We start from the raw sequence: 230,686 nt of genomic DNA, 5'->3' as shown, positions 1-230,686 counted from the left end.
AGTGCAGGCTAACACGCTTAAGCAGCAATCGCAAACTTTAGAGGATTTGAGGAATGAGATTCACGCTAACCAGCAGGCTATCCAGCAGTTAGACAAGCAAAATAAAGAGATGAGTGAATTATTGACCAAGTTAAGCCAGGATTTGGTTTCACAAATTGCCTTAATCCAAAAAGCCCTAAAAGAACAAGAGGAAAAAGCTGAAAAGCCGCTCAAACCAAGCGTTCCGGCCAATAAAAACCCCTCTTTAAAAGCCGAAGCCCCAAAAAATCAAGAGAAAAAAACCCAAGAAAAGGCGAAAGTTGAGTTTGATAAAGACTTGTCCAAGCAAAAAGAGATCTTTCAAGAAGTCCTGTCTTTTTTTAGAAACAAATCCTATGCAGAAGCTAAAGAGCGTTTGTTGTGGTTAGAAGCCAATAGTTACAGACTTTATTATGTGCGTTATGTTCTTGGAGAAGTGGCTTATGGAGAAAAGAGATATAAAGAAGCGATCAAGTATTACAAAGAGAGCGCTCTTTTAAATAAAAAAGCGTCTTACATGCCTGTGCTTTTGTGGCATACGGCATGGTCGTTTAAAAAAATCAAAGACGATCAAAACTATTATAAATTTTTAAACACTTTGCAGCACTTGTATCCTTCAAGCGAACAAGCTAAAATGGCACAAAAAATCTTAGAAAACAAGGAGAAACACCACCATGCAAAACCATGATTTAGAGTCAATCAAACAAGCCGCTTTGATTGAATATGAAGTGAGAGAACAAGGCTCTAGTGTTGTGCTAGACAGCAATATTTCTAAAGAGCCTTTAGAGTTTATTATAGGCGCTAATCAAATCATAGTAGGGTTAGAAAAGGCGGTATTAAAGGCTCAAATTGGCGAGTGGGAAGAGGTTGTCATCGCCCCAGAGGAAGCTTATGGGGTTTATGAAAGCAGCTATTTGCAAGAAGTCCCTAGAGATCAATTTGAAGGCATTGAATTAGAAAAAGGCATGAGCGTTTTTGGGCAAACTGAAGACAACCAAACCATTCAAGCCACTATCAAAGACTTTAGCGCTACGCATGTGATGGTGGATTATAACCACCCGTTAGCCGGGAAAACTTTAGCATTCCGTTTCAAGGTTTTAGGTTTTAGGGAAGTGAGCGAAGAAGAAATTTTAGCTTCACACCATGGCGGTGGGACAGGTTGCTGTGGCGGTCATGGGGATCATGGCGGGAAGAAAGGTGGGGGCTGTAGTTGCTCATGTTCGCATGGGTAGTAAGGTATAGGAGTCTTTAAAAGGCAAGGTCATGAATGGTTCTAACCTCAAAAATTGGCTATTCCCTACCATTTGCTTTTTTTTATTTTGTTATATTTTAATTTTTTTAATGTTTTTTATGTTTAAAAGTTTGCAATCGCAATCGTTTGGCTCTGTGGCAGAAACCGGAAAAAAACCCATCACCACCACCAAGAAATTTGGTAAGGAATTGCAAAAACAGATTTCAAAAATCCATTAACTTTTTTTCTTTTTTGCCGATACTTGCTGTAATAGAATGAATATCAAATTAAAGGATTTTACAATGATTAATGCCGTTTCTTCTCTTGCTCCGGTGCAGTCTTTGGGGAATTATAAGCGTGTGGAAAAGAATGAAAAAGTTGAAAACAATGAGGCCGCTCTTGATAGGGTAGCTGAGATCAAGAAAGCGATTGAAAATAACCAGTATAAAATCAACTTGCATGAGACTTCTCACAAAATGGCACAGGATTTATTGGGGATAAGCTAGGGGGTTTAAGGGCTTCATTTCTAGGGGGGTTCATTCTCACTGTCGTTTTGTTTTTCACTGAAGTTTAGTTTCTCTATGTTTTGAATGGATTTGTCGCTCTCTTAAATAGGGCGTGTTTTTAGTTGTGTGTTAGGAATGATTGATTGGAAATTTTAACTTTTATGGATTTTTGCTCTGGTATTGGTGGAGGCCGTTTGGGCTTGGAGCGATGCCATTTAAAATGCGTAGGGCATGCAGAAATCAATCATGAAGCCCTTAGGACTTATGAATTATTTTTTAAAGATACCCATAATTTTGGGGATTTGATGCGAATCAATCCTAATGATTTGCCCGATTTTGATGCGTTAGTTAGCGGGTTTCCTTGTCAGGCTTTTTCTATCAATGGCAAAAGGAAGGGGCTTGAAGATGAAAGAGGGACTATTATTTATGGGCTTATTCGTATCTTAAAAGTCAAACAGCCCAAATGTTTCTTGCTTGAAAACGTTAAGGGCTTGATCCATCATAAGCAACAAGAAACTTTTAAAACCATTATCAAAGCCTTGCAAGGAGCGGGCTATACAACTCATTATCAAATTTTAAACAGCGCTGATTTCCAATTAGCCCAAAAGAGAGAACGTCTTTATATCGTAGGGTTTAGGAAGGATTTGAAACACCCATTTCATTTCCCTTTAGGTTTAGCCAATGATTATTGTTTTAACGATTTTTTAGACGCTGATAATGAGTGTTATTTGGATGTGAGTAACGCTACATTTCAAAGATACTTGCGCAACCCATACAACTATAACCGGGTTTTTTTAGAGAATATTTTAGCTTTAGAAAACGCTGTTTTAGATACAAGACAATCTGATTTAAGGTTGTATTTTAATGTTTTTCCTACCTTAAGGACAGGAAGACATGGCCTGTTTTATATTCAAAAAGACAAAATCAAAAGATTAAACGCTATTGAAAGCTTGCTTTTACAAGGATTTCCTAGGGATTTGATCGCTAAGATTAAAAATAATCCTAATTTTAAAGAAAGCCATTTATTATCTCAAGCAGGGAATGCGATGAGCGTGAATGTGATTGCTGCTATCGCTAAGCAAATGTTAAAGGCGATTTAATAAGGGAGCTTTAAAGGGAAAATGATTTCAAAATACCCCCTATCCCCTTAAGAAATTGAGTTTTATAATAAAACTAAAAATGGCATAGTATTTGCTTGAATACGGCTGAAACAAGAGCTAAAGGATTTGTTATGGTCGTTTTACATTCTCATTTAGAAAACGCGCTCAACCAATTGAAAGAATTGATTGATTTAACCGAGCGCGATATAAGAGACATCAAACTCGCTAAACACACCGAAATTTTTGAAAGAAACCATCAAAAACAGTTAGCGATTCAAGCTTTTGAAAAAGAAAAAGCGAATATAGATGTGCAAATGTTGTCTTTAAAAAACCAATTCCCTAATAAAGAAATGAGTGGATTATTAGACGAAAAAACGAGCGATTTTTTAAACCAAATGCGAGAGTCCTTGCTTGCTTTGAAAGAAAAAAACTTGATTTATTCGCGCATGGCGTTTGCGGTTTCTGATTTTTATTCTTCGCTCATCCAACAAATCATCCCCCATGACACTTGCGATTATAAAGGCTCTAGGCATGTGGGGAGCCATTTTTTAAGAGTGCAGGCGTAAAATGGGCGGGATTTTATCTTCACTCAACACTTCTTACACGGGCCTACAAGCTCATCAGAGCATGGTGGATGTTACCGGGAATAATATTTCTAACGCCAGCGATGAATTTTATAGCCGTCAGCGCGTGATTGCAAAGCCTCAAGCGGCTTACATGTATGGCACTAAAAACGTGAATATGGGCGTGGATGTAGAAGCCATTGAAAGGGTGCATGATGAGTTTGTTTTTGCTCGTTACACGAAGGCTAATTACGAAAACACTTATTATGATACAGAGTTTTCGCATTTAAAAGAAGCGAGCGCGTATTTTCCGGACATTGATGAAGCGAGCCTTTTTACGGATTTGCAAGATTATTTTAACTCATGGAAAGAATTGTCTAAAAACGCCAAAGACTCCGCTCAAAAACAGGCTCTCGCTCAAAAAACAGAAGCTTTAACGCACAACATTAAAGACACCAGAGAAAGGTTAACGACCTTACAGCACAAGGCGAGCGAAGAATTAAAAAGCGTTATCAAAGAAGTCAATAGCTTGGGTTCTCAAATCGCTCAAATCAACAAACGCATTAAAGAAGTGGAAAACAACAAGAGCTTAAAGCATGCGAATGAATTAAGGGATAAGCGAGATGAGTTGGAATTCCATTTGCGAGAGCTTTTAGGGGGGAATGTTTTTAAAAGCAGCATTAAAACCAATTCGCTCACAGATAAAGACTCAGCGGATTTTGATGAGAGCTATAACCTTAATATCGGGCATGGGTTCAATATCATTGATGGATCTATTTTCCATCCTTTAGTGGTTAAAGAATCCGAAAATAAAGGGGGTTTGAACCAGGTTTATTTTCAAAGCGATGATTTTAAGGTTACTAATATTACTGACAAGCTCAATCAGGGGAAAGTGGGGGCGTTATTGAATGTGTATAATGACGGCTCTAACGGGACTTTAAAGGGCAAATTGCAAGATTATATTGATTTGTTGGATTCTTTTGCTAAGGGCTTGATAGAATCCACTAATGCGATTTACGCCCAAAGCGCGAGTCATTATATTGAGGGCGAGCCTGTGGAGTTCAATAGCGATGAAGCCTTTAAAGACACGAACTACAATATCAAAAACGGCTCGTTTGATCTTATAGCTTACAACACCGATGGTAAAGAAATCGCCAGAAAAACCATTGCTATCACGCCCATTACAACCATGAACGATATTATCCAGGCCATTAACGCTAACACCGATGACAATCAAGACAATAACACCGAAAACGATTTTGATGATTATTTCACAGCGGGCTTTAACAATGAGACTAAAAAATTTGTTATCCAGCCTAAAAACGCTTCGCAAGGGTTGTTTGTCTCTATGAAAGATAACGGCACGAATTTTATGGGGGCGTTAAAACTCAACCCTTTTTTTCAAGGCGATGACGCTTCTAATATCAGCTTGAATAAAGAATACAAAAAAGAGCCTACCACTATCCGCCCATGGCTTGCTCCCATTAACGGGAATTTTGATGTGGCGAACATGATGCAGCAATTGCAATACGATAGCGTGGATTTTTATAACGACAAGTTTGACATTAAACCAATGAAAATCAGTGAGTTTTATCAATTTTTAACCGGTAAAATCAACACGGACGCTGAAAAATCAGGGCGTATTTTGGACACTAAAAAGAGCATGTTAGAGACCATTAAAAAAGAGCAACTCTCTATTTCGCAAGTGAGCGTGGATGAAGAAATGGTGAATTTGATCAAGTTTCAAAGCGGCTATGCGGCTAACGCTAAAGTCATTACCGCCATTGATCGGATGATAGACACTCTATTAGGGATTAAACAATAAGTTTCCTACCCATAGCGTTTTTATCAAATAGGCCTTAACTTATTTTTTAAGCTCTATTCATTTTAAAACTCATTTTTGAGCCTTTTTTATAACCAACACTCAAACAATTAATAGTATTATGTAAGTTATAAGCGAGAGAGTGCTTTGTAAAGCTTATGCTATAATAACGATTATTGTTGATTGAAAGGAAAACAGATGAGACGGAGTTTTTTGAAAACGATTGGCTTGGGTGTGATAGCGCTCTCTTTGGGTTTGTTAAACCCTTTGAGCGCGGCGAGTTACCCGCCCATTAAAAACACTAAAGTGGGGTTAGCCCTTTCTAGCCACCCGCTAGCCACTGAAATTGGGCAAAAGGTTTTAGAAGAGGGAGGTAATGCGATTGATGCGGCTGTAGCGATGGGATTCGCTCTAGCAGTCGTCCATCCGGCAGCAGGTAATATTGGTGGCGGAGGTTTTGCGGTTATCCATTTGGCTAATGGTGAAAATGTTGCCTTAGATTTTAGAGAAAAAGCCCCCTTGAAAGCCACTAAAGACATGTTTTTAGACAAGCAAGGCAATGTAGTCCCTAAACTCAGCGAAGATGGCTATTTGGCGGCCGGGGTTCCTGGGACGGTGGCGGGCATGGAAGCGATGCTGAAAAAATACGGCACCAAAAAACTATCGCAACTCATTGATCCTGCCATTAAATTGGCTGAAAATGGTTATGCGATTTCACAAAGACAAGCAGAAACCCTAAAAGAAGCGAGGGAGCGGTTTTTAAAATACAGTTCTAGCAAAAAGTATTTTTTTAAAAAAGGGCATCTTGATTATCAAGAAGGGGACTTATTTGTCCAAAAAGATTTAGCCAAGACTTTGAATCAAATCAAAACGCTAGGTGCTAAAGGCTTTTATCAAGGGCAAGTCGCTGAGCTTATTGAGAAAGATATGAAAAAAAATGGGGGGATTATCACTAAAGAGGATTTAGCCAGTTACAATGTGAAATGGCGCAAACCCGTGGTAGGGAGTTATCGTGGGTATAAGATCATTTCTATGTCGCCGCCAAGTTCAGGAGGCACGCATTTGATTCAGATTTTAAATGTCATGGAGAATGCGGATTTAAGCGCCCTTGGGTATGGGGCTTCTAAGAATATCCATATCGCTGCAGAAGCGATGCGCCAAGCTTATGCGGATAGATCGGTTTATATGGGAGATTCTGATTTTGTTTCGGTGCCGGTGGATAAATTGATTAATAAGGCGTATGCCAAAAAGATTTTTGACACTATCCAGCCAGATACGGTTACGCCAAGCTCTCAAATCAAACCAGGAATGGGGCAGTTGCATGAGGGGAGCAATACCACGCATTATTCTGTAGCGGACAGGTGGGGGAATGCAGTCAGCGTTACTTACACCATTAACGCTTCTTATGGGAGCGCTGCTAGTATTGATGGGGCAGGTTTTTTATTGAACAATGAAATGGATGATTTTTCCATAAAGCCTGGGAATCCTAATCTCTATGGTTTAGTAGGGGGCGATGCGAATGCGATTGAAGCCAATAAGCGCCCTTTAAGCTCCATGTCGCCTACGATTGTGTTGAAAAACAATAAGGTTTTCATGGTGGTGGGAAGCCCTGGAGGGTCTAGGATTATCACTACGGTGTTGCAAGTGATTTCCAATGTCATTGATTACAACATGAATATTTCTGAAGCGGTCTCAGCCCCAAGATTTCACATGCAATGGCTCCCTGATGAATTAAGGATTGAAAAGTTTGGCATGCCCGCTGATGTGAAAGACAACCTCACTAAAATGGGCTATCAAATCGTTACTAAGCCGGTCATGGGCGATGTGAACGCGATCCAGGTTTTGCCTAAAACTAAGGGGAGCGTTTTCTATGGATCAACGGATCCAAGGAAAGAATTTTAATTCTTTGTCATATAAAGGTTTTTAGTCCTATTTAGCCTTATTTTTTTGGGAGGGGGGGACTTTTTAGCGAGAAAATCTTAAATTTAGTTTTAAAATTCATAAAAATAGTGTAAAATTTCTCATTACAAGAGACGATATTAGATCTAAAATGGTGTATGCAGAAGGGAGTTTGAGAATGTTTGCTGGTTCTAGAACGCATGCAGTTTCTTTTTTAAGATTAATCATTGACATTATGTTTGACCTTATTAAAGTAGAGGAGTAACAATGGGATACGCAAGCAAATTAGCCTTGAAGATTTGTTTGGTAGGTTTGTGTTTATTTAGTGCTCTTGGTGCAGAACACCTTGAACAAAAAAGGAATTTTATTTATAAAGGGGAGGAAGCCTATAATAATAAGGAATACGAGCGGGCGGCTTCTTTTTATAAGAGCGCGATTAAAAATGGCGAGCCACTTGCTTATGTTCTTTTAGGGATCATGTATGAAAATGGTAGGGGTGTGCCTAAAGATTACAAGAAAGCGGCTGAATATTTTCAAAAAGCGGTTGATAACGATATACCTAGAGGGTATAACAATTTAGGTGTGATGTATAAAGAGGGTAGGGGCGTGCCTAAAGATGAAAAGAAAGCCGTGGAATATTTTAGAATAGCTACAGAGAAAGGCTATACTAACGCCTATATCAACTTAGGCATCATGTATATGGAGGGTAGGGGAGTTCCAAGCAACTATGTGAAAGCGACAGAGTGCTTTAGAAAAGCGATGCATAAGGGTAATGTAGAAGCTTATATCCTTTTAGGGGATATTTATTATAGTGGGAATGATCAATTGGGTATTGAGCCAGACAAAGATAAGGCTATTGTCTATTATAAAATGGCGGCTGATATGAGTTCTTCTAGAGCTTATGAAGGGTTAGCAGAGTCTTATCAGTATGGGTTAGGCGTGGAAAAAGATAAGAAAAAGGCTGAAGAATACATGCAAAAAGCATGTGATTTTGACATTGATAAAAATTGTAAGAAAAAGAACACTTCAAGCCGATAATTCTCAAACTTGGGCTTGATTCAAGGATTTTTTTATTTTATGCTAAGTAGCGTGTTTTTTGAACAATTGATTTGAAGCGATAGATTAAAGATATTGCATTTTTCATGGCTAGATGGCTTTATACTAAAAACTTTAGCCAGAAAACATTGCTTGCTATAACTTTGCTTTGTTGGTCTCGCCTAAATATTCTCTTAACAAACCCCTAAATTTACAAACTCCAAACAATAGCGAGCGGTTTTCATAAGCTTTTTAAAAACGATGATAAGATCGCTTTAAGCCTAAAGCCCGCTACAACGAAAAATTTAAGCCAAGGTTTAGCGACCACTTTAAGCGGAGCGTTAAAATACCAATGGACTAAATTCACGCTAGGAACTCTATACAGAAACGCTCCCGATCGCATTTTAGGGGTTAAACTACCCAAAGCCTTAAACGAAGCCACCGCAGGAGCCGCCTTAAAGTATCACATTAAACGAGCGCTTGAACGAAGCCACAGCATTAGCGAATTTAGTAAGCAACTAGAACTAAGCGCCAAAAACGCTAAATTTTCAAACAACACGCTTAAAATCATTGAAGAGCTTAATAACGGCGTTAAACAAGCGAGCGAAGAAATCAAAGAGAAAGTAACTAAATACGAAAACGCCTTAAAAGAATTACAAAAGATTGATGAAAGCACACTTACTAAAGAACAGAAACAAGTTTTAAAGGTTTTTAAGGGAGAATTAGACAAGGGCGAGATTAAAAAGATAGATTTAAACGACCTTTACATTTTAGATCAAGGATCAAGGCACGCAGGCGCTAAAAAGATTTTAGTTAAACAGAACGGAGCAGAAAATACAGGCGGACTAACTAACGACGAGCTAATCAACATGAGCGAAGTTATCAAAAACGGAAGCGTGTTATTAGAGAGTTTTGAAAAGCTTAAAAACGGGTTTAGATACGGCTATGAATGGGATAATAACGGCGTTAAGCTTAGGTTAGTCGTAGATGATTTGAATAATGGGAATAAGATTTTTGATTTTTATAGTGATAGGAATTTTAAAGATTTTAGGGATGCCAGGCCACAACCTAGCACCTCAAAGGATAGCAGGCCACAACCTACTACACTTAATGAAAATAATCCTACACCAAAACCGCTAACAGATCAAGAGAATTTATTAAAAACAAGCGAAAATTTAAACGAAACCACCAAAGAAGCTACAAAATTAAGCCCATTAGAACAAGCCAACGCTGAAAAGCTTCTTAAGTTAGAAAGCGAGAAGCTTGAAAGCGAAAAAGAATTTACACGCTTAAAAGAGCAAGAACAAGCGCGCAAAGCCGCATTAAAAAAGAAGTTAGAACACGAGCGAGGCAATGCAGGCAACATTGAAAGCCAGACTAAAATAGAAGTAGGAGAGGATATACCTACGAATGCGCAAGAGCAATTACCAAAAAGCCGAGTGAGGCTAAACGAAAGAGAGATTTACGATCTAGACTATGCGATCGTGAAAGCAAAAGATTTAAAACCAAGCTTTACCACAGGCGGAACGCAAAAACGCACCGACATGAACGAAGAGCAGATTAAAAGCATTGCTGAGAATTTTGATCCTAAAAAGATATTTGGGAGTGGAGGTTTTGAAGATTTACCTATTATTTTACACGACGGCCAAGTGATCGCAGGAAACCACCGAATCCAAGGCATGCTAAATTTCACGCCTAAAAGCCGTTATATTTACGAGAGAGCGATCAAGGAATACTATAACATAGAATTAAAGCCGGACGAATTGTTAGTGCGAGTGCCACACAAGAGGCTAAACAACACCGAGATCAACAATTTAGCGGCTTCAAGCAATCAAGGACGCTTTAATAGCGAAAGCGATCACGCTATAGCGGTTTTAAGCCATTATGAAGCAAAATTAAAAGAATTAGACAAAAAATTAAACGCTGATAGCATCTATTCTTTAAAAAACATTGTTGCTAAAAATTTGAATTTTGACAAAGCAACTCATCCTAATGTAGGAGATAGTAACCTCGCACTTCTCATGTATAACATGCCAAGGACCAAAACGCAAGGGATAGAATTATTAAACCGATGGCAGAAAGAATTTAGTAACGATATTAAAAGCTATGAAAAAGTAAAAAAAATGTTTGTAGATAATGCGGGAAGCTTTCACAATCTCATCCACGATATGAATTTCCCTAATGTAAGCCTGAACGCTTATTTAAGCGATATTATGGATCGCAGTTTTGCGAATTTAAAGAATTATCAAAGCACGAGCGAAAGCCTGAAAGATTTGAGCGAAAAATTCTATAAAACGAGTTCTTTAGAGATGTTTGAAAAGAGCGAACAAACTACAAGCGATATCAGCGAGATTTTAGGAGGAGCTATCGCACGATTTGCGAGGTTTGATGATCCGAGCAAAGCGTTATTTGAAGCTTTAAGAAGCGATAACATTAAAAAAGGTTTGAAAGATTTCAAAATAGCAGATGTTACAAAAGACATGTTTAACCCTGATAGTAAGGAATTTAAGGATATTGATATTTACGACTTCACGCATTACCTTTTAATGGTAAATAGAGAGCCGAACGAAAATAACCCTACCTTAAATCGCTTGATAGAAGCCGTGAAGGATATGCAAAAAGAGAGCGAGAAAGGGATAAAACGAGATTATAGCGATAAGAAATTAAGTAATGATGAAATCAAAGAGATATTAAATAACGCAAAAATCCCTACAAGCGGGAGAGACGCTGTTATTTTTGGTAAGAATAACCTAACGCCTGAAATTGTTGAATTTCTACACAAAAACAACAAGAAAATGATTATAGAAAAAGCCTCTAATAAAGAAGTAGAACTTTTACAAAACGCTAACTTTAGACACCCTGAAGATGTTAGGGCGAGTTTAGATCATGAATCTATTACTCACATACTCAAAAGGCATGGCGTTAATTCTGTTAATGTTAGGAATGAAAGCCCTATTACTTACGAAGATGTAGCTAATTATAGAAGCTTTATTGATGGGGCAGATGCTATTTTTGTTAATAATAATAATTTGATCGCATTCAAGCAAATCAATGGCTATGCGGTAGTGGTAGAGCAAGCAGTTAATAGAAAGAGTGAATTAGTTTTAAAAACGATGTTTAAGAGTAACGGAGATTATAAGAATAACAACGCTTATAAAAAATTACAAGACACCAAACCCTCTAAGGGGCAACCATAGGTCGAGTTCCTATAGCGATGTCTGTAAGAATTTTATTTAAAAAACTTCAATAAGTCAAGGAGGAAGAAATGCAGCTATTTGAAAAATGGAAGATTGCAACAGAGGCTTATAATAGTTTTTATGAAGAGTCCGAACATTTGGGATTAGAAGTCGTAACATTCTTAAAACATTTTAGCGAAGCAAACGATACCCTTAGTAATGCGATTTTAAAATGTTTGATAGCGAGAGCGAGCGGTTTTCAATATTAGTAAAGACAGCCGAGAGCGTAGAGGATTACCCTTTAGTGTTTAGGTTTAAAAATGATAGCGATGAAGTTTGGGAGTTTGTTGTTAGAGATAAGCAAGATGAAAACAAAACCATGCGGGAATAGAAGCGTGTCAGCGTGATGGAAGTAAGCAACTACTAGAAAAACAAATTAACAAAGCTAAAGAATGCCTCTCACTTGTGAAGCAATACAGAGATAATAAAAGAGATTGTGCAGTGTGGATTATTGATTTTTTAATCGTGGAATTGTTGAAATGTGGAGGTTTTGATGATTGAAAATATTTATAAAAAAGGAATAAAATGAATTACCCTAACCTACCTAATAGTAATTTAGAGATAACAAGCCAGCCTGAAGTGAAAGAAATCACTAACGAGTTATTAAAGCAATTACAAAGCGCGCTAAATTCTAATACTCTTTTCACCGAGCAAGTGGAATTAAGCCTTAAAGGGATTGTTAGGATTTTAGAAGTGCTTTTATCTTTGGATTTTTTCAAAAACGCCAACGAGATCGATAGCAGTTTAAGAAACTCCATTGAGTGGCTTACTAACGCCGGAGAGAGCTTGAAAAACAAAATGAAAGAATACGAGGGCTTTTTTAATGATTTCAATACGAGCATGCACACTAATGAGCAGGAAGTAACCGCTACACTAAACGCTAACACCGAAAACATCAAAAGCGAAATTAAGAAGCTAGAAAATCAATTGATAGAAACCGCTACAAGGCTTTTAACGAGCTATCAAATCTTTTTAAACCAAGCTAGAGAAAACGCTAATCATCAAATCACCGAAAACAAAACGCAAAGCCTTGAAGCAATCACACAAGCTAAAACGACCGCTAACAACGAAATAAGCGAGAATAAAACGCAAGCGATAACTAACATTAACGAAGCCAAAGAAAGTGCTACAACGCAAATTAACACCAACAAAACCCAAAGCCTTGAAGCGATCAAAACAGAAAAGCAACAAGCCACAAGCGAGATTAACGAAGCGAAAAACACGATCATTATCAAAACATTGATTTTTTTGAGATTGAATAAGGCGTGTTAAAAACCTACTATAATACCCCTAAAAAATGCGAGTTTTAAAGATGCCTTTATTTGATTTAAAAAGCCCTTACCCACCAGCAGGCGATCAGCCCCAAGCCATAGAAGCTTTAACAAAAAGCTTGAAAAATAACAACCATTATCAAACTCTAGTGGGGGTTACAGGGAGCGGTAAGACTTATACGATGGCCAATATCATCGCTCAAACCAATAAACCCACTTTGATCATGAGCCATAATAAGACCTTATGCGCACAGCTTTATAGCGAGTTTAAGGCGTTTTTCCCGCATAATAGGGTGGAGTATTTTATCTCCCACTTTGATTACTACCAGCCTGAAAGCTATATCCCTAGGAGGGATTTATTTATTGAAAAAGACAGCTCTATTAACGATGATTTAGAGCGTTTGAGATTGAGCGCGACCACCTCACTTTTAGGTTATGATGATGTGATCGTGATAGCGAGCGTTTCGGCTAATTATGGTTTGGGTAACCCTGAAGAATATTTAAAAGTCATGGAAAAAATCAAAGTGGGTGAGAAGCGCGCTTACAAGAGCTTTTTATTAAAGCTAGTAGAAATGGGTTATAGCCGTAATGAAGTGGTGTTTGATAGGGGGAGCTTTAGAGCGATGGGGGAATGTGTGGATATTTTCCCCGCTTATAATGACGCTGAATTTATTAGGATTGAATTTTTTGGCGATGAGATAGAAAGGATTGCAGTCTTTGACGCTTTAGAAAGAAATGAAATCAAACGCTTGGATTCTATTATGCTTTATGCGGCCAGTCAGTTTGCCGTAGGGAGCGAGAGGCTGAATTTAGCCATTAAAAGCATTGAAGATGAACTCGCTTTAAGATTGAAATTTTTTAAAGAGCAGGATAAAATGCTTGAATACAACCGCCTCAAACAACGCACCGAGCATGATTTAGAAATGATTAGCACGACCGGTGTGTGTAAGGGCATTGAAAATTACGCGCGCCATTTCACCGGTAAAGCCCCTAACGAAACGCCTTTTTGCTTGTTTGATTATTTAGGGATATTTGAGCGGGAGTTTTTAGTCATTGTAGATGAAAGCCATGTGAGTTTGCCGCAGTTTGGAGGGATGTATGCAGGGGATATGAGCAGGAAAAGCGTTTTAGTGGAATATGGTTTTAGATTGCCTAGCGCTTTAGACAACCGCCCTTTAAAATTTGATGAATTTATCCATAAAAATTGCCAGTTCCTTTTTGTGTCCGCTACGCCCAATAAGCTCGAATTAGAGCTTTCCAAAAAGAATGTCGCTGAGCAAATCATTCGCCCTACAGGGCTTTTAGACCCTAAATTTGAAGTGCGAGACAGCGATAAGCAGGTCCAGGATTTATTTGATGAAATCAAGTTAGTGGTGGCCAGAGATGAAAGGGTGCTCATCACCACGCTCACTAAAAAAATGGCAGAAGAATTGTGCAAATATTATGCTGAATGGGGCTTGAAAGCGCGTTACATGCATAGTGAAATTGATGCGATTGAAAGAAATCACATCATCCGCTCTTTAAGGCTTAAAGAATTTGATATTTTAATAGGGATCAATCTTTTAAGAGAAGGGTTGGATTTGCCTGAAGTTTCTTTAGTAGCGATCATGGATGCGGATAAAGAAGGGTTTTTAAGGAGTGAAACAAGCCTCATTCAAACCATGGGGCGAGCCGCTAGAAACGCCAATGGCAAGGTTTTATTATACGCTAAAAAAACCACTCAAAGCATGCAAAAAGCCTTTGAAATTACGAGCTACAGGCGCGCTAAGCAAGAAGAGTTCAATAAGCTTCACAATATCACCCCCAAAACCGTTACTCGCGCTTTAGAAGAGGAGTTGAAATTAAGAGACGATGAGATTAAAATCGCTAAAGCCTTAAAAAAGAACAAAATCCCTAAAAGTGAAAGGGAAAAAATCATTAAAGAACTGGATAAAAAAATGCGAGAATGCGCGAAAAATTTGGATTTTGAAGAAGCGATGCGTTTGAGAGATGAAATCGCTAAATTAAGAACGCTTTAAACGCTACCGCTTAAAAACTATAAGTGTAGTTGAAATAAACCGAGTAATTGCGCCTGAAATCAACCCGATACAACACGCTGTTGATCCCGTATTCTAAAAATCGTAAAACCTTTAGGACATTTCCACTACTATTGCTAATGTTATTCATGGAATAATAGTGGTTAAAATAATAAGTAGGGATTTTAATCCCAAAGCCAAATTGGTTGCGCTCATTCCCTAAACGAACCCCTAAATCCACCAAAAACTGGAAGCCATTTGGATCCACTTTCCCGCCAAAAGTGTCTTGAAGAAGCGTTTGATACAATAGCGCATCGCTTAATTTATTATACACCCCAGCAAAAGCAATCCCCAGATTGAACCCGGCAAAAAACTTATCCCCATTATAAGCGTTAAATAATAAATCCATATAAGTGCCATAAGTGGAAATGATGACAGACTGCGATTCTTGTGGGCCATAAAGAGAAGCGCTCAAATCATAAAATAGCCCCCACCTGAAACCAAACCACTTCGTTTCTTCATGCTTACCCACCCATTTATAGCCCACTTGCACGCCAAGACCATTAGACACATACGAATTTTTAAAAACAGGGCTTAAGCCATCGCTGAAAATAATTTGGGTTTTGGTGAAGTTCTGGAATAGATTCAAGTTGCTAGAGTTGTGCTGAATGCTCCCTAATTGATACCCAAACCCCAAATAAAACACCGATCTATCCGCATAGCGTTTAATGGGCGAAACCACCTTTTTATTAAAAAAAGTGTAATCCCCTTTAGTCAAAACATCTTTAAAACCCTTTGCATTAAGCGTGCAAAAAAGCCCTAAAACTAAACATAACGCTCGTTTCAAAAAACCCCTTAAAACTTCAATTTTTTAGCGCTTATTTTATAGTTTTGTTTTTGTAAAAATGCGCCTTATTCAAACACCCTTTTAAAAATCGCCCCCACGTTTTTAGTGTAATACCCGTAATCAAAACATGCTTTGATTTCATCCTCGCTCAAATATTTTTTCAAGCGTTCATCGTTGAGTAGGGCGTTTAAAAACAAATTTTCATCAGCGTTTTTAAAAGCGCCTTGTTGCAAAACCTCCCATATTTTCATCGCATTTTCTTGCACGATAGAATAGCTTTCTTCTCGGCTCAAACCTTTTTTAGGCAATTCCAATAACACCCGTTGCGAAAAGACTAGCCCCCCACTCAAAGCTAAATTTTTAAGCATGTTTTTAGGATAAACCACCAAATTTTTAATCACGCTATTTAGGCGGCTGAGCATAAAATCGCTCGTGATAAACAGATCGGGCAATGCAAAACGCTCCACAGAGCTATGGCTCATGTCCCTTTCATGCCATAAGGCGACATTTTCTAGCATAGGGGTCGTAAAAGAGCGAATCACCCTGCAAAGCCCGGTGATATTCTCGCTCAATATGGGGTTTCTTTTGTGAGGCATCGCAGAGCTTCCTTTTTGCCCTGTTGAAAAAGCTTCTTCCACTTCATAGACTTCACTGCGTTGCAAATGGCGGATATTGACAGCGATTTTTTCACAACTGCTCGCTAAAAGAGCCAGATCGCATGCAAGCCTAGCGTAGCGATCTCTTTGAATGACTTGATTATTGATATTGGCGGTTTTTAAGCCTAAAAATTCGCACGCTAATTCTTCTAATTCTAAGGGGGCGTGCGCGAAATTCCCCATAGCCCCACTGATCGCTCCCACGCTGATAAATTCCATCGTTAAATCTAAGGCTTTTAAATGCCGTTTGATCTCATCAGCAAAAAGGGCTAACACTAAGCCAAAAGTAATGGGTTCGCCAAACACTCCATGGCTTCTGCCCACCATCAGCGTGTCTTTATGCTCTAAAGCCCTGTTTTTAAGGGTTTCATAGAGGTTTTTAACGCCTTTTTGAATGAGTTTTAAGCTTTTTGTCATCAATAACGCCATAGCCGTATCAATGCAATCGCTAGAAGTGATCCCATAATGAAAAAAGCGCGATTCTTCGCCCAGGCTTTCAGCCACGCAAGTAGTGAAAGCGATTAAATCATGTTTAGTGGTTTTTTCAATTTCTTTGATGCGCTCAAGATTGAATGCCGCCTTTGAGCAGATTTTTTCACAATCGCTATCTTGGATTTGCCCAAGCTTGTTCCACGCCCTAACGACAGCTTTTTCCACTTCTAAATAGGTTTCAAACTTGGTTTGCTCATTCCATAGGGCTTTCATTTCTTCATTCGCATAGCGTTCTAACACCGACAATCCTTAAAATCAAAATGGGATTTATGTTACTTTAAAGGGGTTTAAAAAGTCAAGGGGGAAAATCACACAAGACGCAAAAAAGCGCCTTGATCTAATGGAAGGATTATACTTTAGCTTCTTCTCTGCGTTGCAAGTATTCCCAACGCTCATTCACATCTTTTTGCAATTCTTCAATAATGTGTTCGTTTTCCTTTTTGAAAAGGTGTTTGAAACGCTTTTGAGCCGCTAAATAATCCCTTACAGGAATGATATTTCTGGGGCGGTAAGTGATTTTCAATTCCCTGCCATTAAAGATTTCAAATAGGGGGAACATCAAGCTATCCACAGCCATATCCGCTAATTCAATGGTTTTATTGGATTCAAATTTCCATTCAGTCGTGCACGGGCTAAGAGCGTTGATGAAGCAAGGCCCTTCAGTGTCTAGCGCGGTTTTAATCTTTTTGTTCATGTCCTTCCATTTGTTAGGCGAGAGCTGCGCCACATAAGGGACTCCATGGCTTGCCATGATATTGACGATGTCTTTTTTCTTTTCTTTTTTACCAAAGCTAACCGATCCTGATGGCGTGGTAGAAGTGCTAGCCCCTAATGGCGTAGAGCCACTTCTTTGACCGCCGGTGTTGGCGTAGTTTTCATTATCCAGGCAAATGTAAGTCATGTCATGCCCTCTTTCCATGCAACCGCTGATGAATTGAAGACCAATATCATAACTAGCCCCATCGCCTCCAAACGCCACAAATTTTGGCTTTTGACCTTGATAGCGACCCTTATTCACTAAAGCCTTATACATCGCTTCCACCCCTGAAATTGCTGTAGAGCCATTTTCAAAACCAATATGAATCCAAGGCACATCCCATGAAGTGTGCGGATACACCGCCGAGCATACCTCTAAACAACCGGTAGAATTGCCTAAAACGATAGGCCCATCTACAGCGTTTAAAACTTCGCGCACAATAATGCCATGCCCACAACCCGGACAAAGCAAGTGCGAGCCTTGAAATTTTTCAGCGCTTTGGCTAAAACCTTTGAGTGTTTTGACTTCTTTTACCATGATATTTCCTTTTTAAAAAAAGCTCATTTTAGGGCCACGCAAGCCTACGAATTGTTGGGTAGGGTGCGTGAGCGTGCCTTTAAGAGCGTCTTCATTGATTTCTTCAAAAATTTCGCATAAATGCGCGATTGTCATATCCCTTTCGCCTAAACCATAAATGTAGTTAGACACCACAGGGTGTTTAGTCCCTTGTGTTTGATACACCGCACTCGTTACCTCATTAAACATCGCCCCCATAGCGCCCGCTGGAGAGCTTTTGTCTAAAATCGCTAAAGCTTTAAGATTTTTCAAATCCTGCCCTAATCTTTCATAAGGGAAAGGGCGCAAGGAATGGATGGTGGCCACGCCGGCCTTAATGCCTTTTTTACGCATTTCTTTAGCCGCTACGATCGCTGATTCATAAGTAGTGCCTAACGCAAAAATAGCGATTTCAGCGTCTTCTAGCTGGAAAGTTTTAGTCAAATGGTATTGTCTGCCGGTGAGTTTAGCGAAATCATTAAACACTTCTTCAATCACAGAAGACGCGCTCATGATCGCATGGTGGAGTTGGGCTTTATGCTCATAATGCCATTCTTCTTCAGCTTGCGCGCCATAGCTTACCGGTTTATCAAAATCCAAAAGGGAATGCTTGGTTTGGTATTCGCCCACGAATTGATAAGCCACTGCATCGCTCAAAGGGCGGACATTTTGCACGGTGTGCGAGCATAAAAACCCGTCTTGATTGACAATAGTAGGCACGCGCACCTTTTGATGCTCTGCGATTTTAAACGCCATTAAAGTGAAATCATAAGCTTCTTGGGGGTTGCATGTGCATAAACTTATCCAACCAGAATCCCTGCTTAAATACATATCAGAATGATCGCCATGGATATTCAAAGGGGCTGCTAAAGCGCGATTGACTAAATTCAAAACGATAGGCAAACGCATGCCAGAAGCCTGGTATAAAACCTCTACCATTAACGCCAAACCTTGAGAGCTAGTCGCAGTGCTGACCCTTCCACCAGCTGCTGCAGCTCCCACGCATGCACTCATGGCGGCATGCTCAGATTCCACTAAAACAAATTCGCCATCAATATAGCCATTATCCTTAAACGAGCCATAATTTTGCACAATGGGCGTTGATGGGGTGATAGGATAGGCTGCGATGACATCAATTTGAGCCTGTCTTAAAGCGTTAGAGCTGGCCATGTTGCCATCCCACACTTCTATCTCTTGTAGTTCAATACTTCTTGCCATATTTTTTCCTTACGATTTTTTCTTTTCTTGTTTTTGCGGCCATTGAGTGAGGGCGCTAGCAGGATCAATTTGTTCTTCAAACATCCATAGCGATTTGGGGTTGGTGGGGCAGACATCCACACACACGCCACAGCCTTTACAATGAGAATAATCCACACCTTTTAACTTGCCCTCTCTTGAAAGAATAGCAGCGTCTGGGCAATAAACCCAACAATTAAAGCAATTGATGCAAATGTTATTGTTATGCACAGGCTTAGCCACGCGCCAATGAGCCACTGAAGTGGTGAAGTAGCTTTGCTCGGTGTAATGGCGCTCATCATTGTGTTTTTCCATTTCGCTTTGTGCGTTTTTTTCAAAAGGGAAGAGCACCGCTCCCATTTCAAATTCATTCCAATCTTTCATCTTTGTTCCTTAATGTTATTGAACTTCTTCATAAGCTCTTTGGATAGCGAGCATGTTAGCATCAATGACTTCTTGCGTGAGCTTTTTGCCTAAAACTTTCTTAAAAGCTTCTTTAAAAGCCCCAATTTCAAGCATGCCAGACACTTTCATTAGCGCCCCTAGCATGGGCGTGTTAGGGATGGGGCGTTTTAAGGTTTCCATAGAGATTTTTAAACAATCCACTAAAAACACCTTACGGGTTTTTAATTCAGGTTTTTTTTCAAACAATTCTTCTTTGTTAAGATAGCTGGTGATGATATAGGTCGTGTCTTCTTTTTCATTAGCGAAGATGTTTTCAATGAAAACCAAACCCGGATCAATCACTAGCACATAATCAGGCTGCATGAAGCGTTCATGGTTTAAAATAGGCTCATCATCAATGCGGTTATAAGCCATCATAGCAGCCCCCCTTTTAGCTGAACCATAGGAAGCGAACGCTTGCACTTCTTTACCTGTTTTTGAAATCACATCAGCCAGCCCTTTAGCGCCAGTGATTGCGCCTTGACCCGCTCGCGCATGCCATCTAATTTGAAACATGGTAATATGTCTCCTTAATATCGTATAAGATAAATTGAATTCAGCCTAAAATTATACAAGAAAAACTATTAATGTGTCTTATAACAATATCTTTTTAGGAATTTTTATAGAAAAATGGGGGCATACCCACAAGAATTATGGCTATTTATTCTAAAAAGATAGGCGTTCTTAATAAAAATCACTAATATTTATTTTAAACTTTGTTATTATTTAGGGTGTGATTTGATTTTAGTCTGCATGGGGCAAGTGTGGGGCAGGATAACATAAGGAATTGGGTTATGAATGAAACAATGGTTAAAATATTGATGGGCATGGCGTTATTATCATCGCTTCAAGCCACAGAGGCAGAGCTTGATGAAAAATCAAAAAAACCTAAATTAGCGGACAGGAACACATTTTATTTAGGGGTTGGGTATCAACTTAGCGCGATCAACACATCGTTTAGCACCGAGTCTGTAGATAAATCGTATTTCATGACCGGCAATGGCTTTGGTGTGGTGTTAGGGGGGAAATTTGTGGCTAAAACGCAAGCTGTAGAGCATGTGGGTTTTCGTTACGGGTTGTTTTATGATCAGACCTTTTCTTCTCACAAATCCTATATTTCTACCTATGGTTTAGAATTTAGCGGTTTGTGGGACGCTTTCAATTCGCAAAAGATGTTTTTAGGGTTAGAATTTGGCTTAGGCATCGCTGGGGCGACTTACATGCCAGGAGGGGCTATGCATGGGGTTATCGCTCAGAATTTAGGCAAAGAAAATTCGCTTTTTCAATTGCTTGCGAAAGTGGGTTTTCGTTTTGGCTTTTTCCACAATGAAATCACTTTCGGGTTGAAATTCCCTTTCATTCCTAACAAAAGAACTGAAATCGTTGATGGCTTGAGCGCGACTACTTTATGGCACCGCTTACCGGTCGCTTATTTCAATTATATCTATAATTTTTAGATATAGCTATTTAGAGGTTTTAGATTTGACAAAATCAATTAATTCTCGTGTGTCTATGGTTAGGGTTAAGAATTGCTGATAAGTGGTGATCCACTTGCCCCCTTTCCCATACAAATGATACCCATCGCCCCCACCTAAAAAGTTAAAAAACGCATCCGCTCGCACGCTCACCCATTTATTTTTATAAACATAATAAAGCCCTATCATGTCAAAATTAGGGGCTCTATACCATGGCAACCCGGTATAAAGGGATTGGCCATAAGTGGCATAAAAGTGCATTTGGGGTTTGTTGGAAAAATAGTATCGGTTAAAAATCCCAAAGCCCTTGTATTGCGCTTGAGCGTAAAATTCCCCCCCAAAGCTGTTATAAAATCGGGCGTTTTTACACTCGCTAGCATAACGCACGCAATAATGGGTTTGGGACGACTGCGTGCCAAAGGTTATAAAAATATTGTCCATATAAGGCATGAGATTTTTAAAATCCGCTTTAAGATAAGCGTGGTAATAGACTCTATCTAAAATAGTGGGGTTAGAGTATTTGCCTATTTCCCCGCCTTGTGGGTTATTTTTTTGACTGAAATAGGGGTAGCCATTAGGCCATTGCGGGGTTGCATCGCCTGGTTTTAAGTAGGAATTTCCGCCATAAGGGTAGTTATCTCCCATGCTATGAGAGCTAGCGTTATGAAAAATGACAAGCTGTCCCCCTAAACCCAAATACCCTTTAAGAAACTGAAATTCTGAAGAAACAAAATACAAGAATTGATCAAAATCGTAATTTTTCTTTTTGGGCTGGTTGTTCCAATTACGCCCCCCATACCAATCAACAACGCCCTCAAACCACCCGTTCCACCAGCGATTAGGATCATAAGCCGGTTTGAATTGAAACGCTCCTCCCCTAAAAGTAGGGTCTATAAACCAAAAAAGTTTTTTAAAAGCGCTTAAAGGGTAATGCCCTATCTGATAGCTTCGTGGCACAATGCCTAAAAAAAATCTCAAATTTTTCCCTATGTATTGGTAATACATCGTAACCCCCCACGAATAAGGGAAATAGCTATAATGCGTGTGTAAATTTTGAATGAACCACGCTCCAAACATCAAGGCCTGTCTTTTGTCCAATTGAACGCCAATTTGAGGCATGAGACGACCTTGCATTTTGGTTAGGCTATTCCAATAGGGGTTGTTGGCTGGGGCCACTAAATTGAAATTAAAGCTCATAAACTTCAAGTCATAGACAAAACTAGCCGCTTTTATTAAGGGTGGTGTTAAAAAACCTGAAAATAACAACGCGCAAAGAGATTTTTTTAAGAAAATCAAATTAGAATACAGCCCCTTTCATCATCTTTTAAAGTTGCAACATTTAAAATAGCAACGCTTAAAGACAAGATACGATTTTAAATTAATTTTCATTAAAAACAACATAAAAACCAAAAACAGAACCTTTTCAAGTTCGGTTTTTTTTTTTTTTTTTTTGGATAAAATAGCTTTAAAAAAGGGTGTTTAATTTTTATGACTTCAGCTTCAAATCATTCTTTCAAAGAACAAGATTTTCATATTCCTATCGCTTTTGCTTTTGATAAGAATTACCTCATTCCTGCGGGCGCGTGTCTTTATTCCTTGCTAGAAAGCATCGCTAAAGCCAATAAAAAAATCCGCTACACCCTACACGCTTTAGTGGTAGGCTTGAATGAAGAAGATAAAGCAAAACTCCACCAAATCACAGAACCTTTTAAAGAATTTGCTGCTTTAGAAGTGAAAGATATTGAACCTTTTTTAGATACTATCCCTAACCCTTTTGATGAGGATTTCACCAAGCGTTTTTCTAAAATGGTGTTAGTGAAATATTTTCTAGCGGATTTGTTCCCTAAATATTCTAAAATGGTGTGGAGCGATGTGGACGTTATCTTTTGCAATGAATTTAGCGCTGATTTCTTAAACATTAAAGAAGATGATGAGAATTATTTTTATGGGGTTTTAGAAGTTGAAAAGCACCACATGATGGAAGGGTTTTTGTTTTGTAATTTAGATTACCAACGCAAGAAAAATTTCACCTTAAGAATGCATGAGATTTTAAAGGGGAATGAGGCTAAAGGGGAGTTGGATTTTACAAAATGGTGTTGGCCTAACATGAAAGCTTTGGGGATTGAGTATTGCGTTTTCCCTTATTATTACACCATTAAAGATTTTTCTAATGCGTATTTAAACGAGAATTACAAGAAAACCATTTTAGAGGTGCGAGAAAACCCTACTATTATCCACTATGACGCTTGGTGGGGAGCGGTGAAGCCTTGGGACTATCCTTTTGGTTTAAAAGCGGATTTGTGGCTGAACGCTTTGGCTAAAACCCCATTTATGAGCGATTACACTAAGAAAATGCACACCAATGAGAGCTTTTATACCACAAAAATGGCTGAGCAGCATTATTTTTCTTCAGTAAAGTCTTCAAAAGAAATTGTTTTTAAGGCTCCGTATTTGTTTTTCAAATCGTATCTGTTTGTTGTGTTTAAAGAAAGGAAAATCCATTCAAGAGCTTTTGAATTAACTTGTAATTTAGTGAAAAAATTTTTCAATAAGCTTATTTATTTTGGGTTTTTTATGCCTAAAGCGTTAGCCAAAAGGGTGGTTAGTAAGATCCTTAGAGTTTTAGGGCTTCATGGGATTGTGAAAAAAATCTTAATCAAGCTCTTAAAAAAGGGATAGAATAAAGTGTTTAAAACCTTTTTTTAAATTAATTTTCATTAAAAACAACATAAAAACCAAAAACAGAACCTTTTCAAGTTCGGTTTTTTTTTTTTTTTTGGATAAAATAGCTTTAAAAAAGGGTGTTTAATTTTTATGACTTCAGCTTCAAATCATTCTTTCAAAGAACAAGATTTTCATATTCCTATCGCTTTTGCTTTTGATAAGAATTACCTCATTCCTGCGGGCGCGTGTCTTTATTCCTTGCTAGAAAGCATCGCTAAAGCCAATAAAAAAATCCGCTACACCCTACACGCTTTAGTGGTAGGCTTGAATGAAGAAGATAAAGCAAAACTCCACCAAATCACAGAACCTTTTAAAGAATTTGCTGCTTTAGAAGTGAAAGATATTGAACCTTTTTTAGATACTATCCCTAACCCTTTTGATGAGGATTTCACCAAGCGTTTTTCTAAAATGGTGTTAGTGAAATATTTTCTAGCGGATTTGTTCCCTAAATATTCTAAAATGGTGTGGAGCGATGTGGACGTTATCTTTTGCAATGAATTTAGCGCTGATTTCTTAAACATTAAAGAAGATGATGAGAATTATTTTTATGGGGTTTATGACAAAATATACCCGTATGAAGGCTTTTTTTATTGTAACTTAACTTGCCAGCGAAAAAATCAATTTTGTAAAAAAATACTAGAAACCATGCACACACAAAAAATAGATAAAGAACCGCAATTAACAGAATTTTGTCGATCAAAGATCGCACCATTAAAAATAGAGTATTGCATTTTCCCACACTATTATAGTCTTTCTGAAGAGCATTTAAGGGGTGTGGTCAATGCAATTTATCATAACACCATTAAACAAGCCTTAAGAGAACCTATCGTTATACAATACGACTCCCATCCTTATTTTCAAATAAAACCTTGGACATATCCTTTTGGTTTAAAAGCGGATTTATGGCTGAACGCTTTGGCTAAAACCCCTTTTATGAGCGATTGGTCTTATTTGATTACAGGAGATGGGGAGATAGGCAGCGAAAAATGGCACTACTACCATAGCATTATCGCTTACCATTACTACTTCCCTTTATGGAAAACAGAAGAACAGATCGCCCATGACGCTTTTAAGACCTTTTTAAATCATTATTCTTTACACATTCATGAGATTCCCAAAAACGCAAGACAAAGACTATTTAAACACTGCTTTTCAATACCACTCAAGAGTCTTATTAGTAAAACCCTTAAAATCCTAGGGCTTCATGGGATTGTTAAAAAAATCCTACTCAAGCTCTTAAAAAAGAGCTAGAGCCAAAGCCTTTAATCAAACGATTTTTTCATATCAATCACATAGCGGAATTTCGCTTTCCCATGGGTTAGGTTGTGATAAGCGGTGTCAATATCCTTGCCTAAAATCAAATCTATTTCAGGGTAAATATTGTGTTTGACAGAAAAATCCATCATCTCTTGGGTTTCTTTAATGCCCCCAATCAATGAGCCATAAACCTTGCGATTGCCTAAAAAGATAAAATCAAAAACGCTAAGCACTGGAGCGACTTCTACAGGGGGGAGTCCCACAAGGGCTAGATCGCCATTATAAGTTAAGAGCTTGAGGTAGTCTTTTAAATCATAATGGGTAGGAATGGTTGAAATGATAAAATCCAATTCTTCTTTGCATTGTTTAGGGTCAGTGTAGAAATGTTTAACCCCCATGCTTAAAGCGTCTTGTTTTTTGTGTTCATTTCTTGCAAAAACGCTCACTTCAGCCCCCATAGCCACAGCGTATTTAACCGCCATGCTTCCTAGCCCACCAAACCCAGCGACACCAACTTTTGTGCCTTTAGTAACCTTAGAAAATTTCAAGGGTGAATAAGTGGTGATGCCCGCGCAAAGCAAGGGGGCTACTTTTTCTAAAGGAGCGTTTTTATCCACGCTAATCACATAGTTTTCATCCACGACAATATTATTAGAGTATCCGCCCATGTGGGGTTCGTTGTCATGGAAAGAATCCAAACAATCGTAAGTGAATACCACTTTGGCACAAAACTGCTCTTGGTGTTCTTTACAAGGCTTACACGCCTTGCATGAATTGACAAAACAGCCCACGCCCACCACATCGCCAACCTTAAATTTCTTAACTTCCTTACCCACTTCTTTGATGACCCCAGCAATTTCATGCCCAGGAATCATAGGATAAATGCCTTCTTTCCATTCGCTATAAGCGCTATGAATATCGCTATGACAAATCCCTGCATAAAGAATGTCAATCAGCACATCTTTAGGGCCTACAGCATGGCGACTAAAATCATGGGGTTTGAAATGCCCGTCTTTAGAAAAAATAGCAAAACCTTTAGATTGAACTCTCATTAAAACTCCTTGTTTGATTAAAACACTGCTATTGTATCGTTTTTATGGTTTGCTTATATTTCTATAGGTTTAACTAATTTTATCATTGTTGGTTATATGGTATCGTTGTTTGGCGCGCTTAAACACACCCCTTGTATAAGCTGCTTTTATTCTTAATGCTGCTATATCTTATCATGCAGTAAATAATTCTCTAACGCAATGCCCGCCCCATCAAGTCCCGGAGTTTTTTTCAGCACGACATGCACAGGGATAGAAGCGAGAAACGCTCCCATGCGTCCTTTCGTTTCAAAACGCGCTCTAAAGGGCGAAGTCTTAAAATAATCAATGAATCGTGGGATAATCCCCCCACACAAATACACGCCCCCCCTAGCCCCCAAAGTGAGAGCCACATCAGCAGCGAGCGTGCCTAGCATGGAGCAAAAAGTGTCCAAAGTCAATCGGCATATAGGGTAATCCCCATTCAAAGCGCGTTCGCTAATGATTTGTGGGGTTAATTCAGCCTTGCTTAACTTCGCCACTTTTTCTAAGCCTTTGCGTTTAGACAGGGCTTCATAAATCAACACCAAACCGCTCCCGCTCAAAAACCTTTCCGCGCTCACATGATTGAATTTAGAGCGGGCGTATTGCCACACTAAAATTTCTAAATCATCAAAAGGGGCAAAGCTCACATGCCCCCCTTCACCGGGCAAGACTTTTAAAGAGCCATCGCTGTTTTGGATAAGAGTGCTTACCCCAAGCCCAGTTCCTGGCCCTAAAATCGCTTTAGGAGCGTTGATTTCGCACTTAATCCCGCCTATTTGAGCCAAATCGTTTTCTTGCATCGCGCTAATGGCATAGGCTTGCGCGACAAAATCGTTGATAACAAGCAATTTTTTTAAATCCAAACATTGCCGTGTCGTTTCAATAGAAAAAGTCCAATGGTTGTTAGTCATTTGGACAAAATCTCCCATAATGGGCGTAGCCACAGCAAAAGAGCCATAAATAGGGTGCAGTTTAAGGCTTTCTTTGCATTTGGAAAGATAGAATCGCACCGCATCGCTCAAGCTTTCAAAATCTTTACATGGCAAGACTTCAATGCATTCAATCTGTCGTGGGGCGACTTCTAAACCAAAGCGCGCGTTCGTGCCGCCAATATCGGCTAATAGTCTTGGGTAAGTTTCAGTTTTTGGCATAAAACACCTCCGTGGTAACTTTTTGAGAATGTAAAATCCGAGCAATCGGCAGAGAATAGGGAGCACTTTCTTTTAAAGCCTTTTCTAAAACCTCCCTTTTTTCTACCCCACTAACGCTTAAGAAAAGTTTTTCGCAATTTTCTAAGGCGTTAACAGACATGCTCAAGCGCTCATAAGGAGCGTTAGCTGGCTTAGTTAAGACGATATTTTCTTTTTCTTCGTTTAAAAAAGCACTCGTTTCAGGAAAAAGGCTAGCCGTATGCCCATCAGTCCCCATGCCCAAAATGGCTAAATGAGGCTGTTTGAAATGCTGGTTAGCAAAATGAAAAAGCGCGTTTGTATCGCTAGAAATCTTTTTGGGCAAAAGTGGGTTGAAAGAAGCTTTTAAGGCGTTATTTTGCAACAAGTAATCATGTAATAATTTGGTGTTGCTATCCTTGTGGCTTGTGTCTATAATGCGTTCATCTACCAAACTGATTAAACACTCATGCCATTTGAGATCTAAAACGCTTAATTTTTGCAACAAACCAATGGGCGAACGGCCCCCAGAAAAAGCGATAGAAACTTGATGATGCTTTTTTAAAGCGGTGTTAAAAAATTCTTTAAAACGCTCTGTTAAAGCCTTGTGGCAATCTTCTAAATTTTCAAATTCAAACAATTGATAACCCATGAAATCCCTTTTATTGATAGAGTGGTTTTAAAAATTCTGATTCGTTGAGATTATGGCTTTCATAGGAATATAAGGGCGTGGCGTTATTCATAAAACCCTCTATGAGCGTGTCAATAAAAACCCATGACGCTTCTAATTCCAACTGGTGGGCGAAATTATTGTGGTTATTTTGTATCGCATCATAGAGCAATTTAGCGTAGGGCTGTAAAAATTCTTGTTTGTTGTGGGTTTCTAAAATAAGGGGGTTTTGATTGTCTTTTAGGGTGAGGGTGATTTTATCTTGAGAGAGGAAAAATTCTAGCGTATTGACCGCATTAAAATGGATTTTCACGCTCGCTTGGTTGTGGGGCATTTTTTTAGCGTGCTTAATATAGAAAGGCACTCCTTTAAATTTAGGCGTATCCAAAAAGGCTTTAATAGCGACAAAAGTTTCTGTCTGGCTCTCTTTATTAACCTTATTTTCATCTCTATAGCCTTGATACTGGGCCCGAATAACTTGTTTTTTGAAATCTTTGGGGGGTTGTAAGGTTTTTAAAACTTTGATTTTTTCTTTCCTCAAGTCTTTTAAATCGTTGGGTAAATCTGTAGCGATAAGGGATAAAACTTGCAAGAGATGGTTTTGAACCATATCCCTTAAAGCCCCAATTTTATCGTAAAATTCGCCCCTTTCTTCCACCCCTAAAGTCTCATACACGCAGATTTCAACCGCGCTGATTTGATCCCATAAAATGTTTAAGATAGGGTTATTTAGGCGCAATTCAAGGATATTTTGAACGCCCTTTTTCCCTAAATAATGATCGATTCTAAAGATTTGTTCTTCTTTAAAAAAAGCACTAATGCTTTGGAAAATCTCTTTACAAGTCTTTAAATCATGCCCTAAAGGCTTTTCTAAAATCAAACGAGTGTTAGCGTGATTGAGCGCGTTTTTGGCCAAATGTTGGGCGGTCGTTGCAAAAAAACTAGGGGAGATAGAAAAGTAGAAAATCAAGGGTTTATTTTTTGTAGCGATTTTACTCAGTTCTTCAAAGTCTTTAGGGTTATCCAAACGAACGCAAAAATAACTGATATGGGCTAAAAATTCCTCACCCTTTTCTCTTGAATGCAGTTGTGTCTTTTCGCAAAGAAGCGCTAAAAACTCTTCATTGGATAGTTCCTTACGCCCCGATGCGATAATTCTAGAATCTTCTTTAAAACCATAATGGGTATAAATTTCATAGAGCGAAACAAAGAGCTTTCGCATGGCTAAATCCCCAGTCGCGCCAAAAAGAACCAAATCAAAATCCAACATCAATAACCCTTTTAGAGTGTTTTTAAGTTATTATTATATATTAAATCTTAATTGAAGGGGTGTTCATGCCTAAGCATTCTTTAGAACAAATCAAAGAAAAAATTACAGAGCGTAGCAAAAAAACCAGAGAGCTTTATTTAGAAAATATCTTTAACCCTAAAAACCAGCCCAAGATTGAGAGCTTGGGTTGCGCGAATATTGCGCATGTTACAGCGAGCATGCCAGAGCATTTAAAAATGCCTTTAGGTTCGCATAAAAGAAAGCATTTTGCGATTATCACGGCTTATAACGACATGCTTTCAGCCCACCAACCTTTTAAAAATTACCCTGATTTGATTAAAAAAGAGTTGCAAGAACATAACGCTTATGCGAGCGTTGCTAGTGGGGTGCCAGCGATGTGTGATGGTATCACGCAGGGTTATGAGGGAATGGAATTGAGCTTATTCAGCAGAGATGTGATCGCTTTAAGCACCGCCGTAGGGTTAAGCCATAATGTTTTTGACGGGGCGTTTTTTTTGGGCGTGTGCGATAAAATCGTGCCAGGCTTGCTTATAGGAGCGTTAAGTTTTGGGAATTTAGCGAGCGTGTTTGTGCCAAGCGGGCCTATGGTGAGCGGGATAGAAAATTATAAAAAAGCCAAAGCGCGCCAAGATTTTGCAATGGGAAAAATCAACAGAGAAGAGCTTTTAAAAGTGGAAATGCAAAGCTATCATGATGTGGGCACTTGCACTTTTTATGGCACGGCTAATTCTAATCAAATGATGATGGAGTTTATGGGGTTGCATGTGGCTAATTCTAGCTTTATCAACCCTAACAACCCCTTACGGAAGGTTTTAGTAGAAGAGAGTGCCAAAAGATTAGCGAGCGGGAAAGTCCTGCCTTTAGCCAAACTCATTGATGAAAAAAGCATTCTTAACGCTCTCATAGGCTTAATGGCAACAGGAGGTTCTACTAACCACACTTTGCATTTGATCGCTATCGCTAGATCTTGTGGGGTGATCCTCAATTGGGACGATTTTGACGCAGTTTCTAACCTCATACCCCTTTTAGCTAAAGTCTATCCTAACGGATCAGCGGATGTGAACGCTTTTGAAGCGTGTGGGGGATTAGCGTTTGTGATTAAAGAATTATTAAAAGAGGGGCTTTTATTTGAAGACACTCATACCATCATGGATACAGAAACGCAAAAAGGCATGCAAAATTACACCAAAACCCCCTTTTTAGAAAACGACCAATTGGTGTATAAAGACGCTGTTAGTCATAGCTTGAATACGGATATTTTACGCCCTGTGAGCGAGCCTTTCGCCGCTAATGGGGGGCTTAAAATCTTAAAGGGTAATTTGGGGCGGGCCGTGATTAAAATCTCAGCCATTAAAGATGAGCATAGGAAAGTTAAGGCTAGAGCGATTGTTTTTAAAACCCAAAGCGAATTTTTAGAACGCTTTAAAAATAAAGAATTAGAAAGGGACTTTGTGGCGGTCTTGCCTTTCCAAGGGCCTAAATCTAACGGCATGCCAGAATTGCACAAACTCACCACGAATTTAGGGGCTTTGCAGGATATGGGCTATAAGGTCGCGCTCGTTACTGATGGGCGCATGAGCGGGGCGAGCGGGAAAGTGCCTAGCGCGATCCATTTAAGCCCTGAGGGAGCGTTAAATGGGGCGATCATTAAGATTAAAGATGGCGATTGGATAGAATTAGACGCTCCTAATAACGCCTTGAATGTGCTTGAAAAGGATTTTGAAAAGAGAGGTATCAACCCCTTGTTTTTAGAAACCTTAGAAAATTTAGAAAAGCCTACTTTTGGGCTGGGTAGGGAATTATTTACGAGTTTGAGATTGAATGTTAATACCGCTGAAGAGGGCGGCATGAGTTTTGGCATAAAGGTATAAAAATATAAAGGAGATAAAATGCAAGATAAAATAATAGAAGTTTTACAAATTAGCCCCATTGTCCCTGTGGTGGTGATTGAGGATATAAAAGATGCTGTGCCTTTAGCGCAAAGCCTGATAGAGGGGGGTATTCCAATCATAGAAGTTACTTTGCGCTCCAGTTGCGCTTTAGAAGCCATAGAGCTTATCGCTAAGAATGTGCCAAAAATGCGCGTGGGTGCTGGCACGATTTTAAATCTTACTCAATTAGAGCAAGCACAAAATAGGGGGGCAGAGTTTTTGATTAGCCCGGGCCTTACGATAGAGCTTTTAGAACACGCAAAGAAAAAAGGCATGCCTTTAATACCCGGGGTTTCTAGCAGTAGTGAAGTCATGCAAGCCTTAGAATTGGGCTATAACGCTTTGAAATTTTTCCCGGCAGAGTATTGCGGGGGCGTTAAGCTTTTAAACGCTTTTAATGGCCCTTTTAAAGGGGTGAAATTTTGTCCCACTGGGGGGATTAGTGCAGATAACATGCGTTCTTATTTAAATTTAGAAAATGTTTTGTGCGTGGGGGGGAGTTGGCTTACCCCTAAAGATTTGATTCAAAACAAAGAGTGGGATAAGATCACAGAAATTTGTAAGAGGGCGTTAGCTTAAGATAACAAAGAGATCATGGCATTTTGTATTTGCTTAATAACACTATAATAAAATTTTTAATAAGGAGATACATCATGTTAGAAAATGTCAAAAAGTCCTTTTTTAGGGTTTTGTGCTTGGGCACACTGTGTTTAGGGGGGCTAATGGCAGAGCAAGACCCTAAAGAGCTTGTGGGTTTGGGGGCAAAGAGCTACAAAGAGAAAGATTTCACTCAAGCGAAGAAATATTTTGAAAAAGCGTGCGATTTGAAAGAAAATAGCGGGTGTTTTAATTTAGGGGTGCTTTATTATCAAGGGCAAGGGGTGGAAAAGAACTTGAAAAAAGCCGCCTCCTTTTACGCTAAGGCTTGCGATTTAAATTACAGCAATGGGTGTCATCTATTGGGGAATTTATATTACAGCGGGCAAGGCGTGTCCCAAAACACCAATAAAGCCTTACAATACTATTCTAAAGCGTGCGATTTGAAATACGCCGAAGGGTGTGCGAGCTTAGGGGGGATTTATCATGATGGTAAAGTGGTAACTAGGGATTTTAAAAAAGCGGTGGAATATTTCACTAAAGCATGCGATTTAAACGATGGCGATGGCTGCACGATATTAGGGAGCTTGTATGATGCAGGCAGAGGCACGCCTAAAGACTTAAAAAAAGCGCTCGCTTCGTATGATAAAGCTTGCGACTTAAAAGACAGCCCGGGGTGCTTTAACGCAGGGAATATGTATCATCATGGCGATGGCGTGGTAAAGAATTTTAAAGAGGCTCTCGCTCGTTATTCTAAAGCATGCGAGATGCAAAACGGCGGAGGGTGTTTCAATTTGGGGGCTATGCAATACAATGGCGAAGGCGTAACAAGGAATGAAAAGCAAGCCATAGAAAACTTTAAAAAGGGCTGTAAATTAGGCACTAAAGGGGCATGCGATATTCTCAAGCAGCTCAAAATCAAAGTTTAGTTTAATAAGGCTTGATCAGTGGCTTTCGTTTGATTGGTTTTTATGCTTTTTAAGATTTTGATGAACGCATAGACCCCACAAGCTAATCTTTCTGGCTATAATAAAATTTTGAATAGGAGAAGTGTCATGCTAAAAAATGTCAAAAAAGCCCTTTTTAGGGTCTTATGTTTGGGTGCGTTGTGTTTAGGGGGGGGGGGTTAATGGCAGAGCTAAATGCTAAAAAGCTTGTTGATTTGGGTAGAAATAGTTACAGTAAGCAAGATTTCACTCAAGCTAAGAAATATTTTGAAAAAGCTTGTGAGTTGAATGATGGTGATGGGTGTTCTGCTTTAGGATTGATGCAATACGATGGCCATGGCATAGCAAAGGATAAAGAGCAAGCGATAGAAAACTTTAAAAAGAGTTGCAAATTAGGAGATGAAAAGATATGCGATTTTCTCAACCATTTAAAATAAAAGTTTAGCCCTAACAAAGCTAGGCTAAACGGCTTTCGTTTAGCTGATTTCAATTTTTCTTATTGTTTTGTTTTTTGTTTTATCGTTTTAAATTTTATTTTATGGTAAAACTCATTTTTAAAGGTGATAGGGGGTATTTTGAAATAATTCTCTCCTGCAAACTAAAAACCCATAGCCCCCATAAAATCGCTTCAAAAAAACTATTGCTCTAGCGTCAAGCTCTTTTATGGTTTGTTTAACAAAGCCTTTATTTAAAACCCCTTAAGGGCTTTTATGGGTGGGTAGGGGAGCGAAAGTTTGGCTTGTGGGCATGATTTCTATGCGGTTGATATTGACATGCAAGGGTTGTTCATAAACCCATAGCACAATGTTAGCAATATCTTGTGGTTTGAGGTAGATGGTGTTTTCATAGACGGATTGGGCTTTGATTTTATCGCCCTTAAAACGCACCATGCTGAATTCGGTTTCGCCGCACAAACCGGGTTCAACATTACTCACTCTAATGTTAGTGCCAGCCAAATCCGCTCGCAAATTTAAAGAAAATTGTTTCACAAACGCCTTGCTCGCTCCATAGACATTCCCGCCAGGATAGGGGTAAGTGCCAGCGATAGATCCAAGATTGATGATAGTCCCATGGTTATGCTCTATCATAGAGGGCAAGATCAAACGAGTGAGATACAACAACCCCTTGATATTCGTATCTATCATGATTTCCCAATCGTCTAACTCGCATTCATAAGCCTTGTTTAAGCCTAGCGCTAAGCCGGCGTTATTGATTAAAGCGTCAATGCGATCCGTCATGGAAAAAATAGCCTCTATCGCCCGCTTAGTTTCAAGCTTGTTTTGAAGATCAAAACACAGGGGAATGAAATGCTTAGGGTAAGCGAGTTGTAATTCTTGCAAATTCTCTTTTCGCCTCCCTGTGCCAAAAACCACATGGCTTTTTTGTAAAAACGCTTTAGCGATTTCTAGCCCAAACCCTGAAGTCGCCCCGCTAACTAAAATGTGTGCCATTTCTATCCTTTAAAATTTTAAAAAAGCCCCTTAAGTCCTTTTTCAAGCTTTTCTTTGAGCTTGTCGTCTTTGAGCAAATGATCTAAACCTTTTTTTATGGTGTCGTTTTTTAGGATTTCTTTCAAGCCTTGTTGCAGGTTTTGTTGGATGGCTTTTTCGTTTAAAATGAGGGAAAATTTTGGCTGGTGTATGTTGCCTTGAAGTTTCATTTTAAAAATGAATTTTAAGATTTCCGCATCCATGAGCATGTCCATTTGCTTGGTGTTTAAATCCAACAAGCCGTTATGGATTTTCAATTGGGTTTTGGGGCTTTTTAAACTCAAATCAGAGAGTAGGCGTTGCTGGTTGATTTGGCTTACCAGATTGGCATCGTTATAGATTTCTTTAGTAATATCAAATTTAGAAATGGAGTAGAGGAAATCGCTGAATGCATTTTTAAGGAATCTTGCGTTTTTTAGGCGGGCTTTCAATACGCCTTGCTTAGCGATAAGATCATAATCCAAGTTAGCGTCTGCAATGGATTGGAAAAACTTGGGGTAATGGAATAAATCTAAAGCTTTTAAAGTGGAAATATTGGAAAAACGGGCTTTCAAATCTTTATTTAAAAGCGTGAAATCCAGCACACCGTCCAGTAAATTTGAATGGCCGCTGACTTTTAAAAGTTTGGGGCTTTGCTCTATAGCGCCTTTTAAAGTCAAACTCCCTTTTAGGGGGTGGTTAATCATATTTTGGAGTTTGGCTAGGTTGGGTATTTCTAAAGTGTAGGGGGCGTTGAGTTTTAAAATAGGGAAAAGATATTCGCTTTTTAGGGCTGTAAAATTAACTAAAGGGCTAGTTAGGGTGGTATCGCTGATGGCTTTGTTCTCTTTAAAGTCGCTTGAATGCGAGAGGTTGAAGATAAGCGTGTCTTTAAGGTTTAAATGAAACATTTGATTGATTAGGGCGTTGTTGATTAAAGCGTTATTGGCTGTTAGAATCAAATGCCCTTCTAAAGGCTTTAGAGAGTTAAAATCCGCTTGTAAGGACACTTTTGCGTTCGCATAAGCAGGGCGGTTGAATAAATAAAGCAAATCTTCTAAATTGGCGTCTTGTGCGTTCAAACTTAAGTGAGAAAGCTTGAAATCATCTAAAAGGGCGTTGTAGGCAGTGTGGGATTGAGCCACATTAGAGACGCCTTGAATCAAGAGGGCTTTTCTATGCCCTTTGATATTCCCAGAAGCAATAACAGCCCCCCTTAAAGGGTAGGGTATCCATTCTTTGAAAGAGCGTAAATCTTTAATATCTATATGGTAATTCAAATCCACGCTTTGCTTTAAAAGTGAAAAATCCCCCTTAAGAATGAGAACAGAATCATCATTGGCTTGAGCTTTAAAATCCAAAGAGTTGAATCCCAATTTAAAGGTTTTAACGCTCAAGTAGCGCTCGTTCGGGTTGATTTTTTTCTCTATATACGAAGCGATGATCTTATTCCCCCATTCTGTAAAAAGGATGAGATAGGTTGTTAAAAGGCCGATTAAAAGAAGCACGAGTAGGGTATAAAGAAATTTTTTCATATTTGTTTGTCCTTGAAGCAAATTGAATGGAATATATTAGCTTGTTTTGTAAGGGTTTCTAACATTTTTTCCACGCCCTAACGAAAGGCTTGAATTGAGCCAATAAAGAAAGAATTAAGCGCTCAAAATCCACAATTTAGTAACAACACGCTTACAATCATTGAAAAACCCAAAACCCTAAAATTTTAAGCCCCCTAGAACAAATATAAGCCGATAAAGTCGCCAAAGCTAGAAAGCGAAAAGTTATAAAGCAAAAGAGATTTTGCACCATTTAAAGAACAAAGCAAACAAAAAATCTCAATCCAACTCAATCTTTTATCAAGGAGCTTTGAGTTAAAAGACTTACGGCGTTAAACAAGGACGATCCAATCGTTTAGAATTTCTCAACCAAACATGATGGATAAAAAGAAAAAAATTAAGGAGAAAAACAATGGTGGAGAATAGCGGGATCGAACCGCTGACCTCCTGCGTGCAAAGCAGGCGCTCTCCCAGCTGAGCTAATTCCCCAAAGATTGTAAAAAAATGGTGGGCTTAGGAGGAGTTGAACCTCCGACCTCACCCTTATCAGGGGTGCGCTCTAACCACCTGAGCTATAAGCCCTTTAAAGCCAATAAAGATAAAATTATAGATTAAACTTTCTTAAAAAATCCTTAAATGATAAATGGGATTAAGATGTTATAATAGTTGTTATTTTTTCATTTTAAAAGGGGTTTTATGGCATTATTACTCACAGGGGCGTGCGGTTATATAGGCTCGCATACCGCAAGGGCGTTTTTAGAAAAAACCAAAGAAAATATCATTATTGTAGATGACTTAAGCACCGGCTTTTTAGAGCACCTCAAAGCGTTAGAGCGTTACTACCCTAATAGGGTTGTGTTTATTCAAGCGAATTTGAATGAAACGCACAAATTAGACGCCTTTTTGAATAAGCAACAGCTAAAAGATCCTATTGAAGCTGTCTTGCACTTTGGGGCTAAAATCTCAGTAGAAGAATCCACGCGCTTGCCTTTAGAATACTACACCAACAACACGCTCAACACTTTAGAGCTTGTCAAACTTTGTTTAAAACATGCAATCAAGCGTTTTATTTTTTCTTCTACGGCCGTGGTTTATGGCGAATCTAGTTCAAGCTTGAATGAAGAAAGCCCCTTAAACCCCATTAATCCTTATGGAGCGTCTAAAATGATGAGCGAAAGGATTTTGTTGGACACTTCTAAAATAGCGGATTTTAAATGCGTTATTTTGCGCTATTTCAATGTGGCTGGGGCATGCATGCACAATGATTATACCACCCCATACACGCTAGGCCAGCGCACGCTCAACGCCACGCATTTAATCAAAATCGCATGCGAATGCGCGGTGGGAAAAAGGAAAAAAATGGGGATTTTTGGCACTAACTACCCCACAAGAGATGGCACTTGCATTAGGGATTATATCCATGTAGATGATTTGGCTAACGCGCATTTAGCGAGCTATCAAACCCTTTTAGAAAAAAATAAGAGCGAGATCTATAATGTCGGCTACAATCAAGGCCATAGCGTGAAAGAAGTGATAGAAAAGGTTAAAGAAATCTCAAACAACGATTTTTTAGTGGAAATTTTAGACAAACGACAGGGCGATCCAGCAAGCCTTATTGCCAATAACACTAAAATCTTACAAAACACCCCTTTCAAACCCCTTTATAACAACCTAGACACTATTATCAAAAGCGCTCTAGATTGGGAAGAACACCTTTTGAGGTTTCAATAATACACCCTGTGCAAATACAAACCATTAGCCATTATGGGTGTTCTTATAGTGGCTTTGAGGTTGTGGATTTGCATTTCAATTTCAGCGAGCGTGATTTTTTCTAAGGAATATTGAACGCATGTTTGAATGATCAAACGCACGCTGGAGCGTAAAAACGCATCGCCAATGATTTTAAACACCACGCACTCATGCCCCATGATAAAGGCTGTATAAGCAAAAGCGTTAAAAATGATGCGATTAGGATTGGTTGTAGCCCCGCCTTCTTTTTTAAACAAAGAAAAATCATGCTTGCCTGTGAATTGCTTTAAAGCGGTATTTAATAAATCTAGTGAGCCATAATCCCCACAAGCGATATAGGGCGCTAAAAAAGGCGTTTTTAAATTCTTCGTCAAAAGGTAACGATACGCTCTTTTTTGAGCGTCAAAACGCGCATGGAAGTTTTTTTCTTCTAGTTTTTTTAAGACAATATGCGGGGCGAGTTTGGGGGCTAGATAATAAAATAATTTATCAGCGCTCCAGTGTTTTGGAGCGTGAAAAGACAGCGTTTGGTTGTTCGCATGCACGCCTTTATCCGTGCGCCCGGCTGCTATGACTGCGCTTTTAATTCCTAGCATGTTTAAAGCGCCCTCTATTTTATCCTGAACGCCGAGTTTGTTAGGCTGTTTGGCATAGCCTAAAAAATACGCCCCATCATAAGCGATAGTAGCCTTAAAACAACGCATTTAATAACGCTTTAAAATGAATTTTCTAAACAACAAATAAGAGCCAAACGCCCAAATAAAGGGGAAGAAAAAGGTCATCAAAAACAAATCCGTAGAAATCACATGCACCATTAAAAAATAAACCCCAACCGCTCCAAGGACATAAAAATAACTCCAATTCGTTTTGAATCGTGGGTTGGCGATGCCAAATAAGGGGATTAAAAACACGCTCGCTAAAGGGAATAAGGAAACTAAAATCGCTTGAGAAAAACGGCGTTTTTGATTTTTATTAGCGTTTTTACCAAAGGCTTTTTTCCAATAACCTAAATAATCCGTGCCTTGCAAATAAGCCGCATCATTAGAATTGAAAGACTTGAGCTTGTTGCGCAAATGCAATTCTTCAAAATCAACTTTACGCATTTTATCGCCTTGAGTGAAATACGCATGCCCTTTGTATAAATTCAATTCAAACACGCCGTTTTGATTGTTGATATTGCCTTTTTGGGCTAGAATGAAGCTTTCTTGAGAAAGGCTTTTATTAGAAAAAAGCACTAAATTATCATAGGAATTGTTTTCAGCCTTATCCACATACACGAGCCAATCGCCTAATTTTTGCCCGAATTCACCGGCTCTGATGTTAATATCAATCTTGTCTTTTTTTTGACGCAAAAACCCGTAATAAGCGCTCTTAGAAGTGGGGATTAAAATAAGCGAAAACACCAATAAAATCGCGCTCACTAACAAACTTAAAGGCACAAACGCTTTAGTCATTGTTTTAGGCGAAACCCCTAAAGAGAAAAACACTAACAATTCATGGTCATAGCTAAGCCTTGAAAGCCCCAAAGCGCAAGCCGCAAAAAAAGTGATCGGCAAAATAAAAAAAATGGTTCCAGGCAAGGAATACAAAAAGAGTTGCACTAGATCCAAAAAGCTCACTTTAATCACGAGCGTTACGCTTGCGATACTGATTAATAGCACGATGGAAGAGATAAAAAACAGCACTAAAAAGAAAGAGAAAAAGACTTGCGAAACCGCCATGAAAAGATAGTGTTTAATCATGCCTTAATCTTTATTGCACCCCATCTATGACAGGCACAAACGAGCATTTTTCTAACACTTTTTGGACGCACAAAGCGTTATTTTGCTTCACAAAGCGTTTGATGACTTGCTCGTTGTTTTCTTGAATGGGTGCAACTAATATCCCGCCTTCTTCAAGCTGATCAATAAGCGCTTGGGGGATATTTTTAGCGCAAGCAGAGAACAAAATCCTATCATAGGGGGCGTATTGATCCCAACCCTTATTCCCATCAGCGAATTTGACATGAACATTGTCTAAACCGAGAGTTTTAAGGCGCAAACGCGCTTCTAAATACAGGCTTTCAATCCTTTCAACGCTAAAAACGCGCCTGAAAATTTGAGACAGCACCGCCGCTTGATAGCCGCTCCCGCAGCCAATTTCTAGCACGCTATCCACATGATCGATTTCTAAATATTGCGTCATTTTGGCCACGGTTAGGGGCGAAGAAATGTATTGTTGTGCTTGCATAGAAAGCGCGTTTAAAGTGTAGGCAAAGTGTTTAAAGGGGGCTGGCACAAAAACCTCCCTTTCAATGCTCTCCATAGCCTCTCTCACTTTGGGGTGCAAATGAAAACGCTTGTGGATTTCTTCACACATCAAATGGTTTTTAATACTATTCAAACAAGCCCCTTAAAAATCATCAAAACTCACGCTCCCTTTAGCGTAATTACTCACCCTAGCCTCAAAGAAATTAGAGCGTTGCTCATTGAAACTTGAAAAGCTCTCTACCCATTTAATGGGGTGTTGGACGCCATAAACTTTAGCGATACCCACCTTACTCAAACGGCTATCCGCTAAAAACTGGATGTATTGCTCAATCAAGCTTGAAGTGAGCCCTAAAATCTTGCCTTGCGTGATATAATCCCCCCACAAAGCTTCAATTTCTACCGCTTTTTTAAACATTCCTATGACTTCATTAATCAATTGTGGCGTGAAGAGATCCGCTCTTTCATGCCTTAAAGCGTTGATCATGTTTTGGAATAAAATCAAATGCGTTACCTCATCTCTTTGGATAAAACGAATCATTTGCGCTGATCCTAGCATTTTACCGCTCCTAGCCAAAGTGTAAAAATAGCTAAACCCGCTATAAAAATAAATCCCCTCTAAAATCTGGTTAGCAAAAAGCGCTTTGAGAATGTTTTCTTCTGTAGGGTTTTTGGCTAATTCCATATACACTTGCGCGATATAGTCGTTCTTGCTTTTTAATTGCATATCGTTACGCCACATGTCATAAATCTCTTCAGTATTCGCGCTTATGCTTTCTACCATCACCGCATACGCATGGCTGTGTAAGGCTTCTTCGTAAGCTTGACGCACCAAACACAAATTGATTTCAGGACTGGTGATAAAGGGATTGACATTGTCAATTAAATTATTGGTTTGCAAGCTGTCCATAAAAATGAGTTGCGCTAAAGCTCTGTCATAACCGATCTTTTCTTCTGCACTCAATTTCAAATAATCCCTTTTGTCATCATTCATGCTCACTTCTTCAGCAAACCAGGTGTTAGCGAGCATCGTTTTCCACAAATGATCCGCCCATTGATACTTGATCTTATTCAAATCAAACATGCTTGTAGGATTGCCCCCAAAAATCTTTCTTTCATTCACACTTTCTGTAGAATTGGGGTTGTAAATTTTCTTGCGTGAAACTTCCATTTTGTTCCTTAATTTCCTTAAAACTATCTCAATGATATAGTCTTGTTAGAATACCTTAAAAGAATTTAAAACTCCCTAAAGCCAGAAAAAACTCCAAAATTTTAAAAAGCTTCAATTTTTCAGTATTTTTAAAGGATTAAAAAGCTATAATACTGCTTCTTTGTTTTCTACTTCTTATGTGCGCGATTGCGTGCGGTGTGCGGAAGTGGCGAAATTGGTAGACGCACTAGACTTAGGATCTAGCGCCGCAAGGCATGAAGGTTCGATTCCTTTCTTCCGCACCATTCTTAATGATTAAGATTTGAAGCCCTGAATAAAACTCATTCTATCTTAAGATCCTCAAAAGTTTTTAAAACGCCATGAGCGATCGCTTTGGCGTTCTCTAAATTCAAATTCGCATGACAAGGCAAGGAAATTTCAGCGCGATAAAAATCCTCTGCGCTTTTTAAGGGGGCTGTGTTAAAGAGCTGTTGATACAATTGGTATTGATAAATAGGCTTGTAATGCACTTGGGCTAAAATGCCACGCTTGTGCAAATTTTCTAAAATGAGTTTTTTGCATGTAAAAAATTTTTGGCGCATTAAAATAGGATAAAGATGGTTAGAGCTTTTATCTTTTAACAAGGGGTGTAAAGGGGTGAAATAGGGGTTATCTTTAAAAATCCTATCATAAACTAGAGCGATTTCTTCTCTTTTTTGCATGAAAAGGGGGGCTTTTTTAAGCTGGCTCAAACCCAAAGCACTTTGGATTTCATTCAAGCGGAAGTTATGCCCTATGCTTTTGACTTCGCCTTCAAAAAAATCTTTTTTGAGCATGCCATGAGAGCGAAACAATTTCATTTTTTCATACAATTCGCTATTATTAGTAACGACCGCTCCCCCTTCAGCCGTAGTGATAGGCTTAATGGCATGGAAACTAAACACGCTCGCTAACGCAAAGCCTCCTACTTTTTTGTTTTGATACTCACTCCCTAGAGCATGCGAGCTGTCAGAAAGAAAACTCAAAGAATGCTTTTTGCAAAGCTTTTGAATGCTTTTTATTTCCACGCTTTTACCGGCATAATCCACGCTCACTATGGCTTTGGTTTTTTTGTTAATGAGCTTTTCTAGGGCTAATTCATCTATATTGCCATCGTTTTTGACTTCAGCAAATACGGGCTTGTAACCGCTTTCTAAAAGCATGTTAGCCGTCGCTACAAAGCTTATAGGGGTGGTGATGATTTCATTACAATCAGCACTAAATTCGCTAAAATTCCTATAGAGCGTTAAAAGGGCTGAAGTCGCGCTGTTAAACACTAACGCATGCTTAACGCCCAAAAACTCGCACAAAGCTTCTTCAAACAAAAGAGAGCGTTTGCCTTGCGTGAGCTGTTTGGAATTTAAAACCTCTAAAACAGCCTTTTTATCTTCTTCGTCTAAACAAGGCTCGCTATAAGCAAACTCTTTCAAGCGAGCAAGTCTTGCAAGCGAGATGGGGTGATCTTGCTTGTGTCATGGACATCTTGGAATTTTTGAGCGTTCAGTCTTGTTTTATCTAAGGTGTTGTATTCCTTGTTCAAATGATTCGTTTCAGCGAGCTGTTTTTTCCACTGGTGCAAAGAGTTTTGAATGTTTTCTTTCTCACTTTCTAATGATTTGGAAAATTTTTCCAAAGCCTTCGTGTCATCAATATCAATATTGCCAGGGAGTTTCAAACTATCATTGCCTGATTTTTGATTGAAAGAATCAATCGCTTTGTCCAAACGGCTTTTGAAATGCTCAAAATCGCTTCGATCTTTTTCATTATTATGAGCGTAAGCTTTAGAAATCCCCACCAATTCTTTAGCGTCTTTATCCATGCCCTTTAAGCTTTTAAGGCGGCTTTCTAAATCCCCTATGGCTAGGTTATCCTGCTTAGCTTGTTTGGCCAATTTGATTTTTTCATCATTCTCTGAAAGATTTTGAATTTCCTTATTTTCTTCTTTTCTCGCGTGCGAACCAACCCTGTGGTAATCCCTCACCATCAAAGACGGGTTATAATTATTTGAAATCTTAGACATCTTATCCTCCACTTCATTGGATTTTCTTAAAGATAAGCAAACTCTATTCCTAAAAACATTTTGTTCCACCCAATTCTATCTAAAAATATTAATCTAACTCTAAAATTCTTTCTAACTCTTTGATGAGGTTTGTAATTTCTTTCAATTCTTTAATATTGAGAGTGAGCTTATCATTGACTTGATTATCAGGATTCATTGGCACCAATTGCTTTTTAAATTCATTTTGTTTCATAAAGTATTTTCTTTCTTTATGAATGTAATGGATTTCATCTTTTTTAAAAATTCTATAAAGCAATTGGTCTTCGCACACTCCTAAGCAAATCAAAAAATCATAGTTGTATCGTGGGTTTATGCCATTGAACTAAAAAAGTGTTGTTGGTTCTGCCTTTTCGTGCGGTTCTGACTTCAAAGGACACACCGCTTTTTGTCATAATATCGTATTCATCATGAATAATGCCATCATTGATCACTTCATCTATAGCGTTAAGCACACTTTTTAAAAACTCTTCACCAATCTGCCCTATAGCGTTGGCTTCAAAATCTCTAATTTTTGAAAAAATAGCGTTGTAATCTTGCCCTAAATTCAATTCTTTATGTTTTTTTTCAATAATTTTTAAAAAAGTTTGTTCTAAGTCCATCAATTATCCTTTAAACTATCTAAATGATCATATAAGGCTTGAAAAATATGACTTTTTCCTAAATGATAGCAAGAATTAGTCGCTAAACTTGCGTATTTTGTCCAATCAATCTCTTTAAATAGTTTTTTTAATTTAGCGTTTAAAGCCTTGTTGGCGCTAGTAAATACCACAGCAATACCAGATTGATACTTAACTTCCTCAAAGTTCTCTACAATTTGTGTGCTTTTATAAAAAGTTGATGAAAGGTAAAAAGACGCTTTTTGATTAAAAATCCACTCTTTACCGCATTCTCTGTTTTTAGCTAATGAAACCGTGAAAACCTTAATATACTCGCCAAAGGGTTCTTTATGGCGATTCTTATACCAAGAAAATTCACTTTTTTTGTTTTGATACTTTTTGCTCCAAATTTGAAACACGCAATGCACATCCACTTCTTTATTTTTAAAATCTATAAACGCATTTTTTTCTAAGCGTTCGCTATAAAGCAGATTTAAACCTTTCACACGATACTTAATAGAGCCCTTTCCTTGACTTTCAAAGAACATGGGTAGGATAAAACACACAAAATCACAACTTCTAGCATGGTTGATAAATTCTAACGCCATAACCCCACGATGCCCAAAAGGAGGGTTGCCCAAGCAAATCACTTTTTGATGCGTAGGCAATTTATAATTTAAAAAATCGCATTGAATAAATCCATCTCTTTTAGGTTCAATGTCTATACCAATGCGTCTATTTTTAGGAAACAAGTCATAAAACACCCCATCACCTGCACTTGGCTCTAAAAAAATAAAGTCATCTAGATTTTCGTATTTTTTAATAACCTCACAAGCTTTTTGAAAGCATTTTAAAGCCACGCTAGGCTTAGTGAAATACTGATCTAGAACATTGCTAGAATTTTCTTTCATCTCATTGCCATTGACATAGCGTTTAGGGGTAACTTCTTTAAACAAGGTTTGCATGAAAAAACTTTACTATAAAATCATAAAATTTAATGCTGATTTTTTCTGATCGTTTAAAATCCTTAAATCATGCTTAAGAAAATCCTTAAAACTTAAAAATTTTCTTCTAAATACTTCGTGTGGATTTTTGCTTGCCTGAAATCCGCATTTTCAAGCATTTCAAGGTGGAAAGGAATGGTCGTTTTAATGCCTTCTACTTTAAATTCCTTTAAAGCCCTTTTCATCTTAGCGATCGCTCTTTCTCTGTTTTCACCCCACACAATGAGCTTGCCAATCATAGAATCATAGTGCGTAGGCACGACATAATGGGCATGCGCATGCGAATCAAGGCGCACATTCACCCCACCAGGAGCGATCCATTCGGTGATTTTGCCCGGGCTTGGGTAGAATTTTTTAGGATCTTCTGCGGTGATTCGGCATTCTATCGCATGCCCTTTGAGGGAAAAGCTTTCTTGCTTGGGTAGTTTCTCGCCTTGAGCGATTTTAATCATCCATTCAATGAGGTTTAACCCACTCACCATTTCGCTAATGGTGTGTTCCACTTGCAAACGAGTGTTCATCTCCATGAAATAAAAATCTTTCATGTTAGAATCGAGCAAAAATTCAAAAGTCCCAGCCCCCACATAGCCGATATATTTAGCGGCCTTGATCGCTGTTTCTAGCAAACGCTTACGAACGCCCTCTTCTAAAACCACTGCCGGGGTTTCTTCAATGAGCTTTTGCTGGCGTCTTTGCACCGAACAATCCCTTTCGCCCACATGAATGACATTGCCATGCTTATCGGCTAGAATTTGGACTTCAATGTGCTTAGGCTTGTTGATGAATTTTTCTAAATACACGCTCCCATCGCCAAACGCGCTCAAAGCTTCCGTTTCTGCGGCTAGATAAAGGTTTTTGAGCTTGGATTTATCTTCTACGACGCGCATGCCTCTCCCGCCCCCACCAGCGGCCGCTTTAATGATGACAGGGTAGCCGATTTTATCAGCGATTTCTTCAGCTTCTTGATAGCTTTTAAGCAACCCATCACTGCCCTCAATCACAGGCATGCCGGCTTCTTTCATCACGCTTTTGGCTTTGGATTTGTCGCTCATTAAAGCCATGACTTTCGCGCTCGGGCCAATAAATTCTAAAGAATGGTGCGAGCAAATCTCTACAAAATTCTGATTCTCGCTCAAAAACCCATACCCAGGGAAAATCGCATCCGCTTCAAACAATTCCGCCGCGCTAATGATCGCAGGGATATTCAAGTAACTCTCGCTGGATTTTTCCCCCCCTATACACACTTTTGCGTTAGCCGTATTGAGATAGTGGGCGTCCTTATCAGCGATAGAATAAATGGCTATGGATTCTTTACCCATTTCTTGAATGGTTTGGATCGCTCTTAAAGCGATCTCGCCTCTATTAGCGATCAAAATGCGTGAAAGCTCTTTCTTTTCTACCTTTTTATTTTCTTTATTCACTTTATTCATGGATTTTAAAGCTTTTCAACTTTGATGAGCTTCGTGCCGTATTCTACCGGTTGAGCGTCTCCTACTTCAACAGAAACCACCTTGCAAGGGTATTCCACTTCAATTTCATTCATGATTTTCATCGCTTCTACAATGCCCACGATTTGCCCTTTTTTAAGCGTATCGCCCGCTTTGACATAAGGCTCAGCCCCGGGCGAGGGCGCATGATAGAAAGTGCCTACCATAGGCGAAAGCACGAAATCTTCTTTTTTATCCACAATGGGGGTGCATACCATAGGCACAGGGGTTTGGACACTTGGCATGTTCGCTTCTACCATAATAGGGGCTGGAGAATGGGCGGGATTTAGCGCATTTTTTTTCGCATAAGCGGATTCTTTATCCAAAACCAACTCAAAATGCTCATGCTTTAATTTCAAATGCCCCAAATCAGAAGCTTTAAATTCTTTGATCAACTCTTCAATTTCAGAAAGGTTCATAACGATTTATTCCTTAATATTATTTTAAAATATGCCACAAAACTAACCATAAGCGTTTTTAGCAAAAAATTATTGTTATAATAACATAATTACTAACAAACTTTAAAGGCTTTGTGTATATGGGATTGAAAGCGGATTCTTGGATTAAAAAAATGAGTTTAGAGCATGGCATGATTAGTCCTTTTTGCGAAAAGCAAGTCGGTAAGAATGTGATCAGCTATGGTTTGAGCAGTTACGGATATGATATTAGAGTGGGGAGTGAGTTCATGCTCTTTGATAACAAAAACGCTTTAATTGACCCTAAAAACTTTGACCCTAACAACGCGACTAAAATTGATGCGAGCCAAGAGGGCTTTTTTATCTTGCCCGCTAACGCGTTCGCCCTAGCCCATACGATAGAGTATTTTAAAATGCCTAAAGACACTTTAGCGATTTGTTTAGGCAAAAGCACCTACGCTAGATGCGGGATTATTGTGAATGTTACGCCTTTTGAGCCGGAATTTGAAGGCTATATCACGATTGAAATTTCTAACACCACCAACTTACCGGCTAAAGTCTATGCCAATGAGGGGATCGCGCAAGTGGTGTTTTTACAAGGCGATGAAATGTGCGAGCAAAGCTATAAAGACAGAGGCGGTAAGTATCAAGGGCAAGTGGGAATCACTTTGCCTAAAATTTTAAAGTGATTTGAAGAAAGATAAAAGCGCTTATCCTTTGGGTGTTGTTTATTTTTTAATACAGACAATACCGCAATTTCTCAAAAATGTATTATAATACGAAACTTCAGTTTGATTGAGTTACAAACTCTTTGAGAACAAAACGCTAAACCATTTAGGAAATTACCATGCTAAGATTCGTTAGTAAAACGATTTGCTTGTCTTTAATCGGCTTGTTCAACCCTTTAGAAGCCTTTCAAAAACACCAAAAAGACGGCTTTTTTATAGAAGCTGGGTTTGAAACCGGGTTATTAGAAGGCACGCAAACTAAAGAAGAAGCAACAGCTCAAAACACCCAAAAAATCCAAAAAAACCCTCTAACCCACCCACAAACTAAAGAACAGCCTAAAGAACAAAACAAAAGCGATACAGCCACCCCCCAAAGCGCTTACGGAAAATACTACATACCCCAAAGCACCATTTTAAAAAACGCAACGGCTTTATTCACCACGGACAAGATAGAAAATGGCTTAACTTTTTATTCTCAAAACCCTGTGTATGCGAATATGGTTAATGGGAGCGTAACCATACAAAACTTTCTGCCTTATAATTTAAACAATGTTGAACTGAGTTTTAAAGACGCTCAAGGCAAGGTGATTAATTTAGGCGTGATAGAGACTATCCCTAAAGATTCTCAAATCATTCTGCCTGCAAGCTTGTTTAATGATTCAGAATTTGAACAAGCTGATAGCTTTAATTACCAACAACTTCAAGCCACTGCCACACAATTTTCTGATGCTAACACGCAGAGTTTGTTTGAAAAGCTCAGCAAGATCACAACCAATGTAGCGATGAGTTATGAAAACGCCGATACCAACAATTTTAAAGGTAATTGCAATGATTGTGTGTCAGATTTCACCCCACAAACCGCAGAAGAATTGACCAATTTAATGTTAGATATGATTGCGGTGTTTGACTCTAAATCGTGGGAAGAAGCCGTTTTAAACGCCCCTTTCCAATTTTCTAACAGCTCATCAGAGTGTGGCTCTGACTTTCCTAAGTGCGTGAATCCTTTCAATAACGGGCGTGTCGCTCCCATCTATGAAAAATACGTGCTAACCCCACAATCCGTTATAGATGCGTTTAGAAGAGCGATCAATCTTGAAGTGAACATCATGAAATCAGGGTTTTTAGGGCTAGGGTATGAACTTGATGATAATGATGGTAATCTAGGGATAGCCGCTTCTGCATTAAATCCCGAAAAATTGTTTGGTAAAACTTTGAACAAAGTTGATATTGTGGAATTAAGAGATATTATCCATGAATTTAGCCACACTAAAGGCTATACGCATAATGGGAACATGACTTATCAAAGGGTGCGCTTGTGTCAAGAAAACGGCGGAGCTATACAAGAATGTGAGGGTGGGAAAGAAGAATTGGTCAATGGAAAAGAAGAACTAAAATTTACAAACGGAAAAGAAGTAAAAGATCAGGATGGTTACACCTATAATGTATGTTCTTTTTATAAGGACAATCACCAAGTCTATACAGCGGGCAACTACCCCAATTCCATCTACACCAATTGTGCTCAAGTCCCCGCCGGGCTTATAGGGGTTACCAGCGCTGTTTGGCAACAGCTCATCAATCAAAACGCCCTGCCCATTAATTTCGCTAATTTGAGCAGTCAAGCCAACTATTTAAACGCCGGGTTGAATGTGCAAAATTTTGCAACCTCTATGGTCAGCGCAATCGCGCAAAATTTTTCCACCACTTCCACCACCACTTACCGCTCTTCAAGTAAGAATTTTAGAAGCCCTATTTTAGGGGTCAATGTTAAAATAGGCTACCAACATTATTTCAATGACTACATAGGGTTAGCCTATTACGGCATCATCAAATACAACTACGCTCAAGCTAACGATGAAAAAATCCAGCAATTAAGCTATGGTGGGGGAATGGATGTGTTGTTTGATTTCATCACCACTTATACCAATAAAAAGCAAAACAATCCCACTAAAAAAGTTTTTGCTTCCTCTTTTGGGGTGTTTGGAGGGTTAAGGGGCTTATACAATAGCTATTATGTCTTCAACCAAGTCAAAGGAAGCGGTAATTTAGATATAGTTACTGGGTTTAATTACCGCTACAAGCATTCTAAATATTCTATAGGCATTAGCGTTCCTTTAATCCAAAGCAATATCCAAATCGCTTCTAATAATGGCATCTATGCGGATTCTGTCATTTTGGATGAAGGGGGCAGTCATTTTAAAGTGTTTTTTAATTACGGGTGGATTTTCTAGGGGTTAATGGGGGAGGGTTTAATGGGGGGTTAGCAAAAAGTTAAGATTTTAAGTTTTTAAAATTTTATTTTTAAAACTTTTGCGATACCCCCTAAACTTGCGCGATACTCGCCACAAACACGCATGCACTCTCAGACTTTAGCACCATATCTAACGGGATGCGATAAATTTCACGCTCTTTAAAATACCCTCTTTCTGGTTCGCTAAAGCCCCCTTCAGGCCCTATGATAACGCCTTTTTCAAAATTCGCGCTTGCGGGTAGTATTTCACCCTTAAAATCCAAAACGCTCGCTTTTGGGTAGGCTTTTAATACCTCTTTGGTGTTTGAAAACGCTTCCAATTCCATTAAAGCGCTCCTACCGCATTGCTCGCAAGAGTGGATCAGAATCTTTTGGAAGCGCTCTAATTTGGCGCTGTCTATTTTTTCATTGCGTTGGCTAAAATCCGCATAGAATAAACTCAACTTGCTCACGCCTAACTGGTTTAAAAAAGGTAGGATTTTTTCAACGCTTTTGATTTCAATCACGCTTAAAATCAAATGCGTTTTTTTACTGGCCATAACCTCTAATAATCGCTCGCCCACTAGCTTTAAAAGGGCGTGTTTTTTAGTGATTTCTGTATGCTCATAGGTGTATAAAAAGCCGTCTTTTAAATTCCTTAAATCCAAACGACTCGCGCTTTTGATACGCCTTGAGCGGTATAAATGCGTATAACTCTCGCCTTCTATTTTTAAAGTAGGCTCTTTGGCTAAAGGGTGATAGACAAAACGCATTCAAAGGCCCATTAACACAACAATAAGAATCGTTTCTAAAAAATACAGGATTTTAGCTTTTTTGATATACGCTTCCATCCTTTCTTTTTTAGTGATAGCGAATTTCACGCTTTTATGGCGTTTGATTTCTGCTATAAGCATCAACAACAGCCCTAAAAGCATGGCAACAGCGCTAAAAGAAAAAGCAAATTGTTGCATCGCCCAAATAAAAACCCCGCTCAAAAGAGCGATGCTTAAAAGAATGTAAATCGCTGGCATGACAAGATAGATTTTTTTGTTCAATTGGATAAGATTCTTTTCTTTAAAAAGGGTGTAAAGATTGATCATAAAAGCTAGGGCAAGCAAGGCGGCAAAAAAGGCATGGATAAGCAAGGATTGAGCCATCACAGAAGAATCTTGTGTATTTAATACTTGCAAACTCATCTCTAACATTAACTTCTTTCTAACGATTTATTTTTTATTAATCGTTTTATTTTAGCATGTGCTAATGAATTTAATCAATGAAAAGCTTAATAATTTAGAAAATAACGCCACAAAATCCCCTAAAGAAGCGGTCGTTCTTTTGAATATGGGAGGGCCTAACAGCCTTTATGAAGTGGGGGTGTTTTTAAAAAACATGTTTGATGACCCCTTTATCCTTACCATTAAAAATAATTTCATGCGTAAAATGGTGGGTAAAATGATTGTCAATAACCGCATAGAAAAATCCAAAAAAATCTATGAAAAATTAGGAGGCAAATCCCCTTTAACGCCTATCACATTCGCCCTTACAGAGCGTTTGAACGAATTGGATCCTTCTCGCTTTTACACTTATGCGATGCGTTATACCCCCCCTTATGCGTCTATGGTCTTGCAAGATTTAGCCTTAAAAGAGGTAGAAAGCTTGGTGTTTTTTTCCATGTATCCGCAATATTCTAGCACCACCACCCTTTCTAGCTTCAATGACGCTTTTAACGCCCTAAAATCCCTAGAAACTTTCCGCCCTAAGGTGCGAGTGATAGAGCGCTTTTATGCTGACAAAAAGCTTAATGAAATCATTTTAAACACGATTTTAAGCGCCCTAAACAACCGCAAAAGCCAGGATTTTGTCTTAATCTTTTCCGTCCATGGCTTACCTAAAAGCATTGTTGATGCCGGTGATACTTACCAACAAGAATGCGAACACCATGTGAGTTTGTTAAAAGAGTTGATGCAACAAAAAAATATCCCTTTTAAAGAAGTTTTACTCTCCTACCAATCCAAGCTAGGGCCTATGAAATGGCTAGAGCCAAGCACTGAAGAGTTGATAGAAAAGCACCGCAAGTCTCATATTATCATCTACCCTTTGGCTTTCACGATTGACAATTCTGAAACGCTCTATGAATTAGACATGCAATACCGCTTGATGGCAGAGCGCTTGGCAATTAAAGAATATTTGGTTTGCCCATGCTTAAACGATTCCATAGAGTTTGCACAATTCATTATTGAACGGGTTAAAAATCTCAAGGAATAGTAAAATGCGCATAAAAAAGCGATTATTGTAGTAAGATACCTGGTTTTCAAACCCATTAAAAAATAAAGGTTATTTCATGTTTTCACTTTCTTATGTTTCCAAGAAATTTTTAAGCGTGTTGCTATTGATTTCGCTATTTTTAAGTGCTTGCAAATCCAACAATAAAGACAAATTAGATGAAAATCTTTTAAGTTCCGGTTCTCAAAGCTCCAAAGAATTGAACGATGAGCGAGACAACATAGACAAAAAGAGTTACGCCGGTTTAGAAGATGTTTTTTTAGACAATAAGTCCATTAGCCCTAATAACAAATACATGCTTTTAGTTTTTGGGCGTAATGGTTGCTCCTATTGCGAAAGGTTTAAAAAAGATCTCAAGAATGTCAAAGAATTGCGCGACTACATTAAAGAGCATTTTAGCGCTTACTATGTCAATATCAGCTACTCCAAAGAGCATAATTTTAAAGTCGGCGATAAAAATAATGAAAAAGAAATCAAAATGTCCACAGAAGAATTAGCGCAAATTTATGCCGTCCAATCCACCCCTACGATTGTTTTATCCGATAAAACCGGCAAAACCATCTATGAATTGCCCGGCTATATGCCTTCCACGCAATTTTTAGCCGTGTTAGAATTTATCGGCGATGGGAAGTATCAAGACACGAAAAACGATGAGGATCTCACTAAAAAATTAAAGGCTTACATCAAGTATAAAACCAACCTTTCTAAAAGCAAGTCTAACTAGGAAAGTCTAATGAAGAATCTCAAAAGCCTGCTTTCTTTTTTGCTGGCTTCTTTTTGGGTCGCTATCCCTTTAATCGCGCTCTACGCCTTAGCGTGCGCGATAGCCACTTTTATAGAAAACGATTACGGCACGAGTGCGAGTAAAGCGATTGTGTATAACACCCCTTGGTTTAATTTCTTGCATGCGTATTTGTTGGTGGTTTTAATAGGCACATTCATTAAATCTAAAGCTTTGGAGCGCAAAAGGTATGCGAGCCTTTTTTTCCATAGCTCCTTGATTTTAATCATTTTGGGGGCAGCCATCACGCACTTTTTTGGCGTAGAAGGGCTTATGCATGTGCGAGAAAACAGCGCGCAAAGCTCTTTTGAAAGCGCGGACACTTACCTTAATATCACCCTAAACGACGAAAAAAAACTTTCTTTAAAAACGCCTTTAACTTTTTATTATTCCAAACGATTAAAACCCATTCATGCCACTTTAGATCACAAGCCTTTGATTTTAGAACCTTTAGAGATCTACAAGCAAAACGCTATTAAAAAAGATGACGCTACCATTTTAGTGTTAAAAGCGACCTATAACGGCGTGAGCCACAAATTCAACCTCATTAAAAACAACAGGAATGAAGGCATAGAAGAAAGCGAGATGTTTAAAGACGACAAGCTCTCTTTAAGTTTTGGATCGGCTTACATTGGATTGCCTTTTCAAATCAAACTGAAGCGTTTTGAATTAGAGCGTTACGCCGGCTCTATGAGCCCTTCATCTTACGCTTCAGAAGTGGAAGTTTTGAAATTGGATAACACTTTAATCAAACCTTATAGGATTTTTATGAACCATGTTTTAGATTATGAAGGTTATCGCTTTTTCCAATCTTCCTATGATACGGATGAAAAAGGCACGATTCTTTCTGTCAATAAAGACCCGGGTAAAATCCCCACTTATTTAGGGTATGCGATGCTTATTTTGGGGGCTTTGTGGTTACTTTTGGATAAAAACGGGCGTTTTTTAAAGCTTTCACGCTTTTTAAAATCCCAACAAATGGCTAGTTTCTTACTCGCTTTAATTTTAATCAGCCCTTTTACTTCTTCGTTTGCTAATGAGGCTCCAATTGACATGCATGGGGGAAAAAGCGCTCCAATAGAACGACAGAATGTAGAAAATCCCGCTAATAAAGAGGATTCTAAAAGCGCGATTTTAGAGCGTTTGAAACATTTAAGAGAGTATTCCAAAGACCACTTAAAAGCCTTTCAAAGGCTTCAAGTCCAGGATTTTGACGGGCGTATCAAACCTTTAGACACCATCAGCATTGAATATATCCATAAGATTTTAAAAAAAGATGATTTTCAGGGGCTAAACGCCATGCAAGTGCTTTTAGGGATCATGTTTTTCCCCAATGATTGGCGCAGTATTAAGATGATTTACACTTCCACTAAAGCCTTAAGAAAGCTTATTGGCACGCCTTTAGACGAAAGCCGTATCGCTTTTAGAGATGTTTTTGATAGCCGTGGGTATAAATTAAAAAATTTGGTTGAAGAGGTCAATCAAAAATCCCCTAACGCGCGCAACGAGTTGGATAAAGATGTCTTAAAAGTAGATGAACGAATCAACTTAGTCTATACGCTTTTTAGCGCTCAATTTTTACGCATTTTCCCTAGCGATAAAACCACCGCTTGGCTCTCGCCCATTGAAGCGATCAACAGCCCTGATAAAGAAATTTCAAGCGTGGCAACGGGGTTTTTAAAAAATATTTTTAGCGGGTTTGATGACGCTTTAAAAACCAATCAATGGGATAAAGTAGAAAAAACCCTAAAAGATTTAAGCATTTACCAACAAGAGCATGCCAAAAACCTCTATTTACCCTCTTCTAAAGTGGATTCTGAAATTTTTTTAAACCACACCAATTTTTTTAACAGCCTAACTCTGCCTTATATCCTTCTTGGGTTATTGCTTTTTATCGTTGTGATCAGCTCTCTTGTTAAAAACACGATTCCAAATATTTGGCTCACTAAAACCCTTTATATTGCTATCTTGCTTTGCGCGCTCGCTCATTCTATGGGGCTTGTTTTGCGCTGGTATGTGAGCGGGCATTCGCCTTGGAGCAACGCTTATGAGTCCATGCTTTATATCGCATGGGCTTCTGTTATCGCAGGGTTTGTTTTACGCTCCAAACTCGCGCTATCGGCCTCTAGCTTTTTAGCCGGTATCGCGCTTTTTGTGGCCCATTTAGGCTTTATGGACCCTCAAATTGGCCATTTAGTGCCGGTGTTAAAATCCTATTGGCTCAATATCCATGTTTCTGTCATCACCGCCAGTTATGGCTTTTTGGGCTTGTGTTTTGTGCTAGGGATTTTGAGTTTGGTTTTGTTTATTTTGCGCAAACAAGGGCGTTTCAATTTGGACAAAACCATTCTCTCCATTAGTGCTATCAATGAAATGAGCATGATTTTAGGCCTGTTCATGCTCACAGCTGGGAATTTCTTAGGCGGGGTGTGGGCGAATGAATCTTGGGGGCGCTATTGGGGGTGGGACCCTAAAGAAACTTGGGCGTTGATTTCTATTTGCGTCTATGCTTTAATCTTGCATTTGCGTTTTCTAGGCTCTCAAAATTGGCCCTTTATTTTAGCGAGCAGCAGCGTTTTAGGGTTTTATTCGGTTTTAATGACTTATTTTGGCGTGAATTACTACCTTTCTGGTTTGCACAGCTATGCCGCAGGCGATCCTTTGCCCATCCCTACTTTCTTATACTTTTTAATAGCGATACCTTTTGCTCTCGTGATCTTGGCGTATTTCAAACGCCATTTGAGTTTGCCTAAATTGGTTTAAAGGATAAGAATGTTCCAGCCCTTACTAGGCGCTTTCATAGACAGCACCCATTTAGATGAAACAACCCATAAGCCCCCATTAAATGTAGCCCTAGCCAATTGGTGGCCCTTAAAAAATAGCGAAAAAAAAGGATTCAGAGACTTCATTTTGCATGTCATCCTAAAACAACGCTATAAAATCATTCTACACAACAACCCCAATGAACCCTCAGATCTAGTCTTTGGCAATCCTTTGGAACAAGCCAGAAAAATCTTATCCTATCAAAACACCAAACGAGTGTTTTACACCGGCGAAAATGAAGCGCCCAATTTCAACCTTTTTGATTACGCCATAGGCTTTGATGAATTAGATTTTAACGATCGTTATTTGAGAATGCCTTTGTATTACGCCTATTTGCATTATAAAGCCGAGATCGTTAATGACACCACTTCACCCTATAAACTCAAAGCTGACAGCCTTTATACTTTAAAAAAACCCTCCCATAAATTTAAAGAAAACCACCCCAATTTATGCGCGCTAATCCATAATGAAAGCGATCCTTTGAAAAGAGGGTTTGCCAGTTTTGTTGCGAGCAACGCTAACGCTCCTGTTAGGAACGCTTTCTATGACGCTTTAAATTCTATAGAGCCAGTGGCTGGGGGAGGAAGCGTGAAAAACACTTTAGGCTATAAGGTCAAAAACAAAAACGAATTTTTAAGCCAATACAAATTCAATCTCTGTTTTGAAAATTCACAAGGCTATGGCTATGTAACCGAAAAAATCCTTGACGCGTATTTCAGCCATACCATTCCTATTTATTGGGGGAGTCCCAGCGTGGCGAAAGATTTTAACCCTAAAAGTTTTGTGAATGTGCATGATTTTAAAAACTTTGATGAAGCGATTGACTATATCAGATATTTGCACGCGCACCAAAACGCTTATTTAGACATGCTCTATGAAAACCCTTTAAACACCATTGATGGGAAAGCTGGTTTTTACCAAGATTTGAGTTTTGAAAAGATCCTGGATTTTTTTAAAACGATTTTAGAAAACGATACGATTTATCATTGCAATGATGCCCATTATTCTGCTCTTCATCGTGATTTGAATGAGCCGTTAGTGTCTGTTGATGGGTTGAGAAGAGATCATGATGATTTGAGGGTTAATTATGATGATTTGAGAAGAGATCATGATGATTTGAGAAGAGATCATGATGATTTGAGAAGAGATCATGATGATTTGAGAAGAGATCATGATGATTTGAGAAGAGATCATGATGATTTGAGAAGAGATCATGAACGCCTCTTATCAAAGGCTACCCCTCTTTTGGAGCTATCCCAAAACACCTCTTTTAAAATCTATCGCAAAATTTATCAAAAATTCTTACCCTTGTTGCGTGCCATAAGGGGGTGGGTTAGAAAATAGGTTGGTAAGATAGATCAATCAAACCCCTTGCGCTATCATCGCAGACGCTACTTTTCTAAAACCAGCGATATTAGCCCCTAAAACAAAATTAGTAGGGTCTTTAAACTCTTTAGCGGTTTGAGAGACATTCTTATAAATCTCTTTCATGATGTGGTGCAATTTCGCGTCCACCAATTCAAAACTCCAAGGGTGCATGCTCGCATTTTGTGCCATTTCCAAGCCGCTCACGCTCACCCCCCCAGCATTAGCCGCCTTGCCTATGCCATAAGAGATCTTAGCCTGTAAAAACAATTCAATCGCTTCATTGCTTGAGGGCATGTTCGCCCCTTCAGCCACGCATTTACACCCGTTAGAAAGGAGGGTTTTAGCGTCTAAAACGCTCAATTCATTCTCGGTCGCGCTAGGAAAAGCCGCAAAACAAGGCACATGCCATACAGCATTCCCCCCTTTGGGGTAATTTTCTGTGGGGGTGTATTTCGCGCTTGGTTTTTGTAGGGCGTATTCTTTGATCCTCCCACGACGCGCTTCTTTAATCTCTTTCAAAAGCTCTAAATCAATGCCGTCTTTATCATAAATCATGCCATTAGAATCGCTCGCCGTTACCGGTTTGGCTCCTATTTGAAGCAATTTTTCAATGGTATAAATAGCGACATTACCGCTCCCAGAAACGCAGCAAACCTTACCTTCTAAAGAGCTGTTCCTTTCTTGCAACATTTCTTCAGCAAAATACACGCACCCATAACCGGTAGCTTCTTTTCTGCACAAGCTCCCCCCATAAGTGAGCCCTTTACCGGTCAATACGCCCTCAAAACGATTGACTAATTTTTTATATTGCCCAAACAGATAGCCAATCTCTCTTTCACCCACTCCAATATCCCCGGCTGGCACATCAGTCGTAGCCCCAATATGGCGGTATAATTCATTCATGAACGCCTGGCAAAAACGCATGATCTCATGCTCGCTCTTTCCTTTAGGGTCAAAATCGCTCCCCCCCTTAGCACCCCCCATAGCCAAAGTGGTGAGCGAATTTTTCAACACTTGCTCAAAGCCTAAAAACTTGATCACGCTTTCATTCACGCTAGGGTGGAATCTCAAACCCCCCTTATAAGGGCCAATCGCTGAATTGAATTCAACCCTACACCCCCGATTGACCTGAATCTGGTTGTTATCATCTAGCCAACACACCCTAAAAAAAATCTCCCTTTCAGGCTCAATCAAACGCTCTAAAATGGCATGTTTTTCATAACTTTTATCGCTGTCTAAAAGGGGTTTTAAAGAAGTGATAGCTTCATAGACGGCTTGATGGAACTCTTTTTGATAGGAGTATTTTTTCTGTAAAGATTGGAGGATTTTTTCAATATACATAGCGGCATCCTTTATTATTTTAAGTGTTTTTATTGTAACACTAAAAGGGTAATTAAGTTTTAACTTTATCTTAAAAAACTTTTTAAAACGCCTATGAACCCTCTATCAAAGCCGCTCAAATCCTTGTAAAACTCCGCATCATAACCGCAAAATTCCAAGCATTCTTTCAAGCTTTTTAACTGGTCATACCCCATTTCACAAGCCAAAAAAGGGATTTTTAATTCAGCGGCTAAAAAGATGATTTCTTTTAAGATTTCATCGCCCTTAACCCCCCCAAAAAGGGCTTCATGCGGTTCTTTGAGAACGGATTTTTCCAAAGGATAATCTCTAGCGATATAGGGCGGGTTAGAGACAAGCATTTGTATCGTTGGCATGCGATCCCAAAGATGCGTTTTTTTTAAAAAAACACGATCTTTTAAATTAAAGCGTTCAATATTTTTGGACGCCACTTCTAAAGCTTTTGGTGAAATATCGCTCGCATGAATGGAAATTTTGGGGTTTTCTAAAGCCAAACTAACAGACACGCAAGCGCTCCCTATGCCTATTTCGCCTATTTTTTTTAAGTGGTATTGAGAAATAATATCCAGGGCTTTTTTGACTAAAATCTCCGTTTCAGGCCGTGGGATTAAAACATGCTCATTCACGAAAAAAGAGTGCCCATAAAAATCACAGCTTTCTAATAAATACTCTATGGGGCAGTCATTCAAACGCTTTTCTACCCATTCAAAAAAGCGTGCCTCTTCTTTGTGGTTTAACTCTAAATAAGCATGCGTGTGCAAAAAAACCCTTTCTTTTTTCAAGACAAAGCCTAATAAAATTTCAGACTCTAAGCCCCCCCTAAAACCTTTTTGCGATAATTCTTTTTTGGCTTTGTTTAGGGCTTGTGAAAGGGTCATTCAATTTCATAATCCAAAGCTTTCAAGCGCTCTAATAGGGGCGGGTGCGTGAAATGCAAGAAAACATAAAAAGGGTGCGAATAGGGGAACGCTTTATTCTCGCTCACAATAGACACTAACGCTTTGGCTAAAACTTCTTTAGAGCTTAAACTCGCCCCAAATTTGTCCGCATTGTATTCATTCTTTCGGCTAAAAAACCCGATCAAAGGCATAGCGTAAAAAGAAAATACCGGCAAAAACAAGAGTAAAATCGCAATCAAACTCGCTGGCGTTTGTGAAACATTAAAGCCTTCAAAAACCAACGGTGGCAAATGAGCGATCAAAGCAAAAACAAGAGCGAGCAAGCCTCCCATAATCCCTAAACTTTTCAGTAAATCCTTATTTTTAAAATGCCCTAATTCATGCCCTAAAATGGCTAAAAGCCCTTCTGTCCCAACTTTAGAGATCAAAGTGTCAAACAACACCACCCGCTTGTTTTTACCCAAGCCCCCAAAATACGCATTCAAACGCCCATCCCTCTTGCTAGCGTCCATCACAAAAATGCCTTCAGATTTAAAACCCACCTTATCCATCATGCTCTCAATTTGACTCTCCAAATCCCTATTATTCAAGGGGGTGAATTGATTGAAAAGCTGGGCGATTTTAGGGTAAAAAAGATTAGCCAAGATCATAAAAACAAACACGACAAAAAACGAGCTAATCTCCCAATGCTCCACATGTTCAATGATCGTAATGAGAATGTAAATCAACAACAATCCCACGCTTAAAGTGAGCAATAATCCTTTGAAAAAATCCTTAAAAAACAACGACAAACTCACCTTAGAAAAGCCAAACTCCTTATCCAAATGCATGATGGTGTAGTAGCTAATGGGTAAGGATAAAACGCTTTGAATCGCTAAAAATAACAAGGTAAACACCAAGTAACCTAGCGTTTCAGAAAGGTTTAAATAATGCGTCAAATCTTCTAAATGCGTCAAACCAAAAAAGACCCAACCAGCAAAGATGATCCCGTCTAAAATTTGAGAAATAATGGATAATTGCATTTTCCTAATGGCGTAATTTCCCGCTTCTTCATAATCCTTTTGTGGGAGTAAAACAGGCTTCTCGCAGAGCTTTTGACGGATAAATTTCAATTGCAAAATATCGCCTATAATGTAAGGAGTCGTAAAAAAGAGCAAATAAAAAATACAAATTATCATATCTATCCATATTTCAAGCATGTTCTAAACTCCTTTCTCAATTAATTTACCAATAAAAAGTGTAGGAATTATAACAATTTTTCAAGAATTTACCATAAAATTAAATAAACATGGTAGAAAAAAGGGGCTATTTTTGAGCGTTTTTAATTCTAAAAAGCTGTGTTATCCAACTTGCTATAAAGGTCTGTCATGCCCTATTCTTTTAAAAAGCGTTTTTTAATCATTTACGCCCTTTCTACCTTGCTTTTAGTGGGGGTTTTGTTAGCGTTATTTTTCTTTTATGCGAAAAATAACCTCTTAGAAAACATCCAAATACGCATGCAATACACCGCTGATGCGATCGCTAAAAGCCTTTTAGAATTGGATAATGCCTCTTCTTTAGAGCCTTTAAAAATCTTAGAAGAACGATTCAAAAACACCCCCTTTGTCTTATTAGATGCAGACAATAAAGTCAAGTTTTCTAATATCGGGGCGTTTGTGGCCTCTTTTAAAAATGACGCAATCAAAACCCCTTATTTTGCGTTTAAAAAACAAGGCTTTTACTTCACAGACAGCACCCCAACTAACCGCTTAGGGGTTTCTAAAATCATTATTGCAGAAGAAGAAATTCAAAAAAATTTTATCCCCCTTTATAAAATGATAGGTTATGTGTTTTTGGGTGCGAGTTTGTTTGTCGCGCTAATAGCTGGGTGGTTTTATAAGATCCAATCAAACTGAGTAAAAATCACTTTTCCACCAACACAGGCTTATTTTTAAAATTTTTAGCCGCATTTTCAAGCTGTTTTAGGGCTTCTTCTTTCGTTTTATAAGGGCCAATAAAATAATGCGTGAGGGAGTCTTTTTTCTTTATTTGGTAAGGGAAAGTTTTAAGCGTTTGCAAAAAATCCTTACTGGGCGCGTTCAAAAAAGCCCCAATTTGCAAGTAATACCCTTTAGGGATACCCGCATCTTTTAAGCTAGGTTTGACTAAGCTTTTTTTATTCTCGTTTTTAGGCGGCTCTTTTTTTAAGGGCTGGGATTGGTTAATAGCAGTCTCTTGCTTATGGGCTTTCTTGATTTTTCTTTTCACCTTTTTGCTTTCTATATAAAAATCATATAAATCATGGATTCTTTGCTTCACATAAGCTTCATAGCAATTCTTATAAATAGGGCTGTGTTCAATAGAAGCCTTAGGGCTTATTAGCATAACCAACGCCACGCATTCTTCATGGGCGACTTTGAGCCATTCTTCTTCGCTTTGCTCCAGGATTTCTTTGATTTTAGGGAACTCATACTGCGTGCCTTTCCCCATATTATCCAACATTTCTATAAGTTCTTCATGGACTTGATTGAGCCTTAATTGGATAGGGGGTAAATTTTTGGGCGTATTTTGAACGCTTTTAGGATCTGCGTTTTTCTCCTCTAAACCAACAGCGTTTCTTAAAAAGAGGAAAACCAACAATAGAGTCATTTTTAATATATTTTTTTGCATTTATTACTCCCATGTCAAGCTTTCTATCTTGTTGCTTTATGGTAATCAAAAATACCAAATACCGCCATAAGAATGGTTTAAAACATGGGGTTTTAGTTACTTTATTAAGGGGATAGGGGTATTTTGCGATAATTCAATAGCTTTGATATAATAACTTTTAAAAACCATGAAAGGCTTATTATGCAATCTTTAAGTTTGTTAAACCAATTGGGCGCTAAAATTGATGAATTGATTGAAAAAATCAAAAAACAAGAAGAAGAGTTGAACGCTTTACGCCAAGCAAACACCACGCTGAATGCGCAAAATGAAGAAAAAGACATTCAAATCGCTATTTTATACGATGAATTGAGCGCTAAAGATAAGGGCATTCAAGGTCTTTATGACAAAATCTCTGATTTATTGTCATAAACCATTAAAAACATGCATTCAGAAAACGATAGCTTAGAAATCACTTATTTAGGCAAACGCTATAAAATCTCTCTCAATAACACCTTTAGCGATGAGATGAAACGCACCCTAAAGGAGCGTTTCCATAACCAAGAATTAAACGCATTAGAGCTTTTGAAGGATTATTTGCATGAAAGTTGTCAAAACGAGTATTTGCACAATGAACTCCAAAAGCTTTTAGAAAAAATCTCATCATGTTCTATCACTTAATCGCTCCTTTAAAGAACAAAACCCCCCCTTTAACTTACTTTTCTAAAGAGCGACACCTTAAAGGGGCGTTAGTCAATATCCATTTAAGGAATAAAACGCTTTTGGGCGTCGTTCTTGAAGAAGTTTCAAAACCCTCTTTTGAATGCCTAGAATTAGAAAAAACCCCTTATTTTTTACTCCCCTTTCAAATAGAGCTCGCTCTATTTATCGCTCAATATTACTCGGCTAATCTTTCTTCAGTCTTAAATCTTTTTACCCCTTTTAAAGAATGCGATTTGGTGGGGTTAGAAAAAATTGAGCCCGTTCTTAATGCGTTAAGCCAAACGCAAACAAACGCTTTAAAAGAATTGCAAAAACATTCAGCAAGTTTGCTCTTTGGCGATACGGGTAGCGGAAAAACCGAGATTTATATGCATTCAATCGCTCAAACTTTAGAGCAAAAAAAAAGCGCTTTATTGTTAGTGCCAGAAATCGCCCTCACCCCTCAAATGCAACAACGCCTTAAAAGGGTCTTTAAAGAAAATTTAGGCTTGTGGCATAGCAAACTCTCTCAAGCCCAAAAAAAACAATTTTTAGAAAAGCTTTATTCGCAAGAAATCAAATTGGTGGTAGGCACACGAAGTGCGTTGTTTTTACCCCTTAAGGAGTTGGGTTTAATCATTGTAGATGAAGAGCATGACTTTTCTTATAAATCTCATCAAAGCCCTATGTATAACGCTAGGGATTTATGCTTGTATTTATCCCATAAATTCCCTATTCAAGTGATTTTAGGCTCTGCTACGCCAAGTCTAAATAGTTACAAACGCTTTAAAGATAAGGCTTTAGTGCGCTTAAAGGGGCGCTACACGCCTACGCAAAAAAACATTATTTTTGAAAAAACCGAGCGTTTTATCACGCCCAAACTCCTAGAAGCGCTAAAACAAGTTATAGACAAAAACGAGCAAGCCATTATTTTTGTGCCTACAAGAGCTAATTTCAAAACCTTGCTGTGTCAAAATTGTTATAAAAGCGTTCAATGCCCCTTTTGCAGCGTGAATATGAGTTTGCATTTAAAAACCCACAAACTCATGTGCCACTATTGCCATTTTTCAAGCCCTATCCCTAAAATTTGCAGCGCGTGTCAAAGCGAGGTTTTAGTGGGTAAAAGGATAGGCACCATGCAAGTGTTGAACGAGTTGGAAGGCCTTTTGAAAGGCGCTAAAATAGCCATTTTAGATAAAGATCACACCAGCACGCCAAAAAAACTCCACAATATTTTAAACGATTTCAACGCTCAAAAAACCAATATCTTAATCGGCACTCAAATGATAAGCAAAGGGCATGATTACGCTAAAGTGAGTTTAGCGGTTGTTTTAGGCATAGACAATATCATTAAATCCAATAGTTACAGGGCTTTAGAAGAAGGTGTGTCGCTACTTTATCAAATCGCTGGGAGGAGCGCTAGGCAAATTTCTGGCCAAGTGTTCATTCAAAGCACCGAAACGGATCTATTAGAAAATTTCTTAGAAGATTATGAAGATTTTTTACAATACGAATTGCAAGAAAGGTGCGAACTCTACCCGCCTTTTTCAAGGCTGTGTTTATTAGAGTTTAAGCATAAAAACGAAGAAAAAGCCCAACAATTGAGCCTAAAAGCCTCTCAAACCCTTTCTTCATGTTTAGAAAAGGGCGTAACGCTCTCTAGCTTTAAAGCCCCCATTGAAAAAATCGCTTCTTCTTACCGCTACCTTATTTTATTGCGTTCCAAAAACCCTTTAAGCCTAATCAAAAGCGTGCATGCGTTTTTAAAAACCGCTCCTAATATCCCTTGCAGCGTGAATATGGATCCTGTGGATATTTTTTAAAAACTCAAGTTTGATATATTATTTTAAAAAACTCATGTTTTTCTGGCAACTAACAGCGTGAAATTCACCCATTTAAACAGCGCTTCTACATGCTTAAACCCCACGCTTTCTAAAAGAGCGACATTTTCTTTTAAACTATAAGGCACAAGCACATTTTCTAACGCTTCCCTTTTGAAAGCGATTTCATTGTGGCTATAGCCTTGATTTTGTTTATAAAGGTAGTATAGCTCTATCATTTGCTTGTCTAATATCCGATCTTCGCTCATGATCTTTTCGCCCACCAATAAAACCCCATTCAACGCAAGGCTGTTATAAATCTTTTTGAGCAACACCTCTCTTTGCATGGGGCGGACAAATTGCAGCACAAAAAGCAATGAAAACGCGCTCGCTTCTTTAAACTCAACCTCTAAAAAATCCATGCATTCAAAACGGGCATTTTTAAAATCTTTTAATTTTTCTTGTGCTTTTTTAAGCATGGGCATGGAATTGTCAATCCCTACAAGCTCAATATCTTGTTGGATTTGTTGGTTAAGCGCGATAAAAAAGTTCCCGGTAGAACAGCCCAAATCATAAATCAAGGGCTTAGCATTGGTATTTTCTTTTAAATTTTGAGCGATAAAATACGCCCCCAAATCTAACATTTCATGGTAATAGGGGATGGAGCGTTCCAGCATGTCGTCAAAAACATGAGCGACTTTCTCATCAAAACAAAAGCGTTTGTTTAGAGATTGATTAAACAGAGTGTCTTTCATTCAAAAAAGAAGCGTGGTTTAAAAATCTTTAAACCACAACAGCGCTAACGCTTAAGCTTTTTTATGCACCAACTCGTTGATGTAGTAATCCACTGAGCCTAAGCCTTCTTTTTTCGCCCATTCATAGCATTGAGAAACAAAATGCCAATTGATATGCCCATAGAATTTTTCCAAATACACAGGGCGTGCGTTTTTATGGTCAATATAATAAGCATGCTCCCACACATCCACCACTAAAAGCGGCACTTTTTTATCCGTAACTGGGGTTTGAGCGTTGCTCGTTTGAATGATTTCAATTTTTTGAGTGTCTAAATTATACGCCACCCAATTCCAGCCAGAGCCAAACAAAGTGGTCGCGCTCTTAATGAAGTCTTCTTTAAATTTTTCTAATGAGCCGAAATCTTTTTCTAAAGCCCCTTTTAACTCATCGCTTAAGGCAGTCGCTTTAGGGCTTAGGCAATCCCAATAAAAATCGTGGTTATAAATTTGAGCGGCGTTATTAAACACGCCTCCGCTAGATTTTGTCAAAATAGCAAACAAAGAACTTTTCTCAAAATCTGTGCCTTTGATGAGGTTGTTCAAATTATTCACATAAGTTTGATGGTGTTTCCCATGGTGGAAATCAAACGCTACAGGGCTTAAAAAATCTCCCATGCTGTCTTTAGCAAAAGGCAATTCTCGTAATGTAAACATGTTTTCTCCTTGTGATCAGATAGCCGTATTGTAATCATTTTTTAATACTTTTTGGTAAATCTTTTCTTAAAAATTGATCGTTATGCAAATTTTGTGGGTTTTAAGGGGTTTTTTAAAATTAAAACGACTTTTTAAACAAATTCTTTTTAAATTTGTTAAGAGTTAATCTTAATGGGCTACTATTCTAACGCAATATAGCAATTCAATTAGAAAGGATTTAACAATGCAAAAAGTTACTTTTAAAGAAGAAACATACCAATTAGAAGGGAAAGCCTTAAAAGTGGGCGATAAAGCTCCTGATGTGAAATTGGTGAATGGCGATTTGCAAGAAGTCAGTTTATTGAAGCCAGGCGTGCGTTTTCAAGTCATTAGCTCGCTTCCTAGCTTAACCGGATCGGTTTGCTTGCTCCAAGCCAAGCGCTTCAATGAGCAAGTCGGCAAACTGCCTTCTGTGAGTTTTAGCGTTATTTCTATGGACTTACCTTTTTCTCAAGGACAAATTTGCGGTGCTGAAGGCATTAAGGACTTAAGAGTCTTAAGCGATTTTAGGTATAAGGCTTTTGGGGAAAATTACGGCGTGCTGTTAGGCAAAGGCTCTATGCAAGGCTTGCTCACTCGATCGGTGTTTGTTCTTGATGATAAGGGAGTGGTTATCTATAAAGAAATCGTTCAAAACATTTTAGAAGAGCCTAATTATGAAGTGCTTTTAAAAGTGTTGGAATAGGAAATCTTTAGAAGGAGGGGGCTACAATCTAGCAAGTTTCAATGCAAAAAGCCCCACTCATTAAAAAGTGTGGGTGATAAAGACTGACAAAATAAGAAGTTCTCTTTAATCCGTTTAAAAAAGCTTCACGCTATGTTTAAAAGAAAACATAAAAACTCTGTTTCCAATCAAACGCTGGTTATCGCTTGATTAAAACCAAGCTTTTTGATGGAATAAGTCTTTCTCAAAGCCCACTTATGGATAAACTAAAATTTTTAAAAGTCTTTTTTTAAGATTTCTTCCACTCTTAAAATGGTTACGAGTCTGTCGTTTTGTTTCCCAATGCCATAAGTTAAATTGTTGTTATCGCTCAAAGTTTCTGGCACCGGATCAATATCCGTTTGCTTGATGCGAATGGCTTCAGTTAAGCGATCAATGAAAAACCCAGCGATCTGATCGTTATGGCACACCACCAGATAACGAGTGTCTTTGTTTTGCTTTTCAGCTTTCAAGCCAAATTTTAAACGCAGGCTAATCAACGGGAAGACATTACCCCTTAAATTGAACACACCAAGCACATAGTTTGGGGTCTCAGGGACTCGTGTGTAACCAATGGGTTTGACGATCTCTAAAATATTCAAAATAGGAATGGCGTATTCTTCATCGCCAATAATAAAGCCAATGAATTGCAAAATTTCTTCATTGTCTTCTTGTTTAGAACCTGCATTAGCTTCTTTTTGTTTTTCAAATAAATCTTTTAATTGATTGCTCACGATTGGTCTCCTTCTAATTTAATGCTACGCTTCACTACGGTGGTTAAATACTCGCCGCTATAAGGTTTGGTGATGTATTCAGTCATGCCGGATTCAACGCCGCGCATCCTATCGGTTTTGGTTACCCGACTGGTTACTGCAATCAAAGGCAGGTTTTTGAATTTATTGTATTTACGCACTTCAGAAGCGAAAGTGTAGCCGTCCATCTTGGGCATTTCAATATCCACTAAAATAGCGTCCGGAATCTTATCGCCATTTTTAAGCATTTCTAAGCCCTCTAACCCGTTAGTGGCCTCTAAAAGCGTGATGCCTAATGGTTTTAAACATTTGCGGATAATCGCTCTATCCGTGCTGCTATCATCAATCGCTAAGACAATATAATCGCTAGGGGAATTTTTGCTCTTGGTGTTTTCGGATTCATTCATTAAGGTAGTGATATTGACCTTGATACTTTTTGCCATATCCATCATCGCTCCCACATCCACAATGAGCGTGATTTTCCCATCGCCTCTCACCGTAGCGCCAGCAATGCCTCTAGTGTTTTTAAGATAGTAGCCTAAAGATTTGATGACCACTTCTTCTTGACCGATTAAATAATCCACGATCACGCCAATTTTTTGATCGGCCAAGCCAATGATAACCACATACACATCTGAGTTGGATTCCAAAATAGCATCCACTTTAAAAATATCAGAAAGGCGCACCAAAGAAAGTACCTCATCTCTCAAACGCAACACGCTCTTGCCATCAACGGTGTAGATTTCATCCTGACTGATACGCACGGTTTCTAACACTGAAGAAAGCGGGATAGCGTAATACTCTTCTTGAACGCCCACGAGTAAAGCTTGAATGATAGCCAGAGTGAGAGGGATTTTAAGCTTTTGAGTCGTGCCTACCCCCACTTCTGAATCAATTTCAATGATCCCATTGAGCTTTTCAATATTGGTTTTCACCACATCCATGCCCACGCCTCTGCCTGAAACATTGGAAACGACTTTTGCGGTAGAAAAGCCTGGCTTGAAAATGAGGTTAAACGCTTCCCTATCGCTCATGCCTTCAGCGTCTCTTTCGCTAATCACCCCTTTTTCAATCGCTTTTTCTTTAAGCATCACAGGGTCTAGCCCCTTGCCGTCATCAGAGATTTTAATCACAATGTGGTTACCCTCATTATACGCGCTCAATTGCACTTTACCGGTTTCAGGCTTGTTAAGCCTTCTTCTTTCTTCTAAAGGCTCAATCCCATGATCGCATGAGTTACGGATAATGTGAATGAGCGGATCGCCAATCTCTTCTACAATGGATTTGTCTAACTCGGTTTCTTCGCCCTCAATGATTAATTCAATGCTTTTGCCTAATTCCCGGCTCAAATCCCTTACCATGCGAGGGAATTTATTGAACACTTTGCCCACTGGTTGCATCCTGGTTTTCATTACCGCAAGCTGCAAGTCTGTCGTTACCGCTGAAATAGAAGAAACCACCTGGTTTAATTCCTCTAAAAACTTTTCCCCATCATAGCGTTCTTCCACATCGCTATAAATCCTAATCAAGCGATTCTTGCCCAACACAAGCTCACCGATTAAATTCATTAAGTGATCCAAGCGGCGCACATCCACCCTAACGGTTTGCTCCACGCCAATAGAGGGGGCTTTATTTTCTTCAGTATCTGCTTTAGCCTTAGCTTTAGTTTCGGTTTTAGGGGCTTTAGGGGTTTCTGTTTTAGGGGTTTCTGTTTTAGGGGTTTCTGTTTTAGGGGTTTCTGTTTTAGAGATTTCTGTTTGGGGGGCAACTTCTTGTTTAGGTTTGGCTTCTTGCTTTTTTTGAGCTCTTCGTTCTTTATCGGCCTCTTGGCGTTTGTTCAACAGCCGCTCAATCTCCGCTTCCACTTCTTCAGCGCTCATGTTAGTGTAATCCAAATCCGGCTCATCGGCTAGAGGGTTATCGCTTGCGGAATTTTCTGCAGTAGGGGCTTTTGCCTTGTTTTCTTGATTTTCTTTTATATTTTCTTCTTTCGCTTCTTCTTTCGCTTCTTTTTCATTTTCTTTTTTGGGGGCTTCTTTAGTCCCTTCTTTAGCGCCCTCTAAATTTTGGCTTGTAATGGCTTGAAGCTGTTTGACCGCTTCTTCAATCTCGTTTTCCTTGCCGTTATTGGTATCAGAGCCGGTATCTCTAATCGTTACGAGTAAGGTTTTCATCAAATCAATGGAGCGCAACACGACATCCATAATATCAGGCGTGATTTTGATTTCGCCCTTTCTGGCGCGATTCAAGACATCTTCCATGTTGTGCGTGAGGTGCGTGAGAATGTTAAGATTCAAAAACGAGCTAGAGCCTTTAATGGTGTGAGCGACTCTAAAAATGCGATTGAGCAAGTCCAAATCTTCAGGGTTATGCTCCAATTCCACTAAATCCTGATCCAATTGCTCGTTCATTTCAAAGGCTTCAATCAAGAAGTCTTCCATTATTTCTTGCAAATCATCCATTTAAAACCCTTTTTAGCGTTTGAGATAAGAGTATTTTACAATTTTATAAAAAGAATTATGCATTCTTGTCTAAAATCTTAGAAATTTCTTCGGTGAATTTTTCTGCGTCAAACTTGACTAAATACGCTACAGCCCCCATTTCTTTAGCCCTTTCAGCGCTGTAATTATCGCAAATAGAAGAATTGAAAATCACAGGAATATAAGCAAACCTGGGGTCTTTTTGGAGCTTGAATAAGAAATGATAGCCATCCATTTTAGGCATTTCAACATCTGAAATAATGAATTTCAAATGTTTTCTCAAGTCGTCCCCGTATTTTTTGAATAGCATTTCTAATTTGTTCAACCCGTCTTCCCCATCCACAGCTTCCGTGATGCTAAAACCCATTTTACTCAAATGGTTTTTTAAGGTTTTTCTCGCCGTTCTGCTATCGTCTAAAAACAACACTTCGCCTTCAAAACGCTCTTTAGGGGTATCTTTAGTGTTTTTGGCGTCTTCATTAAGTTTTAAATCGTCTAAAATGCTTTCTAAATCCAAAATAAGCAGGGTTTTGTCGTTTTCAATGCGGGTCGTGCCGGTGATATTTTCTTTATTGATGCTATTAGATGCACTAAAGGATGCAGGCTCCACATCTTTCCAGCTAATGCGCCTGATGCGCCTAGCAGAATGGACTAAAAAGCCCATTTTAACATTGTTAAATTCAGTGATAATGACGATTTTTTCGTTTTCCTTGCTTTTATCCGGGATAATCCCTATCCATTTAGCCAAGTCTATAAGCGGAATGATCGTGGAGCGCAAATCAAACACGCCGATAATATAATCCAAATTCGTAGGGTATTCAAAAAGGGTGGGCATGGGGATGATTTCTTGGACTTTAGCCACATTGATGCCATAAATCCCCTCATAAGGGACGCCCTCTTGCATGCTATAAATACGAAAATCCACGAGTTCTATCTCACTCAATTTTAAATCGTTAGCTGTTTTTTCTGCCATGATTTAGGCGTCCTTATTTTGAGATGGTTCTAAAACGCTTGATGATACCTTAAAAAGGCTTTGTTCGTAATAAAAGGAAGGCAGTGGGCAATAAATAGGCGCATTCAAGGGGATTTTTGCACCGCTTTTGAGATGAAAATGCCCCTCTATAATGCCGTCAATGCTACCAATGTTAAGATCTTTAATATAGTTTTGATAGGCTTTTAGGCGTTTTTCAATAAAAGATTGCAATTCTTTTGGTTCTAATTCCCAAAGGCGGATGGGTTTTTGATAGATGAGTTTTTTCAAAAAAGGGTATAAGGTTTTAAAACTTAATAAATTTAAAAAACTTAAAAAAAATCTAGCCCAAGTGGAAGTGAGTTGCGTGATGTAAAATTCATACGCTTTAGTAATGAATAAATCCCCATGGGCCAGTAAAAAGCGTTTGTTATCATATTGGAATAATACGGGCTGGTTTTGGCGCTCAAAAACCACCACTTTAGAATTGAATACAAAACGCATGGAAAAATCATGGTTACCTTCAAAATAAAAGACTTGTGAAATTTCGCTTAAAGCATGGATTAAACCAATGATTTTTTGCTGCTCTTTATCTAGGGGTAAATAGCCCACAAGAACATGGAAAATATCGCCCATGAAAAAGACTTGTGGGGGTTTGGCGTTTAAAAGTTCTTGAAGCGTATGGATTAAGTGAGGGCTTTTAGGCAAAAAATGTGCATCAGAGATAAAAACAGCCCCATTTTTAAGTGCATAAGTTTCTAGCATCTTACTCTTTGAACAAAAAAGAGCCAATCCTTAAAAGATTCGCCCCGCAAGCAATCGCTAATTCAAAATCATCACTCATGCCCATTGAAAGAACGCTCGCATTTTTTATTTGGTCAAAAAGCTTTTTGGTGGTGATAAAGGATTTTTCAATTTTCTTTTCATCATCGGTGTGCGCCCCTATACACATCAGCCCCTTAAGCTTGAGGCGCTTGCAAGTTTCACTGATTTGAGAATAAGTTTCTAGCGTTTCTTCAGGCATCACCCCGCTTTTACTTTTCTCATACGCGCTATTAACCTGTAAAAGAGCGTTTAAAGTTACGCCCAATATTTCGCAACGCTTTTCTATTTTCAAAGCGAGTTTTAAAGAGTCTAAAGAATGCAAAAGGGCGGGTTTTAAACTCAAAAGCGCATTGATTTTATTTTCTTGTAAAGAGCCTATCATGTGCCATTCAAGGGGTAAATGCTCTAAAGAGCGCATTTTAATTTTTAAATCTTGAACTTTATTTTCTCCAAAAGCCCTTTGAGAGCAGTTATAATAATGTTGGATAGCTTCTGGGGAAGCGTTTTTTGAAACAGCCACGATTTTGACAATATGGTGCCTTGAATAGGCGATGCGAGCCTTTTCTATTTTGGTGATGAGGGCATCAATTTTTTGGCGATAATCTAACATAATTATTCTTTATGGCTTCTTCTTTATAGATCTTCTTTGTGCGTGCTGAAAGAATGCGTGAGGTGGAATTTTTGATTTAAAGTTTCAAAATCTTTTAAGAACCCTTTCTTTTTCAAATCCTCTATGACTTCCATGGAGCAATTGGTTTCTGTAGGCCATTCTCTAAAATGTTTATCCATAATGCCCTTGTTGGTAGCGTCTATAAAAAAACAATGTTTAGAGGTGAGGATATCGCGCTGCGCATCAATATTATTAACGATGCGCCATAACAGCATGTAAGGGTTGTTCAAATCGTTGCTGGTATGCTCTACAAAGATGACAATGCGTAAATACTCTTCAAAACCGAGCAAGTTTTTAGCCAATTCAATGACGCTTTTGTCTTTCTTTTCCACGCTAATGACGCAAATGGGGTTACGGGTGTGCGGGTAATATTGTTTCAAAAGAACGATATTTTGCATTTTATCTTGTAAAAGCGCTAGTAGGGCGTTATCGTTTAAAAGCGTAGGGTAGGGGGTATTGCTTTTAGAAGTCGCATCAATACCGAGTTTCCCCCCCATAGCGTATTCAGGGCTTGCATGATCTAAAGCGTCGCATACGCCTTGAGAAATAAGAATTTTTTCTTTAGAAAAATTTTCCAGTATATACTCAATGATAGCGTTGGTGTCTCTTAGATTGGGAGCGTCTTCATTGACAAAAATCGCATGTTTGACAAAACTCATCTGCCCCACGCCCCAAAAAGCATGCATGACTTGTTTGGCATGAGCGTTATAGCGCGTGTGTATTTTGGCTAAAATCAAATTATGAAACACCCCATTTTCTGGCATGTAATAATCTATCAGATTGGGGGTGCTCATTTGAAGCAAGGGCAAGAACAAGCGTTCAGTCAAATACCCCATGTATTTGTCTTCTAAAGGGGGCTTACCCACCACAGTGGCTAAGTAAATGGAATCTTTTTTATAGCTAATGGTTTTGACTTCTAAAACAGGGTAAGGCTCAATGGGGGTGTAATAGCCAGTGTGATCCCCAAAAGGCCCTTCAAGCTCTAGCTTTTCGCAATCCACAAACCCTTCTATCACAATATCGCAGTCGCTTGGCACGCTCAAAGAATTACTCAAGCATGGCATTACTTGCGCTTTTTTTCCTCTCATAAACCCATAGAGCATGAGTTCATAAATCCCATAAGGTAAGGGGGCTGTCGCACACCATGTGTAGAGCAAATCCCCACCAATGGCGATACTGACAGGCATTTTGACTTTAGCCTTAGCGTATTGGTGGAAAAAGAGTTGGGAGTCTTTATGGATTTGCCAATGCAAGCCTAAATGGTTTTTATCATAAACTTGCAAACGATACATGCCTAAATTCTTTTTTTTATGATCCAGGCTTTGGGTATAGACTTGCCCCATAGTGATAAAAGCCCCGCCATCTTTTTCCCAAGTTTTTAAAACGGGCAGATCCAACAAATTGACTTCTTTATCTTGCTTGACAATGAGATCTTTAGGGCGAGTGGTTTTTTTAGGGAAAATATGTCTTAAATCCCATAAATCTTTTAAGAATTTCAAACCCTCAGTGAAATTTTTAGGAGCACTAAAGTGCAAGAACGCTTGCATGCGTTGTTGCAGGCTTTCTATGGGGGTTTTTAACAAAAGCTCCAAGCGTTTGAAAGAGCCAAAAGCGTTCATTAAAACCGGCATGCTAAAGGTTTTGATTTGGTCATGTTCTTTTCTTATGGGCTGCGTGAATAAAAGGGCTTTGCCCCCATTAGGTTTTTTCGCTTCTACATAGGCCAGATGAGCGATTTCTAAATCCACTTCAAGGGGGGTGTCAATGACTTCTAATTCATCATGCTCTTTTAAAAGCTTTAAAAAATCTCGCATCCAACTACCTTAAATAACCACATAATGAACGCTTAAGCACGCAGGAATGTTTTTAAGCTCTTCTAAAACTTCCAAAGAAACTTCTTCATCTACAATAATGAGTGCTAATGCTTCTTTTTGCGTGTTACGCCCCAAACGAAAATCAGCGACATTAATACCATGCCTAGCGAACGCATTCCCCACGCTCCCAATAACGCCTGGAATATCCGTATTCCTGAATAAAAGCATTTTACCCTTTGGCTCTATATCAATATGAAACCCATCAATCTCAGTGAGTTTTAAAATATCTTCTTCAAACACCGTGCCGCTCACGCTGATCGCACCATTAGCCGCATTTAGAGTTAAAGAGAGCATGTTTTTATAAGGCGAAGCGCTTTCTTTAAGACTAACCTTAATCTCAATACCTCTTTCTTTAGCCACAAAGGGAGCGTTAATGTAATTGATTTTATCCCCTACAACGGGTTTTAACACCCCCACTAACATAAAGGCTACAAGAGCGTCTTTGAATTGGTTGATCTCCCCACAAAGACTGAGCTCAATTTTTTGGCACACGCCCTTATGGATTTGACTGGAAAAATAACCCAATTTTTGCGCTAAATTCAAATAGGCTTTTGCGCTCGCATCAAAAGCTTGCATGGGTAAATTCAAAGCATGCGGGTGGCTTGAACCCCTTAAAGATTCCATAACCCCTTGAGCGGCTTGTTTGGAAATTTCTTCTTGGGATTCTAAAGTGTTCGCGCCAATATGGGGGGTCGCATAAACATTGGGCAAGTCTAAAAGCTTGTTGTGAATGCCAGGCTCTTTAGAAAAGACATCAATGCCAAGCCAACGCACTTTTTTGGTTTCTAAAGCTTCATAAAGAGCGTCTTCATTATAAAGCCCACCCCTAGCACAATTGATTAAAATAACCCCTTTTTTCATGCGCTCAATCTCTTTAGCGCCTATCATGTTAATGGTTTCTTTATTTTTAGGGGTGTGGATAGTGATCATATCGCATTGCAAAATATCTTCAAAATTTTTTGTGTAAATGACCCCTAAATCAGTGGCTTTTGAAGAAGGGATATAAGGATCATAGGCTAGGACTTCCATTTCAAAGGCTTTAGCCCTAATGCCCACCCTAGAGCCAATATTCCCAAAACCAATGATGCCCAGCTTTTTATTTTTCAATTCCGTGCCATACCAATCTTCTCTTTTCCATAACCTTTGGTGTTTGATTTGATTATTCGCGCAAGGGAACGAGCGCACCGCATTGATCAAATGCGCCATGGTCAATTCCACAGCGGCAATCGTGTTAGCGGTGGGGATATTCATCACTACAATCCCTTTTTGAGAGCAACTTTCTAAATCAATATTATCCACTCCTACGCCCGCTCTCACGATGGATTTTAAGTGGGTTAAGGACTTTAAAAAATCGCTAGTGATAGGGGTCATGCTACGCGTGATGAGCGCATCCATAAGAGTGAGTTTTTCTAAAAGTTCATTTTTAGGGCATTTGGAATAATCATGCAAGACAATGTCTTTTTGAGCTTCTAAAATTTGAATGCCTTTAGCATGGATGGGGTCGCAAATGGCTACTTGATACATTTTTATCCTTTGAATTTAAAAAACGGCATGATAGCGTATTTTATAATAGTCTAAATCGGCTAAAAAGCGTTCTTTTTTGTTTTTGTCTAAATAGATGATGAGATTAGGCTGGTTTTTGGTGCTATCGTAAGCGTAATCAATTTGTTCTTTTTTAAGGATTTCTTTTAAGCACCACCATTGATAACCCTTTAAATCCTTAATAATAAGCTTTGAATATTCCCTTTTTTTTTCTTCAAAAGGGATTTCAAAATAATGTTCCACAACGGGGTAATTGATAGATTCTTGAGCATCAAGGTTTTGAGAAAGGGCGTTATTGCGATCTTCTTCGTTATGGGAGGCTTTTTCATCGTTAGGGGTATTAGGATTATTGGGGCTTTCTTCTAGGTTGATTTCATGGCTTTTTGCATCTGTTTGAGAGAGGCCTTCATTGGTTTGAGAGATCGCATGTGTTTGAGAGATCGCATGAGAAGTAGCGGGCATTTCTTTTTTAACGCTTAAAAACAAATAGGCTAAAACGCCAAGAGCGACAGCTAGGGAAATAAAAGCAACAACACCCTTAAATCTCATGCCATTCTCATGTTTTTAAAATCACTCTTTAGAGTTTTTCTTTAAGAATATCCCCTAAAGTCATTTTATCATCGCTCGTGTTAAAAGCTTGCAATTCTTCTTTTTCTTTTTTGCGCTCTAACCTATGCACAGAAGCGCGCACCTTGTTGTTAGATTTTTCAATCGCAACCACCACGCATGTGATTTCTTGCCCTATTTTGATTTCATCTTTTTTCAAGGGGTTCAAATCTTCATTTTTGATCAGCACATCAATGCCATCAGCATTAATGAAAACGCCAAAATCCTTAATACTCACCACTTTACCTTGAATCACGCTATCTGTTTTATGCTTTTGAGCGAATTCTTCTGTAGGGGAAGTAACCAAGTGCTTCGCACTCAAAGAAATCTTTTTATCTTTTTTGTTGATTTTAAGGATTTTCACTTTGATCACATCGCCAATTTTATAGTGGTCTTTGCATTTTTTATCTTTATCCCAAAAAGCGTCGTGATTGTGGAGCAAACCATCCACCCCACCCAAATTCAAAAACGCCCCAAAATCCGTTAAAGTCGCCACTTTGCCTTCTAAAACATCTCCCACTTGGTGTTTGGATTCAAAAACATCAAAAGGCCTGTTAGTGAGTTGCTTTAAAGAAACCCTTAAGCGGCGGTTTTTTGGATCAATGTCAATGATCTTCACATCAATCTCTTGCCCCACGCTCAAGTAGTTGCTAGGGTGGCTGACATTTTTATCCCAAGAGATTTCAGAAACATGCAAAAAGCCTTCAATATCACTACCAATATCCACAAACGCCCCATAATTTTCAATATTGCTCACCACCACCTTAATGGCGTATCCGGGTTTTAGCTTGTCTTGGATCTCTTCCCATGGGTCTTCTATGGTCGCTTTTATGGAGAGTGAAAGGCGTCTTTTTTCTTCATCATAAGCGATGGCTTTGACATAGACTTCATCGCCCTCTTTGTAGTATTTTTCAGGGTTTACCGGTCCTTTATGGCTGATTTCAGAATAATGGACTAAGCCTTCAACCCCTTTAGCTTCTACAAAAATACCAAAAGGGGTGATCTGGCGCACAACCCCCAATACCGGCTCTGTAGCTTCTAACAATTCTTTAGAAACTTCAAGCTGTCGTTTGTCATTGACTTCAAAGAATCGTTTGCGAGAAATATTGATAGAATGGTTTTCCTTATCCACACGAATGATGCACGCTTTAATGCGTTTGCCGATATGGTTTGCGTCATTCTTTAAAGAAGAGTGCGAGCGGGAGAGAAAATACTCCACGCCTTGAGACTCCACGATATAGCCCCCTTTATTCTTGCCTACGATCTTGCCTTCAATAATGGCGTTTTCATAGTTTTCGCCTAATTCTTCAATTTTAGCCTGAATCTTTTGTTGGGAAATGGCCTTTTTGTAGGAAACGCTAGGGTGTTCACCTTTTTCGGACACATGCACGATAATGGGGTCATTTTTTTGATACAGCAACTGCCCCTTTTCATCGGTGATCTCATTCAAAGCCAAACGGCCTTCTGTCTTACCGCCCACGCTCACCATGGCATAACCATCATTCTCATTGATGGAAACGATTAGCCCTTCTTTGATAGTGCCTTTTTCTAGGGTTTCTTCTTTTTCTAATTCTTTTTTAAAGAGTTTTGCGAAGTTTTCCTCCTCGTCATTAAAGTTCTGATCATCTGCTATCTTGCTCATTGACTGCCTTACTATAAAATTAAGTATAAAATCCTTAGGGGCATTGTATCCTTTTTTGGCTTACAAAATCGTTTAAAAACTAACAATTAGCGGTTTTTTTAAAGAAAATTTTCAAAATGTGTTAAATCGTGCTGATTTTTTGCTTGACATTTTCTATAATCCAATCCGGCGTGGAAGCCCCAGCGGTAATCCCGCACAATTTTTTATCCTTAAACCACGCTAACTCTAATTCGTTTTCATCTTCTACTAAGTAGCTGTCTTCACAATGCTGTTTAGCGATGCTTAAGAGCTGTTTGGTGTTTGAAGAAGTTTTACCGCCCACGACTATCATAATATCCACTTCCTTACTCAAATCCAAAGCGGCTTTTTGGTTGTAAGAAGTTGCGTTACAAATCGTGTTAAAAATACGCACTTCAGTGCATCTTTCTACCAAATAAGAAGCGATTTGCAAGAGTTTTGGGGTCTGTTTGGTGGTTTGAGAGACTAAAGCCACTTTTCGTTGGAGCTTTTTTTCTTGCAATTCTTCTAAAGAATTGACGACTAAAGCCTGGTTAGTGGCATAGCTGATCACGCCCTTGACTTCAGGGTGGTTAATATCCCCAAAAAGCACGATTTGATACCCTTCTTTACTCATGGATTCCACGATTTGCTGGGGTTTGATCACATACGGACAAGTCGCATCAGTGATTTTGACCCCCTTGTTTTTCAAGTATTCTAAATCCTGCTTAGGAATGCCATGGGTTCTTATGATCACGCTCTTATTTTTAGGGATTTTTTTAGGGTCTTCTTCAATTTTCACATTGAAGTTTTTTTCCAAACGATTGATTTCTTTAGCGTTATGAATGAGCGAGCCAAAAATCAAGCTGTTTTGATTTTTTTCAGCGATTTGTATCGCTCTTTTGACGCCAAAACAAAAGCCATAATCCTTAGCCATTTTAATTTCCATTAAAACTCCCTTTTTTGAATAGATTGAGTAAGCGTTTGAATTGCGGGAAAGAAATGTTTGCGCATTCTAAATTATCAATTTCTAAAGGCAACGCTAAAGTTAAAATAGCAAAACTCATCGCAATCCTGTGATCGTTAAAGCTTTGGATAAGGGGGGGTTTTTTTTGAGAAAAGTGCTGTTTTAATTGAGTTATATCTTCTAATCCCTCTATATAAAACCCGTCTTCAAACTCTTCGCACTCAATCCCTAAAGCTTTGAAATTAGAAACAACCGCTTTAATCCTATCGCTTTCTTTAGATCGTAAATCTTTAGCGTTTTTAACCATGCTTTTGCCTTTTGCAAAAAGCATAGCGATACTTAAAGCAGGGATTTCATCAATAAGACTGGCGATATTTTGATCAATATTGATCGCTTTTAAAGGGGCATGCTCTATATAAATATCGCCAATCATTTCTAAATCTTTGGACTGAATCGCATACTCTATGGAAGCGCCCATTTTTTTCAACGCTTCAAAAGCTTCTATGCGGGTGGGGTTGAGCAAGACATTTTTTAAAAGAAGGCGGCTTTTGGGCGTAATCGCGCAAGCGAGGGCGAAAAAAAACGCACTAGACGGATCATTAGCTATAGTAAAATCAAAGGCTTCTAGGGGTTTTTCTAGGGGTGAAATCGTTAAAACGCCGTCTTGATTTTGGATATTAGCTCCCAAACTTTTAAGCATGATTTCTGTGTGGTTACGGCTAAGCTCACTTTCTTTATAAACGCTTATGCCTTGAGCTTGTAAGGCGCTTAAAATAAAAGCGCTTTTGACTTGAGCTGAAGCGATAGGGCTTTCATATTCGCAAGCTTTTAAAGGACTCCCTAAGATCACCAAGGGGGCGAAATGGTTATCCTCTCTCCCTAAAATCCTTGCCCCAAAAGCTTTCAAAGGCTCAATGATTCTTTTCATGGGGCGCGCGTTTAAGGAATTGTCCCCGCTTAAAACAAAAAGGCCTTTTTGAGCGCTTAAAAGCCCGCTGTATAAACGCATACTGGTGCCAGAATTGTTGCAATTTAAGATCTTGTTAGGCTCTTTTATAGCCGTTGGAGGCGTGATTTTAAAAGAATTTTTTGCGGTATTTTCCACTTTAGCCCCTAAATTTTGAGCGATTTCTAAAGAGCTTAAACAATCCTCTCCCATTAAAAAATTCCGCACAACACAAGGCTTTTGAGCGAGCAGGCTAAAAATAACGGCTCTGTGTGAGAGCGATTTATCGCTAGCGTTAATGTCAAGCTCTATCACATTTTATCCTTTATATTATCCCTTAAGGCGGGCGTTAAATTCTTTTTCTAAAATTTCAAGCACTTTTTGCACGGCTGAATTGACCTCTTCGTCATTCAGGGTTTTTTCTAAAGAATGAATCACGCAACGCAGGCTTAAGGCTATGGAATTATTACTTTCTTTAAAAATATCAAGGGGTAGAATCTCGCTTAAATTAGGGATTTGAGCGTCCTTTAGGGCTTTTTTAATCCTGCTAAAAGCGGTGTTTTCATCAATGATGAGAGTCAAATCCCTCACACTGCTAGGGTAAATGCTAAAGGGTTTTAATAGCATGGTGGGGCGTTTGAGTTTAGAAGCGTCTATCTCAGCATAATAGCTTTCAAACAAATCCAATTCCTGGATCACTTTAGGGTGGATTTTAGCGATTACGCCTATGATTTCATGATTTTGAATGATTTTAGCGCTCTGGTAGGGGTGGTTAATGGGGGTTTGAGTGGTTAGTTTTTCCAGGCTAAAATCCCCTATAACTTTTGAAACGCATTCAGCGAAAGAGTAAAAATCCCACGCCTTGCCCTTAGCGTCAGGGTAGCTTTCTTTTTTTTGTAAGCCGCTTACTAAAAAGCCTAGTTTTTGGATCTCTTCTCTCTTAGAGTTATACACGCTCCCTTTTTCATAAAGGGCGATGCTTTTAAACCCTAAATTTTTATTCCTTAAGCTGGCGTCTAAAAGCCCGCAAACAAGGCTCGTTCTTAGGGTGTTTAACTCCGTTGTGATAGGGTTTTGCAATTCTAGAGGATCTTCTAAAACTTCAAAGCCTAGTTTTTGCTGCTTTTCTTTAGAGTAAAACACATAATGAATGACTTCTTTAAAACCGCAAGCGAGAGCCTTGTGTTTAAGGTTTTCAAAAAAGCGGTGCGTGTCATAATGGGGGTTTGAATTTTTGCTACTGACACAATTAAGAGGCTTTGAGACTAGATTATCAATCCCTACAAAGCGTAAGATTTCTTCAGCAATATCTTGGATCGTTTTAATGTCATTCCTGAAATTTGGTGCAACAATCTCTAAAATTGGGGGTTTTGAGTTTGGCTCTTTTGCACTGACTTTAAAGCCTAAATTTTTTAAAATGCTTTGAATTTTTTCTTTCTCTACAGCAAGCCCCAAAATTTCAGTAATGTCTTCAAGCTGGAATGTAAGGGTGCGATCTTTTAAAGAACACTCGGTTTGTTTGCTTTCTAAAATCGTGGCTTTCAAATGAGCGCTTAAAAAATTCAAGCCGTCTGATAGATTAGGGTTACTCCCCCTAGCACTCCTATAAATAAGGGCGTTGTCTTTTTGAAGCGTTTTATCTTTTAGAGCATGTAATTTTAAAGACAGGCTTATCGGATCAATATAACTTGCTTCTAAAAGCAAACACTCGCTCAAATCTTTTTGAACTTGATGCTTGATAGCGATCGTGGAGCGTTTTTGATGGTTGATATAAACGCTTTCAAGGTTATTTTCATCGTTTTTCACGCTCAAATCCATAGGGGTTTTATTCAGGCTATAAGCATTCATTATTACCCCACTAAAATGCGCGCTAAATTCTATGAAATTGTTTAGATCGTTCTCGCTTAAGGCGTTATTATGAGCGAGCGAAAGTTTGATATTTAAAGGGGTTTTTAATGAATGGTTGCAAATCAAATAATAAGCCAGATGCGATTCAATATTTTCACCCGCACTAAGCGTGATCAAATCGCTTTTTGGCGTAAAATTTAAAGCCTTAATAGGCTTTAGGGGCGTGTGATAAAACGCGCTAATTTCTCTAGCAATGCCTAAAACGCTCAAGCAATCCCCACGATTGGGGGTCAATGAAATTTCTAAAACATGCGTGTTGAAAGGGGCGTATTCGTTTAATTCTTTCCCTAAAACCAACTCCCCAACGCTCTCATCTAATTCCAAGATGCCATCATTGATTTTAGGGAAGCCTAATTCGCTACTAGAGCAAATCATGCCATGGCTTTCAACCCCCCTAAGCTCCGTTTTAGCGATTGTGGTTGAGCCGATTAGCGCCCCATTTAAAGCGACTGGCACGAATTGGTTTGGCACGACATTTTTAGCCCCACACACGATTGGCAACACTTCTTTGCCCACATCCACTTGACACACGCTGAGTTTTTCGGCGTTTTTATGGGGGGCTTTTTCTAAAACCTTACCCACAACCACATTTTTAGGAGCGATACAAGGGATACAGCTTTCTACTTCTAAACCTAAGCGACTCAAATCCTCACAGAGTTTGGCTATATCTTTAGGCGTATTGACAAAAACATTCAAATCATTAATGCTCAGTTTCATTAAAAGCTCTCCAACACCCTCAAATCAGTTTCAAAGAAACTGCGCAAATCATTGATTTGGCAAGTCAGCATGGCTAATCTTTCAATCCCCATGCCAAAAGCAAACCCGCTCACATTCTCATACCCTATGGCTTCAAACACCGCATTATTAACCATGCCGCAACCCAACACTTCCAGCCAGCCTGTGTGCGAGCAAACCCTACAGCCTTCTTGCTTGCAAAACACGCAGCTAATATCCACTTCAGCACTTGGCTCTGTGAAAGGGAAAAAGCTAGAGCGCCACCTTAATTTCACGCCGCCAAAGAAATAATGCAAAAAGTCTTCGATCACGCCCTTTAAGTGTGTGAAACGGATATTCCCTTTTTGATCCACGACAAGCCCTTCAATTTGATGGAACATGGGCGTGTGAGTCAAATCATAATCGCGCCTAAAGGTTTCGCCTAGACAGATCATTTTAATGGGTGGGGTTTGTTCTTGCATGGTGTGGATTTGAACGGGCGAAGTGTGAGTCCTTAAAAGCTTGTGATCTTTAAAATAGAAAGTGTCTTGCATGTCTCTTGCAGGATGGTAAGGGGGCAAGTTTAAAGCGCTGAAATTATGGAAATCATCTTCCACCAAAGAGCCGATTTCAAGCTTGTATCCTAATGGGGTAAAAAATTCAATGATTTTATTTTTAGTGTGGTTTAAAGGGTGAGAAGAGCTTGTTTTAATAGCGTTAAACAAACTCACATCAATTTTTTCTTTTTTCAAGCGCTCTTCTAATTCAAACTCTAAAATCGCCTTTTTTTTCAATTCAAAGGCCTTTTCAAACGCTTGTTTATAATGGTGGATTTCTTTAGCAAAGGCGTTTTTTTCTTCGCCGTTTAGATTTTTGAGTTGGTTGAATTTATCCGCAAAAACCCCCTTTTTACCCAAAGCATTCAAGCGCGCTTCTTCTAACTCTTTGCTATTAGTAACCTTTTCTAATCGCTCTATTAAGGTGTGCAATAACGATCCTTATATTTTATTTTTAAAAAGCTATAATACAACTTTAATAAAAGAAAAACCTTAAAAGGGAGCAAAAAAGCATGAATGTGTTTGAAAAAATAATCAAAGGCGAAATCCCTTGTTCTAAGATTTTAGAAAACGAGCGTTTTTTATCCTTTTATGACATTAACCCTAAAGCTAAAGTGCATGCGTTAGTGATCCCTAAGCAAAGCATTCAGGATTTTAATGGCATCACCCCAGAGCTTATGGCACAAATGACAAGTTTTATTTTTGAAGTGGTGGAAAAATTAGGTATCAAAGAGAAGGGTTACAAGCTTTTAACCAATGTGGGTAAAAACGCCGGGCAAGAGGTGATGCATTTGCATTTTCATATTTTAAGCGGAGACAAACATTAAAAGCGTTGGTGGTAGTTCGTGCAAGCGTTTTTAAACAGGAGTTTTGCTCCCTTACTCAATCCTAATGAAAGTCCTTTAGAGCAAGTTAAATCCAGTATTATTTTAAAAAAAGGGGTGTCTTATTTTGACTGGGGGGCTTCAGGTTTGGCGAGCGTTTTAGTGGAAAAGCGCGTGAAATCCTTACTGCCTTATTATGCGAACGCTCATTCCATCGCTTCTAAACATGCGATTTTAATGGGCATGCTTTTAAAAGAGTGCCAAGAAAAGTTGAAGCGTTCTTTAAATTTGAGCGATAATCATTGCGTCTTGAGCACGGGGTATGGGGCGAGCTCAGCGATTAAGAAATTTCAAGAAATTTTAGGGGTGTGTATCCCTTCAAAAACGAAGAAAAATTTAGAGCCGTATTTGAAAGATATGGCTTTAAAGCGTGTGATTGTAGGGCCTTATGAACATCATTCTAATGAAATTAGTTGGCGTGAAGGCTTGTGTGAAGTGGTGCGTATCCCTTTAAATGAACATGGTTTATTGGATTTAGAAATTTTAGAGCAAACTTTAAAAAAATCCCCTAACAGCCTGGTTTCTATGAGCGCGGCTTCTAATGTAACCGGACTGCTTACGCCCTTAAAAGAAGTTTCATTGTTGTGTAAGAAATATAGGGCTACTTTGGCTTTGGATTTAGCGAATTTTAGTGCGCATGCTAACCCTAAAGATTGCGAATACCAAACCGGTTTTTATGCGCCTCATAAGCTTTTAGGGGGTATTGGAGGGTGCGGTCTTTTAGGCATTTCTAAAGATTTGATTGACACGCAAATCGCCCCGAGTTTTAGTGCAGGGGGCGTGATTAAATACGCTAATCGCACACGGCATGAATTTATTGATGAATTGCCTTTAAGAGAAGAGTTTGGCACGCCAGGATTGTTACAATTTTACAGGAGCGCTTTAGCGTATCAATTGAGAGATGAATGCGGTTTGGATTTTATCTACAAGAAAGAAAACAACCTTTTAAGAGTGCTCATGCATGGCTTAAAAGATTTGCCCGCTATTAATATTTATGGGAATTTAACAGCGCATCGGGTGGGGGTAGTGGCTTTTAATATTGGGGGGATTTCGCCCTATGATTTAGCGCGAGTTTTAAGCTATGAATACGCTATTGAGACCCGGGCAGGTTGCTCTTGCGCGGGGCCTTATGGGCATGATTTATTGAATCTTAACGCTCAAAAGTCAAACGATTTTAACGCTAAACCCGGATGGCTTAGAGTGAGTTTGCACTTCACGCATTCCATAAACGATATTGATTATTTGCTAGACAGCTTGAAAAAAGCGGTTAAAAAATTGCGTTAAGCTAAAACTATTTTTAAGGAAAAATTTGGATATTTTAGATTTAAATAAAGTGCAAGCGACACAACAAAATGAGCAAGAAGTAGAGGATAAAGAAAAAGAGTCTAAAGAGCCGGTGGTTTTAGAGGATTTGAGCGCTTTAGCATGGCTTGAATTAGAAGAGTTTAGCCGCCTTTCAGGGCTTCCTAAAGAAAGGATTTTGGAATTAGTCAATCTTGGTAAGATTAAAAGCAAAATAAGCCACAACAAGCTTTTAATTGATGCGAGCAGCGGGACAAACGCTTTAATCAAAAAGGTAGAAAATAATTTGATTTCTATGGATATGAATGGGCGTTCTTTAGAGCCTGTGTTTGTGGAAAAGACCATTAACACGATTTTAAACTTGCATGATAAGGTCATTGGTGCTAAAGATGAAACGATTTCAGCCTTTAAAAATGAAAACATGTTTTTAAAAGACGCTTTAATCTCTATGCAAGAAGTTTATGAAGAAGATAAAAAAACCATTGATCTTTTGCGAGATGAACTCAATCAAGCGAGAGAAGAAATTGAATTTATGAAGAGGAAATACCGCTTGATGTGGGGGAAAGTCGCTGACATGAGCAGCGTGAATAAAAAGTAGTTTAAATTAACGCCCAGCTTTGAGGGCTTATTAGCGGTAATTTTATGTGAATCTATGTTAGAATTTGGGGTGTTTTAACAGAATGCAAGCTTGAAGGAGAACCATGTCCATTTCACGCAGAAGTATCCTAACAAAAGTCCCCATCGCGCTCGCTAGCACTAATGTTTTGAAAGCTGTTGGTGTTTTTGAAAAAGTAGAATCCATTCCGCATGCAACGCATTTTGGCCCCTTTATCGCAAAGGTTCAAAATGGAGTAATTAAAGATATTGTCCCCCAAAAGAGCGATTATAACCCTACTATGATGTTAAAAGCGATGGCAGATAGGGTGTATTCAGATAGTAGGGTGAAGTATCCTTGCGTGCGTAAGAGCTTTTTAGAAAACAAAAAAAACCACAAAGAATTGCGCGGGAGAGAAGAGTTTGTGCGCGTGAGTTGGGATGTGGCGTTGGATTTAGCGGCTAAAAAGCTTAAAGAAATCCCTAAAGAAAACATTTATAATGCCAGTTATGGTGGCTGGGGGCATGCGGGCAGCTTGCATCGTTGTCATCATTTAGCATGGCGTTTTTTTAATACGACTTTAGGGGGGGCTATTGGCACTGATGGGGAATATAGTAATGGCGCGGCCGCAAGAATAAACCCTATGATTGTAGGGGATATGGAAGTTTATTCGCAACAAACCACGCATGAAGAGATGATTAAAAATTGTAAGGTGTATGTCATGTGGGGGGCGGATTTACTCAAGTGCAACCGCATTGATTATTTTGTGCCAAACCATGTCAATGACAGCTACTACCCCAAGTATAAAAGAGCTGGTATTAAATTCATCAGTATTGATCCCATTTATACCGAAACCGCTCAAGCCTTCAGTGCTGAATGGATACCCATTCGCCCTAATACTGATGTAGCGTTAATGCTAGGCATGATGCATTATCTTTATACGAGCAATCAATATGATAAAGCGTTTATCGCTAAATACACTGATGGTTTTGATAAATTTTTACCCTATTTGCTAGGAGAGAGCGATAATGCACCTAAAACTTTAGAATGGGCGTCTCAAATCACTGGAGTGAGCGCAGAAAAAATCAAAGAATTAGCGGATTTATTTGTCTCTAAGCGCACTTTTTTAGCGGGTAATTGGGCCATGCAAAGAGCTCAGCATGGCGAGCAACCGGATTGGGCGTTAATTGTTTTAGCCAGTATGATTGGTCAAGTGGGCTTATCTGGTGGGGGCTTTGGCTTTTCTATGCATTATGGAGGGAACGCTCAAGCAAGCTCAGGGGCAAGAATTGTTCCGATGATTTCACAAGGGCATAATTCTGTAAAAAGCGCTATTCCAGCATCTAGGGTTTCTGAAGCGATTTTAAATCCGGATAAAGAAATTGATTTTATGGGTAAAAAACTCAAATTGCCTAAAATCAAAATGATCTATAATTGTGGGGCGGATTTATTAGGGCATGAAGCTGATACAAACGAGCTGATTCACGCTTTAAGGACCTTAGATTGCGTGATCGTGCATGAGCCTTGGTGGACGCCTACGGCAAAATTTGCTGATATTGTCTTTGCTTCCACTAGCACTATGGAAAGAGATGATATTACTTTTGGAGGGAGTTATTCTAAGAATGTGGTTTATGCCATGCGTAAAGTGGTAGAGCCTGTTTATGAATCCAAAGACGATTATGAGATTTTCAGGCAGCTTGCCTTGCGCATTGGGGGCAATGAAACGGAGCAGAAATTCACTGAATCTAAGAGTTACATGGAATGGATTAAGGGCCTTTATGAAAAAAGCGATGGCCCTACTTTGAAATCGTTTGATCAATTTTGGAGGGATGGCTTTGTGGAGTTTGAAATCCCTGAAAATGCGAGAAAGTTTGTGCGTCATGCGAAATTCAGGCAAGATCCTATTAACAATAAGCTGGATACAGAGAGCGGGAAAATTCAAATTTTTTCTCAAAAATGCGCGGATTTTAAACTGGCCGATTTTAAAGGGCATCCTACTTGGTTTGAGCCAGCTGAGTGGCTAGGCTCTAAAATGGCTGAGACTTATCCGTTCCATTTAATCTCTCCGCACCCAAAATACCGTGTCAATTCACAGCTTGATAACACTTGGGTTAGGAATGTGTATAAAATTCAAGGCAGAGAGCCTGTAATGATCAATGAACTAGACGCTAATAAGTTAGGCATTAGGCATGGTGAAATCGTGGAAGTGTTTAACGCTAGGGGGAGGTTGTTAGCAGGGGCGTTTGTAACTAAGAATATCCGTCAAGGGGTTTTGAGTATCCAAAAAGGGGCGTGGTATGACCCAGAAGATGTGAGAGCTAGAAACCCACGATGCAATGCAGGGCATGTGAATACGCTCACTTCTTTGCGCCCCACAAGCAGCATGACACAAGCCATTTCAGCCAATACCGCTTTAGTTAATATCAGAAGACTTAGAAGGTATGAATTAGTCAAACCCTATCATTCTATTTCAACACCAAGCATCATTGGGGCTTAAACGGAGTGAAAATACTAGCATGAGAGTGTTTTTACCCAATAAAGGCTTAATAACTAAAGACTTGACTACTAGCCAAGCCAAAGCGTGGGGTGATTCTCAATTTTTATATTATAATACTTTGTGTCATGCAGCCTGTAGTTATGCAACCGATGATAAGTCAAGGATTATAAAAGATGAGCGTTTTTCAAATGAGTTTGAAATGTTGCGTGGGGTTGGTTTTGTTTATGGGGGTCTTATTAGGGGATTTTAAAGCTTTTAAGGTTAGGGTGGATAAAAGTTTAGCTCTGCCCTTTTTAAATGTGCTTTCATTAGCTTTTAAACAAGACATGAAAACAGATCTCATTTTTGTGGTTACCAAAAGCAACAAGTTGAGTAAAAAAGCACTTTGTGGTTTTGACGCTTTTTTATTGCCTGAGACCCTAATGAGTGGCATGCCTGAAAAAGCGCTATTCCATAAGGAGTTTTTATTCCAGTCTAAAGAAAGTAAGACGCTCTATGCGTTTTCGCTGATTGATACTCAATATTGCTCAAAAGGTGGAAATTACAGATACGAATTAGAAAAATTAGAACGCTGGTTTGTGCAAAAAGTGCCTGAGTTAGCTGAGAGCTATAGGGTGAATTACAAGAATCAATACAATAAAACACAGATCCCACAAAAATAAAGAATGAGCGATGATTTTAGTATTAGATTTTGGGAGCCAATACACACAGCTGATTGCTAGAAGATTGAGAGAGAGTGGGATTTATGCAGAAATAGTCCCTTTTTTTGAAAGCATAGAAAACATTCAAAAAAAAGCCCCTAAAGGTTTGATTTTGAGTGGGGGGCCAGCGAGCGTGTATGCTAAAGACGCTTACAAGCCTAGCGAGAAAATCTTTGATTTGGATTTGCCGATTTTAGGGATTTGTTATGGCATGCAGTATTTGGTGGATTTTTTTGGGGGGGTAGTGGTTGGTGCGAACGAGCAAGAATTTGGTAAGGCTATCTTAGAAATCACTCAAGATTCTGTGATTTTTGAAGGCGTGAAAATTAAAAGCCTTGTGTGGATGAGCCATATGGATAAAGTTATAGAATTGCCTAAAGGCTTCACTACCCTTGCAAAAAGCCCTAATTCGCCCCATTGCGCGATTGAAAACGGCAAGATTTTTGGCTTGCAATTCCACCCAGAAGTCATTCAAAGCGAAGAAGGGGGTAAGATTTTAGAAAATTTTGCCCTTTTAATTTGTGGCTGTGAAAAAACTTGGGGGATGCAGCATTTCGCTCAAAGAGAAGTTGTGCGGTTGAAAGAAAAAATTGCTAACGCTAAGGTTTTGTGCGCGGTGAGTGGGGGCGTGGATTCTACGGTGGTCGCTACGCTGTTGCACAGAGCCATTAAGGATAATTTGATCGCTGTTTTTGTGGATCATGGCTTGTTGCGTAAAAATGAAAAAGAAAGGGTGCAAGCGATGTTTAAAGACTTGCAAATCCCTTTAAACACGATAGACGCTAAAGAAATCTTTTTGTCTAAATTAAAGGGCGTGAGCGAGCCTGAATTGAAGCGAAAAATCATCGGCGAAACCTTTATTGAAGTGTTTGAAAAAGAAGCCAAGAAGCACCATTTAAAAGGCAAAATTGAGTTTTTAGCCCAAGGCACTTTATACCCTGATGTGATTGAATCCGTGAGCGTTAAAGGGCCTTCAAAAGTGATCAAAACCCACCATAATGTGGGCGGACTGCCTGAATGGATGGACTTTAAACTCATAGAGCCTTTAAGGGAATTGTTTAAAGATGAGGTCCGTTTGTTGGGTAAGGAATTGGGCGTTAGCCAGGATTTTTTAATGCGCCACCCCTTTCCAGGGCCTGGGCTTGCGATAAGGATTTTAGGCGAAGTCAGCGAGAGTAAGATCAGATGCTTGCAAGAAGCGGATTTTATTTTTATAGAAGAGCTTAAAAAGGCGGATCTGTATGACAAGGTTTGGCAAGCTTTTTGCGTGCTGTTAAATGTCAATTCTGTGGGGGTTATGGGGGATAATCGCACTTATGAAAACGCTATTTGCTTGAGGGCGGTGAATGCGAGCGATGGCATGACAGCGAGCTTTTCATTTTTAGAGCATTCTTTTTTAGAAAAGGTTTCTAATCGTATCACTAATGAAGTGAGCGGTATCAATAGGGTAGTGTATGATATTACCTCTAAACCACCAGGAACGATTGAATGGGAATGATTATCCGTAAAAATAGAGATAAAAAGTGGGATTTTTTGGGTAAGATTAGGAATTGATTTTGAAGAAAAAGAAAGGAAGGAATTTAATGAAAAAAGGTAGTTTGGCAATCGTTTTAGGATCGTTACTAGCGAGTGGGGCGTTTTATACGGCTCTAGCTGATGGAATGCCTATGAAGCAGCAGCACAATAATATGGGCGAGTCCGTGGATTTGCATTTCCACTATCCTATTAAAGGCAAGCAAGAGCCTAAAAACGGCCATTTAGTTGTCTTAATCGATCCTAAGATAGAGGCTAATAAAGTTATCCCTGAAAATTATCAAAAAGAATTTGAGAAGTCTTTGTTCCTTCAGTTGAGTAGTTTTTTAGAGAGGAAAGGCTATAGCGTTTCGCAATTTAAAGATGCTAGTGAAATCCCTCAAGACATCAAAGAAAAAGCGTTGCTCGTTTTACGCATGGATGGGAATGTGGCTATCTTAGAAGATATTGTAGAAGAGAGCGATGCGCTTAGCGAAGAAAAAGTGATAGACATGTCTTCAGGGTATTTGAACTTGAATTTTGTTGAGCCAAAAAGTGAAGATATCATCCATAGTTTTGGTATTGATGTTTCAAAGATTAAGGCTGTGATTGAAAGAGTGGAATTGCGACGCACCAATTCTGGAGGTTTTGTCCCCAAAACTTTTGTGCATAGGATTAAGGAAACCGACCATGACCAAGCCATTAGAAAAATCATGAATCAAGCCTATCACAAAGTGATGGTGCAGATCACCAAAGAGTTAAGCAAAAAACACATGGAACATTATGAAAAAGTTTCTAGTGAAATGAAAAAACGAAAGTAGTTTTTAAGAAACAAAAAGCTTAAAAATTATTTAGAGCTGTTTTTAAAAAAAGTAGCTTTTTAAAAGGGTGGGGGAGTTGGATTAATACAATTTTTGAGTGCCGCTTTTGATTTTAGCGGCATTTTTGAAAAATTACGCTCAAAAATCAAAAAATTCAGCTATAATAACGCTTCATGCGAAAATTTCGGGGCGTAGCGCAGTCTGGTTAGCGCACTTGGTTTGGGACCAAGGGGTCGAAGGTTCGAATCCTTTCGCCCCGACCACTTTTTGCATAATTTATTGTTCTGTTTAAGATTCTTTGGTAGAATACCGCTTCCTTTCATTGAATGGTGGGAGTAGCTCAGTCGGTTAGAGCATCAGATTGTGGTCCTGAGGGTCGTGGGTTCGATTCCCATCTTCCACCCCATCTCATAAAATAAGCGTTTTACCGAGTTTATGTTAGTCATTCCTTTATTTGAATTGTAAGCGTTCGTAGCTCAATTGGATAGAGCACCAGACTTCGGATCTGGGGGTTAGGGGTTCGACTCCCTTCGGGCGTACCACCTAACATTAATACCATTCAATGCGCTTGTAGCTCAGCTGGATAGAGCAACAGCCTTCTAAGCCGTAGGTCGCAGGTTCGAGTCCTGCCAAGCGCACCACTTTTGACATTCTTTAAAGAGGAGTTATGGATTCTTTAGAGTGGGGATTACTCATTTTCTTAATTCTTGTTTTTCTTATAGGCATAGGATACTACATTTTTATGGTTCTTTCTTCTAAAGATTGATCATCAAAATAGCCCAATGACAAGAGATAGAGTTGGAAATCTCTAAAACATAGATCTTATATGAAAACATTCAATAAAAGCGGTTATAAAAACATAAAAAGTGAAACATGTAAGAATAAAAGATATGCACATTATCCGTGACTTTATCGCACCGAACAAGGAAAGCTTTTTGACTACGGCTTGTGCGAAATCCTACTATAAAAATATTAAATAAAGCAAGATTTGTTAGAAATTAAGGCTTTGTTTTTAATTGAATCTCAATCATAAAATGTAAAAATACTCAAAGCATCGCATCAAGCAATATAGCGATCTAAAAAGAGGCTCACAATTGAGCTAAAGCCCGCTTTTTAGGGATAAACAAAAAGCGTTTTCAAATTGCATGGGTAACTTTATGGGGTGAAGCGTTTCTAATTTTTGGTATAATCGCTAGAAATTGTGAGAAAAATTTTATCTTGTTTGAGTGGGGTTTCGCATGCGTTTATTATTGTGGTGGGTATTGGTATTATCGCTCTTTTTAAATCCTTTGAGAGCGCTTGAAGAGCATGAAACAGATGCGGTGGATTTGTTTTTAATTTTCAATCAAATCAACCAGCTCAATCAAGTCATTGAAACTTACAAAAAAAACCCTGAAAGAAGCGCTGAAGTCTCTCTGTATAACACCCAAAAGAATGATTTGATTAAAAGTTTGACTTCTAAAGTGTTGAATGAAAGGGATAAGATCGGGATTGATATCAATCAAAATTTAAAAGAGCAGGAAAAAATCAAAAAGCGTTTGTCTAAAAGCATTAAGGGCGATGATTTCTACACTTTCATGAAAGACAGATTGTCTTTAGATATTTTGTTGATAGATGAAATTTTGTATCGTTTTATAGATAAAATCAGGAGCAGTATTGATATTTTTAGCGAACAAAAAGATGTGGAAAGTATCAGCGATGCTTTCCTTTTGCGTTTAGGGCAATTCAAACTCTACACTTTCCCTAAAAATTTAGACAATGTCAAAATGCATGAATTAGAGCAGATGTTTAGCGATTATGAATTGCGTTTGAACACTTACACTGAAGTCTTGCGTTACATTAAAAACCACCCTAAAGAAGTGCTTCCTAAAAACTTGATCATGGAAGTGAATATGGATTTTGTGTTAAACAAAATCAGCAAGGTTTTGCCTTTCACAACCCATAGCTTGCAAGTGAGTAAAATCGTGCTGGCTTTGACGATTTTAGCCTTATTGCTGGGTTTAAGGAAGTTGATCACTTGGCTTTTAGCCTTATTGTTAGATCGTATTTTTGAAATCATGCAGCGCAATAAAAAAATGCATGTCAATGTGCAAAGCAGCATTGTTTCGCCGGTTTCTGTCTTTTTAGCCTTATTCAGTTGCGATGTGGCTTTAGATATTTTCTACTACCCTAACGCATCGCCTCCTAAAGTTTCTATGTGGGTGGGTGCGGTGTATATCATGCTTTTAGCATGGTTAGTGATAGCGCTTTTTAAAGGCTATGGGGAAGCGTTAGTTACGAATATGGCTACCAAAAGCACGCACAATTTTAGGAAAGAAGTGATCAACTTGATCTTAAAAGTCGTGTATTTTTTGATTTTTATTGTCGCGCTTTTAGGGGTTTTGAAGCAACTAGGGTTTAATGTTTCAGCCATCATCGCTTCTTTAGGGATTGGGGGGTTAGCGGTGGCTTTGGCGGTTAAAGATGTGTTGGCGAATTTTTTTGCTTCTGTCATTTTATTGTTAGACAATTCGTTTTCTCAAGGGGATTGGATCGTGTGCGGTGAAGTGGAAGGCACGGTGGTGGAAATGGGGTTAAGGCGCACCACGATCAGAGCTTTTGATAACGCTCTTTTGTCCGTGCCTAATTCAGAGTTAGCCGGAAAACCCATCAGGAATTGGAGCCGTCGTAAAGTGGGAAGGCGTATTAAAATGGAAATAGGCTTAACCTATAGCTCCAGCCAAAGCGCTTTACAGCTTTGCGTGAAAGACATTAAAGAAATGCTAGAAAACCACCCTAAAATCGCCAATGGAGCCGATAGCGCTTTGCAAAACGCGAGCGATTACCGCTACATGTTTAAAAAAGATATTGTTTCTATTGACGATTTTTTAGGGTATAAAAACAATCTGTTTGTCTTTTTGGATCAATTTGCGGACAGCTCTATTAATATTTTAGTGTATTGCTTTTCTAAGACGGTGGTTTGGGAAGAGTGGCTAGAAGTCAAAGAAGACGTGATGTTAAAAATCATGAGGATTGTAGAAAAGCACCATTTGAGCTTTGCTTTTCCATCACAGAGTTTGTATGTGGAGAGTTTGCCAGAAGTTAGCCTGAAAGAAGGGGCTAAAATCTAAAACTTGCAATTACTGGTAGATGTATTCTTTGGTTAAGGGGAAAGTGTTATCCACGCTGTTGGTTAAAAGCAATTGGAATAAATCCGCGCTCCCAACCCTGAAAGCGGACGCGCAAGTCCTTAAATACAGATCCCACATGCGGATAAAGCGTTCATCATAGCCGAGTTTTTTCACTTGATCTAGATTGTGGTTGAAGTTGTCTCGCCAAATGTCTAAAGTCTTAGCGTAATGGATGCGTAAGCTTTCAGCCATGAGCAAGTGGAAGTCGCATTCGCTCATCACGCTCATCACTTCCCTTAAAGAGGGCAAGTAGCCGCCCGGGAAGATGTATTTATCCACCCATGCGTTAGTCTTGCCTTCAAAACAGCATAAAATGGAGTGGAGCAAAAACATTCCGCCTCTCTTTAACACTTCTTTAACTTTTTTGAAATAAAAGGGCAAATTATCCTTACCCACATGCTCAAACATGCCCACGCTCACCACTTTATCAAAGCGGTATAAGCGCCCATCTAAATCCTGGTAATTCAATAACTTGATCGTTACTTTATCCTCTAACCCTAGCTCTTGGACTCGTTTGTTAGCCTGTTTGTATTGCTCGCTAGAAATGGTGATCCCCATCACTTGCGCCCCGTATTCTTGCGCGGCTTTTACAGAGAGATAGCCCCAGCCACAGCCTATGTCTAGCAGTTTTTCGCCCGGCTTTAAATGGAGCTTTTTTAAAGTGTGATCTAATTTTTGGAGCTGGGCGGCATGGAGGGTGTCATCGTCTTTTTTGAAATAAGCGCATGAATAGCTTAAGGTTTCATCCAGCCAGATAGAATAAAAGTCATTCCCTAGATCGTAATGTTTAGAAATGTTGGAGCTTTCTTTGATGGGTTTTTGGATAGCTTTAGCGTTATCATGTTTGTGCAAATGCTCATAATTGGTTTGCAAATACAAAGAATGCATCACCTCATCCATAGAGCCTTCAATATCAATCACGCCGTCCATATAAGCTTCAGCGATCGTCAAAGACATGTCTTTTTTAATATCGCTAAATTTTAGGGGGCGATGGATTTTAAGGGTGAATTTAGGCGAATGTTCGCCATTCCTATAAACGCTATTATCCCAAAAAACGACCTGATAATCGCCGTTTTTCCACTGCTTGAACATGCTTTTGAGCAAAAATTTTGAAATCATCTGTCTATTCCTTGAACTCATTTTTCAATTTTTTGAGCGTTAATTATAATGAATTTTAAGCTAAAAACACCCCACAAATAAGCATAAATCCAATCTCTATTCTCTAAATTTTTAAAAGCATGTTAAAATTAAGAGATTTAAACAAATTTAAGGTAACACGATTATAAAGATGCAAAAATCACTGATCACAACCCCCATTTATTATGTGAATGACATCCCTCATATTGGCCATGCTTATACGACTTTGATTGCGGATACTTTAAAGAAGTATTACACGCTTCAAGGCGAAGAAGTCTTTTTTTTAACCGGCACCGATGAGCATGGGCAAAAGATCGAACAAAGCGCAAGACTGAGAAATCAAAGCCCTAAAGCTTACGCTGATAGCATTAGCACGATTTTTAAAAACCAGTGGGATTTTTTCAATTTAGATTATGATAGTTTTATCCGCACCACAGACAGCGAGCATCAAAAATGCGTGCAAAACGCCTTTGAAATCATGTTTGAAAAAGGGGATATTTATAAAGGCACTTATAGCGGGTATTATTGCGTGAGCTGTGAGAGTTATTGCGCGATTTCTAAAGCGGACAATACGAACGATAAAGTCTTATGCCCTGATTGCTTGAGGGAGACTGCACTTTTAGAAGAAGAGAGCTATTTTTTCAGATTGAGCGCATATGAAAAGCCTTTATTGGATTTTTACGCTAAAAATCCTGAAGCGATTTTGCCTATTTATCGTAAAAATGAGGTAACTTCTTTTATTGAGCAGGGTTTATTGGATCTGTCTATCACGCGCACGAGCTTTGAATGGGGCATTCCTTTGCCTAAAAAAATGAACGATCCTAAACATGTGGTGTATGTTTGGCTGGACGCTTTATTGAATTATGCGAGCGCGCTAGGGTATTTGAATGATTTAGACAATAAAATGGCGCATTTTGAACGCGCTAGGCATATTGTGGGTAAGGATATTTTACGCTTCCATGCCATTTATTGGCCAGCTTTTTTGATGAGTTTGAATTTGCCCTTATTCAAACAGCTTTGCGTGCATGGGTGGTGGACGATAGAGGGCGTGAAAATGAGTAAGAGCTTGGGTAATGTTTTAGACGCTCAAAAAATCGCTATGGAGTATGGGATTGAAGAATTGCGCTATTTTTTATTGCGTGAAGTGCCTTTTGGGCAAGACGGGGATTTTTCTAAAAAAGCGTTAATAGAGAGGATCAATGCGAATTTGAATAACGATTTGGGGAATTTGCTGAATCGCTTGCTAGGCATGGCTAAAAAATATTTCAATTATTCTCTAAAAAGCGCAAAAATCACCGCATATTATTCTAAAGAGCTAGAAAAAGTGCATCAAATCTTAGATAACGCTAATTCTTTTGTGCCTAAAATGCAATTGCATAAAGCTTTAGAGGAATTGTTTAACATTTATGATTTTTTAAACAAACTCATCGCTAAAGAAGAGCCGTGGGTTTTGCACAAAAACAACGAATCAGAAAAACTAGAAGCCTTATTGAGTTTGATCGCAAACGCGCTTTTGCAATCAAGCTTTTTGCTCTATGCGTTCATGCCAAAGAGTGCGGTGAAATTAGCGAGCGCTTTCAACACAGAAATCACACCCAATAATTACGAACGCTTTTTTAAAGCTAAAAAATTACAAGATATGATTTTACAAGACACCGAGCCTTTATTTTCCAAAATGGAGAAAATTGAAAAGGCTGAAAAAGCGGGAGAAGCCCCACCAGAAAAAAACGAAAAAGAAAAAAAGGACGCAAAAGAAAAAGCCCCACTAAAACAAGAAAACTATATCGGCATTGAGGATTTCAAGAAAGTAGAAATTAAAGTGGGGCTTATCAAAGAAGCTCAAAGGATTGAAAAATCCAATAAATTATTGCGTTTAAAAGTGGATTTAGGCGAAAATCGTTTGAGGCAGATTATCTCAGGGATCGCTTTGGATTATGAGCCTGAAAGTTTGGTGGGGCAAATGGTGTGCGTGGTGGCTAATTTAAAACCCGCAAAACTCATGGGCGAAATGAGTGAGGGCATGATTTTAGCGGTGCGAGATAGCGATAATCTAGCCTTAATCAGCCCTACCAAAGAAAAAATCGCAGGAAGTTTGATCAGCTAAATGCGATTAGGGGTGAATGAAGCCGTAGAATTGAGTTTGGGCGAATTGCAAAACACGCCCTCAATCAGCTATTTTAATTCCATTGTTTTGTCTTTAAACAAAGTCCAAAAAGGCTCTTTATTTGTAGCCAAAGATCACACGCTCATTCCTAAAGCTTTAGAGTTAGGGGCTTATGGGATTTTATACACAGGAGAATATCCTTTAAGCGATAGGGATGTGGCATGGATCAAGCTTAAAGATATAGAGCATTCTTTGAACCATTTGTTCAAATTTTGCTTGCTGAATGAGCGCGTGGTCGGAGCGTTACTAAGCCCCATAGAATTAGAGATCGCTTCTAAAATCATCGTGAGCGATTTTGTGTGGTGCTTGAAAGAGAGCCTTGAAGATTTATTCATTATAGAGGGGTGTAAAATAGCCTTTTTTGATAAATTGGAGTGGCTCCATTTGTTTTATAAGCAAGAGCGCTTGAAAGAAGATTTAAAGGAAGATTTAAAGGAAGATTTAAAGGAAAGCCGTTTAATCATTCTCAACCAATCGTTTTTTTGCAGCGCTTTAGTCTATGAAAAACAAGAATACGAATTCAAAATGCCATGCATCTTTTTAGAGCCTTTAAAAAGGGTGATTCAATTGTGTGAGAAATTACAAATTGAGTTTGATTTGAATCTTTTGGGCAAAAAAGAATACCTTTTAGATCATTGCAAACCCTTTTTTGTGAATAAGAATCTAGAAATAGCCCCTTATGGCGCAACGGCAAGGGTGATTGTCGCTGAGGCTTCAAAAGAATTGTTTGAAATGATGCTTCAAAAAGCCTTTGAGACTTTATCGTGGGGGAAAATTGTCGTGTTTTGCCGTAAAAACAGTGCGGCTTTCTTTAAAAAAACCAACCCTTATTTTTACACCACCCACAACAACTTAAAAGAGCAATTAAAAAATTTAGCGTTTAATTTCGCTTTTATTTATGGGATTAGCTCTCATCATTTAGAATCCCTTCTAAACCCCCCCTTTTTTAAAAAAACCCGCACGCTATGGTAAGTCATGCTCATTTGTAACGATCAATCCAATCCAAAAACCCTTTTAGAAGAAATCATGGCGTTAAGGCCATGGCGTAAAGGCCCTTTTGAAATTTCTCAAATCAAGATTGATAGCGAATGGGATAGCTCTATTAAATGGGATCTAGTCAAAAACGCCACTCCTTTAAAAGATAAGGTTGTGGCTGATGTGGGTTGCAATAACGGCTATTACTTGTTTAAAATGCTAGAACATGATCCTAAAAGTTTGGTGGGGTTTGATCCGGGCGTTTTAGTCAAAAAACAATTTGAATTTTTAGCCCCCTTTTTTGATAAAGAAAAAAAAATCATTTATGAGTCTTTGGGGGTAGAGGATTTGCATGAAAAATACCCTGACGCTTTTGATGTCATTTTTTGCTTAGGAGTGCTATACCACAGAAAAAGCCCGCTAGAGGCTTTAAAAGCCTTGTATCATGCTTTAAAGATAAAAGGGGAGTTGGTGTTGGATACCTTAATCATTGATTCGCCCTTAGACATCGCCCTTTGCCCTAAAAAAACTTATGCTAAAATGAAAAATGTTTATTTTATCCCCAGTGTTAGCGCTTTAAAAGGGTGGTGCGAAAGGGTAGGGTTTGAAAATTTTGAGATTCTTAGCGTTTTAAAGACCACGCCTAAAGAACAGCGTAAAACGGATTTTATTTTGGGGCAGAGTTTGGAAGATTTTTTGGATAAAACAGATCCCTCTAAAACTTTAGAGGGGTATGACGCTCCTTTAAGAGGGTATTTTAAGATGCTTAAACCAAGCAAGCTTTAATAAAGGATAAAATAGTGCAAGAATCAGTCGTTCGTGTGGATTATGACTCTTTAGAAACTTGTAAGAATTTCAAACCAAGCGTTGGCACTGAATTGGTCGTTTTAGAAAAAGATATAGCCCATGCGCGTTTCAAGGGCAATGAAAGCATGGTGTATGAAGAAAATTTTGTGCATGCCGGATTTGTGCTTATTGCGTGCAATTATGCGGCCTTGTGCGCATTGAATAAAAGACACAGCGTGGTGGTTTCTAATAACATTAATTTTTATGCCCCCCTAGAATTGAATCAAGAAGCGCTCATTAAAGCGCAAGTGATTCAAGATGGCGTGAAAAAAGCTGAAATAAAAATAGAGGCGTTTGTGTTAGACATTCAGGTTTTAGAGGGAATGATAGAAATTGTGGTGTTTGATAAAAAGCCTTTTAAATTCAATTTTAAAGAAGAGTAGTTAATGGTTATTGTTTTAGTCGTGGATAGCTTTAAAGATACTAGTAATGGCACTTCTATGACGGCGTTTCGTTTTTTTGAAGCGCTGAAAAAAAGAGGGCATGTTATGAGAGTGGTCGCCCCTCATGTGGATAATTTAGGGAGTGAAGAAGAAGGGTATTACAACCTTAAAGAGCGCTACATCCCCCTAGTTACAGAAATTTCACACAAACAACACATCCTTTTTGCTAAACCGGATGAAAAAATTCTACGAAAGGCTTTTAAGGGAGCGGATATGATCCATACTTTTTTGCCTTTTTTGCTAGAAAAAACAGCCGTAAAAATCGCACGAGAAATGCAAGTGCCTTATATTGGCTCTTTCCATTTACAGCCAGAGCATATTTCTTATAACATGAAATTGGGGCAATTTTCTTGGTTTAACATGATGCTTTTTTCGTGGTTTAAATCTTCGCATTACCGCTATATCCACCATATCCATTGCCCATCAAAATTCATTGTAGAAGAATTAGAAAAATACAACTATGGAGGGAAAAAATACGCTATTTCTAACGGCTTTGATCCCATGTTTAGATTTGAACACCCGCAAAAAAGCCTTTTTGACACCACGCCCTTTAAAATCGCTATGGTAGGGCGCTATTCTAATGAAAAAAATCAAAGCGTTTTAATCAAGGCGGTTGCTTTAAGCCAATACAAACAAGACATTGTATTATTACTCAAAGGCAAAGGGCCTGATGAGAAAAAAATCAAACTTCTAGCCCAAAAACTAGGCGTAAAAACGGAGTTTGGGTTTGTCAATTCCAATGAATTGTTAGAGATTTTAAAAACTTGCACTCTTTATGTGCACACAGCCAATGTGGAAAGCGAAGCGATTGCGTGTTTAGAAGCCATTAGCGTGGGGATTGTGCCTATTATCGCTAATAGCCCATTAAGCGCGACCAGGCAATTCGCGCTAGATGAACGATCGTTATTTGAGCCTGATAACGCTAAAGATTTGAGCGCTAAAATAGATTGGTGGTTAGAAAACAAGCTTGAAAGAGAAAGAATGCAAAACGAATACGCTAAAAGCGCTTTAAACTACACTTTAGAAAATTCAGTCATTCAAATTGAAAAAGTTTATGAAGAAGCGATCAGAGATTTTAAAAACAACCCCCATCTCTTTAAAACCTTATCGTAACAAAAGGATAAAAAATGCAAGAAGTCCATGATTATGGGATTAATTTTTGGAGCAATAACGAATTTAAGATAGAAAAAGGCTTGGTTAAAGTTTGTCATGGCAAAAACCCCTCGCTTTTAGAAATCGTTCAAAGCGTGCGCGATAAGGGCTATAGAGGGCCTTTGTTGGTGCGATTCCCCCATTTGGTGCAAAAACAAATCAAAAGCCTGTTTGATGCGTTTTCTTCAGCGATTAAAGAGTATCAATACAGCGGGGCTTTTAAGGCGGTTTTCCCTTTAAAAGTCAATCAAATGCCCTCGTTTGTTTTCCCTTTAGTGCAGGGGGCTAAGGGTTTGGATTACGGCTTAGAAGCCGGGAGCAAGTCTGAACTCATCATTGCGATGAGTTACACTAACCCTAAAGCCCCTATCACCGTGAATGGCTTTAAAGACAAAGAAATGATTGAGCTTGGCTTTATCGCTAAAAGCATGCAGCATGAAATCACTTTAACGATTGAGGGTTTGAATGAGTTAAAAACCATTATCGCCGTGGCTAAACAAAACGAGTTTTTAGCCTGCCCTAAAATTGGCATTCGCATCCGTTTGCACAGCACTGGCACTGGCGTTTGGGCAAAGAGTGGGGGGATCAATTCTAAATTTGGTCTTAGCAGCACTGAAGTTTTAGAAGCGATGCGCCTTTTAGAAGAAAACGACTTGTTAGAGCATTTCCACATGATACATTTCCACATAGGCTCTCAAATCAGCGATATTTCGCCCTTAAAAAAGGCTTTAAGAGAAGCGGGTAACTTGTATGCAGAATTGCGTAAAATGGGTGCTAAAAATCTTAATAGCGTGAATATTGGAGGGGGGTTAGCCGTAGAATACACCCAACACAAGCACCACCAAGATAAAAACTACACTTTAGAAGAATTCAGCGCTGATGTGGTGTTTTTATTGAGGGAAATTGTGAAAAATAAGCAGGAAATAGAGCCGGATATTTTCATTGAATCAGGCCGTTATATTTCTGCTAACCATGCCGTTTTAGTGGCCCCGGTGTTAGAATTGTTTTCGCATGAATACAATGAAAAATCCCTAAAAATCAAAGAAAGTAATAACCCACCCTTGATTGATGAAATGCTAGACTTGCTCGCTAATATCAATGAAAAAAACGCCATTGAATACTTGCATGATAGTTTTGATCACACCGAGTCGCTATTCACGCTTTTTGATTTGGGCTATATTGATTTGATTGACAGGAGCAACACTGAAGTTTTAGCCCATTTGATCGTCAAAAAAGCGGTGCAATTGCTTTATGTTAAGGATCACAACGATATTTTACGCATTCAAGAGCAGGTCCAAGAGCGCTATTTATTGAATTGCTCGTTTTTCCAAAGCTTGCCGGATTATTGGGGCTTGAGGCAGAATTTCCCGGTCATGCCCTTGAATAAATTAGATGAAAAGCCCACCAGGAGCGCAAGCTTATGGGATATTACTTGCGATAGCGATGGGGAAATCGCTTTTGATTCCACGAAGCCCTTGTTTTTGCATGATATAGACATAGATGAAGAAGAATACTTTTTAGCGTTCTTTTTAGTGGGAGCGTATCAAGAAGTTTTAGGCATGAAACACAATTTATTCACGCACCCTACGGAATTTAGCGTGGTTTTTGATGAAAAAGGCGATTATGAAGTGGAAGATATTTGCGAAGCTCAAACGATTTTAGATGTGTTAGACGATTTAGACTATGACACTAAAGAAATTGAGCGCCTTTTAAAGCAAAAAATTGAAGACAACAACCAACTGGACATGGAAGAAAAGAAAGAAATCATGGGGCGCTTGTATGTCATGCTGAGCGAAAACGGGTATTTGCGCACGATTTCTTAAACGCAAAAACCCACTAAAAACGCTTTTTGTTGGGTTTTTATATTGTTTAAGATCTTTAAGACTTCTTTAGATTTCATTTAAGGATATTTTCCATGATTTCTTTCACTATTTTAGGGTGCAAGATTTCGCCAGAATGAAAAGGCAAAACCTGCCTGATTTTATCTTTCACATAAATTCTATGGCTGCCTTTTTGCCTAGAGAAAACAAATCCATTCTGCAATAATAGCTTCTCTGCTTCTTTAGCTGTGAGTCGTGGCAATTCAGGCAAAAGCTATCTCAATGGGTGCTATTACAGAATTTTTCTTAGAAAGAAAAGCTAACTCATCGGCTTCTAAATCTCCCAAATAAAGCTCTATGGCTTCTTTAATGTTTCTTAGGGCTTCTTCATAACTTTTCCCTTGTGATACACAGCCTTTTAGAAAGGGGACAAAAGCAAAATACCCATTCTCATCTTTTTCTATGACAGCGTTTATAAGCATGGCACTACCTTTGATTAAATTTCTTATGATTATACACATAATATATTTTAAACAAAATTAAACGGACAAATTAGGGAGGGAATGAAAAAAGAAAAAATAAAAGAATAAAAGAGAGTAAAAAAAAAGAGAGCCACCCCAAATGGGGGGGGGTTATTCTACACTACCCTCCTCGTTTTTTAGCTCCTCTCCTGTGATAATATCCCTCTCCGCAATCACATTACCCTCCTCATCATAATCCTCATCCCTAAAACCATAAGACCAAAGATTATCGGCTAAAACGCCAGGAGTTAAGCCCGCGCATGTTAAATCGTATTTATTGATACCGCCATCGCATAAGAGTTGCGCCACGAATTTTGCCTCTTTTTTATCTTTAGGTAAAATCCACGCCCACTCTTCCAAAGTTACACCGCTACTCTTACCATCAGGTCTTACCAAATTCCTCGCATAAGTCTCTATCACTTTACAGAATAGAGTAACATCACCCATGAGCATATCATCAAAAGTATCAAAGAAACACTCTTCAATATTTCTGTTTTCAATCATAGCGCGCCACTCCGCATCGCTATGCTTATTCAAACCTTTCGCATAATGGAGAGCGGTAATAATGATAGCGGACGCTTGATTACCACTACCCTCAAAAAACATGGGAGATAATAACGCGCCGAGCCTACTTTTTCTCTCGGAAAGAGTATAATCCTCCGCAATAATCTCAAAGCTAGTCTTATCATCAGTAGTCTTAAATCCAAAAGCGAGTTTAAACCTATCCTCTTTCTCTTTAGGAGTTGAAGTCCTTTGCTTAACACTCGGTCCGCTCGTAACGATTTTAAGCCCTTTCAACAAATCATCTCCGCTTTTTTCAGCGTGATTATGAGAAACTTCGTTTAAAGGCACTTCCTTAAACCATTTTAAGAATTTTTCGCTATTGAAAGCGTATGCGGCTTCGTTGCCTTTTTGGCTCCTTAAGGTTACACGATTAAACCCAATACTAATGACTTTAGCCTCCACCACTTTGTTATTGATTGTGGCTTTGACTGACGCACCTAACTCTAACTTATTTTCGTTTTGAAAACCCATAAAATACTCCTTGGTAAAATTTGTTTTAAAATCCGCTATAATCGGTCGTTCAATGTTTTTTATGTTTTTTATCTTTTTGGCATGGCTTGTTCCTCCTTGTTGGGGTTTGAAGTGCTAAAAATAGACCCCTTATTTTTGAGCGATCGCATCATTTAATATCCTTTAAAAGAGCGTTTTTAAAAGCTTTAATCGCACTTTCATTCACTAATTCAGCGATACGATAATGCGCGATTAAAAAGTCTAATAATTTTTCGCTCCTTTCTTTGATTTGCGCAACCCCAAAAGAAGCGTTTTTAGCCACTTCTTTTTCACTATAAGAGCCTTTTAGGTATTGCTTTCTTTTTTCATCAAAAGGCTTGTTGCTTAAAGAGCTGTTAGCGTTTTTAGAAATTAAGAGCAAGTTCCCTAAAGCATGCACGATATGGGGGTTTTTAGCCCAATCTTTTTCTTTAGCGCTATAGCCTTGATCAGGTTTTTGGGGCAAGATATGCTCAATGCTTTCTATACTGCTATCAAAATTCAGAGTCGTTTCAGGGTTATGGTGCAACTCGTATTCATACAGCAAGTAATTCAATGCCTTGCCCCACTGATACCATTTCTCAGTATTCTTTTTGGAATGGATACTCTCTTCAAGCAATTCCAAGCCGCTATTTCCTTGTCTGTTGAAAAAACTCTTTTCTAGCGTTGGAAGTTTTTCAATGGCGGTATTTTCTTCCCCATATCTATACGCTCTGAGCGCTTCAAAAGCCAATTCAATCCATTCGTTTTTAGCCGTATTCTTGCCAGCAACCCCATAGATTAAAAACCCAAAACGCTCTAAATATTCTAATAAGCCCTCTAGTTCTTTGGTGGTATAAACTTGTTCATTAGCGCTTTTTCCAGCACGCTGTATGGTTAAAAGAGAGAGCAATAAGGGGCAAGAAAAGCGTTTTCGCTCAAAGCGTTTAAACGCCGCATCTTTTCTAACAAGCCACGCATTTTAGGCGTGATTTCAATCCTAAGCTCTTCATCATCAAGCGTGTGCAAGAAATTCCAAACTTTAGAAGAATAAGAAAGATAAAATAACAAATCGTCTATTCTTTCATATTCATCATCAAAGTTGGTGTTGTCGGTATATCTTTTATGAGCGTTAAACTCCATTTCCAATAACCTCTTCTTAAAATCCCCTTTCTCGCCATAATAATACGCCACAAAATGCTTTAAAAAACCCTCTAAATGATCGTCTTTAAAATGCCTCAAATCGTAATAAATCCTGGTGTAGGTGTCATTGATTTCGTTTTGAAGCTTTTCTAATTTTTTGCCATCGCAAATCTTGTGCGCCACAAAATGCAAGCGGTTTTTAAACAATTCTAAAGTGGATAGATCTTTACCACGATTGTTAATCGTTTCAAAAGAGCTGAAGGGATCGATTCGGTTATCGTTCAATTCCACCACGCTAAAAAGCATTTTCTTTATAAGGGCATCAAACATTTTTTCAAGCGCTTCAATAGGCGTATCGCTGATTTTTTCTTTAAAAAATGTGTAAGCGTCAATCAAATTTTTAGCGTAAAAAGAAGTTTTGAACGCTTCCAAATCTTTTTCCTCTTCAGTGATCGCCCTAAAAGCTTCATTCAAACCATAATACTTATAGGATAAAATGGGTTCAAGGTTGATTAAAGAATACTTTGGGTCTTTGTTTTGGGTAATCTTGGCTAAAAGGCCCAGTAAAATCAGGCTTGTAGCCAATCGTTGCTGGCCGTCTATGATTTCAAAAGTGCTGCTTTCAAACTCATTTTCAAGCTCTCTTAAGGTTAAGCTATGCATGTAATGGAATTTATCTCCCAGTTTGGACACATGCTCTAAATCGTTCCAAAAATCCTTTAATTGCCTTTCTTGCCATGCATACCCCCTTTGATAGCTGGGGATTTCAAACACGCCTTTTTCAATCACTCCGTCTAAATTTAACAATTCCATTAAAATCCTTTCTTAAATGATGGGCTTATGGGTAAAAACCATAACCTTTAATTTTTTCGCTCAATCAATTTTGGTTGCCCAAGCCTAGTGCTGTGCGTGAAATGCCAAGTGTTTTTATTGACCAATTCTTCGTATTCTTGGCTCCCTTTTTGAGCGCAAACGCCCTCAACCTTTAGCGCTCCCTCTTCATCAATCCCGATAGTGTCATGGTCAATCTTTAGGGCAAAAACGCTCCATTGGACTTCAGCCTCTCTAGTCGTTGAATCCTCATTCACAATGCCAATGATATAATCCGCTTTACGCATGAGTTCAAAATGCTTGTGCTGAGCCGCTTTGTTTCGTCGTGAGCGAAAATAGCCCAAAGTGCATTCATCGCACCACTCTTTAAAATCCTCATTTCCTGGAATGGTTCCTTTATATGCGCCTGAAACCATACACAACAACAAATTGTATTTTTCATGCGCTTTTAAATCTTCTAACTGAGCCATCATCTCTCCTTTAAATTTAACTCTGTAAGCCCCACTGATTGAAAAATGGGGCTTATTGAATCAAATGGTTTAAAAAATGCGGTGCGGGTTAATGAAAGGGTTAATAATAGGGTTAATGAAAAGAGGAATAATAAAGAGTAGGGGATTTTTAAATCGGTTTTGGTAAAAGCGATAAAAGTTATGGTAGCGTTGCTTGAATGAATGATTGAATGTTTGAATGTTTGAATGTTTGAATGTTTGAATGTTTGAATGTTTGAATGTTTGAATGTTTGAATGTTTGAATGTTTGAATGTTTGAATGTTTGAATGTTTGAATGTTTGAATGTTTGAATGTTTGAATGGTTGCTTGATTGATTGATTGAATGCTTGATTACTTGCTTGCTTGCTTGCTTGATTGATTACTTGCTTGATTGATTGATTGATTACTTGCTTGATTGAATGGTTGAATGGTTGAATGGTTGAATGGTTGAATGGTTGAATGCCATTTCTACCCCTTTTTTTGAAAAAAAGATGACTTAGTGTATTGTATCTAGTGGTATTTAATCAATGGTTAATGATGCGTTTTTATTTTTTAATGATGCGTTTTTATTTTTTAATGATGCGTTTTATCTTTTTATCTTATGAAATGTTTGAAATGTTTTATTTTATGAAATGTTTTATTTGATGATGCGTTTTATCTTAATTTATTTAAGACTTTATTTATTCAAAGCTTTATTTAATATTCAAAGCTTTATTTAATATTCAAAGCTTTATTTTTACCCCCATTCCCATCATTTCCAATAACGCTTATCCATTCCTTTCAAACTCTAAAATTTCTTTCACATTCCAAAAACTTTAAGCAAACTTTAAGCATTGCATGTCTATAATTACATTTCGTTTTTAAAGACAAGCTTTAAAAAGTTCTTTAATTTGAAACCACTCAAACAAGTCATAAAAGCTAAAAAGCTTTCAAAGCTCATTAGCTGGTAAAACTTGGCGGTTAAAAAAGATTAGGGATCAAGCATTTTTAGTCTTCTTTAAAGGGTTTAACAGAGCGATTATAGCAAGTTTTTAAAGAAAAACGAAGTTATTTGATTTAACATTGTTAATAGCCTATGTAAAAGTAAAGTAAAACTACAACAACTCTGTCTTATATTCATTAAGGCAGTGGTAGCGCTGAAGAATATTCGTGCAATTGTCGTTATTCATTATAAAAGGGCGGGTTTTAAAGGATATTTTAAAATTTAAAACAAGCTTTTAAGAGCAGATGGCGGATGCCTTGCCAAAGAGAGGCGATGAAGGACGTACTAGACTGCGATAAGCTATGCGGAGCTGTCAAGGAGCTTTGATGCGTAGATGTCCGAATGGGGCAACCCAACTAATAGAGATATTAGTTACTCTAATTTAGAGAGCGAACCTAGTGAAGTGAAACATCTCAGTAACTAGAGGAAAAGAAATCAACGAGATTCCCTAAGTAGTGGCGAGCGAACGGGGAAAAGGGCAAACCGAGTGCTTGCATTCGGGGTTGAGGACTGCAACATCCAAGAGAACGCTTTAGCAGAGTTACCTGGAAAGGTAAGCCATAGAAAGTGATAGCCTTGTATGCGACAAGGCGTTTTCAGGTAGCAGTATCCAGAGTAGGCCAGGACACGAGGAATCCAGGTTGAAGCCGGGGAGACCACTCTCCAACCCTAAATACTACTCTTTGAGCGATAGCGAACAAGTACCGTGAGGGAAAGGTGAAAAGAACCGCAGTGAGCGGAGTGAAATAGAACCTGAAACCATCTGCTTACAATCATTCAGAGCCCTATGATTTATCAGGGTGATGGACTGCCTTTTGCATAATGATCCTGCGAGTTGTGGTATCTGGCAAGGTTAAGCGAATGCGAAGCCGTAGCGAAAGCGAGTCTTAATAGGGCGATCAAGTCAGATGCTGCAGACCCGAAGCTAAGTGATCTATCCATGGCCAAGTTGAAACGCGTGTAATAGCGCGTGGAGGACTGAACTCGTACCCATTGAAACGGGTTGGGATGAGCTGTGGATAGGGGTGAAAGGCCAAACAAACTTAGTGATAGCTGGTTCTCTTCGAAATATATTTAGGTATAGCCTCAAGTGATAATAAAAGGGGGTAGAGCCCTGATTGGGCTAGGGCTGCTCGCCGCGGTACCAAACCCTATCAAACTTCGAATACCTTTTATCGTATCTTGGGAGTCAGGCGGTGGGTGATAAAATCAATCGTCAAAAGGGGAACAACCCAGACTACCAAATAAGGTCCCTAAGTTCTATTCTGAGTGGAAAAAGATGTGTGGCTACTCAAACAACCAGGAGGTTGGCTTAGAAGCAGCCATCCTTTAAAGAAAGCGTAACAGCTCACTGGTCTAGTGGTCATGCGCTGAAAATATAACGGGGCTAAGATAGACACCGAATTTGTAGATTGTGTTAAACACAGTGGTAGAAGAGCGTTCATACCAGCGTTGAAGGTATACCGGTAAGGAGTGCTGGAGCGGTATGAAGTGAGCATGCAGGAATGAGTAACGATAAGATATATGAGAATTGTATCCGCCGTAAATCTAAGGTTTCCTACGCGATGGTCGTCATCGTAGGGTTAGTCGGGTCCTAAGCCGAGTCCGAAAGGGGTAGGTGATGGCAAATTGGTTAATATTCCAATACCGACTATGGAGCGTGATGGGGGGACGCATAGGGTTAAGCGAGCTAGCTGATGGAAGCGCTAGTCTAAGGGCGTAGATTGGAGGGAAGGCAAATCCACCTCTGTATTTGAAACCCAAACAGGCTCTTTGAGTCCTTTTAGGACAAAGGGAGAATCGCTGATACCGTCGTGCCAAGAAAAGCCTCTAAGCATATCCATAGTCGTCCGTACCGCAAACCGACACAGGTAGATGAGATGAGTATTCTAAGGCGCGTGAAAGAACTCTGGTTAAGGAACTCTGCAAACTAGCACCGTAAGTTCGCGATAAGGTGTGCCGCAGCAATGCGGTCTCAGCAAAGAGTCCCTCCCGACTGTTTACCAAAAACACAGCACTTTGCCAACTCGTAAGAGGAAGTATAAGGTGTGACGCCTGCCCGGTGCTCGAAGGTTAAGAGGATGCGTCAGTCGCAAGATGAAGCGTTGAATTGAAGCCCGAGTAAACGGCGGCCGTAACTATAACGGTCCTAAGGTAGCGAAATTCCTTGTCGGTTAAATACCGACCTGCATGAATGGCGTAACGAGATGGGAGCTGTCTCAACCAGAGATTCAGTGAAATTGTAGTGGAGGTGAAAATTCCTCCTACCCGCGGCAAGACGGAAAGACCCCGTGGACCTTTACTACAACTTAGCACTGCTAATGGGAATATCATGCGCAGGATAGGTGGGAGGCTTTGAAGTAAGGGCTTTGGCTCTTATGGAGCCATCCTTGAGATACCACCCTTGATGTTTCTGTTAGCTAACTGGCCTGTGTTATCCACAGGCAGGACAATGCTTGGTGGGTAGTTTGACTGGGGCGGTCGCCTCCTAAAAAGTAACGGAGGCTTGCAAAGGTTGGCTCATTGCGGTTGGAAATCGCAAGTTGAGTGTAATGGCACAAGCCAGCCTGACTGTAAGACATACAAGTCAAGCAGAGACGAAAGTCGGTCATAGTGATCCGGTGGTTCTGTGTGGAAGGGCCATCGCTCAAAGGATAAAAGGTACCCCGGGGATAACAGGCTGATCTCCCCCAAGAGCTCACATCGACGGGGAGGTTTGGCACCTCGATGTCGGCTCATCGCATCCTGGGGCTGGAGCAGGTCCCAAGGGTATGGCTGTTCGCCATTTAAAGCGGTACGCGAGCTGGGTTCAGAACGTCGTGAGACAGTTCGGTCCCTATCTGCCGTGGGCGTAGGAAAGTTGAGGAGAGCTGTCCCTAGTACGAGAGGACCGGGATGGACGTGTCACTGGTGCACCAGTTGTTCTGCCAAGAGCATCGCTGGGTAGCTACACACGGATGTGATAACTGCTGAAAGCATCTAAGCAGGAAGCCAACTCCAAGATGAACTTTCCCTGAAGCTCGCACAAAGACTATGTGCTTGATAGGGTAGATGTGTGAGTGCAGTAATGCATTTAGCTGACTACTACTAATAGAGCGTTTGGCTTGTTTTTTGCTTTTTGTATAAGATAACGGCAATAAGTGCGAATGAGTTACCACTGCCTTACTGAGTGTAAGAGAGTTGGAGTTTTATAAAAACTTTTATAAGATTAAACTTTAATCAAAATGAGATATTCTCTGATTTAAAGTTAAGGGCTATTAACGATCTTCTTTGTTGAAAAACAGCTCCCTATTAAAGAGAAAGGGGAGTTAAGGGTAAATGCGATTTATCTTTAGCTCCCTTTTCCTTGTGCCTTTAGAGAAGAGGAACTACCCAGTTAACCATTCCGAACCTGGAAGTCAAGCTCTTCATCGCTGATAATACTGCTCTTTTCAAGAGTGGGAATGTAGGTCGGTGCAGGGATAGGGAAATGTTTTTTTAATCTTGCTTTTTATCTTATTTCATTATTGATTATATTTTAGTGCTTTATTTTTCTGTTGCTTTTTTCATTTCTTTTATTTTTAGTTGTTTTGGTTTAGGGTTTTATTGTTTTATTCAAAGGTTTTTAGGGTTAAGAAAACGAGTTTGATGGCAAAATAAATTTAAAATCATAAAATAAAACCTGAAGCGATAAAATAAAACTTAAAGTCATAACATAAGATCTAAAATCCAATTTTTTAAAAAGTTTAATATCTTTGGAAAGAGTCCGCACCAATTAAACATGGATTTAAGAAAAAAGTTTTATTCTCTAAAGAATGGAATTATTTATTAATCTCTAAGAAATCAATATCTAGGAATTAGGACCATGCAAGAAAGAGTTTTTAAAAGAAATGTTTTAGATGCGAATATCTTAAAAGAAATGCATGGGAACAATGTCTGTTATTCCAAGCATTCAAAAGATAGGTTTATTCCTTTCATATTTGACAAATTTGGTTATGTTGAATGTAAAATCTTTAAAAAGATATTGAACTTTCCTATCAATACAACTTTCTTTGGTGGCACAGGCTGTAAGAAACTCATGGAGCTTTTATGTGAAATCGTTATAGATTCTAGAAGTTCCAAAATCGCATTAAACCGCCATTATGCTTTAACTCGCTTGCAATGGTGCGATAGAACCTTAAGACATAATCTCCAAATTTTAGAGAGAATAGGATTTCTAACTGCTTTTAAGAACAAAAAAGGTTATATTTTTTTGTCTATGCATGATTTCACTAAAATAGAAAGCTACGAACATTCGGGTTTGAATGGGGAGAGCAATTTACCTAATAGCTTCTTTTTAGGAATTTGTGGGTATTTGAAAAAACTATTCAAGAAATTAAAAGATAGAGTATTCAAGTTATTAAACAAGCACGGTGCATTCTTTTTAAAAATCCCTAAGCATTTTCAAATGCAAAACTTTAACAATATTTTTTTGGAGTTTGTGTCGGTTAATAATTCTTGTCTTTCTTATAGATTGACTTATGAGCAACTTGTTGGCAAAAAAATTCCGAACATCAAGTGCTCTTACCAACAAGCAATTGTAAAAAAGAATATCTATAGAGCATTAGAAGAACTATCTGTAGATAAGAAAATTCTAGCATCATAAAGAAAACAAAGGACAAAAAATGCAATTCCCACTCAAAAAAGATTTAGAAATTTCACAAAAATATGTGATCCCTAAAGGCTTTGACCCTACAAACAAAAAATACAAAAATCTTTTGGTGAAAGATCTACCTAAATTAGTGCATAGGGAAATTGAAATCGCTATGGGATTGTTATTTGAAATCAACGAAGTAGAGACTGCGATTGAAGTCATGAAATTTCTCACTCAAGCAATAGATCGTGTTTTGCATGATGCGAGAACCAAACATTATGAAATGAGACTAGCCAAAAAGATTAAAAAAAGTAGATTTGGGTGAAAAACTATGGCTTATATCGCTAATTTACAATTCTTACCATTAGATGAGATTTTACTCTCTAATGGTTATAAACACAAAGTAGAGAAATCAAGCAAAAATAACCCGGCTCTTTATAATGAATACGATACCATTAAAGGCACACTTATTATTTCAAGAAAGCCTGATGGGAGTTATCATTATTTCAACACTCATAATGATGAAGATAAAGGCACGATTATCGCCTTTTGTAAAAATCGTGGGCTAGATTTTAATGATTTAATCAAAAACAGAGATGATTTAGAAATTAGCGATAAGCCAAACCACAAATATAATAATTCCAAGCCTTATACAATCATTACCAAAGAACAAGAATCAGAGCGTCAAAAAGTGGTGAAACAATTTGAAAAACTCCCTACCTACGATATAGAAAGCTCAGATTTGTTTCACACTTTATTGGATAGTCGCTCTTTGGATAAAACTTTACTAAAACCTTACAATCATTTACTTAAAGAAGATGAACATGCAAATTTATGCGTGCCTTGCTATTTGACCAATGATAATGGAAACTTAATACAGGGTGGGTATAACAAGCGATTATCCAAACCTTTCACTATGCAAGGCGCTACTAATCCCACTAAACACTTAATGCAAGCAGGTTCTATCAAGGGTTTTGAAGTTTTATCCCCACAAAATATTAAAAATATTCAAAATATCATTGTAGCTGAAAGCGTTTTTGATGGCTTAAGCGTGTTAGAAATGCAAGGGTTTGATCCCAATCAAACAGCTATTATTTCTACTATTGGTAATTTCACAGAAGAAAGAATGCAAAAATTTGTAGATAAATTTCTTAATACCATCAACACTTATAAGTGTAAGGAATACAATGAATACCACAAAGAAATTGATCGCTACAACAAGCAATTAGAGGACTATGAAAATTACATAAATTTTCAAAAAAGATATGAAAAATGGCGTGCTAAAGAGTTAGCTAAACACGATAATGACCCTAAAAAAGTCCCTAATGATCCCATTTTCTCGCCCATAAGAGATAAAAACAATCTTATCCCTAGACCCGTTTTTAAGCCCGCTCTAGCCTTACGCCTAAAAGAACCAAAAATTCCTAATTTAAGTCTTAATGTTATTTTAGCAATGGATCATGATAAACAGGGGCGAAAATTCAACGCTATTTTGGAAAAAATTTTTTACGCTCACACTAAAGAAATTCCAAGCATCTATACGCCTATCAGCAAAGATGCGAACGATGATTTAAAAATCGCTAAAGCATTAGGATTGAAGCAAATTAGCAATAGGATTTTACAAGATTTTTTATTTGATGCCAAAGAAAAAATGCAAAACCCTACTACCACGCCATCACAAAAAAGCATCTTGGCTAACCAATTACAAAAACTACAAGATCTAATGCCAAAACCTAAACTACCACAAGGAGTGTTTCATGGTTACCAACAAGATCATGGATTTGGATCTAAATATGTAGCTAATTCTGTCTATTACACCAACAATCAATCTCAAAACAAAGGACATGAAAGATGAAAACAAAACATAAAGGAATAAGAATGTTTAAGCAAATTCGTAGAATGATGAGTTTGGCAATATTAATGCCTAGTTTTTTATTGGCGGCGCCAGATTACAAACAAAAATTCACTCAAATATTGGATTTCATAAGCAATGACTTTATCAAAGCTATCGGTGGTTTAATCATTGTTGGGACTTGCATTTACGCCTATAAAAATTGGGACAGGCTTGGAGAAATTGGTTGGAAATACGTTGGGATTATCATTATAACCGCTGCTATTTCTAATGCTAAAACTTTAAGTCAATGGTTATTTTAGATGGCATTGCATATTGTTTGTGTTGAAAGTATCAACATTAGAGAAATCAGCAAAAGAGAAACTTTTTTGGGATTAAACTTGGATAGTTGGATTGTTAGTTTCTTAATGTCGGCATGGTTACTGTCATTCCAACCACTTTATGCTATAGGTTTAATGGCTAGTTGTGTGTTTGTATTCTACATTTTAGAATTTTTTGATGAAGATATAACAGCCATTTTGCATGCGCTTTTCACCTTAAGAACAGGAGCTAGAAATTATTATGCTTGAAAAAATTTTCACTTCTTTATGCTCGCTAATTCCTAAGCGTTATAGCATGAAAGAAGAAACTAACATTGTTGGCATTTATAATGAGCATTATCTTTTAAGTGAAAAATCAAACCTTGTAGGCACTCTTAAATTAGAGGGAATTTCTTATTTGTCTTTAGATGACAAAGAAATAGCACAAAAATTCAATGAACGCATTTTAGCTCTTAATGAGATTGTAGATGGAGTGCATTTTAAAATCGTAGCTAGAAGGCGTAAGATTTTCATACACCATGAATATACTCAAGAGGAGATAAGCAATCCTTTTGCATTAGAGGTTATCAATTTATGGGAGCAGGGGGTTGAGGATGTTTATCAAAATTTCTATTACTTAATTTTTGAAACTAAGAATGATAGCATTAAAGGTTATTTGGAACGATTTAAGAAAAAAATCACTACCAATGAATTAGAAAATATTCAAGAAAATAATAAACAAGATGAAGTTAAATATCAAGAAAACTATTTCATAGGCTTTGATAATTTTAATTTAGCAGATAAATCTAAAATATTAGACAGCATTATCAATAATGTTAAAAACATGCTTTCTGGCTTGTTTGTAGAAAAAATAGATGCCAATAGTTTGCTTAATTTTTATGCGGAATATATCAATGGTGTTCCTAGTGAATACACTTTTTTTAGAGGTCGTTTGCATGATGGCATGATTAATTCTGATGTGCATTTTAAAAAAGATTTTTTCACTCACATTCATAATAGTAAAGAGATTTTCAAGCGTTTCATCAGCATTAAGACTTATGATATAGACAAAATTGTCAGCACCGCTCTTTCTTCAGTGTTGCATTTATCTTTAGAATTTGATGTGATTTTAAACATTGACAATATTCCTAAAGCAAAGGCTGAAAAAAGGATTGAAACTAAAAGAAAAAGAGCGAATAAGATTATTAGAGTTGAAATTGATGAATTGAATGACCTTATTAAAACAGACAGAGTTTTAATGCAAGAGATTTCTTTAAACATTTTAGTTCATGCCAAAACTAAAACCGATTTAGATAGTGCTTGTATAGAAATTACCAATTTGCTTAAACAAAAAGGTATTGTAAGCACACAAGAAAGTATTGGCATGTTGCCTATGTTTTTTAGCTTCTTCCCCAATCGTAATCGCTTGAATTTTAGAAAGCGTTTGTTGTCTAGTCAAAATATTGCTTCTTTAATCGTATTGGAAAAACAAAATTGTGGTTTTTCTAGAAATTCATGGGGCGATCGCCATTTAACTATTTTTAGAAACCAAGACAAATCGCCTTATTTATTCAATTTCCATGCTTATGAGGCAAAAAAAAATGATATGGTATCAGGGCATACCATCATCTTTGGTGGCACAGGGGCTGGTAAAACCACTTTAATTGAATTTTTAATCACCAATTGTTTTAAGTATGAAGATTTAAGTATTTTGGCTTTAGACAGAAATAATGGCATGCGTGTGATGACTGAGTTTTTAGATGGTCAATACAACGATAGCAATGATTTTTACATTAATCCGTTTTCTTTAAAAGATACAAGCACTAACTGCACCTTTTTAGTGAGTTGGTTGGCATTTATGCTCAATATTGATGAAGATACTAAAGATGAAAAAAAAAGACTTTAAGCGCTTTATCCAAAACAATCAGAGTTTGCTATAACAATATCACAAAACAAGGGGGTGCTATTTTTAAGTTAAGAGATTTTAAAGACACGCTAGAAAGAGACTATTTAGATAGCAAAGACATTTTAGAAAAAGAGAGCTCAAAAGACTTATACAAGCATTCTACTGATTGTTTAGACTTTGCTAAAAAGCTTTCTGTTATTGATATGGATGCTCTTTCTAGTAGTAAAAAAGATTTCAACTTGGCAGTGCTATACCTATTCTACAAAGTCATGAATAGAGCTAAATTAGAAAACAAGCCTTTTTATATCTTCATTGATGAAGCAAAATCTGTTATTGAAAATCCCATCATGTTAGCTAAAATCAAAGACACACTCGCTCAAGCTAGAAAACTCAATGGGGTTTTAACTTTAGCCTTTCAAGACATTAACCAACTTGATGGCGTAGAGGGATCAAAGTCCATTATAGAAAACGCCGCTCAAGTCATACTCTATCCTACAAACAATTTTGAGAAATTAGAGAGCTATGGCATTTTATTAAGTCCTATTGAAAAATCCTTTTTAAACAAAACGCCGTTAAACGCTAGGCAAGTATTAGTGAAAAACCTTCTCACTCAATCTAGTGTATTTTTAGAAATCAATTTAGAAAAGCTAAACAGCACCAGTAAAAAATTTTTAAGAGCGTATAACTCTAGCGCGTCTAGCGTTTTTGAACTGGAAACGCTTAAAAAGGATAATCCAAAGGATTATAAAGAAATTTACTTGACAAAGGAGTAGGAATGAAAGATAGCGTGATTATCATTGAAAGCCCTAATAAGGTTGAAAAGATTAAACAACTAACAGGTGCGGAAGTTTATGCAACTATAGGGCATTTTACTAACCTTATAGGCGTAGATATTGAAAATAATTTTGCTTGTAAGTTTGAAATCAAAGAAGACAAGGCTAAGAAAATAAATTTTTTAATCAATGCTTGTAGGGACAAAAAAGTCTATATCGCTACTGACCCTGATAGAGAGGGCTATGGTATTGGTTATCAATTTTATGAAAAAATTAAAAATGTAGCTAGTGAAATTTATCGTGCAGAATTTCATGAGATCACACCAAGCGGTATTGAAAACGGCTTAAAAAATGCGGTGTTATTTTCTCGTTCTAACACTAATTTATACCAATCATTCTTAGGCAGAATTGCAAGCGATCAGGTTGTTGGATTTGCTCTAACAAGCTATTTAAGAAAAAGTTTAAATCTTAGTGAATTGAGCGCTGGTAGAGTGCAAACTCCAGCTCTAGCTTTAATCTGCCAAAGAGATCAAGAAATAAGGGATTTTGATAAGTTGGATGCTGAAGAAAAAGTAGAATATCAAATCCAAGCTAGTATTGTGTGCAATGAAAAAGAAGTGATTATTAAGCATGTAAGGGCGAATGAAAAAAACGAACTAGTGGATTTTAAATTTAAAGACAAAAACGAAGCATCTCAATTTTTACAAGATCTAAAGGACGGATTAGGATCTATGAGTGTTCTAGCTTTATTAAAAGAAAGTCTATCCATTAAAGAACCCAAAAAACCTTTCACCACCTCTAAACTTTTATCCCAAGCGAGCAAATCCTTAAAAATACCCACTAAAGAAATCGCACAACTTGCTCAAAAACTCTTTGAAGCTGGTCTCATCACTTATCACAGAACTGATAGTGAATTTTTAAGTCCTGAGTATCTCAAAGAACATGAAGTGTTTTTTGAACCTATTTATCCGAGTATTTATCAATACAGGGAATATAAAGCTGGCAAAAACTCACAAGCTGAAGCGCATGAAGCCATAAGAATTACACATCCGCATGCTTTAAAAGACTTAGAAAAAGTGTGCAGTGACGCTAAAATAAGCGAAGAATTAGCGCTGAAGTTGTATCAACTTATTTATGCCAATACAATTTGTTCTCAAAGTAGAAACGCCTTATACAATCAATATGATTGTATCTTTAAAATCAAAAGCGAGAGTTTTAAGCTCTCTTTCAAACTTTTAAAAGAAAAGGGTTTTTTAGAGATTGAAGAACTCATTCAAGGCAAAGAAGAACTTAGCAAGGAAGAACAAGAAAATGAAATAGAAAACTTTTCATTAAAAGAAAATGACAGTGTCCCATTAAAAGAAGTTTTTATTAAAGAAATAGAAAAACCCAGTCCTAAACCTTATAAAGAAAGTGCCTTTATTCCCTTATTAGAAAGCGAGGGGATTGGTCGTCCTAGCACTTATGCGAGCTTCTTAGATCTTCTTTTGAAGCGTAAATATATTAGCATTGATACAAAAACTAACACTATCACCCCTACTAGTCAAGGATTAGAAGTGATTTCATTTTTCAAAAAAGATAAAGAAGTGGATTTCATCGCTCTTACAAGCAAGGATAAGAGCAAATTAGGAAGCACTACCAAACAATTTGAAGAATGTTTGGATTTAATCATGAGAGGTGAAGCTAGTTATGAAAAGTTCATGCTTGAAGTCATAAGCAAGTTAAAAAGCACCGCCAAGTTTTATCAAACACAATCTACTAACAATAACATGCCTACTGATAAGCAACTTGAACTCATAGAAAAAATTTGTAAAGATAAAAAATTACAAAAACCCAGTCAAGAAATCTTGCAGAACAAGGAAAAATGTTCTGATTGGATTGCAGAGCATGTTAAAGAAAAACCCAGTCAAAAACAACTGGATCTGGTTAAAAAAATTTGTGAAGGGTGCAAATTGGCAATGCCCATCAATAAAGTATTGAATGACAAATTCGCTATCTCTAAATGGATTGATGAACACAAAAAGACAAAGAAATGAGAATATTTTTAATAGGAATAATTTTGTTAGCACTAAGTGGATGTTCTAATAAACAATATGAAATGTATAAAAGCCCTTGTGCCTTTTTTCATTTAAATCAACCCATAGGCTAGTTAATGTCAAAAAGAAGCGAAGTTTTAGAACAATTTCATGGCGGTTTAAAAAATTTAGAATTACAAACTAAAAGACGCATGGATTTGTGGGGCGATCTAAAAGAGAATGAAGAACAAACTTTGCTTTTAGGAGAAATTGAAAATGAATTAAAGCAATTAGAAAACAAAGAAAATCTTAAAGCAGACAACAACACAGAATTTAAAGAAGAAAATCAAGACACTAAAGAAAACCAGCCTAACGATTTGTTTTCTTTGCCATTACCCATTCAAACCACCACCAATGAAATTAAAGAGTTTGTAGAAGAGCCTGTGATAGAAACAGAAGAAAAAGAAACGCCCCAAAATGAGTCAATCCAAGAAAAAAAATAAAGAATTTTTAAAAACTTTTTCTCTAGAATAGGCTTTGATAAAAGCATTGCCCCCACAATGCTTTTTGAAGAAGTGAGAGATGCAAGCATTATCTATCATTTAGAGAAAAAATTAGGCGATTATATCTTTTATGTAGCGTGTTTCTTCTTTGGCACAACAGCGTTGCTTATTATCTTACTGATTGTTCTGTTGCCCTTAAAACAAAAAGAGCCGTATTTAGTGCAATTTTCTAACAATAAAGAAAATTTTGCTTTAGTTCAAAAGGCAGATAGCACCATTACAGCCAATAAAGCTCTTATTCGTTCATTAGTGGGAGCGTATGTGCTAAACAGGGAAAGCATTACTCATATTGAGCAACATGAAAAAATGCGTCAAAACACCATTAAAGAGCAAAGTTCCAATGAAGTATGGTATGAATTTGAAAAACTCATCGCTTATTATGACAGCATTTACACTAATCCTTTACTCACAAGAAAAGTAAAGATTGCAAATATCTATTTAGATAAAGATTTAGCCTATATTGACATTGAAGTGAGCTTGTATCATAGCGGAGAATTAGAGAGCTTAAAGTACTATAAAGTGGTGATGAGTTTTGAATTTAAAAAACAAGAAATCAATTTTGACTCCATGTCTTTAAATCCTACAGGCTTTATTGTTACAGGTTATGATGTAACTGAAATTGCGATTTTAAAAGACTTAGATGAAAAAAATAAAGTCAAAGATGATGGTGTGAAATCTAGGATTATCCATACCGAGAAAAAAGACCCTCATATGAGCCAATATAAAGATGTTAAGGAACAATAATGAAAAAATTCACTCTATCGCTATTTTTGTATGGCGCTTTACTTAGCGCTGAAGAGGATATTTTTAGAAACAATACAAATGAAATTGATCCTACAACTTCTTTTGAACATGGCAAAGAAAACAACAATCTTATCCCAGCAAAATCTGATAGTTTAGAAAGTTTCAAAGAACAAGAAAACAAAGAAAAAGCCAAACAACTTATGGATTTAAAAGCCTTACAGAGCGTGTATTTTTCTAAAAATAGAAAATTGCAAGACAATAATTTCAATGTCTTATATGTGGCAGGCAACACCAACAAAATCCGCTTACGCTATGCGATGACTACCACTTTTATTTTTGATAATGATCCTATTATCTATGTGAGTTTAGGCGATCCTAGCGGTTTTGAACTCACTTACCCCACTAATGATCATTACGGTTTATCTAACATGCTAGTGATCAAACCCTTGCTTATAGGGGTGGATACAAATCTAACCGTAGTCGGAGCGAGCGGAACAATTTATACTTTTTACTTGTTTAGCACCACTTACACTAGCAAATTCCAAAGCTATTTTTCAGTGTTTGTCTCTAATAAAAGATCTATCGGTAAGCTCAATATTTTGTCTAAAAACGAGCTAGAAAAAAGAGAGCAAGAACAATTGGCTAAAACAGAAACAAATACAAATAGCTCCAATAAACAAGACAAACAAAAGCTTGACTACAGAAAAATCAATTATGAGAGCAAGGAAATTGATGATGGCAAGTTTATAAGAATTGGAGATGAAGTCAATCACATTTTCATTGAAAAAGCTAAAATCAATCGTGGTTATTTGCAAAAACCCAAACACAAACGCACCTGGTGGAGTTTGTGGCTCTATAAAAAACCCAGTGATGATGCGCTTGATATAAAGGCACTAGATGTCTTTGATGATGGCAAATACACTTATTTTAGATATGACAGAGATCAAGCCTTTTCAAAATTCCCTTACACCTATAAGGTTGTAGATGGGTATGATAATCCTATCAATAGCCGTGTGGTAGGGAATTACATTATTGCTGAAGATGTTTCTAAAAAATGGACTTTAAGGAGCGGTAAGGAATACGTGTGCGTAAGAAGAGACAAGCACAAATACCAAAAATCTAAGGACTTCATGCGTTTAAAAAGGCTTTTAGAGCAAGATGAAGCCATGAAAGCCAAACGAAACAACATCCACTTGATTGAAGACACTACGCCTCAACCTAAAAATGCCATTAGCGTAACGGAGTTGTTAGCTCAAATCAAAAACCAAACTCCAAGCAAAGAATGCCGAGCCTTAAATGAAGAAGAAGTTAAGACTTTAGAAGAGGTTAAAAACATCATAAAAGCTCCCAAGCCTTTGCAAAAAGATTTGAAAAACAAGCTCAAAAAACACACCATCAAAACCCATTATTGTGTGCCTATCCCCTATATAGAAAGACCAAAAACTACTGATGGTTTAGAGAAGAATAAAAAGGGGCTGAATAACACCAAAAAACAAAATCAAGCAAACCAAAAATAATGGGCTTTTTTAGAGTAATTAGAAACGCACCGATTGTAAGTGTCTTTATTGTTTTGATGCTTATTTTTTGTGCATGGTTTTTCCTTTATGATGATAGCTCACCTAAAGCAGTGAGAAATTATGTTAAAAGCAAGTTTCCAATCTCTGACTATCTCTACAAAAAAGCGGATAAAAAGAAGATCCCACCACAGAACAATGTCATTAAACAAGAGATTAAAGAAGAAGAAATTAAAAAATCTTGTAAGGGTCAGATGACAGATAATAAGGGTAATTTAATAGATGATGATTGCAATATTATAGCCACTCAAAAACAAGTTAATAACTTACCAAACTTACCAAAAGATATACTTAAAACCAAACCTACCGTTGCCTCCAATCCTTTCAACTACAATACCGCTAACGAAGAAGAAAAAACCCGCCTTGTGATTTTAGCGTCTCGTATTAGTAGCCAAAAAGAAACGCAGCCTCCAACCTCTATAAAAAATAGTGTTTCTAATACAAAATCCAAAGAAAAACAAGAACTTGAAAAAGAATACGGCTCTAGCGGTTTTAAAAATTTTAAAAGAAAAAATATAGCGAGCAGTGAAAACAAACTTTTGAGAACGATTACAGCTGACAGAATGATCCCAGCCATTCTGATCACTCCTATTAGTAGTGAAATAGGGGGGAGTAAGATAATCGCTCAAGTGGAGAGTGATATATACGCAACGATGGGTAGAGCGGCTTTAATCCCCAAAGGGAGTAGAGCCATAGGCTATTACAACTCTAATAACAAAATAGGAGAATACCGCTTAGAAATTGCTTGGAATAGGATCATCACGCCACAAGGGGTCAATATCATACTAAGCGATGCTAAGGGAGCTGATGTCAAGGGCTATAACGGCATGATAGGCACACTCCATAACAAATATTGGGAACGCTATGGTATTCCTTTATCCTTAAGCACCTTGTCAAATGGGCTACTCATAGGTCTTACTAGCGGTCTTACCGAAGCGATGAAAAACAAAAGGGGTGGTTTTAATCAAAACTATTTTGGAGACTACATGATGATGCAAATGACGAGGCAAACTGGTATCAGCCTAAATAACATTATCGCTCAAATCATGCGAGATCAAATCAGGATTAAGCCCATTATCACTATTAGAGAAGGAAGCCATATTTTTATTAGTCCTAATACGGATATTTGGTTTCCTATCCCTAAAAACAATGAAGTCTTAGCGAAATTCTTTAATGAAGAAAAGGAACAAAACAATGATACAAAATAGCATTATTAATAATAATTTTATTCTAAATAGTGTAAAATTAAAATACAATATTAAACATAAGGATTACCAATGGAACTCAACCCTGAAGAAGAATTACTGAACACTCTAGAAGAAAGCAAAGATGCAGAATATGTGGAGCTTTGCAAAAAAGTAGTAGAGGCACAAATGGAATTAAGAAAAGTTATGGATAAACGCCTAGAAAATGAAACCAAAGAGTTAAGATCCAGAATGCAAGCAAGTATTACTGAAAGGCTAGTTTCAGAAATTTTAAATACCGAAGAGCATTTTTCAAAAAAGATTATCCAAAACGAGAAACCACTTGAAATTATTTTTGATATAGAAAGGACTTATAACAATGATTGATGGAAATTTTAATTGCGATAAAAAGCTTGCTCATTTAAATGAAGAGCGGCCCATTTTAGAAGCGCCTAAAAAAGATAAAAAACCTAAAAAGCCTAGAAATTCTAAAATTAAGGATTTAGATTTTTATGCCTCCTATGTGAGCAAAAATGTTGAAATCCAAAAAAAATTTGATGAGACTTATAGGTTGTGTGAACAAAAACAGCAAGAACTCAATAGTTTATTAAAAGAACTAGAAAACTTAAGGAAACAATTATGAAAGAAAAATTAGACAAATTATTAAAATTAGAGCTTAATGAATTAGATAAACTGGATTTAGAAAAAGAGTTATCTAATCTAAAACTCACAAGCCATAAAATCTACCAAGAATACTTACTAGAAAAACACGAAATTTGTGAAAAAAACCTAGAAATTAAAGCTAATAATAAAAGGCTTTCCAAAATACACCATCTATATTTTTTAGCTAAAAGAATAGAAGATAAAAGAGAAAAAGAGCGCATTGAACTTCAAAAAAAAATGTTAAGGGATTTTGGTAATCATCAAGGAGAGCCATAATGATTTCTAATCTTTTAAAAAGTTACCTTGATGACTTTATGCCTATTTTAAGCCAGCCTAATTTAAATGAAGTGGTTTTTAATAAAGAAAAAGAGTATTTCTTGCACCGCCCAAAGGAAAAAGTGAGGTGTTTTAATGAAAAATTTACCAATGATTATTTGTTGGTTTTTTGTGAGCAATTAGCCATTTTTAGAAACCAAAAATTCACTCTAAAAACGCCTAAGTTAAACACTTCTTTGCCTTACACGCAAATTAGAATTAACGCATTACACCCTAGCATTATTGCTAGTTCTAATATCTCTATCAATATTAGAGTGCCTAGTAATTTTAAGTTTGAAATTAACGCTTTTAAATTAAGTGAGAAATGTCTGGCTAAAAACATTACCTATGATTTTTTACTTAACTTAGTAAGTGCAGGTAAAAATATTTTAATCAGTGGTGGCACAGCTAGTGGTAAGACTAGCTTTGTTAATTCTTTGATTGAAAATATTCCCAAAAACGAAAGGGTGGTTACTATTGAAGATAGTCCTGAGTTGAAAATCAGTAATGAAGACCAAGTTAATATTTTAGTAGATAAAAGTGGGAGCGGATTTTTTACTTATGAAGATGGCTTAAATGCGGCTATGAGAATGTCTCCTGATAGATTATTATTAGGCGAAATTGACACGCATAACACTGCGTTATTTTTGCGTTTAGCAAATACTGGGCATAGCGGAATGATAAGCACCTTACATGCTAATAGCGTGGTAGATGCTTTTATAGCTATTTGTCAGAATATAAACTTGAATAAAGGCGGTAAGCCTACACCTAAAGAAACGCTTTTAGATTATTTTTGCACTGGTATGGACTATGTTATCCAAATCAAAAAAAGGTAGCGATAGGATAATTGATGATGTTTTAAATGTTAAAAACGAATTTAAAAAGGAGTTGGTGTTATGAAAAATCCAAGACTTTACAGAAAATCTAAACAAAAAGAGGGCGCTAAAAGGATGGAATTTTTATTGGATGTTAGATGTGTCCAAATTTTAAAAGATTTAAAAACTAGGCATAACAAGTCTTACACCAAAATTGTAGAAAATCTTATTTTAAATAGCCAAATTAGTTTCTACAAACAGCAAAAAATCACAAGCGCTTTAGGCAGTTTAGCGATGCTTTATAGCTCATTGAATGCGACTTGTTCTAATTTTAACCAGATTGCTTACCATTTAAATAATGCGGCGCTTTTAGGAGAAAATGTTATCCATTTTGGCTTATTGCAAGATATTGAAATACAGCTGAAAACTTGGAGTGAAAAAACAAAAATTTTAAACCTAGCTATCAAAAAAAGCGCTTTCATCGTAGCACATTGTTTAAAAGGGGATAAGAAAATTTTTAAAGGGATGAATTTATGACAAAAGAAACTGATATTGATTTGATTAGAAATTATTTAGAAAAAATGGCATCTATTATTAAAAGTTCTCAAAGCATTATCAATGCTCCCCATTTTCTAAAAGATGGAAATCAAGCAAAAATATTACAAGAAAATCTAAAAGAAAATTTCACTCTTTTAATGGAATATATTAGTGAAGTTTGGGTTAAAAGCGAAGAGGAGTTTGAAGAGTTTATGAAAGATGAGAGTTTTGAGAATGATTTTATGCATTTTATGAGTTTATTAGATAATAAAATCAAAGTAGAATAAATGCAAATTTATAAGCCTTATTGCTATATCATTTCTATTTTAGCCATTCCTTTTATTTTTTTAGGTGTATCGCATTATTTCTTAGATTTTCCTAGTTTTTTAGCGAGTTATAACTATCTAAAAAAGATTATTATTAATCTACATAATTTTCCCCATTTTAAATTTGAGATTTATTTTTCATTCTTTTGTGCGTTATTACCGCTATTTTTGACAGCCTACTTATTTTTTAATGGGCGCAATATGGATAGTCATGGCAAGGCAGTTTGGGCTGAAATGAAAGATATTATTAAATACGAATATAGGATTTTTAATATTCTTAAAGGCTTGTTCTTAATTTTGTTTTTACCTCTAATGCTTGTTGTCTCTAGCTTTACGCTATTGCCTATTTTTATAGGGTATATATTTTATGAAGTTTATCAATTTGCCAAGAAAAGACCTAAGGTTTTCTTTACGATCTTATCTTTTTTAGTAGTGATTTGTGTCTTAACCTTTATATTTAGGGGATTTTTAAGTGTAAAACTAACGCTATTTATGAAATATTTAAAAGGATTATTTTAAATGAGAGAAAAATTCAAAACATTAAGAGATAAATTTAAGGATAAAATCAGCAATTTATTCCATAAGCTTAATAGCATTCAAAAAGATTATTACACTAAAACTCTCCCTAAGGCTTGCAAAGATGTCTTTACGCTAGGTTCTTCTAAGAGTTATCCTATGACCTTAAATTTTAATAAAGGTTTTTGTGTGGGGCTGTATAAAGGTTTAAATTCGCTTAAGCCTACTTATTATGATGCTCCGCTTTCTACTTTAATTATCGCTCCTCCTGGAAGTGGTAAAACCGCAGCTGTGGCTGTGACTAATCTTTTAAATGTGCCTAGCTCTTGTGTGGTGTTAGATATTAAAGGAGAGTTGTTTGATTTAACGGCTGGTTACAGACAACAAGTTCTAAAAAATAAAATTTTTGTATTTGATCCCTTAGGAAATGATAACACGCTTAAATTCAATCCGTTTGATAAACGCATTGTAGAAAAATTAGATTTTAACAGAAAGCGAAGGCTTGTAGATGAAGTGGGTAATACTATTTTTGCTGAAGATGGGGCAAATAAAGACCCTCATTGGACACAGCAAGCTAAAAATTTATTTGTCTTTTACGCTCTTTATGATTTGTGTGTGCATAACACTAGCACCTTTTTTGAAATTGCAAGCGCTCCTATAAAAAATTATGTCCCCTTAATCAATCCACAAAGCCGATTTTATACTGAATTATATGAATGTCAAAGTAGCGATAATGGTTTTGTTAAAGAGAACGGGCGCTATATGGCTAAAGTAGAAAATGGCGTTAAAAAAATGAAACCTAATGTCAATGTGGAATTGCTATGGTATAAACAAGTAGCCGAACAAGTCTATACTGACCCAGAAAATCCTAAAAATTATGATGGATCTGTGAATAATTTAGAAAAAGACGATCAAGGCAATATTATAATGAAAGAGGGCATGTTAGATCCTATTATTAGAAACGAAGCGAACAAATGGGCTAAGGCGAATGATAAAGAGTTTGCAAGCATTAAATCAGTTTATAGCCGTTTTATGCAAGTCTTTACAAGCTATCAAGTTAAAAGCGCTACAGATAGCATGAGTTTTGAATACGAGGATTTAAGGGCTGACAATATTTCACTCTATATTAAAATCGCTCAAACAGATATTGACACACTCGCACCGCTTATCCGTATCCTTTTGGAAAGTATTGCTAAAAATCTTTTATTGAAAGAGAGTAAGAAATTTGAAGAAAGGGTTTATCTCTTTTTAGATGAATTTGTGCGTTTTGGTAAATTGCCTTTTTTATTAGAAATGCCAGCATTAAGTAGGAGCTATGGTGTGGTTTTAATTTTTATCACGCAATCCAACGCTCTTATTGAAAAATATTATGGTAGAGAAGATGCAAGAATTGTTAATAGCACCGTGGCTTACAAAATAATTTTCAAAATGGATGATTTAGAATATGCTAAACAGGTGAGCGAAGAAGTCGGTAAGATGACTAGAAAAACACGAAGCCACTCTACAGAAAAAGGACAACTCATTACCGGAGGGACTTCTAGTATAGGAAAAGAAGCGTGGGACTTATTGAGCACGCAAGATATTATGAATATTGATAAAGATGAAGTGATCGTTTTAGTAAGCGGTCATAAGGCTAAACCCTTAAAGTTAAAAGCGAATTATTATTTCAAAAACAAAGAATTACTCTCTCGTATTAACTGGGAAGTCAAGCCCAATGAAGAAGTGTTTTGATGAATTAAAAAAGTTTGCATGAGTATTTTTTAATTGCTTTTTAAAAATCGCTTTCTACAACTCCTTATCCTTGTTGCTAAAAAAAGAATGCGCCAATCTGTAACACAGATTTGCGTTAGATGATTAGCAAGATTTAAGATAAAGATTAACATTTTTGTAGTGTAGCTTAGCGTAGCTTATTTTTAGAAATTAGCATGTTCTATTTTAAAGTTAGCGCGACTTGAATTAAAAATTAGCACGGATTGTTGTAGATAATTTTTTAGCGTTTGATCACTTTTTAAATAGCTCGCTATGAGTGTCTAGACGCAATAAAACAAGTTCGTTTTCTTGTTTTTTGATTTCATAAATCAATAACAAGTTTGGCTTAACATGACACTCTCTCAGCCCTTTAAGATTGCCACTCAAAGCATGGTCGCAATATTTTTGTTGGAGTGGTTTTTGTTTTTTTAGGCAATCAACAACGCTTGCAACATCGCTTTCTGTAATACGCCCAGATAAAATATGCTTATTAAAGTCTTTAAGAAAATCTTTCTTAGTTCTGACTTTAAGCATTACGCCTTTCTCTTTCTTGTTTTGCTATTTGTAAAAAATCATTGAAGTCTCCAAACGAAACATCGCATTCTGGGTCATCTTTTGAGACGATCGTATTTAACAAACTTTGTGTGGGTTCTTTTTCTTGAGAATGTTTTTGGGCTAAAACTTGTCTGATCATTCGTTCTTGCAATTCACACTCTTGAATTTTTTTTATCGCCTTATTTTTATCCCCTTCTGCCTTAAGCAATTGTTTTTCAATGGAGTTTAAGAAATTGTGCAGTTGCTTTTCATTGTATTGCGAGTAATCTGTAATAATATTTGACATATTGAACTCCTTTTTAATAAGGGATAGTTAAGAGAGATTATAGCCCAAATTCTTTTAAAATAAGTTTTTTTGATTAAGTTTGATTTAAGAATATCTTAAAAGTGCGTGTTTTAGCCACCTGTAAGGTCAAATTGACTTCAATTTTTACGGAATTGAAGTGTTATCCTGCACTTTAAAAAGGGGGAATAATAATGTTAGAATAAGGGCTAAGAAAGTTAAAACAAGCGAAAGTTTTTGGGAGGATAAAATTACAATAAAATGGCGTTAGAAAAAAGTTATAGTAAAGACTTTGAAAGCGATGAGCTTTTTGATTATGAGATCATCAAGCCCAAAAAGACGCTTAAGATACAATACACTTATGCTAAACGCTACTATAAAGAAGTGGAAAAGTTTGCTAAAAATTTAACTCAACTGACACAAGAAGAATTTATGCATTTAAGAGAGCCACAAAAACAAGTGGTCATCAAAAACATAGGCAATATGACACGCTTGCATTCAAAAAGAGCGATGGATTATACCGCTAAACATGGTGATCTAGTGAGAGATGAATTTTTTAGTGCAGTTGATTATGATGATATAGCAGAGCAATGGAATGAGCAATTTGAAAACTTATTAGAAAAGAATAGCCGTATTAAAAATTGTGCTTTACATCTGGTGTTTAGCATTGATGAAAATTGTAATGAAAAAAATTTAAAAGTTTTGGAATTAAGCGTGTATCAAACACTCACTAACACGCTAGGTTATGATTATCCTTTTATAATGAAACTCCATACACACCAAAACAATCCGCATGCGCATGTGATTATCAACAAGACTAACAAAATTACCAATAAGCAACTACGCTTTAATTCTAAAGACAGCTGTAAAGAGTTTTACCACACATTAAGAGAAACGTTTAAAGATTATTTATTTGCTAACTCAAAAGGCGAATTGCAATATTCTAACACGCCTAATATTTATAAAGCGATTAAAGACATAGAAACAGAGTTAGATACGCTAGAAAAACAGGCTAGAAACAATAAGAGTTTTAGGCATGAAAACTATTTTTATAAAGTTTTGGGCAGTGCAACTTCTCAAATAGAAAGCTTGAAAAAAAAGAGAAAATGCCCTATCTGATCATTTAGATAATCTAAAAAATTTATTGGAAAAAACACATTGGGAAAAAGAAAAATTCACGCCCCCAACAAATGAAAAAGAACTTAACCAACAACTTAAAGAAATAAAATGGTTAAATAAAGAATCTTTAACCCCTAAAAACACTTATAAAAAAACTCAAAAATTGGTTGTCTGTAAAAGCCCTTTAATAAAAGATTATCTTTATACCACCAAAAAACTTTTTGCCACACAGAAAAAGATTATAGATTTAGAAAAAGATTATAAAGATTTAAAAGCCTTAAAGGAAGAATTTAGCAAAGATCTAGAAGCTGATTTATCCCATTCAAAAAAACGCTTTGAACTTTACACTAAACTAAAAAGCATGAGCAAAGTTTTCACAAGTAAAAACATTGTTAAAAATTTAGAAAAAATTGCTTTAGATTTTAAAAGCGATAGACATAGTATTTCGCAAAGAGCTTTTGAATTTTTTAGGTATATGAATTATCAAAATTTAAGCTTGACTGATAAAAGCAATATGTTTTTAGTGGCTAAGTTTTTTAAAGATAGCGCTTTACTTGTTAATATTGCTAGGTTTGAAATGAAAAAGATAGACGATAGTGTTAAAAATTCTAACCCACAAGGCAATTTATTGGACAAACAAGCTTGGCTTAATCTTTTAGAACATTTAAAAAGACTTGAAGAGGAAAACTATTGTTTTGCTAAGAAGCGAAAAGAATTCTTAGAAACTAGAGCTATGGAGCTATCAAAAGATTTGAAATTTTTAACGCAAGCTAATGAAAATGATTTGCCTATTTATGAGAGAGGGCAAAGGGATAAAATCATTAAACGCTGTGAAAAATCGCTTAATTTTTTGCAGAAAGAATTACAATGCTTTAAAACCTTATTAAAAAGCGCAAGTATAGCTTTAGAAAACTTGCAAAGCAACTATCAAATCACAGCCGTTACACAAGACACGCAAGAAAACACAAACGCGCTCAAAAATACCAATGAACCCACAAACCCTAACAATAACTATGAAATGGATTTTTAAAACCATCCATAAAATTAAATAACTTTACTTAGCGTATTTTTTAACCAATTCTTCTAAAGTGAAGCCCAAGCCTTTGTTATCGTCTCTCAATTGCTCTTTTTGGCATTGTGAAAAATTTTGCTCCACTTCTTCTTTAGTGTTAGAAGTGTCTAAAAGACAAGTTTTTAAGTCTTTTTGGTAATCTTGTATGAATTTGTCAAAGCGCTCTTTGTTGTTATAGAGTTTGGCTTGCGATTGGGTGCAACTATCTTTAAGGCTGATAAACTCTTCTTTTTTATGTTCGTTACGCTCCATGCAAATATCTGCAGCAAAAGCGATTAAGGCATCTTTATTCTTTCTCAACAGCTCTGCAGATTGAATAGCCAACTTGTTTGCATCAATAAAAGGGCTTTGCTTTTCTAATTTAGGGTTCATCTCTAAAGCGATTTCTTTCAAGCTCTTATTTTCCAAATGCGTTCTTTGGCAATGGGTAGATTTTTTATAAGAGCTTATATAAACGCCATTCATAAGAGCGGCTTTTTCTAATTTAGCATCAACTTTTTTAATGCAAAAAGAAATGGCTGATTCAACGCTCAATTCTTTAGAGCTAGAATAAGGGTCGTGAAATTTTTCATGCACTTCTTTTTGGCATAGTCTTTCCTTGTTAGCTAAATTGGGCGCATTTTTAACGCATTCTTTGGTGAAGTAAGGGATAATGTATGGTTTATATTGCGTGTATTCTTTTTCAAACGCTTCTAATTGTGCGAGATTAATTAGTCTTTCTTGTCGGTCTTTTTGTTTTTCATAAGCGTTAGTTTTATCCATGCATTGTTCTTTTAGTTCTGGGTTATGGAAGTCAGAGCAGCTAAAACGACGCTCTTTTTTTTGAATGATGGGCGTTAAAAGAGTGTTTAAATAGGCATCGTTTCTTTTAAAGCACTTATCCTTTAAGCCTTCATTAGTGAAATCACCGCATTGATACTGATCGATCTTTTTAGTGATGATTGGTTCAATAAGCTCTTCTTGAGCCTTTAAACACTGATTTATCCCATCGTATTTTTTAGGGAAAGACCACATTTCTTTTTGGCAATCGTATTTTGGGTTGTTTTTAGCCTTAGTCAAGTGATCGTTTAAAATTTGCTTATCTACAAACGCACACCCGCTCACGCCTAATCCCATTAAACATGCCAAACTCAACGCTCTCAACTTTAAAAGTCTTGGATTTTTCATTTAAGCTCCTTGGTATGAAAACACCATAAAATCACAACTTGCTCGCCTTATCTAAAAGCATTTGCTTCATTTCTTTTTTCTTGTGTTCTAAATAAAAAACAATAGCGTCTTGAACAAACACGCTTTTATTTTCTCTGAACGCTCCAAATTCATTCAAATACTCTTCTACGCTATTCATCACTTTCTCTGAAATATAGAGCGTGTGGGCTTTTTTCCTGTCTTCTTTTTCATGTTTGTTTGTTTCATGCTTGTTGGCATTCTCAAAGCGATTTTCTAAATCGCTCAGCCTATCTTTTTTAGTGTTTTTAAATTCCATATTTATCCTTTAAAGTAGATTGTTTTTAATATCATAACACAATTAAGCGTTATTTAGAATTAAACTATAAATTATACCATTTCATTTTTTGCCCCCTAAATACCCGCTCAATTCATCATAGAATTGAGACCATTCGTTTTTAGCTTTATTGTCATTGTATTCCATCACGCCCATACCTTCACTCACTGAACGCTTATAAGCTATCCTTTCGCTTAATACATTATCCATTAAAAACACGCTTTCATTAGCGTTATTTTGGTTGATAAAATCAATGAGAGCTTTTTTCTCTTTAAGAGTGGGGATAGTAGGGATGCGGTTCATCACAATACAAGCTTTTAAGTTTTCATTCAACGCTTGGATGTCTCTAATCCTTTCTAGCATGTCTAATAGCACCGCTATGTCTAGTTGGCTTGGCGTGGTGGGTATTAGCACCCAATCGCTCAATAGCATAGCCCTTTGGCTTTCTTTGGAATGTTCGCCTTTAGTATCAATAAGGATGTATTCGTATTTATCCATCATCTGTTTTAGGGTGTCTGTGATATTGCCTGTGCGATTAAAGAGCGTGAAATTGGGCAAACTTGTTTCACTCCTAATATTATTAAACACTTCCAAACTCTTTTGACTATCAGTGTCTAATGCGGCAATATCTTTCTTGTCTAGCAATAATTGAACGCACAAGTTCAAACACAAAGTGGATTTACCGCTCCCTCCTTTTTCATTGGCTATGGTGATTATCATCGCTTATTCCTTTATCATTTTGTTAAACATATTTTAAATACAAATAGCTTAAAAGTATATAAAATAAAAAAACTTAATACTATGTTATTGTAAATAATTATGTTATCTATTAGTTCTTTTTGAAATGGTTAGTAGAATTTGATTAGTGGTGGTTTTTTAGGGTGTTTTTAAAAAAAGAAAAGTTTAGAGAAAAAGAATATTAAAAGGCATTACGCTAAATTCAATAACATTATTTAAAAACATGTTATTGAAAGCATTAGTGAAGCTCACATCCCCATGTCATAATCATCATTAGCCGCTTTTTTCATTGGCCTATGCACTTCTTGGTTGGCTTGTTCTTTTATCTCTCCTGTTACACTCTCATTCTCTAAACTCGCTCTTTTTTCAGCGTTCATTTTCTCTAAGACTTCTTTAGATTTAGGGTTGAACACAGGCTTATAATCTCTGTCTTTGCTCATTTTAGCTAAATCATCTATTAGAGTTTTATGATCCCATTTTAAAGCTTGCAGGTATTCTAGTCGTGGGTAAGAAGGTTTTTGCTCCACTAACCTTGTGTATTTAGCGATATTTTCTTGAGTGGTTTTAAGGGAGTTTTCTAATTCCTTGATTTTTTCAGGGAGTTTAGTGATAGCGTTATCCAACCTTTTTAAAAACCCATCAAATTTAATCTCACCGCAGAAATTATAAGAGCTAAACATGTTGGCAGTATCGTTTTTATAAACCATATTGCTAGGGCTATAGGCAATATTTGGATTGTCTTTAGGGATTAAACTAAACTCCACTTGATACTTAGTTTTATAAGCGTTCACCACAAAGCCCTTGTATTCTAAAAGCTTACAATCTCTTTCCTCATTGAAAAACAAGTCGTTCAAATTGCTTGCAAATTGCTTTTTAATAGCGTCTAGCTTTTCTTTATTTTGTTCGGCTATTTGCTTGTTTTGTTCTTTGAGTTTCTTGTGCGCTAATTCTTCACTCATAGAGGCGTTTTCTTTTAAAGGCTCTACTTCTTTAACTTTGATAAGCTCATAATCCTTACTCTCTTCATTTTTCAAATCATAGAGCTTGATCTCTGTATGAGTGGGGATTATTACAGATCTTTGAAGCGTTTCTAAATCTTTCAATTCCTGTTTGAGATAATCCCATTGAGAAGAGTTGTTTTTCAAATTCTCTTCATTGAAGTAATTTTCTTTATTGAAAGCTTTGTATTTTGCTTCTTCGTTTTTGATTTCAGCCCTCAATTTGACTTCTTCAATAATTAAGGGATTGCCTGTCGCTTCTGCTTTCATCTCACTCGCATTAGAACTCCCCATAGTGAAGTCTTCTAATTCATTCAAGCCTAATTTGTGCGCGTTTCTAAATTGCTCTATGCCTTTAGATTTAGTCTCTATGATTTGCCACATACGGCTATCATAAGTTTTTTCAGTGGCGTAGCGATAGATTTTCATTCTAAAATTTTCAGGATCGTTTTGGTGCAAAATATTGCCTTGTCTTATCCCACGCCCTTCCATTTGCAACAATTCATCAGGTCTCCATGGGCAATCTAATTCATGCATAGCGACTAATCTAGCTTGCACATTAGTGCCTACGCCCATTTTAGCAGGACTGCCCAATAATACCCTAACTCCGCCATGATTGAGCTTTTTAAACAGATCCTGCTTTTGCTCTTCGGTTTTAGCGTCATGGATGAAAGCGATTTCATTTTGTGGGATACCCATTTGGACTAAATGCCTTAAAACATCGCTATAAACATCAAACGAACAGCCTTTAGCTATCTATTCATCTAAATTGACGCTTTTAGCCTTTCTCTCTTTGAGTTCGTTCTCTAATTCTTTCTTGCTAGGAGCGATAAGATTGCCATTTTCATCATAACTAGACAAGCTCTCTAAAAGTTCTTGAGCTTCATCTAGGGGATTTTTATTTTCTATCTCATGAGCGTTATCTAACGCTTCTAAACTCACTTTTTGGCTATGGGTTTTAGGTGTGGATAGCCCTATGAAACCAAGTTGTGTGCCTTTAGTGGCATGAGTTTCTAAATAATTCTCATGTCTAAAAAACTCTTTAATCTTATTAAAAGTATTTAAAAAGTTATTTTTTGTAAATTTTCCCATCGTGTTTAAAACGCCAACGAGATTTTTACTGGAGTAAACACTACTCCGCTATCCCTTAGAGTTTTCACTGCATCAGGGAATACTTTTCTTAAAATGCCGATTGCACCGTTAATATCGGCGTTTAGGGATTTGCCTATGCTAGATTTAAATAGCCCTCGTTTAACTCTTTTACCTAAATATTGCTCGTGGTGCTGCATAGGTTCGTTAGCCAAGTGGTCGCACTTGCTCGTAAATCTCTCTTCTATTGAATGCAAAATTATCCCAACTAAAGCGCACTTGTAGGCTAGTTTTTCAATAAAGGATTCATAAGGGATATTAGTAAAGTTCTGATTGGTTCTCTTGCCTAGCTTTAGCTCTTGTTTCCAGCCATCATTTTTACCGATGACAATTGTAGAAATGCCCTTTTTTAAGCAATGCCCCACCACATAGGCGCTCGCCTTGTGCATAAAATCATTGACTTTACACTCCCGCCATAGAGCTAATTTGCCTAAGCGTTTTGTCCAAAAGCGCTTATTTGAAGTCTTGGCTTTGGCTTGATAATGGGCTTTGAGTTTGTTAAACCACTGATTGACAGACTTCACCCCTCCGCCTTTGATAATAAAAGGACTACTTTGATTATCTATTGCAGTTACGAAGTTGTTCAAGCCTAGATCAATACCCATAATGCCAATGCCATGAGTTTGTGGAAGTTTGTGCGTGGTTTGCTCATAGACAACTTCCACGATAAAACAAGTGGTTTTAGGGATTAAGCGTACTTGCTTTAGCCTAGAAGTTTGAGGGTTTATTTTAGTGATAAGTCTTTTTAAATTAGCTTTTTTTGGGAATTTAATTTTTGTCATGCGCCCTTTCGTAAAGCTAGTTTGCTGGTTTGTTAAAACCCCTATAGATACGCCATCTTTTGGTTTGAATTTAGGGATTTTTGGACGCGCTAGAAAGCTAGAAGGCTTGAGTTTGTAAGCTTTAAGGGCTTTTAAATAGCTTTTCCAATTTTGAGATAAAAGCATTAATACCTGTTGCGCGCTTTGGGCAGGCAAAGCTTTGTAATCTCTTTGGCTTTCTTTGACAAAGCGATTGATTAAATCGTAGGCTGTAGGCAACTTAAAACCTGCAAAGTAATACTCTCTTAAAATAAAATTAGCGTAGTTGTAAAGGTTTTTAGACAGATGACAAAAGTCCTTAATGCGTTTAAAAATGGGGTGCGTGGGTCTAATAATATGACGTTCAGTCAAGGTCATCTGTTTCCCCATTAAGAGATTTTAGCAAGGCTGGATTAACCTTACTCTCTAAAAGCAACTTTTTAGCAATGCGGCACTTAGAATACATCTTCATAGAAAAAGAATGGATTGTTTGCATGATGTCCTCAAACAGTTCTTGCTCTAAACTGATTGATTCACACTGATTGATAATAACGATTTTAGTGCCATAATCGCTAAATAGCTTTTCTACTAACTCATAGCTCAATCTAGCTAATCGGTCTTTATAGGAAATATAAACCGCCTTAATTTTAAACGCCATTACCGCATTAAGAAGTTCCATAAAACCCTTTCTGTCCAAAGACATGCCGCTTTTAATATCAGAATAGATACTATCTACAGATATTCCTTTAGCATTTATAAAAGAGATACAGTTTTCTATTTGATTGTGCAAGTCTTGTTTCTGCTTTTGAGTGCTTACCCTAGCATAAACTACATTCAGCCTACCATCTTCAATTCCTGCTAAAGAATAGACATCAGAATCGTTGTATATGTATATATAGTAACCATTGGGTTCTTGTTTAACTCGTATCTTTCCACTTTTAACATACTTCCAAAGAGTAACACGGGATATTTTTAAGATCTTTAAGACTTCTTTAGATTTCATTTAAGGATATTTTCCATGATTTCTTTCACTATTTTAGGGTGCAAGATTTCGCCAGAATGAAAAGGCAAAACCTGCCTGATTTTATCTTTCACATAAATTCTATGGCTGCCTTTTTGCCTAGAGAAAACAAATCCATTCTGCAATAATAGCTTCTCTGCTTCTTTAGCTGTGAGTCGTGGCAATTCAGGCAAAAGCTATCTCAATGGGTGCTATTACAGAATTTTTCTTAGAAAGAAAAGCTAACTCATCGGCTTCTAAATCTCCCAAATAAAGCTCTATGGCTTCTTTAATGTTTCTTAGGGCTTCTTCATAACTTTTCCCTTGTGATACACAGCCTTTTAGAAAGGGGACAAAAGCAAAATACCCATTCTCATCTTTTTCTATGACAGCGTTTATAAGCATGGCACTACCTTTGATTAAATTTCTTATGATTATACACATAATATATTTTAAACAAAATTAAATTGAAAGTTTAATGATAGATATTTTCTGCCATAGCATAGCTTTTAGAAAATTCTTTTTCTACTTTAGCGTTAGGGTCAATCAAGCGGTAATCCAAAGCCACTTTTCTAGCGTCTGTGGTGCAAGAAAGGATATTGTCTTGCCCTTTTTTATTTTTCTTGCCCTCGCATTTTTGCATCCTATCAATGATAGAGCCTTCATTATATTTGCCATTTTCTAAAGCCACGCCAATAAATTGAGCCACTTCTTCGCTTCTTTTCACCACCACATTGATAGGTTTATCCCCATACACTTTAGGCACAAAGTGGGGGTTATGCTTTAAAATATCATCATTAGAGACAATATCCGCAAAAGCTCTATACATAGTGCTTAAGCCTTGCACATCGCTAAATTTAGAAAAGCGATTAACCATTTTATAACTTTGAGCGGAAGTGTCTAATTCAAAATCATTCACCACTTCCCCATAAGTCTTAGCCCAATCATCAAAGAATTCTAGCCCTCTTTCTTTTAACACATCAGGGGTTAAATAGCGTTGTAAGTGATACATTTCACTTAAAGAATTAGCTATAGGCGTGCCGGTTAAAAACATGATTTTCTTATTGTTTTGATGCAAGTAGCGCGTTTTAATGAATAAATCTCTGGCGCGATTAGAGCCTTGTTGGTTACCAAGCCCTGCAATTTTTTCCATAGAAGTTTCAAAGGCTAGATTTTTGAATAAGTGGGCTTCATCCACAATCAAATTGTCAATCCCCATTTGGCTAATATCAATATGAGAGCCTTGTTTTTCTAAAATCGCATCGTATTTAGCGCGGATTTTATCCAACTTGTTTTTAAAGGCTCTTTCATTGGGTTTTTTAGTTTCTCTAGGGTTATTTTTATAAGCCAGTTCTTGCCTTTCAAAGTTTTTTTCGGCATTCACCAGCTCTTCTTCTTTCAATTCTTCTATGATTCCTCTAGGGTTAGACAATAATTCCAAATGGGTGTGCGCGATAATCACAGCGTCATAATTGTTGTTAGCGATTTGATTGAATAAAAGTTCTCTTTCTTTTTCAGTGATATCCTTGCTATCAACAACTAACACATTAGCGTTAGGGTAAGCCTTATAAAATTCATCGCCCCATTGCTTGGTCAAATGGTTAGGCACGGCAATGAGCGTTTTATTCACTAATCCCATGCGTTTTTGTTCCATGCAACTGGCTATAGCACACAAAGTCTTGCCTGCTCCAACCTGATGGTCTAAACACACCGCCCTATCTTGGATGGTTCTAAAAATAGCGTTCTTTTGGTGGGGTCGCAAGCTGATATGGTGGTTAAAGCCCTCTAGTTCTAATTGCGAGCCATCATAGGTTTTTAAAACAGAGTTGTTGAAAGTGTCATTATAGATTTGCTCTAAATGGGTTCTTCTTGCATAATCCTTGTAAATCCAGTCTTTAAAAGCTTCTTTCAATTCTTCTGCTTTTTGTCTAGCAAGATTGCTTTGCTCTTCATCAGTGATAAAGATTTCTTTTTTAGGGTCATTAGGATCAACTTGGGCGTATTTAACGCTCAAATCCTTGTTGTTTAAGACTTTATTTAAAAGGCTTTCAAAAGGCACTTTATAAGAATGCACTTTGTCTTTATGCCTGATGCCATAAAGCTCGTTTAATTCATTGTTTCTAGCAAAAACTTCATAAGCACCGCTTAGGTGTTCTACTTTGATGTCTTCTTTGAGATTGCCTAGTTGGTAATCTGTCATTTTATCGCCGTATTGCTTTTCATAATGGTTAGCGCTCAATTCTATTAAAAATTCTTCTAAATACTGAGTGGGTATCCAAGGGCTGTTGATATTAGCCATGATCTCAGTGGCTTTCAAATCTTTAGGGATAATCAGCTCTAAATCTTTCACATTAGCCTCTAATCCCTCCACGCCTTGATTGATGGCTTCTTTCACTTCTTTGAGTTTTCTTTTCACATTGCCGCTCAAATAATCGTTCGCTAAAATATAGCCGCCATTATCCTTGTGGTCTTTATAAATCAGTTTTTGCTCTAAAAGTTCTTTAATCGTGGTTTCTAAGCTTTGGGTTGTGAAATGATCTCTAATGAAATGCAAGTCCAAACCCCCTTTTTGATTGATGCTTGCAATTAATGCCTCTTTAGCGTTAGTGATGATGAGTTCTTTTTTAGGGTTTAAAGTCCTTTCAAAAAAGATTTGAGCTTTTTTGGCTTGAGCTTGCCTTGGCTCTATGTTTTGCATTTTAGCGCTTCTAGGGGTGATTTCTTTTTCAAACTCTTTTTCTAATCCTAAGACTTTAGCGCCATACAAATCTTGTTTGATGTCCTTACGATTTTTATTCTCATTGAGATAGCCAAATTTCTTGACAAATTCATCATAAACAAGATTGAGTTTAGCCCTCTTGTTTTCTAGCTCTAAATCAGAGCTTAAGGGGTTTAATTCCGCGCTCGTTAAATCATTCAAAGCGTCTTTAATTTTAAAATAGGCTTTTAGTCGTGAATCTTGGACTTTAGAGTTGGTTTTAGTGGGTTTTAAAAAGACGCCCATTTCATTATTTTGTTCTAGTTGGAAATAAAGATTATCCCACTTGACTAATTCCCCCCTTTCTAAATTTTTGATAAGCTTTTGAACTTCTTGGTAGCGTTCGTTGTTTGCATCAATGATGAGAGCGTCTGTTTTAAGGGTAGTCTTATGGTATTGATAGACGCCTTTAGGCAATTTTTCTATCGCTTGATTGAGAGCTTGGGATAAATCTAAGCTTTTATCTTCTAAAGCTTGTAGCTCGTATTTATAAATTTGTTCGCCATTTGTTTCAAAGCTATAGCGGGTTTTTTCCAAACTCAAATGCCCTAGAATGTTTTCAGGGTGGTTGATAAAGTATTCATTTAGGGTTTGTTCGTTGAGATTGATATTGTTCTTTCCAACTTTATCAATGAAATCTTTAATGATCTTATAGTCTTGTTCTTTATAGCCAAAGTTAGTAGTGTCTATTTTTTCATACCAGCGTTGCAATTTTTCTTGTTTGAAACCAAAATGGCTTGCAATCGCATTGACAATCTTAAGTTGATCGCTAGGGATAAAACTATCAAAGCGGTTGTTTTGCAAGGCAAAAAGGGTGTCATCATCCAAGTCATTAATGATCTTGTCATAATAAGGCATAGCTTTAGTGAAGCTTTGATTGGTTGCTTCATCAACGCCTTTTTTAAAAAACACAATGTCGCTAGTTACTTCAGCGCCTGTTGCTTTAAACACGCTATTAGGCAATCTTATCGCTCCTAAAAAAGTGGCGTTTTGCGCGATGTGTTCCCTCATTTTAGGGTTTTTAGCATCCATAAACCAAGAACTCACCACAAACGCTCCTATGCCATCATCTTTCAATTCTTTGATAGCTTTCCCTAAAAAGTAATTATGAACGCTCTCGTTACTCAATTCTTTGTCATAAAAGCTATAGATTTTATGATTGCCATAAGGAGGGTTGCCCACAAACGCATCGTAGTCTTGACAGAATTGGTAGTTTTCTAAAGCGGTGTTTTGGATGACTTGATTAGGGTAAAGGAATTGAGAAATATTAGCGCTAATAGGATCTAATTCTGTTCCCATAAAGCGGTAATTCTTATCGCTTGGCGCATGAGCGATGAATTTGCCTGTGCCTAAACTGGGTTCAAAGATTTCTTTTTGATGGTTGTCGTTATTAAACCCTAAGTGATCTAAAGCCTGATAAATGCTATCAATAACTAATTTAGGGGTGTAGTAAGCGTCTCTTGCACTCAAATAAGCTCTTCTGAATTCATCTTTAGTGAGTAAGGCGTTTAATTCTTTAAATTCTTCAGGGTGTTGAGCCTTTTTAAAGTAGCTTTCTAACCCACCCCATCCGCTAAATTGCGCTAGGATTTCTTGCTCTTTTAAAGTGGCGTAATAACCGCCTTTTAAGATCTCTTGTTTGGCTTGCAATTCTTTTAAAAGCTCAATAGCTTTTATGTTAGCCTTATAGCGGGTTTTAGCTCCCTTAATTAAAGCTTCTTCGCTCGGTTTAAAATCTATTTTAGGATTAAGGGGGATAGCTGGCGTGGTGGGTGTTTCTTGCTCTTTTGTTTCTTGTTTTAGCGTGGTTTGCGCGTTTTCTTGTGTGTCTTGCTCTTGCGCGGTTTGTTCTTGAGTGTTATTTAACTCTACGCTATTGTCTGCTATTTCATTCTCTTGTATGGGATTTAATCCTACGCTATTAGAAATAGCGTTTAAATCAATGGCTTGACTATCCAGCGCATTGAATGCGTTTAGCGTTTCATTCGTTGTTTCAATGGATTTTTTAATGCGATTTTCTAAAATCTCTAAGACTTTTTTAGGGCTGATTTTTAATTGGAATTTGTCATAAAAGATTTTAGTCGTAGGGTCTTTAAGGAGTTGTGTCCCTACAAGGCTATCTTTTAAAGGCTCGTTGTTTTGAATGGCTTCTAAGAGCCTGGATCTGAAGTCAGGCTCACTCGCTATGGTGTTGTTTCTAATAGCATTAAGCAGGCTTTCTAAATGGTCTAAATTTGATAAAAGTCTTCTCTTTTGATCCCTGTTTTCTTCAAGGTTTCCAAGTCCATTTGGTGCGCTGAGTCCTGCATGATGTAATCGGCTTTGAGCAAGTGGTAATACTGATTGATTTGAGCTTCCTTGAGCAATTCCATATCGCTCACTCCTTGCGCTCTCTTGATTTGCGCTTCCATTCTGTCTAGGGCTTTTGTCTCCATTTTCGTTTGCTCTATCACTGCTTTTATCAGGCTCATTATCGTTCCTTTCTCTTTGGTTTTCATGGTCTGTGGGAAATAATGAGCCCATCTGTCCATGATCAAAAAGGCGTAAGCGTCCAGTCTGTCCTGGCTGTTCTCTAGAGAGAGAAAGCCCCAAATCTCTGGAGCTATTTTGTTGATGAGATGAGGATTGCGGTGTCTGTGATACTCTTCTCTCATCGCTGGGATTATCCCCCTTTTCTTCGCTTCTTGCTCCATTTTCCATTCGGCTTGCTTGACTTGATTCTCCATTGCTATCTGCTCTTGCTGATACTCCATCTCCTCTAGATACATGTTCATGTAGTCTATCTCTCTCTCTATGGGATTTTTCTGAAACTGCCTGTTGGTCGCTAGATCGATAAACTCCTCTTGTTCCTCTCGTGTCTCTAGGCTCAATAAATAAACTAGAGTCTTGGTGTGAAAGTTCTTCATCACTCGATCGCTCCACTCCCTCTTGCAATCCTTTATGTTCGCTTCTGCGGTGAATTTCTTGCGGAATTCCTGCTCTAGTTCTATTCGGCTCATCTGCGCGATTTGTTCTTTCTTTTCCATTTTGTTCTCCTAAATTTTGTTGCTCTAATTCTAAATCAGCAATACTTAAATTTGGATTATTATTATCATTATTTTGAATAATATTGTTAGAAGTATTAGTCTCTATTGTATTGTTAATAGTGTTATTGTTATTTGCACTAGATTTTTGCCGCTCATTACCACTCTCTTTAGCTTGAATGATTGCTGCATTCAAGCTTACCAATTCGTTATAACGCTGTTTGTAAGCTTTTTCAAAATTGTTGGTGTCTCTTAAAATTTCTTTAAAAGGCTTGATGTCTCTTTGATTCCCATCGCCATTAACATAAACGCTTTCATAGTATTTTTGCAATTCAATTTTTGCTTGAGCGATTTCTTCCAAACTTAAAAGAGCGCTTCTTAAAGAATAATCTCTGTTTTCTTGCATAGCGCTTTGTTCTTCTTTAGTCCAGCCTAAAATAAAACCATTATTAAAGAAAAATTGCTTAATCTTATTAGCGTTATTGGCGCTGAGATGGTTTTCTTTGAGTTTATTTTCATTGATAAGCCTATGCATTTTCCAAGCAAAATTCGCGTAATCATCTTTATCTATCCAAGAATAATAATTTGTTGCTGAAAGCAATTGTTGTTCTAGGATTAAAGTATGCACTTCTTTAGCTAATTCAAATTCTAGTTTTTTAACTTCTTCATTGTCATTAGTATTCAGTTTGGTATTTTCATTGTTTATTGATTCAAAAGGCAGTTTGTCATAGAGCTTAAAATACTCATCGCTAGAAATACTAGGGATTATTTCTCTTACCAATTCATTATCTTTTGTTTTTTCTACTTCTTGGTAAATATCTTTAAGATAGTCGTATTCTTTAACGATTTCATTGCCATTTTCTAAGTTTTTCTTATGCGTTTCATTATGGTGGGTCAATTGGATTTCTAAACCTTGCTCTTTCAATTCTTCTAAGCTGTTTGTGTAGGTTAAAATGTCAATTTCTTTTGAAAAAAATTCTCTATTTCTTATGGTATCAATCAGATCGTATCTTTTAGTTATGCGCCTTTCAAACCCTTCCTCATTCGCTTCATAAACACGAGAACTTTCTTTTATCTCACCATTAGCAAAGAAATTGACATCTTCTTTGCTATTATCCTTATGCACTCGTCTTTCAAAGCTTAAATACCTTGCCCATTCAATAGGATTTCTAGAAACCATTCTTGCTGTATTGATTTGAGTTTTCACGACATAAGGGAGTGGCTCTTGTGTTTCATTGACCTTGTCTGATTCTTCAGCAAGATTGTTTGTTGCAATATCGCCATTATCTAAGATGCTAAATAAATTCGGTTGTGGGTTTTTGGGTTTCTTTTTTTGCATGTGTAGTCCTTTAGAGTAGGTTTTTATAAGTAAAACCAAATTTGAGAAATAAAGAAACGCACATTTTTTTCAAAATTAGAGCATTTTTTAAAATCCATGTGCCTTTTTTCATTTACCTTACTTATGGCAAGTTTTTTCTCATCAATATTTTTAAGGAGCTGTTATGCAAGAAAATGAAAACACATTAAAACAAGACGCTTTCTATGAAGCTGGGTTTTGCGATGAATTGAGCGTAGAAACCCAACACGAAGAATACATCGCTCAAAGAGATTTTGCAAAATCTAACCCACAAGGAGAAGAAGATGAATAATCTTAACAACTTAAGCGATGCACAAATCAATGGCATGATTGATTATTTGCAAAACATCTTATTAGAAAGGGGAGGGCTTAAGCAAGAGCCACCACAAAATTCAAACTATTCACACAATTCAGAAGAAGATAAGGCGCAAAAAACACCCAATCAACCAGATAATTCAGAAAGCAAAGAAGCTTTACTTAAAGCTAAATCCGGTCAAATCAATTATCTTAAAACAAGGATTATTCAAGGTTTGAAAGAAAAAAACTCGCCTTTTTGGGACAAGCCTGAAATAGTGGCTAACAAAGAAAGAGGACATAACGCTTTAAACGGCGAACCTTATTACAATCTTAACGACATGCTTTTAGATATGGAAAAGAACCGCTTGGGGTTTAAAAGTAATGCATGGGTGAGTTTAGAGGAAGCTAAAATGCTTGGAGCGAGCAAAGAAGAAAGAGATGCGATTTTTAAAGCCACTCAAAATAAAGAAATCTCGCCTGTTCGTTTGATGTTTATCAAAAACAAAGAGCTTGTGCCTTTAGTGGATAATAATGGCGAATTAGTGATTGATAAAAACACTAAAAAACCTAAACACAAGCAGTTTCCTATCATTGAAAATGGCCAAAAGGTGTTCAAACCTGCCTACAGAGACATTGAGCCCCAAGCGCAATTCAAGTTTGTTTATAATGTAGAAATGTTTCCAAGCATTAACAAGGAAAAAATCAAGCCTTTAAACTTGGACAAGCTCTTAAACTATGCCTATAAGACTAGGCTCTTCCATCAAAAAGATTATTCGCAAGAAAAAAGAGACAAGACAAACATTATTTACGAAGACTTGCATAAAGATTTGTCTCTAGATAATAGGAATGAAGCTTTATTGGAAAGAATGCGTAGCTACACTCTGCTTAAAAATGAAAAATACAATCAATTAGCAAATGAAACAAAGCAACAAACCCAAACACGCTCTCAATCTCAAAGCTATCAAAAGAAAAATAAAGCTTCTAGCGGTATTGAAAGGTAACCCATCATGATAGACAAAGCAAGAAAAAATCTCAAAGACCTTAAAAGCATTTTTCTGTATTGGTATGAGGTGTTTGGTTCTAGTGATAAGTCTAAAGACATGATGAAAGCCTTTATGAAAGATTTGGCTTTCGCTAAAAATAAAAATGAGATGATAAAAGCCCAAGATAACGAGTTGGTCAAAGAATTCATACAAGAGTTAAACAGCTTCTCTTTTAAAGAGCAACTAGAATTTTATCAGACCAATAGAGATTATGATCCCAACCTTGACAATGATGAAAATTCAAGTGAATTATTAGACGCATTCATTGGATCTTTAGAAAAATTAGAAAAACAAGAGATTGCTCCTATCAGAGATCAAAAAAGAGAAAGCGGATTGCAAAACAATGAAGATAATAAGGAAAACGGCAAACTTGTTCCCCTTGACAAAAAAGAAACTTCAAAAGAAGAAGAACTGGAAAGCAAGGAAAAAGAATCAAAAGAAACACTAGGTTTTAACCACTCTTTAGGCATTAGTATTTTAAGAAGTCGCGTTGAAGAAGCTAAAAATCATTTTAATGAAAAAGAAAAAGGCTCTAACAAGAGATTTAGCGATAAGGAATTTAAAAAATTTCTAAAAGACAGAGCTAAAAACGGCATGACTAATGAAGAAATGCAAGTGCTTTTATTGATAATCAACAACAAAAAAAGCAATCTAATGCCTAGTCATAAGGAATTTTTACAAGAATGCTTAATAGAAGCGGTTTTGCACAATAAAAATATCAATAAAACCACTGAGTATGCCATTAGAAAAAATGTCGCACACTTGCCCATCAATAAAACAGAAAGCTTTTTAGTTAGAACTTATAATCATTCATTGGGTATTTTTAATGAAAATGTTGCTGAAAAACTTAAAATACCTAAAAAAGAAAAAGAAATACTACAGCCTTTAAATGCAAACGAAGAACAAGCTTTAAACACCGCTTTAGAAAACAATGAAATAGACGCAAGAACTTTCAAATCATGGGAGTTTGGAAGCAAAGAAGCGAGCAAAGAAAACGCTTCTATGAGTGAAGAATTAACACAAAATAATTCTAAATTATCTCATTTTAATGAAAATAGCACCACTCAAAATAATGTAGGACAAAATAATGTAAAAGAGCCTAATAATAAAACTAATAACTCTAAACAAAATCATTCGCTTTCAAATTCGGATCTAACTTCAAATACCGATTACAACAAGCTTGTAGCGGATATGTTTGAAAATCAAATGGACGCTAATGGCAATTATGTTGGCAAAAAATTTAGCGCACAAGCTTACGACAACAAAACTCCCTATAAAGTCGCTACCGGTAATGCTAATGAGCGTAGCGCTTATTTGTATTCAAAAAAAACTAAATCCAAAAATGTTGGAATGGAGCGCTAATGAAAAATCAACACAAAAATCCCCCAACAAAAGCTTTAATGAAAACTTATTCATATAACCATTTTTTATTTTTCTGCTTTATTCTAGGAGCGTTTTTATTAGGTTTGCTCAGTCCAGCCTATGCTTTAAGTATTATCACCACTAAAGAAATTGATGCTAATTTGCCTAATGGGGCGATAGAAAGCATGGTGGTGTTAGGCAAGAGGGTGTTTAAAGTAGAAGCTCATGGGTTTTATTTTAGAAACAATGCAACTAACAGCATAGATATAGAAATCACCAGTCTTTTAAGAGACAATCAATCGTTCCCTTTGACTAGCCCTGCTAAAACCAGTTTAAAAATACCTCCTAGTGCCAAGATTAAAAAATCCACTCTCCTTGTTTTAAAAGGCGAGAATGCTGAAGAAGTGGCTAAGATTTTAGGCATTAGCAAAGAAGAATACCAAAAGCTAGAAAACACCGCTCAAACCAACGCTACCAATGACCCTATGTATGCTAACACGCCTTTTAATAACAACCCTAACAGCCCCAATGATAACACTATTAATGGTAAAGATGGCGCAAATGGGAGTAATGGCTATGGGGTAAATGGCAACGATGGGATAAATGGGAGCAGTGGGAGTAATGGAAATAATTCAAATAATAATGCAATAGGCAGTGGTATTGATGCAGATGGCGTGTTAGGGGTGGATGGGGCGAATGGCTCTAACTCTTCAAGCGGTGGATCTGTAGGGGGTTATGAGAATAATTTCACTAATCATGGCTCTACTAACAATAACACAGGAGGGTATGACAATTTTAATAATAATAGCTCAAGTGGTGGAAGTTTAGGGAATGGGGGGTTTTTCCCTATTCCTTTTGGTAATGGTGGCACAAACAATTCCAATAATCCCACTAACACCACTAGCCCAACTAATGCCAGTAGTTCTAATAGCGCCACTAATCCTAACTCGCAAGAAAACAATTACTCCAGCCAGTATTGTAAAGTGCCCAAATTAAGCCCCAACAACACGATGAAACTAGATGTTATCGCTAAAGATGGTTCTTGTATTTCTATGAACGCTTTAAGAGATGACACTAAATGCGCTTATAGATACGATTTTGAAGCCGGCAAGGCTATCAAGCAAACGCAATACTACTATGTAGATAGGGAAAATAAAACGCAAAATATCGGTGGTTATGTGGATTTGCAAGGCGCTCAATACGCCATGCAACTTTACAAAGATGACAGCAAATGCGCCTTACAAACCACAAGCGATAAAGGTTATGGTATGGGGAAAACTCAAATCTTTCAAACTGAAATCGTGTTTCGTGGGATGGATAATCTAATCCATGTCGCTGTGCCTTGCAGCGATTATGCAAGGGTGCAAGACAGGATTGTTAGGTATGAAAAAAATGATAAAACCCAAACCTTAACGCCTATCGTGGATCAGTATTACAATGATCCCAGCAATCCTAACAAACAACAGATTTTGAATCGTGGGATTGCGACCCAATTAAGCTCGCAATATCAAGAATTTGCATGCGGTCAATGGGAATACAATGACGCTAAATTAGAAGCCAAAAGACCTACGATGTTAAAAAGCTATAACAAGCTTAATGTCGAATGGGTAGAAGTTACGCCTTGTAATTTTGAAGCAGGGATTAAAAGTGGTGCGGTTGTTAGTCCTTATGTGATGGGTGTGTCCAGCTCTAAAGTCTTAAGCGATACGACTACAAGCCATTATTTTAAGATAGAAAGAAAAAATTATGGTGAGAGGGAACAATGCCAAAAACCTTATGGAGTTAATCGTTGCCAACCGCAATACTTCCATACTAATCCTAGCATCACCGATTGGAGTGCCACTTACAAAACCACTACCACTCAAACCACTCAACCTTATTTTCGCCCAGCCCAAGATAATGAAAGCCCCACAACCTATAATCTTATTACCACTCAAACCACCATCAACAGGACTCAAAACATTTTGAAAAACGAATTGAATTTGAGTAATGATTATTTGAAGTATGTAGAAATCCATCAAGGCTATTACAAGGATAATGATCTTAAACAATCGCAAGGCTATATTGATTGGTCTAATTACTACCTCAATCAGAATGAAGGCTTTTGCTCTCAATACAACATTTGGAGTGAAAACACAAAAATTGGTAAGAATTGGTATCGTTGGCATGATAATAAAATTTCTTGCGCTCAAAGACTGATTTATAGGCCTTTTCAAGGATAAGGCATGAAAGCGTTAAAGACTTTTTTAAAAAAATCCCTTATTCTGTTGTTGGCGATTGCTTTAAACCACCTGAACGCTGTGGCTATGATTGTGGATAACCCTACGCAGAATGCTTGGAATGGCGCTAAAAGAGCATGGGATGAAAGCAAGTGGGCTAAACATTTAGCCACTATCACTGAAAGGATCAAGCTCGCTCAAGACACATTAGATAGGTCTAATCAGACGCTTAATTCCATCAACAAAGTGAATGATGTTTTGAATAAAATCAATCAATTTCTAACAGGCAGTATTTTAAGCGTCCCCAATCCCATGCAGTATGTAGAAAAAATCCAAAGTTTTGCCAAACAAGTTCAAGCCAATGCTGAAAGGATCAAAGAAAATGCACAAAACTATGATATACGCAATCAAATTGCAGCCAAACGCATCTCTGAAAAATGCCCTGAACTCAATTGGGATGTCAGTCAGGACGCAAGCCCTACAGAGAAAAACTTACACCAATTTTTCACAAGCAAGGGGAAAGAAAGCGCTGACACAAAGGCTCTAAAGGATTTTGCTAACGCCATAGGCAACACTCAAATCGGCACGGCGACCGATTTAGGAGCCGGACTTAAAGGCAGAGCCTTATTAGAATACATTTGCATTCAAAAAGGCAATTTAGAAGCGGCTAAAAAAATCCAATTATTAGACAGCCAAATGACTTTAGCTCTACTCAATAACGACTATACGGCTTATGAAAAACTTAGAGCTGAAAAAGAAGAATTAAAAAGACAAATCGCTTCAAATGTGTATGCTAAAGTCAAACAGCTTGCTGTAGCTTCCCAAGATAGAGCGTTTAGTCAAATGGATAATGAGTTGGGTGTTAAAACTTTTGAGTTTAACGATGAGAATGTTAAAAAAGGTTATTGCAAAAAAGAAAACAGAAATGGCAAAAGCGAGTGCATCCCTAATATGCTCAATGTTAATCGCTTAAAAGTGCAATTTGATGAGCTTAATTTAGATTATAGTTGGATATTGCTGGTAAAAAAGGTGAAGCAGCCGCTAAAGTGTTCAATGACTACAAACACCGATTTCAGCAATTAAGCGTAGAAACTGCTTTAGAAATCGCTCAAAATTTAAGCTTCATGAATAAGACACTGGGTTTAATGGCGCAAATGCAAAGCTATGCATTCAAGCAACAAATGGGCTATTTGAAGATATTATTCCTACTGACGCTCTAAAAGATGACAAAGAGCATCAAGAAAATCTTAAACAAAAACAACAAGAAATAGAAAAAGTCTATAGGGCTAAATTGGACGCTTATGGTTTCCCTAATGGTAGTGTAGGAAAGGCAAGTGGCGTGAATTCAAATAGTAATAATGAAGCTCCAAGCTCTGATAATATTCAGTCGTTTAATCCGTATTGAAATAAGGGTTATTGTGTTAAAATTAGTCAAATATTTTAAAAAGGATTTTGTATGTTTAAAAGCAGATTAAATTCATGGATTTTGTTAGGGATTTTTGGGCTTTTAGTGGTGGTTTTTTGGGATGTTATAAAATACAAAATAGAGGATTTGAAACATGCTCATTATCTATCACAAGTGAAAGAAAGGGAATAATATTATAAAAACCATATAGAAGAAGCTTTGAAAAAGGATAGCGAATGCTTTGAAAAAGGAGGTGATAAAGTGGATTGCTCGGCTGCTATGGGAATAGTTGCTGGTGAAAGAAATAGAAGAATGTTGGAGATTAAATAACATGGTCGCTCCACTACTTGCTCTGCCCTTTCTTTCTAATCCTTTAGTGCTTGGTGCTTTAGCTGTCATAGGAACGGGTGCTTACTTACTTTACAATAAGCAAGATTCTTTAGTTATACAAGCAGATGGGCTTTACAGCGAGATTCTTGGGTTTTTTATTTCGTTTTCTAACAAGATCTTAAAGGGAATTGGCGAGCCTTTAGCCAATGTTATCCAACCTTTTGGTATGGTCTTAGGAGTGCTTTTAATCCTTTTGTATTCCTTTAAACGCTATCAAAACAATGATTTATTTGAAATCAAAACCTTTTTAATGCTTTTTGTATTTGTTGGATATCTTTCTTTGTATCATTACGCTTTTAAATCTGATGGTTCTAGTAGCGGTAATGGTCGCTCTAGTTTTGCCTTTCAAAATCATGTAACAGAAATTTTTGACACGCCTGCTAACTTGCTAAATGCTGGGATTTCTAATGTGGTTAAGGAATATCAAACAAATAGTGCAAGAGAACACAAGAATATAGACACGCACCACAGCATCACTAACGCTAATATTTCATTCCATGTCAGACAAATTTTGACGAGTTTGAATAAATTATATGAAGACTTCAAAATTAATAATGGACTATCGCTAAAAACCCTTATTGCAGTTGTTTTGTTATTAGTTATTTTAGGATCAGAATTATTTTTGTTATTCAAAGTTTTCTGTTATGTTTTTATGACTTATTTAGAAAAAATTATTTACTTGTCTTTAGTTATTTTTATGTTACCGCTAGGTTTTTTTCAGCAGACTAGAGGTTTTTTAGTGTCTTATGTGAAAAAGATTATTTCATTGACTTTTTACATGCCTTTGTTGTTGCTATTAATGTTATTCAACTCTTTTGCATTACAATACGCAATCAAAGTGGGAGGGAGCAATGAAATAGTGGCTAAATTTGGCATTATTGTAGCAATAGGAATTTCACTGACTTTCATTCAAAAAGTCTCCGAAATGATTAACGCTATTTTTGGCACACAAGGTGGTCTAACGGATGCTAAAAGCTTCATATATCAAGGTGTGCAAATGGCTAGCACTGGAGCTGGAGCCATAGCTGGAAGTCTTAAGAGTGTGGGCCGTTCAGCATTTGGTAGAACGCTAGAAGCTTATAAAGACGCAAAATCTACGATAAACAGCACTACGGCTAACATGAGAGACATGCCAGGACATCCTGGTGTTAGAGTGGGTGTGGAGACAATTGAACTTCCCAAGTCTCATAGAGCTAGCAAATGACAAAAGCTTTTTAGGGCAATTTTTGAAAATTATTTTTAGTGATAATTTTTTAAAAAACCTTAAGAGAAATCATGCAAGATTTACAAGATTTTAAGAATAATATTACACTCATTCTATCTAAAGAAAGATTAGCCGCTTATGACAGCCTAGAGCAATACAAAGAAAATTTAAAACTCATTTCTTTCATCACGCCTAAAATCTCTAACTTAGAAATTTATTTATGCAACGCTTTAGACTATTGCTTGACTCAAATCAAAGGGAACGAATGGGTGTTTAATGAAAATTCTTTAACCCCCTTGATCGAAGAGCTAAAAGAAAAGAAAAAAGAAATCACGCATTCTTTAATCTTATCTAAAATGTCTTTAGGGGCAGTGATTAAGCTTATTTTTTGTTATAAATTAGAGGGGGTAATATTAGATTTAAAGCGCATCAATTTCAAATCCTATTACCCCAATAATAAAAATGCATTATTTATCAACAATAAAAAAAATCCATTATCTAGTGCCTCAAAGGTTCATATTGCTTTAAACTTGCTATGGACGATTAGAAATCGCGCGTATCATTGGGAAAACTTACTCAAAACCAAACCAAACAACCGCCCACGCATTACGACTTATTTCACTGGGTTAAAAGACAATGATAGGGCAAAAATGCCTATGAATATCAGTGTAGAACCAAGTAAAATCGTCTTGTTTTTAGATGATTTAATTAAAAGCATCGGAAATAAAGACTTGGAAAATTTAAGTGGTTTGTGAAAAGGTGGGCTTCGGTTAGCCCATTGAATGTAAGTGCATTATAACCCAAAAATCAAAATAAATCAAATTTTTTAAAAACCTACTCGCTTTTTTCATTTCTTAATAACCCCCCTAACACAAGAACCACTTTTTTATTGTGTTCTTGAGTGGTATGGATATAGATTTTAGTAGAAAGCAAAGAACTATGCCCTAACGCTCTTGAAGTTAAAACCAAATCCTGTGTTTCATCATAAATAAAAGTGGCAAAACTATGCCTAAAAAGATGCAAACCTAATCCATAAGATTTTACATCAATATTAGAGAGCTTAAAAATTTTAGCGATAAAGCCCTTTAAAGAGCAAGTTTTTTGTGTGGTGTTATTTTTTGCTTTCTTAAACACAAAACGCCCCTTAAAACTCTTTAATCGTTTAGTATCGCTTAGCCACGCATTCAAAGGAACTTGCAAAAACTCTTTTTCAATATAAGCGTATCTCTCTTTGTTGTTTTTGCCTTTGATTAAAAGGCGGTAGTGGTTATTTTCTAAAGCAATGTTTTTTAGCTCCAAATCTAAGGCTTCAAACTTCCTTAATCCCCCTAATACGATAAGCAGTAAAATACACTGATTGCGTTTTTCAAAACTGGTTTTGGGATGGTATTTTAGAAGAGCTTGGATAAAAGCCTTAAAATCATTTTTATTCAAATGTTTAGGCAAATGCGTCTCTTTCTTGGCAAACGATAGATTTTTAAGTTCAAAATCAAAGCTATAGTTTCTTTTCTTGTCTAAATGATCAAAGAATTGTCTTAAAACCATCACATATTTAGCCATAGAGCTTGGCTTCCTGTTTTTGGCTAATCCAAATAAGAAGTCTATAACCTGTTCTTCTGCTAGATTGTGCAAGGATTTGAGCTTAATCCTATTATCAAAATATTCAAAGAACAAAAACAAGCCTTGCATCATAATCGTATGCCTAATGCCTTGATTATAAAGCTTGCGATTGAGTTCTTTCAATGCGATAAGACTTTGGCACTCTAAAACTCTATCCTGCCATTTTAAGACCAATTGTAAATCATTCACGCTTTGAATGCGTATCATTGTTTTAAGCTTATGGTGTAAAAATGACTTAATATTATTAAACAATTCCCTACTAACCCTACTCATTTTGCAACCACTCATCTCTTTCTCCCTTAATTATTTTTAATCCATAAAAATCATCTTGTAGGGTTAAGAATGTAATTATTTATAAAACTCTTATCCAAGCTTCTTTTTAAAGGAAGTTTATGAAGTTTTTTAAAATCCCTAAACTGCGTTAAATTCCAAAGAGTGATAAGAAATGTTTTTAGAAAGTTTTATTCTTTAAAAAGTTATCGCTTTATAACCAAGCTCTTTAGTTTGATTGTAAAAAACGCTTCTAGCGTTTTAGATTTTTATTCTTTATTCTTTATTCTTTATTCCGTTAGTGTTGCTTTTTTATTTCTTTTGTTTTTAACTTTTTTAGTTTGGGGTGTTGTTTTTGATTTATGGTGTTTAACTTTTTGTTTTTGCATGCTCTAAACCGATGAGAGGTTGTTTGAAGTCTTCCCTGCTCATAAAACTTGCTAATTAATGCACCTCTTATCTGCCATGTCTTCAACAAATCTTTTTTCTGCCTAGGCTCTGTGGTTTTAGGTTTGACTTTTTGATGGTTGTTTTTGCATGCTTGATTTTATTGGTGGTGTTTGGTTTTTCTGTATCTTTGCCTTAAGACAAACCATAGAGTCGGCTTGCTACCCCAAAATTCAGGCACTCTTAAGCTAAGTCTAAGTCTAAGTCTAAGTCTACTATACTCAAAAGCTTATAAAATCATCAAAAAGAGTGCTGAAATGAATGTTTTAATCAGATTGTGCTTTATTCTTGTGATTGGGTTTTTTGGTGCGAATAAAACCCTAAACGCAACAGCCATTCCTTCTCTTGACTTTGGCTCTTTTTCCATGCCAATCACTGCCAATTTCTCAGATGGTGCGTTAAATGTATTCAAATGGTTTGAAAAACACCCATCAGTGGGTGTTAAAGTTGGTCGGCTTGCAAATCAAGACGACACTATCTTTACTCTAGTTTTCATTGTGATAGTTGTCGCAATAATTGCCCTTATCGCTATTTTTATAAGGAGTATATTACTAAACACAATTTTTGTAGGATCGCTCATAGGATCTTTATGGTTGTATATGGTAGGGTTTTATTATTTTTATGGTGTTCCCTTTTTGAGTTATTTGAGCGGTTGTTATGAATCGTTTTCTTTCTCCGCTTGCTATCCTGATAGTTTGCAGCTACTCCACACCCTTATGCAGTATTCGCCCATTTACTCCATAATCAAACTTCTTGCTCATTTTAATATAGAGATCACTCTAAGATTATCATTTCTCTTGTTTGGGTGTGTATAGGGCCGTATTTTTTGTTATTGCAAGCGTTTTTTAGTCTTACAAATTATTGGTTGCAGAAAATTCAAGAAGGCAAAAAATTATCTTTTTTCCTCGAATCAATCATTAGGTTATTTTTTGGTTTTATGATAGTTTCTTTTATTGCCGTTCCATGCTACTATGTTTTATTGGCGATGGAATACCAAATAGCCTATGAACACCCAGGAGAATTAATAAGCACGATTGGTTTTGTTGCGTTAGCAGTGCTTGTGTATTACTTATGGGGTAATGGGAGAAGTTGCTATGGGGCGCACCTTCCAATCAAGAGCAACAACTCTCCAATCAAGGCAACCAAAAGTAATGATTGTGATTGATCGCTAGGTCAATCTGACTTAAGCTCCAAAAAGGAATCTCAAGCCAAAAGACATGCAGTGTTAAGCCAATATGTTACTGGATTTTAGAGTTTTAGAGTCTTTTTAAAGGAATGCTTGAGCCAATTCAAAGGAGCAAAAAGAGGGATCGCTTCATTCCTTTTGAAAGAATGTGGGTTTGAATACAATATAGGAAAAAGACTATCATGCGAGCTATCCAATTAGATCTGATCAAAACTACCCTTTAATGGTTGTATCAATGAACTACATCGGCTCTAAATACAAACTCATTCCCTTTATTCAAGAAAATATTTATGCAGTTGTGGAGCAACCTTTTGGGTGTGATTTTTTGCGATCTGTTCGCTGGGACGGGTATCTTGGGGTGTGCGTAAAGTAATCTCTAGGTTTAACACTAAAAAACCCTTTTTCATTAGACAGCGCGCTAAAAGCCAATCCCTTTGACACTGGCATTGGGTTAGGCGTTTGAGTTGTGGTAATAAGGTTAGTCCTAAACATGCTAACATGTCAAAATTAGCTACATAAGGGTAAGTTATCTTGTCTCTTTTAGCGATTTTGTGATTTGCAAGGAAAAATTTATGGATGAAATTAAAACGCTGTTAGTGGATTTTTTTCCGCAGGCAAAGCATTTTGGGATAATCTTAATCAAGGCTATTGTTGTCTTTTGTATAGGTTTTTATTTTTCGTCTTTCTTACGGAACAAAACCATGAAACTTTTATCCAAAAAGGATGAGATTTTAGCGAATTTTGTCGCGCAGGTTACTTTTATCTTAATCCTTATCATCACCACAATCATTGCACTCAGCACGCTAGGCGTCCAAACCACCTCTATTATCACTGTTTTAGGAACGGTGGGGATTGCGGTGGCGTTGGCTTTAAAAGATTACCTTTCAAGCATTGCTGGAGGGATAATCCTTATTATCTTGCACCCTTTCAAAAAAGGAGACATCATTGAAATCTCTGGCCTAGAGGGCAAAGTAGAAGCGCTTAATTTTTTTAACACTTCTTTACGCTTGCATGACGGGCGTTTGGCGGTTTTACCCAATAGAAGTGTCGCCAATTCTAATATTATTAATAGCAATAATACGGCGTGTCGGCGCATTGAATGGGTTTGTGGAGTAGGGTATGGGAGTGATATTGAACTGGTGCATAAGACTATAAAAGATGTTATTGACGCAATGGAAAAAATTGATAAAAACATGCCCACTTTTATTGGGATCACGGATTTTGGACAAAGTTCATTGAATTTCACCATTAGGGTTTGGGCAAAGATTGAAGATGGGATCTTTAATGTGAGGAGCGAACTCATTGAACGCATCAAAAACGCCCTAGACGCTAACCACATTGAAATCCCTTTCAACAAGCTAGATATTGCCATTAAAAATCAAGACTCTTCTAAGTGATTGGTGTGAGGCGCATTGATTGTAGTGATACTTGAATTTTAAGGAGACCTTGTGTCAAGCGATTTTAAAAACCTTTTCATCGGTACGGATAATTCTAAACGCACCAAGTTAGCTTAATAGCGAAAAAAACCCTATCAATTCTAACTCGTTATCATCTCTCATTGATGCCCGCCTTTAAGGAATACAAGGAAGCTAAAAGCCAACTACCTCTCTTTAAAATCTCTGTCAATTCTAACCAACCCCTATCAGCCCAACTAAACGAGTATGATAAGAAAAAGTCAGCGTTAAGAGCCGTTTTAAACACAAGGTCAAAAAGAGACAATAACCTAGTGTATTATGATGATTTGACTATGGCTCAAAAAATGAATACCACCGTTTTATCTATGAGCCGATTATGCGATCGGATGCTAAACTACCCAGTAGCAGTTATCTCTGGTTATAGGACTTATAACGATAAAGCCATTATTGCGGATTATGGATTAAAAGAAGCCACCAAGATTTTAGAACTGAATGCGACAACAGAGGGCGAGAAAAAAGAGGAAGTTGAAGCCCTTTTAAAACCCTTTATGCTCACTAACGCTGATAACGAAAAAGAACCAAGTGGTTGAGAAAAAAGCTAGACCTATACAAGGGCTACATAGGATACAAAATTGTTAAAGGTTATACAGAGAAGCAGGTATGCCACAAGCTAACATAGAAACTAGCTTCATTTGTTTTGAACTCAAACCATTCCATAATAAAAATCAGTTCAAAGACATCATAGTGAATTTGGGTAGGGAGTTCAACCAAGACAGCATTATTATCAACAGCCCTAAAGATAAGCGTGGGGCTGTATTCACTTTAATATGCACTACCCCTTACCCCTACTTGATGCTTGATGGGGAAAAAACAAGACTTGGAGAACCCTTTGCTGAATTAAAAGACCCTAAATTTAGGAACTCTATCGCTGATGAAGCCTTACCTAATGGTCAGTCAAACCCTGACTTTTTGATTGCTTTCACGGAGTTTATGCGTAGCGTTGTTAAACACAGCTACAGCGAAACTAAAAAAGATAAAATCAAAAGAGATGATAAATCTAAATCCGCTAGGTTTGGGTTCTCTACCTATGAAAGTATAGCAAGAACTTATAAGGCAACCGAACAAAAAGACATTACCGCTAACAGCGTTCTTGCTAAATTAAAAGCCAATTTGATAGAGAACGGACAGAGAAAAATAATAGGAACTAGGGGTGGTTGGGAAAATTGGAGCAAGTGGGTTCCTGGATACTCCTACGACTTGAACGCTTCCTTTACTATGGATAGCGTTCTAGATAACACATACAAACCCAAACCCCTTAAAACTAATCAATTTGATACTAACGCTGGGTATTGTTCCATTAACGAACAAGACCTACTCAATCAGTTCATCAATGTGAGCACGAAACTATCCCACGACACCTTATTAGCGATAAGACAAACAGAAAACATAGACCTAGTTTATGCTTTGATTAAAGACACCACTTATAACAGCTTGAATAAGCGCTATGATTTTATCTTTGAGATTGATAAAGCGGTGAGGATTTCAATCAGCTAGTCATTGAAGTCCCCCAAATCCGTCCTTAAGAATGCAGAACTCAATCAAGTTAAAAATGCATTGATCTCACAAATTCATAACGGGGCGTATAGTTTCAGGGGTGGTGAGTGCGAAAAACAAAGCTCTTGGTTTTTGCCAAATGAGTTTCTAGCGCTTCATTAACTAGGGGGTGTTTTTTTGGGATAATTTCCCCTTTTAAGCGCTTTAAAATCCCCCCAAACGCTCTAAAAGTCAGCACACTCTAAAATCAAAGTTCTAAAACCAAAGCTTTTTAATTTTATTCTAAAAAACGAATGAGAAAAAACCCAACAAACCGCTTTATTATCAGCCCTATAAAAATAGGAGAGAAAAGCGAGATCTGCAATTAATCTTGCTGGATCCTCATGGTTGTGGGTATGGATAGCTCTTCTTCAGTAGGGATCTTTAAATACTCGCCATTACCCACTTTTCTTGTTTGTTTCACCACAGGCTGAGAGGGCGTAGCGATCGATTCCAAATTTGCTCCAGTGCTGTTTCTTTCAGCACCGGTTGCAATGATGGTAACGCGCACATGATCAATGGGGATATTCTCGCTCGTGTGTTGGCCAAACTTAACATCAACATCTTGATGGGCTTGATCTTGAATAAAATCGCATGCGTTGGAATAAGCCATCATAGGATAATCAGGGTGGTGCTCAAAAAAGACAATAATGCTCTTAGCCCCTTCAATAGAAGCGTCATCAAGAAGAGGCGATTGGATCGCATTTTCCACCGCTGCTTTAGCAGAATCTTCGCCAGTGGCTTCACCAATACCCATTAACGCAAAGCCTTTAAAACCAAGAGCACTCTTTAAATCGGCAAAATCAACATTGATATTACCGGGTTTAGTGATGATGGTAGAAATGCCGCTCACCGCCCTAACCAAGACATCATCAACTTCCTTATAACATTCCGTGGTGCTAGCGTTTTTTTTCATGGTGAGAAGGATTTTGTCATTAGGGATAACCAAAATAGAATCGCTAGATTGCTCCAATTCTTTCAACCCCTCTTCAGCCCTCTTCTTTTTTTGATTCCCTTCGTATTTGAAAGGCTTGGTAACGACAGCAATCGTGAGCGCTCCCACTTCTTTTGCGATTTTAACGATAGTAGGGGTGGCTCCAGTCCCAGTCCCTCCTCCAAGCCCTGTAGAGATAATGACTAATTTAGCGTCCTTAATCGCTTCTCTCACTTCATTAGCACTTTCTTCAGCGGCTTTTCTACCAATATCAGGAATTCCTCCAGCGCCCAAACCTCCAGTGGATTCTTTGCCTAAAAGGATTTTAACCGGAGCGGGATTGTTTTTGAGATGCTGGCCATCAGTATTAACAGCAATGGGGGTAACATCTTGATGCACGCCGTATTCAACCAGGTGTTTAATCATGTTAGACCCCCCACCTCCAACACCGATGACGACAATCTTAGCCCCTTTATAAGCTGGATTGCTTACTTCTTCAATGCTTGCTTGACCAATATTATAATTTTCCATCTCTGATTGATGAACCATAGCCACATTCCCCTTGAGATACGATTTTTGCAAATCTTAAACTTTGATAAATAGCTAAAGGATTATACCATGTTTTCTAGCTTTTGATAACTATTTATTAAGGCGTTTTTATCGCATAAAGAAATTGTTATATCTTAAAAGATTTTAGAAATCTTATCAAGGAAACTTTTAAAAAAACCTTTTTGCTCGGTGGGTTTTACGGGTAAAAAATCATCGTTTTTAGCGGTGTTTAAAGGAGCGCTAGGGGCTTTTAAATCGCTCAAATTCCTTTCTGTAGGCGATGAATGGATATGGGGGGTGGGGCTTGATTGGTGGGCTGTTCTTGTGTAATCATCAATTTCATGGTAGCGGATAATCCCTTTAGAGTCTCTTTCATAATTGGTATGCCCCCCTGCTTTGTATAAAATCAAGCCGACCACGACTGAAAAGCGAGGGTCTTTCAAGTCTTCAAACATGCCCATGATATTGTATTTTTCCATAGGAGCGGCCAAACGCACGGGGTAATTAGTGAAATGGGCTTTAGCCAGCTCTTTGATCCCTTTCATTAAAGCCATCCCGCCGGTTAAAACAACGCCCCCACCCAAATGCTCTTCTAAACCGCTATCTTGAATGCTCCTGTGGATGATTTGAAAAGTTTCCAAAGCCCTATCTCTCATGATATTTTGGATTTTGCTAAGAGGCACTACATGGCTTTCATTGCCATCCGATCCGGTGGTAGGGATTTGGACACTTTGAGAGGGCGTTTCTTCGCCACTTTCAAAAGAAAGATCCCCATATTTGATCTTAACTTCTTCAGCGTAAGGGAATGGGGTGTTGAGCATGGACGATAAATCCGTGCTTAAATGGTGAGAGCCTATGGGTAAGTATTTGTTATAGCGTATGGAATTGCCGCTATAAATCGTAAGGTTGCATGTTTCTCCGCCTATATCCACGCAAGCCACGCCCAATTCCCTTTCATCATTAGACAAGGTAGCAATGGAGGCTGCATAAGAATTGATCACGATGTTTTCAATCTCCACCCCAGATTGGATCATGGTTTTTTCTAAATTTTCAATGTTGTTTTTTTCTGTATAGACAATGTGGATAAAGACTTCTAGGCGAGTGCCGCTCATTCCTAAAGGGTCATTCACTTCTTGTTTGTCTAAAGTGAAGCGATAGGGGAGGGCATGCAAAATATGCTTGTCGTTATCCAAGCCTGCTTTAGCGCATGCGTTATTGATAGCGCGATTGATTTCATCAATGGTTACCACATTATCTTTGGTGCTCGCTACACCGGTAACATCTCTAATGCTTTCCGTATAAGCCCCCGAAAAAGAAACAATCGCTTTGGTTTTAGGGTAATACGATTCCCTAAAGGAGGAAATGGGGTTATTTCGGTCTTCATCAGCGTTCAAACCTGCCATTTTTTTAGCGCTATTAATCACTTCTTTAATGGCGTTAGAAGCGTGAGCAAGGCTATTGATACGCCCTCTTTTAATGGCTTTTGAATTGATTTCTTTGGAGTCTTGATGGGCTGTGCCAATGATGCGCAAAATCCCTTCTTTAAATTCAGCCACTATCGCGCAAATCTTTCTAGAGCCTATATCAACCCCTATAACGATTTCTTTATGTTCCATGATTTCCCCTTGCATTATTGAATGTATTTGACTATCTTATAGCGTTTTTTTAATTCTTCTATCAACGCTTTATCAAAAAAATCCGTTTTAGTGTTATTGACTAAACGCTGCATATACTGGCTTTCTTCTGCGCTAAATGAGTGGTTGAAATTTTGCTCTGTGATTTGATAGAGCACCATTTTATTATTAATAGCGATAAACCCCTTTTTTTCCTGGCGGTTAAAAAGGGCGTTGATAAACTTAGCGCTTTCTTCTTGGCTAAGCTCACTAATAGTGCCTCCAAAATTAGGGCTTACATAGCCCACGCTTTTGCCTTTAAAATCCTTAAGCTTTTCTTTAGCTAAAGTTTGCAACGCCATAAGGGTTTTTTCTTGAGTCAAACGGGTTTTAAGAGTGCTTTTAGCTTCATTAAAATCCTGCAATTCGTCTTTGGTTTGAGAGATGAGCTGCACTACAATAAAACCATCTTTAAAAGGCTCTGGTTTTAGGATTTCAAGGGGTTTGAGAGCGGCGAGTTTTTGTGTGATTTCAGCAGTATAGGGGGAGTTGTTTTCTTCAAAATCTTGCGTGGTGTAGTTTTGCGCGTTCGCTTTTTTTAGAGCGACATAACTCCTTAAGGCTTTTTCATTCGCTTTTTGCATGCTTAAATCATGCTTGACTTGCTCTTGAACGCTTTTAAAATCCTGTAATTTCCCCTCTTTGTCCAAATAAGACACCTTGTTTTTATGGTAGTATTCCTCCAACTCTTTCAAATCAGGTTTTTCCAAACTAGCGTCAAAATACAAAGAGCGTGTTTTAAAGCTCGTGGGCTTTTTAAAATCCTTTTTATGGGATTCGTAATATTTTTTCATCTCTTCTTCATTAAGAGAGATTTTAACATCATTAGGGTTTAGGATAAGAATGTCTAATTTGTCTTGCAATTTTGCCCAAAGCGATAAACTGGATTGCTCTAAAGGGGTAGTGGTTTTGGGGAAGAGAGTGCTGATTTTTTGAAGGATTAAAAGCCTTTCAACGCTTTCTTCAAAGTGTTTGGGGCGGTAATGGCTTTGCTTTAAGATATTTTTATACAATTCTTCATCAAAAACGCCATCTTTTTGAAAAACACTCGTTTTTTTGATCTCTTTTGCCACTTCTTGCTTCGTAGCGCCAAGCCCTAAATCTAAAGCGAGATTTCTCAATAGGGCTTGATTGATGAGCGAATCTAGAGCGCTTTTTTCTAAATGCATGGCTTTGATTTGATCTTCGGTGAGTTCTTTAAAATTGGGGATAGACTCAGCGTATGCGTCTTTAAGGCGGCGGTATTCTTGGGCTAATTCTTCTTGAGAAATCTTAATCTGTCCCACTTTGGCAGCACTATCGCTATCTAAAGAAAAGCTGTATTGCCCCCAGCCTATCATCCCGGCGGCAATAAAAGCGATCGTGCTTATCCATATTGTAACCACTAAATACTTTCTATGATTTTGCATCCATTCAATCATAAGAACTCTAATCCCTTTTAAAAAATAAAAAATGTGAAATTCAGGTTTAAACAACCTTATAGTAAAATCAAATAACCTTATTTTAACCAAAGGTTATTAAAATTATCCTTATTATAGAGAGTTTTTAACATGAATTTTCAAGAAAATTTAGCCGCTTTGGATTTAGAGTATCTTTGGCACCCTTGCTCGCAAATGCAAGAGCATCAAAATTTCCCCATTATCCCCATTAAAAAGGCTCAAGGGATTTACCTCTATGATTTTAATGATAACGCTTACATGGATTTGATCAGCTCATGGTGGGTGAATCTTTTTGGGCATAATAACGCCTACATCAGCCAGCAGCTTAAAAATCAAATTGATAATCTAGAGCATGTCCTTTTGGCTTCTTTTAGCCATAAGCCCATCATCACGCTCTCTCAAAGGCTTTGCCAGCTCACTCATATGGACAAATGCTTTTATGCGGATAACGGCTCATCTTGTATTGAAATCGCTTTGAAGATGAGCTATCATGCCCATTTTTTAAAGAATCAAACGAACCACAAAAAGCTTTTTTTATCGCTCTCTAATTCCTATCATGGTGAGACTTTGGGAGCGTTAAGTGCGGGCGATGTGAAACTCTATAAAGACACTTACACCCCTTTATTGCTCAAAAATCTCACTACGCCTGTGCCTAAAAACGACAATGAAATAGAAAATAGTTTGAACGCCTTAAAGCGTTTGTTAGACAAGTATCATGAAGAAATTTGCGCCTTCATTGCAGAGCCTCTTTTGCAATGCGCAGGGAATATGCATATTTATAGTGCAAAATATTTAAAACAAGCCGTTTTATTGTGTAAGCAAAAAAACATCCACATTGTTTTTGATGAAATCGCTACTGGGTTTGGGCGCACAGGGAGCATGTTCGCTTTTGAACAATGCGAAATTGAGCCGGATTTTTTATGCTTGTCTAAAGGGATTAGTGGGGGGTATTTGCCTTTAAGCGTGCTATTAACCCATAATGAAATCTATAACCAATTTTACGCTCCCTATGAAGAAAATAAAGCGTTTTTGCATTCGCACAGCTACACAGGAAACGCCCTAGCATGCGCATGCGCAAACGCTACGCTGGATATTTTTGAAAAAGAAAATGTTATTGAAAAGAACAAGGCTTTAAGCGGGTTTATTTTTAACGCGCTCCAAAACGCATTAAAACCCTTGATAGATCAACAAGTGGTGTCTGATTTAAGGCATTTGGGCATGGTCTTTGCCTTTGAAGTCTTCATTCAAACCAAAGAGCGTTTGAGTTTGGCGGTTTTTAAAAAAGCTCTAACCAAAGGCCTGTTATTGCGCCCTTTAAACAACACCATTTACCTCATGCCCCCTTACATTATCACGCATGAAGAAATCAACAAAGCGATTGCGGGGTTAGTGGAAACCCTTGATGAGTTAAAAAAAGGCTGAAAGCGCTTTTTTCTGTCTGTTTGATTTCAAAAATCAAGTTTTTAACTTGATATGAAACCTATTCAATAAAACCTATTCAATGATTTTAGGCACAACGAAGTAATGATCCTGGCTGTGTTTGTTCTGGCTTAAAATCTCTTTGGCGGTGTTAGGTTGGCTTTTAGGCTCGTCTTCTCTTAAAGGGGTGCATAGCTCTGTATCTGTTTTTAGCGTGCTAGTTTCTAAAGCGAAAATGTTTTCTACAAAGCCTAAAACCTCCGCTAAATGACCTTTAACGCTCTCTTTATGCTCGTCTTTAATCTCTAACATGCTCAATTTTTCCAAGCGTTGCAATAATGCGTCATCAATTTGCATTCTTTTCCTTTAGTTTAAAATAGGGGTTCGTCCATCGTTGCTGGGGCTTTAAGGCCCATGAGTTTTAACACGCTGCTAGCGATATTGTTTAGCGCTCCGTTTTTAATGGATCTAACTCCATTCCCTAAAACAAAACAATACACGCTCCCGGCGGTGTGGTTGGTTAAGGGGTTTTGATTTTCATCTTTCATGCGTTCGCAATTCCCATGATCGCTGGTTAAAAGCATGGCGTAATCCAATTTTTTAGCCAGTGAAAGGATTTCCCCTAAGCATGCATCCACTGCTTCTACCGCTTTGATGCTCGCTTCAAAATTCCCTGTATGCCCCACCATATCGCCATTAGCAAAATTCACAATGATCAAATCCGTGCCTGATTTCATTTGTTCTAACACCGCAAGGGTTACTTCTTTAGCGCTCATTTCAGGCTTTAAGTCATAAGTGGTTACTTTTGGGCTTTGGATAAGCACCCGGTTTTCATTTTTAAAAGGCGCTTCCACCCCACCATTGATGAAAAAGGTTACATGCGCGTATTTTTCAGTTTCAGCGATATGGCTTTGGGTCAGGTTGTGTTGAGAGACCACTTCAGCGAGCGTGTTTTGAACGCTTTCTTTGGGGAATAAAACAGGGTAGGAGAAAGTGTTATCATAAGGCGTCATGGTAGCGATATGGAGTTTTTTAAAAGTCTCGCGCTCAAAACCGCTAAATTCCTTTTGGCCTAAAGCGCTCACGATTTCTCTGGCCCTATCATTCCTGAAATTGATAAAAATAAAACTTTCACCATCTTGCATGCCGCAATAATTTTTAAAACAAGCGGGCATGATAAATTCATCGGTGGTATTTTTATCATACTGGCTTTGGATATACTCGCTAGGGCTTAAAGGCGTGTTATTAAGCCCCATTAAGCTATGATACGCAAGTTCAATCCTTTCAAAGCGATTATCCCTATCCATCGCATAAAAACGGCCGCCTATGGTAGCGATTTGAATGTTTTCATTGCAGATATTTTGCATTGGTGCTAAATAAGTTAAAGCGCTTTTAGGAGCGACATCGCGCCCATCGGTGATTAAATGCAGAAAGACTTTTTTATGGGATTTTTCACACTCTAAAGCCAGAGCGATAAAATGCTCAATGTGTGAATGCACGCCCCCATCGCTCATCAAACCCATAAGATGCACCACTTGGCTTTTTTGGATCGTGTTTAAAAAAGCGGGGTTGTTTTTTAATCCATCGTTTTGAAGGCTTAAAGAAATTTTGACTAAATCCTGATAGAGCACCCTACCAGCCCCAATACACATATGCCCCACTTCAGAATTTCCCATTTGCCCCTTAGGTAAACCCACGCTCAAGCCATGCGTATCAATCAGGCTATAAGGCAAGGTTTTAAACATCAAATCATAAGTGGTTTTTTTAGCATGAAAGAATGCGTTATGATCGCTATCTTTACGATACCCAATGCCATCAGTGATAATCAAAAGAGTTTTTTGCGCCATTTTTAGGACTTTTTAAAGCTCTTGCATGAGAGTGATGTGGTTAGCTAAAATCGCATTCCTTTGCCCTGGAGAGCAATTTTTGCACACTTCTTTATTTTTGGAATTTTTGGAAGCGGTTTTAGCGTGGCTTTTAATATTATTTATATTATTTTTAGAGGAGCGTTTTGGATTCGCTTTAGCCGGTTTTTTGGGGCTTTTTTTAGCGGGTGTGAAATCAGCGCTATTGATTTGAGCCAAATACATGGGTTTATCTTTTTCTTTTTCTGGCTTGTTGGTTGTTTGCTCGCTAGTTGTCTCTTTCATTTCTCGGGGTTTTTCTGCTTGGGTTTCCTCTGTTTGAGTTTCTTTGGTCTCTGTTTTAGCTAAAGTTTGGGGCATGGCGTTGCCGATAGGGTCTAAATCTAGGTTGCTATTAGCGCTTTTTTGCAATTCTTGGTCATTACTGGACTGCGAATCAAAGATTTTAGATTCTTTCAAACGCCTGATCCTGTCTTGTATCTCTTCGTAATATTTTTCAGCATCAGCGTTAGACTTCTCGTTTTTTTCCCAACGACTGCCCTTGTTGTAAGATTTGATCATGTCTTTTAGATTATCATGGTAGCGTGTTTTCCAATAGAGCAACTCTTTTAAAGCCACTTCAGAAGCAAACGCATCGTCTTTAATGAGCAATTCCCCCATCACATTACGCAAAAAGGGGCTATCATTATGCCCATAGCTTTTTAGAACGCTAGGGATATAAGAATGATACACGCCCGCACTCGGATCGGAAAAATTGATTTTATAAACCCCTGCGCATGATTCTTTCCATGCGATGCCTGCCATTTCATAGCCTAAATTTTCTTTAGAGCCGAATTGATAAGCGGCTTTTAAGACTTCTTTTTGCTTAGCGTTAAAATCTTTAAGATTATCGCAATTGGTCATCATGACTTTAGTAACGGGCGATTTGGGTTTGTTTTTAACCCCCTTAGCGGGCTTAGGCTCTGTTTTAGTGGGGCTTTCTGCTGCGGCTAAACTTAAAGATGCACTTAAGGCTGCACCTAGCCATAAGGCTTTAAAAAGGGTGTGAGTGAGTGGGGTTAAATGTTTCAAAACGCCTACCTTTTGTATTTAAGAAATAAACTAAACTAAGAATAAATTAAAGTATAATTCTAACATGATTTAGTCTTAAAAGTGATTTTGTTTTTTAGGGAGAATTGAGATTTTGCATTCAGATGAATTGTTAGTAGAGATTTTGGTTGAAGAATTGCCCGCACAAGCGTTATTGAATGAATATAAAGAAATGCCTAAAAAACTCCACGCTCTTTTTCAAAAACGCGCTTTAGAAGTGGGAACTATAGAGGTTTTTTACACCCCTAGGCGCTTGTGTTTGTTTATCAAAGACTTTCCTCTTTTAACCCAAGAAACCAAAGAGGAATTTTTTGGGCCTCCGGTTAAAATCGCATGCAACAATCAAGATAAAACGCAAGGGCTGAACGCGTTAGGTTTAGGGTTTTATCAAAAATTAGGACTAAAGGATCACCAGCATTTCCAAACAGCGTTTAAAAACAATAAAGAAGTGCTTTATCACGCTAAAATCCACGCCAAACAGCCTACAAAAGATTTAATCATGCCCATTGTGTTAGAGTTTTTAGAGGGTTTGAATTTTGGGAAGTCTATGCGTTGGGGCAATGTGGAAAAAAGCTTTATCAGACCCATTCATAATATTTGCGTGTTGTTTAATGGGGAAAATTTTAACGGTATTGAAGTTAAAGAATATGGCTTTAAAACCAAGCAAGCCACGAAAGCGCACCGACAAGAGGGTTTTGATTTTATCCAGGTGGATAGCCCTAAAGCCTATTTTAAAGTTTTAGAAAAAAACCATGTCATTTTAGACCCTAAAAAGCGCGAAGCTAAAATCTTACAAGAAATTAAAGAGCTAGAAACAAAGCACCACATCATCGTAGAAATAGATAGGGATTTATTAGATGAGGTTGTAGCGATTACTGAATACCCTAGTGTGCTTTTAGGGGAGTTTGACAAGGCGTTTTTAAAATTACCCAGTGAAATCATCATTACTTCCATGAAAGAAAACCAGCGCTATTTTGCAACCTTTAGTCAAAAAAGCCAAGAAGAAAGCCCAACATTACACAACGGCTTTATTGTGGTGAGTAACGCTATCAATAAAGACAAGCAAAAAATCATTGCAGGCAATCAAAAGGTTTTAAAAGCCCGTTTGAGCGATGCGGTTTTCTTTTATGAAAACGATCTCAAAAAGCCTTTAGATAACGCTCCTTTAGAGAGCGTGGTTTTTGTGCAAGGTTTAGGGACTTTAAAGGATAAAATGGAGCGCGAATCAATCATCGCCCAATACTTGACGCAAAAATATCTTTCATCTTTAAACATGCCTTTAGAAAAAGCCCTTGAGTTGGTTAAAAGAGCCGTTCAAATCGCTAAGGCGGATTTACTCAGTGAAGTGGTGTATGAATTTAGCGAGCTTCAAGGGATCATGGGCTATTACTACGCTTTAAAACAAAACGAAAACGAGTTAGTCGCCTTGAGTGTGAAAGAGCAGTATTTGCCCGCAAGCGAAAACGCTCCCTTGCCCTCTAGTGTTTTTAGCACGATCGTGGCTTTGAGCTTGAAATTAGACAGCCTGTTTTCTCTTTTTAGTGCGGGTAAAATCCCTAGCGGATCTAAAGATCCTTTTGCTTTAAGGCGCTTGAGTTTTGGGTTATTGAAAATCATCGCGCATTACGGGTTAGAATTTGATTTAAAAGCGGATTTAAAAAACCTCTTTGAAAAAGTGGGCGTTTATCAAAGCTTTGATTTAGAGATTTTAGAAAAGTTTTTACTGGAACGCTTTAATAATTTAATAGATTGTAACCCCTCTATTATAAGAAGCGTGTTAAACACCAATGAGCGAGATATTGTTAAAATCATTCAAAAAGTCAAAGCCTTAAAACGCTTTTTAGACGATCCTAAGAACGCTCAAAAAAAAGAGTTGCTTTTTAGCGCTTTCAAACGCTTAGCCAATATCAATAAAGACAGAAACCTTAACGAGTCAAGCGAGTTTTCTACCCATCTTTTTAAAGAGCCAAAAGAGCATGCCCTTTTTGAAGCGTTCAATGCGATCAAAATGAGCGCTTTTGAGAGTTTGGATAGCAAAATAGAGGCTTATTTTGGTTTGCATGCACCTTTAGAAGAGTATTTTAAAAGCGTGCTAGTCATGGATAAAGATATAGAAATCCAAAAAAATCGTAAAAATTTCTTATGGGGCGTGTATCAAAGTTTCTTAGAAATTGGGGATATTAAAGAAATTGCGATTTAATGCTGTCAAACGCAAAGTCCGGCGTTTTTTGGGGGTAACTTTTTTAATAAGCATGTTTGGCGCAGGCATGCTTAGCGCTAAAATCTTTACCCTACAAGAGTTTTTTAAAGAAGTAGAAATTAATTCAATGGAGTTGATCGGCAAAAAAGCCGATTTTAAAAGCCGTTTGAATGAGCAACGCTCCGTAAACGCTTGGGATTTCCCCTATATTTATAATGAAACTTCTATGGTGAAAAACTTCCAAGGCATTGTAGAAGCGCAGCCCAGAACCCTTTTAATGGTAAGGCCCAAGCTCCCATGGGTGAGTTCGCTTTTATCCAAAAGCCTTTCTATTAAAACCATTCAATACGATAAAAGCTATCAATTGAATAAAAATCTCGCTTTTATTGGCGCTAAACGCCTTTATTTGACTTATGTGATGACTAAAGAAAAGTATCAGGTGTATGCGCAACGAGAAGCGAACTTTTATTCGCAGCTCAAAATCGCTAAAGAAAAAGTCAAAGCCGGCAGCATGAGCGAAAAAGATTATATCAACTTCAATAATTCTTATTTGGAATCCAAACTCGCTAAAACCAATGTGGAAACCAAACTCATAGATTTAGAAAAGATGCTAGACACGATGCTTGCGATTGTGGAGCCGGTCAAAGAGGGGGCGCATTTTGACACTTATTTAGATCATTTGCATGATGTCAAGGTGATCGGTTTGGATTTTGAATACGTGCGATTAGAACCTGAAGCTTTAAAGTTTAAATTGGATCGCTCGTTGTATGTGGATATTTTGGATTTGACAGCTAAAGATTATCAGGTGAATGCGAAATTGGCTAATAGAGATGTGTTTAATGAATTTGAGTTTGGGATTGGCTCTGAAAGCTATAACTCTTCCACTAACCTTTCTATAGAAGTGCGTATCCCTTTACCGGTAACGCCTAAAAATATCTATCAAAAGCGTAAATTCTTGGATTTGCAAAGCGGGACGCTCGCGCAAAATGAAGTGATGAAACGAAACATTAGAATCAACGCTAACTCCTACTTAAACCAGCTCAAAACCAAAGAAGCATACATTGAAACCCAAAAAGAAGCCATTGCCAATAAGAAGCGTTTGATGGAAATGGGGCGCATCGCTTATGAAGCCCAAAAAATCGGGCTTTTTGAATACTTGATTTATCAAAATTCTTACATGGACGCCCTCATCACTCTAGCGGAAGCCAAGATTGAATACATTGATATTAGCGCGCTTTTAGAAGAGACTTTAGGGGAGAGTTTGACCAGATTAGGAGAATTGCATTGAAGCGGGCGTTATGGTGGCTTATGTTAATGGGCGTTTTGGGTGTTTCTTTGGAGGCTAAAGAGTATCCAGAAATTGTTTTAGAAGAAAAAAACTTGCAACCCATGGGGTTAAAGGTGATTAAATTAGATAAAGAAATTTTTAGTAAAGGGCTTCCTTTTAACGCTTATATTGATTTTGATAGCAAAAGTTCTGTGGTGCAGAGCTTGAGTTTTGATGCGTCTGTGGTCGCTGTTTATAAAAGAGAGGGCGAGCAGGTGAAGGCTGGAGATGCGATCTGTGAAGTGAGCTCCATTGATTTGAGCAATCTGTATTTTGAATTGCAAAACAACCAAAATAAATTAAAAATCGCTAAAGATATTACTAAAAAAGATTTAGAGCTTTATAGGGCGGGGGTGATCCCTAAAAGGGAGTATCAAACGAGCTTTCTAGCCAGTGAAGAAATGGGCTTAAAAGTCAATCAACTAGAATCCACTTTTAAAAGCTTTGGCGTGGATCCCAAAAACCCTAAGGGGCAGTATGGTTTTAGGATTGTGGCTAGAGATGGCGGTCTTTTAGCGTTAGCGCCTAAAAATGTGGGCGAAAAGATTTTGGCTTTCACTAGCTATGTGCGTATTTCAAAAAGCGATGATTTGATCGCTCAAATCAAATTGCCTGTAGGCGTTTCTAAATCCATTAAAAGGGATTCGCCGGTCTATAATGAAGAGGGGGAAAAAATCGGGAAAATCCAAAGCGTTTCGGTGGTGTTAGACAAAGGCTCTAACACGATTTTAGCCACCGCTTTATTAGATGAGGGCAATTACCATGTGGGGGAAATGGTAGAAATGTATATTCAAGGCTCTCAACCCAAAGACTCGGTTTTAATCCCTTCAAACGCTTTAATCAGAAACGGGAAAGATTACTTAGTGTTTGTTAGGACGCCTAAAGGTTTTAGGCCTGTGGTGGTTCAAGTTTTAGAAGAGCGCAGCAAGATTTTTATCGTGAACGCTCAAAATTTACACCCTAATGACAGCGTGGCAGTGGGGTCATTGATAGGGTTAAAAGGCATGATCAACAATTTAGGGGAAGAATAATGCTCGCTTCCATTATTGAATTTTCCTTACGCCAGCGAATAATCGTGATTGTTTGCGCGATTCTTGTTTTGTTTTTTGGGACTTATAGTTTTATTAATACTCCAGTAGATGCTTTCCCGGATATTTCGCCCACTCAAGTTAAAATCATTTTAAAACTCCCTGGCTCTAGCCCTGAAGAAATGGAAAACAACATCGTGCGCCCTTTAGAATTGGAGCTTTTAGGGCTAAAAGGGCAAAAATCTTTAAGAAGTATTTCAAAATATTCTATTTCAGACATTACGATAGATTTTGATGACAGCGTGGATATTTATTTAGCGAGAAACATTGTTAATGAACGCTTGAGCAGCGTGATGAAAGATTTACCCGTGGGGGTTGAGGGGGGCATGGCGCCCATTGTTACGCCGTTGTCAGACATCTTTATGTTCACCATTGATGGCAATATCACCGAAATAGAAAAACGACAGCTTTTAGACTTTGTGATCCGTCCGCAGTTAAGAATGATTAGTGGCGTGGCGGATGTCAATTCTATTGGAGGCTTTAGCAGAGCGTTTGTGATCGTGCCGGATTTTAATGACATGGCAAGGCTTGGGGTGAGTATTTCTGATTTAGAATCGGCTGTGAGAGTGAATTTAAGAAACAGCGGAGCGGGGCGCGTGGATAGAGATGGCGAAACCTTTTTAGTCAAAATCCAAACCGCTTCTTTGAGTTTAGAAGACATTGGAAAAATCACCGTTTCCACGAATTTAGGGCATTTGCACATTAAGGATTTTGCAAAAGTCATCAGCCAGTCTCGCACCCGTTTGGGGTTTGTCACTAAAGATGGCGTGGGCGAGACCACAGAGGGCTTGGTGCTTTCTTTAAAAGACGCTAACACCAAAGAAATCATCACTCAAGTGTATCAAAAACTAGAGGAATTAAAACCCTTTTTACCGAGCGGTGTGTCCATTAATGTTTTTTATGATCGTTCAGAATTCACGCAAAAAGCCATTGCCACCGTTTCTAAAACGCTCATTGAAGCCGTTGTTTTAATCATCATCACGCTTTTTTTATTTTTAGGGAATTTGAGGGCGAGCGTGGCTGTGGGGGTGATTTTACCCTTAAGCTTGTCCGTGGCGTTTATTTTTATCAAACTGAGCGATTTGACTTTAAACTTGATGAGTTTAGGGGGGTTGGTTATCGCTATAGGCATGCTCATTGACTCAGCCGTGGTGGTGGTGGAAAACGCTTTTGAAAAATTGAGCGCTAACACTAAAACCACTAAACTCCATGCAATCTATCGTTCATGCAAAGAAATCGCTGTTTCGGTGGTGAGCGGGGTGGTGATTATTATTGTGTTTTTTGTGCCGATTCTAACCTTACAGGGGTTAGAGGGCAAGATGTTTAGGCCTTTAGCGCAAAGCATTGTGTATGCGCTTTTAGGCACTTTAGTTTTATCCATCACTATCATTCCTGTAGTGAGCTCTCTTGTCTTAAAAGCCACGCCCCATAGCGAAACCTTTTTAACGAGGTTTTTAAACAGAATCTACGCCCCTTTATTGGAATTTTTTGTGCGTAACCCTAAAAAAGTGATTTTAGGAGCGTTTGTTTTTTTAATCGCGAGCCTTTCTTTATTCCCTTTTGTGGGGAAGAATTTCATGCCCGCTTTAGATGAGGGCGATGTGGTTTTGAGTGTGGAAACCACCCCTTCTATTTCTTTAGATCAATCTAGGGATCTCATGTTAAACATTGAGAGCACGATTAAAAAGCATGTCAAGGAAGTCAAAAGCATTGTCGCGCGCACAGGGAGCGATGAACTGGGGTTGGATTTAGGGGGCTTGAATCAAACCGATACTTTTATTTCTTTCATCCCTAAAAAAGAATGGAGCGTTAAAACCAAAGATGAATTATTAGAAAAAATCATGGATTCTTTAAAAGACTTTAAGGGGATTAACTTTTCTTTCACCCAACCCATTGAAATGAGGATTTCTGAAATGCTTACAGGGGTTAGAGGGGATTTAGCGGTTAAGATTTTTGGAGATGATATTAGCGAATTGAACCAATTGAGTTTTCAAATCGCGCAAGCTCTAAAAGGGATTAAGGGATCTAGTGAAGTTTTAACCACGCTCAATGAGGGCGTGAATTATTTGTATGTAACCCCTAATAAAGAAGCGATGGCGGATGTGGGGATCACTAGCGATGAATTTTCCAAGTTTTTAAAATCCGCTTTAGAGGGCTTGATTGTGGATGTGATCCCCACAGGGATTTCACGAACCCCAGTGATGATCCGCCAAGAGAGCGATTTTGCAAGCTCTATCACTAAAATCAAAAGTTTAGCCTTGACTTCAAAATATGGCGTTTTAGTGCCTATCACTTCTATCGCTAAAATTGAAGAAGTGGATGGCCCTGTTTCTATTGTGCGTGAAAATTCAATGCGCATGAGCGTGGTTCGCAGCAATGTGGTGGGGCGCGATTTGAACTCTTTTGTAGAAGAGGCTAAAAAAGTGATCGCTCAAAACATCAAACTCCCTCCCAGTTACTATATCACTTATGGGGGGCAGTTTGAAAACCAGCAACGGGCCAATAAAAGGCTTTCTACCGTTATCCCTTTAAGCATCTTAGCGATCTTTTTCATTCTTTTTTTCACTTTTAAAAGCATTCCTTTAGCCTTGCTCATTCTTTTGAATATCCCTTTTGCGGTTACCGGAGGCCTTATTGCGTTGTTTGCGGTCGGGGAGTATATTTCAGTGCCAGCGAGCGTGGGCTTTATCGCTCTTTTTGGGATTGCGGTTTTAAACGGCGTGGTGATGATAGGCTATTTTAAAGAACTTCTCTTGCAAGGAAAAAGCGTAGAAGAATGCGTTTTATTGGGCGCTAAAAGGCGTTTAAGGCCGGTTTTAATGACTGCTTGCATTGCCGGTTTGGGTTTGATACCTTTATTGTTTTCTCACAGCGTGGGATCAGAAGTCCAAAAACCTTTAGCGATTGTGGTGCTTGGAGGCTTAGTCACCTCAAGCGCTCTAACCTTACTCTTACTACCGCCCATGTTCATGCTCATTGCTAAAAAGATTAAAATCAATTAAGGGATTTTACATGCTCGCTTTAGAAATTTATATTGATATTTGCTTGAAAGACGCTTTAATAGATTATTTATTTGAAAAAGGCTTTGATGATTTTTTTTATGTGGAATGCTATAAATACGCCGCTTCTTCGCTGCTTTTAAGCCAAAAAGAGCAGGTGAGCGGGCGTAAAGACTACGCTAAATTCAAGCTTTTTTTAAGCGATGAGATCGCTTTATCTCTAGCTCAAGCCTTAAAAAATCAGTTCGCTTCTAAAGAAATGAAATTGTTTTATTCTCAAACGCATGGGTTGTAAAACGCATGGGTTATCAAACGAAATTCTAAGTAAAAACATGCTATAACACAAACCAATAAAGGAATTAAGATGTATGCTGTAACCTTTGACCTTGACACCAATTGCTTGAATGAAAACGCAATGAATTTCTCAAAAGTTTATTTGGATATTGCTAAATTCATGGAACAACATGGCTTTAAATGGCAACAAGGCAGCGTGTATTTTGGCGATGAGACCATCAACGCTGTTACTTGCGTCGCTACGGTGCAAATTTTAGCCAAGCAAATACCAAGTTTTGCGATCTGCGTTAAAGATGTCAGAATGTTAAAAATAGAAGAAAACAACGATTTAATGCCGGCTATCAAGATTGTTTTATGAAATTGAGTATAATGAGAGCCATTAAATGGTGCTAGGAGTTTGTAATGGTTGTTATTCTTAAAAATTCGCTTTCTCTCTCTCTCTAGTTAGTCGCTTTATCTTTTCACCCCCATATAAACCCATATAAACCCTTTTTAGGGATTTTTTGGGGATTTTTGCGTCTTGTTTAGATTTTAGTTTTTAATTTTAAAGGATTGATGATGATTTTACGCACACAGACGAATTTTGTGGAGTTTTAGAACAGGTTTTAGAAGTTTTAAAAGGAGTGGAGATTGATAAAACAGAATGTTCCACGCTTTTAGAAAGCATTCAAAAACAACAGCTTGTCATACCCGTTGTGGGGAATTTTAGCGCAGGGAAAAGCACGCTTTTAAACCGCTTTTTAGAAAAGAGCGTTTTGCCTACCGGTATCACGCCAGAAACTTCTTTAGCCACTGAGTTGCACTATAGCGCTAATGAACGCATAGAAGCTTTTTCAAACAATGATGAAAAAGCGGAAAGTTTTGAACTGAATGAGCAAAGTTTTGAAGTGATTAAAGACAATGCCACGAAGTATTCCTACCTTAAGGTCTATTTGAATAATGAAGCCCTAAAAGATAGCGCACCTTTAGTGTTTGTGGATATGCCAGGCTTTGATAGCCCCATTTCAAGCCACACCCATGCCATTTTGGAATATTTGGAAAGGGGCGTGCATTTTGTCATTCTCACAAGCGTAGAAGAGGGCAATCTCACCAAACGCATGGTTAGGGAGTTAAAAAACCTTTTAGAGTTTGACAAAGGCCTTAGCTTTATTTTGAGTAAAACGAATTTAAGAACGCCTTCGCAAGTGGGAGAAATTTCTCGCTACATTCAAGAGCAAATCCAAGATCACCTTGATTTGACAACGCGCCTCATCCATTCCAATAAAGACAATAACGCTCTTTTAGAGGTAGCGGATAAAATAGACGCTGAAAAGCTTTTTAGCGCTTTGTATTTGAAACGATTGAAGTTTTTAAATTCCCAGTTACAAAACAGCCTAAAAAGCGTGATTAAAAGCTTTGATTATTCTAAAGAAAAGGCTTTAGAAGAAATACAAGCGTTGGATTTGAGCGTTAAAGACATTGAAAAAACCTATGAAAAATTAAGGGCTAATTTAGAAGAAGAATATTCTAGCGTGGCTGTGGGATCGGTGGTTAAAAAAGTAGTAGGAGAGGTCAGGGAGCAAAAATCTTATTTAGCCACTTTAATAATCAAATGGCCTGGCAACTTGACTAAAAAGATTAGTAGCGAAATAGAAAGCGTCATGCAACAAAGCTTGATCAAAAACACTAAATTAGAGATTGAAAAGATCAACCTTTCTTTTTCAAAAGATTTTTGCGCGGAATTTGAAAGCCTGAACAACACGCAGCTTTCTAGCGATTTGTTTGTGAATTTAGAGCATAGCCTTGAATTAGGGATCAACGCTTTAAGCTTGTTTCTATCTAAAAACCGGGCTACAAGACCATTCGCGCTGATTTTGCAAGGGTTAAAACCTCTTTTAAAAGAATTATTGATCTTACTGCCTAATATCATCGCTTCATTCTTTAGAAACGAGGAAAAAGAGCGGGCGAAATTAGAAAATCTGATTGAAGTTAAAGTGATACCAGAGGTTCAATACAAGCTTAAAAAAGTTTTACCGGGCTTGTTTAATGAATGCTTGGAAAATTCCCTAAAAGGTTTAAAAGATCGGTGCGAATTAGAAATCACGCATAAAAAACAAGAAATCGCACTCGCTCAAAAGGAAAAAGAAAAACACTTAAACGATTTAGAAGATCAAAAACAAATCTTAGAAAACAAGATCAACGCTTTAAGCAATTTAGAACAACAATATTTAAAGGATTAAAATGAACGCGCAAGAACTCATTAAAAAAAGCACCTTAATTGAAAAAACGCTAAAAGAACAAGGCTTGCAAGAAAGAGCTGCACCTTTTATCAGCGATAACGCTGTGATTAAAACCGAAGAGTTAGAGAAAACGCTAAAAGAGATGCAGGCCAAAGATAGGAATCTTAAAGTTGGCATCATCGGGCGCGTGAAAGCGGGTAAAAGCTCGCTCTTAAACGCTTTGATTTTTGAGGGTGTAGAGGTTTTACCCAAAGTGGCAACGCCCCCCATGACCGCTAGCCTCACTGTTTTAAAATACGCTCAAAATCTGAGCGCTGAAGTGGAGTTTTATAGCCAAAAGGATATTTTAGAGCTTAAAAACGAACATGCAAGGTATGAAAGGGAATTTCAAAGAATGGTTGGTGAATAAGTCAAAAAAGAAAAACAGAGTTTGTTAAATAGGGCTAAAGAGGGACTTAAGAATCTTAACAACAAGTTTAGCGGAAACAAAAGCGATAAAGAAGCGCCCAAAGAGAGGATTTTAAGCGATAAAGAAATCAACGAAAGGGCTGAAAGGATCGCTAAAAACGAGTTAGAAAAGGATGCGAGACTCGTTTCATCGCACGATCAATACGAAAAAATGAAAAAAAGCGGATTGCTCAACACGGAAAAATTGGATCCACGCATTCAAGCCAATAGCTTAGAAGAGCTGAATCAAAAATTGCTCCAATTCGTGGGCGCGAACGGGAAGTTCATGCCCTACACTAAAGCGGTGCAGATTTCTTTGAATAACCCCAACCTTAAAGATTTGGAAGTGATTGACACCCCAGGAGTGAACGATCCGATCGCTTCCAGGGAAGAGCGCACCAAAGCCTTATTGAAAGATTGCGATGTGGTGTTTATTGTAAGCCCTTCTGGTCAGTTTTTAACGGATAGCGATATGGATTTGTTTGACAGGGTTTCTAATAAAGAAGGCCTTCAAGAAATTTATTTTGTGGCAAGCCAAGCCGACAGTGCTGTTCTTTCTATGAGTGAGGTAGAAAAATCTCGCCAACATCTCCCTACAGCCTTTGAAAACGCGCAAAAATCCCTTTCATCTCAATTAAATAATATCATGGGAGCGTTGATTGAAAACTACCCTAACCAACGAGAGGTTTTTGAAAAAGCGATCAAAAATGGGGTCATTTTGGCTTCAGGAGTTTGCTTTAGCATATATAAAGATTTTGAAAACCAAGCTTCTTGGGAAAGAAACCAAAAAACAGAAGAGTATCACAATGCCTTACGGAATTTAAAAGATTTTTACCCTGACGCTTTTAGTAGCGATGATAAGTCTAAGGAAAGCTTATTGTTTTTAAGCAATATGGGCGCGATTGAAGAGCGTTTAAAAAAGTCGCAAAAGAGAAAGAAAAAATCATTTCTCAAAAATTGCAAGACTATGCACAGAGCCAAGCCAACAACCTCCATAATTTGATTGTGCAGTTGTTGCAAGACCTAGAAGATGAAAAAAAGAGGGTTAAAAACGCTGACATTAGCGCTATCAAAGAGCAAATAAAGGCTTATCAAAACCTTTCTGGTAACATTGAAATGAAGTTTAGGGAAGCGTATGAAGAATTTATCTTTCATTTCATCAAAAACACTAGAGATGGCTTGAATGAAACCTTAATGAAAGCTATCCGAACGGCTAAAACGCGCTCTAGAGAAGAAGAGGAAGAAGAGCATTATATTGAGAGAGTGGAGCAAGGCGGTTTGGGATGTTGTGCAAGATTTTTTGGTAGCGTTTTTGGTGAAAAAGATTGGGGCTATAATGAAGTAGAACGCACAAGAGCAGTCATTAAAGCCGGAGCGGTGCTTGATTATTTAACAGATATGCATGAACGCTGCGAAAGTGCTTTGAATGACAGCGCTAATTCTTTTAAAGTCGTTTTCAAAAAAGAACTCTACGCTAAAGTCTTTAAACAATTGCGTGAAATCATCTCTGATGATTTGATTGATGAGGTGGCTTTCCAAAAAAGCGTGATAGCTGTTTTAGATTCCATTGAATTTAAAGAGTTTGATTATACTGATAAGCTTCCTAGCGAGATAAGGGGGAAAACGGGCTTTTTAAAAGGCGATGAAGCTAATGCTTTCATACAAAGCGTGGGGAATTATGTGAGGAATTTTGAATCTGAGGCTAAAAAAGATGTGAAAGGCTATATCCAAGGTTTAAGAGAGACTTTAGAAAGGCAAAACTTTGCCAGCGATACGCTTAAAAAACTCCAAAAAGACATGCAAAATTTGCACAATCAAGTGCAAAACAAAGAACAATCCATCGCTCAATTAGACGCTCAAATCAAGGCTTTAATGGGGATTCAATGAGTATTAATTTTTTTAATGGTATTTTTAATAACAATAGCAGGGCTGAAAACCACCACAATACAGAGGGGTTAAAAGAACGCTACGATCTAATCGCTCGTATTTTAAACGCCAAAACAAATAATGAAGGGCTAGAAGAATACCAGCAGATTTTAGACAACGAGTTTTTAGAGTTCGCTAGCGGCGTGGATTCGCTCAAAGAAAAGGAAATAGCGTTACTGACGCTTCAAGAAATCCAAAAAGAATTGCAATTGGTGGCGAGCTACCCTAGTTTGTTCCAAAAAACCATCGTTGCGGTGGGGGGAGGGTTTAGCGCGGGCAAATCCACTTTTTTAAACAACTTGTTGGGCTTGAAATTAAAACTCCCTGAAGACATAGATCCCACCACAGCTATCCCCACTTATTGCTTGAAGGGTAAAAAAGAGGTTTTAATGGGGTTTTCTCAAAATGGGGGCATGGTGGAATTGCCCCATCTCACTTTTGACCATCAGTTTTTAGAATCCCTTGGCTTTAATTTAAAAGAAATCATGCCTTTCATGCTCTTAAGCGCTCCTAGCGTGCCTTTTGAATTTTTATGCTTCATAGACACGCCTGGCTATAACCCCGGCAATCAAGGCTATACGGGTGGGGATAAAGAAGCCTCTAAAGAATCCCTAAAACACGCTAAACACATTTTATGGCTCGTTAGTTGCGAGTGTGGGGATCTTCATAAAGATGATTTAGAGTTTTTGCAAGAATTATATGAAGAAGAGGGCAAGCAGGTTTTTATCGTATTGAGTAGGGCTGATAGGCGCACCAAAAGCCAGTTAGAAGTAGTCGCTAAGAAAATTAGAGAGACTTTAAAAGATAATGGCATTGAATTTTTAGGGATTGGCGCTTATAGCGCTACAAGGTATCAAGAAATTAAAGAGTTCAGCGAAAAAAGCCATGTTTTTGACTCGCTTGAGAAATTTCTAATGAAGTTAAATCAAAGGAGCGAGAAACAAAACGAAATTTTAGGATATTTATACGAGGTGCATCGGATGTATGAAAAGGCTATTAAGCAAGACGCTAACCAATTCAAACGCTACCAAAGAGAATTGCGTTCTGTTGGATTGGATTTAATGCAAAAGGGCTTTGATGACTTCAGCGATGCTACCTTTAATAAAATTTATTCGCTCAACAAAGAATTTGCCGAGCAAGAGCGATCCAAAAGAGAGGGTTTAGAGAGATTGAACGGAGTGATCAACTCGTTTAAAGATAGCATTGATAAGGTTTTTGATCGTGTGAGCGCTTTCACTTGGGAAAAATACAAAGAACAAAACGACGACGAAGAGAACGATGAAGCAAACTACAGAGAGTTTGAAGAAATCAAAGAAATGGCACTGTATTTTAGGGATCTCAATTTGTTTTATTTGGATTGGTATGAATGGAGTGAAGAAGAGATCCAAAGAGAAAAAGAGAGAACAGATTATTTTAATGATTTTCTTCAACTGCACTACTCTTTAGAAAATTTGCAAACGCTTAGGGAATTTAAAGAAACAAATGAGAAAGTTTATCAAGAGTCTTTAAACGATGAGGAGCTTCAAAATAATTTGCGGGAGTGGAGGGATTTAAAAAACACACCGGAAGAAATAAACCGCCGAGAGTTTGAAGAAATCAAAAAAATGGTGCTGTATTTTAGGGATTGGTCCATGTTTTATTTAGATTGGTATGATTTGAGCCAAGAAAAAATCCAAGAATTTAGAGATGCGATGGATAATGATAATAGACTGCTCCAATTAGACTATTCTTTAAAAAATTTGTCAATACTTAAATGGTATAAAGAAACAAATGAGAAAGTTTATCAAGAGTCTTTAAACGATGAAGATCTTCAAAACGATTTGCGGGAGTGGAGGAGAACAAAACGGCGGTGATCTAGATTAAAGCGTGAAAGAGATTTCTGATTTAAACTACCCTATTTTTAATCAAAGACAGCGTTTTGATTGTAAGGGCTATTTTAAACTTATTATTGTAAAATGGTGAGTTTTACAATCAATGAGATTAGGAATTTAATGGAAATTGCAGTATTTGGTGGCGGGGCGTGGGGGAGGGCTTTAGCCTTTGCTTTTGGAGAAAAGAATGAAGTCAAAATCATTTCAAGGCGCGATTTAAACGAGCCGTTAAAAAAGCTCAATGACGCTTTGATTTCTAAAGGTTCTGCCCCCATAGAGCAAGTGGATTTACAAAGAGGCTTAAAAGCAGCGCTCTATGTCATCGCTATTAGCGTGCAGCATCTAAGGGAATGGTTTCAAAACGCTTCTTTACCCAAAAACGCTAAGGTTTTAATCGCTTCTAAAGGGATAGAGGTTTTAAACAGGGCGTTTGTGAGCGAGATCGCAAAGGATTTTATCGATCCTAACGCTTTGTGTTTTTTAGCGGGTCCTAGTTTTGCGGCTGAAATCATTCAGGGCTTGCCTTGCGCGTTAGTCATTCATTCTAATAATCAGGCTTTAGCGCTAGAATTTGCCAATAAAACCCCCTCTTTTATCAGAGCCTACGCCCAACAAGACATCATAGGGGGTGAAATCGCTGGCGCGTATAAAAATGTGATAGCCATTGCTGGGGGGGTTTGTGATGGCCTGAAATTAGGCAATAGCGCTAAAGCGAGTTTATTATCTCGTGGTTTAGTGGAAATGCAACGCTTTGGGGCGTTCTTTGGGGGCAAGACAGAGACTTTTTTAGGGCTTTCTGGGGCTGGGGATTTGTTTTTAACCGCTAATTCTATTTTATCTAGGAATTATCGTGTGGGTTTGGGGCTAGCTCAAAACAAGCCTTTAGAGGTGGTTTTAGAAGAATTGGGCGAAGTGGCTGAAGGGGTGAAAACGACCAACGCCATTGTGGAAATCGCTAGAAAATACGGCATTTATACGCCCATTGCGAGCGAATTAGCCTTGCTTTTAAAGGGTAAGAGTGTGCTAGAGAGCATGAACGATTTGATCAGACGCGCTTAAAAGGAAAGAGAGCATGCAAGATTTTTCAAGTTTATTATTAAAATTACAAGAGTATTGGAAGAATCAAGGCTGTTTGGTGATCCAGCCTTATGATATTCCTGCAGGAGCTGGGACATTCCACCCGGCCACGCTTTTAAGGAGTTTGGATAAAAAGCCGTGGAATGTGGCGTATGTCGCACCCTCTAGAAGGCCAGCGGACGGGCGCTATGGGGAAAACCCTAACCGCTTGGGGAGTTATTACCAATTCCAAGTAGTCATCAAGCCAAGCCCTTCTAATATCCAAGAAATGTATTTAAAAAGCTTAGAAGTGTTAGGGATAAACCTTAATGAGCATGATATACGATTTGTAGAAGACAATTGGGAGAGTCCGACTTTAGGGGCATGGGGGCTTGGCTGGGAAGTGTGGCTTGATGGCATGGAGGTTACGCAATTCACTTATTTCCAGCAAGTGGGGGGCATTGCTTGCAGCCCTATCCCTGTGGAAATCACTTACGGCTTAGAAAGATTGGCGATGTATGTCCAAAAAGTGGAAAATATCCTAGAGATTGAATGGGCTAAAAAGGATAATGAAAGCGTGCGTTATATGCAAGTGCATTTAGAAAGCGAATACGAATTCAGCAAGTATCATTTTGAAATAGCGAGCGTGGAAAGGCTATTAGAAATGTTTAAAAACGCTCAAGCCGAAGCCTTGCATTGCTTAAAAAACAAGCTCCCCTTGCCGGCTTATGATTTCGTGATGCTATGCTCGCATTTTTTTCAATATTTTAGACGCCAGAAAAGCGATTTCGGTGGCTGAAAGGCAAAATTATATTTTACAAATCAGGGATTTAGCCAAAGGGTGTGCACTTCTTTATAAAGAGCAAGAAGAAGAGAGGGAAGAGCGCTTAAAAAACGCTTTAACAAAGGTTTAAAATGGCGTTAGTTAAGGAAGTGTTGGGAGTTTTGAATCGCCTTTCGCCTTTTGAACTCCAAGAATTGTGGGATAATAGCGGGTTGAATGTGGGGAGTGAAAACCATGAGTTTAGCGAGATTGTCGCATGTTTAGAAATCACGCTTCAAATCGCTCTAAACGCACCACAAAACGCCCTAATCATCACGCACCACCCTTTAATTTTCAAGCCCTTAAAAACGCTTAACGATGAGGCTTATCCGGGCAATATTTTAAAAATCTTAATCCAAAAAAACATTTCAGTCATCAGCATGCACACGAATTTTGACAAAACGCATTTAAACAAGCATTTCGCTAGTGCGCTTTTAGGGTTTGATGGCTTGATGGAAAAAGGCCTTATGTTGGTGAAAGAAAACGCTAATATGGAATTTGATGCGTTGGTGAAAAAAATCAAATCTTCTTTAGGGGTGGGATCCTTAGCGTGTGTCAAAAGCTCTCCAATCATTAAAGATTTAGCGTTTGTGTGCGGATCGGGAGCGTCCATGTTCTCTTCTTTAAAAGCACAAAGCTGCTTGATTACAGGCGATGTGAAATACCATGACGCTATGATCGCTCAATCTTTAGGGATAAGCTTGATTGACGCCACGCATTATTATAGCGAAAGGGGTTTTGCACTGATTGTGGCTGAAATTTTGCATTCTTTCAATTATTTGGTTACAATAGAGAATTTTAAAAACCCCTTGCAAATCATTTAAAGGAAAGCGATGAACACCCACCTCAAACAATTGATTGAAATTTCGCATTTGGATAAAGAAATTGACTCCTTAGAGCCGTTGATCAGAGAAAAACGAGAAGACTTGGATAAAGCCTTGAATGATAAAGAAGCTAAAAATAAAGCGATTTTGAATTTAGAAGAGGAAAAATTAGCCCTAAAATTACAGGTTTCTAAAAACGAGCAAACCCTACAAGACACGAACGCTAAAATCGCCAGTATCCAAAAGAAAATGAGCGAGATCAAATCTGAAAGGGAATTGCGCTCTTTAAACATTGAAGAAGATATTGCTAAAGAACGCTCCAACCAAGCCAACAGAGAAATTGAAAACCTGCAAAATGAAATCAAGCACAAAAGCGAAAAACAAGAGGATTTGAAAAAAGAAATGCTAGAGCTTGAAAAATTAGCACTGGAATTGGAAAGCTTAGTGGAAAACGAAGTCAAAAACATCAAAGAAACCCAACAAATCATCTTCAAAAAGAAAGAAGAACTCGTGGAAAAAACCGAGCCTAAAATCTATAGCTTTTATGAAAGGATCAGAAGATGGGCGAAAAACACGAGCATTGTAACGATCAAAAAACAGGCTTGTGGGGGTTGTTTTATTAGATTGAACGATAAGATTTATACTGAAGTGCTAACGAGTGGGGATATGATCACTTGCCCGTATTGCGGGCGTATTTTATACGCTGAGGGTGCGTATGAAAACAGCACTCAACCTCCAAAAGAAAGCCAAGAAGAAAGCCAAGAATTAGTTTGATTGTTTAAGTTTTTCTACCTTTTATTTTTAACTTCGGGGCATCTTATTAGTGCACCTTTCATCTTTTTTTGGAGTTTTAAGGAAAAATACCGCCATTCTTTAAAGGCTCGTTTTTTTCTCAAAGACAATCTTTTAAAAAGCGAGCCGGTTTTTTGGTTTCATGCATGTTCTTATGGGGAGGTCAAATCCTTAGAGCCGATCATTCAAGCCTTAAAAGAGCCGATTTTAATCAGCGTTACCACTAATACCGGTTTTGAATTAGCCACTCAAACTTATCAGCATTCTAAGCATATAGAAGTGCGTTACCTGCCTTTTGAAACCCTATTATTTGCATGGAAAAAAAACTTAAAACGCTTGAAAACTTTGGTGGTTACAGAAGCGGAATTGTGGTTTAATGTGTTTGATACGGCTCAAAAATTAGGGGCAAAAACCATGCTCATTAACGCTAGGATCAGCGTTCGCTCTTACCCTAAGTATCAGCGTTTTTCTTTTTTTTATGCACTTTTATTCAAACGCATTGATTTGATTTTAGCGCAAAGCAAGGACGATAAAAAGCGCTTGTTGAATCTAGGGGCAAAAAAAGTGGTGGATTTTTTAAATATCAAGCGTTTTTCAAAGCCTGTGATCGCTTCGTTTTACCCTAAAAACCCAAGCGCTTTAAACATTGTTTTAGCCAGCACGCATGAGGGCGAGGAGGAATTAGGGTTAAAAGCGTTTTTGGAGTTCAAAAAGATGCATAAGAACGCAAGACTGATTGTTGTGCCGCGCCATCCTGAGCGTTTTAAAAGCGTGCAGAATTTATTGCAAGATGCTTTAAAAGCGACTCGTTTTAGTTTAGAGTGTTTTTCTTCAAAAGGTTTTGTGGAATGCGATATTTTGTTAGTGGATCGTTTGGGGGAATTGAATAATTTCTACCAAATCGCAGATATTGTCATTTTAGGGGGTTCGTTTGTCAAAATGGGGGGGCATAACCCTTTAGAGCCGGCGTTTTTTAATGTGCGCCTAATCACAGGGGAGCATCTTTTCAACCAAGTAGCGTTGTTTGAATTAGTCAAGCCTTATAAAATCGTTCCAAAAGAGGATCTGTTGGACGCTCTTTTAGATTACAAAAATTTAGGCGTGGCGCGTTTTTTAGAAAACGGGCATGATTTAAACGAATTGCTCGCATTCATTAAACATTAAAAAGGATAAACATGGAAAAAGCTTATAAAATATTGAGCGTTCAAGAAAACGTTTCGCATAAAAAAGCTAAAGCTTTGATCGATTCAGGGTTAGTGAGTATAGGGGGGCAGAAATTGATGGTCGCCAGAAAAGAATTGCCCAAAAACACGCGCTTTAGCGTCCAAAAAATTGAAAAACCCAGCGTGATTTTTGAAGATGAAAATGTTCTAGCCCTTTTTAAACCCCCTTTCATAGAGAGCTATGATCTAGCCTCTTTTTTCAAGGATTGGGCACTGTTGCACCGCTTGGATAGAGAAACAAGCGGGGTGATTTTATTGGTGAAAGAAAATTCAGAATTCCACTCAAAAGCTAAAAAGGCTTTTAAAGACAGGGCGGTTAAAAAGGAGTATTTAGCGCTCGTTCAAGGGATTATAGAAGAAGAGCGAGAAATCAACGCCCCCATTCTCACGATTAAAACCACTAAAGCGTTTAGCAAGATCTCTAAAAAAGGGCAAGAAGCGGTTACAATCATCACGCCCTTAAAAATCATCAACAAAAAAACCCTTTTAAAAGTGGGAATCAAAACCGGAAGAACGCATCAAATCAGAGTCCATTTAAAGCATATCAACCACCCCATTATAGGCGATACGCTTTATAATAATGAGCCAGGTTCAGCCAAACGCTTGATGCTCCATGCGCATAAAATCTCGTTATTGGGGTATGAATTTGAAGCGATCCCCCCTAAAGAATTTGAATTTTAAGGATTGATCATGAACGCTTGGAATACGATTTATGATCAATTTAACCCCATCGCTTTTAGTCTTGGCAGCATTGAAGTGCATTGGTATGGTTTGGCGTATGCGTGCGCGATTGTTACCGCTTTTTATATGGCGTTAAGAATGATCCAAAAAGACCCCAAGCGATTCCCCATTGAAAGGAAGGAATTTGAGAGTTATTTTCTATGGGCGGAGCTTGGCATCGTGCTAGGGGCAAGGGTAGGATACATTCTCATTTATGAGCCTAATTCCAGCTATTATTTGACGCATTTTTGGCAAATCTTTAACCCTTTTGATAGCAATGGGGATTTTGTAGGCATTCGTGGGATGAGCTATCATGGGGGGTTGGTGGGGTTTTTGATCGCTTCGTATCTTTATAGCCGTAAGGATTTGAAAAAGCTTTTGATTTATTTGGATTTGATTGCGATTAGCCTGCCTTTAGGGTATGTTTTTGGGAGGATTGGGAATTTTTTAAATCAGGAGCTGGTGGGGAGGGTTGTCCCCAAAGACAGCCATTTAGGGCAAATCATAGGCATTATGGTGGATAACGAGTTGCGTTATCCCAGCCAATTGATTGAAGCGTTTTTAGAGGGGGTTGTCGTGTTTTTAATGGTAATGTGGGCTAAAAAACACACCAAAACGCATGGGTTGCTGATTGTGGTTTATGGCTTGGGGTATTCCTTGATGCGCTTTATTGCGGAATTTTACAGAGAGCCGGATAGCCAAATGGGGGTTTATTTTTTAAATTTGAGCATGGGGCAGATTTTAAGCTTGCTTATGGTAATTGTTTCGTTAGGGATTTTATTGTATGCTACGAAAAATTCTAAAAAAATAAAGGAAAATCAATGAAATTTTTGGATCAAGAAAAAAGAAGACAATTACTAAACGAGCGCCATTCTTGCAAGATGTTTGATAGCCATTATGAGTTTTCTAGCGAAGAATTAGAAGAAATCGCTGAAATCGCCAGACTATCGCCAAGCTCTTACAACACGCAGCCATGGCATTTTGTGATGGTTACTAATAAGGATGTAAAAAAACAAATTGCAGCACACAGCTATTTTAATGAAGAAATGATTAAAAGTGCTTCAGCGTTAATGGTGGTATGCCCTTTAAGACCCAGCGAGTTGTTACCACACAGCCACTACATGCAAAATCTCTATCCGGAGTCTTATAAGGTTAGAGTGATCCCGTCTTTTGCTCAAATGCTTGGCGTGAGATTCAACCACAGCATGCAAAAATTGGAAAGCTATATTTTAGAGCAATGCTATATCGCTGTGGGGCAAATTTGCATGGGCGTGAGCTTGATGGGATTGGATAGTTGCATTATTGGAGGCTTTGATCCTTTAAAAGTGGGCGAGATTTTAGAAGAGCGTATCAATAAGCCTAAAATCGCATGTTTGATCGCATTGGGTAAGAGGGTGGCAGAAGCGAGCCAAAAATCACGAAAATCAAAAGTTGCTGCAATTACTTGGTTGTGATTAAACAAAATCAAAAACTTTTTAACTATAATCAAACTCAAATTAAAGTTTAAGGAGTGGCATTTTGTTTAAAAGAATGGTTTTAATCGCTCTTTTAGGGGTGTTTTCAAGCGTTTCATTAAGCGCTAAGAGTCTTTTAAGAGATGATGAGATTTTGGTTTCTGATTTAAAGAGCATGAAATCAGAATTATCTGATGCTCCTGCTTGGGTTTTTGAAGACCCTAAAGTCCCCTATGAAGAAATGGGCGTGGCGTATATCCCTGTTAATAATAAATATTTAGGGATTGAGCAAGCGACTTTAAACGCTAAATTGAGCTTGATCGTGGTTTTTCATGAAATCATGTTGAAGTATAAAAAACGCTTCATGGAGCAATTCCATGAGTCTGAGCAAACGGCTACGAATATCAGCTACGCTATCTATAATTACCTAGCGACTAAGATCCAAGTAGCCTACACTTACACGAATTTAAAATCGGAGGTGGCTGTGGTGAAAATCAAGCTAGTGGGTTGCCAGATTGAGCAAATCAAAAGGTATTTAAAAGCGAGCGTTGAAGAGCTTAACGATAATGAAATCGCCTACATCGCTAAGGTCGCTCAAAAAGAATTTGGTAGCGTTTGCGCTTTAAGGTAGTTTATAGCATTCTAGCGAGCATGTTTAGGGCATGCTCTACGCTTTTATTTTGAATGCTTTCTCTGCTCCCTTCAAAAAAACAGCGATCGATTAAAGCTTGAGATCCTAGTTTTTGTGCACCAATATAAATCGTGCCTACAGGATTGGCCTTGTTCCCCCCATTAGGGCCAGCCACCCCACTGATCGCAAGCGCTAAATCCACTTTAAAATTCAAAAACACGCCTAGTAGCATTTCTTTCACGCATTCTTCGCTATAAACCCCAAAGACTTTTAAAGTCGTGGCATTGACTTTCAATAATTCGCGCTTCACCTCTTCATTGTAACACACAATACCCCCCATAAAAACCGCTGAAGCCCCGCTAATGGAAGTGAATGCATGCGATAATAACCCCCCAGAGCAACTTTCAGCCACCGCAATTTTTAAATCTAAAGATTTCAAGCGCTCTATTAAAGCGTTTGCACTTTTTTTGTTATCGTCTAATTCCACAATATTGGAGTTAAAAAGCGTTTTAAGATAAATTCTCGCTTGTTTGATATTCTCGCCTTTTAATTCAATGCAATCTTCTTTGACTTGAGCGAGAATGTCCAATCGTTTCAATTCTTTTTCAATCAAAATAAAACCGCTCTCATTATCCATATTCAAAAATTTAAATTTCATTTTTAACCTTTCAAAACCCTAAATTCAGCGTGCGCCATAATTCTTCCACTTCTTCTATTTCTAAATCAATCGTGCTTTGAGTGCGAAAAAAAGCTTGGATTTTTTCTAAATCCAGGCTTTTAGTTTTCAAACAAGAGGGGTGCGCTAGAATAAACCCTTGCGCTAAAGCGACAGAACGCTCTAATTTTGCATCGCATAAAAAACAAGAATTGTAATTTTGCAAGCGCCCTTCAAAATTCAAAAGCGTGGCATACATTTCTAAAATCACTCTTAAGGGGTGCTGTTTGGAGAGTTTGTTAGCCCCATCATCTAAAGTGTCAAAATAGACACTATCCAAAGAATGCACGCCTTCTAAATGCCTAAACAAGAGAGCGCAAAAGCGTTGCCAAAAAAACAAGCACTCCATTTCTCTTTCCCAAATATAGCCTAAATGCAAAATATTCCTTAACTTGGGTAAAAATTTATCATCGTTTTCTTCTTCAAAATCAATTTTACGCCCCACATTCAGCACGCTGTGGCGTTTGCCATAGAAACGATAGAGGGTTTTGAGCTGGTTTTTGGTTAAAACGCGCACGATCAAATCTTCATCTCTTATGCTTTGTGTTTGTAAAAGAAACCCTTGCATCACTACTCTTAAGCTAATTTTGTTTATTATAAGCAAAACTTGGATACAATCCTAATAAAACTGCAAAATTAAGGAAAAACATGGGATTTGCAGATTTCTTTAAAAATTTTAAGATCAATAAATTGCGGACAGCACCAAGTAAGGAAGAACAGCCAAGCCATTGGGTGAAATGCCCTAAATGTTATGCGTTAATGTATCATAAAGAAGTGTTTGGTAAATACAGCGTGTGTTTGAAATGCCATTACCATTTCCGCATGAACGCAACTGAAAGGATTGAATTTTTATGCGATGTGGGGAGTTTTGAAGAGCTTGATAAGCATTTACGGCCTAATGATCCTTTAAATTTCGTGGATAAAGAGAGTTATAAACAACGCATTAAAAAATACGAAAAAAGGACTAACCGCCCAAGCTCCGTGATCAGCGGTGAGGCTAAAATCAACCGCATGCCTTTGCAGATCGTGGTGTTTGATTTTAGCTTTATGGGGGGGAGTTTAGGCTCTGTGGAAGGCGAAAAGATCGTAAGAGCGATCAATCGCGCGGTCGCCAAAAGAGAAGCGTTATTGATTGTTTCAGCGAGTGGGGGGGCTAGGATGCAAGAATCCACTTATTCGCTCATGCAAATGGCTAAAACGAGCGCGGCTTTGAACCGATTGAGTGAGGCCAAACTCCCTTTCATTTCGCTCTTAAGCGATCCCACTTATGGGGGCGTTAGCGCGTCTTTTGCTTTTTTAGGGGATCTCATCATCGCAGAGCCTGGGGCGATGATAGGCTTTGCAGGGCCTAGGGTGATTAAACAAACCATAGGGGCGGATTTGCCTGAGGGCTTTCAAACAGCGGAATTTTTATTAGAGCATGGCTTGATTGATATGATTGTGCACAGAAAGGATTTGAAAAAAACTTTAAGCGATCTCATCGCTATGATGACGCATAAGACTTCAAAGATTTTTTAAAGTTTTAACATTGATGCGTTGCGTGGTGTATTCTATCGCTAAAAGTTCGCCTTTAGAGTTAGTGAAAATCTATCAAAAGCAATGCAGGCAATTTGATTGCGAGCTGGAATTGGTGGATTTATTCCCTAAAAATACCGCCAACGCTCAAAAAATCTCTAAAGAACTCGCTCAAAAAAGCTACTCTCTAGCCTTTGAGCCGTATTTAAACCCTAAGGCAAAAAATATTGCCTTACACCCTAAAGCTCAAAGGGGCGATAGCTTTGCGTTTAGTAAAATGTTAGAAAATCATCTTAATATTAATTTTTTTATCGCTGGAGCGTATGGGTTTGAAGAAAATTTTTTAAAGGATTGTCAAGCTTGGAGTTTGAGCGAGATGACTTTTAGCCATGAAGTGGCTAAAATTGTCCTATGCGAGCAAATCTATAGGGCTTTAAGCATTATTTTTAAGCATCCATACCATAAATAGGAGGTGCACATGCGTTTTTACATTATCTTTACATTTTTGTTTATTGTGGGTTTTGGTGTGTTTGTTTATAGTATTGATCCGCAAGCTTACGCCTTCAATTTAGGGAGCTACAGCTTTAATCTTCCCATTGCGGTATGGCTTATGGGCGTTTTGGGCATGTTCGCTTTTTTTTCATGGGTTTTTTTATTCAAGCACAATCTCAGCCATAAAATCCGCTTATACCATGAAAAAAGGGATTTTGACAAATTGCTCAAACAAATCCTGTCTCAAGACACCCAAAAGACTTTTTTAAAAACGAAATTTAAAAGCGATCTCGCTAAAAACCTCTCTCAAATCTTAGCCCGCTATGATTTAAAGGCTGATTTAAACACGCCAAATAGCGGGTGCGAAAAAGTGGATAACCTTTTTAAACATTACCACAATATAGAAAATAACACCCTTGAGCCTAAAGATCACGCTAAGCATTCGTTAGCTTATGAGCATGCTTATTTTTCTAAACGCTTGAAAGCTTTCATCCATAACGATTTGAAAAACGCCTTTGAAGTTTTAACAAACGCACAAATCCCTTTGGAATTACGCCGCTACGCTTTTATAGAAATCGCCCAAAAAGGCAGCAAAAAAGAGATTTTAAAGGCTTTGAACGCGATGCAAGAGAACTTGGACAAAGAGTGCGTGAAGTCTTTTTTAAAAGCCTTTTTTGAAAAATCTTTAAACACAGACACTTTAAAGATTTCAGAGCTTTGCAAAAAGGTGGGTTATGACAAGAATGATTATTTAAAGCTTGCGCAAAAAGCGCAAAAATTTCTTGTCCCCGATCAATGGTTCCAATTTTTTGAGATTTTAAGCCAAGAAGACGATAAGGCGCAAAAAGCCTTTTTATTCGTGCTGTTAGAATTAGAAATGAACGATCTCGCTAAGGAGCATTTAGCGGTTTTATCCTTTGAAGAATACATGCTTTTAAACGCTTACATGGATTTGAAACAAGAGCATAAAAAAGCCTATAAGTTAGAAGCGTTTTTGTAGGGGGTTTGTTTGGCTTCATGTTTTTAGGGCAGATAAAAATAGATGGTTGCAAAAAATTCAAGAAATGGGCTAATGGAGTCGTTTTTAGCGCCAAATGATAAGAGGAAAGACGCTAATGCTTTAAACCTTGATGAAACTAACCCTAAAAGAAACAATTAAAGCCAAAAATACGCTTTAACCCACCATAAAAAGTTTTAGTAACCCGTATTTGATGAAAACAGAGCTTTTTTATTTTTTAAATTTTTTATGAATTTTATCCGTATTTTAAAAATACTTTGCTCAATCAATACAACAAAAAGAGTTTTAAGAAGATTTAAAAAAGGGCTAAAAAATAAATTTGTGCTTTTGAAAGATGATATTTTAAAAGATGATAAGGGTATTAAAGAATACCCCAAATAACGCTTTAAAAACGCACCACTATAGTGGCCATGTATGAACCTGATTTGAAGTTGCTAGGAGCACCTTCGGGCAATTTGATATGGAAATACTTTTGACAACCATTGATCGCTTTTTCATAATTTTTAGTGAAAGAATGATGATGGCGGTTTTCTAAAGGCCCTTTCATGTGTTTGCTCGTCAACGCAGAATGCTTTAATTTGACAAACAAAAGCAAGTTTTCACCGAACAACGATTTCATTGTGAAAGCGAACGCTCGTTTATAAAATGTCCGTTTGTCAATATCAATCCCAATAATCCCACTTCCAGCCGAATAGACTGAAGGTTTTGAATACAACTTCAGATCATCGCCACTCAAAACGCTTAACAAAATTCCTAAACTTATTAGTGTCCCAACCCCATTTTCTTTCCTTAAGATATAATATTATCCGTATGTTTAACAGATAAGGAAATTTAACCTAAAACACCTTAATGGTTGATTAAAAAATTAAAAAAAATGTATTTTTTAAAAAAGCGTTATGATTTAAGAGGTTTGTGAAGATTTTTATAATTGATGGTTATTTTTGAATAATTTTTTTAAATTGATTGATAATGAGATAAGACTCTTTTTTAATCCAGTAAGGATCGCTAAAACCTTATTTTAATTTTAAAAAATGGGATTTTTAAATTTTTAGGTCAATGCCCAATTTAAGTTTTTAGATTTTCACCATACAACCTTTTTAAAAGATAAAACACCCCCACAAGCAAAGCTACACCGATGACAAGAGCGAGCGAGCGTGAATGCATAAAACTTGCCACCCCCAAACTCACCGCGCTGCAAAGCATCGCAATAGTCGCATAAGGGAGTTGCGTGATGAAATGGCTTTGCACCGAACACCCTGCCCCTGCAGCCGATAGTATAGTCGTGTCAGAAATGGGGCTTGTGTGATCGCCATAAACCGCGCCTGAGAGGATCGCTGAAACAATCAAAATAATATCGCTTTCATTGGCCATGCCCGCTCCAATGGGTAGCATGATCGCAAACGCCCCCCAGCTTGTGCCGGTAGAAAAAGCGATAAACCCAGAAATTAAAAAAAAGATTAAAGGCATATACGCACCTCCCCCGCTATTTAAAAACCCCTTGCTGATGTGGGCCAAGTAAATCCCCGTTTGAGCGTCGTCCCTAATCACAGGCCCGATAGCCCAAGCGAGCGTTAAGACTAGCATCGCCGGCCCCACACTCTTAAAGCCATCCAACATGAGTTTAAAAAAGCTCCCTTTTTCTAAAAACTTATAAGCTAAAAGATAGGTAACAATGAGCGAAAACAGCCCCCCATAAAAGAGCGAAAAGCTCGCATCAGTGTTTTTTAAGATCACTCCTGTATAAAAAATCAATGATGAAATGGACACGATCAATAATAAAATAGAAAGGGGTAACAGGCTTAAGGGGGCTAGTTTTGAAGAGCTTTCTTCTTGTTCGCTATAAAAATCCTTCACGCCTATGTTTTGATACTTCCTCATGCTAGGGAGGTTGATTTGCCATAAAATGGTGAGAAAGACTGCAATGAGCGCAAAAATCGCATAATAATTACTGCTCAAGCTTTGCACAAGCACCGAAAAACTATCTTTTAATAAGGGCGAGCTGTCGTTATTCATGATCCCCATGATATATGCCCCCCAGCTAGAAATAGGGACTAATAAGCACACCGGCGCTGAAGTGGAGTCTATAATATAAGCCAAGCGCTCTCGTGTGGAGTTATGAGCGTCGTTTAAAGACTTTGAGATTTGCCCCACGGTTAAAGCGTTAAAATAATCATCTACAAAAATAATAATGCCTGAAAAAAAGGCGATAAATTCGGGGGTTTTGGCGTTTTTTGAGTATTTTTTAGCTTTTTTGACAAAGTTTTGCACGCTACCGGATTTTAAAATCACTTGGCTTAAGACGCCTAAAAAGATTAAAAACCCAAAAACATAAAGGTTGGAAAGATTGAAATGAAGCCCTTTTTCTGGCTCGTAAGTGTAAAAAACGGAAGTGATTTTGATATAGGCATATTCTACGATGTAAGAAAGGTGTAACGAATGCATTAAAACAGCGCTCACTAAAATGCCCACAAACAACGAGAGCGCGACTCTTTTAGTAAAAACCACCATTAAAATAACGCTAAGAGGAACAATAAGGCTTGATGCTGACAATCCCACCGAATAAAATCCTTTAAACTAATCTTTAAATTTCAATTAAAAGAGACAATCAATATTCACAAAATTCTTTGTTAATTAAAAGAAGAGATGAATTTGCCAAAACAAATCGCTTAAAAGATTTTAATCAAGTGGCCGGGAGAGAGGGATTCGAACCCCCGGAGGTATGACCCTCAACGGTTTTCAAGACCGCCGCTTTCAACCACTCAGCCATCTCCCGCTATTTTCATAAAAGTCCCTTACAAAAGTCCCTAAATGACTACAATAAATGGAGGCGACACCCGGATTCGAACCGGGGAATCAAGGTTTTGCAGACCCATGCCTTACCACTTGGCTATGTCGCCTTAAATTTAACAATAGCACATCTATTGAGATAACAAAATCAAACCATGTTTAATTTGGTTTAATTTGCAACGATGGTGCCCAAAGCCGGACTTGAACCGGCACGGTATTGCTACCGAGGGATTTTAAGTCCCTTGTGTCTACCAATTCCACCACCTGGGCAAACTAAATAGAAACCATGCTCTAGAAGTTAAATCAAAATATGGAGCGGGAAACGGGGATCGAACCCGCGGCCCCGACCTTGGCAAGGTCGTGCTCTACCACTGAGCTATTCCCGCACTCTTTATTCAAAAAGACGATTGTTATTGTATCTAAACTCAATAATAAAAGTCAAGGGCTTATGAAAAATTTCAAAACTGATTTTAAAACCAATCAAAACAGCCAAAACCCCTTTTATTTAAAAAATGAACAATAATGTTTTGAGTTTCCATTCAAACAAAACCCGTTTAAGAATTTCTAAATGTGGGTAAAAAATATACAATACCTTATAATAAGATGAAAATTCATGGCGTTTTGCGCTCGTTTTTTATTTCTTTCTAATTTGATTGCATAATAATAGCTGACATAACACATCATATAGGAGTTTCAATCATGAAAGAAGTCATCCATTCAACACTAGCCCCAAAAGCGATAGGCCCTTATTCTCAAGCTATCGCTACTAACGATCTTGTTTTTGTCTCTGGGCAATTAGGCATTGATGCGAGCACCGGCGAATTTAAAGGCGCGGACATTCATTCTCAAACCACGCAGTCAATGGAAAATATCAAAGCGATTTTAAAAGAAGCAGGGTTAGGCATGGATAGCGTGGTTAAAACGACTATTTTATTGAAAAGTTTAGACGATTTTGCTGTGGTGAATGGAATCTATGGGAGTTATTTTAAAGAGCCTTATCCGGCCAGAGCGACCTTTCAAGTGGCTAAACTGCCTAAAGACGCTTTAGTAGAAATTGAAGCGATAGCCGTTAAGTAATTCTATTTAAGGGACTATCAGCATGAAAAAAGAAGTCGTGATCATAGGCGGTGGGATTGTAGGGCTTTCTTGCGCGTATTCTATGCACAAGTTAGGGCATAAGGTTTGCGTGATTGAAAAAAGCGATGGCACAAACGGCACTTCTTTTGGGAATGCCGGGCTCATTTCTGCGTTTAAAAAAGCCCCACTCTCATGCCCTGGTGTGGTGTTAGACACCCTAAAGCTCATGCTCAAAAACCAAGCCCCTTTAAAATTCCATTTCGGGCTTAATTTAAAGCTCTATCAATGGATTTTAAAATTTGTAAAAAGCGCGAACGCCAAATCCACGCACCGCACCATGGCGTTGTTTGAACGCTACGGGTGGCTGAGTGTTGATATGTATCATCAAATGCTAGAAGACGGCATGGACTTTTGGTATAAAGAAGACGGGCTTTTAATGATCTACACTCTAGAAGAAAGTTTTGAAAAAAAGATTAGAACTTGCGATGACAGCGGCGCTTATAAAATCCTTAGTGCTAAAGAGACCAAAGAATACATGCCCGTTGTTAATGACAATATCTGTGGGAGTGTGCTTTTGACCGAAAACGCGCATGTGGATCCGGGCGAAGTGATGCACTCTTTGCAAGAATATTTACAAAATGTTGGCGTGGAGTTTCTTTATAATGAAGAAGTGATCAATTTTGAGTTTAAAAATAACCTCATTGAGGGCGTTATCACGCACAAGGAAAAAATCCAAGCAGAAACAATCATTCTAGCCGCCGGGGCTAACCCCACTCTCATTAAAAAAACCAAGAACGATTTTTTAATGATGGGGGCTAAAGGTTATAGCATCACCTTTAAAATGCCTGAAGAATTAAAGCCCAAGACCTCTTCTTTGTTTGCGGATATTTTCATGGCAATGACCCCACGAAGAGACACTGTAAGGATCACTTCTAAATTAGAATTAAACACCAACAACGCTCTCATTGATAAAGAGCAAATCGCTAACATGAAAAAGAATTTAGCCGCTTTCACACAGCCTTTTGAAATGAAAGACGCCATAGAGTGGTGCGGTTTCAGGCCCTTAACCCCTAATGATATTCCTTATTTGGGCTATGACAAACGCTATAAAAACTTAATCCATGCGACAGGATTGGGGTGGCTTGGTATCACTTTTGGCCCGGCCATTGGTAAAATCATCGCCAATTTAAGCCAAGACGGCGCGAATGAAAAAAATGCCGATATTATGCTTTTTTCTGCATTTTTTAGGGATTAAGGAATTTCTTTTTTAAACCCTAGTTTATTAAGGAGTTTTTATGGAAACGATTGATTCGGTGGTGCGTTATTTATCTAATTTTGTGTGGGGGATTCCCATGCAAATTTTATTAGTAGGCACCGGCTTGTTTTTAACCTTCTATCTTAGGGGTTTGCAATTCAGTAAGATTTTTTATGCGATCAAAATCCTTTTTGACAAAGAGTCCCAATCCAAGGGCGACATTTCGCAATTTTCCGCTCTCATGCTCTCTTTAGGGGCGACTGTAGGCATTGGGAGTATCGTAGGCGTAGCGACCGCTATCAGCATTGCAGGGCCAGGTGCGGTGTTTTGGATGTGGGTTACTGGGCTTGTTGGCATGGCGACTAAGTATTCTGAGGGGATTTTAGCGGTGAAATACAGGGAAAAAGGGGCGTTTGGATACAACGGAGGGCCTATGTATTACATCAAAAACGGCCTTAACATGCCCAAACTCGCCATGGCGTTTGCGATTTTTACGATTATTGCAAGCATTGGCACCGGTAACATGACGCAATCTAATGCGGTTTCTTCCATTTTAAGCGAACAAGCGAACTTGCCTAGTTGGGTTTCAGGCTTATTGCTCACGATTTTAACCGCTGTTATTGTCATAGGGGGGATTAAATCCATTGGTAAATTCACTTCTTACTTGGCTCCTATTATGGTGCTTTTGTATTTGATCGCTATCATTTATATTATTGTTAGCCATTTTGATTTAGCCATTCAAGCGATCAAACTCATTTTTGAAGAAGCCTTTAACCCTAAACCCGTTGTGGGCGGAGCGAGCGGCGCGTTGGTAGCGACAATGATAAAAACGGGCGTGGCTAGGGGGTTGTATTCTAATGAAGCGGGGTTGGGGAGTTCAGCCATTATTGCCGCAAGCGCTCAAACGCACCACCCGGTGCGTCAAGCCTTAGTGTCCATGCTCCAAACTTTTATTGTAACTTTAATAGTGTGTTCGGCAACAGCGAGCGTGATTTTAATGGTGCCAGAATACAACACCTTACTCCCTAATGGGGAAAAATTAAGCGCTAATTTGCTCACTCTAAAAAGCACGGAGTATTTTCTAGGCTCATTAGGGACGGTGGTGATTTTTACAACCATGATCTTTTTTGCCTACTCTACGATTATTGGTTGGGCTTATTATGGGGAAAAATGCACTGAATACGCTTTTAGTGAAAAAAAAGTGAAATATTACCGCTTGATCTTTTTAGCGAGTGTGATGGTGGGGGCTATGGCTAAAATTGATTTTGTGTGGAATTTAGCGGATCTTTCTAACGGGCTTATGGCTATCCCTAATTTGATCGCTTTGATTTTATTGCATAAAGTGGTTTATTCTGAAACTCGTTGGTATTTTAGCAAGCATTCTAACAAGTAAAATGACATGTTAAAAAGGGCGAGTTTTGTAGAAGTGAATACCGTTTCTCTAAGGCATAATTTTAGCGCAGTCAAAAGCATTGTCCCTAAAGACGCCCACATCATGGCGGTTGTCAAGGCGAACGCTTACGGGGTAGGGGCGATCAAAGCGAGTGAAATTTTTTTACAAGAAGGGGCTAATTATTTAGGGGTAGCGGCCTTAGATGAAGCTTTAGAGTTGCGTTCTCATTTCCCTAAAACCCCCATTTTGATCTTAGGTTATAGCCCTAACGCTAACGCTTCCATGCTAGTTGATAACGATTTGAGCGCTATGGTTTTTAGCCTTGAACAAGCGGAAGTTTTTTCTCAAATGGCTTTAAAAGCCAAAAAACGCTTAAAAATCCATCTCAAAATTGATACCGGCATGCACCGCTTGGGATTAGAACCTAATTTTAAAAGCATAGAAATCATTAAAAAAATCCGCGCTTTGAAGGGCTTGGAAATAGAGGGGATATTCACGCATTTAGGCAACGCTGACGCTAAGATTAAAACCCATGCTAAAAACCAAATGAAAGCCTTTAACGCTTTTTTAGAGCAGCTTTTAAATCAAAAAATAGAGTTTCAATACCGCCATGCCTACAATTCCGCCGGTATCCTTTCTTTGTGTAACGGGAATGAAAATCGTTTGTTAAATCTTTATCGCCCAGGAATCATGCTCTATGGTTTTTACCCTTCTAATGGAATGAAAGAAACATGCCCAACCATTTTAAAAAATGTTATCAGTTTAAAAGCTCAAATCGTTCAAATCAGAAGCGTTAAAAAAGGCGAATTTATTGGCTATGGCGAGCATTTTTATACCAATGAAGAGACTTTAGTGGGCGTTTTAGCTCTAGGGTATGCGGACGGGTTAATACGCGCTTTAGGCAATCGCATTCAAGTAGCGATCAATAACCAGTTAGCCCCCCTTATTGGCAAGGTGTGCATGGATCAGTGCTTTGTCAAACTCAATAATATTCAAGCCAAAGAGGGCGATGAGGTTATCTTGTTTGGGGATAAAAGCGCTAAGGCTAACGACGCAAGCGAAATCGCTACGCTTTTAAACACCATTCCTTATGAAACCATCAGCACCCTATCCAAACGCTTGGAGCGCGTTTATATTTAAAATCAAACCATGCAAAATTTTTATTTTGTGTTAGAATGCTTGAAAAAATTTAGGATTAAAATATAAAATGAAAAAAGTTTTATTTCTCTTTTTATTGGTAATAAGCTTTTTTGGGGGTTTTTTGAACGCTTCTAGCTTGTATGAAAGGCTTATTAATAAAGAAACGATCAGCGTTGGCACAGAAGGCATTTACCCCCCTTTCACTTACCATGATAAAGAAGGCAAGCTCACCGGCTATGATGTGGAAGTGGCTAGGGAGTTGGCTAAAGAGCTTGGCGTGAAAATCAAATTCCACGAAACTTCATGGGATATTATGCTTACAGGCTTGAAATCGGGGCGTTTTGATATGGTCGCTAACCAAGTGAGTTTGACGACTAAAAAACGCCAAGCGGCTTTTGATAAAAGCTTGCCCTATAGCTATTCAGGAACGATCATGCTGGTTAGAAAAGATGAAAACCGCATTAAAGACATTAAAGATATTAAGGGTTTGAGGGCGGCTAACACTTTAAGCTCCACTTATGGGGAAATCGCTTTCAAATACGACGCTCAAATCGTTTCGGTGGATTCTATGGCGCAAGCTTTGTTGTTGGTGGCGCAAAAACGGGCCGATTTGACCTTAAATAGTTCTTTAGCGATCTTAAACTACCTAAGCACCCACAAAAACAACCCCTTTAAAATCGCATGGGAGTCCAAAGAAAAAGATGGGGGCGCTTCCTTCGTCATCAACAAGCACCAAGAAAAAGCCTTAGAGCTTATCAACCAGGCGATGCAAAGATTGATAGATAAAGGGGTTTTAAAACGCTTAGGCGAACAATTTTTTGGAAAAGATGTCAGCCAGCCATAATCTGTCTTTGTTTTTTGAATCTTTAGATTTGAGCAAGGAGCGTTTGGAATTATTATTAGAGGCTTTCTACCCCATGCTAAAAGCCGCTTTTTGCATTTCTTTGCCTTTAGCGATCATTTCTTTCATTTTGGGCTTATTCATTGCGGTTTTTGTGGCTCTCATTAAAATCGCGCCCCCCAAACATTTCATTCATAAGGCTTTATTAGCGGGCGTGAATTTCTATGTTTCGCTCATTAGAGGCACGCCTTTATTGGTCCAAATCGTGGTGGTGTTTTATGGTTTGCCAGCCCTTGGGGTCTATATTGATCCAATCCCAGCAGGCATTATTGCGTTTTCTTTTAATGTGGGGGCATACGCTTCAGAGACTTTGAGGGCGAGCTTTCTTTCTGTCCCTAAAGATCAATGGGATTCAAGCTTGAGTTTGGGCTTGAATTACTTGCAAACCTTTTGGCATGTCATCTTTTTTCAAGCGCTCAAAGTCGCCACGCCAAGCCTGAGTAACACTTTCATCAGCCTTTTTAAAGAAACTTCTTTAGCTTCGGTGGTAACGATCGCAGAGGTTTTTAGAATCGCACAGCAAAAAGCGAACGCCAGCTATGATTTTTTACCTATTTATTTGGAAGCCGCTTTGATTTACTGGCTTTTTTGCTTGATTTTAGAAGTGATCCAAAAGCGCGTGGAAAAAATCTTAAATTAAGTTGGCTTAATCTAGTTTCTTTAATATTTGATTATAATACAGCTTGAATAAAAATAAGGAGATTTTCATGGGTGTGTTTTTGGATAGTAGCATTAAAGATGTGGTGGATGAATTGAATGTTCGTTATTTTTTGCCTGACATTCAGCGTGAATATGTGTGGCTCAAAAAAGCCGATGAAAAAAAGATAGAGCAACTTTTTGACTCCATTCTTAGGGGCTATCCTATTGGCTCTTTTTTATTTTGGAAATTACAAAAGGAAGATATAGCCAGGAGCGATGAACAAGATGAGAAGAAACTCAATTTCCAACTCTATAAATTTATTGAGAATTACGATGAGCGAAAACCTCACAATGAAAAAATCTGTATTGAACAAATCAAGCGCAATGATTTGTATATTGTCCTAGATGGCCAACAACGCTTAACCTCGCTTTATATTGGGCTTAAAGGCACTAGAACCCTCAAGAAAAAAAGGGCTAGAAACGATAACCCTAACGCTTATGAAGAGAAGCGTTTGTATTTGAATTTGAAACACCAGCCAAACATGGACAATCCAGAAGACAATTACCAATTTGAATTCCATTCAAGCGATATTAGAGAAAAAATGAATGAGTTAGTGGATGCTTTAAAAGACAAAGGTTTTCCAAATGTTGGGATGTTGGGCAAGACCAGGTGCTAAAAACCTGCTTGCTTCTAGTTGGTAGCAACACTGAGTTTAAATTAAAAAATTTTAATAAACCAAACATTAAAAAAATTGAAGAAAATTGGGAAAAAATTACAGAGAGCATCTATAACGCTACAAAACTATTAAAAACTTTTGGTTATGCCGGCTATCTGGGTTCAGCTTATATTCTATCCAGTTTAGCCTATTTTTATTTTTTAAAACAAAAAATGGATAAAAACGATGAAGAACAAGCCCTAAAATTTGTCCGCAACGCTCAAATCATGGGTTATTTTGGTGGATCAACGGATACAAAATTAAGTATCATCGCTCATAGCATCAAAGAAGCTCGCACTTTTGAAGCGTTCAACTACAATTTAGCCAAACGCCAAACAAGCCCTTTAAAAATCACTAACGATGCGATAGAAGAAATGATGTGTTCTAGTAGCCATGCTTTAGTCTTTCCTATTTTTTACAAATCTTATACCCAAACCTAAACTGCAAAACCACCACTTTTCATATAGACCATATTTATCCAAAGTCCAAGTTTAAAAAAAATAAAAAATTGGATAAAGATTTCTATGAGTGTGAGAATCATTTATACAACCTCCAACTTTTAGAAGGCCATAAAAACAGCACCAAAAAGGATAAAGACCCTGAGGTGTGGCTCAAAGAAGAATATAAAGATGAGCGAGACATAGAAGAGTATAAAAGAAAAAATTATATTGACCCTACCCTAAAATTAGAATGGGAAAATATCAAGGAATTTCGTGAAACAAGAGAAGAAGCTATCATTAAAACATTAAAAGAAGTGTTATTGCCTAAGTCTTCATAGGAGTGTTTTTTTTGGCTGATAGAATCAAGTAAAGCGTTTTGACAAAATGGGTAACAAAATGTAAAATCGTTTAAGTCATGCTTAATGATAAAAAAGATAGAATAAACCACTTTTTGAACGCTAATCAAATTTCATTTAATGCTTGTTATCTAAAAAATGCTCTTAAGGTGTAAGGTAGTTATATAAAATCAATCTTATCCATCTTAATTTCAAAATGACAAATTTAAAACAGGGCGATAGCCTTAGTGAAAGGATAATCAATAAAACATTTAGGTAAAAAAGAGATAAAAATCTTAGGATTATCTTCGCTTGGGGGGACTTTAGAGTTTTATGATTTTATTATCTTTGTATTTTTTACGAGTATCATTGCCAAGCACTTTTTCCCAAACACGCTTAGCCCTATTTGGTCTGAAATCAACACTTATGGTATCTTTGCTGCAGGCTATCTGGCGCGCCCGCTTGGCGGCATAGTGATGGCCCACTTTGGGGATAGATTCGGCCGTAAAAACATGTTCATGCTCTCTATTTTATTGATGGTGATCCCAACCTTTGCACTCGCTTTGATGCCAACTTTTAATCATTTTGTGAGTTTTGGCGTTGATAGCATGGGACTTAGCCTAAAAAACGCTCATTATCTTGGTTATATAGCTCCTGTTTTTTTGGTGTTTGTTAGGATTTGTCAAGGCGTTGCTGTGGGTGGTGAATTGCCTGGCGCTTGGGTTTTTGTCCATGAACATGCTCCGCAAGGCCAAAAAAACACTTATATCGGTTTTTTAACCGCTTCCGTAGTTTCTGGGATTTTGCTTGGGAGTTTGGTTTATATAGGGATTTACATGGTTTTTGACAAGCCTGTTGTTGAAGATTGGGCTTGGAGGGTTGCCTTTGGGCTTGGAGGGATTTTTGGTATCATTTCTGTCTATTTGAGACGCTTTTTAGAAGAAACTCCTGTTTTTCAGCAAATGAAACAGGACAATGCCTTAGTTAAGTTCCCGCTTAAAGAGGTGTTTAAAAATTCTCGCTTTGGCATATTAATCTCCATGCTTATCACTTGGGTTTTAACCGCTTGCATTTTGATTTTTATCCTTTTTGTTCCCAATTTTACCCTCATGCATCCCAATTTTCATTTCACTCCTTTTGAAAAAACCTATTTTCAAATTTTAGGACTTGTTGGTATTGTAAGTTCTATTGTTTTAACCGGGTTTTTGGCTGATAAAATCAAACCACACAAAGTTTGCATGGCTTTTAGTGTGGCCTTTGCTTTTTTTGGCTTTTTATTCTTCAAAGAATTTTATTCTAACGCGCCAAGTTTAGCAAATACCATAGTTTTATACTTTTTAGCTTGCTTTTGCGCGGGTATTATGAATTTTTGCCCCATTTTTATGAGCGATGTGTTTAGCGCCAAAATCCGTTTTAGCGGGATTTCCTTTGCCTATAATATAGCCTATGCTATAACCGCTGGCTTTACCCCTCAACTTTCAAGCTGGTTAAACGCAAAAGCTATAGCAGCACCTGAAAGCTTGCAAAGTTATGGTTTAAGCTTTTATATTTTTGTGGTTGCTTTAATCGCTTTTATCGTATCGCTTTTAATGGCACCAATTTACAATAAATCTAATACCCAACACGAAGTGTCGCCCACAGCATGAAGGATGCACAAACCTTTGAGTGATTCAATCAAAACTTAGCCGATAGCGTTGGTGGGTTTTGGTGATGATAAAATTTTTTCGTTTTGAATCTCATTTTGTTGTAAAACTCTTAAGGGGGTGGGGGGATATTATATTCCCCTCTGCAATCTCATTAAAATCCCCTAACCCCTATTTTTATTGGAGTAAGTGGTGATGAAATCCACCAACAATTCCACCCAACCGCCATAGCTCAATTGCTGGACTTTCTCACTGCTCGCTTTAGCGTAATTGTATTTGATGATGCCATAATAAGCCAACCCTATAAAATCATTAAAGTAGTTTTGATAGCCTATTTTAGCGTTAACCCCTAAAATAGGGCTTCTAAAACTTTGCGAAGCGCTTGAAAAATAAAATTTTAACAGCAAGCGTTTGTTTTAGGGTTTATTTAACATTAATTAGGTTGTGTTAATGAAAGTTTGGTAGGGAAATTATTGCTTGAGCATGTGTCAAATGGATGCGCCAATCAAGACAGAATCTTTTCCATAAAAAGAGTGGGGAAAATCAAAGTCTCTTCGCCCAACTCCACCACGCAATCCTCTTCTTTGATTTGCACAAAACCCAGCTTTTGATAGAGGTTGCATGCCTTAATCTGACTCTTGCTCACATGCAGAGAGATTTTAGTATAGCCTTTAATCAAAGCGTATCGTTCCACGCTCTCATAGAGTTTTTGACCCAACCCTTGGGATTGATAAGCGCTATTTATGTGGAATTTGCACAGCTCTGCTTCTGTTTGATTGATAGGATTAAGCCCGCAAATCCCAATGAGCTTTTTATCCTTTCTCATTCCAAAAAATTCTCCGCCATGCTCGCGTAATTTTTGAACGAACCCGCTAATGCTGGGCAAAAGATCCAAGCGTTGGACAAACCCTAAAGGGTTATCAGCGATACGCTTGGCATAAAATTCTTCTAATTCAGTGAGGTATTGGGGTGAAAAAACTTTGATGGTCATGATTTCCTAACTTCCAAAGATAAAATGATCCCTTAATGAATGTAATGATAACAATTTTTAGCTTAAAATAATAACGCTTTGTATGATATGATGGATTTTAAAACCCTTTTTGATTATCCCACAAGCGGATATGAAGCCTATCGCTCAGCCTGAAACCATGCTTTATGGCTAGGGGGGCTAGGGTTTTTAGATTTTTGTCTAGCTCGTTGTTATTTGTGCCTAAGGGCATTAAAAAGATTTCATTATTTTTTAAGGAGAGTTGTTTCAAAAGGCTTTGAATTTCTATAATAGATTGAGCGGCGTTTTGACTCTCCAATACGAATTTAAAATGCGTGCTTTTAGCGTTATTTAAGATATTTTGCAAGGCTTTAAGGTTGATCCGCTTGCTTTCTTCCTCTAAAGAAAAAGAGAGTTTGACGCTTAGAGTGAAATGCAATTCTTTTAAAATAGGGCTAAATTCAAAAAAAATAGAGCCGTTACTCTCTACACATAAAGGGATTTTTTGGCGATAAAAATGCTCTAAAACGCTGATTAAAATAGGGTTATTAAAATACAAACTTGGCTCCCCGCCTGTAAGAATGAAATCAAAATGTTTATAATTAGGGGCTAAACTCTCTAATCGTTCAATCAAAGGTTTAGGATCGTTGTAATAATCCCAAGATGTTTTGAATTTAGGATGCACCGCATACAAACTATCGCAACCTGTTAGAATTTCATCATTCAATATGGTTTTACAATTAAAGCCCTTACACGAAAGATTACACCCCCCTAAGCGTAAAAAAAGACTGGGCTTGCCTATCCTTTTTCCTTCACCTTGTAAGGAAAAAAAGCTCTCAACGACCGGGAGTTTCATTTTTAAGGGATCTGGTGTAAGGGTTTAGCGTGGAAAAAGCATTGTTTTTCATCGCTGATGATTCTATTAAAAAAGTCCTTATCGTGCCACAAATTTTGAATGCCTTGCGAGAAAGAGACGCAATTTGGATGCACTAAAGATTTAAAATGAGGGTTTTCTAAATCTTTTAAAAAGCTTTCAGCGTAGCCGTTTTTAGTCTCATGCACGCGCACGCTAGAGACTTTTAATTCCCCTTCATTATTAGAAAAAACGCTTTTTTGTAAAATCCTTGTCAAGTAGTATAAAAACATGAGAGCGTAACTCTCCGCGCTCAAATTAAACGAGCATTTCACATAACGAACGCAATGATTTTCTATAAAACGCTGGAATTCATCGCTTTCTTTGTCCCAAAAATGATGGGCATGATCAAACGACTCAATGAAAACTTGCATTTCTTGTTGCATCAGCCCAAAATCTAACGCCATGTTCGCGCTATCTAAGCGGTTGGTCTCAATAAAAACCTCCACTTCATAATTATGCCCATGGATATTTTGAGCGCATTTTAAAGAAGAGCAATTGCGCACCACATGGCTAGCGCAAAATTTATACAATCGCCTGATAACCATCACTCATTGCCTATAACATGGCTGATAAAGGGGCAGTCTTAAATTGTAGTAGTAGCGTTCAGGGCGGTTAAAATCAATGCGCTTGATCGTGCTTTTAATCAAATCCCTATAGAGCATTTGATAGCCGCAAGTCCTTCCGCTCACGCTCCCATCCACATATAAAACCCGTTTTTGCAACACCACATCATACCAATCCAAAATAAAATGCGAATTAGCACTCATCAAAATTTGCTCGCTAAAGCCATTGATAGCGTAATAATCCGTAGGGGTTTGAGAGCAATAAAACTGCCCCCCAAGAAAATAACAAGGCTTATTGACTTGATCGATCAGTTGGTAATTGTATTGGTAGAATGGCACAGCCGAGATGTTACGGACAATGCGCGCATAGATCACATTTTTTGCTTTATCTAATGGGAATTCCGCTTGCGTGAAGACATTGTAAAAGCCTAATTTTTGCAATTCATAAACAATCACATTGATATAATAAGAAGTCATCGCATCGCTTCTGTCATAAGCCACCACGATAGTGGAATTATAGTTGAACAAATAATCCCCTGTAACTTCTGAATAATACCCCATGTGCAAGCGGTGCTGGCATGCGCTAAAGAAGAATAGAACCCCAACAATTAGCCCTAAAAAAGCCAAGCGGTGATTTTTACTCACTTTAACATTCCCTTATGCCAAGATTCCAAATTTTTCAAATCATCATAACTGGTTAAGTCTAAATTTAAAGGCGTGATAGAAGCAAGGTTTGAAGCAATAGCGTCAAAATCAGAGAGTCTGTCTTCATTTTCGCGCTTTTGCCATTCTAAAGGGTGTAACCCTAGCCAAAAATAGCTTTCGTTTTTGGGGTCTGTGCGCTTATGCACTTCTTTTTTATACAGCCTATAGCCTTTAGGGGTGATGCATTCGCCCTTATATTCTTGTAAGGAGCAATTAGGGACATTCACATTTAGGAGTTTGCGCCCTTTTAAAGGGTAGCCTTTGGTGAAGATGTTTTGGACTAAATCCTGGATGATCTTTTGAGCCAGATCAAAACTTAGGGGCGTGTTTTTGTTTTTGTTAGAAAGGATTTGAGAAATCGCAATGGAAGGCACGCCCTGAATGGTGCCTTCAATCGCTCCAGCCACCGTTCCCGAATAAATCGTGTCTTCGCCCATGTTAGATCCAAGATTGATCCCTGAAATCACTAAATCAAAAGAGACATGTTTGAAAAGCTCATTGATCGCTAGATACACGCAATCGCTTGGCGTGCCATCATCAATCCTATAATGCCTGCCTTCTTTGCCCTTAATTTTCTCCGCTCTTAAAGGTGCAGTGATGGTGATGCATTGCGAGCATGCGCTTTTTTCATGCTTAGGGGCGACCACATAAATTTCTGCCATTTCTCCTAAAGCTTGTTCTAAAGCTTTAATGCCTTTTGCATGGTAGCCATCATCGTTGGTGAGTAAAATTTTTTTCATGTCTTGCCTTTAAATAGAGTGTTCAATAATGCGTTCAAATTTTCTTGCAATAAAGGATAAGCGGGTTTTAATAGGTTTAAATCGTTTAAAACTTCTGTTTTTAAAGTTTGAGCGTAATCATTCGCCTTTTCTAGCCCCAATAAATTCACAAAGCTGTTTTTAACGCCGTCTAAATGAGTGGTTTTACCGCTTTCTTCTTCATCTTGCGTAACATCTATAATATCATCTAACACTTGAAAACAAAGACCCGTTTTTAACCCGAAAGCCTGAAGCCATTTAAAAAGCTCTTCATCTTTAATACCGCTCGCAACAAGCCCCATCATCAAGCTCGCGCTAATCAATTTAGCGGTTTTATGCTCGTGTAAGAAAGTGAGCTGTTCTAAATTTAAGGGCGTGTTTTCAAAATAGCAATCCAAAGCCTGCCCTAAAACCATGCCTTTAATCCCCCCATTAACGCTTAAGATTTTGATCAATTCCACAATAATATGGCTTTCTAGTAAAGAGCTTGAAAGCAATTCAAAAGAGTAAGTGTTGAGCGCATCGCCGATTAAAACGGCTGTGGTTTCATCGTATTTAGCGTGTAAAGTGGGGTGGTTTCTCCTTAAAGCGGCGTTATCCATGCATGGTAAATCGTCATGGATGAGCGAATAGGTGTGCAAGCATTCAATGCTTAAAGCGATTTTAAAATATTCTGTTTGTTGGTTAGAATAATCTTTTTGACCCACTAAAGAGCAAAGCACGGCTAAAAAAAGCTTAGGGCGGAACCTTTTACCCCCATTAAGCACCATTTCAAAAAAGGCTTTTTCCAAATAAGGGTGGAAGCTTTCAAGGTGTAAATGATGGTGGTTTAAAAAGCTTTCAAAACGCTCGCATTCATTATAGTAAAAGGATAAATTAGGGTTATTCATGCACAGAATTATAACCTAAGATTTTAAGAGTTGCATAAATTCAGCTCTGGTTTTAGGGTCTTTTTTAAAGAGGCCTCTTAGAGCACTTGTTTTAATGATCGCATTTTGCTTTTGCACCCCTTGCATGCTCATGCACAAATGCTTGGCTTCACAAACCACGATCACGCCCCTTGGCTCTATGATTTCATCAAAGGTCTCGGCAATTTGGGTGGTCAGCCTTTCTTGGATTTGCAAGCGTCTGCTATAAATTTCAATGAGTTTAGCGATCGTGCTGATGCCTACAATCTTTTCTTTAGGAATGTATCCTAAACTGATATTCCCCAAAAAAGGGAGCAAATGGTGTTCGCAAGTGGAGTAAAAATCAATGTTTTGAGCCACTATCATTTCATCGCAAACGCCTTGGAAATACGCGCTTTTTAAAGCCACTTTAGGATCTTCTTTATAGCCTTTATACAAGAATTTCCATAATTCTTGAACCCTTTTAGGCGTCTCTTTCAAGCCCTCTCTGTTTTTATCTTCGCCGATATTTTCAAAAAACTGGTTGAAAAAATTTTCCATTTAAACAAAACGCCTTGATAAAGATTGGATACGATTTTTAATGCTAGGGTGGGTGCTAAACATTTCAGCGTTAAAAAGATAAGCCGCCGATCGGGTGGAGTTCTGATCTATGCCCTTGTAATCGTTGTTCGCATAGTCGTTAGAAATTTTTTGTAAGGCTCTAATCATGGGCTTATTGTCATGCATTAAAAACGCCGCCCCGCTATCGGCCATGTATTCTCGTGTGCGGCTCAAATACATTTGCAAAAGGAGCGTTAAAAAAGGCAAAACGATCTGTAAAACTAATAAAATCATTCGGGCTAAATTCGCCCCGCTATTCTTGCGATTCCCCATGAAAAAATACACGCTAAAATTAGCCGCTAACAGCATGATATTGCTTAAAATCCCCACGCACATGGTCAAGCGAATGTCGTTGTGCCTGATGTGGCTGAGCTCATGAGCGATCACGGCTTTTAATTCATCTCTATCCAACCTCTCTATTAAAGCGCTTGTAAGAGCGATAAGGGAATTGGATTCATTCCACCCGCTCGCAAAAGCGTTCATGTAAGGGGCTTTAATGATATAAAGCTTAGGCTCAAAATGAAGCTTAGCCTCTTCTAAAAGCTCTAACAAAAGGCGATGGATTTGGTTTTCTTTAGAGCTTAAAACCTTGCTTGGATCAATAAGCTTGTATTCATCACCGCTTAACATGATGGAGCTAAAATTTTGGATACAAACAACAATAATGACAAAAGCCACTAAAAACATAATCATGGTGATTGCAGGAAAAATTTGAAAAGTCATGAGTTTAAAAAGGGCTATGCCCAAATCATTAGCGTTGATTCTAATAGCATCCACCAACAACCCGATAAAAGCAAAAATCACGCAATAAGTCGCTAAAACCGCGTTCGTTTTGAGCCTGTTTTGTGCGATAATCTTTTCAAAATTCGTCATTATTTTCTCCTTTCTCATGCTTGATTTCTTTGAGCAACGCACTCGCATAACTCCCTTTAGGCAAGTAAAATCCCAATTCAAATTGCGCTTTTTCTTTGATATATTGAGAAGTTACATTTTCTGCAAACACCCAAAAAAACCGCCTAGAGCCTAGCGTTTTAGCATGGCTACTTAAAAGGTTATGCTGGAATTCTTTTTCAATTTCTAAACTCAAATTTTTTGCATAAAGAGCTTTTTTGCCGTCTAATAACCCTGTAGGCGCAGCTTCTTTTTTCAAAAACCTTTCGCTTTCTTTTTCTAATTTTAAAGCGTCAAAAAACTTCCCATAAGGGTAATGGCACATCACATCGCCTTCTAAGATTTTAAAGGGGTGGGCTTGGTTTTTAAGGGTTTTTAGAGTGTTTGAATCAACATTTAAATCTTTTTGTTTAAAAAATTCCAAATTTTCTTTTAGGCTAAAAGAGCTAATGATTTTACTGATTTCTAATCGTTTGCTTAAAAGCGCGTTAAACAAATAACTTTGATAGCTTGAAATTAAAAAAGCGTTTAATTTTTGACGGGCGAATTTCGTTTGATTTTGTAAGATTTTTAAACCCTCTTGGTGGTTGTCATTGAACTTCCCAAAGCGCTGCGATCCAAAATAATTAGGCATGCCAAACCGCACGATTTGTTCTAAAACCTGCTCCGTTTTTTGAGCGTTTAGGGGGGTCATTTTTTTAAAACGCATAAAAAAGCGATTCCCCTTTAAATGCCCTAATTTGATTTTATTATAATGGTAGTTCAAAGACAGGATTTTAAGGTTTTTTTCTTGAAAGTTGCTCGTGTTTTTTTCTAATAAAGGGGCGTATTTTTTAGGGAGTGAGATGAATTGAGTCGTCAGTGCGTTTTTATCTTTCAAGCCCGCATAACCCAATTCAGCGATTTTTACCCCTAAAATTTGAGAAAAAATTTGAAGCATTTCTAAAGTGCTTAAACCGCTTTTTCTCACTTGAATAACGGCATGTTCGCCTGTGTTGCTAAATTCATACAAAGGCACTTCATGCACGCAAAAATCCCTAGCACTAGAATTGAAATGAAAATCAATGCTCGCATGGTTATAAGCATGCAATAGGGGCATAAAGTTTAAATTCATGCTTTGATCCTTGAATTAAACGCCCTTGAGAGCGAAACGGAGTCAATGTTTTCAAAATTCACTCCAGTAGGCACGCCTTGAGCGATTTTGGTGAAAGTGAGGTGGAAATGCTGTAATTTATCTTCAATATAAAGCATTAAAGAATCATTAGCCAAAGTGGGAGGGAAAGCAAAAATGATTTCTTTAATGTTTTCTTCAATCAGGCGTTTTTCTAGGGCGTTAAAATCCACTTCTTCTATAGAGTTTAACACATAATAGCGCCCTAAAAAATCCTTTAAGTCTTCTAAAATAAACACATCTCTTGGGTGTAAAACCATGCAAAGCTGAGAATTTTGCCGGCTCTCATCAGAACAAATCTCACAAACCTCACTCTCGCTGAGCGCGTTACAAGATGCGCATGTTTTAAGGTTTTCTAGGGCGTTCTCTAAAGCGTGCGTGATTTTGAGCGCCAGATAGGGGTTTTCCAAACCCAAATGATATGCCATTTTAAAGGCGGACTTTTTACCCACATTGGGGATTTTTTCTAAACAATCCACTAAATTTAAAAAGTGATTCAAGCTGTTTTTATAAGTATTCATTCTGTTAGTATATCAAACTTAACTTGACTTGAAAGCCACTAAAAGGGCTTTTATTGTTTTTTATTTTATTGTTTTTTAAAAGAGGGTTTAAGATGAAAAAGCGTTGATGAAGCGTTTAGATAAAAGTGTTATAATACGCTATCTCAATTTTAAGGAATAACATGCCGTTTATCAATATCAAACTTGTGCCAGAAAATGGAGGGCCAACAAACGAGCAAAAACAGCAATTGATTGAAGGGGTTTCAGATTTGATGGTTAAGGTGTTAAACAAAAATAAGGCTTCTGTTGTGGTCATTATAGATGAGGTGGATTCTAATAATTATGGTCTTGGGGGCGAGAGCGTCCATCATTTGAGGCAAAAAAACTAAAGAGTTTTTGAAATTCAAAGATTGCGATACGCTAAAACATGTAAGGGGGTGCTTATTTTCTACCCCCCTAAAAACTATAAACATAACTCACATTAAACACCACAAGGCGTTTAAAAAAGAGGGAAGTGTTTAGCCCTTTACCATGCGTTTCATAAAAGGAATTCACCGCTAAAGGGATTTTCAAGCCCATTTCAAAGCCGTTATGCCTATTGACATTCACACGAACCCCAAAATTCAAAGGGATCTGGAAAAAACTCGTGTGCATTTTAGCTTGATAATTGGTCAAGTAATTGTTGATAAAATCCGTTTCATTCACCCACATGCTCAAACCACTCCCTACCCACGAACTCCCCGCTAAAGCAAAGCCCGCATAAAAACCCACGCTAGAATGTTTTTGCGAATTATCAATGAAATTGAAAAGATAGTCTATCCCAAGCCCATAGAGGTGGTTATTCATTTTGCCTAAACCATCAAAGCCGTTGCCCACAAAACCAAAATTAGTGTAACCATAGTCATAGAACAAATAATAGCGAAACCCTTGATTTTTTTTCTTGGTGAAGAAATGCTTATAACCCACATTCAAAGTTACCCCATACATGCTTGAAATGTTTTTAGAATAAGAGTTAAGATCAAGCGCGTTTAGGGAATTTGAAATTGCAGCGATTTGAGAAGATAAAGAAGAAAGCATACGGTTTTGAGATTGAGAAAATTGCAATTCTAAATTTTTTAAGTTTTCTTCAAATTCTAAAGGGTTAGTGGTGGGTTCTTGTATTTTTTCTAACGCTTGGGCTAGTTTAGGGTTAGATGCAACGCCACCGCTAAGCGTGACGATTTTTTCAATGTTTTGAAGGGTGGATTGGAGGTAGTATTGTTCGGCTTGCATTTCAGTGGGGGTTAATTTAGCATGGTTTTTTAAAGCGTTGTTGATGTAATTAAAGGTGTTTTGCATGTTTGTGATTTCATTTTTAACTTGATTGAGTTTATAGATTTGGTTTTGAGCGTTAGAAATGATTTGGATGCGTTCTTGATTCAAAAAGGGGTTATTATGCTCAACGGCATGACTAATGGAATATTCAAAACCCACGCTCGCATACGCCCCATTTTCTTCAGCGATACAATAAGATAAAAATAAAGGTAAAAAGAATGATGAATGTAATAAGGCTTTTTGCATGGGTTGATCCTGCTATGAATTAGGCTTGTTAAAAATAAGTTTAATGATACCATTAAAAAGCATAGCGTATACCAATGTTTCCGGTAATATTAATATCTTTATAATCAAGCCCAAACCTAGCCCCAATGCCCGCATTCACATAAAAGGTTTTGAATAACCTTATCTCCCCGCCTGTGATAATGCTAGCAAAAGTGTTGTATCTGCCACCATCTCTATAGCTTAGGGTGTTATTACCAATAAAACGCACCATTTTATCCCCCATAGAATTAATGAATAAGTCTCTGCCCACATCCGCAATCACAAAATAATAAGAGTTTTTATTGAAATAATGCCGACTTTCTAGGGCAAAATTAATCGTTAGAACGGATTTTTTATTGGGGTCAGCATTGGCTCTGAATTGATTATAAATAGGATCATCCATAATACCCCTTAAACCAGACAAACCAATGTAATAATAGGCTAAGCCTACTTGAGGTTTAAAAATAACGCTTTTATCTTTAAACATGAAATCATAGCCGTAATTGATTTTAGCGTCAGTCGTCCAAGTGTCGTATCTGTAAGACTGATTGATGATTGAGAGTAGGGGGTCATAAGAGTTGATGAAAGTCTTATTGTATCCCCAAGTTTCATTCAAGCTCATCGTTAATTCGCTTCTTTTGATAAACGCTCGGCTATAAACACCCATATTGACATTGCTAGAGCCTGATTGAGTGATGTTTGCATGAAACCCGCTATACCCATAAGCGGCATAACCCCCCACAATCACGCCCTTAATAAACCTGTCATACCCTATATTGATACCATATAAAGTCCCAGTGCCTCCATTAATAAAACTAGCCCCTCCAACTCCTGTCGCCCACACATTATTTTTGACTCTGTTTCTTTGAGAGTATTTTAAAATCACATCCATAGCGTTAGGGATTGCATCAGCGAATCGCTTGTTTTTAAGGGCTTCTAAGCGTTCTAAGAAATCAGAACGAGCGAAAGTTGAAGTGTCAGAGAGCTTGGCTAAACGGCTCATTTGCTGCGTGTAGGTATTGATCTGTAAAATATTAGTGGCATCATTTTTAAAATCAGGGTTAGCGATGACTTCTAAAGTGTTAGCGATGTCTCCAGCGATTGTGGTTAAATCTTTTGTGGAATGGCTTTCTAAATAATAGGGAGCGAATAAAGGACTTCCCTTAGTTTCAAAGATTTTATTGAGCCAATTAATCGCTTGAGTGCCTCCAGCTTGCTCAATGCTATCCACGCCTTGAATGCCCTGAATTTGAGCGATATATTGTTTTAAAGTGGGGGCTTGTAGGTTATTGATAGGATCATTAGAAACAGCGATTTTCACTTTATTATAAAGAATGGAAGTGTAAATGTATTGATTTTGAGAATCTTTAAAGCCTACAATTAAACCGCCATCTTTAATATTCACGGCTTGCCCGTTATAGGTTAAGCCGTTGTCAGTCATCACCATGTGCTTGCCATTAATGTCAATGAGCGTGTAAAGCTTAAGGTAATTATCTAGGCTACTGCCTCCTGTGATTTGGTTGTTATACCCGTAATAAATGGCCTTAGTGCTATTAATAAGCGTGTAAGCACCTGTTTCTTTTGAAGAAGTGTTGAATTGGATTAAGGGGTTATTGTTATTAGCTATAATCGTCGCTGTGCCTTGAGCGTTGATAATAGCATGGCTAACTGAATGGCTGAGGTTAAACACCAAATCGCCATAGCTATTAAAATTCCCCATGACATTCAAGCCACTAGCGTTAGTGCTTAAGGTCGCTTGTTGGTTTAAGGTGAAATCACCATTAATGTTAGCTGTAGAGTTAGAGGCGTTGTTAAAAGCGTTAGTGATCGTTAAATTATTGGCTTGCAAGGTCGCGTTTCCATTGAGATTGAGCGTGCCTATAACGCTATTATTTTTCACTTGAGACAAATCAATAGCCCCATTAGAAGCGATGACGCCTAAGAAAGTGAAGTTGTTAGCGCGCACGCTTAGAGATTCATTAGTGGGGGTTACGCTAGAGTTTGTAGAAGAGCTGTTTTTGGTTGTGGGGCAATTGGCTAAATTGACACAAATTTCCCCTTTTTGAACGCTCACATTATTCAAACCTGCATTAAGGCTTAAGCCATTAGTAGCGTTTAGGGTGGTGATATTGATATTAGAAACACCATTAGAAGCAAAAATCAATGCGCCTTGATACTTGCTAAAATCAATCGTATTATCGCCATTAAAAATAATAGACTTGTTGGCGACAAAATTCAAACTGCCCCCTGTAGCGTTGCTAAAAGAGCTATTATTGACAAAAACATAGCCATTGCTTAAAAAATTAAAATACCCTTTTTGCCAAAAATCATGCAAGCCTCTAGGCGATAAAAGAGCGCCTAAATCGTTTTCTTTGAGCGCGTTTTGTAAAGAGGGCGGCAACACGCTCCCCAAACCTTGATTATAAATGCCGCTTAACCCGCCTTGAGAAATAATATTATTAATGATATTGCTCACTAAGCCTTGATTTTCTAGCGTTTTAACAACATCTTGTCCTAAAAACTCGTTCAACAAGTCGTTCGCCACCACACCAATGTCTTTTTGCAAGCTTGTAGGAGGATTAGTAATGTCTTTTAAAACCACGCTTAAAATAGAGCTTAATTCAGAAGCGTCTATATACCCACCGATGAAATTCAAAAGCCCTTTATCGTCTAGCATGCTTTTTAAAGACTGCTTAGCAAGGTAGTTTTCTATGATGGATGGGGTAACAAAATTACCAAAAATGCTTAGTTTTTTACTGATAATATTTTGGATTGCATTCATGACCCCACTATTATTCAATAAATCATCTAAATTATTTTGACCTATAAGTTGGCCTAAGGTTTCACTTTGCAAGCTAGTGGGTAATTCTTTACTCAAAGGGCTTAGAGCGTTTTCTACAAAGTTCCCTAAACCGCCGGCTTGCTTGATTTTTTCCATAGCCACTTGACTGAGAACATTCGCTAAATTCCCTTGATTAAAGATTTTATCAATCCCTTCTTGACCCAAAAGATTAAAGATATTATCTGTGGCTTGAGCTTCTATATTAGCTTTATTCAACACTAAGTTATTAGTGCTTTGAAAGGTTACATCCGCACTCCCTCCGCTTTCAAAGGCGTTAGCACTTCCAAGCGTTCCAGTGATATAAATGCTTTTAGCTTTAAAATTAGCGTTGATGTAGCCTAAATAGGGGGAAGTTGAGCCTAATAATTGCCCCAAGTAAGTGTTTCTAAAAGAAGAACAAGTGGCGCTATCTAGCACGCAAGGACTGCTATAGCCATTGCCCCCAAACCATATAGAGCTGGTAGAGTTTGTAACATTATCTTGGGTAGCGCCTATAATTAGATTCCCGTTACTAAAGGTTTGATTGATGTTGTCAGCCAAATGGTTGATCGTTTCTAGGAGTGCTTGCTTTTTCGTTTGGGTGATTTTAATCTTGTCTAAGAGTTGCAACACTTCATTGATGTTAGTGATATTGTCTAATTGATTGGATTCAATCATTTCTTTTAAGGTAGCGGAATTTTGAGAAAGGATCCCTAAAAGCGTTTTTAAATTTTCATTAGAAAAACCCTTATTGTAGATATTCAAACTATTCAAAGGCTGGTTAAATGGGCTATAAGTGCCTGGGGTTTGAGGCGTTTGAGAGCCTTTAGGGGTGAAAAGACCTTTAATGTTGCTTGTCAAGTAATAAGTGCCTGCTTGGTTATCGCTATAATCATAGTTATAACCGGTAGGATTTTGCTTAGAAGCTTGGTAATTATAAAGCTCAGGAGCGATATTAAAAATAGTGTTAGAAGCCGAGTTGGGGTTATTAAAAACTTCTATGGTTAAATCCCCATTTTTAATGCTCTCTTGAATGATTTGAGAAGAATTGAGAGGGTTTATAAACGACCAAGTTTGAATGTTATTGTTATCGCTATAGGTAGCGTTTTGGATTTTCATGCCATAAAAAAGGATTTTTTCATAGCCATTAGCCCCACTAATGCCAGTAATCCCTTTTTGAGCGTTTAGGATGTTGTAGGTTACAGATTTTGTAATATTATCAAAAATATTGATGTCAGATAAATTAATATCCCCATTATTCCCTAAAACAAACTGCCCGCTAACGCTCATTAAAGCTTTAGTCAAAGAGGGTGCATAACCATTAAAATTCAACGCCCCATTAGCCGTAAGGTTATTAAAACTCAATGAGCTTGTGCTGTCAAAATTAAAGCTTGCTGTATCAATAGTCGTGTTGCCTCCAAAATCAGCCTGGCTTGTGCCTTGAAAATTGATATTAGCGTTTAAAGAGCTTGTGTTACTAGCCGATAAAACGCTATCGTCTAAATTGATAGTGGTGTTGTTTGAAAAACTAGCGTTAGAAGCGTTGAGCTTGCTACTAGCGTTAAGACTGAGTGTCCCGCCATTAAAAAAGAGGCTACTAAAGGTTGCTTGACTTCCATTATAAATATTGAGACTCGTTTGATTGTTAAAAGCGCTTGTGCCATTGGCATTCAAAACGCTTTGATTGTCTAAACTTAAATTAGAATTATTATCAAGCGTTAAAGAATTTTTAAAAGCGGCTTGACTTTTATTGCCAAGCGTGATATTAGCGTTGTTTTGCAAGGTTGTATCGCCATTAAAGTTCAGCAAACTTTGAGAGCTGAGCATAAAATTCGTGTTGCCTAAAAGCTGTGTCGTAGCGTTAAAATTGCTTGTCCCCCTAGAATACAAGACATTGAAAACCGCTTGCGTGTTATTGAAAATAAGGCTATTAGCCTGCAAATTATAGATTGCTCCACCATTCAAACGAGAATTGATAAAGCTTAAAGAATTAGAAGCGTTAGCGCTGATAGTGCTTGATCCTCCAGGGTTTGTAAAGCCGCTGAACGAAGCGTTAGAAAACGAAATATTCTTAGCGCTAAAACTGAATTTCCCCCAAGTCATATCGCTAAAACTAGAATTGGTTACGCTGATATTATTTAGAGCGTCAAAAGCGGCATAGGAATGCTGACTAGCCCCCGTTTGAATCATTTTAGTAACGGTTTCAGCGTCATTATAATTCAAGCCATCCATAGTGATGTTATCGCTTGCTTTAAAGGTAATGTTCGCTCCCCCACCATCTGAATTTGAAACGCCTTCACCGGTTTTAAAATTATTGGTCAAGTAAATGTTGGCCGCATTAAAAGTTCCCGTAATATAGCCAAAGCCTCCATGCCCTATCCAAATCAAGCCGTTATCATTCACGCTCTCTGTGTTATTCCCTATGATCAAAGTGCCATTTTGGATATTGACGCTAAAACTTCTTCCAAACAAATTGGCTGTATAAGTGCTGAGCGTGTTAGCGCTTTGACCGCTCTGTCCTGAAAGATTGGGATCAATATAATAAACGCCTTGTTTTGAGTAAGTTTGATTTTGGAGGTTATAGACCCCATTCCACACATTCGTTGTGGGTAAATTTTGAGTAGGGGGTGTGGGTGGAACTTTATTAGGGGGAGTGTTTGGCGCGGTGTGTTTTGTAGGAGTGGGTGTGGGGCTTGTAGGCTTAGCGTTAGCTATCGCTTGTTCCAATTCTTCTTGTTCAGTATTAAAAGCGTTTTCTTCGTTTTGTAAGGTTTGTTCATCTTGTTGCTCTTTATCTTGCGCTTGATTGAAAGCTTGTTCGTTAAAGCCTGTTTTAGAGTTGGCTAATTGTTTGAGCTTGTCTAAATCTCCTTGTAACGCTTGTTCATCTTGAGCGATTTGTTGGTTAGTGTTTTCTAAACCTTGAGCGTCTTTAGCGATAGTAGCATTTTTGCTTTGAGTGTAGCTTGTATCATTGCTTGCGATCGTGTTGTCGCTAGTAACATTATTTAAAGCGTTTTGGGAGTTACTCAAGTCTTGTTGGTAGGTTTTTTGGGCTTGAGCTTGTTCTTGTTTTTGTTCTTGAGCTTGTTGTATCGCTTGCTTTAATCCCTCTTGTTCAGCGTTAAAAGTCTTTTCTTCGTTCTGTAAGGTTTGTTCATCTTGTTGTTCTTGTTTTTGCGCAGTATTAAAGGCTTGTTCGTTAAAGCCTGTGGTGGAGTTGGCTAATTGTTTGATTTGAGCTAAATCTTTTTCTAAGGCTTGCTCATCTTGTTGGATTTGTTGGTTGGTGTTTTCTAAACCTTGAGCGTCTTTAGCGATAGCGGTGTTTTGATTGTTGGTGTAGTCTGTATCATTGCTTGCGATCTTACTATCATCAGCAGCGTTATTTAAAGCGTTTTGGGAGTTACTCAAGTCTTGTTGGTAGGTTTTTTGGGCTTGTTGTTGTAAATCGTCTCCTAAAAATTGGGTAATGATGGATTGTTTGTTAAAGGTTTCTTGTAAGGTTTCATCTTGCCCATTAATATCAAAGGTTACATCATAAGTGTTATTACCCACTCCAACATGGCTAATAGCTTTATCGCCCTTATAGTTGATTAGATCCCACAAATAGCTTTGATAAACCCCATACTGGATCGCTCCGTTTGTAGTGAGAATGTCATAGGTTTGATTATTATTAAGGGTTTGATTGAGGTTAAAAATCGCACCAGAACCAAAAGACACACTGCCTTTAAGGCTAGCAAAAGGCGAACTTGAATTTAAAGTGTTAGCGCCTGAAAAACTCACCTTGCTTGTATTAAAGTTGTAAGTGCCTTGATTGAAGGTGTCGTTATTGAAGCTGGCGTTGTCAGTAAAGTTGTAAGTACCTTGATTGAAAGCGCTGTTATTGAAGCTTAAGTTAGCGCTGTTAGTGAATTTGTAAGTCCCTTGATTGAATTTCGTTTTGTTAAAGGAGATAGTGCTGTTAGTCCCATTCCCGCTGAAACTAAAGCCCCCATTGGTATCATCTGTAAAGCTAGAGCCGCTCACATTGATGTTAGAGCCTTTAAAATTCATGTAAGAGTGCTGTGTTCCTGCATCGCTGTTATCAAAGCTGGCTTGATTGATAGTGATATTGTTAGCCGCATTAAAATTGAGAGTGGCCCCACCGCCATCAGCGTATGAGTTGCCGGTTGTGATACGGCTAGAATTAAAATTAATCGTTTGAGCGTCATAAGTGCCTGTGATATACCCTACATCACCTCCATTAATACCCGTGCCTCCAAAGCGGATATTCCCTCCCACATTAAGCGTGCCGCCATTGAATTTTTGTGTGAAACTAGCCCCACCAGCACTATAAGTGGTAAGGGTGTTCAAATAATAAGTCCCAGAGCCTTGAGCGCTACTAAAAAGGCAATAGGAGTTGTGCGTGGGTGAATTAGGGCCGCTTTCAATATTATCTTGATAACTCCAAGACGACCATGACCAATAACGGCACTCGTTAGCCCTTAGGTGAGATAATCCCCCCAACGCTCCTATCAATAAAACCGAAGCTTTTAAAAAAGATTTGTTTTGATTAAAGGGCTTTTTAATGGATTTTGTTTTTTTATGGCATTTTAAGGGCTTTTCACGCTTCAAGATTTGATTCAATTTGAAAATTTTCTTTGAGATCTTGTTTAATTTGAAAGATCCCTTAGAAATAAACTTAGAAATCAATCTAACCTTTTTAAACGCCATTTAAAACTCCAATCGTTTTTATAAATCTCACATTATACAACTTGATGTTAAACAAACTCAAAAAGATTCGCAAAATGACTTAATAATGATACACAAATTGTGCCATATCTACCAAACGATTAGAATACCCCCATTCATTATCATACCACCCCATGATTTTGACCATATTCTCTAGCGTGAAAGTCAAATCAGGTGCGATTATGACGCTACTAGGGTTAGAAATGAAATCAGAACTCACCCTTTCTTTTAAATCTATCTCTAACACGCCTTTTAAAACCCCTTTGGAAGCTTCAATCAACAAATCATTGATGGGCTCTTTAGGGGCCTTTTTTTCTAAAAACAAACTCAAATCTATCATGGACACATCAAGGCTAGGCACTCTCACGCTATGCCCATGCATTTTGTTTTTGAGATTGGGTAAAACTTTATGCAAGGCCAGAGCGGCTTTAGTGGTGGTGGGGATAATGTTGCTTGCAGCCGCTCTTGAGCGCCGTTTGTCCAAAGGGTGGGCCAAATCAATGAGTTTTTGATCGCTTGTATAACTATGAATGGTCGTTAGCATGCCCTCTTTAATGTTAAAAGCTTTATCTAAAATAGCGCAAATGGGTGCGATAGCGTTAGTCGTGCAAGAGGCGTTAGAAACAATGGCCTGGTTTTGATAGAGGAAATGATTGACCCCATACACCAAAGTAGGGTATTGTTTTTCATCGTATTCGCCCACAAAGGGAGCGGATAACAGAACCTTTTTAGCCCCAAGCAAAAGATAATTTTCCAGCGTTTTAGGCTCTAAAAACTTCCCTGAACACTCTATGATAACATCCACGCCCCTCAAGTCTTTGATGCTATTAAAAACAGGGATTTCTAACGAGCCGATGATAAGCTTGCAATTAGAGTAACGCGCCTCTTTATTGAGCAGCCCATGTGCGCTGTCATGCTCTAAAAGATAAGCGAGAATTTCCCAATTAGCAGGGTCATTGATGCCTATCACTTCTAGTTGAGGGTTATCGCTACGCTCTAAAATCGCTCTTAAAACGCATCTCCCAATGCGGCCAAATCCATTGATAAAAATTTTCATCGTAACCATTATCCTATTTTCAGACTTCAATTTCAATTTTAGGGGGTTTTGTTTGGTATTTTACTACATTTTGCGCTATTATATCGGACCTAGCTATAGGGTTAATTAAAATTATTTATTGAGTTGAAATTCAAGGAGTAAAACATGGCATTGTATGACAGAGCTAATTCTCATAATGCGTATGCAGAAGATTCTTTATTGCATGAAAGCGAGCTGGTGGGTTTTGTTAAAACGACTTACAAGTTCTTTGCAGGCAGTTTGCTATTAGCGACTATTGGGGCGTTACTAGGTTTAATGAACTTTCAAGCCGTAGTGCAGTATAAATGGGTGTTTTTTATCGCTGAAATTGCAGCGTTTTTTGGTTTGATGTTTTCTAAATCCAAACCTGGGTTGAATCTATTCATGCTGTTTGCTTTCACTTCATTATCAGGGGTTACTCTAGTGCCTTTGTTGGGCATGGTGATTGCAAAAGCTGGTTTAGGAGCGATTTGGCAAGCTTTGGGCATGACGACTATTGTTTTTGGTTTGATGAGCGTGTATGCCCTTAAAACTAAAAACGACTTAGCGAATATGGGTAAAATGCTCTTTATCGCTTTGATTGTGGTGGTGGTGTGTTCGCTTATTAACTTGTTTTTGGGTAGCCCCATGTTCCAGGTTGTCATTGCGGGAGCGAGTGCGATATTATTTAGTCTTTACATCGCTTATGACACCCAAAACATCGTTAAAGGCATGTATGATAGCCCCATTGATGCGGCGGTGAGCTTGTATTTAGACTTTTTGAATGTCTTTATTTCTATCTTGCAAATCATCGGTATTTTTTCAGACAGAGACAAATAGTTTGAAAAAATAGGGGGGGATACCACGCAAAAACCTAATAAAAAATACTTTAAAATATTGATAACGCTTCGTTTACATTCTTTCTTTAAGGATTAGTGATGCCTAAACGCACCGATATTTCCAACATTCTACTGATAGGATCAGGCCCTATTGTGATCGGGCAAGCTTGTGAGTTTGACTACTCAGGGACTCAAAGTTGTAAAACCTTAAAATCTTTAGGTTATAGAGTGATCTTAATCAATTCTAACCCGGCCACCGTGATGACTGACCCTGAATTTTCTCATCAAACTTATATCCAACCCATCACTGGAGAAAATATCGCCGCTATCATCAAAAAAGAAAAGATTGACGCTATTTTACCCACAATGGGCGGGCAAACCGCTTTGAATGCGGTCATGCAAATGCACCAAAAGGGCATGTTAGAAGGCGTGGAGCTTTTAGGGGCTAAGATTGAAGCGATCAAAAAAGGCGAAGACAGGCAGGCTTTCAAAGAAGCGATGTTAAAAATCGGGATGGATTTGCCTAAAGGGCGTTACGCTTATAGCGAGTTAGAGGCCCTAGAAGCCATCAATGAAATTGGCTTTCCAGCCATTATCAGAGCGAGTTTCACTCTGGCTGGGGGAGGGAGTGGGGTCGCTTACAATATTGAAGAGTTTCAAGAATTGGCTAAAAACGCCCTAGACGCTTCGCCCATTAATGAAATTTTGATTGAAGAGTCCTTATTGGGGTGGAAAGAATACGAAATGGAGGTCATACGAGACAATAAGGATAATTGCATCATTGTGTGTTGCATTGAAAATATTGACCCCATGGGCGTTCATACCGGTGATAGCATCACCATCGCTCCAAGCCTCACCTTAACCGATAAAGAATACCAACGCATGCGCGATGCGAGCTTTGCGATTTTGAGAGAAATTGGCGTGGATACGGGCGGGAGTAATGTGCAATTTGCGATCCACCCCGAGACTTTAAGAATGGTTGTGATTGAAATGAACCCACGAGTGAGCCGCAGCTCCGCATTAGCTTCAAAAGCGACCGGATTTCCCATTGCAAAAGTCGCTACCATGCTTGCGGTGGGTTTTAGCTTAGATGAAATCCAAAACGATATTACCAACACCCCGGCGAGTTTTGAGCCTAGTTTGGATTATATCGTGGTGAAAATCCCTCGCTTTGCGTTTGAAAAATTTGCCGGTGTTTCTAGCACTTTAGGGACTTCTATGAAAAGCATTGGCGAAGTGATGGCGATAGGGGGGAATTTCTTAGAAGCCCTACAAAAAGCGTTATGCTCTTTGGAAAACAATTGGCTAGGGTTTGAATCGTTAAGCAAAGATTTAGAAATGATAAAAAAGGAAATCCGCCGGCCCAATCCCAAACGCTTGCTCTATATCGCTGATGCGTTCAGACTCGGCGTTTGTGTTGATGAAGTGTTTGAATTATGCCAGATTGACAGGTGGTTTTTATCTCAAATCCAAAAGCTAGTCAAAGCAGAAGAAAGCATCAATTCTAGCGTTTTAACGGACGCCAAGAAATTAAGAGAGCTTAAAAATTTAGGCTTTAGCGATGCTAGGATTGCCGCTAAAATCAAAGAAAATGAAAATTTAGAGGTGAGTCCTTTTGAAGTGGAATTAGCCAGAATGCATTTACAAATCGCGCCCCATTTTGAAGAAGTGGACACTTGCGCGGCGGAGTTTTTATCGCTCACGCCTTATTTGTATTCCACCTATGCCCCTAACCCTTTGCCCCCTATTGAAAACAAACAAGAAAAACAAGAAAAGAAAATCCTAATCATAGGCTCTGGGCCTAATCGCATCGGTCAAGGCATTGAATTTGATTATTGTTGCGTGCATGCGAGCTTTGCTTTGAAAGATTTAAACATTAAAAGCGTCATGCTCAATTGCAATCCAGAAACTGTTAGCACGGATTATGATACCAGTGATACGCTCTATTTTGAACCCATTCATTTTGAGTGCGTGAAGACTATCATTCAAAGGGAGTGCGTGGATGGCATCATCGTGCATTTTGGGGGACAAACCCCTTTAAAACTCGCTAAAGATCTAGCGAAGATGCAAGCCCCCATTATTGGCACGCCTTTTAAGGTGATTGATATTGCAGAAGACAGGGAAAAATTTTCCCTCTTTTTAAAAGAGCTTGACATTAAGCAGCCCAAAAACGGCATGGCTAAGAGCATTGATGAAGCTTATAGCATCGCTAATGTGATTGGTTTCCCTATTATTGTGCGCCCTAGTTATGTGCTGGGCGGCCAGCACATGCAAATTTTAGAAAATATTGAAGAACTGCACCATTATTTAGAAAGCGTTACGCATGCTTTAGAGATTATCCCTAAAAATCCGCTCCTCATTGATAAGTTTTTAGAAAAAGCGGTGGAATTAGATGTGGATGCTATTTGCGATAAAAAAGAGGTCTATATTGCCGGCATTTTACAGCATATTGAAGAAGCCGGAATCCATTCAGGCGATTCGGCGTGCTTTATCCCTTCCACTCTAAGCCCTGAAATTTTAGATGAAATTGAGCGGGTGAGCGCGAAAATCGCTCTGCATTTAGGCGTGGTAGGGCTATTGAATATCCAATTTGCTGTGCATGACAACACGCTCTATTTGATTGAAGTCAATCCCAGAGCCAGCCGAACCGTGCCTTTTTTAAGCAAGGCTTTAGGCGTTCCTTTAGCCAAAGTTGCGACTAGGGTTATGGTGTTAGAAGATTTGAAAGAAGCCTTGAAGTTCTATGATAAAAAAAATATCGTGGGATATTCTAAAGGCGTTTATAAGCCTAAAATGCCCCATTTTGTGGCTTTAAAAGAAGCGGTTTTCCCTTTTAATAAACTTTATGGATCGGATTTGATTTTGGGGCCTGAGATGAAAAGCACCGGCGAAGTGATGGGGATTGCTAGATCTTTAGGGTTGGCTTTTTTAAAGGCTCAAACGGCTTGCTTTAACCCCATTAAAAACAAGGGGCTTATTTTTGTTTCTATTAAAGATAAGGATAAAGAAGAAGCGTGCGTTTTAATGAAACGATTGGTTCAGTTAGGCTTTGAATTGTGCGCCACAGAAGGCACGCATAAAGCTTTGGAAAAAGCCGGGGTAAAGTCTTTAAAGGTGCTTAAAATCTCTGAAGGCCGCCCCAATATCATGGATTTGATGATGAATGGGGAAATCAGCATGGCTATCAACACCAGCGATCACAAATCTCAAGATGACGCCAAACTCATCCGCACTTCTGTGCTTAAAAACCATGTGAGTTATTTCACGACTTTAAGCACGATAGAAGTCTTACTTTTAGCGTTAGAAGAAAGCTCTCAAAAAGACGAGTTGTTAGCCTTACAAGATTATTTGAAGTAATTTGATGGCGTTAGTGTATCTCGTTCAAAGCGATACCACTATAGGACTGCTTTCTAAAGACAGCGAAAAGCTCAACGCTTTAAAAAAGCGCCCTAAAAACCAAAGCGTTTTAATAGAAAGTGCTGATTTTACCACCTTAAAAAGCCTGGTGCGTGTGCCCAATGCGTTTAAAAACCTCATTAGAAGAAGCGCTAAAACCACTTTTATTTACCCTAACTCTAAGGCCGTTCGTGTGGTTAGGGGCAGGCATGGGGATTTTTTAAAGCGTTTTAAAACGCTCTATAGCACCTCAGCCAACCTCACTCAATGCGCTTATGATAAAGAGATCGCTTCCAAGCTCGCTGATGTGATTGTGAGCGATGAAAGGGGTTTGTTTGAAAGCTCTAGCTCTAAAATATTCAGGCTCTATAAAGGTAAAAAAGTGAGAGTGAGGTAGAAAAGACCTTTCGCATTCTGCGCGTTTTGAAATGGGTTTTTGTGGGATTTTTCTAAAAGTTTATCATTTGTTTATCAAAAATGGCTAGCTCTTTTAAGGTGGTTGTAATATTTTTTTGAATACAATAACACCTTTATTTTTTAATAAAAATTATTATAAGTAGGATTTTAAGAATGAATGACAAGCGTTTTAGGAAATATTGTAGTTTTTCTATTTTTTTGTCCTTATTAGGAATGTTTGAATTGGAGGCTAAAGAAGAAGAAAAAGAAGAAAGAAAGACAGAAAGAAAAAAGGATAAAAAAAAGAACGCCCAACACACTCTGGGCAAAGTTACCACTCAAGCGGCTAAAATTTTTAATTACAACAACCAGACAACCATTTCAAATAAAGAATTAGAAAGAAGGCAAGCCAACCAAATCAGCGACATGTTTAGAAGAAACCCTAATATCAATGTGGGCGGAGGCGCAGTTATAGCGCAAAAAATTTATGTGCGCGGTATTGAAGACAGATTGGCTAGGGTTACGGTGGATGGCGCAGCGCAAATGGGCGCAAGCTATGGGCATCAAGGCAATACGATTATTGACCCTGGAATGCTCAAAAGCGTGGTGGTTACTAAGGGGGCGGCTCAAGCGAGCGCAGGGCCTATGGCTTTGATTGGCGCGATTAAAATGGAAACTAGAAGCGCGAGCGATTTTATCCCTAAAGGTAAAGACTACGCCATGAGTGGGGCTGCCACTTTTTTAACCAACTTTGGGGATCGAGAAACCGTGATGGGCGCTTATCGTAACAATCATTTTGATATTCTTTTGTATTACACGCATCAAAATATTTTCTATTATCGTGATGGGGATAATGCTACAAAAGATCTCTTTAGACCTAAAGCGGATAATAAAGTTACAGGAAGTCCTAGCGAGCAAAACAATGTGATGGCTAAGATCAATGGTTATTTGAGCGAAAGGGATACCTTAACGCTCAGTTATAACATGACCAGAGATAACGCTAATCGCCCTTTAAGAGCGAATTTTACAGGCACTTTTTTACCCTATTCTTGCGGTGATTTTAACGCTTTCCCTAATGAGAAAAACCCTAGCGATTGCTTGTTTGAAAATGACGCTAGTTTGTTTAAAACTTATAGCGTCAATTTAGTGCATAATGTGAGCTTGAACTATGAAAGAGAAGGGGGGAGTCGTTTTGGTGATCCTAAATTAAAAATCAATGGTTATACAAGCATCAGGAATGTCCAAATTGATCCGCTTTTTAGGCCTAACGATATAGCGGCTATCATTCCTTTCACCCCAAACCCAAAACTTGGCGAAGAAAATGAATGCGCGGCGCAAGGGGGTATTTATGACGCTGTGAAACAAACTTGCTCCATCACTTTTAAAAGCCTTGGAGGGGGTTCTGTGGTGGCTAATAAAAATTTATTCATCATCAATTCCGGGTTTAATGCGAATGTGATCCACACTATAGATCATAAGAATGACAATCTTTTTGAATACGGGTTGAATTACCAAAATTTAACCACTTTTGATAAAGCGATCCCTAATAGCGAATTAGTCAAACCCGGCGATGCCCCCGATGCATGCTTAAGGGTTATGGGCCCTAATGATCCTAACATGAATGGGCGTTGCCAAAGGAATGGCGCTACTGCGAATGTGGTTGGGGTGTATGCGCAAGCGAATTACACCTTGCACCCTATGGTAACTTTAGGGGCAGGGACTCGTTATGATGTCTATACTTTAGTGGATAAAGACTGGCAATTGCACATAACCCAAGGGTTTAGCCCTAGCGCGGCTTTAAATGTCTCGCCTTTAGAAAATTTGAATTTCAGGCTTT

General features: G+C 37.9%; 193 protein-coding genes, 11 tRNA genes, 2 rRNA genes and 12 pseudogenes (2 of these 218 cut by a window edge). 123 read left to right on the top strand and 95 right to left on the bottom strand.

The window, feature by feature from the left end:
- The 9 genes from HPOKI112_RS05730 to HPOKI112_RS05690 form a co-directional block, all read left to right on the top strand.
- Nucleotides 1-706, top strand: partial view of a tol-pal system YbgF family protein gene (locus HPOKI112_RS05730; RefSeq protein ID WP_025309941.1) — the 3' portion only. It extends 290 nt beyond the left edge of the window; the window shows 706 of its 996 coding nt (coding positions 291-996); the start codon falls outside the window, past its left edge; it ends in the stop codon at nucleotides 704-706.
- Nucleotides 693-1,250 (top strand): FKBP-type peptidyl-prolyl cis-trans isomerase, encoded by a 558-nt coding sequence (locus HPOKI112_RS05725; RefSeq protein WP_025276239.1) that lies wholly within the window; start codon nucleotides 693-695, stop codon nucleotides 1,248-1,250. Before HPOKI112_RS05730 ends, HPOKI112_RS05725 begins: the two co-directional genes overlap by 14 nt.
- 31 nt (nucleotides 1,251-1,281) lie before the next feature.
- Nucleotides 1,282-1,488, top strand: a complete 207-nt coding sequence (locus HPOKI112_RS05720) for a hypothetical protein (protein WP_001014529.1) — start codon at nucleotides 1,282-1,284, stop codon at nucleotides 1,486-1,488.
- Between the two features lie 63 nt (nucleotides 1,489-1,551).
- Complete coding sequence (locus HPOKI112_RS05715) at nucleotides 1,552-1,755, top strand: flagellar biosynthesis anti-sigma factor FlgM (RefSeq protein ID WP_001864146.1); 204 nt, start codon at nucleotides 1,552-1,554, stop codon at nucleotides 1,753-1,755.
- Between the two features lie 161 nt (nucleotides 1,756-1,916).
- A complete protein-coding gene (dcm, locus tag HPOKI112_RS05710) occupies nucleotides 1,917-2,855 on the top strand; it encodes a DNA cytosine methyltransferase (protein ID WP_025276238.1) in 939 nt (312 codons plus the stop codon).
- A 131-nt stretch (nucleotides 2,856-2,986) separates the two neighbouring features.
- Nucleotides 2,987-3,421: a hypothetical protein gene (locus HPOKI112_RS05705; protein ID WP_025309940.1), complete on the top strand. Its 435-nt coding sequence runs from the start codon at nucleotides 2,987-2,989 to the stop codon at nucleotides 3,419-3,421.
- A gap of 1 nt (nucleotide 3,422) precedes the next feature.
- On the top strand, nucleotides 3,423-5,243 hold the full coding sequence (gene flgK, locus HPOKI112_RS05700) for a flagellar hook-associated protein FlgK (protein WP_015428140.1): 1,821 nt from the start codon (nucleotides 3,423-3,425) through the stop codon (nucleotides 5,241-5,243).
- A 195-nt stretch (nucleotides 5,244-5,438) separates the two neighbouring features.
- Complete coding sequence (ggt, locus tag HPOKI112_RS05695; protein WP_025276237.1) at nucleotides 5,439-7,142, top strand: gamma-glutamyltransferase; 1,704 nt, start codon at nucleotides 5,439-5,441, stop codon at nucleotides 7,140-7,142.
- A 264-nt stretch (nucleotides 7,143-7,406) separates the two neighbouring features.
- Nucleotides 7,407-8,177: an HP1117 family Sel1-like repeat protein gene (locus HPOKI112_RS05690; RefSeq protein WP_025276236.1), complete on the top strand. Its 771-nt coding sequence runs from the start codon at nucleotides 7,407-7,409 to the stop codon at nucleotides 8,175-8,177.
- Between the two features lie 238 nt (nucleotides 8,178-8,415).
- Here HPOKI112_RS05690 and HPOKI112_RS05685 read toward each other — a convergent pair whose 3' ends face one another.
- Entirely contained in the window at nucleotides 8,416-8,616 is a 201-nt protein-coding gene (locus HPOKI112_RS05685) for a hypothetical protein (protein WP_025309939.1), read from the bottom strand.
- On the opposite strand from HPOKI112_RS05685, the gene HPOKI112_RS05680 reads away from it, so the two are divergent.
- From HPOKI112_RS05680 to uvrB, 4 genes are all read left to right on the top strand, one after another.
- Nucleotides 8,576-11,371, top strand: a complete 2,796-nt coding sequence (locus HPOKI112_RS05680; protein WP_038416879.1) for a DUF3519 domain-containing protein — start codon at nucleotides 8,576-8,578, stop codon at nucleotides 11,369-11,371. The two genes, HPOKI112_RS05685 and HPOKI112_RS05680, sit on opposite strands and share 41 nt — an antisense overlap.
- A gap of 68 nt (nucleotides 11,372-11,439) precedes the next feature.
- Nucleotides 11,440-11,619: a hypothetical protein gene (locus HPOKI112_RS08490; RefSeq protein WP_025276233.1), complete on the top strand. Its 180-nt coding sequence runs from the start codon at nucleotides 11,440-11,442 to the stop codon at nucleotides 11,617-11,619.
- 316 nt (nucleotides 11,620-11,935) lie between these two features.
- Nucleotides 11,936-12,682 (top strand): ATP synthase subunit B family protein, encoded by a 747-nt coding sequence (locus HPOKI112_RS05670; protein WP_025276232.1) that lies wholly within the window; start codon nucleotides 11,936-11,938, stop codon nucleotides 12,680-12,682.
- A gap of 40 nt (nucleotides 12,683-12,722) precedes the next feature.
- Entirely contained in the window at nucleotides 12,723-14,699 is a 1,977-nt protein-coding gene (gene uvrB, locus HPOKI112_RS05665; RefSeq protein ID WP_025309936.1) for an excinuclease ABC subunit UvrB, read from the top strand.
- Nucleotides 14,700-14,709: 10 nt separating this feature from the next.
- Here uvrB and HPOKI112_RS05660 read toward each other — a convergent pair whose 3' ends face one another.
- The 6 genes from HPOKI112_RS05660 to HPOKI112_RS05635 form a co-directional block, all read right to left on the bottom strand.
- On the bottom strand, nucleotides 14,710-15,543 hold the full coding sequence (locus tag HPOKI112_RS05660) for an outer membrane protein (protein ID WP_025309935.1): 834 nt from the start codon (nucleotides 15,541-15,543) through the stop codon (nucleotides 14,710-14,712).
- Between the two features lie 65 nt (nucleotides 15,544-15,608).
- A complete protein-coding gene (gene purB / locus HPOKI112_RS05655) occupies nucleotides 15,609-16,931 on the bottom strand; it encodes an adenylosuccinate lyase (RefSeq protein ID WP_000893887.1) in 1,323 nt (440 codons plus the stop codon).
- A 109-nt stretch (nucleotides 16,932-17,040) separates the two neighbouring features.
- Nucleotides 17,041-17,985 (bottom strand): thiamine pyrophosphate-dependent enzyme, encoded by a 945-nt coding sequence (locus HPOKI112_RS05650; protein WP_000238168.1) that lies wholly within the window; start codon nucleotides 17,983-17,985, stop codon nucleotides 17,041-17,043.
- A gap of 12 nt (nucleotides 17,986-17,997) precedes the next feature.
- Entirely contained in the window at nucleotides 17,998-19,221 is a 1,224-nt protein-coding gene (locus HPOKI112_RS05645; protein WP_015644583.1) for a 2-oxoacid:ferredoxin oxidoreductase subunit alpha, read from the bottom strand.
- 9 nt (nucleotides 19,222-19,230) lie between these two features.
- Nucleotides 19,231-19,623 (bottom strand): 4Fe-4S dicluster-binding protein, encoded by a 393-nt coding sequence (locus HPOKI112_RS05640; protein WP_000656168.1) that lies wholly within the window; start codon nucleotides 19,621-19,623, stop codon nucleotides 19,231-19,233.
- Nucleotides 19,624-19,638: 15 nt separating this feature from the next.
- Nucleotides 19,639-20,199 (bottom strand): pyruvate flavodoxin oxidoreductase subunit gamma, encoded by a 561-nt coding sequence (locus tag HPOKI112_RS05635; RefSeq protein ID WP_000486455.1) that lies wholly within the window; start codon nucleotides 20,197-20,199, stop codon nucleotides 19,639-19,641.
- Between the two features lie 278 nt (nucleotides 20,200-20,477).
- Here HPOKI112_RS05635 and HPOKI112_RS05630 point away from each other — a divergent pair, with 278 nt between their 5' ends.
- The gene (locus HPOKI112_RS05630; RefSeq protein ID WP_025288391.1) at nucleotides 20,478-21,140 is read left to right on the top strand and encodes an outer membrane protein; all 663 of its coding nucleotides are present in this window, start codon (nucleotides 20,478-20,480) and stop codon (nucleotides 21,138-21,140) included.
- Between the two features lie 6 nt (nucleotides 21,141-21,146).
- On the opposite strand, the gene HPOKI112_RS05625 is transcribed toward HPOKI112_RS05630, so the two are convergent.
- Nucleotides 21,147-22,454: a hypothetical protein gene (locus HPOKI112_RS05625; RefSeq protein ID WP_025309934.1), complete on the bottom strand. Its 1,308-nt coding sequence runs from the start codon at nucleotides 22,452-22,454 to the stop codon at nucleotides 21,147-21,149.
- Between the two features lie 192 nt (nucleotides 22,455-22,646).
- On the opposite strand from HPOKI112_RS05625, the gene HPOKI112_RS05620 reads away from it, so the two are divergent.
- Together HPOKI112_RS05620 and HPOKI112_RS05615 are read left to right on the top strand one after the other, a co-directional pair.
- Nucleotides 22,647-23,837: a glycosyltransferase family 8 protein gene (locus tag HPOKI112_RS05620; protein WP_025309933.1), complete on the top strand. Its 1,191-nt coding sequence runs from the start codon at nucleotides 22,647-22,649 to the stop codon at nucleotides 23,835-23,837.
- A 135-nt stretch (nucleotides 23,838-23,972) separates the two neighbouring features.
- A complete protein-coding gene (locus tag HPOKI112_RS05615; RefSeq protein WP_025309932.1) occupies nucleotides 23,973-25,133 on the top strand; it encodes a glycosyltransferase in 1,161 nt (386 codons plus the stop codon).
- Between the two features lie 11 nt (nucleotides 25,134-25,144).
- On the opposite strand, the gene HPOKI112_RS05610 is transcribed toward HPOKI112_RS05615, so the two are convergent.
- The 4 genes from HPOKI112_RS05610 to HPOKI112_RS05595 all read right to left on the bottom strand — a co-directional run bounded on the left by HPOKI112_RS05610 (nucleotide 25,145) and on the right by HPOKI112_RS05595 (nucleotide 29,321).
- Entirely contained in the window at nucleotides 25,145-26,191 is a 1,047-nt protein-coding gene (locus tag HPOKI112_RS05610) for an NAD(P)-dependent alcohol dehydrogenase (protein ID WP_025288387.1), read from the bottom strand.
- 161 nt (nucleotides 26,192-26,352) lie between these two features.
- Nucleotides 26,353-27,363, bottom strand: a complete 1,011-nt coding sequence (locus HPOKI112_RS05605) for a glucokinase (RefSeq protein WP_001126860.1) — start codon at nucleotides 27,361-27,363, stop codon at nucleotides 26,353-26,355.
- A complete protein-coding gene (gene pgl, locus HPOKI112_RS05600; RefSeq protein WP_025276221.1) occupies nucleotides 27,350-28,033 on the bottom strand; it encodes a 6-phosphogluconolactonase in 684 nt (227 codons plus the stop codon). Before pgl ends, HPOKI112_RS05605 begins: the two co-directional genes overlap by 14 nt.
- Nucleotides 28,034-28,043: 10 nt before the next feature.
- Nucleotides 28,044-29,321 (bottom strand): glucose-6-phosphate dehydrogenase, encoded by a 1,278-nt coding sequence (locus tag HPOKI112_RS05595; protein ID WP_025276220.1) that lies wholly within the window; start codon nucleotides 29,319-29,321, stop codon nucleotides 28,044-28,046.
- A 65-nt stretch (nucleotides 29,322-29,386) separates the two neighbouring features.
- Between HPOKI112_RS05595 and edd the strand changes: the two genes are divergently transcribed.
- The 4 genes from edd to HPOKI112_RS05575 all read left to right on the top strand — a co-directional run bounded on the left by edd (nucleotide 29,387) and on the right by HPOKI112_RS05575 (nucleotide 33,254).
- Nucleotides 29,387-31,213: a phosphogluconate dehydratase gene (edd, locus tag HPOKI112_RS05590; protein WP_025309931.1), complete on the top strand. Its 1,827-nt coding sequence runs from the start codon at nucleotides 29,387-29,389 to the stop codon at nucleotides 31,211-31,213.
- 18 nt (nucleotides 31,214-31,231) lie between these two features.
- Nucleotides 31,232-31,852 carry a bifunctional 4-hydroxy-2-oxoglutarate aldolase/2-dehydro-3-deoxy-phosphogluconate aldolase gene (locus tag HPOKI112_RS05585; protein ID WP_025276218.1) on the top strand — a complete coding sequence of 207 codons (621 nt, stop codon included), beginning with the start codon at nucleotides 31,232-31,234 and terminating at the stop codon, nucleotides 31,850-31,852.
- Between the two features lie 74 nt (nucleotides 31,853-31,926).
- Nucleotides 31,927-32,799 carry a Sel1-like repeat protein HcpC gene (hcpC, locus tag HPOKI112_RS05580; RefSeq protein ID WP_025276217.1) on the top strand — a complete coding sequence of 291 codons (873 nt, stop codon included), beginning with the start codon at nucleotides 31,927-31,929 and terminating at the stop codon, nucleotides 32,797-32,799.
- 200 nt (nucleotides 32,800-32,999) lie between these two features.
- The gene (locus HPOKI112_RS05575) at nucleotides 33,000-33,254 is read left to right on the top strand and encodes a tetratricopeptide repeat protein (protein WP_050840513.1); all 255 of its coding nucleotides are present in this window, start codon (nucleotides 33,000-33,002) and stop codon (nucleotides 33,252-33,254) included.
- Nucleotides 33,255-33,515: 261 nt separating this feature from the next.
- Here HPOKI112_RS05575 and HPOKI112_RS05570 read toward each other — a convergent pair whose 3' ends face one another.
- The 4 genes from HPOKI112_RS05570 to HPOKI112_RS05555 all read right to left on the bottom strand — a co-directional run bounded on the left by HPOKI112_RS05570 (nucleotide 33,516) and on the right by HPOKI112_RS05555 (nucleotide 36,421).
- Nucleotides 33,516-34,268 carry an SDR family oxidoreductase gene (locus HPOKI112_RS05570; RefSeq protein ID WP_025276215.1) on the bottom strand — a complete coding sequence of 251 codons (753 nt, stop codon included), beginning with the start codon at nucleotides 34,266-34,268 and terminating at the stop codon, nucleotides 33,516-33,518.
- 17 nt (nucleotides 34,269-34,285) lie between these two features.
- Nucleotides 34,286-35,821, bottom strand: coding sequence for a hypothetical protein (locus tag HPOKI112_RS05565; RefSeq protein WP_025309929.1), 1,536 nt, complete (start codon nucleotides 35,819-35,821; stop codon nucleotides 34,286-34,288).
- Nucleotides 35,822-36,252: 431 nt separating this feature from the next.
- Nucleotides 36,253-36,328 (bottom strand) — tRNA-Ala (locus HPOKI112_RS05560).
- Between the two features lie 16 nt (nucleotides 36,329-36,344).
- Nucleotides 36,345-36,421 (bottom strand) — tRNA-Ile (locus tag HPOKI112_RS05555).
- Nucleotides 36,422-36,535: 114 nt separating this feature from the next.
- Here HPOKI112_RS05555 and galE point away from each other — a divergent pair.
- Entirely contained in the window at nucleotides 36,536-37,570 is a 1,035-nt protein-coding gene (galE, locus tag HPOKI112_RS05550; RefSeq protein ID WP_025277054.1) for a UDP-glucose 4-epimerase GalE, read from the top strand.
- Here galE and truA read toward each other — a convergent pair.
- The 4 genes from truA to HPOKI112_RS05530 are packed head-to-tail and all read right to left on the bottom strand — an operon-like array spanning nucleotide 37,564 to nucleotide 41,005.
- Entirely contained in the window at nucleotides 37,564-38,292 is a 729-nt protein-coding gene (truA, locus tag HPOKI112_RS05545; RefSeq protein ID WP_025309928.1) for a tRNA pseudouridine(38-40) synthase TruA, read from the bottom strand. The two genes, galE and truA, sit on opposite strands and share 7 nt — an antisense overlap.
- Nucleotides 38,293-39,330: an LptF/LptG family permease gene (locus tag HPOKI112_RS05540; protein WP_000589929.1), complete on the bottom strand. Its 1,038-nt coding sequence runs from the start codon at nucleotides 39,328-39,330 to the stop codon at nucleotides 38,293-38,295.
- 10 nt (nucleotides 39,331-39,340) lie between these two features.
- Complete coding sequence (gene pcm, locus HPOKI112_RS05535; RefSeq protein ID WP_025309927.1) at nucleotides 39,341-39,970, bottom strand: protein-L-isoaspartate O-methyltransferase; 630 nt, start codon at nucleotides 39,968-39,970, stop codon at nucleotides 39,341-39,343.
- Nucleotides 39,971-39,979: 9 nt separating this feature from the next.
- Nucleotides 39,980-41,005, bottom strand: coding sequence for a ribonucleotide-diphosphate reductase subunit beta (locus tag HPOKI112_RS05530; RefSeq protein ID WP_000454016.1), 1,026 nt, complete (start codon nucleotides 41,003-41,005; stop codon nucleotides 39,980-39,982).
- Between the two features lie 199 nt (nucleotides 41,006-41,204).
- On the opposite strand from HPOKI112_RS05530, the gene HPOKI112_RS05525 reads away from it, so the two are divergent.
- Nucleotides 41,205-41,289: transfer RNA gene (locus HPOKI112_RS05525), tRNA-Leu, on the top strand.
- Between the two features lie 36 nt (nucleotides 41,290-41,325).
- Here HPOKI112_RS05525 and pseC read toward each other — a convergent pair.
- The 7 genes from pseC to accB all read right to left on the bottom strand — a co-directional run bounded on the left by pseC (nucleotide 41,326) and on the right by accB (nucleotide 46,588).
- Nucleotides 41,326-42,453: a UDP-4-amino-4,6-dideoxy-N-acetyl-beta-L-altrosamine transaminase gene (gene pseC, locus HPOKI112_RS05520; RefSeq protein WP_025277050.1), complete on the bottom strand. Its 1,128-nt coding sequence runs from the start codon at nucleotides 42,451-42,453 to the stop codon at nucleotides 41,326-41,328.
- On the bottom strand, nucleotides 42,450-43,043 hold the full coding sequence (locus HPOKI112_RS05515; RefSeq protein ID WP_001916128.1) for a hypothetical protein: 594 nt from the start codon (nucleotides 43,041-43,043) through the stop codon (nucleotides 42,450-42,452). Before HPOKI112_RS05515 ends, pseC begins: the two co-directional genes overlap by 4 nt.
- Nucleotides 43,044-43,131: 88 nt before the next feature.
- Nucleotides 43,132-43,338 carry a hypothetical protein gene (locus HPOKI112_RS08625; protein WP_000966862.1) on the bottom strand — a complete coding sequence of 69 codons (207 nt, stop codon included), beginning with the start codon at nucleotides 43,336-43,338 and terminating at the stop codon, nucleotides 43,132-43,134.
- A 34-nt stretch (nucleotides 43,339-43,372) separates the two neighbouring features.
- The gene (locus tag HPOKI112_RS08620) at nucleotides 43,373-43,681 is read right to left on the bottom strand and encodes a hypothetical protein (protein WP_015428113.1); all 309 of its coding nucleotides are present in this window, start codon (nucleotides 43,679-43,681) and stop codon (nucleotides 43,373-43,375) included.
- Nucleotides 43,681-44,643, bottom strand: a complete 963-nt coding sequence (locus HPOKI112_RS05505; RefSeq protein ID WP_025309926.1) for a restriction endonuclease — start codon at nucleotides 44,641-44,643, stop codon at nucleotides 43,681-43,683. Before HPOKI112_RS05505 ends, HPOKI112_RS08620 begins: the two co-directional genes overlap by 1 nt.
- Before the next feature lie 92 nt (nucleotides 44,644-44,735).
- Nucleotides 44,736-46,103, bottom strand: a complete 1,368-nt coding sequence (locus HPOKI112_RS05500; protein WP_025277048.1) for an acetyl-CoA carboxylase biotin carboxylase subunit — start codon at nucleotides 46,101-46,103, stop codon at nucleotides 44,736-44,738.
- A 14-nt stretch (nucleotides 46,104-46,117) separates the two neighbouring features.
- Nucleotides 46,118-46,588 (bottom strand): acetyl-CoA carboxylase biotin carboxyl carrier protein, encoded by a 471-nt coding sequence (gene accB, locus HPOKI112_RS05495; protein WP_025276207.1) that lies wholly within the window; start codon nucleotides 46,586-46,588, stop codon nucleotides 46,118-46,120.
- A 119-nt stretch (nucleotides 46,589-46,707) separates the two neighbouring features.
- Here accB and dcd point away from each other — a divergent pair, with 119 nt between their 5' ends.
- Together dcd and HPOKI112_RS05485 are read left to right on the top strand one after the other, a co-directional pair.
- Nucleotides 46,708-47,274, top strand: coding sequence for a dCTP deaminase (dcd, locus tag HPOKI112_RS05490; protein ID WP_000523110.1), 567 nt, complete (start codon nucleotides 46,708-46,710; stop codon nucleotides 47,272-47,274).
- A gap of 158 nt (nucleotides 47,275-47,432) precedes the next feature.
- Entirely contained in the window at nucleotides 47,433-49,541 is a 2,109-nt protein-coding gene (locus HPOKI112_RS05485) for a porin family protein (RefSeq protein WP_025309925.1), read from the top strand.
- A 91-nt stretch (nucleotides 49,542-49,632) separates the two neighbouring features.
- On the opposite strand, the gene HPOKI112_RS05480 is transcribed toward HPOKI112_RS05485, so the two are convergent.
- Nucleotides 49,633-50,313 (bottom strand): 16S rRNA (uracil(1498)-N(3))-methyltransferase, encoded by a 681-nt coding sequence (locus HPOKI112_RS05480; protein ID WP_025277045.1) that lies wholly within the window; start codon nucleotides 50,311-50,313, stop codon nucleotides 49,633-49,635.
- Entirely contained in the window at nucleotides 50,314-50,745 is a 432-nt protein-coding gene (locus HPOKI112_RS05475; RefSeq protein WP_025276204.1) for a hypothetical protein, read from the bottom strand.
- A gap of 55 nt (nucleotides 50,746-50,800) precedes the next feature.
- On the opposite strand from HPOKI112_RS05475, the gene hemH reads away from it, so the two are divergent.
- From hemH to HPOKI112_RS05455, 4 genes are all read left to right on the top strand, one after another.
- Nucleotides 50,801-51,805: a ferrochelatase gene (hemH, locus tag HPOKI112_RS05470; protein ID WP_025276203.1), complete on the top strand. Its 1,005-nt coding sequence runs from the start codon at nucleotides 50,801-50,803 to the stop codon at nucleotides 51,803-51,805.
- 76 nt (nucleotides 51,806-51,881) lie between these two features.
- Nucleotides 51,882-52,547 carry a SoxW family protein gene (locus HPOKI112_RS05465; RefSeq protein WP_000492195.1) on the top strand — a complete coding sequence of 222 codons (666 nt, stop codon included), beginning with the start codon at nucleotides 51,882-51,884 and terminating at the stop codon, nucleotides 52,545-52,547.
- 9 nt (nucleotides 52,548-52,556) lie between these two features.
- On the top strand, nucleotides 52,557-55,367 hold the full coding sequence (gene ccsA, locus HPOKI112_RS05460) for a cytochrome c biogenesis protein CcsA (protein WP_025309924.1): 2,811 nt from the start codon (nucleotides 52,557-52,559) through the stop codon (nucleotides 55,365-55,367).
- 9 nt (nucleotides 55,368-55,376) lie between these two features.
- Nucleotides 55,377-56,771 (top strand): glycosyltransferase family 10 domain-containing protein, encoded by a 1,395-nt coding sequence (locus tag HPOKI112_RS05455; RefSeq protein WP_025309923.1) that lies wholly within the window; start codon nucleotides 55,377-55,379, stop codon nucleotides 56,769-56,771.
- Between the two features lie 18 nt (nucleotides 56,772-56,789).
- Here HPOKI112_RS05455 and gdhA read toward each other — a convergent pair whose 3' ends face one another.
- The 3 genes from gdhA to HPOKI112_RS05440 form a co-directional block, all read right to left on the bottom strand.
- Complete coding sequence (gdhA, locus tag HPOKI112_RS05450) at nucleotides 56,790-58,136, bottom strand: NADP-specific glutamate dehydrogenase (RefSeq protein WP_025309922.1); 1,347 nt, start codon at nucleotides 58,134-58,136, stop codon at nucleotides 56,790-56,792.
- A gap of 65 nt (nucleotides 58,137-58,201) precedes the next feature.
- A complete protein-coding gene (locus tag HPOKI112_RS05445; RefSeq protein WP_025309921.1) occupies nucleotides 58,202-59,032 on the bottom strand; it encodes a peptide chain release factor N(5)-glutamine methyltransferase in 831 nt (276 codons plus the stop codon).
- A complete protein-coding gene (locus HPOKI112_RS05440) occupies nucleotides 59,029-60,252 on the bottom strand; it encodes a M48 family metallopeptidase (RefSeq protein ID WP_025309920.1) in 1,224 nt (407 codons plus the stop codon). Before HPOKI112_RS05440 ends, HPOKI112_RS05445 begins: the two co-directional genes overlap by 4 nt.
- Nucleotides 60,253-60,420: 168 nt before the next feature.
- Here HPOKI112_RS05440 and HPOKI112_RS05435 point away from each other — a divergent pair, with 168 nt between their 5' ends.
- The gene (locus HPOKI112_RS05435) at nucleotides 60,421-60,948 is read left to right on the top strand and encodes a hypothetical protein (RefSeq protein WP_025309919.1); all 528 of its coding nucleotides are present in this window, start codon (nucleotides 60,421-60,423) and stop codon (nucleotides 60,946-60,948) included.
- 7 nt (nucleotides 60,949-60,955) lie between these two features.
- Here HPOKI112_RS05435 and HPOKI112_RS05430 read toward each other — a convergent pair whose 3' ends face one another.
- Complete coding sequence (locus tag HPOKI112_RS05430; protein ID WP_025309918.1) at nucleotides 60,956-61,702, bottom strand: SPOR domain-containing protein; 747 nt, start codon at nucleotides 61,700-61,702, stop codon at nucleotides 60,956-60,958.
- Between the two features lie 180 nt (nucleotides 61,703-61,882).
- On the opposite strand from HPOKI112_RS05430, the gene HPOKI112_RS05425 reads away from it, so the two are divergent.
- Genes HPOKI112_RS05425 through HPOKI112_RS05415 form a run of 3 tightly spaced genes read left to right on the top strand, consistent with a single transcriptional unit; the run spans nucleotide 61,883 to nucleotide 64,203 of the window.
- Entirely contained in the window at nucleotides 61,883-62,110 is a 228-nt protein-coding gene (locus HPOKI112_RS05425) for a hypothetical protein (protein WP_001191188.1), read from the top strand.
- A gap of 12 nt (nucleotides 62,111-62,122) precedes the next feature.
- Nucleotides 62,123-62,359: a hypothetical protein gene (locus HPOKI112_RS05420; protein WP_000555364.1), complete on the top strand. Its 237-nt coding sequence runs from the start codon at nucleotides 62,123-62,125 to the stop codon at nucleotides 62,357-62,359.
- Entirely contained in the window at nucleotides 62,344-64,203 is a 1,860-nt protein-coding gene (locus tag HPOKI112_RS05415) for a primosomal protein N' (RefSeq protein WP_025309917.1), read from the top strand. The genes HPOKI112_RS05420 and HPOKI112_RS05415 overlap by 16 nt, the downstream gene beginning before the upstream one ends.
- A gap of 32 nt (nucleotides 64,204-64,235) precedes the next feature.
- On the opposite strand, the gene cmoA is transcribed toward HPOKI112_RS05415, so the two are convergent.
- A complete protein-coding gene (gene cmoA, locus HPOKI112_RS05410; RefSeq protein ID WP_025223044.1) occupies nucleotides 64,236-64,955 on the bottom strand; it encodes a carboxy-S-adenosyl-L-methionine synthase CmoA in 720 nt (239 codons plus the stop codon).
- A gap of 51 nt (nucleotides 64,956-65,006) precedes the next feature.
- Complete coding sequence (gene sodB, locus HPOKI112_RS05405) at nucleotides 65,007-65,648, bottom strand: superoxide dismutase [Fe] (RefSeq protein WP_025223043.1); 642 nt, start codon at nucleotides 65,646-65,648, stop codon at nucleotides 65,007-65,009.
- A gap of 223 nt (nucleotides 65,649-65,871) precedes the next feature.
- Between sodB and tpx the strand changes: the two genes are divergently transcribed.
- Nucleotides 65,872-66,372: a thiol peroxidase gene (gene tpx / locus HPOKI112_RS05400; protein WP_025309916.1), complete on the top strand. Its 501-nt coding sequence runs from the start codon at nucleotides 65,872-65,874 to the stop codon at nucleotides 66,370-66,372.
- A gap of 254 nt (nucleotides 66,373-66,626) precedes the next feature.
- Here tpx and cheW read toward each other — a convergent pair whose 3' ends face one another.
- From cheW to pheS, 13 genes and pseudogenes are all read right to left on the bottom strand, one after another.
- On the bottom strand, nucleotides 66,627-67,124 hold the full coding sequence (gene cheW / locus HPOKI112_RS05395; protein WP_025309915.1) for a chemotaxis protein CheW: 498 nt from the start codon (nucleotides 67,122-67,124) through the stop codon (nucleotides 66,627-66,629).
- Nucleotides 67,121-69,604, bottom strand: coding sequence for a chemotaxis histidine kinase/response regulator CheAY2 (gene cheAY2, locus HPOKI112_RS05390; protein WP_025309914.1), 2,484 nt, complete (start codon nucleotides 69,602-69,604; stop codon nucleotides 67,121-67,123). The genes cheW and cheAY2 overlap by 4 nt, the downstream gene beginning before the upstream one ends.
- Before the next feature lie 55 nt (nucleotides 69,605-69,659).
- Complete coding sequence (gene cheV3, locus HPOKI112_RS05385; protein ID WP_025309913.1) at nucleotides 69,660-70,595, bottom strand: chemotaxis protein CheV3; 936 nt, start codon at nucleotides 70,593-70,595, stop codon at nucleotides 69,660-69,662.
- A gap of 3 nt (nucleotides 70,596-70,598) precedes the next feature.
- Nucleotides 70,599-71,357 (bottom strand): UDP-2,3-diacylglucosamine diphosphatase, encoded by a 759-nt coding sequence (locus tag HPOKI112_RS05380; RefSeq protein WP_025309912.1) that lies wholly within the window; start codon nucleotides 71,355-71,357, stop codon nucleotides 70,599-70,601.
- Nucleotide 71,358: 1 nt separating this feature from the next.
- Nucleotides 71,359-72,027, bottom strand: coding sequence for a YggS family pyridoxal phosphate-dependent enzyme (locus tag HPOKI112_RS05375; RefSeq protein WP_025276190.1), 669 nt, complete (start codon nucleotides 72,025-72,027; stop codon nucleotides 71,359-71,361).
- Nucleotides 72,002-73,901: pseudogene (locus HPOKI112_RS05370) on the bottom strand (menaquinone biosynthesis decarboxylase). Before HPOKI112_RS05370 ends, HPOKI112_RS05375 begins: the two are co-directional and overlap by 26 nt.
- Before the next feature lie 9 nt (nucleotides 73,902-73,910).
- Nucleotides 73,911-75,485, bottom strand: a complete 1,575-nt coding sequence (gene serA / locus HPOKI112_RS05365) for a phosphoglycerate dehydrogenase (protein ID WP_015428089.1) — start codon at nucleotides 75,483-75,485, stop codon at nucleotides 73,911-73,913.
- A gap of 15 nt (nucleotides 75,486-75,500) precedes the next feature.
- Entirely contained in the window at nucleotides 75,501-76,052 is a 552-nt protein-coding gene (locus tag HPOKI112_RS05360) for a hypothetical protein (RefSeq protein ID WP_015428088.1), read from the bottom strand.
- A 28-nt stretch (nucleotides 76,053-76,080) separates the two neighbouring features.
- A complete protein-coding gene (locus HPOKI112_RS05355) occupies nucleotides 76,081-77,751 on the bottom strand; it encodes a 30S ribosomal protein S1 (protein ID WP_025309911.1) in 1,671 nt (556 codons plus the stop codon).
- A gap of 121 nt (nucleotides 77,752-77,872) precedes the next feature.
- Nucleotides 77,873-78,697 carry a 4-hydroxy-3-methylbut-2-enyl diphosphate reductase gene (locus HPOKI112_RS05350; RefSeq protein ID WP_000403570.1) on the bottom strand — a complete coding sequence of 275 codons (825 nt, stop codon included), beginning with the start codon at nucleotides 78,695-78,697 and terminating at the stop codon, nucleotides 77,873-77,875.
- A complete protein-coding gene (gene aroA, locus HPOKI112_RS05345; protein ID WP_025309910.1) occupies nucleotides 78,687-79,976 on the bottom strand; it encodes a 3-phosphoshikimate 1-carboxyvinyltransferase in 1,290 nt (429 codons plus the stop codon). Before aroA ends, HPOKI112_RS05350 begins: the two co-directional genes overlap by 11 nt.
- Before the next feature lie 15 nt (nucleotides 79,977-79,991).
- Nucleotides 79,992-82,286, bottom strand: coding sequence for a phenylalanine--tRNA ligase subunit beta (pheT, locus tag HPOKI112_RS05340; protein WP_025309909.1), 2,295 nt, complete (start codon nucleotides 82,284-82,286; stop codon nucleotides 79,992-79,994).
- A complete protein-coding gene (pheS, locus tag HPOKI112_RS05335) occupies nucleotides 82,286-83,272 on the bottom strand; it encodes a phenylalanine--tRNA ligase subunit alpha (protein WP_025276185.1) in 987 nt (328 codons plus the stop codon). The genes pheT and pheS overlap by 1 nt, the downstream gene beginning before the upstream one ends.
- Nucleotides 83,273-83,352: 80 nt before the next feature.
- Between pheS and HPOKI112_RS05330 the strand changes: the two genes are divergently transcribed.
- From HPOKI112_RS05330 to HPOKI112_RS05270, 12 genes are all read left to right on the top strand, one after another.
- Nucleotides 83,353-83,667 carry a histidine triad nucleotide-binding protein gene (locus tag HPOKI112_RS05330; RefSeq protein ID WP_001100331.1) on the top strand — a complete coding sequence of 105 codons (315 nt, stop codon included), beginning with the start codon at nucleotides 83,353-83,355 and terminating at the stop codon, nucleotides 83,665-83,667.
- A gap of 18 nt (nucleotides 83,668-83,685) precedes the next feature.
- Nucleotides 83,686-85,008: an aminotransferase class V-fold PLP-dependent enzyme gene (locus HPOKI112_RS05325; protein WP_025309908.1), complete on the top strand. Its 1,323-nt coding sequence runs from the start codon at nucleotides 83,686-83,688 to the stop codon at nucleotides 85,006-85,008.
- Between the two features lie 25 nt (nucleotides 85,009-85,033).
- Nucleotides 85,034-85,624: a DUF3972 domain-containing protein gene (locus tag HPOKI112_RS05320; protein WP_025277027.1), complete on the top strand. Its 591-nt coding sequence runs from the start codon at nucleotides 85,034-85,036 to the stop codon at nucleotides 85,622-85,624.
- 103 nt (nucleotides 85,625-85,727) lie between these two features.
- Nucleotides 85,728-88,118 carry a molybdopterin guanine dinucleotide-containing S/N-oxide reductase gene (locus HPOKI112_RS05315; RefSeq protein WP_025277026.1) on the top strand — a complete coding sequence of 797 codons (2,391 nt, stop codon included), beginning with the start codon at nucleotides 85,728-85,730 and terminating at the stop codon, nucleotides 88,116-88,118.
- A 173-nt stretch (nucleotides 88,119-88,291) separates the two neighbouring features.
- Entirely contained in the window at nucleotides 88,292-88,780 is a 489-nt protein-coding gene (locus HPOKI112_RS05310; RefSeq protein ID WP_025309907.1) for a hypothetical protein, read from the top strand.
- A 10-nt stretch (nucleotides 88,781-88,790) separates the two neighbouring features.
- Nucleotides 88,791-90,317, top strand: coding sequence for a glutamine-hydrolyzing GMP synthase (gene guaA / locus HPOKI112_RS05305; RefSeq protein WP_025309906.1), 1,527 nt, complete (start codon nucleotides 88,791-88,793; stop codon nucleotides 90,315-90,317).
- Between the two features lie 85 nt (nucleotides 90,318-90,402).
- Complete coding sequence (hpaA2, locus tag HPOKI112_RS05300; RefSeq protein ID WP_025276180.1) at nucleotides 90,403-91,152, top strand: HpaA2 protein; 750 nt, start codon at nucleotides 90,403-90,405, stop codon at nucleotides 91,150-91,152.
- Nucleotides 91,153-91,337: 185 nt separating this feature from the next.
- A tRNA-Pro gene (locus HPOKI112_RS05295) sits at nucleotides 91,338-91,415 on the top strand.
- A gap of 66 nt (nucleotides 91,416-91,481) precedes the next feature.
- Nucleotides 91,482-91,558 (top strand) — tRNA-His (locus tag HPOKI112_RS05290).
- Between the two features lie 59 nt (nucleotides 91,559-91,617).
- Nucleotides 91,618-91,694, top strand: a tRNA-Arg gene (locus tag HPOKI112_RS05285).
- Nucleotides 91,695-91,716: 22 nt separating this feature from the next.
- Nucleotides 91,717-91,793, top strand: a tRNA-Arg gene (locus tag HPOKI112_RS05280).
- A gap of 597 nt (nucleotides 91,794-92,390) precedes the next feature.
- Nucleotides 92,391-94,262: a mechanosensitive ion channel family protein gene (locus HPOKI112_RS05270; RefSeq protein WP_025277024.1), complete on the top strand. Its 1,872-nt coding sequence runs from the start codon at nucleotides 92,391-92,393 to the stop codon at nucleotides 94,260-94,262.
- Between the two features lie 9 nt (nucleotides 94,263-94,271).
- Here HPOKI112_RS05270 and cfaS read toward each other — a convergent pair whose 3' ends face one another.
- A complete protein-coding gene (gene cfaS, locus HPOKI112_RS05265; protein ID WP_025277023.1) occupies nucleotides 94,272-95,441 on the bottom strand; it encodes a cyclopropane fatty acid synthase in 1,170 nt (389 codons plus the stop codon).
- 169 nt (nucleotides 95,442-95,610) lie between these two features.
- Here cfaS and metG point away from each other — a divergent pair, with 169 nt between their 5' ends.
- From metG to speA, 6 genes are read left to right on the top strand one after another with little or no spacing between them, the layout of a single operon-like run.
- Nucleotides 95,611-97,563 carry a methionine--tRNA ligase gene (gene metG, locus HPOKI112_RS05260; RefSeq protein ID WP_025309905.1) on the top strand — a complete coding sequence of 651 codons (1,953 nt, stop codon included), beginning with the start codon at nucleotides 95,611-95,613 and terminating at the stop codon, nucleotides 97,561-97,563.
- Nucleotides 97,564-98,595 carry a hypothetical protein gene (locus HPOKI112_RS05255; protein ID WP_025309904.1) on the top strand — a complete coding sequence of 344 codons (1,032 nt, stop codon included), beginning with the start codon at nucleotides 97,564-97,566 and terminating at the stop codon, nucleotides 98,593-98,595.
- Between the two features lie 3 nt (nucleotides 98,596-98,598).
- Complete coding sequence (gene cmoB / locus HPOKI112_RS05250; protein WP_025309903.1) at nucleotides 98,599-99,384, top strand: tRNA 5-methoxyuridine(34)/uridine 5-oxyacetic acid(34) synthase CmoB; 786 nt, start codon at nucleotides 98,599-98,601, stop codon at nucleotides 99,382-99,384.
- 14 nt (nucleotides 99,385-99,398) lie between these two features.
- Nucleotides 99,399-99,827: a hotdog domain-containing protein gene (locus HPOKI112_RS05245; protein ID WP_001158316.1), complete on the top strand. Its 429-nt coding sequence runs from the start codon at nucleotides 99,399-99,401 to the stop codon at nucleotides 99,825-99,827.
- A 3-nt stretch (nucleotides 99,828-99,830) separates the two neighbouring features.
- Nucleotides 99,831-101,000 (top strand): glycosyltransferase family 4 protein, encoded by a 1,170-nt coding sequence (locus HPOKI112_RS05240; protein WP_025309902.1) that lies wholly within the window; start codon nucleotides 99,831-99,833, stop codon nucleotides 100,998-101,000.
- Between the two features lie 14 nt (nucleotides 101,001-101,014).
- Complete coding sequence (gene speA, locus HPOKI112_RS05235) at nucleotides 101,015-102,862, top strand: arginine decarboxylase (RefSeq protein ID WP_025276174.1); 1,848 nt, start codon at nucleotides 101,015-101,017, stop codon at nucleotides 102,860-102,862.
- A 73-nt stretch (nucleotides 102,863-102,935) separates the two neighbouring features.
- Here the strand turns inward: speA and HPOKI112_RS05230 are convergent, their stop codons facing one another.
- From HPOKI112_RS05230 to HPOKI112_RS05210, 5 genes and pseudogenes are all read right to left on the bottom strand, one after another.
- Nucleotides 102,936-103,130: a type II toxin-antitoxin system HicA family toxin gene (locus HPOKI112_RS05230; protein ID WP_001114660.1), complete on the bottom strand. Its 195-nt coding sequence runs from the start codon at nucleotides 103,128-103,130 to the stop codon at nucleotides 102,936-102,938.
- On the bottom strand, nucleotides 103,123-103,341 hold the full coding sequence (locus HPOKI112_RS05225; RefSeq protein ID WP_000906664.1) for a type II toxin-antitoxin system HicB family antitoxin: 219 nt from the start codon (nucleotides 103,339-103,341) through the stop codon (nucleotides 103,123-103,125). The genes HPOKI112_RS05230 and HPOKI112_RS05225 overlap by 8 nt, the downstream gene beginning before the upstream one ends.
- 150 nt (nucleotides 103,342-103,491) lie before the next feature.
- On the bottom strand, nucleotides 103,492-104,415 hold the full coding sequence (locus HPOKI112_RS05220; protein WP_025310086.1) for a hypothetical protein: 924 nt from the start codon (nucleotides 104,413-104,415) through the stop codon (nucleotides 103,492-103,494).
- A gap of 148 nt (nucleotides 104,416-104,563) precedes the next feature.
- Nucleotides 104,564-106,368, bottom strand: a pseudogene (locus HPOKI112_RS05215) (DUF262 domain-containing protein).
- A gap of 47 nt (nucleotides 106,369-106,415) precedes the next feature.
- On the bottom strand, nucleotides 106,416-106,856 hold the full coding sequence (locus tag HPOKI112_RS05210; RefSeq protein ID WP_025309534.1) for a hypothetical protein: 441 nt from the start codon (nucleotides 106,854-106,856) through the stop codon (nucleotides 106,416-106,418).
- Between the two features lie 1,225 nt (nucleotides 106,857-108,081).
- On the opposite strand from HPOKI112_RS05210, the gene HPOKI112_RS05195 reads away from it, so the two are divergent.
- The 22 genes and pseudogenes from HPOKI112_RS05195 (at nucleotide 108,082) to HPOKI112_RS05090 (ending at nucleotide 128,281) form a co-directional block, all read left to right on the top strand.
- A 23S ribosomal RNA gene (locus HPOKI112_RS05195) occupies nucleotides 108,082-110,968 on the top strand.
- Nucleotides 110,969-111,200: 232 nt separating this feature from the next.
- Nucleotides 111,201-111,318, top strand: a 5S ribosomal RNA gene (gene rrf, locus HPOKI112_RS05190).
- A gap of 382 nt (nucleotides 111,319-111,700) precedes the next feature.
- Complete coding sequence (locus HPOKI112_RS05185; protein ID WP_025276173.1) at nucleotides 111,701-112,480, top strand: hypothetical protein; 780 nt, start codon at nucleotides 111,701-111,703, stop codon at nucleotides 112,478-112,480.
- A 19-nt stretch (nucleotides 112,481-112,499) separates the two neighbouring features.
- A complete protein-coding gene (locus HPOKI112_RS05180) occupies nucleotides 112,500-112,793 on the top strand; it encodes a hypothetical protein (RefSeq protein WP_025276172.1) in 294 nt (97 codons plus the stop codon).
- Nucleotides 112,794-112,799: 6 nt separating this feature from the next.
- Nucleotides 112,800-114,323, top strand: a complete 1,524-nt coding sequence (locus tag HPOKI112_RS05175) for a toprim domain-containing protein (protein WP_025276171.1) — start codon at nucleotides 112,800-112,802, stop codon at nucleotides 114,321-114,323.
- Nucleotides 114,320-114,622 carry a hypothetical protein gene (locus HPOKI112_RS05170; protein WP_025276170.1) on the top strand — a complete coding sequence of 101 codons (303 nt, stop codon included), beginning with the start codon at nucleotides 114,320-114,322 and terminating at the stop codon, nucleotides 114,620-114,622. Before HPOKI112_RS05175 ends, HPOKI112_RS05170 begins: the two co-directional genes overlap by 4 nt.
- On the top strand, nucleotides 114,623-114,889 hold the full coding sequence (locus tag HPOKI112_RS05165) for a hypothetical protein (protein ID WP_017284177.1): 267 nt from the start codon (nucleotides 114,623-114,625) through the stop codon (nucleotides 114,887-114,889). It abuts the gene before it with no gap.
- Nucleotides 114,882-116,525 (top strand): VirB4 family type IV secretion/conjugal transfer ATPase, encoded by a 1,644-nt coding sequence (locus HPOKI112_RS05160; RefSeq protein ID WP_235181151.1) that lies wholly within the window; start codon nucleotides 114,882-114,884, stop codon nucleotides 116,523-116,525. The genes HPOKI112_RS05165 and HPOKI112_RS05160 overlap by 8 nt, the downstream gene beginning before the upstream one ends.
- Nucleotides 116,526-116,794: 269 nt before the next feature.
- The gene (locus tag HPOKI112_RS08690) at nucleotides 116,795-117,298 is read left to right on the top strand and encodes a TraM recognition domain-containing protein (protein ID WP_235181150.1); all 504 of its coding nucleotides are present in this window, start codon (nucleotides 116,795-116,797) and stop codon (nucleotides 117,296-117,298) included.
- Nucleotides 117,299-117,300: 2 nt separating this feature from the next.
- A complete protein-coding gene (locus HPOKI112_RS05150; RefSeq protein ID WP_025277018.1) occupies nucleotides 117,301-119,334 on the top strand; it encodes a type IA DNA topoisomerase in 2,034 nt (677 codons plus the stop codon).
- Nucleotides 119,335-119,450: 116 nt separating this feature from the next.
- Nucleotides 119,451-119,816, top strand: coding sequence for a hypothetical protein (locus HPOKI112_RS08675; protein ID WP_240444701.1), 366 nt, complete (start codon nucleotides 119,451-119,453; stop codon nucleotides 119,814-119,816).
- A gap of 57 nt (nucleotides 119,817-119,873) precedes the next feature.
- Nucleotides 119,874-120,620, top strand: coding sequence for a VirB8 family type IV secretion system protein (locus HPOKI112_RS08670; protein WP_038416864.1), 747 nt, complete (start codon nucleotides 119,874-119,876; stop codon nucleotides 120,618-120,620).
- Nucleotides 120,620-122,137, top strand: a complete 1,518-nt coding sequence (locus HPOKI112_RS05135; RefSeq protein WP_025277017.1) for a TrbG/VirB9 family P-type conjugative transfer protein — start codon at nucleotides 120,620-120,622, stop codon at nucleotides 122,135-122,137. The genes HPOKI112_RS08670 and HPOKI112_RS05135 overlap by 1 nt, the downstream gene beginning before the upstream one ends.
- Nucleotides 122,137-123,402: a DNA type IV secretion system protein ComB10 gene (locus tag HPOKI112_RS05130; RefSeq protein WP_025309900.1), complete on the top strand. Its 1,266-nt coding sequence runs from the start codon at nucleotides 122,137-122,139 to the stop codon at nucleotides 123,400-123,402. Before HPOKI112_RS05135 ends, HPOKI112_RS05130 begins: the two co-directional genes overlap by 1 nt.
- Before the next feature lie 69 nt (nucleotides 123,403-123,471).
- Nucleotides 123,472-123,765: a hypothetical protein gene (locus HPOKI112_RS05125; protein ID WP_025276165.1), complete on the top strand. Its 294-nt coding sequence runs from the start codon at nucleotides 123,472-123,474 to the stop codon at nucleotides 123,763-123,765.
- Nucleotides 123,758-124,021 (top strand): hypothetical protein, encoded by a 264-nt coding sequence (locus HPOKI112_RS05120; protein ID WP_025276164.1) that lies wholly within the window; start codon nucleotides 123,758-123,760, stop codon nucleotides 124,019-124,021. The genes HPOKI112_RS05125 and HPOKI112_RS05120 overlap by 8 nt, the downstream gene beginning before the upstream one ends.
- Complete coding sequence (locus HPOKI112_RS05115) at nucleotides 124,018-124,317, top strand: hypothetical protein (protein ID WP_025309899.1); 300 nt, start codon at nucleotides 124,018-124,020, stop codon at nucleotides 124,315-124,317. The genes HPOKI112_RS05120 and HPOKI112_RS05115 overlap by 4 nt, the downstream gene beginning before the upstream one ends.
- Nucleotides 124,317-125,256, top strand: a pseudogene (locus HPOKI112_RS05110) (CpaF/VirB11 family protein). Before HPOKI112_RS05115 ends, HPOKI112_RS05110 begins: the two are co-directional and overlap by 1 nt.
- Nucleotides 125,253-125,708, top strand: coding sequence for a hypothetical protein (locus HPOKI112_RS05105; protein WP_025276161.1), 456 nt, complete (start codon nucleotides 125,253-125,255; stop codon nucleotides 125,706-125,708). The pseudogene HPOKI112_RS05110 and the gene HPOKI112_RS05105 overlap by 4 nt, the downstream one beginning before the upstream one ends.
- Nucleotides 125,705-125,995, top strand: a complete 291-nt coding sequence (locus HPOKI112_RS05100; RefSeq protein ID WP_000159826.1) for a hypothetical protein — start codon at nucleotides 125,705-125,707, stop codon at nucleotides 125,993-125,995. The genes HPOKI112_RS05105 and HPOKI112_RS05100 overlap by 4 nt, the downstream gene beginning before the upstream one ends.
- Nucleotides 125,996-126,553, top strand: a complete 558-nt coding sequence (locus HPOKI112_RS05095) for a hypothetical protein (protein ID WP_025277016.1) — start codon at nucleotides 125,996-125,998, stop codon at nucleotides 126,551-126,553.
- A complete protein-coding gene (locus HPOKI112_RS05090) occupies nucleotides 126,554-128,281 on the top strand; it encodes a type IV secretory system conjugative DNA transfer family protein (protein WP_025276159.1) in 1,728 nt (575 codons plus the stop codon).
- 270 nt (nucleotides 128,282-128,551) lie between these two features.
- Here HPOKI112_RS05090 and HPOKI112_RS05085 read toward each other — a convergent pair whose 3' ends face one another.
- Together HPOKI112_RS05085 and HPOKI112_RS05080 are read right to left on the bottom strand one after the other, a co-directional pair.
- Nucleotides 128,552-128,833, bottom strand: coding sequence for a type II toxin-antitoxin system RelE/ParE family toxin (locus HPOKI112_RS05085; RefSeq protein ID WP_015086299.1), 282 nt, complete (start codon nucleotides 128,831-128,833; stop codon nucleotides 128,552-128,554).
- On the bottom strand, nucleotides 128,826-129,140 hold the full coding sequence (locus HPOKI112_RS05080) for a hypothetical protein (RefSeq protein ID WP_025276158.1): 315 nt from the start codon (nucleotides 129,138-129,140) through the stop codon (nucleotides 128,826-128,828). The genes HPOKI112_RS05085 and HPOKI112_RS05080 overlap by 8 nt, the downstream gene beginning before the upstream one ends.
- Before the next feature lie 258 nt (nucleotides 129,141-129,398).
- Here HPOKI112_RS05080 and HPOKI112_RS05075 point away from each other — a divergent pair.
- Nucleotides 129,399-131,286, top strand: a pseudogene (locus HPOKI112_RS05075) (relaxase/mobilization nuclease domain-containing protein).
- Nucleotides 131,287-131,310: 24 nt separating this feature from the next.
- Here the strand turns inward: HPOKI112_RS05075 and HPOKI112_RS05070 are convergent.
- The 10 genes and pseudogenes from HPOKI112_RS05070 to HPOKI112_RS08660 form a co-directional block, all read right to left on the bottom strand.
- Complete coding sequence (locus HPOKI112_RS05070; protein ID WP_025276157.1) at nucleotides 131,311-132,495, bottom strand: hypothetical protein; 1,185 nt, start codon at nucleotides 132,493-132,495, stop codon at nucleotides 131,311-131,313.
- Nucleotides 132,496-132,526: 31 nt separating this feature from the next.
- Nucleotides 132,527-132,811: a hypothetical protein gene (locus tag HPOKI112_RS05065; protein WP_000394639.1), complete on the bottom strand. Its 285-nt coding sequence runs from the start codon at nucleotides 132,809-132,811 to the stop codon at nucleotides 132,527-132,529.
- A gap of 81 nt (nucleotides 132,812-132,892) precedes the next feature.
- On the bottom strand, nucleotides 132,893-133,549 hold the full coding sequence (locus tag HPOKI112_RS05060) for a ParA family protein (RefSeq protein WP_025276156.1): 657 nt from the start codon (nucleotides 133,547-133,549) through the stop codon (nucleotides 132,893-132,895).
- A gap of 266 nt (nucleotides 133,550-133,815) precedes the next feature.
- A pseudogene (locus tag HPOKI112_RS08105) lies at nucleotides 133,816-135,594 on the bottom strand (helicase-related protein); the annotation flags it as partial.
- Between the two features lie 68 nt (nucleotides 135,595-135,662).
- On the bottom strand, nucleotides 135,663-136,892 hold the full coding sequence (locus HPOKI112_RS05045; protein ID WP_025309897.1) for an RNA-guided endonuclease InsQ/TnpB family protein: 1,230 nt from the start codon (nucleotides 136,890-136,892) through the stop codon (nucleotides 135,663-135,665).
- Nucleotides 136,879-137,517, bottom strand: a complete 639-nt coding sequence (locus HPOKI112_RS05040; protein ID WP_025276154.1) for an IS607 family transposase — start codon at nucleotides 137,515-137,517, stop codon at nucleotides 136,879-136,881. Before HPOKI112_RS05040 ends, HPOKI112_RS05045 begins: the two co-directional genes overlap by 14 nt.
- Nucleotides 137,514-137,708, bottom strand: a complete 195-nt coding sequence (locus HPOKI112_RS05035) for a type II toxin-antitoxin system HicA family toxin (protein WP_001114660.1) — start codon at nucleotides 137,706-137,708, stop codon at nucleotides 137,514-137,516. Before HPOKI112_RS05035 ends, HPOKI112_RS05040 begins: the two co-directional genes overlap by 4 nt.
- Nucleotides 137,701-137,919 (bottom strand): type II toxin-antitoxin system HicB family antitoxin, encoded by a 219-nt coding sequence (locus tag HPOKI112_RS05030; RefSeq protein WP_000906664.1) that lies wholly within the window; start codon nucleotides 137,917-137,919, stop codon nucleotides 137,701-137,703. Before HPOKI112_RS05030 ends, HPOKI112_RS05035 begins: the two co-directional genes overlap by 8 nt.
- A gap of 70 nt (nucleotides 137,920-137,989) precedes the next feature.
- Nucleotides 137,990-139,714, bottom strand: coding sequence for an SNF2-related protein (locus HPOKI112_RS08665; RefSeq protein WP_412127282.1), 1,725 nt, complete (start codon nucleotides 139,712-139,714; stop codon nucleotides 137,990-137,992).
- Between the two features lie 2,786 nt (nucleotides 139,715-142,500).
- Nucleotides 142,501-143,298 carry a helicase gene (locus tag HPOKI112_RS08660; protein ID WP_412127281.1) on the bottom strand — a complete coding sequence of 266 codons (798 nt, stop codon included), beginning with the start codon at nucleotides 143,296-143,298 and terminating at the stop codon, nucleotides 142,501-142,503.
- A gap of 1,499 nt (nucleotides 143,299-144,797) precedes the next feature.
- On the opposite strand from HPOKI112_RS08660, the gene HPOKI112_RS08360 reads away from it, so the two are divergent.
- From HPOKI112_RS08360 to HPOKI112_RS04990, 8 genes and pseudogenes are all read left to right on the top strand, one after another.
- Entirely contained in the window at nucleotides 144,798-144,944 is a 147-nt protein-coding gene (locus HPOKI112_RS08360) for a hypothetical protein (protein WP_162966675.1), read from the top strand.
- Nucleotides 144,937-145,950, top strand: a complete 1,014-nt coding sequence (locus tag HPOKI112_RS05020; RefSeq protein ID WP_025276152.1) for an ArdC-like ssDNA-binding domain-containing protein — start codon at nucleotides 144,937-144,939, stop codon at nucleotides 145,948-145,950. The genes HPOKI112_RS08360 and HPOKI112_RS05020 overlap by 8 nt, the downstream gene beginning before the upstream one ends.
- A 6-nt stretch (nucleotides 145,951-145,956) precedes the next feature.
- Nucleotides 145,957-147,354 carry a hypothetical protein gene (locus HPOKI112_RS05015; RefSeq protein ID WP_025276151.1) on the top strand — a complete coding sequence of 466 codons (1,398 nt, stop codon included), beginning with the start codon at nucleotides 145,957-145,959 and terminating at the stop codon, nucleotides 147,352-147,354.
- 38 nt (nucleotides 147,355-147,392) lie between these two features.
- On the top strand, nucleotides 147,393-149,576 hold the full coding sequence (locus tag HPOKI112_RS05010) for a hypothetical protein (protein ID WP_025309895.1): 2,184 nt from the start codon (nucleotides 147,393-147,395) through the stop codon (nucleotides 149,574-149,576).
- A gap of 3 nt (nucleotides 149,577-149,579) precedes the next feature.
- Nucleotides 149,580-150,978 (top strand): annotated as a pseudogene (locus HPOKI112_RS05005) (hypothetical protein).
- Nucleotides 150,979-151,029: 51 nt separating this feature from the next.
- Nucleotides 151,030-151,308, top strand: a pseudogene (locus HPOKI112_RS08480) (hypothetical protein).
- Nucleotide 151,309: 1 nt separating this feature from the next.
- A complete protein-coding gene (locus tag HPOKI112_RS04995; protein ID WP_025309894.1) occupies nucleotides 151,310-152,572 on the top strand; it encodes a type IV secretion system protein in 1,263 nt (420 codons plus the stop codon).
- 71 nt (nucleotides 152,573-152,643) lie between these two features.
- Nucleotides 152,644-153,327, top strand: coding sequence for a hypothetical protein (locus tag HPOKI112_RS04990; protein ID WP_025276148.1), 684 nt, complete (start codon nucleotides 152,644-152,646; stop codon nucleotides 153,325-153,327).
- A gap of 79 nt (nucleotides 153,328-153,406) precedes the next feature.
- On the opposite strand, the gene HPOKI112_RS04985 is transcribed toward HPOKI112_RS04990, so the two are convergent.
- Nucleotides 153,407-154,480 carry a tyrosine-type recombinase/integrase gene (locus HPOKI112_RS04985; protein ID WP_025276147.1) on the bottom strand — a complete coding sequence of 358 codons (1,074 nt, stop codon included), beginning with the start codon at nucleotides 154,478-154,480 and terminating at the stop codon, nucleotides 153,407-153,409.
- 686 nt (nucleotides 154,481-155,166) lie between these two features.
- Between HPOKI112_RS04985 and HPOKI112_RS04975 the strand changes: the two genes are divergently transcribed.
- The 6 genes and pseudogenes from HPOKI112_RS04975 to HPOKI112_RS04955 all read left to right on the top strand — a co-directional run bounded on the left by HPOKI112_RS04975 (nucleotide 155,167) and on the right by HPOKI112_RS04955 (nucleotide 159,064).
- Nucleotides 155,167-155,724, top strand: coding sequence for a hypothetical protein (locus tag HPOKI112_RS04975; RefSeq protein WP_001900775.1), 558 nt, complete (start codon nucleotides 155,167-155,169; stop codon nucleotides 155,722-155,724).
- A gap of 17 nt (nucleotides 155,725-155,741) precedes the next feature.
- The gene (locus HPOKI112_RS04970) at nucleotides 155,742-156,074 is read left to right on the top strand and encodes a hypothetical protein (RefSeq protein WP_229763334.1); all 333 of its coding nucleotides are present in this window, start codon (nucleotides 155,742-155,744) and stop codon (nucleotides 156,072-156,074) included.
- 256 nt (nucleotides 156,075-156,330) lie between these two features.
- Nucleotides 156,331-156,460, top strand: a pseudogene (locus tag HPOKI112_RS08265) (DNA adenine methylase); the annotation flags it as partial.
- A 207-nt stretch (nucleotides 156,461-156,667) separates the two neighbouring features.
- Nucleotides 156,668-157,492 (top strand): small-conductance mechanosensitive channel MscS, encoded by an 825-nt coding sequence (gene mscS / locus HPOKI112_RS04965; RefSeq protein WP_025276146.1) that lies wholly within the window; start codon nucleotides 156,668-156,670, stop codon nucleotides 157,490-157,492.
- 164 nt (nucleotides 157,493-157,656) lie between these two features.
- The gene (locus HPOKI112_RS04960; protein ID WP_235181149.1) at nucleotides 157,657-158,100 is read left to right on the top strand and encodes a hypothetical protein; all 444 of its coding nucleotides are present in this window, start codon (nucleotides 157,657-157,659) and stop codon (nucleotides 158,098-158,100) included.
- A 70-nt stretch (nucleotides 158,101-158,170) separates the two neighbouring features.
- Complete coding sequence (locus HPOKI112_RS04955) at nucleotides 158,171-159,064, top strand: hypothetical protein (RefSeq protein WP_025276145.1); 894 nt, start codon at nucleotides 158,171-158,173, stop codon at nucleotides 159,062-159,064.
- Nucleotides 159,065-159,428: 364 nt separating this feature from the next.
- Here HPOKI112_RS04955 and ftsZ read toward each other — a convergent pair whose 3' ends face one another.
- From ftsZ to HPOKI112_RS04940, 3 genes are all read right to left on the bottom strand, one after another.
- Nucleotides 159,429-160,586: a cell division protein FtsZ gene (ftsZ, locus tag HPOKI112_RS04950; RefSeq protein ID WP_025309892.1), complete on the bottom strand. Its 1,158-nt coding sequence runs from the start codon at nucleotides 160,584-160,586 to the stop codon at nucleotides 159,429-159,431.
- Between the two features lie 134 nt (nucleotides 160,587-160,720).
- Entirely contained in the window at nucleotides 160,721-162,217 is a 1,497-nt protein-coding gene (gene ftsA, locus HPOKI112_RS04945; protein ID WP_162471594.1) for a cell division protein FtsA, read from the bottom strand.
- Nucleotides 162,217-163,680, bottom strand: a complete 1,464-nt coding sequence (locus HPOKI112_RS04940) for a peptidylprolyl isomerase (RefSeq protein ID WP_025309890.1) — start codon at nucleotides 163,678-163,680, stop codon at nucleotides 162,217-162,219. The genes ftsA and HPOKI112_RS04940 overlap by 1 nt, the downstream gene beginning before the upstream one ends.
- 129 nt (nucleotides 163,681-163,809) lie before the next feature.
- On the opposite strand from HPOKI112_RS04940, the gene HPOKI112_RS04935 reads away from it, so the two are divergent.
- Nucleotides 163,810-165,120 (top strand): adenosylmethionine--8-amino-7-oxononanoate transaminase, encoded by a 1,311-nt coding sequence (locus HPOKI112_RS04935; protein WP_025309889.1) that lies wholly within the window; start codon nucleotides 163,810-163,812, stop codon nucleotides 165,118-165,120.
- A gap of 72 nt (nucleotides 165,121-165,192) precedes the next feature.
- Here the strand turns inward: HPOKI112_RS04935 and gatC are convergent, their stop codons facing one another.
- Genes gatC through HPOKI112_RS04920 form a run of 3 tightly spaced genes read right to left on the bottom strand, consistent with a single transcriptional unit; the run spans nucleotide 165,193 to nucleotide 168,053 of the window.
- Nucleotides 165,193-165,474 (bottom strand): Asp-tRNA(Asn)/Glu-tRNA(Gln) amidotransferase subunit GatC, encoded by a 282-nt coding sequence (gatC, locus tag HPOKI112_RS04930; protein ID WP_025309888.1) that lies wholly within the window; start codon nucleotides 165,472-165,474, stop codon nucleotides 165,193-165,195.
- Between the two features lie 14 nt (nucleotides 165,475-165,488).
- Nucleotides 165,489-166,964 (bottom strand): 2,3-bisphosphoglycerate-independent phosphoglycerate mutase, encoded by a 1,476-nt coding sequence (gene gpmI / locus HPOKI112_RS04925; RefSeq protein ID WP_025309887.1) that lies wholly within the window; start codon nucleotides 166,962-166,964, stop codon nucleotides 165,489-165,491.
- A gap of 12 nt (nucleotides 166,965-166,976) precedes the next feature.
- The gene (locus HPOKI112_RS04920; protein WP_025277004.1) at nucleotides 166,977-168,053 is read right to left on the bottom strand and encodes a hypothetical protein; all 1,077 of its coding nucleotides are present in this window, start codon (nucleotides 168,051-168,053) and stop codon (nucleotides 166,977-166,979) included.
- A gap of 112 nt (nucleotides 168,054-168,165) precedes the next feature.
- Here HPOKI112_RS04920 and glyS point away from each other — a divergent pair, with 112 nt between their 5' ends.
- The 18 genes and pseudogenes from glyS (at nucleotide 168,166) to HPOKI112_RS04830 (ending at nucleotide 189,965) form a co-directional block, all read left to right on the top strand.
- Entirely contained in the window at nucleotides 168,166-170,271 is a 2,106-nt protein-coding gene (gene glyS / locus HPOKI112_RS04915) for a glycine--tRNA ligase subunit beta (protein ID WP_025276138.1), read from the top strand.
- Nucleotides 170,261-171,559 (top strand): TolC family protein, encoded by a 1,299-nt coding sequence (locus HPOKI112_RS04910; protein ID WP_025276137.1) that lies wholly within the window; start codon nucleotides 170,261-170,263, stop codon nucleotides 171,557-171,559. Before glyS ends, HPOKI112_RS04910 begins: the two co-directional genes overlap by 11 nt.
- Before the next feature lie 20 nt (nucleotides 171,560-171,579).
- A complete protein-coding gene (locus HPOKI112_RS04905; RefSeq protein WP_162471596.1) occupies nucleotides 171,580-172,629 on the top strand; it encodes an efflux RND transporter periplasmic adaptor subunit in 1,050 nt (349 codons plus the stop codon).
- Nucleotides 172,629-175,688, top strand: coding sequence for a CusA/CzcA family heavy metal efflux RND transporter (locus HPOKI112_RS04900; protein ID WP_025276135.1), 3,060 nt, complete (start codon nucleotides 172,629-172,631; stop codon nucleotides 175,686-175,688). Before HPOKI112_RS04905 ends, HPOKI112_RS04900 begins: the two co-directional genes overlap by 1 nt.
- A 10-nt stretch (nucleotides 175,689-175,698) precedes the next feature.
- A complete protein-coding gene (locus HPOKI112_RS04895) occupies nucleotides 175,699-175,980 on the top strand; it encodes a DUF3240 family protein (protein ID WP_000880314.1) in 282 nt (93 codons plus the stop codon).
- A 69-nt stretch (nucleotides 175,981-176,049) separates the two neighbouring features.
- A complete protein-coding gene (locus HPOKI112_RS04890) occupies nucleotides 176,050-176,337 on the top strand; it encodes a virulence factor (RefSeq protein ID WP_025276134.1) in 288 nt (95 codons plus the stop codon).
- A gap of 200 nt (nucleotides 176,338-176,537) precedes the next feature.
- A pseudogene (locus tag HPOKI112_RS04885) lies at nucleotides 176,538-178,198 on the top strand (dynamin family protein).
- A gap of 1 nt (nucleotide 178,199) precedes the next feature.
- A pseudogene (locus tag HPOKI112_RS04880) lies at nucleotides 178,200-180,532 on the top strand (dynamin family protein).
- Entirely contained in the window at nucleotides 180,529-182,424 is a 1,896-nt protein-coding gene (locus tag HPOKI112_RS04875) for a dynamin family protein (RefSeq protein WP_025276133.1), read from the top strand. Before HPOKI112_RS04880 ends, HPOKI112_RS04875 begins: the two are co-directional and overlap by 4 nt.
- 138 nt (nucleotides 182,425-182,562) lie before the next feature.
- A complete protein-coding gene (locus HPOKI112_RS04870; protein WP_000401702.1) occupies nucleotides 182,563-183,501 on the top strand; it encodes an NAD(P)H-dependent glycerol-3-phosphate dehydrogenase in 939 nt (312 codons plus the stop codon).
- Nucleotides 183,502-183,514: 13 nt separating this feature from the next.
- Nucleotides 183,515-184,412: pseudogene (gene glyQ, locus HPOKI112_RS04865) on the top strand (glycine--tRNA ligase subunit alpha).
- Nucleotide 184,413: 1 nt separating this feature from the next.
- Nucleotides 184,414-185,145 (top strand): GTP cyclohydrolase I, encoded by a 732-nt coding sequence (locus tag HPOKI112_RS04860; protein WP_025277002.1) that lies wholly within the window; start codon nucleotides 184,414-184,416, stop codon nucleotides 185,143-185,145.
- Between the two features lie 9 nt (nucleotides 185,146-185,154).
- Nucleotides 185,155-185,919, top strand: coding sequence for a zinc ribbon domain-containing protein (locus HPOKI112_RS04855; RefSeq protein WP_025309885.1), 765 nt, complete (start codon nucleotides 185,155-185,157; stop codon nucleotides 185,917-185,919).
- Nucleotides 185,920-187,101 carry a lipid IV(A) 3-deoxy-D-manno-octulosonic acid transferase gene (gene waaA, locus HPOKI112_RS04850; RefSeq protein WP_025309884.1) on the top strand — a complete coding sequence of 394 codons (1,182 nt, stop codon included), beginning with the start codon at nucleotides 185,920-185,922 and terminating at the stop codon, nucleotides 187,099-187,101.
- A gap of 11 nt (nucleotides 187,102-187,112) precedes the next feature.
- The gene (locus HPOKI112_RS04845) at nucleotides 187,113-187,841 is read left to right on the top strand and encodes an RluA family pseudouridine synthase (RefSeq protein ID WP_025309883.1); all 729 of its coding nucleotides are present in this window, start codon (nucleotides 187,113-187,115) and stop codon (nucleotides 187,839-187,841) included.
- Nucleotides 187,842-187,850: 9 nt separating this feature from the next.
- The gene (lgt, locus tag HPOKI112_RS04840) at nucleotides 187,851-188,705 is read left to right on the top strand and encodes a prolipoprotein diacylglyceryl transferase (protein WP_025309882.1); all 855 of its coding nucleotides are present in this window, start codon (nucleotides 187,851-187,853) and stop codon (nucleotides 188,703-188,705) included.
- Nucleotides 188,702-189,334 carry an oxygen-insensitive NAD(P)H-dependent oxidoreductase RdxA gene (rdxA, locus tag HPOKI112_RS04835; protein ID WP_025309881.1) on the top strand — a complete coding sequence of 211 codons (633 nt, stop codon included), beginning with the start codon at nucleotides 188,702-188,704 and terminating at the stop codon, nucleotides 189,332-189,334. The genes lgt and rdxA overlap by 4 nt, the downstream gene beginning before the upstream one ends.
- 64 nt (nucleotides 189,335-189,398) lie before the next feature.
- Nucleotides 189,399-189,965 carry a hypothetical protein gene (locus tag HPOKI112_RS04830; protein WP_025309880.1) on the top strand — a complete coding sequence of 189 codons (567 nt, stop codon included), beginning with the start codon at nucleotides 189,399-189,401 and terminating at the stop codon, nucleotides 189,963-189,965.
- A gap of 1 nt (nucleotide 189,966) precedes the next feature.
- Here the strand turns inward: HPOKI112_RS04830 and HPOKI112_RS04825 are convergent, their stop codons facing one another.
- Together HPOKI112_RS04825 and recO are read right to left on the bottom strand one after the other, a co-directional pair.
- Nucleotides 189,967-190,623, bottom strand: a complete 657-nt coding sequence (locus HPOKI112_RS04825) for a CinA family protein (protein ID WP_025309879.1) — start codon at nucleotides 190,621-190,623, stop codon at nucleotides 189,967-189,969.
- A gap of 10 nt (nucleotides 190,624-190,633) precedes the next feature.
- Nucleotides 190,634-191,248 (bottom strand): recombination protein RecO, encoded by a 615-nt coding sequence (gene recO, locus HPOKI112_RS04820; RefSeq protein WP_025309878.1) that lies wholly within the window; start codon nucleotides 191,246-191,248, stop codon nucleotides 190,634-190,636.
- Between the two features lie 80 nt (nucleotides 191,249-191,328).
- On the opposite strand from recO, the gene accD reads away from it, so the two are divergent.
- The 3 genes from accD to HPOKI112_RS04805 are packed head-to-tail and all read left to right on the top strand — an operon-like array spanning nucleotide 191,329 to nucleotide 193,687.
- A complete protein-coding gene (gene accD / locus HPOKI112_RS04815; RefSeq protein ID WP_025309877.1) occupies nucleotides 191,329-192,198 on the top strand; it encodes an acetyl-CoA carboxylase, carboxyltransferase subunit beta in 870 nt (289 codons plus the stop codon).
- 13 nt (nucleotides 192,199-192,211) lie between these two features.
- Nucleotides 192,212-192,664, top strand: coding sequence for a 23S rRNA (pseudouridine(1915)-N(3))-methyltransferase RlmH (rlmH, locus tag HPOKI112_RS04810; RefSeq protein ID WP_001203887.1), 453 nt, complete (start codon nucleotides 192,212-192,214; stop codon nucleotides 192,662-192,664).
- A 9-nt stretch (nucleotides 192,665-192,673) separates the two neighbouring features.
- Nucleotides 192,674-193,687 carry a LapA family protein gene (locus HPOKI112_RS04805; protein ID WP_025309876.1) on the top strand — a complete coding sequence of 338 codons (1,014 nt, stop codon included), beginning with the start codon at nucleotides 192,674-192,676 and terminating at the stop codon, nucleotides 193,685-193,687.
- Nucleotides 193,688-194,090: 403 nt separating this feature from the next.
- Here HPOKI112_RS04805 and HPOKI112_RS04800 read toward each other — a convergent pair whose 3' ends face one another.
- The 6 genes from HPOKI112_RS04800 to HPOKI112_RS04775 form a co-directional block, all read right to left on the bottom strand.
- Nucleotides 194,091-194,453: a hypothetical protein gene (locus HPOKI112_RS04800; protein ID WP_025309875.1), complete on the bottom strand. Its 363-nt coding sequence runs from the start codon at nucleotides 194,451-194,453 to the stop codon at nucleotides 194,091-194,093.
- A gap of 317 nt (nucleotides 194,454-194,770) precedes the next feature.
- The gene (locus HPOKI112_RS04795; protein ID WP_025309874.1) at nucleotides 194,771-196,261 is read right to left on the bottom strand and encodes a Na+/H+ antiporter NhaC family protein; all 1,491 of its coding nucleotides are present in this window, start codon (nucleotides 196,259-196,261) and stop codon (nucleotides 194,771-194,773) included.
- Nucleotides 196,262-196,390: 129 nt separating this feature from the next.
- Nucleotides 196,391-196,478, bottom strand: a tRNA-Ser gene (locus tag HPOKI112_RS04790).
- A 49-nt stretch (nucleotides 196,479-196,527) separates the two neighbouring features.
- A tRNA-Cys gene (locus HPOKI112_RS04785) sits at nucleotides 196,528-196,602 on the bottom strand.
- A 73-nt stretch (nucleotides 196,603-196,675) separates the two neighbouring features.
- Nucleotides 196,676-196,762, bottom strand: a tRNA-Leu gene (locus tag HPOKI112_RS04780).
- 41 nt (nucleotides 196,763-196,803) lie between these two features.
- Nucleotides 196,804-196,878, bottom strand: a tRNA-Gly gene (locus HPOKI112_RS04775).
- Nucleotides 196,879-197,191: 313 nt separating this feature from the next.
- On the opposite strand from HPOKI112_RS04775, the gene HPOKI112_RS04770 reads away from it, so the two are divergent.
- The 8 genes and pseudogenes from HPOKI112_RS04770 to HPOKI112_RS04735 all read left to right on the top strand — a co-directional run bounded on the left by HPOKI112_RS04770 (nucleotide 197,192) and on the right by HPOKI112_RS04735 (nucleotide 206,034).
- Nucleotides 197,192-197,569 (top strand): RidA family protein, encoded by a 378-nt coding sequence (locus tag HPOKI112_RS04770; protein ID WP_025276991.1) that lies wholly within the window; start codon nucleotides 197,192-197,194, stop codon nucleotides 197,567-197,569.
- Nucleotides 197,570-197,591: 22 nt separating this feature from the next.
- Nucleotides 197,592-198,824: an NAD(P)/FAD-dependent oxidoreductase gene (locus HPOKI112_RS04765; protein ID WP_025309873.1), complete on the top strand. Its 1,233-nt coding sequence runs from the start codon at nucleotides 197,592-197,594 to the stop codon at nucleotides 198,822-198,824.
- Between the two features lie 40 nt (nucleotides 198,825-198,864).
- Nucleotides 198,865-200,217 carry an alanine/glycine:cation symporter family protein gene (locus HPOKI112_RS04760; protein ID WP_025309872.1) on the top strand — a complete coding sequence of 451 codons (1,353 nt, stop codon included), beginning with the start codon at nucleotides 198,865-198,867 and terminating at the stop codon, nucleotides 200,215-200,217.
- A gap of 6 nt (nucleotides 200,218-200,223) precedes the next feature.
- Nucleotides 200,224-201,357 carry an alanine racemase gene (gene alr, locus HPOKI112_RS04755; RefSeq protein ID WP_025309871.1) on the top strand — a complete coding sequence of 378 codons (1,134 nt, stop codon included), beginning with the start codon at nucleotides 200,224-200,226 and terminating at the stop codon, nucleotides 201,355-201,357.
- Between the two features lie 67 nt (nucleotides 201,358-201,424).
- On the top strand, nucleotides 201,425-202,201 hold the full coding sequence (locus HPOKI112_RS04750; RefSeq protein WP_025309870.1) for an amino acid ABC transporter substrate-binding protein: 777 nt from the start codon (nucleotides 201,425-201,427) through the stop codon (nucleotides 202,199-202,201).
- Nucleotides 202,185-202,898, top strand: a complete 714-nt coding sequence (locus tag HPOKI112_RS04745; RefSeq protein WP_025309869.1) for an amino acid ABC transporter permease — start codon at nucleotides 202,185-202,187, stop codon at nucleotides 202,896-202,898. The genes HPOKI112_RS04750 and HPOKI112_RS04745 overlap by 17 nt, the downstream gene beginning before the upstream one ends.
- 67 nt (nucleotides 202,899-202,965) lie before the next feature.
- Nucleotides 202,966-204,391, top strand: a pseudogene (locus HPOKI112_RS08475) (DUF262 domain-containing protein).
- A 260-nt stretch (nucleotides 204,392-204,651) separates the two neighbouring features.
- Nucleotides 204,652-206,034 (top strand): MFS transporter, encoded by a 1,383-nt coding sequence (locus tag HPOKI112_RS04735; RefSeq protein WP_080275996.1) that lies wholly within the window; start codon nucleotides 204,652-204,654, stop codon nucleotides 206,032-206,034.
- Between the two features lie 161 nt (nucleotides 206,035-206,195).
- Here HPOKI112_RS04735 and HPOKI112_RS04730 read toward each other — a convergent pair whose 3' ends face one another.
- The 11 genes from HPOKI112_RS04730 to recR form a co-directional block, all read right to left on the bottom strand.
- Nucleotides 206,196-206,438, bottom strand: a complete 243-nt coding sequence (locus tag HPOKI112_RS04730) for an outer membrane beta-barrel protein (RefSeq protein ID WP_025276110.1) — start codon at nucleotides 206,436-206,438, stop codon at nucleotides 206,196-206,198.
- A 98-nt stretch (nucleotides 206,439-206,536) separates the two neighbouring features.
- A complete protein-coding gene (locus HPOKI112_RS04725) occupies nucleotides 206,537-207,022 on the bottom strand; it encodes a GNAT family N-acetyltransferase (RefSeq protein ID WP_025276109.1) in 486 nt (161 codons plus the stop codon).
- A 97-nt stretch (nucleotides 207,023-207,119) separates the two neighbouring features.
- Nucleotides 207,120-207,875 (bottom strand): 7-carboxy-7-deazaguanine synthase QueE, encoded by a 756-nt coding sequence (locus HPOKI112_RS04720; RefSeq protein WP_025309868.1) that lies wholly within the window; start codon nucleotides 207,873-207,875, stop codon nucleotides 207,120-207,122.
- A gap of 2 nt (nucleotides 207,876-207,877) precedes the next feature.
- Entirely contained in the window at nucleotides 207,878-208,480 is a 603-nt protein-coding gene (locus HPOKI112_RS04715) for a 6-pyruvoyl trahydropterin synthase family protein (protein WP_025276984.1), read from the bottom strand.
- Between the two features lie 3 nt (nucleotides 208,481-208,483).
- Entirely contained in the window at nucleotides 208,484-209,143 is a 660-nt protein-coding gene (locus tag HPOKI112_RS04710) for a hypothetical protein (RefSeq protein WP_000041798.1), read from the bottom strand.
- Nucleotides 209,140-209,943, bottom strand: coding sequence for a 5'/3'-nucleotidase SurE (gene surE / locus HPOKI112_RS04705; RefSeq protein ID WP_025276106.1), 804 nt, complete (start codon nucleotides 209,941-209,943; stop codon nucleotides 209,140-209,142). Before surE ends, HPOKI112_RS04710 begins: the two co-directional genes overlap by 4 nt.
- Nucleotides 209,940-210,851, bottom strand: coding sequence for a polyprenyl synthetase family protein (locus tag HPOKI112_RS04700; RefSeq protein WP_025276105.1), 912 nt, complete (start codon nucleotides 210,849-210,851; stop codon nucleotides 209,940-209,942). Before HPOKI112_RS04700 ends, surE begins: the two co-directional genes overlap by 4 nt.
- A 15-nt stretch (nucleotides 210,852-210,866) precedes the next feature.
- Nucleotides 210,867-211,409, bottom strand: a complete 543-nt coding sequence (folE, locus tag HPOKI112_RS04695; RefSeq protein WP_025309867.1) for a GTP cyclohydrolase I FolE — start codon at nucleotides 211,407-211,409, stop codon at nucleotides 210,867-210,869.
- Nucleotides 211,410-212,360, bottom strand: coding sequence for a zinc metalloprotease HtpX (htpX, locus tag HPOKI112_RS04690; protein ID WP_162148109.1), 951 nt, complete (start codon nucleotides 212,358-212,360; stop codon nucleotides 211,410-211,412). It lies immediately after the preceding gene.
- Nucleotides 212,329-213,474: a tRNA pseudouridine(13) synthase TruD gene (truD, locus tag HPOKI112_RS04685; protein ID WP_025276102.1), complete on the bottom strand. Its 1,146-nt coding sequence runs from the start codon at nucleotides 213,472-213,474 to the stop codon at nucleotides 212,329-212,331. Before truD ends, htpX begins: the two co-directional genes overlap by 32 nt.
- Entirely contained in the window at nucleotides 213,471-214,052 is a 582-nt protein-coding gene (gene recR, locus HPOKI112_RS04680) for a recombination mediator RecR (RefSeq protein WP_001099598.1), read from the bottom strand. The genes truD and recR overlap by 4 nt, the downstream gene beginning before the upstream one ends.
- A gap of 161 nt (nucleotides 214,053-214,213) precedes the next feature.
- On the opposite strand from recR, the gene HPOKI112_RS04675 reads away from it, so the two are divergent.
- Nucleotides 214,214-214,420, top strand: coding sequence for a 2-hydroxymuconate tautomerase family protein (locus tag HPOKI112_RS04675; protein WP_001115888.1), 207 nt, complete (start codon nucleotides 214,214-214,216; stop codon nucleotides 214,418-214,420).
- Between the two features lie 67 nt (nucleotides 214,421-214,487).
- Here HPOKI112_RS04675 and hopJ read toward each other — a convergent pair whose 3' ends face one another.
- The 3 genes from hopJ to gap form a co-directional block, all read right to left on the bottom strand.
- Nucleotides 214,488-215,591 carry a Hop family outer membrane protein HopJ/HopK gene (gene hopJ / locus HPOKI112_RS04670; protein ID WP_025309699.1) on the bottom strand — a complete coding sequence of 368 codons (1,104 nt, stop codon included), beginning with the start codon at nucleotides 215,589-215,591 and terminating at the stop codon, nucleotides 214,488-214,490.
- A 52-nt stretch (nucleotides 215,592-215,643) separates the two neighbouring features.
- Entirely contained in the window at nucleotides 215,644-223,146 is a 7,503-nt protein-coding gene (locus HPOKI112_RS04665; protein ID WP_025309866.1) for a vacuolating cytotoxin domain-containing protein, read from the bottom strand.
- A gap of 79 nt (nucleotides 223,147-223,225) precedes the next feature.
- A complete protein-coding gene (gene gap / locus HPOKI112_RS04660; RefSeq protein ID WP_025276100.1) occupies nucleotides 223,226-224,221 on the bottom strand; it encodes a type I glyceraldehyde-3-phosphate dehydrogenase in 996 nt (331 codons plus the stop codon).
- 144 nt (nucleotides 224,222-224,365) lie between these two features.
- Between gap and HPOKI112_RS04655 the strand changes: the two genes are divergently transcribed.
- From HPOKI112_RS04655 to HPOKI112_RS04640, 4 genes are all read left to right on the top strand, one after another.
- Nucleotides 224,366-225,058, top strand: a complete 693-nt coding sequence (locus tag HPOKI112_RS04655) for a Bax inhibitor-1/YccA family protein (RefSeq protein WP_001240236.1) — start codon at nucleotides 224,366-224,368, stop codon at nucleotides 225,056-225,058.
- A gap of 98 nt (nucleotides 225,059-225,156) precedes the next feature.
- Complete coding sequence (gene carB, locus HPOKI112_RS04650; RefSeq protein ID WP_025309865.1) at nucleotides 225,157-228,414, top strand: carbamoyl-phosphate synthase large subunit; 3,258 nt, start codon at nucleotides 225,157-225,159, stop codon at nucleotides 228,412-228,414.
- A gap of 4 nt (nucleotides 228,415-228,418) precedes the next feature.
- Entirely contained in the window at nucleotides 228,419-228,850 is a 432-nt protein-coding gene (locus HPOKI112_RS04645; protein WP_025309864.1) for an L-threonylcarbamoyladenylate synthase, read from the top strand.
- 173 nt (nucleotides 228,851-229,023) lie between these two features.
- Nucleotides 229,024-230,686, top strand: partial view of a TonB-dependent receptor domain-containing protein gene (locus HPOKI112_RS04640; protein ID WP_025309863.1) — the 5' portion only. It continues 779 nt past the right edge of the window; only the first 1,663 of its 2,442 coding nucleotides appear in the window; it begins with the start codon at nucleotides 229,024-229,026; its stop codon lies beyond the right edge, outside the window.

It is taken from the genome of Helicobacter pylori oki112, assembly GCF_000600085.1.
Lineage (GTDB): Bacteria > Campylobacterota > Campylobacteria > Campylobacterales > Helicobacteraceae > Helicobacter > Helicobacter pylori_CY.
Note: the sequence above shows the minus strand (reverse complement) of the source record. Positions and strands in the feature narration are given on the sequence as shown.

What these genes read in the sequence shown, in the direction of transcription:
- HPOKI112_RS04875 (WP_025276133.1), top strand. Translation starts at nt 180,529, where the DNA reads ATGAGTATTAATTTTTTTAATGGTATTTTTAATAACAATAGCAGGGCT.
- serA (WP_015428089.1), bottom strand. Translation starts at nt 75,485, where the DNA reads ATGTATCAAGTAGCCATTTGCGACCCCATCCATGCTAAAGGCATTCAA.
- HPOKI112_RS04700 (WP_025276105.1), bottom strand. Translation starts at nt 210,851, where the DNA reads ATGAATAACCCTAATTTATCCTTTTACTATAATGAATGCGAGCGTTTT.
- HPOKI112_RS05065 (WP_000394639.1), bottom strand. Translation starts at nt 132,811, where the DNA reads ATGGAATTTAAAAACACTAAAAAAGATAGGCTGAGCGATTTAGAAAAT.
- HPOKI112_RS05225 (WP_000906664.1), bottom strand. Translation starts at nt 103,341, where the DNA reads ATGCTTATAAACGCTGTCATAGAAAAAGATGAGAATGGGTATTTTGCT.
- HPOKI112_RS04960 (WP_235181149.1), top strand. Translation starts at nt 157,657, where the DNA reads ATGCCCGCCTTTAAGGAATACAAGGAAGCTAAAAGCCAACTACCTCTC.
- HPOKI112_RS04905 (WP_162471596.1), top strand. Translation starts at nt 171,580, where the DNA reads ATGTTAATGGGCGTTTTGGGTGTTTCTTTGGAGGCTAAAGAGTATCCA.
- speA (WP_025276174.1), top strand. Translation starts at nt 101,015, where the DNA reads ATGCAAGAAGTCCATGATTATGGGATTAATTTTTGGAGCAATAACGAA.
- gap (WP_025276100.1), bottom strand. Translation starts at nt 224,221, where the DNA reads ATGAAAATTTTTATCAATGGATTTGGCCGCATTGGGAGATGCGTTTTA.
- HPOKI112_RS05105 (WP_025276161.1), top strand. Translation starts at nt 125,253, where the DNA reads ATGAAAAATCCAAGACTTTACAGAAAATCTAAACAAAAAGAGGGCGCT.
- HPOKI112_RS05725 (WP_025276239.1), top strand. Translation starts at nt 693, where the DNA reads ATGCAAAACCATGATTTAGAGTCAATCAAACAAGCCGCTTTGATTGAA.
- HPOKI112_RS05330 (WP_001100331.1), top strand. Translation starts at nt 83,353, where the DNA reads ATGAATGTGTTTGAAAAAATAATCAAAGGCGAAATCCCTTGTTCTAAG.
- HPOKI112_RS05720 (WP_001014529.1), top strand. Translation starts at nt 1,282, where the DNA reads ATGAATGGTTCTAACCTCAAAAATTGGCTATTCCCTACCATTTGCTTT.
- HPOKI112_RS05175 (WP_025276171.1), top strand. Translation starts at nt 112,800, where the DNA reads ATGGCTTATATCGCTAATTTACAATTCTTACCATTAGATGAGATTTTA.
- HPOKI112_RS05165 (WP_017284177.1), top strand. Translation starts at nt 114,623, where the DNA reads ATGGCATTGCATATTGTTTGTGTTGAAAGTATCAACATTAGAGAAATC.
- HPOKI112_RS05070 (WP_025276157.1), bottom strand. Translation starts at nt 132,495, where the DNA reads ATGAAAAATCCAAGACTTTTAAAGTTGAGAGCGTTGAGTTTGGCATGT.
- HPOKI112_RS04825 (WP_025309879.1), bottom strand. Translation starts at nt 190,623, where the DNA reads ATGAAATTTAAATTTTTGAATATGGATAATGAGAGCGGTTTTATTTTG.
- ggt (WP_025276237.1), top strand. Translation starts at nt 5,439, where the DNA reads ATGAGACGGAGTTTTTTGAAAACGATTGGCTTGGGTGTGATAGCGCTC.
- HPOKI112_RS04770 (WP_025276991.1), top strand. Translation starts at nt 197,192, where the DNA reads ATGAAAGAAGTCATCCATTCAACACTAGCCCCAAAAGCGATAGGCCCT.
- HPOKI112_RS05435 (WP_025309919.1), top strand. Translation starts at nt 60,421, where the DNA reads ATGCCCTATTCTTTTAAAAAGCGTTTTTTAATCATTTACGCCCTTTCT.
- HPOKI112_RS04675 (WP_001115888.1), top strand. Translation starts at nt 214,214, where the DNA reads ATGCCGTTTATCAATATCAAACTTGTGCCAGAAAATGGAGGGCCAACA.
- HPOKI112_RS05440 (WP_025309920.1), bottom strand. Translation starts at nt 60,252, where the DNA reads ATGCTTGAAATATGGATAGATATGATAATTTGTATTTTTTATTTGCTC.
- HPOKI112_RS05015 (WP_025276151.1), top strand. Translation starts at nt 145,957, where the DNA reads ATGATAGACAAAGCAAGAAAAAATCTCAAAGACCTTAAAAGCATTTTT.
- truD (WP_025276102.1), bottom strand. Translation starts at nt 213,474, where the DNA reads ATGAATTTAAACTTTATGCCCCTATTGCATGCTTATAACCATGCGAGC.
- HPOKI112_RS04975 (WP_001900775.1), top strand. Translation starts at nt 155,167, where the DNA reads ATGAATGTTTTAATCAGATTGTGCTTTATTCTTGTGATTGGGTTTTTT.
- accB (WP_025276207.1), bottom strand. Translation starts at nt 46,588, where the DNA reads ATGAACCTTTCTGAAATTGAAGAGTTGATCAAAGAATTTAAAGCTTCT.
- HPOKI112_RS04745 (WP_025309869.1), top strand. Translation starts at nt 202,185, where the DNA reads ATGTCAGCCAGCCATAATCTGTCTTTGTTTTTTGAATCTTTAGATTTG.
- HPOKI112_RS04725 (WP_025276109.1), bottom strand. Translation starts at nt 207,022, where the DNA reads ATGACCATCAAAGTTTTTTCACCCCAATACCTCACTGAATTAGAAGAA.
- HPOKI112_RS05170 (WP_025276170.1), top strand. Translation starts at nt 114,320, where the DNA reads ATGAAAACAAAACATAAAGGAATAAGAATGTTTAAGCAAATTCGTAGA.
- htpX (WP_162148109.1), bottom strand. Translation starts at nt 212,360, where the DNA reads ATGAGAAAGGAGAAAATAATGACGAATTTTGAAAAGATTATCGCACAA.
- HPOKI112_RS05240 (WP_025309902.1), top strand. Translation starts at nt 99,831, where the DNA reads ATGGTTATTGTTTTAGTCGTGGATAGCTTTAAAGATACTAGTAATGGC.
- ftsA (WP_162471594.1), bottom strand. Translation starts at nt 162,217, where the DNA reads ATGCAAGGGGAAATCATGGAACATAAAGAAATCGTTATAGGGGTTGAT.
- HPOKI112_RS04940 (WP_025309890.1), bottom strand. Translation starts at nt 163,680, where the DNA reads ATGATTGAATGGATGCAAAATCATAGAAAGTATTTAGTGGTTACAATA.
- HPOKI112_RS05045 (WP_025309897.1), bottom strand. Translation starts at nt 136,892, where the DNA reads ATGACCTTGACTGAACGTCATATTATTAGACCCACGCACCCCATTTTT.
- HPOKI112_RS05565 (WP_025309929.1), bottom strand. Translation starts at nt 35,821, where the DNA reads ATGAAAAAATTTCTTTATACCCTACTCGTGCTTCTTTTAATCGGCCTT.
- HPOKI112_RS05125 (WP_025276165.1), top strand. Translation starts at nt 123,472, where the DNA reads ATGGAACTCAACCCTGAAGAAGAATTACTGAACACTCTAGAAGAAAGC.
- HPOKI112_RS05605 (WP_001126860.1), bottom strand. Translation starts at nt 27,363, where the DNA reads ATGCCAAAAACTGAAACTTACCCAAGACTATTAGCCGATATTGGCGGC.
- HPOKI112_RS05185 (WP_025276173.1), top strand. Translation starts at nt 111,701, where the DNA reads ATGCAAGAAAGAGTTTTTAAAAGAAATGTTTTAGATGCGAATATCTTA.
- HPOKI112_RS04720 (WP_025309868.1), bottom strand. Translation starts at nt 207,875, where the DNA reads ATGAAACTCCCGGTCGTTGAGAGCTTTTTTTCCTTACAAGGTGAAGGA.
- HPOKI112_RS05645 (WP_015644583.1), bottom strand. Translation starts at nt 19,221, where the DNA reads ATGGCAAGAAGTATTGAACTACAAGAGATAGAAGTGTGGGATGGCAAC.
- HPOKI112_RS04870 (WP_000401702.1), top strand. Translation starts at nt 182,563, where the DNA reads ATGGAAATTGCAGTATTTGGTGGCGGGGCGTGGGGGAGGGCTTTAGCC.
- HPOKI112_RS05315 (WP_025277026.1), top strand. Translation starts at nt 85,728, where the DNA reads ATGTCCATTTCACGCAGAAGTATCCTAACAAAAGTCCCCATCGCGCTC.
- cfaS (WP_025277023.1), bottom strand. Translation starts at nt 95,441, where the DNA reads ATGATTTCAAAATTTTTGCTCAAAAGCATGTTCAAGCAGTGGAAAAAC.
- mscS (WP_025276146.1), top strand. Translation starts at nt 156,668, where the DNA reads ATGGATGAAATTAAAACGCTGTTAGTGGATTTTTTTCCGCAGGCAAAG.
- HPOKI112_RS04895 (WP_000880314.1), top strand. Translation starts at nt 175,699, where the DNA reads ATGCTCGCTTTAGAAATTTATATTGATATTTGCTTGAAAGACGCTTTA.
- alr (WP_025309871.1), top strand. Translation starts at nt 200,224, where the DNA reads ATGTTAAAAAGGGCGAGTTTTGTAGAAGTGAATACCGTTTCTCTAAGG.
- gdhA (WP_025309922.1), bottom strand. Translation starts at nt 58,136, where the DNA reads ATGTATATTGAAAAAATCCTCCAATCTTTACAGAAAAAATACTCCTAT.
- HPOKI112_RS04855 (WP_025309885.1), top strand. Translation starts at nt 185,155, where the DNA reads ATGAACACCCACCTCAAACAATTGATTGAAATTTCGCATTTGGATAAA.
- HPOKI112_RS04845 (WP_025309883.1), top strand. Translation starts at nt 187,113, where the DNA reads ATGGAAAAAGCTTATAAAATATTGAGCGTTCAAGAAAACGTTTCGCAT.
- HPOKI112_RS05595 (WP_025276220.1), bottom strand. Translation starts at nt 29,321, where the DNA reads ATGTTGGATTTTGATTTGGTTCTTTTTGGCGCGACTGGGGATTTAGCC.
- HPOKI112_RS05350 (WP_000403570.1), bottom strand. Translation starts at nt 78,697, where the DNA reads ATGGAAATTAAAATGGCTAAGGATTATGGCTTTTGTTTTGGCGTCAAA.
- accD (WP_025309877.1), top strand. Translation starts at nt 191,329, where the DNA reads ATGGGATTTGCAGATTTCTTTAAAAATTTTAAGATCAATAAATTGCGG.
- HPOKI112_RS05630 (WP_025288391.1), top strand. Translation starts at nt 20,478, where the DNA reads ATGAATGAAACAATGGTTAAAATATTGATGGGCATGGCGTTATTATCA.
- HPOKI112_RS05270 (WP_025277024.1), top strand. Translation starts at nt 92,391, where the DNA reads ATGCGTTTATTATTGTGGTGGGTATTGGTATTATCGCTCTTTTTAAAT.
- gatC (WP_025309888.1), bottom strand. Translation starts at nt 165,474, where the DNA reads ATGCAAATTGATGACGCATTATTGCAACGCTTGGAAAAATTGAGCATG.
- HPOKI112_RS05475 (WP_025276204.1), bottom strand. Translation starts at nt 50,745, where the DNA reads ATGTTAGAGATGAGTTTGCAAGTATTAAATACACAAGATTCTTCTGTG.
- HPOKI112_RS04990 (WP_025276148.1), top strand. Translation starts at nt 152,644, where the DNA reads ATGCAAGATTTACAAGATTTTAAGAATAATATTACACTCATTCTATCT.
- guaA (WP_025309906.1), top strand. Translation starts at nt 88,791, where the DNA reads ATGATTTTAGTATTAGATTTTGGGAGCCAATACACACAGCTGATTGCT.
- recO (WP_025309878.1), bottom strand. Translation starts at nt 191,248, where the DNA reads ATGCAAGGGTTTCTTTTACAAACACAAAGCATAAGAGATGAAGATTTG.
- metG (WP_025309905.1), top strand. Translation starts at nt 95,611, where the DNA reads ATGCAAAAATCACTGATCACAACCCCCATTTATTATGTGAATGACATC.
- HPOKI112_RS05220 (WP_025310086.1), bottom strand. Translation starts at nt 104,415, where the DNA reads ATGGGTTTTCAAAACGAAAATAAGTTAGAGTTAGGTGCGTCAGTCAAA.
- cmoA (WP_025223044.1), bottom strand. Translation starts at nt 64,955, where the DNA reads ATGAAAGACACTCTGTTTAATCAATCTCTAAACAAACGCTTTTGTTTT.
- HPOKI112_RS05310 (WP_025309907.1), top strand. Translation starts at nt 88,292, where the DNA reads ATGAGCGTTTTTCAAATGAGTTTGAAATGTTGCGTGGGGTTGGTTTTG.
- HPOKI112_RS08665 (WP_412127282.1), bottom strand. Translation starts at nt 139,714, where the DNA reads ATGACAGATTACCAACTAGGCAATCTCAAAGAAGACATCAAAGTAGAA.
- HPOKI112_RS05135 (WP_025277017.1), top strand. Translation starts at nt 120,620, where the DNA reads ATGAAAAAATTCACTCTATCGCTATTTTTGTATGGCGCTTTACTTAGC.
- HPOKI112_RS05635 (WP_000486455.1), bottom strand. Translation starts at nt 20,199, where the DNA reads ATGTTTCAAATTAGATGGCATGCGCGAGCGGGTCAAGGCGCAATCACT.
- HPOKI112_RS05130 (WP_025309900.1), top strand. Translation starts at nt 122,137, where the DNA reads ATGGGCTTTTTTAGAGTAATTAGAAACGCACCGATTGTAAGTGTCTTT.
- pheT (WP_025309909.1), bottom strand. Translation starts at nt 82,286, where the DNA reads ATGAAACTGAGCATTAATGATTTGAATGTTTTTGTCAATACGCCTAAA.
- HPOKI112_RS05455 (WP_025309923.1), top strand. Translation starts at nt 55,377, where the DNA reads ATGTTCCAGCCCTTACTAGGCGCTTTCATAGACAGCACCCATTTAGAT.
- flgK (WP_015428140.1), top strand. Translation starts at nt 3,423, where the DNA reads ATGGGCGGGATTTTATCTTCACTCAACACTTCTTACACGGGCCTACAA.
- surE (WP_025276106.1), bottom strand. Translation starts at nt 209,943, where the DNA reads ATGAAAAAAATTTTACTCACCAACGATGATGGCTACCATGCAAAAGGC.
- cmoB (WP_025309903.1), top strand. Translation starts at nt 98,599, where the DNA reads ATGCTCATTTGTAACGATCAATCCAATCCAAAAACCCTTTTAGAAGAA.
- hemH (WP_025276203.1), top strand. Translation starts at nt 50,801, where the DNA reads ATGAATTTAATCAATGAAAAGCTTAATAATTTAGAAAATAACGCCACA.
- HPOKI112_RS05705 (WP_025309940.1), top strand. Translation starts at nt 2,987, where the DNA reads ATGGTCGTTTTACATTCTCATTTAGAAAACGCGCTCAACCAATTGAAA.
- HPOKI112_RS04765 (WP_025309873.1), top strand. Translation starts at nt 197,592, where the DNA reads ATGAAAAAAGAAGTCGTGATCATAGGCGGTGGGATTGTAGGGCTTTCT.
- HPOKI112_RS08360 (WP_162966675.1), top strand. Translation starts at nt 144,798, where the DNA reads ATGCAAGAAAATGAAAACACATTAAAACAAGACGCTTTCTATGAAGCT.
- dcd (WP_000523110.1), top strand. Translation starts at nt 46,708, where the DNA reads ATGGGATTGAAAGCGGATTCTTGGATTAAAAAAATGAGTTTAGAGCAT.
- HPOKI112_RS04995 (WP_025309894.1), top strand. Translation starts at nt 151,310, where the DNA reads ATGGTCGCTCCACTACTTGCTCTGCCCTTTCTTTCTAATCCTTTAGTG.
- HPOKI112_RS05690 (WP_025276236.1), top strand. Translation starts at nt 7,407, where the DNA reads ATGGGATACGCAAGCAAATTAGCCTTGAAGATTTGTTTGGTAGGTTTG.
- recR (WP_001099598.1), bottom strand. Translation starts at nt 214,052, where the DNA reads ATGAATACTTATAAAAACAGCTTGAATCACTTTTTAAATTTAGTGGAT.
- HPOKI112_RS08660 (WP_412127281.1), bottom strand. Translation starts at nt 143,298, where the DNA reads ATGGAAAAGAAAGAACAAATCGCGCAGATGAGCCGAATAGAACTAGAG.
- HPOKI112_RS08675 (WP_240444701.1), top strand. Translation starts at nt 119,451, where the DNA reads ATGTCAAAAAGAAGCGAAGTTTTAGAACAATTTCATGGCGGTTTAAAA.
- HPOKI112_RS05505 (WP_025309926.1), bottom strand. Translation starts at nt 44,643, where the DNA reads ATGCAAACCTTGTTTAAAGAAGTTACCCCTAAACGCTATGTCAATGGC.
- ccsA (WP_025309924.1), top strand. Translation starts at nt 52,557, where the DNA reads ATGAAGAATCTCAAAAGCCTGCTTTCTTTTTTGCTGGCTTCTTTTTGG.
- carB (WP_025309865.1), top strand. Translation starts at nt 225,157, where the DNA reads ATGCCTAAACGCACCGATATTTCCAACATTCTACTGATAGGATCAGGC.
- HPOKI112_RS05465 (WP_000492195.1), top strand. Translation starts at nt 51,882, where the DNA reads ATGTTTTCACTTTCTTATGTTTCCAAGAAATTTTTAAGCGTGTTGCTA.
- hopJ (WP_025309699.1), bottom strand. Translation starts at nt 215,591, where the DNA reads ATGCAAAAAGCCTTATTACATTCATCATTCTTTTTACCTTTATTTTTA.
- HPOKI112_RS04805 (WP_025309876.1), top strand. Translation starts at nt 192,674, where the DNA reads ATGCGTTTTTACATTATCTTTACATTTTTGTTTATTGTGGGTTTTGGT.
- HPOKI112_RS05115 (WP_025309899.1), top strand. Translation starts at nt 124,018, where the DNA reads ATGAAAGAAAAATTAGACAAATTATTAAAATTAGAGCTTAATGAATTA.
- HPOKI112_RS05360 (WP_015428088.1), bottom strand. Translation starts at nt 76,052, where the DNA reads ATGAGATTTAAGGGTGTTGTTGCTTTTATTTCCCTAGCTGTCGCTCTT.
- HPOKI112_RS08490 (WP_025276233.1), top strand. Translation starts at nt 11,440, where the DNA reads ATGCAGCTATTTGAAAAATGGAAGATTGCAACAGAGGCTTATAATAGT.
- HPOKI112_RS05585 (WP_025276218.1), top strand. Translation starts at nt 31,232, where the DNA reads ATGCAAGATAAAATAATAGAAGTTTTACAAATTAGCCCCATTGTCCCT.
- HPOKI112_RS05355 (WP_025309911.1), bottom strand. Translation starts at nt 77,751, where the DNA reads ATGAGCAAGATAGCAGATGATCAGAACTTTAATGACGAGGAGGAAAAC.
- HPOKI112_RS04760 (WP_025309872.1), top strand. Translation starts at nt 198,865, where the DNA reads ATGGAAACGATTGATTCGGTGGTGCGTTATTTATCTAATTTTGTGTGG.
- ftsZ (WP_025309892.1), bottom strand. Translation starts at nt 160,586, where the DNA reads ATGGTTCATCAATCAGAGATGGAAAATTATAATATTGGTCAAGCAAGC.
- HPOKI112_RS05090 (WP_025276159.1), top strand. Translation starts at nt 126,554, where the DNA reads ATGAGAGAAAAATTCAAAACATTAAGAGATAAATTTAAGGATAAAATC.
- edd (WP_025309931.1), top strand. Translation starts at nt 29,387, where the DNA reads ATGCCTAAGCATTCTTTAGAACAAATCAAAGAAAAAATTACAGAGCGT.
- HPOKI112_RS04715 (WP_025276984.1), bottom strand. Translation starts at nt 208,480, where the DNA reads ATGGTTATCAGGCGATTGTATAAATTTTGCGCTAGCCATGTGGTGCGC.
- HPOKI112_RS05530 (WP_000454016.1), bottom strand. Translation starts at nt 41,005, where the DNA reads ATGGAAGTTTCACGCAAGAAAATTTACAACCCCAATTCTACAGAAAGT.
- HPOKI112_RS05640 (WP_000656168.1), bottom strand. Translation starts at nt 19,623, where the DNA reads ATGAAAGATTGGAATGAATTTGAAATGGGAGCGGTGCTCTTCCCTTTT.
- HPOKI112_RS04955 (WP_025276145.1), top strand. Translation starts at nt 158,171, where the DNA reads ATGCCACAAGCTAACATAGAAACTAGCTTCATTTGTTTTGAACTCAAA.
- HPOKI112_RS05430 (WP_025309918.1), bottom strand. Translation starts at nt 61,702, where the DNA reads ATGCAAAAAAATATATTAAAAATGACTCTATTGTTGGTTTTCCTCTTT.
- HPOKI112_RS05085 (WP_015086299.1), bottom strand. Translation starts at nt 128,833, where the DNA reads ATGCTTAAAGTCAGAACTAAGAAAGATTTTCTTAAAGACTTTAATAAG.
- truA (WP_025309928.1), bottom strand. Translation starts at nt 38,292, where the DNA reads ATGCGTTGTTTTAAGGCTACTATCGCTTATGATGGGGCGTATTTTTTA.
- HPOKI112_RS05100 (WP_000159826.1), top strand. Translation starts at nt 125,705, where the DNA reads ATGACAAAAGAAACTGATATTGATTTGATTAGAAATTATTTAGAAAAA.
- hcpC (WP_025276217.1), top strand. Translation starts at nt 31,927, where the DNA reads ATGTTAGAAAATGTCAAAAAGTCCTTTTTTAGGGTTTTGTGCTTGGGC.
- gpmI (WP_025309887.1), bottom strand. Translation starts at nt 166,964, where the DNA reads ATGGCGCAAAAAACTCTTTTGATTATCACTGATGGCATTGGGTATCGT.
- HPOKI112_RS05570 (WP_025276215.1), bottom strand. Translation starts at nt 34,268, where the DNA reads ATGGCACACATTTTAGTTAGCGGGGCGACTTCAGGGTTTGGGCTAGAA.
- dcm (WP_025276238.1), top strand. Translation starts at nt 1,917, where the DNA reads ATGGATTTTTGCTCTGGTATTGGTGGAGGCCGTTTGGGCTTGGAGCGA.
- HPOKI112_RS05670 (WP_025276232.1), top strand. Translation starts at nt 11,936, where the DNA reads ATGAATTACCCTAACCTACCTAATAGTAATTTAGAGATAACAAGCCAG.
- HPOKI112_RS04985 (WP_025276147.1), bottom strand. Translation starts at nt 154,480, where the DNA reads ATGAGTGGTTGCAAAATGAGTAGGGTTAGTAGGGAATTGTTTAATAAT.
- tpx (WP_025309916.1), top strand. Translation starts at nt 65,872, where the DNA reads ATGCAAAAAGTTACTTTTAAAGAAGAAACATACCAATTAGAAGGGAAA.
- rlmH (WP_001203887.1), top strand. Translation starts at nt 192,212, where the DNA reads ATGCGTTGCGTGGTGTATTCTATCGCTAAAAGTTCGCCTTTAGAGTTA.
- HPOKI112_RS05380 (WP_025309912.1), bottom strand. Translation starts at nt 71,357, where the DNA reads ATGCTAGAAACTTATGCACTTAAAAATGGGGCTGTTTTTATCTCTGAT.
- HPOKI112_RS05540 (WP_000589929.1), bottom strand. Translation starts at nt 39,330, where the DNA reads ATGATTAAACACTATCTTTTCATGGCGGTTTCGCAAGTCTTTTTCTCT.
- HPOKI112_RS05610 (WP_025288387.1), bottom strand. Translation starts at nt 26,191, where the DNA reads ATGAGAGTTCAATCTAAAGGTTTTGCTATTTTTTCTAAAGACGGGCAT.
- HPOKI112_RS04935 (WP_025309889.1), top strand. Translation starts at nt 163,810, where the DNA reads ATGAATTTTCAAGAAAATTTAGCCGCTTTGGATTTAGAGTATCTTTGG.
- HPOKI112_RS05030 (WP_000906664.1), bottom strand. Translation starts at nt 137,919, where the DNA reads ATGCTTATAAACGCTGTCATAGAAAAAGATGAGAATGGGTATTTTGCT.
- HPOKI112_RS04860 (WP_025277002.1), top strand. Translation starts at nt 184,414, where the DNA reads ATGGCGTTAGTTAAGGAAGTGTTGGGAGTTTTGAATCGCCTTTCGCCT.
- pgl (WP_025276221.1), bottom strand. Translation starts at nt 28,033, where the DNA reads ATGGGTTATCAATTGTTTGAATTTGAAAATTTAGAAGATTGCCACAAG.
- rdxA (WP_025309881.1), top strand. Translation starts at nt 188,702, where the DNA reads ATGAAATTTTTGGATCAAGAAAAAAGAAGACAATTACTAAACGAGCGC.
- HPOKI112_RS04750 (WP_025309870.1), top strand. Translation starts at nt 201,425, where the DNA reads ATGAAAAAAGTTTTATTTCTCTTTTTATTGGTAATAAGCTTTTTTGGG.
- HPOKI112_RS05575 (WP_050840513.1), top strand. Translation starts at nt 33,000, where the DNA reads ATGGCAGAGCTAAATGCTAAAAAGCTTGTTGATTTGGGTAGAAATAGT.
- HPOKI112_RS05480 (WP_025277045.1), bottom strand. Translation starts at nt 50,313, where the DNA reads ATGCGTTTTGTCTATCACCCTTTAGCCAAAGAGCCTACTTTAAAAATA.
- HPOKI112_RS05080 (WP_025276158.1), bottom strand. Translation starts at nt 129,140, where the DNA reads ATGTCAAATATTATTACAGATTACTCGCAATACAATGAAAAGCAACTG.
- HPOKI112_RS05060 (WP_025276156.1), bottom strand. Translation starts at nt 133,549, where the DNA reads ATGATAATCACCATAGCCAATGAAAAAGGAGGGAGCGGTAAATCCACT.
- cheAY2 (WP_025309914.1), bottom strand. Translation starts at nt 69,604, where the DNA reads ATGGATGATTTGCAAGAAATAATGGAAGACTTCTTGATTGAAGCCTTT.
- sodB (WP_025223043.1), bottom strand. Translation starts at nt 65,648, where the DNA reads ATGTTTACATTACGAGAATTGCCTTTTGCTAAAGACAGCATGGGAGAT.
- HPOKI112_RS05020 (WP_025276152.1), top strand. Translation starts at nt 144,937, where the DNA reads ATGAATAATCTTAACAACTTAAGCGATGCACAAATCAATGGCATGATT.
- folE (WP_025309867.1), bottom strand. Translation starts at nt 211,409, where the DNA reads ATGGAAAATTTTTTCAACCAGTTTTTTGAAAATATCGGCGAAGATAAA.
- lgt (WP_025309882.1), top strand. Translation starts at nt 187,851, where the DNA reads ATGAACGCTTGGAATACGATTTATGATCAATTTAACCCCATCGCTTTT.
- HPOKI112_RS05715 (WP_001864146.1), top strand. Translation starts at nt 1,552, where the DNA reads ATGATTAATGCCGTTTCTTCTCTTGCTCCGGTGCAGTCTTTGGGGAAT.
- uvrB (WP_025309936.1), top strand. Translation starts at nt 12,723, where the DNA reads ATGCCTTTATTTGATTTAAAAAGCCCTTACCCACCAGCAGGCGATCAG.
- HPOKI112_RS05650 (WP_000238168.1), bottom strand. Translation starts at nt 17,985, where the DNA reads ATGGTAAAAGAAGTCAAAACACTCAAAGGTTTTAGCCAAAGCGCTGAA.
- HPOKI112_RS08620 (WP_015428113.1), bottom strand. Translation starts at nt 43,681, where the DNA reads ATGGACTTAGAACAAACTTTTTTAAAAATTATTGAAAAAAAACATAAA.
- HPOKI112_RS04900 (WP_025276135.1), top strand. Translation starts at nt 172,629, where the DNA reads ATGCTCGCTTCCATTATTGAATTTTCCTTACGCCAGCGAATAATCGTG.
- HPOKI112_RS08690 (WP_235181150.1), top strand. Translation starts at nt 116,795, where the DNA reads ATGAATAGAGCTAAATTAGAAAACAAGCCTTTTTATATCTTCATTGAT.
- HPOKI112_RS05415 (WP_025309917.1), top strand. Translation starts at nt 62,344, where the DNA reads ATGTTCTATCACTTAATCGCTCCTTTAAAGAACAAAACCCCCCCTTTA.
- HPOKI112_RS05010 (WP_025309895.1), top strand. Translation starts at nt 147,393, where the DNA reads ATGAAAACTTATTCATATAACCATTTTTTATTTTTCTGCTTTATTCTA.
- HPOKI112_RS05210 (WP_025309534.1), bottom strand. Translation starts at nt 106,856, where the DNA reads ATGGCTCAGTTAGAAGATTTAAAAGCGCATGAAAAATACAATTTGTTG.
- HPOKI112_RS05445 (WP_025309921.1), bottom strand. Translation starts at nt 59,032, where the DNA reads ATGACCCTTTCACAAGCCCTAAACAAAGCCAAAAAAGAATTATCGCAA.
- HPOKI112_RS05420 (WP_000555364.1), top strand. Translation starts at nt 62,123, where the DNA reads ATGCATTCAGAAAACGATAGCTTAGAAATCACTTATTTAGGCAAACGC.
- HPOKI112_RS05095 (WP_025277016.1), top strand. Translation starts at nt 125,996, where the DNA reads ATGCAAATTTATAAGCCTTATTGCTATATCATTTCTATTTTAGCCATT.
- galE (WP_025277054.1), top strand. Translation starts at nt 36,536, where the DNA reads ATGGCATTATTACTCACAGGGGCGTGCGGTTATATAGGCTCGCATACC.
- HPOKI112_RS05620 (WP_025309933.1), top strand. Translation starts at nt 22,647, where the DNA reads ATGACTTCAGCTTCAAATCATTCTTTCAAAGAACAAGATTTTCATATT.
- HPOKI112_RS05120 (WP_025276164.1), top strand. Translation starts at nt 123,758, where the DNA reads ATGATTGATGGAAATTTTAATTGCGATAAAAAGCTTGCTCATTTAAAT.
- HPOKI112_RS04645 (WP_025309864.1), top strand. Translation starts at nt 228,419, where the DNA reads ATGGCGTTAGTGTATCTCGTTCAAAGCGATACCACTATAGGACTGCTT.
- HPOKI112_RS04665 (WP_025309866.1), bottom strand. Translation starts at nt 223,146, where the DNA reads ATGGCGTTTAAAAAGGTTAGATTGATTTCTAAGTTTATTTCTAAGGGA.
- HPOKI112_RS05425 (WP_001191188.1), top strand. Translation starts at nt 61,883, where the DNA reads ATGCAATCTTTAAGTTTGTTAAACCAATTGGGCGCTAAAATTGATGAA.
- cheV3 (WP_025309913.1), bottom strand. Translation starts at nt 70,595, where the DNA reads ATGGCAGAAAAAACAGCTAACGATTTAAAATTGAGTGAGATAGAACTC.
- HPOKI112_RS05485 (WP_025309925.1), top strand. Translation starts at nt 47,433, where the DNA reads ATGCTAAGATTCGTTAGTAAAACGATTTGCTTGTCTTTAATCGGCTTG.
- HPOKI112_RS05180 (WP_025276172.1), top strand. Translation starts at nt 112,500, where the DNA reads ATGCAATTCCCACTCAAAAAAGATTTAGAAATTTCACAAAAATATGTG.
- HPOKI112_RS05160 (WP_235181151.1), top strand. Translation starts at nt 114,882, where the DNA reads ATGCTTGAAAAAATTTTCACTTCTTTATGCTCGCTAATTCCTAAGCGT.
- HPOKI112_RS05255 (WP_025309904.1), top strand. Translation starts at nt 97,564, where the DNA reads ATGCGATTAGGGGTGAATGAAGCCGTAGAATTGAGTTTGGGCGAATTG.
- HPOKI112_RS05375 (WP_025276190.1), bottom strand. Translation starts at nt 72,027, where the DNA reads ATGTTAGATTATCGCCAAAAAATTGATGCCCTCATCACCAAAATAGAA.
- hpaA2 (WP_025276180.1), top strand. Translation starts at nt 90,403, where the DNA reads ATGAAAAAAGGTAGTTTGGCAATCGTTTTAGGATCGTTACTAGCGAGT.
- HPOKI112_RS05150 (WP_025277018.1), top strand. Translation starts at nt 117,301, where the DNA reads ATGAAAGATAGCGTGATTATCATTGAAAGCCCTAATAAGGTTGAAAAG.
- HPOKI112_RS05515 (WP_001916128.1), bottom strand. Translation starts at nt 43,043, where the DNA reads ATGTCTAAGATTTCAAATAATTATAACCCGTCTTTGATGGTGAGGGAT.
- HPOKI112_RS04655 (WP_001240236.1), top strand. Translation starts at nt 224,366, where the DNA reads ATGGCATTGTATGACAGAGCTAATTCTCATAATGCGTATGCAGAAGAT.
- HPOKI112_RS04890 (WP_025276134.1), top strand. Translation starts at nt 176,050, where the DNA reads ATGTATGCTGTAACCTTTGACCTTGACACCAATTGCTTGAATGAAAAC.
- HPOKI112_RS08670 (WP_038416864.1), top strand. Translation starts at nt 119,874, where the DNA reads ATGCTTTTTGAAGAAGTGAGAGATGCAAGCATTATCTATCATTTAGAG.
- HPOKI112_RS05040 (WP_025276154.1), bottom strand. Translation starts at nt 137,517, where the DNA reads ATGAAATCTAAAGAAGTCTTAAAGATCTTAAAAATATCCCGTGTTACT.
- HPOKI112_RS05615 (WP_025309932.1), top strand. Translation starts at nt 23,973, where the DNA reads ATGACTTCAGCTTCAAATCATTCTTTCAAAGAACAAGATTTTCATATT.